Origin of the sequence: Paraburkholderia sp. IW21 (assembly GCF_041321145.1) — a bacterium.
In the GTDB taxonomy this organism is placed as follows: domain Bacteria; phylum Pseudomonadota; class Gammaproteobacteria; order Burkholderiales; family Burkholderiaceae; genus Paraburkholderia.
The window spans coordinates 173,014-368,527 of record NZ_JBGGWA010000008.1 but is presented as its reverse complement, the minus strand read 5'-3'; the positions used below and the strand labels follow the sequence as shown (position 1 = coordinate 368,527).

Genomic DNA, 195,514 nt, shown 5'->3' with positions numbered 1-195,514 from the left:
CGTCGGCGGCGTGGTTGCTTCGACGCACACCATCGGCACGGAATCCGTCGCGCCGAAGTATCGCGGCGCGGTGTCGGGGCTGATCGGCGGCGGCGGGGCGGGACTCGGGGCGCTGCTCGCGTCAGTAACGTTCCTCGCGATGTCGACGCTTTTCCCCGGCAATGCCTTCGACGTATGGGGCTGGCGCTGCATGTTCTTCACCGGCATCATCAGCTCGGTGCTTGGCCTCTTCGTGTTCAACAGCCTTGAAGAGTCGCCGCTGTGGAAGAAGCTCTCCGCCGAAAAGGCCGCGAAGGCGGCCGCGCAGGTCAAGGGCGCGGCCGTCGAAGTCGTGCGCTCGCCGCTGAAGACGCTGTTCTCGCGCGACTATCGAAAGATCCTCTTCGTCAACCTGCTCCTGACGATTGGCGGCGGCAGCGGCTATTACCTGACATCGGGCTACCTGCCGACGTTCCTTAAGGTAGTTAGCCACGCACCCAACGGTGCGGCCGCGGCGATCCTGATGATCTGCAGCGTCGCCGTGGTGATCGCATCGATCGCGGCAGGGCACCTGAGCACGTTCATCGGCCGCAAGGGCACCTTCGTGTGGATCGGACTGATCCGGCTCGTCGCGTTGCCCGCGCTGTTCCTGCTGCTGCCCACCGCGGACAGCATTATGATGGTCGGCGTCTACGCAGTGCTTCTTAGCGCGCTCGGCAGTGCGGGCTATGCGCCCATCCTGATATTCCTGAACGAACGCTTCCCGACCTCGATCCGTGCGACCGGCACGGGCCTCTCCTGGAACATCGGCTTCGCGATCGGCGGGATGATGCCGACGGCCGTGTCGCTGGTGGCGAAGGACGCGAGTCAGTTGCCGATGACGCTAGCGATTTTCGTCGGCGCAATCAGCGTGATCTTCCTGGTGGGCGCGTTCGTCGTGCCCGAGACGCTCGGCAAGCTCGAAGGCGGTTCCGCGCGCAGTCCTTCCTGATCCATGGGGCATGCCGGCGGGCGCCAACGGGCGCTCGCCTTTTCACAACAGCCGGAGACATCGATGAAATACGAAGAAGACGTTCGCGCGCGCTCCTATAAGTTTCGCGAGGAGTATGTCGACGCCACGCCATGGTGGTATCGCGGCGAAATGCACCTCGGCTTCACGTTGCTCTTCACCGGCGGCGTGATCGTGTATTGCCTCATGCAGCTTCAGGCGCCGATGCTCGCCGAATGGCTAGCGGTCATTCCGCTCTTTCTGTTCGGCAATTGGGCGGAATGGGCGGCGCACCGCTACGTGCTGCATCGTCCGACGAAGTATTTGAGCATGATCTACAAGCGCCATTGCGCGGTCCATCACCGCTTCTTCACGCATGTGACACTCGAATACAAGGGCCACCGTCACTGGCGCGCGCTGCTGTTTCCGCCGTTCGCGCCGGTTGCGTTCGTGCTGGCGGCCGTGCCGTTCGCGCTCGTGATCGGTTTCATATTCTCGCGCAACGCAGGCTACATCGCGTTGTTCACGATGGCGGCGTACTTCCTGATGTACGAGGGGCTGCATACGCTCTCACACTTCACCGACAGCCCGTTCCTCGACCGCGTCCCGCTCGTCAACACGGTGCGTCGCCTGCACGCTACGCACCACGATCCCGAAGTGATGGCGACGCAAAACTTCAACCTCACGTTCCCCATCTGCGACACGCTGTTCGGCACGCGCAGCGATGCGCCGCGTACCGCGCGCGAGCCATTCGAAGGGAATCGATAAGCAGGTTCATTCAGGGGACACGCCCGTCGTCACGCGCCGGATTTCGTCGGTGATGATCTGGATCAGCGCGTGCGCGGCGGGCCCGATCGGCCGCTTCGGATGACTCACCTGAATGATGTGCCGCAGGATCGGCGGCGACGCGATCCTGTGGGCGCACAGCAGCCCTTCGTCCACCTTGCGCTGCACGACGACGCGCGGCAGGATCGTCGCGACGTTGCTCTGCTCGACGAACTGCACGATAGTGCTGAGCAGGTCGATTTCGAATTTCGGCTTGATGACGATGTCGGCCGCCATCAGCGCGGCGTCGAGCACGCCGCGCAAGCCGTTGCGGCGGGTGGGCAGCACCAGTTCGAAGCCGGACGAACTCGCGAGATCGATGTCCTGCGGCAGGTCGGGGCCATGCGCGACGCTCGTCACGAGCACCATCTCTTCGACCAGCAACGGCTCCACGTCGAGCGTGAGGCGCCCGCGCGGCTTGTTGATGATCGCGGCATCGAGCCGGCCCGCCTCGACGGCATCGATGAGTTGCGCGCTGAACCCATCGGCCACCGATACCTCGACTTGCGGAAAGAGCGCGTCGAACTTCGCGAGCGACTCCGGCAACACGCTTTCCGCTTCCGACGCCACCATCCCGAGGGACACGCGGCCCGTGATGATCACGTCGCGCCGGCTCAGTTGCTCGCGTGCGTGGCCGATGTCGCGCATGATCGGCGTGTAGAGGCGATACATGAGGCGCGCCGCTTCGGTCGGCGCCATGCCGTGCGGGCCGCGCTCGAAGAGAGTCTGCCGCAGTTCGGCTTCGAGCTTCGAAATCTGCATGCTGAGCGCGGGCTGCACGATATTGAGGCGCTTGGCCGCGCGCGTGACGGAGCCGTCCTCGAAGAGGGCGATGAAATACTGGATTTGCTTGAGGTCCATGAGGCCCGAGCGAGGGGGAAAAGCCGGAGACTTCGAGTGTAACCACAAGTCGAAGCGCGCGGGGGGCCGATGCTGTCGCGCAAGGATGGACAAGGCCGCCCGATAAGCGCGGGCGGGCCATCTTCATATCGGTCCAACCGCCTGAACAGCTTTCGCTGACGTTGACATGTCTTCAATGGTAGATATATTCTACCGATTCGGATGCCCTGCGTCGCTGACGACGCGTCAAGGGCGTTCGGCTGGCAATCGCTTCGTTTGGGCATGGCGCGGGAGTCAGATTGTTTTTTGGTTCCTCACGCTTGGCGACATGAATTATGGATTGCTTATTTATGGATGCGTTCGGCATTTTCAGTGTTCTCGATTCCCACCAAGTCGCAAAGGCTCTAAGCGGGCGACGAGCCGTCCTCACCGAAATCTCTGGAACAGAAGGAGTTAGCCATGACTATTCAGTTGCATAACCCCGCTGGAATCGCGCCACCGTTCTCATGCTACAGCCATGGCGCGTCGGTGCCGGCTGACGCGCGCTGGCTGTATGTCTCGGGCCAGGTTGGCGTTACGACCGATGGCGTCGTTCCAGATGACCCCGTGAAGCAGATCGAACTGGCCTGGGACAATCTGCTGGCGGTGCTGGCCGATGCCGGTATGGGCGTGACCGATCTGGTCAAGGTCGACGGCTTTATCACGCGGCCGGACCTCGTGCCTCACTATCGAAAGGAGCGCGAGCGGCGAGTGGCTGGTCACGCCGCTGCTACCACCATGGTCATCGTCGCCGGCCTGGCGGAACCCAACCTGCTCGTGGAGATTCAGGCGGTCGCAGCCCGTTAGGCATCGCGCCCTGTTCGTCAGCGGCGCGTCGAGCGGGCACTTCTCGATGGAGGTGCCCGCTACGCAACCAGGCTGTTACCGTGTCGCCGCGTGTCAGGCAACAACGGCTCTCGCGTGACGTCCACGCAACCATTCGAGCGCGAGCAGCAGGCTCGTCGAGAACAGGATCAGGATCGTCGCCAGCGCAGCGATGGTTGGGCTGATGTTCTCGCGGATGCCAGTGAACATCTGGCGCGGCAGCGTCGTCTGGTCGGCGCCCGCGAGGAACAGCGTGACCACCACTTCGTCAAACGATGTCGCAAAGGCGAAAAGCGCACCCGACATCACACCAGGAGCGATCACCGGAAGCGTGACGCGGAAGAACGTCTCAACCGGATTTGCACCCAGCGACAGACTCGCACGCACGAGGTTATGGTTGAAGCCCTGCAGTGTCGCCGCGACGGTCGTGACGACGAACGGGGCACCGAGCGCCGCATGCGCGGCGATCAGGCCGGTATAGGTGTTCGCGAGTCCGAGCGGGGCGAAGAACAGGTACATGCCGACGCCGACCACGACGACCGGCACGATCATCGGCGAGAGCAGCACAGCCATCAGCAGACCTTTGCCGTGGAAGTCGGCCTTAGTGAGGCCGATCGCAGCGAGCGTACCGAGCACGGTCGCGACGACGGTCGCCGACGGCGCGACGATAAAGCTGTTCTTCGCGGCCATCCGCCACTCGTCCGAACTGATCAGGTGCTCGTACCAGCGTATCGAGAAGCCCGGAATCGGATAGACGAGAAATGTGCCCGACGAGAACGACAGCGGCACGATGGCGAGGACCGGCAGGATCAGATACAAAAGCGTCAGCACGACGAGCACGCGCAGCGCCACGTACCACGTCCGCTCGGCGAACGACATATGCGGCGCGAACAGCGGCCTGGCAAGTTTCATGGTCGGATTCTCCTTGTTTCGCGTAATCGTCGGCTCAACTGAGGCTGAGTTTCGAGCGTGTGAACCGGCCGTACACCGCGTACAGCACCAGCGTTGCCGCGAGCAGCAACCCGCCGAGCGCGCAGGCCATGCCCCAGTTGATCGTATTGTTGGTGTAGTACGCGACGTAATAGCTGACCATCTGGTCGTCCGGGCCGCCCAGCAGCGCGGGGGTTATGTAGTAGCCGATCGAGAGAATGAACACGAGCAGTGCGCCGGCGGCGACGCCGGGAGAGGTCTGCGGCACGTACACGCGCCAGAACGCCGCGAACGGATGACTGCCGAGCGACACGGCCGCGCGCTGGTAGGTCGGCGGAATCGACTTCATCACGCTGTAGAGCGGCAGGATCATGAATGGCAGCAGGATGTGCGTCATCGAGATGTACACGCCGACGCGGTTGAACAGCAGTGCCAGCGGTTGCGCGATCAGCCCGCTGCCGATCAGCGCCTTGTTGACGAGCCCGTCGTTTTGCAGCAGCACGATCCACGCCGCGACCCGCACGAGCACCGAGGTCCAGAAGGGAATCAGCACGAGGATCATCACGAGATTCGCGCGGCGCTCGGACAGTCGCGAGACCCAGTACGCGAGCGGATAACCTAGCAGCAGCGCGAACAGGGTGACCGCCATGCCGATCAGGAACGTGCGGCCGAAGATCGTGAGGTAGATCGACTGCTCGGGATCTGCGCGGACCATATGGCTGAAGCCGTCCTGCTTGTGGTCGAGCGCGGCGAGCAGATAGAACGGCGAGATCGGGCTGCCGTTTTTCGCGATCGCCTGCCAGTAGGTGGCGTCGCCCCAGCGCGCATCGAACTCGATCAGCTTCTCGCGCGTCTGCGCGGGCGTCAGCGGCTGGTCGCTGCTGCCTTTGAGCGGCATCGCGCGCGCCGTTTTCGCCACGAATGAACGAAAGCCGGGAATTTCCAGGTTCAGACGCGACGCGAGCGTGCCCATTCCGTCGCTGCCGGCGAGCTTCGTCATGTCTGCTGCGAGCGCCGCATAGGCCGCGTCGGGCGGTGTAGCGTGACGGTCCCAGCCCGACAACGCCGCGACCGTGTTCGGCAGCGCCGTCGCGATCTCGGGGTTCTGCACCGCACGTGTGAGCAGCGCGCCAATCGGCACGACGAAGATGAGCAGGACGAAGATCGCGAGCGGCGCGATCAGGAGGAGCGCCATCGCCCGTCTGCGAGCCTCGGCGGAGCGGAGTTCGCGTTTGAGCGCGGCCGTCGACAGTGTCGACGAGGAGGGGGCGATCGTCATCGTATTCAACGTTTTTCTCCGGCCGGACGGCGATCCGGCGGGAATGCCGCACGACGCGATGCGCGCCGCGCGGCCGGTGGGGTCAGAAAAACATCCGCACGCTCACTTCGCGGCCCATGCGGCGAAGCGCTGCTCGAGTTCGTCGCCGTGATCGGTCCAGAAGCCAATGTCCTGCAGCGTCGCGTCTTTGGCGTTCGTCGGCGAGTTGGGCAGATTCGCGAGGGTCTTGGCGTCGAGCGACTTGAGCGCCACGACATCCGCCGGGCCATACGCGATATGCTGCGTGAACGCCACCTGCGGTTTGGGCGTGAGCGTGTACGCGATGTACTGCTCGGCGAGCGCCTTGTTCGGCGTGCCCTTCGGAATCACCCAGTAGTCGAGGTCGTATATGCTGCCGTTCCACATGACCTTCAGGTTCTGGCCTTCTCTCTGTGCAGCGTCGATGCGGCCGTTGAACGCGGTCGACATCACGACATCACCGGCGACGAGGAACTGCGGCGGCTGCGCACCCGCCTCCCACCACTGGATGTGGGGTTTCAGCTCGCCGAGCTTTTTGAACGCGCGATCCTGGCCGTTCTTGGTGGCAAGGACCTTGTACACGTCCTTCGGCGCAACGCCGTCGGCCATCAGCGCGAACTCGAGGTTGTAGCGCGCACCTTTGCGCATCGCGCGTTTGCCGGGGAATTTCTTGACGTCCCAGAAATCGGCCCAGCTCGTCGGCGCCGTCTTGAGTTTATCGGCGTTATAGGCAAGCGCCATCGACCACACAACGAAGCCGACCCCGCAGGTTTGCGGCGCTTCAGGGACCAAATCCGACTTCTTCGCGATCTTCGACCAGTCGAGCTGTTCATACAAACCCTCGTCGCAGCCGCGGTTCAGCTCGCCCGACTCGACCTCGACGACGTCCCAGTTGACGTGCTTTGCCTCGACCATGGCCTTCACCCTGGCCTGCTCGCCGTTGTACTCGACAACAGTGACCTTGTTGCCGGTCGCTTTTTCAAACGGCTCGTTGAATGCAATGTTCTGCACTTGCCCCCAGCTGCCGCCGAAGTTGACAACCGTCAGTTCCGCAGCGGATGCGGGTGCTCCGGACATCACCAGCGTGAGCGCGAGCACCGCGCAGGGCGCAGCAAGTTTTGCTTGAGTGATCATGGTTCCTTCTCCTCATGACGAAAACGAATCGTTGGGTCAGACTGGCCAGCGTAGAAATCGTGTAGAAAGCTACGCAAAAACGCGCAGATGTTCAGGCTCGAATGCGAGTGTCACGGGCGCGCCGGGTGCAAATCGTTCAAGCGCACCGGTACCGATCGGTACCTTGACGAAACATTCGTCTTGTCCCTTGAACGCACAGCGCATCCGCACGTGGTCGCCGAAATAGATCAGACTGCGCGCCTCTCCCGCCAGCGCGTTTGCCGCAGCGTCGTTGGCTCGATCGCTGCCGTACAACACGTTCATGCGCTCGGGGCGGATGCATGCGATGGCGGAGGCGCCCGCCGCCGCGTTGCCGATATTGCGGCCGACGAGCCGCGTTCCGTCGTCGAGCTGGAAGTCGCAGAAATCGCCGTCCACTGACGCAATCGTGCCGCGCAGGCGGTTGCTGTCGCCGATGAAGTTCGCCACGAACTCGTTGCAGGGCGACTCGTACATACGGTCGACGGTATCGAGCTGTTGCACGACGCCCTTGTCGAACACCGCGACCCGGTCCGACATGGTGAGCGCTTCGTCCTGATCGTGCGTGACGTAGACGAACGTCAGGCCGAGTTCTGCGTGCAGGGACTTCAGTTCGTACTGCATGTGTTCGCGCAGTTGCTTGTCGAGCGCGCCAAGCGGCTCGTCCATGAGCACCAGCTTAGGTTTGGACACGAGTGCGCGCGCGAGCGCGATGCGCTGCTGCTGGCCTCCCGACAGTTGTGCCGGATAGCGCTTCTCGAAACTCTCCATGCGTACCATCTTCAGGGCTTCGTTCACACGCACGGCACGTTCGGGAGCAGGCACCTTGCGCACGCTGAGGGGATATGCCACGTTCTGTCCGACCGTCAGGTGCGGAAACAGCGCATAGTTCTGAAACACCATGCCAATGTCCCGCTTGTGAGGGGGGACGTTGTTGAGCAGCTTGCCGTCGAGGTGGATCTCGCCACCGGTAGGAAATTCGAAGCCTGCAAGCATCATCAGGCAGGTCGTCTTGCCGGAGCCTGATGGTCCGAGCATGGTGAGAAATTCTCCGCGGTAGATATCGAGATCGAGCGATTTGACGACGAGCGACTCGCCATCGTAAGTTTTCCTAACGCCTCGAAAGCTGACAATCACTTCTTGAGTCTTCGGCACAGCTGCCTCCGTTCAACGCGACAATTACCGACAGGATGCGGAGCGTAGCGGCAAGGTCAACCCGCGTCTGCGAGCGCTCGCTCCGCAACCTCGTCCACGGCCTGCTTCACGATGCCAACGATCTCGTCTGCCTCGTCGCGGCTCATCACGAGCGGCGGTGCGAAACCGAGGATGTCGCCGTGTGGCATGGCGCGCGCGATCAGACCGCGCTGCAGCGCGGCGGCGGCAACCCGCGGCCCGATCTTCAGGGCCGGGTCGAAGGGCTTGCGCGCCTCCTTGTCTGCCATGAATTCCAGCGCCGCCAGCATGCCGACGCTGCGCACCTCACCCACCAGCGGGTGTGAGCCGAACGCTTCACGCAACTGCACGCCGAAGTACGAGCCCACTTGCGCGGCGTTTTCCACCAGCTTTTCGCGCTCGATGATCGCGAGATTGGCGAGTGCCGCGGCCGCGCACACCGGGTGCCCGGAATAGGTCCAGCCATGTCCCATCGGTCCGTGCTCCTGGGAGCCCCGCGCAATCACGTCCCAGACTTTTTCGCCCACGATCACACCGGAGAGCGGTGCATAAGCGCTCGTGAGTCCCTTCGCAACGGTAATGAGGTCGGGCTGGATGCCAAAGTGCTGCGCACCCATCTTCGAGCCGAGCCGGCCGAAGCCGCACACGACTTCGTCGGAGATCAGCAGAATGTCGTGCTTTTTCAGCACCTGCTGGATCGCGGGCCAGTAGCCGGCTGGAGGTGGCACGATGCCGCCGGTGCCCATCACCGGCTCACCGATGAAGGCCGCGATTGTGTCGGCACCCTCAAGGGCAATCAGCCTTTCAAGTTCGTCTACGCAATATGCGACGAATTCGGACTCGTTCATCCCGGCAGGCGCCTTTCGATACCAGTGCGGGCAGACCGTGTGCTTCACGCGTTCGAGTGGCAGGTCAAAATGCTGGTGAAAGCTGGGCAATCCCGTCAGGCTGCCAGTCACGATTCCTGAGCCGTGATAACCGCGCTCGCGCGAGATGATCTTCTTCTTGTTCGGGCGGCCCAGCACATTGTTGTAATACCAGACGATCTTCACCTGCGTCTCGTTCGCATCCGAGCCGGACATGCCGTAGTACACCTTCTTCATACCAGGCGGCGCCCACTCCACGAGGCGCGAAGACAGTTCGATAATCACGTCCGACGAATGGCCGACGTAGGTGTGGTAATAGGCAAGCTGCTTTGCCTGCTCATACATGGCGTCGGCGACTTCGGTACGGCCATAGCCGATGTTCACGCAGTAAAGTCCCGCAAAGGCGTCGATGTACCGCCGGCCTTCATGATCTTCGATGTGGATGCCGCTGCCACCGCGCACGATCTTGCCTGGCAGTGCGCCGCTCTGGTGATCATGAGCGTGCGTGGACGGATGCATGAAATGCGCACGGTCCTGCTCGAACAGTGCATCGATTGCTTGAGTCATGTCGTCTCCTGATTCGGGTGTGAGCCTTGGCCAAGGCGGCGAGGCGCTAGCCCGGATAACAAGGGTTTTATTGCATTACGTTGTTTTTTCTTCAGAAACCGATCGAATCGTCTTACATGGTAGACACAATCTACTATGGAAGATACACTAGCAGACAGAAAGCGAGCCTTCAAGCGTTTTCAAAAAAGCGTGTGACGATTGCGCTAGACTCTCGCCGACCCCTTACGAATAGTCATGCATGAACAGGCTTATGGAACTTCCACCTGAAGCGACAGGCGACCACGACGAGTTGAATCAGGAATTTGGGCGCCGCGTGCGCGCGTTGCGGGAACGCGGCGAACTGACGCTCGAGGAACTGGCGACCAGGTCCGGCGTGAGCCGGGCGATGCTTTCGAAGGTCGAGCGAGGCGAAAAGAGCCCGACCATCGGGGTAGCAAAACGGATCGCGCACGCTCTCGAGACGACGCTGAGCTTTCTTACCGGCGGCGCCGAGGACCGGCAGGCCGTAGTAGTGGTTCGTCGCGAACAGCGGCATATTTTCCGCGACAGCGAAACCGGCTTCGAACGCCACATTCTTTCTCCCACCATGGTTAGCAGCCAGGTTGAGTTGCTCCAGCACTGGCTGCCGGCTGGCGTGTCGACGGGCACGATGCCGGCCTACCGAACCGGAACAGAAAAGCACGTGACCGTGGCCGAAGGGGAGTTGATCGTTTCGCTGCCGGACCAGGAAATCCGCTTGTCGGAAGGCGACACCCTGTTCTTCGAGGCCAGGGTCGAGCACGCTTTCAGTAATCGCTCCAGAAAGCATTGCTCCTACTACCTGGTTATCTCCCGGCGCGACGATAAGTAAGCCGGACAAGCTGTTGCCGCCAAACGAGGCGGCTGTTGACATTCTCCTATCGTAGATATATTCTACTTTCGTGCTTCGGCGAACGCTCCGAGAATCAGCCTCGCGGCGTTTCGTTCGTGGGATCGCCGAGGCTGTCTTATTTCTTCATTCCGTCTTCGCAATATCCATAAGGAATGCAAATTGAAAAATACAAACCCGAATCTTGACACAGGGGAGCTCGGCTTGAAGTTGGCCAATCTCCGCATGGATGGTGCGCTCGCCCTCGGCGCCGAGCTCGACGGCCGGATCGTGAATATCACGCAGGCTGGCGCCAACTTCGAAATGCCGGCGCCGCTGGATATGGACGATTTGCTGCAGAACGATCGCGCTGCCGACGTATCGGCTATCGTCAGCCGCCTTCGGGAGGACGGCGGAATCGAATCGGTTGAGGTACGTGAGGCTGCTTTCGCTCCTCTTGTCACTCGGCCGCGGAAGATCATCTGCGTGGGGTTCAACTACCAGGCGCATGCGGCGGAGACGGGAACGCCTATTCCCAAGGCGCCCCCAATCTTCAGCAAGTTTGCGAACGCACTCAACCACCATGAGGGCGACATTGAACTGCCTACTATGGTGGACAAGGAGTTCGACTACGAGACGGAACTCGTGATCGTTTTCGGGCGGAAATGCAAGAACGTGTCGAAGGAGAATGCGCTATCCGTTGTTGCAGGCTACGCGGTCGGCAATGACTTCAGCGCCAGAGGTTTGCAGAACATCACGACGCAATTCACGGCGGGGAAGATGTCGGATGGTTTTGCTCCATTGGGTCCCTGGCTCGTTACCCGCAATCGCGTGCCCGATCCGAACAACCTGAGGCTGCAAACCTGGGTGAACGGCGAAATCAGGCAGGACGGCAATACCAGTGAAATGATCTTCGACTGCCGCGAGATCATCCGCTACGTGGCCGGCATCATGACGATCGAGCCGGGCGACATCCTTTTTACTGGGACACCGCCGGGGGTGATCTGGGGGCAAAAGGTGCCGCGTGACGAGCGTCAATGGCTTAAAGCGGGCGACAAAGTGGTGTCCGCGATCGAAGGGCTCGGTGAGCTCGCCATTAATCTTCGCTGAAAACGGGGGCAGCCATGAGCCATGACGCGACAATCGAGCGACTCTACGTTCTCGACGCAGGCATAGCGCAGGTCGACGATGCTTCGATTTACTCTCCCGGATTCAATGTCGGCCAACCGATGACGTTGAGCTGCAACGCGTATCTCATCCGCCATCACGGACAATGGATGCTATGGGACACCGGCACCCAGGACGATCTGATCGGCGAGCCGGAAGGCAGGATCATCGCCCACGGTATCCGCGGAACGATCAGTAAGACGGTCGCGTCGCAACTTCAGGAAATCGGGGTTGAGCCAGATGAAATCGGTACGCTGGCGCTTTCGCATGCGCATTACGACCATGTGGGCAATTGCCGGCTGTTCACGAAGGCCGAGTGGATCGTACAGAAGGCTGAATATGAGGCCATGTTTGGGCCGGATCCTGACGCGTTCGGATTCAGGCCCGAATTGTACGGCACGCTGCGTAACAACCGGCTCAGGTTGATCGAGGGTGACCACGATGTCTATGGAGATGGCGCTGTCCGTATCATTTTCACGCCCGGCCATACCCCTGGACATTGCTCGCTGTTGCTGAATCTTCCCGAGACCGGACGCGTCCTGTTGAGCGGCGATGTTGCTCATAATCGGCGAAACTTCCAGTGCAGATGCGTTCCCTCTTTCAATGTCGATGCATTGCAGTCAATTGCGTCGATGAACAGGGTCGAAGAGCTTTTGGAGACTGAGGGCGCGACCTTGTTTGTCAATCACGACGTTGTCCAGAATGCAACCTTGCCTCATGCGCCCCACTGGCTCTCCTGATCGCAATATGCGTAGGTGAACCGCTGTGTTTCCCGTACAGGCCTCATTGATTCACCTATGCATGCGCCAAAGTCGCTCAGCGCGCGAGTTGAGCCTGCGCGAGCCGGGCGAGGCGATGGACGCCGTCCTCTATGCGGTCGCTCCAGACATGCCCGGCGCTCAAGCGCAGGCAATTGCGAAAGCGGCGGCTCGCAGAGAAGACGTCCCCCGGTGCGAAGCAAATGCCTTGCTCGAGCGCTTCGTCGAAGAGCGCTCGCGAATCGAAGCGCCTCGGCAGTTCCAGCCAGAGCATGAAACCGCCTGCCGGCCGGCTTACTTTTGTGCCGGTCGGGAAGCTTGTCTCGATCGCACGCGTCATGCGTCCGAGGTTCTCTTCGAAGATGCGCCGCACGCCGCGCAAGTGTGCATCGTATGCGCCGCTCTCCAGAAAGTCGGCGAGCGCGACCTGAGGCAGCACAGGACAGCAGAGGCTGAACGCCAGCTTGCGTTCCATCACCTGCTGCGCGTAGGCGCCCGCCACAATCCAGCCGACCCGATACCCGGGTGCAAGGCTTTTCGAAAACGAGCTGCAGTAGATCGTATTGGCGCCGTCGTCGAGCGCAATGAATGGCTTGGGCCGCTCGCGGCCGAAGTGGATGTCGCCGTAGACGTCGTCTTCGATCAGCGGCACGGCATGCCGTGCGAGCAGCGCAAGGAGCGAACGCTTGTCGGCTTCGGCCATCGCGCAGCCTAGCGGGTTGTTGAAATTCGACGACAGCACGCAGGCGGCCACCGGTTCCGTATCGAGCAGACGGGCGAGCGCGTCGACGTCGATGCCGCGCGTCGGGTCGGTGGGCAGCTCGAAGGCCTTCAGGCCCAGCACTTCGAGAGTATGGAGGAGGCCAAAGTAAGTGGGCGATTCGATCGCAATCGAATCGCCACGCTTCGCGACGGCGGTCAGCGCCAGTGTCAATGCCTCGGTGCAGCCGTTCGTGATGAGCAGGTCGTCGGGCGACAGCGCGTGTCCGAAGTGCATCGCCCGTTTCGCGATTTCGCGGCGCAGGCGCGGGTCGCCTTGCGGTGCGCAATAGATGTTGTAGCGCGTGCCGTGTTGACGTGCGGCACGCGCGAGCCCAAGGTCGAGCCGCTTCGACTGCAGCAGCGCCGCGTCGGGTACGGCGCAGCCGAGCGGCACCAGCGCGGGGTTCGATACGTGCTCGAGCAGTCCCGCGACGGCGCCGCTGATCGACACGGTCGACGCTTTCGCGCGCGGCCGCGAGACCGAAGGCAACGCGAGTGCGCCGCGGCGCGAGCCCGCGACGTAAAAGCCTGACTGCGGCCGCGCGACCAGAATGCCGCGATCCTCGAGCAGGCGATACGCCTGTAACACCGTGGAAATACTGATGCTGTGCTGTTCGCTGACGGCGCGCACGGATGGCAAACGCGTGCCCGCCGCCAGTGCGCCATTGTCGATCATGCCGACGATGAGCTCGGCGAGGCGCTCGTAGCGGTACGGAGTGGGCGTGTCCATGTCCATGGAAGGGCTCGTAACGGTGTAATCGGTGTAATCCACGATTATCGACCCGGCGCCCCGGCTCGCCAAGATGAATTGTGATGGTCCATTTCGCGGAAAATTGTGACTGTTATGGTCGCCCGCTGGACGCTACGATGCATGCGTTGCGATCGCGTTTGAAGGAGCCGGGGTGCTGCGCACAGCGATAACTGCTGTCGGGGCCCGGCTGGAACGGCTGTCTGGCTGCTTGCAACGGATCGTCTGACAAACAATTCACAGCAGATGCGAGGCAAAAGCATGCAGGGTATTCAACGGAACGTCGACGAACGACAACAGGCTGGCCTCAGCGAATCGAATCCCCAACCGTGGAGCGGGCGATTTCCTCGTAACGAGATCATTTCACTTCTCAATGTGAACCGGCCGTTCAACCTGGCGGAGAGCACGTCGCAGGACCTGACGCTCGGCGAACTCCTGTGTCTGCCGGGTCTCGAGGATATCCGCAGTCTGAAGCTCGGCTACGGCACATCAGCCGGTTCGGTCGCGCTTCGCGAGGCGATTGCCGAGGGCTGCAAGGTCCCAGCCGAGCAGATCATCACGACACAAGGCACCGCGCTCGGTCTCTTTCTTCTCGCTTTCGAAGTTTGCCGGTCGGGCGACGAGGCTGTCCTCGCGACACCCTGCTTTCCACCGAGCCGTGATTGCCTGCTCGGCGCCGGTGTTAGCGTCCGCGAGATCAAGCTGTCATTCGAGCATGGCTATCGGCTGGACCTGGAGCAGATCGACGCAAGCCTTTCACCGAAAACGAAGCTGGTCAATATCGCTTCGCCACAGAATCCGGCGGGCATCCAGACGTCCCGTGCCGACGTCGAGAAGCTCCTCGTCCTGATGGAAAAGCGGTCTCCGGACGCGATACTTTTCATCGACGAGACCTATCGGGAGGCGACCTATGGCGACAATGCGGCGCTCGAGAGTTTCGCGGGACTCGATCCACGTATCGTGACCGGCGCGTCGGTATCGAAGGCGCTCGGCGCGCCGGGTTTGCGCACGGGTTGGCTTACCGTGGCGAACGCGGAGCTGCGGGAGCGTCTGGCCGTCGCCAAAATGAACACCGTGATCTCGGGATCGGTTCTTGACGAGACGCTCGCCACGGCGCTTCTGCGCAACAGGGAAGGCGTGCTCGCACCGCGACGCCGCTTGCTCGCCGCTGCGCTGCAGGAACTGGCGCTTTGGTGCGAGAGCGAGCACGAGCGCATCGAGTGGGTGCGTCCTGACGCCGGCGCGCTATGCTGCCTGCGTCTTCGCGCCGACGCATTCGACGACGTGGCTGTCGCGAGTTTCTGGGACCTGCTGCCGGGTCATGATTTGCAGTTGGCATCCGGCGCATGGTTTGGCGAAAGCAGCCGTGTATTCCGGCTGGGCTTTGGCTACCTCCCGCCTGCGCGTCTCGGACCCGCACTGTCCGCACTTTCAACGGTCATGGATGCCGCTACGGCATGACGTGTCGGCATGGCAGGGAAACATCGCGATGAACTTGTCCGATCTGGTCCGCCGGGTGACGAGCGGCCAGGTATTCTTGACGCCTCCGGAACGGTGCGCGACGCCAGCAGCCTGGTCCGCGATTGATCAGGGAGCGCGTTGGAAGCAAACGTTCTGAGCGAAATATCGCGGGCTGATTTTTCGCGGCTACCGGAAGCGCCTCCAGCCTCCCGGCTGGGTAGTCCAATCGCTCCGCTCGGACTCTGGCTGGTTATGCTGGACGAGCTTCCCGCGTCGCTCGATCTCAGGATCTGGTTGCAAAAAAATGATGTGCCCCGGCAGGAAAGCCGTACCAGCAGAATGGTGTTTTCCGTCAGCCAGATCGTTGCCCATCTAAGTGAATTCATGACCTTGTTACCTGGCGATCTCATCCTGACTGGGACGCCTCAAGGCGTTGCGTACAACAAACCAGAGCCAGACTATCTGAAGGAAGGCGACATCATCGCTTGAGGAATCGAGGGTCTCGGTTCACAGCACTGTACGGTTCAGGCAGCCGGGTCGTCGATGCACAAATGAATCGCCGCGCCCAACGGCGGGCGGCCGGAATCTTAACTGCTGGACATGTGGAGCACAGCTATGAAAGTAAGAATCGCATATCTCGAGGAACCGCCGTTCTACTGGACGGGTGAAGATCATTCGGCGACGGGCGCCGACATCGAGCTGGCCGAGGTGGTGCTTCGGGCGATCGGTGTGACCTCCATCGAACATCAGTTGACCTCGTTCGAAGAACTTCTGCCTGGCGTGCAAGAAGGCCGGTGGGACATGAACGTACCCATTTTTGTGACCGCTGAGCGCGCTGAGCGCGTTGCGTTCAGTGTGCCGGTCTGGGCACTGGGCGACGGATTCCTGCTTCGCCAGGGCAATCCGAAAGCGCTGGCGAGCTACGCGGCCGTCGCGGCGCGCAACGACGCGCGGCTTGGAATCGTCGCCGGGACGGTTCAGCTCGACTCTGCAAAGTCGGCCGGCGTGATCGATAGCCAGATCGTGGCGTTCAAGGGCCAAACCGAAGCGATCGACGCACTGCTCGCGGGAAAAATCGACGCCTACGCGAGCACGGCGGTTGGCAGCCGTGTCCTTGCCAGTGCGAATAAGGAGCTGGAAGTGGTGGCGCACGAAACGAGCAAGGATGGCAGGGCACCTGTGGGCGCCCTCTCGTTCAGCAAGGGCAATCCTGACCTTCTGCAGGCGGTGAATGAGCAACTTCGCAAGTACCTCGGTTCGGCTGATCACCGTGCCCGCATGGCGAAGTACGGCCTCACGCAGACGGAACTCGACAGCGTGAGCGCGACCTGAGCGGAATGATGCACCCTGCCGGGCGTCGGCGGACGCCCGTGCAACGCCTGGTCGCCATACCTCCGGCACAGAATCCGTCTGCGCCGACGACACTACGCGCCGGCCCGGCGATCCGCTGCACGGACATGACATCATGATCCAGCCCCGGTCACTCAGGTATTTCGCCGAAGTCGCTCGCACGGGTTCGTTAAGACATGCTTCGGAGACGTTCTTTGTCGCACCCAGCTCGGTCAGCAAACAGATCAGCAACCTGGAAAAGGAACTCGGCGCGGCCCTGTTCGACCGCTCACCGCGCGGTGCGACGCTATCTGCCTGCTGCTGGGTTGTGTGCTGGCGCTGGCAATGCCGAAGCGGGCCGTCAACCGGTGAGCGCGCGTCGTTCCGGTCGGGCGAAATTGTAATGGTCTAACGAGCGAAAAACTGTGACTGTTATGGTTGGGTTGCACGCGCTACGATGCATGTGTTGCACTTGCATCCAAAGAATGCCCAGATGTCCACGCGAGTCAGACGAGGCGAACATGAAACGATCTTATAAAGTGGTTGACGTCTTCACCGCGAAGCCGCTTCTCGGCAATCCGGTGGCCGTGGTACTAGATGCGGAGGGCATGACCACTGAAGCGATGCAAGCGGTCGCGCGCTGGACCAACCTGTCAGAAACGACCTTTGTCCTTCCGCCCACAATAGCCGGGGCCGACTATCTCTTGAGGATCTTCACGCCGCGTAGTGAGCTTCCCTTCGCAGGACATCCGACTCTGGGTAGTGCTCACGCAATCGTGGAAGCGGGGCGTGTCACGCCACGCGACAGCGGTCGATTGATTCAACAATGCGGCATCGGCCTCGTTGAATTGACGATCGAAGAGCGAGGCGCAGACCGCCAGCTCACGTTCAACCTGCCGCCTGCGAAGCTGGAGCCGTTGCACGCGGCGGATGTGGCGGAACTGGAGCTGATCCTCGGCTGCAAAGTGGACCAGAAGACTGCGCCAGGGATCGTGAACGTCGGCGCCATCTGGATTGTGGCGCATCTGAACGATGCCACTGCCGTACTTAATCTTCAGCCGGATGTCGCCAGGTTAGCGGAGCTCGAGCGCCGCTTAGGCGTCACGGGCCTGACCGTATTCGGCCCGCGCGAGCATGGAGACGATGCGGCAATCGAAGTGCGTACCTTCGCGCCGTCCTGTGGCGTGGAGGAGGATCCAGTCTGCGGAAGCGGTAACGGCAGCGTGGCTGCTTTCCAGTGGCAGCGTGGACTGTTGCCACCCGGCGGAACAGATTACGTGGCTGCTCAGGGACGGTGTGTCGGTCGAGACGGGCGAATCAAGGTAAGCGTGGATGCGAACGGAAATGTGCGCGTGGGCGGTTCCTGCGTCACATCGGTGGAGGGCTCGCTTACGCTCTAGCCAGGGACCGGACGCAAGACGCGCTGAAACGGCTTGCGCGTTGGCTACCGACATTTTCTGCATTCGCAAGAAAGGACGCAGGCGCTTCGAAATGAATTCCGCATTTTCCATTGACTCATCGCCCGGCTTTATCTCGGTCACCAATCCCTTCGATGGCGTCGAAGTCGGCACGGTCGTGAACATTCCGCCGGAAGGTGCGCAAGTGCTGATGCAGACCGCGAAGGAGGGCGCGCGCGTTTGCCGTAACCTGTCCCGCTACGAACGCTCTCGCATGCTCGAAACCTGCGCATCGCTCGTGGAACGTGATGGGGACGCATTTGCCAGTCTCATCGTCGCGGAAGCGGGCAAGACGATCAAGCAGGCTCGGAAAGAAGTGCTGCGGTGTGTGAACACGCTCAAGCTATCCGCCGATGAGGCACGTCGAAACGCAGGTGAGGTCGTGCCGTTCGACGCGTATGGTGGATCGGAAAACCGCCAGGGATGGTTCACCCGGGAACCGCTCGGCATTATCGTTGCGATCACGCCGTACAACGATCCACTCAACCTGGTTGCGCATAAGCTAGGGCCGGCGATTGCGGGCGGCAATGCCGTCGTTCTCAAGCCGTCCGAACTCACGCCGCTATCGGCGATCAAGCTCGTCGGATATCTGGTGGCGGCCGGCATGCCACAGAACGTCGTGTCGGTCGCGACGGGTGGCGCAGCGCTCGGCGAAGCACTCGTCTCATCCCGGGACGTCAGAATGGTTTCGTTTACCGGTGGATTCGCAACCGGAGAGAGAATAGCCAGTTCCGCAGGCCTCAAAAAGCTTGCGATGGATCTGGGCGGTAATGCACCCGTCATCGTTCTGAACGACTGCGACCTCGAGGATGCTGCTGCGTCGTGCGTGTCAGGAGCGTTCTGGGCCGCAGGCCAGAACTGTATTGGCACGCAACGCATTCTGGTTCAGTCGTCCATCTATGACGCGTTCAGGACGCGTTTCGTTGCCGGCACCAAAGTGCTTAAGACGGGCAATCCCGCGTTGCCTGACACGGACGTTGGGCCGATGATCACGGCTCAGTCAGCGGCGCGCACGAGACGCGTGGTGGATGCCGCGATCAGTCAGGGAGCCACACTGCTGTGCGGCAATACTCAGGACGGTTCGCTTTACGCGCCAACGGTACTTGAGGACGTCAGCTTCGAATGCGACCTGTGGAAGCAGGAGATATTCAGCCCGGTTGTCGTTCTTCAGCGGATTGAGACACTGGATGAGGCACTCTCGCTCGCCAACAGCTCTGAATACAGTCTGCATGCCGGCATCTTCACCAATGATCTGCATGCCGCGCTCAAGGCGGCCGGCAGGTTGGAGGCGAGCGGCGTCATGATCAACGACTCGTCGGACTACCGATTCGACGCCATGCCGTTCGGGGGATTCAAGTACGGAAGCCTCGGCCGCGAAGGTGTCAGATTTGCGTACGAGGAAATGACCCAACCGAAGGTCGTGTGCATCAGGAAGGCGGTATATGGCAACCATGAACAGTCAGCAACGGCCTGATAAGGTCGAACCGGCAAGCCTTTCCCACGTTTGGCGTGTGCCAGTTGCGCTTCCAGTACATCGATACCCATACCGAGTCGAACACTTCGGACTTACTGCGGGAAACAAAAAACCCCGTAAGACGTTGATCTTACGGGGTTTCTCGGACTACTTCGGCTTACGCCGGAACAACTGTTGGTGCCCAGGAGAGGACTCGAACCTCCACGGTGTTGCCACCGCTAGGACCTGAACCTAGTGCGTCTACCAATTCCGCCACCTGGGCACGTCTTCAAGCTAGACCACTATTTTAGCGGGATGATGCAGTGTGTCAATCCCTGCGGGCAAACAAACTATCGCTTCATCAACCGCTTGGTTGTGTCGTGCAGCAAAGCAAAACTTCCTGCTAAATCACAGCGAATCAACCGTTTTGCTAACCCATGATCCGATCGAAAAAACCAGAACCGGATCAGATGGCTTCACACAAAAAGTAAAGCCGCCCGAAGGCGGCTTTACTTTTGAATCTGGTGCCCAAGAGAGGACTCGAACCTCCACAGTGTTGCCACCGCTAGGACCTGAACCTAGTGCGTCTACCAATTTCGCCACCTGGGCAGGTGATGAACAGCGAAGAACGCCATTATAGCGACAGATTCAGGGCTGTCAAGCGTTTCTCAAAAGTCGCTTAACCAACCCGGCGGCGAGGCTGCGCGCGGCTCACAGCGCGTATTGACGGGCCGCGTGGCGCGCAAGACGGGTGTTAGAATGCCTCGCAGTAGTTCGTTGGCACGGTGCACACGCCCGTCGGACTCAGACTTGAACGAGCCGGACCCGAGCAGTCATTCCAGTGCAATCGCAAGTGCAACTTAAGCGCAACCCAATCGCTTCTTAAGCCGAGCCACATCGCCGACCGACGTCCATGCAACGAGAAAAAATCATCGACAAGCCCTTGAGCAAATTCCCGTATCCGATCCCAAGCCGCGAAGAAATCCTCGGCGTCCTGCGCACGAGTGAAGCGCCGCTTGCCGCGAACGACATCGCCGAAGCCCTGTCGATCAAACGCCAGGAGCGCGAAGGGTTTTTCAAGCGCTTAGGCGCCATGGAGCGCGACGGCCAGATCCGGCTCGATCAGCGCAATCTCTATCAGCTGACCCATCCGTCGAACTTCGTCGCAGGCCGCGTGCAGGGCCATCGCGACGGCTACGGTTTTCTCATTCGCGACGACGGTCAGGACGATCTGTTCCTGCCCACCGGCGAGATGCAGAAGGTCATGCACAACGATCGCGTGCTCGCGCGCATCGTCGGCTATGACCGTCGTGGCAGGCCGGAAGGGCATGTAGTCGAAGTCACGGACCGCGCCAACAAGCGCGTGATCGGCCGCCTGCTCAACGAGAACGGCGCGCTGATCGTCGCGCCTGAAGACAAGCGCATCGGCCATGACATCCTGATCACGCAGAACACCAAGAAGGCCAAGGTCGGCCAGGTGGTGGTGGTCGAGCTGACTGATTTCCCGAGCCGTCATTCGCAGCCGCTCGGCCGCGTGGTGGAAGTGCTCGGCGATATCGACGACCCCGGCATGGAAATCGAAATCGCGGTGCGCAAGTATGGCGTGCCGCATGAATTCGGCCAGGCCGCGCTCGACGAAGCCGCCAAGCTCCCCGACGAAGTCCGCCCGGTCGACGCGCGTCATCGCATCGATCTGCGCGACGTGCCGCTCGTCACGATCGACGGCGAAGATGCCCGCGACTTCGACGACGCGGTTTATTGCGAGCCGGTACAGGTGGGTCGCGGCGAAGGCTTCCGCCTGATCGTCGCGATCGCGGACGTCTCGCACTACGTGCATCCGAAGAGCGCGATCGACGCCGAAGCGATCGAACGCAGCACCTCGGTGTACTTCCCGCGCCGCGTGATTCCGATGCTGCCGGAGAAGCTGTCGAACGGTCTGTGTTCGCTGAATCCGCACCTCGACCGTTGCGTGCTGGTGTGCGACATGATCGTCACCGCGCGCGGCGAAGTGAAGGCCTATCAGTTCTATCCGGGCGTGATGCATTCGGTCGCGCGGCTGACCTATACGGAAGTCGCGGCGGTGCTGAAGAACACCAAGGGTCCTGAAGCCACGCGCCGCGCTGCCTTGCTGCCGCAACTGCAGAATCTGTACGGCGTCTACAAGTCGCTGTTCGCCGCCCGCCAGAAGCGCGGCGCGATCGACTTCGATACGACGGAGACGTACATCGTCTGCAATGCGCAGGGCAAGATCGAGCAGATCGTGCCGCGCACCCGCAACGACGCACACAAGCTGATCGAGGAATGCATGCTGGCCGCGAACGTCTGCGCGGCCGACTTCCTCAAGCGCAACAAGCATCCTGGGCTGTACCGCGTGCATGCCGGGCCGACTGCCGAGAAGCTCGAGAATCTGCGCACCTTCCTGCGCGGCATGGGCCTTTCGCTCGGCGGCGGCGACACGCCGCACGCGAGCGATTACGCCGCACTGATGGCGCAGATCCGCGAACGGCCCGACGCGCAAATGATGCAGACCATGCTGCTGCGTTCGATGCAGCAAGCTGTCTACAGCCCGGAGAACATTGGCCACTTCGGCCTCGCGTATGAGGCCTATGCGCACTTCACGAGCCCGATTCGCCGCTATCCCGACTTGCTCACGCACCGCGCGATCTACGCGATCCTGCAAGGCCGCAAGTATCAGCCGGAAGCGCCGCACGGCGTCGAGTTGAATACGGCGCTCTCGCCGCGCGCCCGCGCGATGCAGCAAGCCGATGACGAAAAGCGCGGCCGCCAGCGCTCGAACAACGTGGCGATCTGGGAAGAACTCGGTCTGCATTGCTCGGCCAACGAACGCCGCGCGGACGAAGCCTCGCGCGACGTGGAAGCGTGGCTCAAGTGCTACTTCATGCGCGACAAGCTCGGCGAAGAGTACGGCGGCATGGTGAGCGGCGTGACGTCGTTCGGCATTTTCGTGCAGCTCGATTCGCTCTTTATCGAAGGCCTCGTGCACGTCACGGAACTGGGTTCGGACTACTTCCAGTACGACGAGATCAAGAACGAATTGCGTGGCGAACGCACCGGCATTCGCTACCGCTTGTCGGACCGCGTGCGGGTGCAGGTGAGCCGCGTCGATCTCGATGCGCGCAAGATTGACTTCCGGCTGGTGCGCGATACGCCGATCAAGTCGCCGGTGAATCGTCCGGCTCTCGCCGACAAGGCATCCGGCGACAACGGCGGCGCACGCGTGCGTTCGTTGCCGCCGGTGGAAGGCGGAGCCGGTGGCGCGGCAGGCGCGGGCGGCCGGCGCAAGAAAGCTGCGACGGCGCAAACCGCGGCCATCAATGAAGCGCGAGAGGCGCGTGGCGCGGCGAAGAAGCACGGCGCTCCGGTCAAATCGACACCGAAACCGCAGGCCCGCAAGAAGCGCTGAAGTCGCGTTAGTGTTTAAACCGCGCGCAATGGGTACGTCGGCACGTACCGGTTGCGCGCGGTCTGCGTTTCATCGCAATCAAGTACTGAAGCGGTACCCGGTACTCAAGTTGGTATTCATCACAGCAGCGCGCGTTGAAGGCGCGCTCAATCAAAGGTTTTTCAGTCATGTCACGTCTCAAGGTTCTATACGGTTTCCATGCAGTGACCGCGCGTATGCGTCACGATGCGTCGACGGTCGAAGAGGTCTATTACGACGCAACGCGCAAAGACCGTCGCATGACCGAATTCCTGCATGCGGCGAAGGAAGCCGGCGTGCGTCTGATCGCCGCCGACGAAACGCGTCTGTGGGGTCTCGCGCATACCGAGCGGCACCAGGGCGTGGTCGCGCGTGCGAGCGACATGCCGCTCGCGCAGAACCTGGCCGAACTGCTCGACGGTATCAACGGTTCGCCGTTGATTCTGGTGCTGGACGGCGTGACCGATCCGCACAATCTCGGCGCCTGCCTGCGCGTGGCCGATGCGGCCGGCGCACACGCGGTGATCGTGCCGCGCGATCGCGCGGTGGGCTTGAATGCGACGGCCGCGAAAGTGGCGAGCGGCGCAGCCGACACTGTGCCGTACATCACCGTCACGAATCTGGCGCGTGCGCTGCGTGAGTTGAAGGACGCCGGCGTGTGGGTAGTCGGCACGGCCGGCGAGGCTACCAAGAGCCTGTACGACACGGAACTCGACGGTCCGGTTGCCCTGGTGATGGGCGCCGAAGGCGAGGGCATGCGGCGCCTCACGCGCGATACCTGCGACGTGGTCATGCAGATTCCGATGGCGGGCACGGTCGAGAGCCTGAATGTGTCCGTGGCAAGCGGCGTGTGTCTGTTCGAAGCGGTGCGTCAGCGGTCGGTGAAGAAGTAAGCCGCTGAATCGCGCAACGCCGGTCTACGCGCCGATTTCAATCGCATGCGGCAGGACCGGCTCGCGCGTCGCCGGGAACAGTGTTCGGGCGCACGCGGCGGCCATTTTCCTCGTCGCTGTGCCTGGCAAATCCGGCGCTCCCTCGCCACTCCGGTAAACTTGCCGTTTTTACTGCTCGCCTGCATTCCCCATGACCCAAGACGAACTCAAACAACTGGTCGGCCAGGCCGCCGCCGACTACGTGAACGCCAACGTGCCGGAAGGCTCGGTGATCGGCGTCGGCACGGGCTCCACCGCGAACTGTTTCATCGACGCGCTGGCCGCCAACAAGACGCGTTATCGCGGCGCGGTGTCGAGTTCGCTCGCCACGACCGCGCGTCTGCAAGCGCACGGTTTCAAAGTGCTCGACCTGAACGAAATCGATTCGCTGCCGGTGTACGTCGACGGCGCCGATGAGATCGACCACGGCGGCGCGATGATCAAGGGCGGCGGCGGTGCGCTGACGCGCGAGAAAATCGTTGCGTCCGTATCGGACGTGTTCGTCTGCATCGCCGATGCAAGCAAGCTGGTCGACACGCTCGGCAACTTCCCCCTGCCGATCGAAGTCGTGCCGATGGCGCGCACGGCGATCGGCCGCCGCGTCACGGCGCTCGGCGGCGTGCCGGTGGTGCGCGTGACAAAGGAAGGCGTGCCGTTCATTACCGATAACGGCAACGAGATCATCGACGTCAAGGGTCTGCGTATCAGCGACCCGCGCACGCTGGAAATGCACATCAATGCATGGCCGGGCGTGGTGACGGTAGGTTTGTTCGCCGGCCGCGGCGCGAATCTGTGCCTGCTCGGCACGGATACCGGCGTCGAGACGATCGAGTACAGCAAGGGCTGATCACAGCTTTTGCAGTGGCGCGCGAGCCTGCTTCAGCGGGCTCGCTCTCCTGCATTGACCCGCATGGACCTGCACGCACCGGCGGCCGCCGCTCGCTCCAACAGAAACCCACGTCGCTCCGCACTCACCTGCATCAACCAGCATTAGCGCGCGGCTTGCCCGATGGCCTGCCTCATCCGTTGCAAATACTGAGCCACTGAAAACTCGGTTTGCGCATCGGTAAGCGCCTGGTCCGCGAGGCGCTGCGCAAGCGCCGGGTCGGCGCGCAATGCGCCAATCGCATCAGCCAGCGCGGCGACGTCGCCTGGTTTCACCAGCCAGCCGTTGTGCCGATGCCGCACGATCTCGGTTACGCCCCCCGCGGCCGTGGCAATCACCGGGCGTGCCGCCGCCATCCCTTCCACGATCACTCGCCCGAACGGCTCCGGCTCGGTCGACGTGTGCAGGATCACATCCATCGCTTTCATCCACGCGGGGACGTCGTCCTGAAAGCCCGCGAAGTGCACGCGATCCGCTATGCCCAACGTTTCGGCCTGCTCGTGCAGGCGCTGCGCGTAGGCGTCCTCGCCAAATAACGGCGAACCGACCAATACGAGGTGCACGTCGGGCAACCGCGCCAGCGCTTCGAGCGCAATGTGCTGACCTTTCCAGGGCGCAAGGCGGCCGAACAAACCTGCGAGCCACGCCTCCTGCGGCAAGCCCAGGCACCGCCGTAGCGCAGCCATGTCGGTGCCGTCGATGCGCCTGAACGCGCCTGCGTCGATGCCGTTGTAGATGACGGGCACCGAGTCGGGCGCGATGCCGGTCAGCGCCGTCAGCGAGCGAGCCGACGCTTGAGAATTCGCCACCACGTGATCGACCGCGAAGCGCACCAGCCACTTGATGACGCTCAACTGCACACGCCCGAAATGCTCGCGCGTAAGGATGTCGTGCTGATACCAGATCACCGGCTTGCGATGCAGCGGCTTGCCGAGCGCGCCAAGTACCAGCGCCTTTTGCGTATTGAGAAACAGCACGTCGAACGCGCGCGCGCGTGCCGCGATCGCGCGGACCTGACGCAGGATGCCGGGTACGGCGCGCAGACAGTTCAAACCGGAAGCTTGCCGCACGATGCCCGACACGCGAGCGTCGTTCAGCACCTGCACGCGTGCGCCGAGCGCTTCGAGGCGGGCGCGAAATGGGCCGTCGGAAAGCAGCACGACCTCGCTGCGCGCAGCGCAGCTTCCCGCCAGTGGCAGGAGGGCGAATTCGGCGCCGCCGAGCTGGCCGCTCTGATCGACGAAGAGCACGCTCGGCATCGCGGACGGGAGCGTTGCCGCCGGTGCGGGCGCCGTGGGTGGGTCGATCAGGGCCGGTTGAACCAGCGGCAAGGAGTGGGCGAGTGGAGAGGCGTCGATCGTTGGGCGCATGGAAGGCGAAGTCATTGAACGTGCCGTTCGCAAGAGGCGAATGGAGAGGTTTCATTATTCGCGGACTGTCGCGCGCCGAATGTGGGCACGCGCACGCACACTGAATGATGCGGCACATACACTCGTTGCTAAGGCCATGGGTCGTTTATTTATAGGTGGGGAGATCATGAGAGTGGCGATCGTGCACGACTGGCTCGTCGCACCCGGCGGGGCGGAGAAAGTGCTCGAACAGATCATTGAGTGTTTTCCCGATGCCGATCTTTTCAGCCTTGTCGATTTCCTTGAAGACCGCAGGCCGCTGGGCGGCAAACCTGTCACGACTTCGTTCATCCAACGCCTGCCGTTTGCGCGGCGCCGCTATCGCGCGTATCTGCCGTTGATGCCGCTGGCCGTCGAACAGTTCGATCTGTCGGGTTACGACCTCATCATCACAAGTTCTTACGCGGTTGCCAAGGGCGTGCTGGTCGGCCCCGATCAGACGCACGTGAGCTATGTGCATTCGCCCATGCGCTACGCGTGGGATCTGCAACACCAGTATCTGCGCGAAGCGAATCTGACGCGCGGGCCGAAGTCGTGGCTCGTGCGCGTGCTGCTTCATTATCTGCGGGGCTGGGATTCGCACTCGGCGAACGGCGTCGACCGTCTGATTGCGAATTCCCAGTTCGTCGCACGGCGCATGATGAAAACTTACCGGCGCGATGCGGCGGTGATTCCGCCTCCCGTCGACGTGCACAAATTCGAACTGTGCACACAGAAGGAAGACTTCTATCTGACGGCCTCGCGGATGGTGCCGTACAAACGCATCGACCTGATTGTCGACACCTTCAACGCGACGCCGCACCGCCAGCTGATCGTGATCGGCGACGGACCGGAGATGGCGGCGATTCGCGCCAAGGCCGGTCCGAATGTGACGATTCTCGGCTATCAGCCGTTCAAGGTTCTCAAGGATCATCTGCAACGCGCGCGCGCCTTTGTGTTCGCCGCCGAAGAAGACTTCGGCATCGTCGCGCTCGAAGCGCAGGCGTGCGGCACGCCGGTCATTGCATTCGGCAAGGGCGGGGCGCTCGAAACCGTGGTGCCGGTCGGCGAGGCACGTCCTACCGGCGTGTTTTTCGCACGCCAAACGGTCGTGTCGATGCTCGATGCGATCGACCGCTTCGAACGGCAGTGTGATCAGATCACGCCGGCGGCATGCCGTGCGAACGCCGAACGTTTTTCCGCGGCGGTTTTCCGGCGCGCCTTCATGTCCGAAGTAACGCGCACGATCGCGGCGGCAGGCTGGCGTCTGCGGGTGGCGGCGGCGGAACGGATTGAACCTGATCTGGCCACCCAGGACCTTGCATGGCCCAGCGAACGCGCGCAAGAAAGCAGTTGGGGGCGCTGACGCGGACGAGCTCGTGTGGGGCCGCCGCGCTGGACGGCGTGAATTTGCGAGCAGGTCCTGAAACAGGCGCATCCGTCTCGTTATTCGCATATTGCGAAGTTCGCGATATGCGAATAAAATGACGTTGTCGTACAGAAGAAAACCGTGGATAGCCGTTCGGTCTATGCCGTGCGGCCGGCTATCGGTATCGATCCCAGCCTATTCCTTGCAGGTAGAGCGTGCATGTTCAATGCGCGAGTACATGCGAGGAAATACGATGCGGGTCATTTCGAAGAAAGCGTTGCTGGACTTTATAGAGAGACATCCGGGGGCGCGCAGTGCGCTGTTGACGTGGTACTCACTGGCGCAGGCTTGCCTCGCGTATGGCTATAACGACCTGAAGCAGACGTTCGCGAGCGTGGACTACGTGCCGCCGCAATACACTGTTTTCGATGTGGGCGGCAACCGGTTCAGGATCGTCGCGGCGATTCACTACAACAGGCAGTCGTTATTCGTTCGTCACGTCTTGACGCATGCGGAATACGACCTTTGGACGAGGAAGAATTTAAACTCATGAATGCCGATCGCCTCCCGGGAGCCTTTCCCGACATCGCTCAAACCTGGGCTGCATTGCAAACCCAGTTGCCCATCACACCCATTCGCAACGAGCAGGACTATCAGACGATGGTACGGCTCGCCAACTCGCTCGCCGATCACCTGAACGGCAACGAGGAGGATCCGCTTGCCGATCTGTTCGCGATTGTCACCGACCTGATCGAAAGCTGGGAAGCGAGCAACGTGACGATCCCGAAAGCGGAGCCGCGCGAAGTGTTGCGGCATCTGCTAGAGACGCACGGGCTCAGGCAAAAGGATCTGATGGGTATCGCATCGCCCACCGTGGTGAGCGATATTCTTGCGGGCCGGCGCGCCATCAGCAAAAAGGTGGCAAAGGCGCTGGCCGTGCGTTTTCATACCGACGTCAGCGCGTTTCTGTAAACGCAGCGCGCCGCAGCGCCGGCCTTGCGCCGAGCGTTGCGTTGCAATTTCCCCCCGCATTCTCCACGCCACGCCGGCGGTCTGCATGTCAGCCGCCGGCGTCGGCATTTGCCGCGGCAGCCTTAAGTCCCCCTCTAGCTGCATTCACCGTGCGCCAATGCAAAAGGGCTGCACCTGAATCCGGCGCAGCCCCTTCGCTGTACGACCTTTAACCCGGCTTATCGTGATCCGTGCGTATCGAGCGGATCGCTGGCGGAGTAGGTGTACGCATACGCGTAGTCATACGTGCCGTTCCTGTTGTGCTTCTTGAGCGGCACCGCATTCATCACGCCGCCCACCACCCGGGCGCGCGCACGCCGCAGCTTCTTCAGCGCGTCGGCCACGTGGCCCTCGGTGTGCGCGCCGGCCCGCATCACCAGCACCGTCGAACCGGCAATATGCGCGACCACCGCCGCATCGGCCACCGCCAGCAGCGGCGGCGTGTCGACGATCACCAGATCGAACTCCTGCTCGAAGCGCGCGAGGATTTCGCCGAAGCGCGACGACGTCAGAATCTCGGACGGATTCGGCGGATAAGCGCCCGCCGAGATGAAGTGCAAGCCGTCCACGCCCGTGGCGCGCGCCGCGACGTCCAGATCGACCTGGCCCGTCAGCAGTTCGGTCAAGCCGCCGTGGGGCGAGCGGCCGAGATATTGCGCCAGCCGGCCGCGCCGCAGATCGGCGTCGATCAGCAGCACGCGCTTGCCCGATTCCGCGATCAGCGCGGCCAGGTTCGCGCACAGAAAGCTCTTGCCGTCCGAAGGCGCGGGGCTCGTGATCGCCACGATACGATTGGGCGCGTCGATCAAGCCGAACTGCAGCGTGGCGCGCAGCCCGCGCAAGCCTTCCACGGTCGTATCGTACGGATGGGTTTTCACCAGTAGCGGCCGCGTCGGCGTCTTGCCCGACGCAATGATGGTTTGCGTACCCACCGGCACGCTGCCTTGGCGAGCCGCCGCTGTCGCCGAATCGGTGCGCAGCATCCCCATGACGCCCGATGACTGCGTCGGCACTTCGGTCGGCGTCGACTTGGGCGCGCGCAACGCAGCGGTGCGTGCGGCGCTCAATTGCCGGTCGCTGCGTGCCTGTTCCGGGCTGAAGGCGATCGAACCGAAGATCGGCAAATGGAAGCGCCGTTCAACGAACTCGGGATCGGCCACGCCGGTAAAGAACGTGCGGCGGCAGAACGCGAACAGAATGCCGCCGATCACGCCGAGCAACGTGCCCGCCGAAATGATCAGTGCCGACTTCGGCCGGACCGGTTCAGAGGGCAGCAAGGCCTGGTCGATGATATGCACGTTGCCGATCGTGCCGGCCCGCGAAATCGACAGCTCCTGAGTCTTGTTCAGCAGCGCCACGTAGATTTCCTCGGCGACTTTCGCATCGCGCTGCAAGGAGAGGGCGTTGCGTTCGGAGCTCGGCAGCGTGCTGAAGTGATCTTCGAAGCGGGCTTTTTCGCGCGACATCGCAGCCAGTTGCGCGTCCACCTGTTGCACTTCCGGGCTGTCTTCAGTGAAGCGCTGCAGCAGCTGCGCGCGCTGAATGCGCAGTGTCGCAATCTGTTTTTCGTAGTCCAGACCACCGGCGAGATAGACCCCGGCTTCCTGGGTCGGCTGGAACGAACCGACTTTCGACTGATACTCCGACAGCGCGGTCTCAGTCTTTTTCACTTCTTCGCGCAGGCGCGGCAATTCGCTGTTCAGGAAGCTCAACATACGGCTCGCTTCTTCCTGCGCGCGTTCGGTGCGTTGCGCCAGATACGATGCCGCCACCGCATTCGTGATGGCGGTAATCGCGTGCGGATTGGCGCCCATGTACGAGAGTTGCACGACGCCGGTGTCACGGCCTTTTTCGACCACCTGCAATCCTGACGAAAGGGCGGCGACCGCGTCCAGCTGGTTGAAGCGCGTCACGTAGAATTCGGTGCCGGGACGGGCCACCAGCGTCTTGACGAACAACTTGACGCCGTTGCCGCTTGCTTCCTGTCCGGCCACGCCGCTCAGAATCTGCCGGCCGGACGCGTCCGTCAGTTCATAGTGGCCGGAGCCGAGCGCATGCAGCGTCAGGCGCGCCTCTTCAAGCGATTTCGGCACCGTGATCGACTCGACCTCGAATTGCTCGCCGCCCCACGCATACGAGTCCAGGCCGAAGGCCGTGCCGAGCGGATGGCCGGGTTGCGCGAAGAACGACGAGATCTTGCCGAGCACGGGCACGGTCTTCGCAGCCGTGCTGAAGTTCAGCTTGAATTGCTCGACTACCGGCTCGACGACGGCGCGGCTCTTGATGATTTCGATTTCCGCGTCGGTGCGCATCGGGCCCACCGACGGCACGAGCGAAGGCGTGCTCTGATTCTGCGAGCCGGCAGTGTTGTTCTGCGGATCGACCTGAAGCAGTGCGTCGGCGGAATAGATCGGCGTGGCGACCTTCGTATAGATCACCGCGGCCAGAATCACGCAGCCGGCAATGCCGACCACCCACCCTATCTGATCCATGACGATGCGCAGCAAATCGCGCATCACGGCGTCCTCGTCGCTTCTTGGCGCCGGTCCGTGGTCCAGCATATCGTACGTACTCATAGTGATACTCCGTGGCAGGCGATTTATCTGGACAGTTGCACTGTGTAGAACAAGGACTGCAGGGTCGGCGTGATCTGTTCGAGTGCGCGGTTAAAGCGTGCTGCGCTCGAGACCTGCACGTACACCACATCCTTCGGCTGAAGTTCGAACTTGGTCATCAGCATCAACGCGTCGACCTGGGTCATGTCGAGCTGATAGACGTCGGGCGTGAGGGTTTTGTCGGCCCCGCGCACCACGTAGACGAAGCGCGGGTCGCCGGTTTTGACGTCGAGGCTGCCGGCGCCCGTCAGCGCATCGGCGAGTGTCAGACGGCCGCGGTTCATCGGCAGCGAGGTCGGCTTGTTCACTTCGCCGAGCACGAATACACGGCTGTTCGAACGGTCCGGCACGTCGATGATGTCGCCGTCTTTCAGGAGTACGTTCTGCTGCGGATCGCCGGTTTCGAGCAGCGCGGCGACGTCGACCGTGTAGCGCTTGCCGTCACGCGTCACGCCGACGTTTTGCAGATCCGCATCGGGCAACGCGCCGCCCGCGCGATTGATCGCATCGAGCACGGTGAGCGGCGTATCGGTGATCGCCTCGGAGGCGGGCGTGCGCAGATTGCCCGTCACCTGCACCGACTGGCTGTTGAAGCCCGACACGCGTACGTCGAGTTGCGGATTGCGGATCGTCTTCGCAAGCCCTCTCGTCAACGCCTCCTGGACTTCCTGCGCCGTCATGCCGAGCACTTTGATGCGGCCCACGCGCGGGAAAAAGATCGTGCCGTTGTTGGCGACGCGTACCGTGAGTCCGCCTTCGCCGCTGACCGCCGGCGCCGGCGCGATCGGGGTCGCGCCTTGTGTCTGGGTGGGTCCAGGCGAGGGCGCCGCAGCGTTGCCGCTGGCCGGCAGCGGCGGCACGCCGCCAAGCGTGCCGCCGGTCAGTTCCGGGTGATCCCAGACGATGATGCTCAACTGATCGCTGATGCCGAGCCGGTAGTCGTAAGCGCCGCGCGTCTTCGCCGTCAGGCACGACAGCGGGCAGACGGCCGGTACGGCGGCCGCGCGCTGCTGGCGAAAATAGCCGACGTCGATCGCGTGTACCGGAAACTTCTCAGCGGTCTGTTCCGGCGGAGCCGGCGGCTCCAGCCGTTTGGTGTCCAGATACGGTCCTGGCGCCAACGAACAGGCGCAAAGAGAGGCGGCCGCGAGCCCTGCGGCAATTGTTTTGATAGTCATTTTGGTGGTCCCTTGCGTGAAGCGGTGCGCTGATCGGTCAGCGTGCCGCCTCCTGCCATGCCCCGCGCATTGCGCGTAAACCAACTCTCCATTTGCGAAGCGCGAGTGCCACGCCGCCGCGCTCGAATGCCAACGACAAGGCGCGCAGGAACCCCGGGTCCGCGCGATCGCCGATCAGCGTCGAGTAAGCGACGAACGCCCATCGGCCGGGTGGCGTCAGGTATTCGCACATGATGAGTCGGAGATTGAATGACGCGTTATAGAAAGCCGCGTCGTTGAATGTGAAACGCTGGTCTTCGTCGCCGCGCTGGGCGGGGAAGTGCTCCACCAGCAGCGACGGGTCGTAAATCAGGGTCCAGCCGCGCCGCTGCACGTCCAGACTGAAGGCCATTTCGCAGTGAACCTGCGCGCCGGTGCCGCGCAAGCGGGCGTCGAAGCGCAGCGCGCCGATCGCCTCGCGGCGAAACGCCATGTTGACGCCCTTGAGGACCTGGACTTCACGTGCCGAGCCGTGGCCGACATGGTGATTGCCGATGGTCCGGCCATACCAGCGCACGATGCCCACGCGCGGCTTTTGTCCCTGCAGAATGCCGTTGCGTTCATGCACGATGTCGCGTCCGCCCAGGCCGCCGAGTGTCGGATCATCCTTGAAAGCGCGCGCGATCCGCGCGATCCAGTCGGTATGCGGTGCGGCATCGTCGTCGGTGAAGCAGAGCACGTCGCCGCTGGCGCTTTCGATACCGAGGTTGTACGCCGCCACCACGCCGGGCTTGTGCACCAGCACGATCCAGCGGCGCGGGTCGGGCCGGTTCGCGTCGCGGGTGCGCAGCCAGTCGAGCGTCGCGTAATCGTCATGGCGTGCGATCACGATGACTTCGTCGGCGCGGCGCTCCTGCGCATCGAGTGCCGCGAGGCAGCGCGCCAGATCGGCGGTGCGCCGGTAGGTCGGCACGATCACGGAGACTTTCACAAACGGTTCCCGGAGTGGCATGGTCAGAATGCGTTGCGGCCGACAAAGCCCTTGAAAATCGTGATGAACACGATCTTCATGTCGAACCAGAAGGACCAGTTGTGGATGTAAAAGAGATCGAACTTGACGCGCGTCTCCATCTTTTCGACCTTGGTGGTCGCGCCGCGATAGCCGTTCACCTGCGCCCAGCCGGTGATGCCCGGCTTGATCCGGTAGCGGTTCATGTAGCCGTACACCTGATCCTTGTAGAGATCGTCGTGTTCGACCGCATGCGGACGAGGACCGACCACCGACATCTGGCCGAGCAGCACGTTCAGGAATTGCGGCAACTCGTCGAGACTGGTGCGGCGCATGAAGCCGCCGAGTTTCGTGATGCGCGTATCGTTGCGCGCGGCCTGCGTGACCTGGCCATGCGCTTCGTGATGCACGGTCATCGAACGGAACTTGTAGATCGCGAACGGCTGGCCGTCGACACCCTTGCGGGTTTGACGGAAGAACACCGGCCCGGGCGAGCTCAGCTTGATGCCGATCGCGAGCACGATGAACACGGGCGTGAGCGCCAGCAGCGCGGCCGCCGCGAACAGGCGGTCGAAGATCAGCTTGGGCCACATCTGCGGTGACGAGAAGGGCGTGGCGCTCAGATTGAGCGTCGGTAAACCGACGACATCGACCAGCGCGTGATTGAAAAGCGAGAGGCTGCGTACATCGGGAATGAACCGCAGATTGACGAAGTCGTGTCTGAACATGCGCGTGAAGCGGTAGATCATATGTTCTTCGGAAAGCGGCAACGCGAGCCACACTTCGTTCACGTGTTCTTCGCGCACCTTGGCGGCGAACGCATTCAGATCGGTGAGCACCGGCAGACGGTTACGACGCGCGCCGAGCGTGCCCGCCGCTTCGATGCTGGTGTCGAATATGCAGACTGGCTTGAAGCCGGCTTGTGGTGCATGTTCGAGATGCGCGAGCAAAGTGCGCGAGAAGCCGGGCGCACCGACGATCGCGACCGTGCGGAAGTTCATGCCGCGCCGGCGCACGCTGCGCAAGGCCACATGCACGAGGCACTTGGTGACGATGATCAGCGCGCCGGAAATCAGCGTCGAGTAGCCGAACCACAGGCGCGAAACCGCATCCATGCGATGCAAGGTGAACGCCAGCACAAGGGCGGTGGCGACCACGACCAGCCATGCCGCGGCGACTCTTGCCAGCATGGAAGGGAGTGACTTGCCGCGCCACGTTTCATAGACGCCGAAGCCGGGAAACAGCAGCAGCACGAGCACGCAGTTAAAAGCGATCAAGAGACGCTCGGTGTCCGACAACGCAATCGGCGTCGAAAAACGCATCCCGTGAGCGAGCATCCCGCCCGCAATCACAAAGAATGCGTCGAGACATCGCGCAGTATTCCTGAACATGATGATCTACCCCGTAATCGACACGATGCAGCGCCTGGCTGGCTGCTTACTCGACGGTTTCAGCTTGACGCAGGCGCGGCAGAAGGCGGTCGAATTCTCGCTTGACGAGGCCGTAGCATTCGCAGGCGCGGGCTTCGAGGCCTTTACGGTCGAGGATCTTGATGTGGCCGCGGCTGTGGTGAATCAGGCCTTCGTCGTGCAGCTTGCCGGCGGCTTCGGTGATGCCTTCGCGGCGCACGCCAAGCATGTCGGCGATCAGTTGCTGGGTGACCGTGAGATCGTTCGTTGCGACGCGGTCTACTTCGATCAGCAGCCACCGGCACAGTTGTTTGTTCAGCGCGTGGTGGCGATTGCAGGCAGCGGTTTGCGCGACTTGCGTAAGCAGCGCGTGCATGTACAGCAGCATCAGGCGGCGCAGGAAGTCCGAGCGGGCGAATTGCTGCTTGAGCGCCTGTGCGCTCATCCGGTAGGCGAAGCCGGCGCATTGCACCTGCACGCGGTTCGGCATGGTTTCGCCGCCGGTGAGCACCGGCACGCCGGTCATCCCTTCGCGTCCGACCGCGGCGATTTCGACCGAGCTGCCGTCTTCCATCGTCGAGAGCATCGAGATGATCGCGGTGGTCGGGAAGTAGACGTGATGAATGCGTTGACCTGAATCGCACAGCAGCTGCTCGGTGCGCAGATGAACCAGTTCGAGATGAGGGGCAAGCGCTTGCCATTCATGGGAGGGCAATGCGCCCAGCAAATGATTGCCGTGCAGGTCTGATTGAAGTGTCAACATGATCGGTCCTCGCGTGAAGCCCCGCTCTGCGTGGCTTCCTGTTTTTGATCCCATGCCTGCATCCTTTAATTGACGACGTGCTGCCTGGCGAGCAGCGAAGGATGAACAGGAACGGCCCCGTATTGGCCTGATGCGTCACCGCCGTTCTTCTAGCTTCTTACGGCGACGCGATGTTGCGTTCTCTCTATAGCGAGGAGCGTGCCAACCATGGGGAAAGCGAGTGCTGGTGGGGCATAACGCACAAAGCCTTAACGGCGCGCGAAGTCAAACGCGGCTTTTTGTTTCAAATCTGTACCACGCCTCGCCAGTGCGCCGGCCCTTTGAAAGGCATTTTTATTTGAGCCAAGTCGTTGATCAGATTGGATTAGCGGCTGCTGAGCACCGCTTTGCGGCAGACGTCTCAGAGATGAAATAGCCGGTGTACCTGCGTTGTCGGGATGCGTCCGCGATGTGCCGGAATTGATTCAGATGTGTTCCATGCGTTGCGTGCGTTGGCGTACGGATCGCCTTTTTTAAGAATAAAGCGTCGCTCAAAAACCGACAGTGATTCTGCAGACCAGACAGATGGATTCGCGCAGCGCGAGGTTTTACGCGCCTTGCGAAGGGGTGGTCGGGTTCAGGAAGACATTCAGCCGTAGAACGTCGCGGCTTTCGCATTGATCGCGCGCACTTCGCCGGCGGGTGCCCCGTATGTTGCGTCTGCTTTAAACAATGGGTTGGATGCATCCACAACGAGTTGTCCGACGGGGATGAGCGGCACGGTACAGGGGCGGTTCGGCGGCAGATGGAACCAGTCGTGCGCGGCGCGGTAATGCGCGTCAACGATATGAACGAAGCGCGCGAAGCGCTTCGCTTCGATGACGAGCTGCCAGCCGTCGGCGGTGCGCTCGGCGGTGACCGTCAGGCCAAGGTCGTGACGCTCGGCCATGCGCGGCTCCGGCAGATGAAACGCTTCAGACACGATCCGGCCGCTCGCCGGATCGCGCAGCGTCGCAATCGTGACGTCGTGGGCGCGCGGCCCGAAGCGGTACGCGTGCGTGAAATCGAAGAACTGGCCGAGGCACTCGGCCGCGCCGACACGCTGTGTGCTGTGCGGCGCCAGTTCGACCGCGCGGCTCGCCGACGCGACCTTGACGCTGCCGTCGCGCAGGCAGACCAGGTCGAGTTGCGCGTGCACCGGCTGGGCACGCTCGTTCAGCAGATGAATATCGAGGCCGTTGAGACCTTCGTCGGTCATGACCAGCTGAATGGGTTGCAGCGTCCTGGCGAGCCCGTGCAGGGCGCTTTTAGGCCGTCCTGTGGCGTCGATCAAGCCCCAGCCCGCGCCGGGGCGCAGATCCTGCAGCTGCCAGATCAGCGCGCCGCCACACGTCGAGCCGGCGCGCCGCCACTCGGCGAACACCTCGCTCATCAATTCGGCGACGACCGCTCGCGACAGGTCCAGATAACGCTCAGGGTCTTCGTACCGCAGCCGTGCCGGCTCCACGCCGTAGAGCGTCTGAAGATAATGGTCGCGCACGTCGTCGAAATCCCAGCCTGCGCCGGGGTCGCGCGGCACCGCCGCTTTCCAGCGCGGATCGTGCAGGTGGGTCGTGCCGAGCGCGTCGCGCAAGGTGGCGTCGTCGGGCACGTTGGCGAACGCGAGGCATTCGGCGGCGAAACGCACCTGCGAGCGGCGCACGTCGTCGAGCGGCCGCTGATAGGCCCCCACGCCATAGTAATGAGTGATGCCCTCATTAGTCGAAAACGGCCACGCGCCACCGGAGGGTGAGTTGCTCACGTACGGTACATCTGACCGCTCGCGCGCGGCGACGGCCGGTAACCGTTCGGTAAATAATGGTTGCGCGCGCATCGAAGCCGGCAGGCCGAACATGGCTGCCTGCTGGTCGACTTCACTGCCGCCGCACAGCACGGCGAGTGATGCGAAGCGCCGCGTGCGGGTCAGGAATTGCGTCGCTTCGCGCTCGATGGAGGCGCTGAAACCAGCATCGGTCGGGTAGTCGAAATTCGCCAGCGCGAAGTCTTGCCAGATGAGGATGCCGTACTCGTCAGCGAGTGCGTAGAAGGCGTCGGACTCGTACACCATCGTGCCGCCGACCCGCAGCATGTTCATGCCGGCATCGCGAGCCAGCGCGAAGGCGTGGCGCAGTTGCGCCCCGGTGCCGGTCAGCGTGACGAGATCCGCGCTGGTCCAGCAGGCGCCGCGGCAGAACACGGGCGTGCCATTGACGCGCAATGCGAAGCCTGCGCCGTCTGCGCCGCGATCTATTTCGATACGGCGAAAGCCGACCGACCCTAATGAATGGGAGATCGCGCGCCCGTCATCAAGCTGCAACGTCAGAGGATATAAAGTGGGCTCGCCGTGCGTGTGCGGCCACCAGCGCTCGGCGTGCGGCACGCGCACGCTGCCCGTCAGCGTATAGGCGTCGCGCCATTGCAAAGACGAAACGAAGCCTCCGCAATTCAAGGAGGCGCCGCACGTGTCGACGTCATGCGGATGAACGAAACGTAGCGTGAGCGAAACAACGCCGTCGTTTTCCTCGAGACGATTTGTCAGATCGATTGTGTCGAATGCGTGAGGCGCGTCGCTTAACAGCTCTACCGGCCGCCACGGGCCGACCGCTTGCACCGGGGGACACCATCCGGGCATATGGCCGAGCAGGGTCGTGCGCACGTTGCGCAAGGTGGACGGCGTGACGAGTCGCGGGCGCCAGCGCGCACGTGAGCGTTTTGCCGCCAATGCCGGCGTCAGGGAGCGAAAGCACAGCGCGAGCATGGCGCCGCCGCGCAGTTCGATGTCGAGATCGTGCGCGATGAACATCGAATCGGAGTCGAGGCGCTTGATGCCGTCGAGCCAGACTTCCGCGAGCGTGGCGAGGCCGTGCAGGCGCAAGCGGCGTTTGCCGGTGCCTGTCAGCGTGAGCCTGTACCAGTGATCGTCGAAGGCGAGCGGCGCTGGATTCGCGGCGTCCAGCAGGCCCGCGGCACGGCGCGCGCTCGCCACCGTGCCGGGCACCGGCGCGGCGAGCCAGCCCTGGGCGGGCAAGTCGGCGGGCGACGCGCACGCACCCGCCGACGTGCTGACGCACTGCCAGCCCGCGTCGAGTTGCTGCGGCCAGAGGTCCTGCGGCATGGCCTCGGGAGCGGCAACTGCGTTGACGGTGCCGGCCGTTTCAGTGGCCTCGGCAGCTTTGGCGAAAGCGGCCGGACGTGGGCCGCCTTCCTCCGGTACCGCATCAATCGTCAGCGTATCCACGGCGAATCCCGCAAGCTGGGTGCGAGCACGTCACAGCGCCAGCGCGGCGAGCGGCGAGAGCGTGTTTTCATAAGCGCTTTCGAGCACGTCGAAGCAGTCTTCACACGGATCGCGGCGCCCGCGTGCGATGGCTCGCACGAGCCGGAACTGCATCACCATCGACTCCGACGCGATTCTCTGCGCCGCGGCGGGGATCGACGCCGGCATCTCGAAGCCTTGTGCGGAAAGCCATAGCAGGTACTTCGAGAGAAACTCGAAGTTCGCGCCGAGCTGCCGCATCAGGTTGAACGAGTACGGGTGGAAGAACGCCTCGCCGCGTTCGAGCAGCGTGTCCAGATGCGCGGGAAAGGCGGCGCGCCACTGCGAGATCGGATTGGTGAGCGGCCGCCGGCCGAGATGCGCGCGCAGCAATTCCGCGGATGCGTCGGCGAGCGCGGTGCCTTCCAGCGCGGGCCGCGCCTGCTTGGCGAATTCGACGTACGGAAACAGCAGATCCGGCTGCTGCGCGAATTGCGGCAGCTTGCGGAACACGCCGTCGTAGTCCTCGCCATCGAGCCTGTGATAGCCGGTGTTGTGGAAGTAGCCGAGGCGGCGCGCGGGCGGATCGATAAAGTCGATTCCCACCGTGGTTTTCGGATGCTCGCGCCGATACGAGGTGGCACGCGTATTCGGCAGGTAATAGCCGTCCACTTCCACCAGCACGGTATGGCCGCGCACGGTCTGCGCAAGCACGCGGGCTTCGAGCGAGTCGTAGATCGCCAGTTCCTGCACCTGGGTGCCGTACAGCCGCTCGAGGTCTTCGAGCGGAAATTTGAAGAACGTGAACTGATCGCCTTCGAAGTCCTGCATGACGGTAAAGCCAAACGCCGCGCGCGGATCGAGTCCGAAGCCATGCAGCAACTCGATCCACAGATCGACGTAGCAATTGGTCTCCTGCCACACGCGCTCGCCTTGATGCAGCGCGTGCGGCGCATGCTGGCGCCGCGCCGGCATGGGCGCGGCCGCGCTGCCCTGAGCCGCCGGGTCGAGCCGGCGGGGCAACGGCAAAGCGGACTGCACGCCCTTCGGCACGGGGATCAGGGAGGGATTCATACGCTGTCTCCCGCACCCTGTTTGGTCACCATGGACTCTGGCTGCATGGCTTGCAGGCCATGCGCGACCTGCGCCTCGGTGTCGCCCCACAGCAGTGCGCGCACATCGTGCGGCCACGCGTTGACGTCGAGCCCATGATGGCGGAACAGCGCGAGCGTAATGCGTTCCATGCCGAAGCCGACGCAACCCGTGTGCGCGACCGTGCCGTCTTCGCACGCGATCTTCCAGATCGCGCCGAAATGCTCCATGTGATAGTTGAACGAGAGGCAGGCCGTTTTGCTGTCCGCGTTCGCCACCGGAATCAGCAGTTCGAACTTGAGTGCCTGGGCGCGCTGGCTATCGGCGACGATCTTGCCGCCCCGGCCGAAGAACGGATCGTTGGCGAGATCCACTTCAACCGGCAGTTGCAGCAGCGTGATCAGCAGCGAGCCGCGTTCGACCCACATCTGCCGGAACGCCATCACCTGGTCGGCGCTGCCGAGGCGCACGTATTCGCGTTGCCGGAACATCTGCATGCGGCCCGGATCGAGCGACGGCTCGTGGCGGAAGCAATACGACAGCACGTCGATGGTGCGGCCGTCGGCGGGCAGCGGGCCGCGCCGCGCCATCACCGGATAGATCGGATAGCAGGCGGCGGGCGTCAGCACGACGCGAGTCGGCTTCTGCTGCGCCATCCATTCTTCGCTGCGTTCGTCGTCGCGTTCGGTCATGGCGTCGTCGAGTGCGCGTAACAGGCGCTGGTGGCCCATGTCGTTGCCGCAGAACGAGTGGATCGTGCCGGCGAGATTCGGAAAGCTCTTCAGATATTCGCTGTCTTCGAAATCGGTGCGGCGCATCGCCGGCGGAAAGCGCAGCACTTCCGGCTGCTGATCCGCGCCGAGATGCGTGATCGCCACGTTCAGGCGGTCCACCACGTCTTCGAAAATCTGGCTGCGGCCGTACAGGCCATTTTCGCCGGTATCGATCAGCAGGCCCGCTGCGAGCAGTTCGTCGCGGAAAGTCGGCGCGGCGCTTTCCTGAGCGGCAGCGGCAGTTGCAGCGGCCAGCGCGGCGGTATCGGTCATCGTGTTCATGTCAGGCTCTCCCCGGGGCGGCAGGACGCTGCGCGAGCAACAGGCTCGCCGTGTTCTGCGCAATACGGTCGTTGTTGATCATCAGCGGCGCGGAGTAAAGGTCGCGCAGATGCCGTCCCACGCTGTACTCCGTGCCATTCTTGTAGCCCGCCATGCCGCAGATCATCAGCACTTCCTGCACGACTTGCAGGGCGGTGGTCGAGATGCTGGTTTTCAGCGTGTTCATGTCCGAAGCGAAGCCGAGCATGGCCGAGAGCGGCGCGTCGGCCTGGCAGCCGCCGTGTTTCGCGTGATGTGAGGTGCGCGCCGCTTCGAGCGCGACCGACAGGCGCGCCTGCATCATCTGCAGCAGACCGACTGCTTCGGCAAGGCGCAAGCCGGACGGTGGAATCGAGCCGGGCTTCGAGCGGGCCTGCGCACGGAAGAATGCTTTCGCGCGATTCACCGCGTCGCTGGCGACGCCGGTCCACACCGAGGCCCACAGCGTGTGCGAGACCGGCAGCATGGTCTGATCGGCGATCTCGGCGAAAGGCGTCGGCAGGATCTGCCCGGCGAGACCGGTCGCGACGAGCCGGAAGCCCTCGCTGCAGGTGCCGCGCATGCCCATCGAATCCCAGCCGCCGCGTTTTTCCAGTTGCGTCGTCTCGCGTAGCGCGACGATCAGCACCTGGTCGGCCGCAGCCGATTCGGCCGTGCGGCGCGCGGTGACCAGAATGCCGTCCGCGTGCGCGCCGTACGAGATCGTCGGGGCGAGCTTTTCGATGCGAAAGCGCGCGCCGTCGAGCTCGACCGAGCAGGCGCTGGTGCGCATATTGCCGCCGATGGTTTCTTCGGAGGTCGCCGAAGCCAGCAGCCATTGATGCTCGACTAGTTGCGCGAGCAACTGTCGATGCCAGGCCGACTCGCTGCCGTGCGCCTCGATGCACGCCACCTGGATCTGATGCATCGCGTAGACCATCGCGGTGGAGGCGCAGCCCTGTGCGAGCGTTTCGCAGATCGCGCCGACGTCCGCGAGCGAGAGGCCCGCGCCGCCGAATGCGGCCGGCACCATCGCCGACAGCAGGCGTTCGCGCTTGAGCGCATCGAAAGCCTCTCGAGGGAAACGCGCTTCGCGGTCCACCGAGTCGGCAAACTGCGCGGCCACGGCTGCGCAGCGTTGTGCCGCCGCGCGCCAGCCGGGTTCGGTTTCCACCGCGCTCAGCACGACGCCGGGTCCGGCGGGTTGCCCCGCTGCGGCTTCGGCGAGCGGCGCGCCCACCGCGGCCGGGTCCAGCAGCGGGGCGTTCATGCTGCCGCCTTCGCCTGTTGCAGCTCGGTGACTGCGGCGGCCATCGAATCGATGGTGGAAAAGAGCCGGCGCGTCAGCATGCGGTCCGGAATCTCAATGCCGAATTCATCTTCGATGGCCAGCATCAAATGCACGGTCGCAAGCGAGGACAAGCCCGCGGCGTACAGATCGGCGTCGTCTGCCAGGGTGTCCGGCGCAACGTCGAGACGGGCGGATTCGGAAAGGATACGGCGCAGTGCGGTTTTCATATTGAGGTGCCCCCTAATTGGTCAACGGTCTCTCGAATTCATCGATCGCATTGTGGTGTTCATCGCAGCGTGTGGTCGCATCGCGGCGCACCTGTGGCGGAAATGCGCGCGTTGTTGTCGCGCTTGCAGGGTGGCTGAAGGCCGTTTTGGCGGCTTCTTGCTACACCCTGTCCCGACCCCTCGTATTTAAGAATTGTCAAAGCCCAGCGTCAGTGCGATGCCGCACGGAAACACGCGTTTCGCGGACGTACCGTGTAGCCATGACAACAGGCCGGCGTGTTGAGCCCGCCCATCGAGGCGGCCTCGCGATGCCGGCCTCGCTGAACTTATTTACCGCTGGGGGAACGTGATGAACTGGAAAACGCTGGAATTCGAACAGCTTTCGGCACGCGAGTTGTATCTGATCTTGCGGGCGCGCAGCGCGGTCTTCGTGGTCGAGCAATCGCATGTCTGTCTCGACGCCGATGGCCGCGACGAGAACTCGCTGCACGTGTTCGCGGTCGATGACATGGCGCGGCCCATGCCGATTCTTGCCTACGCACGCCTGCAGCCGGGCGATGCGGAAGACCCTGAAATCACCATCGACAAGGTGTTGACGAGCCCGCTGCGGCGCGGCGACGGCACTGCCGAACTGTTGCTCGAACGGGTGCTGCAGACGATCGCCGAGCGTTGGCCGGGACACGCCGCGCGGGTGAGCGCGCCGCTCGGTTTGCGCGACTTCTACGAGCAATTCGGCTTTCGCAAGACGGAAGGGCCGTACCTCGAACATGGTGAGCCGTTCATCGGCTTGACGCGCCAGATGCGTGGCAACCAGCCGCTCTTCGGCGCGCGACACCGCGAGCGTGACGGTGCGGCGCTCGTCAACACGTTTGAGTTGCTGTGATGGCGCGAATGCTGATTACGCCTTCCATGGCACGAGTGAATCCATTGCAGTCCCCCGCCGGCCCGCACCGTTTGCCTCAAGGGCCGTATCCGCGCACCGCACCGGAGACCCGCACGCAGCGCAAAGGCTTGCGTTATCCGCTGCTTTGGCCGTTGCTCCTGTTCGGCGCGACGTTGGCGCTGATCCTCCTGCATCAGGGCCTGCTGATCGAGCTTTTCTTCCCGCTCGGCGCGTTAGGCGTTGCCTTGGTGCTGTACTGGCGCTCGCCCGCGCATTACATCGGCTTTGTCTGCTGGCTGTTTTTTCTGACGCCGGAGGTGCGGCGCCTCGCGGACTTCGTCAACGGCGCTTTCAATGAGCAAAGTCCCATCATGGTGGCGCCGCTGCTCGCCGTCGCGCTCACCGGCCTGACCTTGCTCAAGCATGTGTCGTTGTTGGGGCAACGCCGTGCGGCGCCGCTGGTGTTGATCGTGATCGCGCTTCTCTATGCCTTCGTGGTCGGCATGGTGCAGGTCGGTCCGGCCGCGGCGACGTTTACGCTGATCAACTGGCTGTATCCCGTGATGGTGGCGTTTTACCTCACCGTCACGTGGCGCCACTATCCGGACTATCACCGGGTGCTGCTGAAGACCTTCGTTTATGGCGGACTCCTGATGAGCGGGTACGGCCTGCTCGAGTTCGTTTCGCCGATGCCGTGGGATGCATTCTGGCTGATCTCCTCGCGGATGCTGTCCGAGGGGCAGCCGGTGCCGTTCGGCATGCGCGTGAGCAGCACGATGAATTCGTGCGGCCCGTTCGCGGTCACGCTCATGACGATTCTGCTGATGTCGCTCGCCGCGCGCGGTAAAGCGCGCATCCTGCTCGGATGCGTGGGGATTCCCGCGCTGTTGCTCACCGGCGCGCGCAGCACGTGGGGCGGCTTCGCGATCGCGCTGGTGTATTCCTTCGCCATGCTCGACGGCAAAAGCCGCATGCGGCTGATGGCCGGCGTGCTGGGACTGGCCGTGGTGGCCGCGCCGCTGATGATGATCGATCAGGTGGCCGAGCCGGTGATGCAGCGTTTGAGCTCGATTCAGGACCTCGGCCAGGACGACAGCTATCAGGCGCGCGCGGAGTTTTACAAGTCGTTCATGTCGTCGGCGCTAACCGATATCGCGGGCCAGGGGCTCGGCACGACCGGCCTTGGCAGCAAGCTGTCTGACAACACCGGGGCGCAGGCGATGCTCAATTTCGACAGCGGCCTGATGGAGGTGCCCTATGTGATGGGGTGGCCGGGCACGCTGCTCTACGTCACCGGCATCGTCATGCTGTTGTGGCGCGCGTATCGGGCGAGCCGCCTGCATCCGACCGACCTGCTGGCGGTCTCCGGCGTCGGCGTGGCGGTGGCGATTTTCTCGATGATGATTTTCATCAACACGCTGATCTCGGTGTCGGGCCTGTTTTTCTTTCTCGGCGTGACCCTGCCGGTGATTTCGCTGCGCCATGCGCGTGAACGCCACGGTGCGCTCGCCGCGGCCCCGGCACGCCTCTAAAAAGATATCCAGATGAAGGACAACAGGATGCGGATTCTGATCGTCACCCACGTCGTGCGCAAGAACGATGGGCAAGGGCGCGTCAACTACGAGATCGTGCTGGCGGCGCTCGCGGCCGGTCATTCGGTGACGCTGCTCGCCGCCGAGGCGGCCCCCGAACTGGTGCAGCACCCGGGTGTGCGTTTCGTGCGGATCGCTCGAAGCCGGCTGCCGACCAAGCTCGCCCAGTACCAGATGTTCGCGTGGCGCTGCGGTGCATGGATCCGTGCGCATCGTCAGGCGTTCGATGTGATTCACGTGAACGGCTTCATCGCGTGGGCGAGTGCCGATGTCAATGCGGCGCATTTCGTCCACGACGGCTGGTATCGCTGCGGTTTCTATCCGTTCCGCCTGTTGCGCAGCGTCTACGACGCGTATCAGGTCCTCTACACGCGGCTGAATATCGGGTGCGAAAAATGGGCCTTCCGGCACGCGGAGGTCATCGTGCCGGTGTCGCATGCGGTCGCCGCCGAAGTGCGCGCGCTGGGCCCCGGCGCGGCGCGGCTGCAGGTCATTCATAACGGCGTCGACGTCGAGGAATTCGCGCCCGGTGCGCCTGAGCGGGCCCGCTTCGGTCTGCCGCCGGGGCCTTTCATGCTGTTGTTCGCCGGCGACCTGCGCATGTCGCGCAAGAATCTCGACACGGTGCTGCGCGCACTCGTGCACACCTCGGCCGACGTGCATCTGGCGGTCGCGGGGATTCTGCACAACAGTCCGTATCCGGCGCTGGCGGCGTCGCTCGGGCTGACGGAACGGGTTCACTTCACGGACATGGTGATGGACATGCCCGCGTTGATGCGCTCGGTCGACGCGTTCGTGTTTCCCTCGCGCTACGAACCGATGGGACTGGTGCTGCTCGAAGCGCTGGCTGCGGGATTGCCGGTCATCACCGTGCGTACCGTGGGCGGCGCCGAAGTGATTACGCCCGGAAGCGGCCTCGTGCTCGACGATCCCAACGATGTGCCCGCGCTTGCCGCGGCGATCGAACGCCTCGCGAGCGATCGCGACTATGCTCGACGGTTGGGGCAGGCGGCGCGTGAAGTGGCCGGAACATTGAGCTGGCAGGCCATGGCGGAGCGCTATCTTTCGCTCTATGAGCAGGTGCATGCGCGGCGCTCGGCGCAATCGTTGCCGGCTAGCTGTGCGACCGCACCGGTGGAACTATGAGCGCGCCGATCGATTCGCTGCAAATCGGCATGCACTGGTTCAACGAGCGGCCAGGCGGCCTCGACCGCATGTTCAAGGCGCTGATCGATACGCTGCCGGAACAGGGCGTCAATGTCCGTGGGCTGGTGGCGGGCAGCCCCGGCGTGTTCGACGAATCGGGCGGCAGCGTGCTGGCCTTCGCCGGTGCACAGTCGCCGCTCGGTACACGCCTGTGGGGCTCGCGCAGGCAGTCGCGTGCGCTGCGGGAGGCGAAGATGCCCGATGTCGTCGCCACCCATTTCGCCCTGTACGCGGCGCCGACCGCCGGTCTGTTCAAGCGCGTGCCGAAGGTCGTGCATTTTCACGGGCCGTGGGCCGCCGAGTCGTATCCGGGCGGCGGGGGCGGCGGGGCGCGTGCGCTGCGTCTTGCGCTCGAGCGCTTCGTGTACCGGGGCGGCACGCGTCACATCGTGCTGTCGCAAGCGTTCGGGCAGATTCTGCGCGAGACCTATGGCGTGAGCGAGGCGCGCATCCGCGTCGTGCCCGGCTGCGTCGACGTCGCGCAATTCGATACGCGCGTGACGCAGCGGCGGGCGCGCGAGCGCCTCGGTTTGCCGCTGGACCGGCCGCTGCTGTTCTGTATGCGACGCCTCGTGCCGCGCATGGGTCTGGAGGACCTGATCGATGCCATGGCCATCGTCAAGCCGCTGCTTCCCGACGTACTCCTGACGATCGCCGGCAAAGGTCCGCTGGAGGCGCAATTGCAGGCGCGCATCGTCGCGCGAGGGCTCGAGCGCTACGTGCGACTCGCCGGCTACGTGCCCGACGACAAGGTGCCGCTCTGGTATCGCGCGGCTGATCTGTCAGTGGTGCCGACCGTTTCGCTCGAAGGCTTCGGGCTCACCACGATCGAATCGCTCGCAGCCGGTACGCCGGTGCTGGTGACGCCGATCGGCGGTCTGCCGGAAGCGGTCGCGCCGCTATCGGCGGAACTGGTGCTGCCCTCAAGCGGATTCAGGGCAATCGGCGACGGCATTGTCGAGGTGCTGCTCGGCCGGCGCGTGGTGCCGGACTCGCAGGCGTGCCGTGCGTATGCGCGCGAACATTTCGACCGGCCGGTGGTCGCCGCGCAGGTCGCGCGAATCTACCGCGAAGCGATCGACGCGTTCTGACGCGTTAGAAACTATGCAACGTATCGCACGCAAAACTTTCGAACGGCTCGTCTGTGTCGCCGCCCTGGCGCTGCCGGTGCTGGTGCTGATCGCGGCCGGCGGGACCTCGGGCGGCACCGCACTCGGGCCGGCGCAGGCAGCCGCAGCCGTGCCGGGCGCAACCACGGTGGCTTCTGCCGGCAAGCCCGCTGCCGAAGCGCGCGCCGCCGCCGCGCATCCGTCGCTGTCGTACCGCACGTCGTGGATCGGCAACACCTGGGGCTACGCGGATCATCGCTGGATGCAGATCGACGTGCAGGCGCTCGCCGTCACGCCTCACGGGGACGTCTTCACAAATGCACCCTGGGATGAAGGCGGCGGCGAGATCGGCCAGTACCGCGACGGTCAACTGGTTCGCCACGGCGGCGAGTCGCACGGCTGGGGCATGATGGGCGGCGATGCGATCGCCGTGAACGACGAATACGTGTTCGTCGCGCAAACCGTCGTCAGTCTCGGCAACGAGATGACGCTGCACCGGCGTATGCCGCGCGAAGGCGAGCAGTGGACCGGCGTCTCGCGCCGCAGCCGCGCCGATATTCGCGACGGCGTGCCGTTCGCCGGTGAGGTGAGCTGGCCGGGCGGCAGCCGGCTGGCTTTTCTGCTGGTCTCGACTTTTTCGAGTAAGGAGGATTACGCGATCCGCGGGCTTGCCGCGGACGAGACGCGGCTCTTCGTGTCGAATCAGCGTGAGAACCGCGTGCAGATCTTCGACGCCCAAACGATGCAGGCGGTCGGCAGTTTTCCGGTGCACGAACCGGGCCGCCTCGCGCTCGCCCCCGACGGTTCGCTGTGGATCGTCGAGAACAGCCGCACCGACGGCGCCGAACACGTGGTCCACCGTGCGCGCAATGGCGCACGCCTGGGTGAGCTCGCCTTGCCGTCAGGCGTCGTGCCCGCGGATCTGACGGTCGACACGCGCGGACGGCTGCTGATCGCCGACAACGGTGTGCGCCAGCAGATCCTGATCTTCGCCGCGAAGCCTGCCGATCCTGCCGCCCCGGTAGCGGCATCCGGCGCCGCGCAAGCGGGAGCGGGCATGCAGCTGTCGGCGACCTTCGGGGAAGAGGGCGGCATTTATGCAGGCCGCGCCGGCGCGCCGGGGCCGCGGCGCTTCAATGGATTGACCGGCGTAGGCGTGGACCGGGCCGGCAACATTTATGTGTCGATGAACGGCGCGGGACCGCGGCCCATCGGCACGGGTCCGAGCACCTACGACGGCGCGCTGATCGAAAGTTACGCGCCCGACGGGACGCAGCGTTTCAGTCTGCAAGGGCTGTTGTTCGTCGATGGAGCGCAGTTTGTCGACGGCGAGCCGCCTTCGGTCTATAGCGGCAGCAAGCGCTTCACGCTCGACCTGACACGCCCGGTCGGCGAGGAGTGGTCTTACGCCGGGTACACCGCCGACCGTTTCCGCTATCCCTACGATCCGTATTTTCATCTGTACCTCGGCGGCCAGCGCGGCATGCCGCTCGTGCGTGACGTTCAGGGACACCGGCTGCTCTATACGACGGACATGTATTCGTCGTATCTGCGTATCTATCGCTTCAGCGCCGATCGCGAGACGGCGATTCCCTCGGGTCTCTTCGCGCAGTCGCATATCGACGGCACGTGGCCGCCCAATCAGCCGCTGCACGGCGAATGGATCTGGCGCGACGCGAGCGGCAAGGGCGACTTCTCCGCCAGCGCGTTCGACCAGAACACCGGCAGCACCGACGCGCCGCAGATGCGGGCGTGGTGGGTCGACACTCGCGGCGATATCTGGCAGGGCACCGAGTCGCAGGGGATCCGCTCGTTTCCGCTGCAGGGCTTCGACCGGGTCGGCAATCCGGTCTACCGCTACGGCGCGATGCGGCAGTATCCGCCGCCCGCGCCGTTCTACCGTATCGCGCGGCTGAATTACTTTCCCGCCGACGACACGATGTTCATCTCCGGCTCGACCCCGGCGCATCCATTCGTTCAGGACAACTGGAATAGCGCGGGTTCGCAACTGGCCCGTTACGACCACTGGAAGAGCGGCAAGCCGGTGCTGCGCTACGTCATCGGCTTGCCCGATCGCGGCGCGCCCGACTGGTCGTCGATCAGCGGCTTCGCGGTGGCGGGCGACTACATCTTCGCTATCGAAACCCGAAGCGCGATCGTGCGTGTTTACGACCGGGCCACCGGGCGCGATGTCGGCCGCCTCGCACCGGGCAAGGAAGTCGGTTCGACGAGCGGCTGGATCGACGTGCCAATGCCGCTTACCGCCCACCGCCTCGCGTCGGGCGAATACCTCGTGCTAGTCGAGGAAGACGCGCACGGCAAAGCGCTGATGTATCGCTTTACGCCCCAGACGGCACCGCTCGCGGCGGCTCCCGCTCACTCAACGGATGTTGCACGGACCCCATGAAAATCATCCATCTTGCCAATCATGCGCAAAGTATCGGCAACGGCATCGTCAACGTGATGATCGACCTTGCCTGTATGCAGGCGTGTGCCGGCCACGACGTGACGGTGGCGTCGGCGGGCGGCGGTTTTGAAAGCCTGCTGGCGCGGCACGGTGTGCGTCACGTGCTGCTTTCCCAATCGCCGAGACCGTCGCGTTTGCCGGGCATGGTGGCGGGCTTCAGGCAGCTGGTCGCGCAATACGACCCCGACGTGGTGCACGCGCACATGATGACCGGCGCGCTGATTGCGCGTCTGAGCGCGCTGCGGCGGCGTTACGTGCTCATCACGACGGTACACAACGAGTTCCAGCGCACCGCCACGCTGATGCGCGTCGGCGATCACGTCGTCGCGGTCAGCGATGCCGTGGCGCTGGCGATGGCACGGCGCGGCATACCGCAGGCGCGTCTGAGCGTCGTGCGCAACGGCACGATCGGTACGCCGCGTCTGGCCGGAATACCCGTCCCCGCAGCGCCGCGACTGGCGCACCCGTGCGTCGTCACGGTGTCGGGCATGTATGAACGCAAAGGGATCGGCGATTTGCTGCACGCCTTCGCGTTGCTGCGCAAGAGCGTGCCTGACGCGGTGCTGTATCTCGTCGGCGACGGACCCGATCGCCCCGCGCTGGAAGCGCTGGCCCAGCAGCTCGGCGTTGCCGGGCACGCGCACTTCGAAGGTTTTGTTGCCGACCCGCGCGCTTATCTCGCGCAAGCCGACGTTTTCGCACTGGCCTCGCACTACGAAGCGGCCGGACTGGTGTTGTGCGAAGCGCGCGAAACGGGACGCGCGATCGTGGCGACCCGGGTGGGCGGGATCCCGGAGATGCTGGACGGCGGAGAGGCCGGCTTATTGGTGCCGCCCCATGATCCGGTCACGCTTTCAGAGACACTCGGGCTGCTCCTGACCGATCGCGCCGCGCACGCGGCGCTCGCTGCGCGGGCGACGCAAAACCTCGACACGTTCGGCGTGCAACGGGTGAGCGACGGCTATCTGTCGATCTACGAACGCACGTTGGCAAGTTGCCAGCCGCGCCGCTTTGCAGCCATTGCAACGCGCGACAGCAGCGTGCCGGCCATCGGCGCGGCCACGCTCGCAGTGCCGGATGCCTTGAACAAGCATTAAACCAGCGTTAAACAAGCCTTGAAAAGCGGGTCGCGAATGGCGGCCCGCTGCAACCGGTCGACTAGCTGACCGCCAGCGTTACCCGCGTCCAGACTTTATAGACGACGCTCCTCAGTTCGCTGGACCCATGCAGCGACAGGCCCAGATTCGCGGCCGCCAGCACGAGCGCCGTGGCGATGAGCGTCGGCAGTGCGGTGATCGATTCAGAGAGCACCAGCGCGACGAGCAGGAACGCGAGGTGGACCAGCATATTGCGCACAATGGACCAGACATGCAGTCGCGCAAAGAACAGCAGCACGGCGTAGTCGAACAGCGACTTCATCACGACGACGACACCTGCCCCCATGATTCCGAACCAGTGAATCCCGCACCACAACGCACCGGCGAACACCGGCAATTCGAGCCAGCTTACGCCGGCGATATAGGCAGGGCTCGTCTGCGCCTGAATCAGAATGCCCAGAATGCCCGACTGGCCGCCCAACCACACGCCCAGCACAAGCACGCTGGCGACTGGCGCCGCGGCCGCGACCGTCGCGCCCAGCCATAGCGTCAGAAAGGGCTTGAGCGCGAACAGCGCGACGATCACGCACGGCGTGAAGGCGCCGTTCAGAAACGCGAGAGAGCTATGCGCCAGTACGTCGGCATCGGCGCGCGAGACGGCCGACAGGCGCGGGAACAATGTGCGCACCATCGCGATCGGCAGCAGGTTCAGACGCGTGATGAGGTTCTGCGGCGTCGCATAGTAGGTCACGAAGCGCGCGCCGAGCAGGGCGCCGATCAGCACCCGGTCGAGTGTCGACGCAATCATGCCGGCTCCCGAAAACAGCAGCATCCAACGTCCATAGCGGAAGAGTTCGGCCATCACACGCCATTGCGGCATACGCACGCGGCGAATGCCGATCGCGCGGAATGCCGCCGCGCCGAGCAACACGCCGGCGATCAGACGCGCCACCACGGCGGCCGGAATCACCACTGCGAGCGAGGGCGAAAAACAGAAGATCGCCGCGAGCGGCAGCAGTTGAAACAGCGCCGTGCCCAGGGTCTGGTTGATGTTGAAGCTGGTGAAGCGTTCCACCCCGTTGATGGCACCGGCAAAGACCCAGGAGACGTTCGCGATCGGCACGGCCGCCGCGATCCACGGCAGGCTCGCCATTACCTCTCGCTGAAAGCCAGGTTCGATCTTCACGCCGTGGCTGATGTAGAGAAACGTGCCGAGGTAGACCAACAGGCCGCCCACGATGCCGGTCCCGAGATTCATGAACCACGCGCTCCAGAAGATGCGCTCGATCGAATCGTCCTGGGCGGCGCGCGCCTTGGAGATCTGATTTTCTGTCGCGAGACTCGTGCCGAGATCGAGCACGCTGAAATAGCCGATGAGCGCCCACACCAGATTGATGACCCCATATCGCTCGACGCCCATCAGGTGGATATAGGCAGGCACGGTGACGAGGGAGACGAAGGTCGGAGCGATGGCTCCCGCAAAATTGATGAAGATGTTCCTGACGATACTTCTTTCCATGGTGCGCTATCCGCCGGGTGAAGTCATTGAATGGTGTCGTTCATCCTGGACGCTGTCGGTGCGCAGCCGCACCCAGCAGCGCGCTTGAAACGACGGCGCCGGCTCGTCGAGGCCTCGATAGTGCACCTTCGCTTATTGCGGATGTGTGTGTGGCCGTACAGAGAGCCGCGTTCCGGCAGGGTTAAATGAAATCCGTTACGGTTTTCGGAACATCCATGACTGAGCTCATGACTTTGCCTATGACCTTGCCTATGAGCGAGACCTTGCAGGACGAAGGTAGTGCGTCGGCCGCGCGGCTGATCTCCATCTGCATTCCGACCTGCAACCGGCCCGCCTTGCTCGAACAAGCCATAGAAAGCTGCCACGCGCAGACGTATGGCGAGTTTGAAATCGTGATCGGCGACGACTCCAATGACGACAGCGCGCAGCGCGTGGTGGCGCGCTGCCGCTTGCGCGGCACGCAGCCGATCCGCTACGAACGCAATGTGCCGCGGCTTGGACAGGCGGCCAACGTGAACCGGCTGTTCGCCCGTGCGCAAGGGGCCCGGCTCGTACTGCTGCACGACGACGATCTGCTCGAGCCAGGCGCGCTGACCCGTCTCGACGCGTGCTGGCACCCGCATCCCGAGTTGAGCGCCGCGTTCGGCAAGCAACGCGTCATCGCGGACGACGGCACGCCTCGGCCGCAAGCTACCGAACGGCTGAACCGCGACTATTTACGCGTGCCTGAACGCGCCGGCCGGCTGCCGGTGCCGGCGCTGGCAGGCATCGACCAGATGTTTCCGAACAACGGCTATCTGGTGGACACCTTGACCGCGCGCCGGATCGCCTATCGCGCGGCTGCCGAGGTCGGCGAAGCGTGCGACTTCGATTTCGGCTTGCGGCTCAGTGTCGAGGCCGTTGCGATCTGTTTCGTGGATGAGTTCGTCTCGGTGTCGCGCGAGACGGCGGCGTCGATATCGACTCATGCCTTGCCCGCGATGCATGCGTTTGCACAACTGCGCGCAAGCAGCGTGCCGGAGGCGGCGCAGGCTGCTCGCGAGAACGCGCTGCGGCGCGTGGCGCCGCGCGCCGCATCGGCCTATGCGCGTGCCGGCGAGCCAGCCGCCGCCTGGCGAGTGCTGCTGTCGAGGCATTACCCCATGCGCGACAGACTGCGTGCGCGCTTTTTTTACCACATGCTGCTCGCCACCCGGTCGGCCTTTGCCTTGCGCACGCCGAACGGCGGTTGAACGGTACGTCGATCGCATCGGCGTCTGCCGTCGCGGCGTGCCCCTCGCCAAGCAGCATAAGCATTGGAGTCCGACTTAATGTGGGAGGACGTACAGATGAATCGGACCGTGTTTGTTGGAGTGATCGAGATCGGAGTTGCCCCGGTGAGGAGTGTAGCGTGAGGCCAGTCATATTCGATGGCCGGTTCGGATGGTTGCATCCGGCAGAAGGGCCAAGTGGCGTGGTGCTGTGTTACCCGTTCGGGTACGACGCACTGTGCACCTATCGCGGCATGCGCAGGCTGGCCGAGCGGCTCGCCGCGCGCGGAACGCCGGTGTTGCGCTTCGACTACCCAGGCACCGGCGATTCGGCGGGCGAGGCAAGCGATCCCGGCTGCTGGCGCGCGTGGATCGACAGCATCAAGCAGGCCGTGGCGCTGCTGCGCGAGACCACGGGTGTCGAGCGCGTGACGCTATGCGGCCTGCGGCTTGGCGGCACACTGGCGGCGCTCGCCGCTCAGGAACTCGGCGGCGTGGACGGCCTGGTGCTGCTTGCGCCCGTTTTGTCGGGCAAAAATTATCAGCGCGAGTTGCGGGCCCACTACCGCAAGTGGCTGTTGATGCCGGCCGCGATGGATTGTGAAGCCGAGCCCGATACCGATGCATTCGTCGAAGCGTATGGCTTTCGCCTCTATAGCGATACCCTGGAGTGCTTGCGCGCAGTCGATTTGCAGCGCGATGCCAGCCGGCCGGCCGGGCGCGTGCTGGTGCTCGATTCACTCGACCCCGCGCGGGTCGACGCGCTGGCCGCGCATTATCGTGCGCAAGGCATGCAGGTGGAGCGGCAGTCGTTCGACGAATACGGCAAGTTCATGATGGAGTCGCTCGATAGCGAGATTCCGCAGGCAGCGTTTCAGTCGATCGAGGACTGGCTGGCGCGCGCTACCGGCGACCGCTCGGCGGGCGAGCGTGCGGCGGCGCGCGGTGACGCTGGCCCCGGCGTCGATCACATCGTTGAGCACGCGGCGGATCACATTGGCGACCACGCCGCGGGCCACATGGTCGAGCCAGGCGTGATCGAAACACCGGTGTGGCTCGACGGCGGACGAATGTTCGGCATTTATTGCACACCCGAATCACGCTTTTCCGCCGCGCCGGCGGTGCTTTTGCTGAATACCGGTGCCGTTTCGCGGATCGGCAACGCAAGGTTCGGCGTGCGATTCGCCCGGCGCCTCGCGCGCCGGGGTATCGCGTCGCTTCGTGTCGATCTCGGCGGCCTTGGCGACAGCCAGCCGTCATTGGACGCGTTGAGCCTCGATGCGTTATATGCGCAGGCGGGTGCCGACGATGCCGCGTGTGCGGCGCGTTGGCTGACGGCGCAAGGACATCGCGGTGCGGTGCTGCTCGGAATCTGCGCGGGTGCCTTCGTCGGCCTGCACGCCGCGTCGCGCGAGCCGGCGGTGATCGGCGCCGTGCTGGTCAATTTGCAGAAGTTCACGTGGCGCAATATCTGCGACGAAAACGGCAAGCCGTCCGTCCCTGTCGCCGCCTTCGGTTCGACGCGCAGCTACCTGCGCTCAATGAGCCAGCCGCGCAAATGGCTTCGCTTCGTGCGCGGGCAGACGGGCGGCTTGCCGGTGGCACGCGAGCTGGCGGCGCGCTTCGCGGCCAGGTTCGGCGCGACGCTGGCCGATTGGATCGAACGCGCCTGCGGAATCCAGCTGGGCCTGAAAGACGCGCAGGGCCTCATTACCGCGCTGCATGCGCGCGGCGTCGACACGCGTCTTTTTTACGGCGTGCTGGACGAGGGCGTCGAGGAACTCGAACGCTATTTCGGCGCCCGTGGCGGCCGGCTGCGGCGCTTCGGCCGGATCGGCGTGGTCTTTCGCGAGCGCACCGATCACGCGATCCTGTCGGCCCGCGCGCAAGAAAACGTGATGTCGTACTTCGAGGACTTTTTTCAGAACACTTTCGGCGAGACCCGTCAAACCGACCCATCCGTTGCCGGCGTGCCGCTGCGTGTAGGGCTCGCCCGGCGGTTTGCCCGCGTCACACAGTGGCTTCTGAAACGAGCGCGCGCGCTTCGTCTATCAGGGGAGGCGCAATGAACAACAGCCAATCCGAGTTGGGTCGCATCAACCGTGTCGCATGGAATTCGCCGGATGCCGCCCGGTTATTCATGCTCGACAAAACATTCTCGGATCCGGGCGAGCGGGCGGCCTTCGCGTGGCTCACGCCGCGTTGCGCCGGCGAGCCGTTGCTCGACATCGGTATCGGCGCGGGCCGCACGATTGCGCTGATGACCGCGATCTCGAACGAGTACACCGGCGCCGCCCGGGCCAACGCGGCGCGCATCGCATCCATTACACCGATAAACAGACCAGACTGCACACTAACGGGAATCGCACATGAATCGCATCGTTGAACCAGGCAATCCGATCGCGTCGACCGCTGGGGTCACCGAAACGGCCACACGCTTGTCCGTCCAGCCGGTGATTCTCGCGGGCGGCTCCGGCACGCGGCTCTGGCCGTTGTCGCGTGAGCGTAATCCGAAACAACTGATCGGCCTGATGGGCGATGAATCGCTGCTTGAAGCAACGTTGCGCCGGCTCGACCTGGCGTTCGCCGCGACGGAACCGCGCGCGCCGGCCGCGGACACGCGGACCACGACCGCGCTGAGCACGGCTACGTCGCTCGTGGTGTGCTGCGAGGATCTGCGCCTGCAAACGCTCGAACGCCTCGAGCGTTGTGGCCGGCCGGTGCGGATGCTGCTCGAGCCGGTGCCGCGCAATACCGCGCCGGCGCTCACCGTGGCGGCGCTGGCCGCGCGCGCGGCGGCAGCGGCTGGGGACGATCCGATCATCGTTGCGTTGCCCGCGGACCATCTGATTGCCGATCATGCAGCTTTCGGCGCGGCGTTGACGGAAGCGATCGCTCAAGCCACCCGCGGTGCGATCGTCACGCTCGGCGTGCCGCCGCAGCGCGCGGAAACCGGCTATGGCTATATCCGCACGGGTACGGCGCTCGGCCCCCACGGGGCGCGCGCGATCGAACGCTTCGTCGAGAAGCCCGATGCGGAACTCGCCGAACGCTATGTGGCCTCCGGCGAGTACTGGTGGAACAGCGGCATGTTCGTGGTGCGCGCGTCGGTGTGGCTCGCGGCCATCGCGCTATGCCGGCCGGCGATCGCGGCGGCGTGTGCGGACGCTTTCGAGCAAACCACGGTAGATGGCGACGGCGCGCTGCATCTCGCGCGTGAGCCGTTTGCCGCGTGCCCTTCCGATTCGATCGACTACGCGGTGATGGAGCGCGTCGCCACCGACGCGCGTCTTGTCGGCGTCGCGGTGCCGCTCGTCGCGGGCTGGTCGGACGTCGGCGCGTGGGATTCGGTTTGGGAGGCCTCCGATAAGGATGCTGACGGCAACGTCGCGCGGGGCCGCGTGATGTTCGAGGACTCGACCGACAGCTTCGCGCATTCCGAGGGCCGGCTCGTCGCGTGTGTCGGCGTGAGCGGCGTGGTGGTGGTCGAGACCGCCGACGCCGTGCTGGTTGCCTCGAAAGATCGGGTGCAGGACGTCAAGGCGATCGTCAGCCGGCTGAAGGCGCAGCAGGGCGCGGAGGCTCAGGAGCATCGCAAGGTCGGCCGGCCGTGGGGCTTTTACGACTCGCTCGAACGCGGGGAGCGCTTCCAGGTGAAGCGCATCGTCGTCAAGCCGGGAGGGCGTCTGTCGTTGCAGATGCATCATCATCGTGCCGAGCACTGGATCGTGGTGCGCGGCACCGCACGCGTCACGCGCGGCGAAGAGTGCTTCCTGCTCTCGGAGAATCAGTCGACGTACATTCCGCTCGGCGTCACGCACCGGCTGGAGAATCCGGGCAAGACGCCGCTTGAAATGATCGAGGTGCAATCAGGCGGCTATCTCGGCGAAGACGACATCGTGCGCTTCGACGATCAATACGGCCGCGATCAGGAGAGCGGCCATGCAGGCGCGGGTACTTCACACTGACGAGCCGCAAGAGGCGGCCGGCTTGAACCTCTCCAGCTTCGACGAGCGACGCTTCCGCCATGCATTAGGGCGTTTCGCAACCGGCGTCGTCGTGATTTCGACCGGCCGTGGCGACGGGTTGCACGCGATGACCGCGAACGCCTTCATGTCGGGGTCGCTCAAACCGCCGCTGATCGTCGTGTCGGTCGGGCATCGCACGCGCATGCACGAGCGGTTGATGAACAGCGCGATGTTCGGCGTGAGCGTCCTGTCGGATGCCCAGGAGCCACATAGCCGCCACTTCGCCGGCGATCCGCAGAGCCGCCTCGCGCCGCGCTTCGCGGCGGTGGATGGCCTGCCGGAGGTCGTGCTGCTCGAACACGCGGCGGCCCGTTTCGCGGCACGCATGGTGGATCGCCATCCGTGCGGCGACCACACGCTGTTCGTGGGGGAGGTACTGGTGTTTTCGCTCGATGAACACGCGCCATTGATCTTTTTTGGCGGACGCTATGCGTCGGTTGCAACACCGCCTGCAACGCCGCTCGTCACACCGCTTGGGACCAGTATTTGCTAAAGGCATGAGCGGGGGCAGATCAGACAATTCGCTTCGCTACGTGCGTCTTCGCACTATGCAAATAGTGCAACGCAGGCACGCTTGAGACGCCAGCTTATGGCCCATCAAAACATGCGGCGTTACACGGAAGAAACAATTCTTCAGAGGGATAACCCTGTCAGGAAGTGTCCCAACTGGCGCAACTGGTTTGAAGCTAGCAACGTATCGTAAAAGAACTACGACAGCGATATAAAACGACACACTAGGGCCGCTTGATCAACAGGCTACGCGGGGACAAACACCGCTTCGGGGAGAGTGTCATGGAACAGGCAAACAAGGATCGATCGCTGGTCAGCAAAGTCATGGACGGGCTTGTGACCGGCATCGTCGAAGAGAAATACGGCGCCATACTGCCACCGCAGGATGTGCTGTCGAAGGAGTTTGACGTCAGCCGCACCGTCATGCGCGAGGCGCTGTCGATGCTGCTCGCCCGCGACATGCTGGACGTACGGCCGAAGATCGGCACGCGCATCCGGCCGATGAGCGATTGGCGCATGATCGACGAGGACGTCGTGAACTGGCGTTTTCGCGCGAAACCCGATCCGCTGTTTCTGCGCGACGTGATCGAGTTTCGCATCCTGATCGAACCGCGCGCCTCGGCGCAGGCGGCCGCCCGCGGCAGCGCGGCGGACGTCGCGGCGATTCGCGAGGCGTTCGAAGCATTCCGCGTGATCCGCCCGGACGAGCCCGGCTATCAGTCTGCCGACGAACTGTTCCATGCGCGCATCGTGGTGGCGAGTGGCAATCAGTTCTTCAAGCAGATGGCGGCGATCATTCGCGGTGCGCTGTCGACGGTCAATCCGATCGTCAATCAGAAGGACGGCATGTGGGAGAGCGCGGTGAACTTGCATCAGCGCGTGGTCGAAGCGATTGAACGGCGCGATCCGAAGGAAGCGGAAATCGCCTCGCTCGCGATGATCGACTACACCGCCGAAGAGATCGGCAGCAAGTTCAGTTCAGAACCGCCGGTGCGCGACTGAGCGCGGCCGCCACGACGGCATTCAGGCGGCTTTCCTGCGAAGCGGCCTTGCATGAGGAACGGTGCGGCAGCATGTCCGCTCGTGCGCGCGCGGCTTGCGCGACAATAGCGGCTGTTCTGAACTGCATGGACTCGAATCACCAATGACTATCGCACTGCAAGAAACCCCCTCGGGGGGCGCCGTGATTCGCTGGGGGATCGTCGGGACGGGCCGCATTGCCCGTCGCTTTGCTCAAGGACTCGCTCACGTGCCGCATGCGCAGCTGAGCGCGCTGTGGTCACGCCGCACCGAACCGGCCATGGCCTTTGCGGAAGAATTCGGCGGCGAGGTATGCGCGAGTTTCGACGCGCTGCTCGCGAGCGGTATCGACGCGCTCTATATCGCCACGGTCCAGGACAGTCACGCCGACTACGCGATCGCCGCGCTGCAAGCCGGTCTGCACGTGTTGTGCGAAAAACCCGCCACCATCAACCAGCCGCAACTCGAGCGTGTGCTCGATGCCGCGCGCGCCGCACAGCGGCTTTTCATGGAAGCCATGAAACCGCCGTTCTATCCACTCTACAGAAAGTTGCGCGCGCATCTGAATGCCGAACCGATCGGCGAGGTGGGGCTTGTGCGCGCCGGCTGTTCGGTGCCGGGCGTGCCGGACGATCATCCGTCGATGTCGTTCGAGCATGCGGGCGGTGCACTGCTCGATATCGGCATCTACGAAATGTTTCTTGCGGTCGACTGGCTCGGCGCGCCGCGTGAAGTGCAGACGCTCGGGCGCCTCGGCTCGACCCGCGTCGACACGTTCGCGAGCCTGAACAGCCAGCATGAGCGCGGCATCGCCCAGCTGTTTTGCGGGCTCGACCTCCACGGCAAGGGCGACGCGCTGCTGATGGCCAAGGGCGGCCATGTCACGATTCATGAACCCTGGTGGAACCCGTCGCGCGCGACGATCCGTTACGCCGACGGTCAGGTGGTCGAGCTCGACGAGCCGTTCGAAGGCGGCGGCCTGAACTACGAGACCGCGCATTTCTGCGAGCTGATTCGAGCCGGGCGGATGGAGAGCCCGGTGATGTCGCATGCCACGTCGTTGCAGATGATCGCAATGGCCGATGCGGCGCGCGCAGCGTTAGGGCTGAAATTCGCGGGCGAATGAAGGGACGCCCGCGCTGCCGCGTCGCCCCCACTCACGGTGGTACGATTTGCGTCGGCACGCGGACTCGAATAATAGGGACCGCGTGGTCCCCGCTTTCGATTACCTTCCACTGGAGCCGCCCGCGATGCGCATGCTTGGAAAACTGTGGCGCGACAACAAGAGCCTCGTCGCCTTTCTGCTCCTGATGGTGCTGTTCCGCAGCGCCGTGGCCGACTGGAATGTCGTGCCGAGCGGCTCGATGTTGCCGACCATCCGCGAAGGCGACCGGATCTTCGTCGACAAAATGGCCTACGATCTGCGCGTGCCGCTCACGCATATCGCGATCGCCCATCTTCATGATCCGCAGCGCGGCGATATTGTCACGATCGATTCTTCAGCGGCGCACGAGTTGATCGTCAAGCGTCTGATCGGTTTGCCCGGCGACAGCGTCGCGATGCGCGACAACGTGCTGTATGTGAACGGCGTGCGCGCCGAATATCGGCCGCTGAAATTGAAGCCGTTGCCGGGCGACGCCACGTCCCCGGGCGACTATCTGACCGAACGCTTCGACGGCGTTGCGCATACGGTGCGGCTTGCGCCTGACGCGCCGAGTCCACGCGACTCGTTCGGGCCGGTGATCGTGCCGCAAGGCGAGTATCTGATGCTCGGCGACAATCGCGACGACAGTGCGGACTCGCGTTACTTCGGCTTCTTTCCGCGCAAGGAATTGATGGGCCGCACGCGTCACGTCGCGTTTTCGCTCGATCCGGATCATTACTACAGACCGCGTTTCGAGCGCTTCGGCGCGTCGCTGGATGCGGCGTCGTTGGCGGCCAGCCGGTAAGTGAGTGGCGAGGTATCGATGCTCAGTGGCGCTCAGTGGCGCTCAGTGGCGCGAGGGCAGCGCAAGGCGCCGTTCGTACCGGTGCTGCACCCATTCGAGTACCTGGCACAGCACCCAGTAGACCGCGGCGGCCGCGAGATAAAGCGGCAGCGGCTGATAGGTCGACGCGATGATTTCCTGCGCGCTGCGCAGCAGTTCGGTCACGGTAATCACCGACACCAGCGACGTATCCTTGATCAGGCTGATCAAGCTGTTCGACAGACTGGGCACGGCGATGCGCAAGGCCTGCGGCGCGATCACGTAGCGCAGCGTCTGACGCCGCGAGAGTCCGAGACTGTACGCAGCCAGCCACTGGCCGTTGTGAATACCGAGAATCGCGCCACGCATGCTCTCCGACAGATACGCCGCCACATTCGCCGACAACGCGATCACGCCCGCAGGCGTGGGGTCGAGCGAGATGCCGAGACTCGGCAGGCCGTAATAGATCACGAAGATCTGCACCAGCAGCGGTGTGCCGCGGAACACGCTGACATACACGCGCGCAATCCAGTTCAGGGCCCGGTTGTGGCTGATGCCCATCACCGCGAGCACGGCGCCGGCAATCAGGCCGAAGATCATCGACAGAACCGCGAACTTGACCGTCAGGACGGCACCCTGCGCGAGCACAGGAAGCGATTGGACGAGCAGGGAAGTGGTGGACATGAGCGGTGGGTAGGTTGGCGCGCAAAGCGCACATCATAAACTTTGGCGGGCGTTCAGGCGGAGGCCGAAGCGCGACGCGAAGTGCCGTTTGGAACGTAACAGACAGGGCGCAATCCGGCGCGACGGAGCGGCGACCCGGCATCACTTGCGCGGCGATTCAATGGCGACCCGGCGCAAACGGAAAGCGGGTCATGCAAAAGCGAAGGGCGGCATCGCCGACGATGCCGCCCTTCGCTTCATCCGGTGCGCGTTACTTGACCGGCTTGCTGACGTCGATCCCGAACCACTTGTCCGAGATCTTCGTGAACGTGCCGTCGGCTTCGAGCTGGGTCATCGCCTCGTCGATCGACTTGGCGAACTTCGGATTGCCCTTCCTGAACGGAATGCCCGACGGATTGCCCGTGCCGACCGATGCGCCCGTGCGCAACGGCAACTGCGAGTTCTTCATCAGATACGCAAGCATCAGGCGGTCGTTCAGCGCCGCATCCAGACGGCCGGCGGCCAGATCGCGCAGGTATTCAGGCGCGCCCGGATACGTCTTCACGTCGATGCCGGGCACCGACTTTGCCATGTCCATGTAGTTCGTGCCCAGACCGACGCCGAGCTTCTTGCCCTTCAGATCGTCGAGCGATTTGAACTGGCGCGTGTCGTCCTTGCGCTGGATCAGTTGCGCGGCCGAGTACGTGTACGCCGGCGAGAAGTCGAGCACCTGCTTGCGCGCGTCGGTAATGCCGACCTGGTTGACGATCACGTCGAACTTGCCCGCCTGCAGGCCGGCGATGATGCCGCTCCACTCGGTCGTGACGAATTCCGGCTTCACGCCGAGCTTGGCCGCAACGGCCTTGGCGACGTCGACGTCATAGCCAACCAGTTCGCCCGACGGCGCTTTCGAGTTGAACGGCGGGAAGGTGCCTTCCATACCGATGCGCAGCGTGCCGCGTTGCTTGACCTGGTCGAGCAGGTCGTCCGCGTGCGCGGCGACGGCGGTGAACGACGCGCCGATCAGGCCGGCGACGAGCATCTTTTTCAGCAAACCAAATTTCATCGTGTTCCTTGATGTTACGGTGGATTCGTCCGGCGTTTTAACAGACTAAAGCATAACAAAGCAGACTATCGAAACAAATCCGGCGGGCCGCAAGGCCGCCGCTTAACGCAGCGCCTGCGCGCATTCGGCTATGAGCGCCGGGCCGCGGTAGATGAAGCCCGTGTAAAGCTGCACCAGCGACGCGCCCGCCGCCAGTTTCGCGCGGGCATCCTCGCCCGAAAAAATCCCGCCGACGCCGATGATCGGCACCGTCTCGCCGACTTCCGCGCGCAGCTTGCGGATCACTTCGTTCGACGCGTCGAACACCGGCTTGCCCGACAGGCCGCCGGCTTCATCGCCGTATTGCATGCCGGTGACGGCGCTGCGCGACAGCGTGGTGTTGGTGGCGATCACGCCTTCGAACCGGTGGCGCAACAGCGTATCGGCGATCGACTTGATCTGCTCATCGTCGAGGTCCGGCGCGATCTTCAGCGCGAGCGGCACGAGCTTGCCGTGCATGTCGGCCAGACGCTGCTGCTTGTCCTTCAGCGCGGCGAGCAGTGCGTCGAGTTCGCCCGCGCCTTGCAGCTGGCGCAGGTTCTTCGTATTCGGCGACGAGATGTTGACGGTCACGTAGCTCGCGAACGGGTACACGCGTTCGAGGCAGTACAGATAGTCTTCGGCGGCGCGTTCGATCGGCGTATCGGCGTTCTTGCCGATGTTCAGCCCGAGAATGCCGCGATAGCGCGCGGCCTGCACGTTCTTGACGAACTGGTCGACGCCCGCGTTGTTGAAGCCCATCCGGTTGATCACGGCATTCGCCTCTGGCAGGCGGAACATGCGCGGCCGTGGATTGCCCGGCTGCGCGCGCGGCGTGACCGTGCCTACTTCGATGAAGCCGAAGCCGAGCGCCGCCAGCCCGTCGATGCAGGCGCCGTCCTTGTCGAGACCCGCGGCGAGCCCGACCGGGTTGCGGAACGTCAGCCCCATCACGGTGCGCGGCGCATCCGGCACGCGCGGCGCCAACACGCCGGCAAGGCCGGTGCGGCCGGCGGCGCCGAGGATGCGCAAGGTCAGGTGGTGAGCGTCTTCCGCGTCCATGCGAAAGAGTTGGGCGCGTACAAGCGGGTAGAGGGAACTGAACACGGGACGAAGCCGGGCGGCCGAAAAAATGGTAACCCGCTATTTTACCGGCTTTGGGAGCATTAATGAGACTAACGCGGCCCGTAGACGCTACGGCCGCAGCGGCCCGCGCTTGCCCTGAATTGCCAGATCGACCGGCGGCAGATCGATGCTGGCAGGATCGAGCACTTTCCATGCGCCGTCCACCAAACCTTCGAGCGGCCGGAAATTCGCCTTGTACGCCATCTTCGGACTCTCGCGAATCCAATAGCCGAGGTACACGTAAGGCAGCTTCAGACTGCGGGCCTGCTCGATCTGCCAATAGATGTTGTAGGTGCCGAAGCTGCTGTGCGGCAGATCGGGCTCGAAGAAGGTGTACACCGACGAGAGCCCGTCGCCGAGAATGTCGATCATGCTGATCATGCGCAGGATGCCGGGCGCTTCCGGATGAGCCGGCAACAGCTCGCGGAATTCGACCAGCCGCGAATTGATCCGGCTTTGCAGCAGGAACTGTTCGTACTGGTCGCGGCTGTCGCGATCCATGCCGCCGCCGGCATGTCGCGCCGACTGATAGCGCATGTAGAGCGCGTAGTGCTCTTCGTCGTAATGCAATGGAGCGACAGTTGCGACCAGCTCGCCGTGCTTTTTCCAGACGCGGCGCTGCGTGCGGTTCGGCTCGAAAAGGTCGACCGGCACACGCACGGGCACGCAGGCGCGGCAGCCATCGCAATACGGACGATAGGTGAACACGCCCGAGCGCCGGAAGCCGGCCTTGACGAGGTCGGTATAGACGTCGGAGTTAATCAGATGACTGGGCGTGGCGACTTGCGAGCGCGCGATGCGTCCGTCCAGATAGCTGCAGGGATAGGGCGCCGTTGCATAAAATTGCAACGCGGAAAGTGGGGATAGAGGCAGCTCGTTGGGATGAGTCACGTTGGCAGCTCTCGAAGCGTCTCTGGTAATGCAAACCCGGCGTGCCTTGCGGCTCGTGACCCGCGGCTCGGTAGGCGACGGATCCGGATTCGGCCTGAATCTTCCTACGCCGCCGGCGCGACGACATCGCGCAATACGGTCTTGTCGAAGCGCCAGGGAATTGGCGGGGCGTCGACAGACGCGCGAACATGTGCGATGAACGCCTTGCGCGCTATCTCGCGACCGCCGAGCGATGCCAGATGCGACGTGTTCTGCTGGCAGTCTATCATTTCTATTTCGTGACGGCGCAAGTGTCCGACGAGCGCGGCCAGCGCCATTTTCGACGCGTCCGTGACCTCCGCGAACATCGATTCGCCGAAGAACATCCGGCCGAACGACACGCCATATAAACCGCCCACGCGCTTGCCCTCGAACCAGGTTTCGATGCTGTGCGCATCGCCCACCCGATGCAGCGATGAATATGCTTCGACCACGTCCGCGGTGATCCACGTGCCACGTTGGCCGCGCCGCGGCGCCTGCGCGCAGGCGCGCATCACGGCGGCAAAATCATGATCGACACGGATTTCCCAGGCGTCCTCGCGCAGTACGCGCCTCAGCGTTTTACGCAGCGACGGCGACAGTTTGAATTCGGCGGGGCAGAGGACCATGCGCGGGTCGGGGCTCCACCACAACACCGGTTGGCCGTCCGAGTACCAGGGGAAGATGCCGTGCCGATAGGCGTCGATCAGCCGCGACGGCAGCAGATCGCCGCTGGCGGCGAGCAGGCCGGGTGCGCCGCTCGCGGCGCCGAGCGCGCGCTCGACGGAGGGAAACGGATCGTCAGGTCCGAGCCAGGGCACCATGCGCGCCGCTCAACCTTCGCGCAGCGAGCGGAAGATATCGCCCGTATGCAGGCCGAAGCTGCCGGCGGCGCGGTCGGCGAAAAAAAACCGCAAGGTCTGGCCGATGGTCGGGAAGGCGATCTCGTCCCACGGAATTTCGTGTTCCGCGAAAAGCTTGACTTCGAGACTTTCCTCGCCGGCAGCGATGTCGAGATCGAGCAGGCGCGCCATATAGAACAGATGCACCTGATGCACGTGCGGCACGTTCAGCAGCGAGAACAGGCTCTGCACCTCGACGCGGGCGCCGGCTTCCTCCAGCGTTTCGCGCGAAGCCGCTTCGGCCGTGGTTTCGCCCATTTCCATGAAGCCTGCGGGCAGCGTCCAATAGCCGTAGCGCGGTTCGATCGCGCGACGGCACAGCAGCACTTTGTCGTCCCAGACCGGGACGGTGCCGACCACGTTGCGCGGATTCTGATAGTGCACCGTGCCGCAACTGCCGCATACGAAGCGCTCGCGGTTGTCGCCCGGCGGAATGCTCAGGCTGACGCCGTGGCCGCAGACAGAACAGAATTTCATAGGAGGGGGACGAGAAAGAGTGATAGGAGTTTATCACCGGGACGACGTTTCCCGAGGCCCGGCAATGGCGGCCTGCCCCGCGGCGGCGCGAAGGCAGCGGTGCGACGCCGCCGAATTAACCGGGCTTTCGGACAAGACTGCAATCTGGCCTGAGCAGGGATATAACTCGCCTGGCAAAGAATTGTTATCGACCCCGCTGTTGCACTTGGTATTTGAAACCGCCCCTTTGTTGGCGAAACGCTACGGATCGATGCGCAGTGCATCGATTTTCATAGGACAAATCTGAAAGCCCGCTTTATCGACAATCCTTGACCGACTTTTACGACCTAATCCCGAAAAATTGCCGGATTTTACAGCGGGTTGTGTCGATGAATCGTCGTTACCGGTTGGTCTATAGTCGCACGCGCAACATGCTCGTCGCCGTCGAGGAAACGGCCACGTCTGCGGGGAAAGCTGGCGAAACGCGTGCTAGGGGGCGCGTGCCGCGTTGCCCTGCCATTCGCCTGACGTTGCGCCGTCTCCTGCCTGCGGCACTGCTGGCGCTTGCGCCGATGCTCACGTTCGCGCAGATCGTGGCAGGCGGCGCGCACGCGCCTAACGTCATCCAGACACCCAACGGTCTCGACCAGGTCAACATCAACCGGCCTTCCGGCGCGGGCGTTTCGGTCAACACGTACAACCGCTTCGACGTGCAGTCGAAAGGTGCGATTCTCAACAACTCGCCCACCATCGTCCAGACGCAGCAGGCCGGCACGATCAACGGCAACCCGAACTTCGCAGCGGGCCAGTCGGCGAAGATCATCGTCAACCAGGTCAACAGCGCAAGCGCTTCGCAGTTGAACGGGTTTCTCGAAACAGCGGGCAATCGCGCGGAAGTTATCATCGCCAATCCGTCCGGCATTTCTGTCAATGGCGGCGGATTTATCAATACGTCCCGGGCCATTCTGACGACGGGCACGCCGAACTATGCGGCCGATGGCTCGGTCTCGGGATTCAACATCACGGGCGGCACCATTACGGTCAGTGGCGCGGGGTTGAACGCGTCGAATGTCGACCAGGTGGATTTCCTGGCCCGCGCTGTACAAGCTAACGCGGCGATCTACGCGAAGAACCTGAACGTCGTCACGGGGGCGAACAGCGTCGACCACGACACGCTTTCGGCAACGCCGATTGCAGGCGATGGCCCCGCGCCGGGTGTCTCCATCGACGTAAGCAACCTTGGTGGCATGTACGCGAATCGCATCGTCCTCGTGGGCACGGAGGCAGGTGTAGGTGTTTCGCTCAAGGGCGTCGTAGCAGCGAATGCCGGCGACCTGGTGCTCACCACACAGGGCAAGCTGAAACTCGCGAGTCAGGCGAGCGCAAGCGGCAATATCAATGTTTCGGCGCATGACGGCATCGACAACAGCGGCACGACCTACGCGCAGCAGAACGTCAGCCTGAGCACGTCCGGCACGCTGACCAACAGCGGCATGATTGCCGCGCAACAGAACACGACCGTCAGCGCGGGCGAGGTGAATTCGACCGGCACGATGCAGGCGAACGGCGCGATCTCGGCTGCGTCTGGCTCGCTCGACAATTCGGGTGGTCATATTGCCTCGCTCGATGCTGACGGCGTGAACATCGCGACGAGCGGCCTGCTCAACAACGGCGCGGGCGGCAGCATCGGCGGCAACGGTAACGTCACGTTGCAGGCCGGACAGATCGACAATGCGGGGTCTATCACTGCCGTTCAGAGCCTGATTGCGTCGGCGGTAGAGACTCTGTTCAACAGCGGCACGTTCGCGATCAACGCGAACATGACGCTCTCGACGGGCTCGACGCTGACGAACGCGGGCCAATTGGGCGCTGCCGGCGCGTTCGTGCTTTCGGCGCGGACCTTCGACAATAGCGGCGGCACGGCCAGCGCCAACCAGTTCACGCTGAATGCGGCGAATCTCGTCAATCATGCGGGCACGATTAACGGCGACGTCGCCGTCGATACCTCGGCGCTTGTGAACACGAAGATGAACACGAAGATGAACACGAAGATGAACACGAACGGCACGGTTGCCAAAACGTCGGACGTAAACGATATCCTCAACAGGCAGGCTGACACGATGCAGGCCGCCCAGGCGGCAGGCCAGACAGTGTCGCAGGGCCTCGGTGCGTACGCGGATATGAAACGCGACGACGCGGGCGGTTACTGCGCTCCAGGCTGCGAAGAATCGGGGCGATACCGCTGGCATGGCCGCAGCGCTGGCTGACTACAACAACTGGCGGATCGGCATTTCCGACGCGATTATGGAAACGCTGTCGAAAAGGGAGAGTGAGAGGGAAGCGTTAAAGCGGACACTGGCGCAGACGCAGGTCAATGCAAACCAGTTCGCGGACATCGCGCGGCGTGTGCGAGAAAAAACAAGTGAACTAAGGGAAGTGTTATCGGCAGAGGCCACAGCAGAAGCGCGACAGTTCATCGCGAAGCTTATGGGTCCGATAGGGATTGAAGCGAAGGAAGGAGCGTACTTTGCGACCTACGACGACGTTTCCAAAAGGCTCTTGCTTCAGCGGCTGGAAACGAGTCTCTAGGTGTGGTTGCGGGGGTAGGATTTGAACCTACGACCTTCGGGTTATGAGCCCGACGAGCTGCCAGACTGCTCCACCCCGCGTCCGTCGAAGAAAAGATTATAGGACAAAGCGCGAACCGACGCAATAGCGAATTAAGAACCGGCTTCAATGTATGTAAATGAAACGCCGCCGCGATCCTTGAAGTCGCGACACGCATTGCGGACGTCGCATGCCGGAAAGCTCGCACGAGGCGCTGCGCTAGAATTCAGGTTCTCTTCGCAGCGCCGGCATGCATGCACAACGGCGCGCGCTTCACCTCTTACCTTGCTCGGAACTCCATGGATATCGCTCACGATCTACAGGTGATTGCCGCTCAGGAACAAGCGCTGGTGTTCCCTCAATTCGATGCCGACCGCGCGTGGCAGGTCGGTGCCTATCTGCACGAGGTTGCGAAGGCGCGCGGCATCGCCGCCGCCATCGACGTGCGCACTTTCGGTCAACCGCTGTTCTTCAGCTTGCTCGACGGCGCGACGCCTGACAATGTCGATTGGGCGCGCCGCAAGGGCAACACGGTGGCGCATTTCCGGCGCAGCTCGTACGCAATCGGTTTGAAGATGCAGCAGGCGGGCAGCACGCTCGCCGACAAGCACGGCTTGCCAGTCACGGAATATGCATCGCATGGCGGCGCGTTTCCCTTGACGGTGGTGGGCGCCGGCGTAATCGGCTCGATCACGGTATCCGGTTTGCCGCAGCGTTCGGATCATGAACTGGTGGTGGAAGCACTGTGCGCGCATCTTGGCCACGACTACAGCAAGCTCGCGCTTGCAAAGGCCTGAGGCGATGCGGCTGCCTCCTTATGCGTTGCTCGCCATTGCGATCGTTGCAGAAGTGATTGCAACCTCCGCGATGCGGGCATCGGAAGGTTTCTCGCGGCTCTTGCCCTCAGCGGTGGTGGTGATCGGTTACGGCATTGCGTTCTATTGCCTGTCGCTCACGCTCAAGAGCATTCCGGTCGGCATCGTCTATGCGGTGTGGTCCGGCGCCGGCATTGTGCTGATCACGCTGGTCGCGGTCGTGACGTACCGGCAAGTGCCCGACGTGCCGGCCATCATCGGACTTGGACTGATCATTGCCGGCGTGGCTGTGTTGAATATGTTCTCGAAGATGCAGGCGCACTGAGTCGGCATCACGCGTAGCCGGAAGCAGCCGCTCGATCGTTGCGGCCGTAGCTCGCGCCGCGCGCCCGCTCAGATCGCGAACCACCGGGCGTGTTGAGCATTACTTGCAGCGGACGATCATCGAACGGTTTTTCACGTTGGCCGAGACGACGTTCGTGACGCTGCCGCCCGCGGCGCCGCCTTCGTCGTTGTCTTTCGACACGATGTCGTAGCCGGTCGCGCCGCACGCGTTGCCGGCCTGCACGTAGCAGGAGGCCCAGCTGGAAGCGGCGTCGGCGCCGCTGCAGTTCACCGCGAAGCCGGTCTGCCCGTTCGGCAGGTTGATCAGCGACGTGGTGTTCGACGATGCGCAGCCGCCTAGACCCGCGCCGAGCAGCAATGTGGCGGGCAGGGCAGCAGACAGGGACGCCCTGCGGATTAGCGCCAACGCAGCGCTGGGTCGGAAGCGGCCGAAGCGGCGCAGTTGCGTCATGAAATGCATCGTGATGTTTCCTTTCAAATAGATATCCGGGTTCGCCACGCAAACCGGGAATGTGCCGCCGAGATCAGGGCGTTTCGATCGTGATGCCCGCCGCGCTGATCAGCTGGCGGCTTTCCGTGCCGCTTTCGGTAGCGGCGTCTTCCCAGATGCTGATGGCTTTCGGAATGTCGATGCCGTGGCTTTCGGCGTAAGCAAACCATTTGTTTGCCGCATCGGGTTCGGGCAGTTCGTGGCTCTGCAGAAAATATTTTCCCATATTGCGCTCGCTGAATTAGAAATTGCGTGACTGCGTCAGCACAGACCGTGCCGATGATCCCGTTCGACAGGAGCAACCGGCACAAGTGCAATCCGGCGTATCGATTTCGGCGCAGAACTTATCGGCTCGTAGGGCGCCTTACTTACTTGTCTGCCGCGAGCGCACACATGTGAACCTTTCACGCCGCGTGCGCCCCTACACTGCAACGAGGAGAACGAACATGGTTGAACGGGTCAGCGGCCCTTATCGCGGTTATTACATCAGCGCCGCCGCGCGCCTCGTGCCGGCGGCCGATGCGCCGGCCGCCAGCACGGCAAGCGGTACCTACGTCGGCTCGGTGAGTCTTGCGCAACAGGGGCCGGACGATCCTCACCGGATGGAAACCTTGCTCGAACTCGGCGACGAGCAGCGCTTCGGCAATGAAGACGAGGCACTCGCCTTCGTCGAACAGGCTGCGCGCGACTACGTCGACCGCTTGCTGGGAGGTGCCTGATGGGAGAGCGCGACCTTCAGGAGGACGGCGTGGGAGGCTGGACCGCGCTCCAGCCGCGCGAGTACCATAACGGGCATGTCCGGAGTCGGCCGGTTCTCGCCGGTGTCCGTCTCCTGCCGGATACTTCTGATGAGGCGACCATGGAAATTCGGTTTCCCGCGGACGCGCCTGCTTACCGCGACTCCAATCTGACCGTTGTTTTCCCGGCCCTGGTGGACGGCGAAACGGTGCCGTGCGCGATTTCGGTCGAAGCGCTCGAAGATCACTTCGGCGCCTATTCCGAGGATCTCGAAGGCTGGATGCGCGCGTTCGACGCCGGGCGTCCGCGCATCGAGGCCGTTGCGCGCGAACACTTGCAGATCAGCAATGGCACACCTGTGCTGCTCAAGAGCGGCCACTTCCCGCCGGGCAACGTCGCGGTTTAGACGTGGGCTCGTACACGCAGCACGCAGATACGAAGCTTCAACACCGGTCGATTGCGAAGGCCGCTCATGCTCACGCTGTTTTCGCTGCGAAGGCTGCGTGCGCTTTTCGTCGCGCACTTCTGTCGCTTTTGGGTACGAAGGCCGTTCCCAGTCACGCCGCTTTCGTCGCGCCGCCGGGCGTGACGGCCTGCGCCGATGCCGCCTCGCGCGCTGCCTCGAAGGCATGCCGGATTCCGTCCTCGTACGATGTTTTTTCGATCGGCCCGATCAGCCTGGTCAGCGCAGAGTCGTCGAGCACGACAGGCTCGGTCATCAGGTAATTCATCTCCACCAGTTCACGCATTAGCGGATTGAACAGGCCGAGTCCCCGCAGCAGGGTCTTACCGGCCACCATCAGCTTCGGCGCACGGCCCGCCAGCGCATACGCCTGCCTCGCCACTTCGCGCTGCGTGATCGTGCCCGCGCCGGCCAGGTGCCACCAGCGGCCATAGGCTTCGGGCGTACGCGTGAGTTTCTCGACCACCGGTCCGACATCCGGCAAGTAGATGAATTCGTGCGGCACATCCACCGGGCCGATCACCTGCGCGCGCTTGCCGTGTGCCGCGCCCTCGAACACGCCGTTCAGCAGACTGCGTTCGATGCGTGGCCCGTAGAAATCGGGCAGGCGCAGCACCAGCGTGGACAACCCTGTGTGCCCATGCGCCGCCAGCACCAGATTTTCCTGCGCGAGCCGCATCTTGCCTTTGAACGTATGGGGCTCGCGCGGATGGTTTTCGGTAATCGGATTGTTGCGCGCGCGGCCGTACGGATACACCGTGCCGATCAGAATGAAGCGTTCGACACCCGCCGCCGTCACGCCGGCGAGCGTTCTCTCCATGAGCGGTGGATGCGCGGCGAACTGATCGTAGGGCACGCCAACCAGATAGATCACCGTCTGCAAACCGGCTGCCGCCGCGCTGATCGACGCTGCGTCGTCTGGATTCCATGTGACGATTTCCGCGTGCGGATCGTGGCCGAAAGCCGCCTCGAGCGATTGACGCGAGCGGCCGACCACCCGGTAATCCCGGCCTGCCGCGCTCAGCGCCGCCGCAATGCTTTGACCGGCCGCGCCCGCGGCACCGAATAAACCCACTTTTCCTGTGGCTTGCATGACGACTCCTGGAGGGGCGCCGGATCGCGCCTGAGTGAACCTGCCTGATTGTGAAAAATTTACTGAACACCGTTCAATAAACACCGTTCAGTTTAATTTGACTTTTCAGTTTGTCAACCCGAAAATGTGCGTCATGGGAATCGTCGAACGAAAAAGCCGTCAGAAACAGGCGCTGCGTGAGCGCATCCTCGATGCAGCGCGGCGCATCGTGATGCGCGAAGGCTTTGCCGCGCTGTCAATGCGCAAGATTGCGGACGCCATCGAATATTCGCCGGCCACGTTGTACTTGCACTTCGCGAGCCGTGACGAGATCGCGCAGGCCTTGTGCGCGGAAGGCTTCGCGCAATTGCTGGAGACGTTCGTGCCGCTCGCGCAGATTGCCGATCCGGCTGATCGGCTCAAGGCGCTTGGGCGGGCTTATGTGGCGTTCGGCGTCGCACATCCGGAAACCTATCGGCTGATCTTCATGGAAGACCCGAGCTACACCGGCGCGGCGCTCGGCGGCGTGACGGCCGCCTCCGGCGCAGCGGCGGCTGCCGCGAGCAAGGAGGCCGAGATTGCGGCGGTGTGCGAAGCGAACCTTACGCCCGTCAAAGCGGACGACGACCGCGGCGACGCCTCGTTGCGCATCATGATCGACGCGCTCGGAGAGCTGAAAGCGGCGGGGCGCTTGTCCGCATCGGTGGACGTGGCCGTCTGGGCCGAGGCCTTCTGGGCGACCATGCATGGCATCGTCGCACTCAACCTCACGTGTCCCGTGTTTCCAACCGCGCCGCTCGACAAGGTGGTCGATGTTGCACTTGATGCCTGGCTCGGTGCGCAAACCGCCGCGCAGCCGCAACGCGGGGTGCGTGCTGCCCGCGTTCGCACAAAGTCCGCTGAAGCACCAGCCGAATCGCACGGGGAGCCAGGCGGTGAGCCGGCTTCGCAGTCATCCCGGCCTTCCGCGCTGTTGGGCAGAAAGTCCACGAAACCACCGGCACAGCGGACCAGGAAGCCGTCGGCGAAACCGGACATCAAACCCGCCACCAAGCCCAAAGTCCCGGACGCGTGATAACGTTCAGTTCCGATTGATTTCGCGCCATCGCGCTTTGCTCCCCATGTCCATTTCCGCCTCGCCCGCCGTTAGCGACGAAGTCGCGACTTACGTAGTCAACCGTATCGGTTTCATCGAACTGGAAAGGCCGAAGGCGCTCAACGCGCTGTCGACCGGCATGATTCGCGCGATGCACGCGGCGCTCGATCTGTGGCGCGAAGATCCCGACGTGCTCGCCGTCGTGGTGCGCAGCCAGCATCCGCGCGCGTTCTGCGCCGGCGGCGATGTCCGCTTTCTTTATGAGTCGGCCCAGCGCGGCGAGCATGACGCGCGCGATACGTTTTTTATCGAGGAATATCGGCTCAATCACGCCATCTTCACCTACCCGAAGCCGTACATTGCATTGATGAACGGTGTCGTAATGGGTGGCGGCATGGGGATTTCGCAGGGTGCGCATCGCACCGGCGGCCTGCGTGTGGTGACCAACTCGACGAAGATGGCGATGCCCGAGACCCGCATCGGACTCTTTCCCGACGTCGGCGCGAGCTGGTTTCTGGCGCGCACGCCAGGCGCGCTCGGTCGTTATCTCGCAGTCACCGGCGAGACGATCGGTGCAGCCGATGCACGCTACGCGGGGCTCGCGGACGCCTACATCGACGACTCGGCGTTACCCGCGCTCGTTGATACATTGCGCGGCGAAGTGTTCGAGCGGGGTTCGGACGTAGTGGCGTGCATCGAACGCGAGACGGCCGCACATCAGGTCGTGCCGCAGCCGGATGCTTCGCCGCTGGCGAGCGCCCGTGCCTTGATCGACCGGCATTTCGCCTTGCCCGACGTGGCGCGGATTCTCGCTTCGCTCGAGCGGGAGCGCGAAGGCGAGGCCGCCGATTGGGCCGAGCAGACGATTGCCACGTTGCGCGAACGTTCGCCGTTGTCGATGGCCGTGTCGCTGGAAGTGGTGGCGCGCGCCGAGGGTTCGATGGCGGAAGTGCTGCGCGGCGACCTCGATCTGACGCGCACGAGCTTCGCGCAGGGCGACACGATCGAAGGGATTCGCGCGCGCATCATCGACAAGGACAACGCGCCGCGCTGGCGTTTTGCGCGTATCGAAGACGTGAACGCCGCTGATGTGGCGAAGATGTTCGAAAGCCCGTGGCCGGCAAACGAACACCCGCTAGGCGATCTGCGCGCTTAAGCAGGATCGCGTAGCAGGGATAGCAGCAACAGCAGCGGAGGCTATGCCGACTCAAGCATTGGCATAGCCTCGCGAGAAAGACCGGAGGACGCTCAGTCCTCGGCTTCGCTCGCCATGAATGCGCGCATGAACACCAGCGCGCCCCAGCCCCACATTGCGTTCGCCGCGAAACCCACCGCGAGGCGCGGCAGCATGTTGCCGCTCGGCCAGATACCGCGCAGCGGATCGACCACGAACACGCTCGCCGCCGTCAACGCGATGCCGCCGAATACGAAGGCCGGCACCCACGGCGCGCGCCGCTCAGGCGCCACGCGCAACAGCCACGCCATCAGCACGGCCCAGCACGCGCTCCAGATTGCGTTCGCGATGAACTCGGGCAACCCGAACGGCAAAAACGGCGTAGTCGAAAAACCGGTGGGATCGATCAGGCCGGCTGCGTGCAGCAGCGCAAGCGTCGATTCATGAAAGAACAGGGAAGCCAGAAAACCGGCGACGAACGGCAGGATGAGTTTTTGCATGCATTGCACCTGCAGGGCGCAGGCGGCGTGGTTCGCGTGGCCTGCACCGGATTATTGGAAAATGTGCGCCATTATATATAGCGGCACCCCGTTTCCAACGCAGGTAAGGCGCAACATCCGTATGCTTTAGCGCCGGGCAAATCACGAAAGTGGAAAACCTAAGCTAAAAAAAATCGTTCAAAAGCCGCGGCCCGATCCATAGACTGTTTCTCCATGCAGACGGTGCTGGGCGCCGTCGTCCGTTTAATCGAGCGCTCAGGCGCGCTGACCCTATCCATCCCCTTTGCGTTTGCATCGCCCGGCTGCGTGCCGGTTGGATGCGCGCGGCCGACGTGTGCGCAATCGCTTCACGCACCGTCTCCATTCAATCCCGTTTCGAATCAGCAGGAGCAGCAAATGAATGTGTTCTGGTTCATTCCGACTCACGGCGACAGCCGCTATCTCGGTACGTCCCAAGGCGCGCGTGTAGCCGATTTCGACTACTTCCGGCAGATCGCCGTCGCCGCCGACACGCTCGGCTACGAAGGCGTGCTGCTGCCGACGGGCCGTTCGTGCGAGGACGCATGGGTCGTCGCGTCGAGCCTGATCGCCGCGACCCGGCGCCTGAAGTTTCTGGTGGCGATTCGTCCGGGCATTTCATCGCCGGGGCTGGCGGCGCGCATGGCGGCCACCTTCGACCGGTTGTCGAATGGCCGTCTCCTGATCAACGTGGTGACCGGCGGCGATTCGGCTGAACTGGAAGGCGACGGCGTGTTCGTCGATCACGACACGCGCTATGAAATCACCGATGAATTCCTGCACATCTGGCGCAAGCTGCTAAGCGCCGCGCACACCAAAGACGCGATCGACTTCAACGGCAAGCATCTGACTTCGAAGGGCGGCAAGGCGCTGTATCCGCCGGTGCAGAAGCCGCATCCGCCGCTGTGGTTCGGCGGTTCGTCGCCGGCTGCGCACGACATCGCGGGCGATCATATCGACACGTATCTGACGTGGGGCGAGCCGCCCGCTGCCGTCGCGAAGAAAATCGCCGACATCCGCGCCCGAGCTGAAGCGCGTGGCCGCAAGATCAAGTTCGGCATTCGCCTGCACGTGATCGTGCGCGAGACCGAAGAAGAAGCATGGGCCGCCGCCGACAAGCTGATCAGCAAGCTCGACGACGAAACCATCTCCCGTGCGCAGTCTTCGTTCTCGAAGATGGATTCCGAAGGGCAGCGCCGCATGGCCGCGTTGCATGGCGGCAAGCGCGGAGGCCGCGCGGAACTCGAGGTCTATCCGCATCTGTGGGCGGGCGTCGGCCTCGTGCGCAGCGGCGCGGGTACGGCCCTGGTCGGTAATCCTGGACAGGTTGCGGCGCTGATGAAGGAATACGCCGAGCTCGGTATCGACACCTTCATCCTGTCCGGTTATCCGCATCTCGAAGAGTCGTATCGTTTCGCTGAACTGGTGTTTCCGCTGCTGCCGGGACGTCAGAACAAGACGGCCGGCGCTGCGCTGTCGGGACCGTTTGGCGAGATCGTCGGCAACGGCTATCTGCCGAAGGCAGCGAGTGCGAGTTGAGCGTTTCACTGCCGCACGCGGCAGTGAGGCCTATCGATAAGAGATGAGGAAAGTCATCATGGCTCAATCCACTGTGAGTGCAGAACCAGGTACACACGCAGTCGCGGATGTAGGCGCGAGTCCAGGCATGTTGCACCGTGTCGGTATGCATGTCGCGCCGTGGCTCGCGCCGCTTGCGATTCTGCTGGCGTGGGAATTCGCCGCGAAGAGTGGCATTCTCTCGGCGCGCGTGTTGCCCGAACCGCTCGCGGTCGTGAAGGCCGCGTGGTCGCTGATCCAGTCCGGTGAAATGTGGGCGGACGTGAAGGTCAGCACATGGCGTGCGGTGTCGGGCTTTGCGATCGGCGGTGGCATCGGACTCGTGCTCGGACTTGCAACGGGTTTATTCAAGCCCGCCGAAATCGCGCTCGATTCGACTGTGCAGATGGTCCGCAACATCCCCGCGCTGGCGATGATTCCGCTCGTGATCCTGTGGTTCGGTATTGAGGAAGAAGCGAAGGTGTTTCTCGTCGCGTTGGGCGTGTTTTTTCCGATCTACGTGAACACGTTTCACGGCATTCGCTCGGTGGATGCCAATCTGATCGAAATGGCGCGCAGTTATGGCGTGAAGGGTTTCGCTCTGTATCGGCACGTGATCCTGCCGGGCGCGTTGCCGTCGATCCTGGTCGGCGTGCGTTTCGCGTTCGGGCTGATGTGGGTCACGCTGATCGTCGCTGAAACCATTTCCGCGCAATCGGGCATCGGCTACATGACGATGAACGCACGCGAATTCCTGCAAACCGATGTGGTGGTGGTCGGCATCCTGCTGTATGCCGCGCTCGGCAAACTCGCCGACGTGCTGGCCAAGAGCCTCGAGCGCGTGTCGCTGCGTTGGCATCCGGCCTATCAACGAGGAGCGAAGGCATGAGCGCAACGACATTGTCGGCATCGTTTGGCGGCATCACAGGCAGTGATCTCGAAGCCGAACTGGCGCAACCGCGCGTCGTCGATCACGACGCTGAAGAAGCCGCGGGCTTCGAGCGCGCCGATCCGGCGCACGATGACAACCGCGTGGGGCACGTACCGTCGGCCGACGCACTGGCGCGTAACGACGCATGCCGTTGCGCCGATTATTCAGTTGAATTGCGTGGCGTCGGCAAACAGTATGGCGGCCGCAAGGTGTTGTCCGATTTTGATCTGTCGATCGAGCGCGGCAGTTTCGTGGCGATTGTCGGCCGCAGCGGTTGCGGGAAATCGACCTTGTTGCGGCTCGTCGCCGGCCTGGAAAAGACCACGTCGGGCGTGCTCGAAAAGCGCACCGAAGACGGCCGGCCGCTCGACACTCGCATCATGTTCCAGGACGCGCGCCTGCTGCCCTGGAAGAGCGTGCTGCAAAACGTGATGCTCGGCCTCGCCCGCAGCGCGCGAGAAGAGGCGCGCGCCGTGCTCGCCGAAGTGGGCTTGCTGGAGCGCGCCAACGACTGGCCGGCGCAGCTGTCCGGGGGCCAGCGTCAGCGTGTGGCGTTGGCTCGGGCGCTGGTGCATCGGCCGCAATTGCTGCTGCTCGACGAACCGCTCGGCGCCCTCGATGCGTTGACGCGCATTGAAATGCACGCGTTGATCGAACGGCTGTGGCGTGAACATCAATTCACCGCGCTGCTGGTGACGCACGACGTGCATGAAGCCGTGGCGCTAGGCGACCGGATTCTGCTGATCGAAGAAGGGCGCATCGCGCTCGATCAGCCGGTGCCGCTGGCGCGCCCACGGGCGCGTGCATCGGCCGGCTTTGCCGCGCTGGAAGAACACGTGTTGCAACGCGTACTGAAGACGGCGCCGAACGACGACGCGCTGTCCCATCGCGCTTACGACGCACGTGACGAGAGCCGCCTCACGCGACCGGCAGACGTCCGCTGGGCCGTCTGATCTCCCTTGACTGACTGTTTTCAATCGCTTTTCTGGAGTCACACGACATGAGCATTTCCGCAATCAACGTACGCAATCAGTTCAAAGGCAAGGTCAAGGAAATCATCCGCGGACCGGTGGTGTCCGAAGTCGATGTGGATACGCCGTTCGGCATTGTCACCTCGGTGATCACCACGCGCTCGGTCGACGAACTCGACCTGGAGGTGGGTTCGGAAGTGATCGCGCTGGTGAAGTCGACGGAGGTGTCGATCGCGCGCTTGTAAGTTCGGCTTGTATGCCCAAAGTTGCACCGTTCGCACCGTCAGGCGCGCCGACGCTATTTTGCGTTGGCGCCGCTGGCAGGCGGCTCGTGCATCATCTTGTCGTTGATCGATTTGTGCGGACGCTTGATCGGCATATTGTCCGGATTGCTCGAACCGCCTGCGCCAGAAGCTGCCGCGGGCGGCTTCACCATCGACGCGCCGTCATTGCGCGGCGCCGCCTGGGTCTTTTGCGCCGGCATTGCCGTTTGTGCGAACGCCGCCGTGCCGTTCGCGCCGAACCCCGCGAGCGCGACGCTCGCCGTCAGCGCTGCCATTCTGACTCGCTCCATCTCGTCCTCCGTTCCGATGCTGTTGGTGGTTTTGCTGCTGTCACGCTCGTGGGATAGACCCGGGGTTGCACGGAATATTCGCGTAACGCCGGCCCACAGCGTACGACACGCAACGCGTATGCCTTGACGCACCCTCCTGCGCAGGCCCCGTAAACTTGCTACGATGAATTGAGCACCACGACGGAGACGGCCATGTCGAAGTCATTGAGTCCAGAAGCGGTTGAAGCATTGCGGCGCCTGAGCGACGTCGGTGTGGGGCAGCCCATGCCGAAGTTTGCGCAGTCCGTCACGGCGGAGTTGCTGGCGAACGGGCTCGCTGCCGAAGCGAGCGGCGGCGAGGTCGAGATCACCTGCAACGGTCGGCAGTACCTTTCTGGCGATTGCGATTGATCGTCAGGTGAGGGCAGGCCGGCGCATGCGCCGAGCCGCTACCGCGGCCCGGTGGATAAGCATGGCTGCGGCCATTTCACGAAAGACATCAAGGAGGCGAACATGGAGCCGAAGGGCCTCGACATGGGCGACTACCAGGAGCGCTATCAGGACTACGAGATCGAAGTCGCGGTCGAGCAGGTGCTCACCGGCGTCAAAGCGCATTTTCGGGTGACGCGGGACGACGCGGTGGTGGTCGACTGGCGGCTGGTGCACATCGACAGCTTATGGTCCACCGAACATGCCGCGGCAGAGGCGGGCTTCAGGGCGGCGCGTCAAGTGATCGATGCCGGTCTCGGCGACGAGGCGTGAGCGTGTGTGGGGAAAGTGCTGGAGACGATGGATCCCTTCGGTAACCGGATCCGTTTTTGCGAATCGCCGAAAGAGGATGTGCGCGGGCGTAAAGAAGGAGAGTGTAGGGCTTGAGGCCGCGGGCGCGGCCGCCATGTAAACGGAACTGGGCGCCGCGCATGCTTTGGTGCTGGCGCGGCGCCCAGTTCGGGCTGCCGTCTTGTGGACGTCAGCCTTCAACCGCGACAGATTAGTGGCCGAAGAAAACCGATTGCGGGCCCGAAACCTGCGCACGCGCACCCGATTCCGACGACACGTTTTTCACGCCGCCATATGCATTGGATTCAGCGTTGGTACGTTCAGCCGCGACGGTTTGCGCGTTCTGGCCTTGTTGCGAAGCCGGTGCGCCAACCGACGGACGATAGAACGGTGCCGGGCCGTAGCCGCTAGCGAAAGCGGGGGCAGCGATCGAGGCAGAAACAGCAACCAACAGGGCGGCGATAAGTTTGGTCTTCATGGTGTGACTCCGATAGTGTTTCGATTTCATTTCAGGAAAGCGTCGCAGGGGGGCGGTGAGGTGTGTCTGCAACGTCGATGAGGCAGTGTATACCCCTACTATCGAAAATTTGTATCGATAATCTGAAATTACTATTCCCGATACTGGAATAATCGATCAGAGGTAGATGGGGCAAGCGTTAGCGGCGGTCAGGTCCGTCGATCAGACCATTTTTGGGTGTCAAAGACCCGGTAGGGAAGGCGTTTATCGGTGCTGCTTGCCGCAATTTCAGGCTCGGCAACGGCGTTTCAGGAGCATTCGGCCACTTGCGGTAAAATTGCGGTTTGATTCATGCCGTCCGGCCGCCTCATGCCTTCAACTCAAATTCCCAGTCCGCGCCGCGTTTCAGTGGCGCCGATGATGGACTGGACCGATCGCCACTGCCGCTCATTGCATCGTGTGATATCGCGCCATACGTGGCTTTACACCGAAATGGTCACGACCGGTGCGTTGCTGCACGGCGATGTGCCGCGTCATCTGGCATTTACGCCCCATGAAGCGCCGGTCGCTTTGCAACTCGGCGGCAGCGAGCCCGACGACCTCGCGCGGTCGGCCAGGCTCGGCGAGCAATGGGGGTATGACGAGATCAATCTGAACTGCGGCTGCCCGTCGGAGCGGGTGCAGCGCGGTGCGTTCGGCGCGTGCCTGATGAACGAGCCGCAACTCGTCGCCGACTGTGTGAAGGCCATGCGCGATGCGGTCTCGGTGCCGGTGACAGTCAAGCACCGGATTGGCGTCGATGCGGTCGAGGAATATGGTTTCGTGCGTGATTTCGTCGGCACGATCGCCGACGCCGGCTGCAACGTGTTCGTCGTGCACGCGCGCAACGCGATTCTCAAAGGTTTAAGCCCGAAAGAGAATCGCGAGATTCCGCCACTCAAGTACGAATACGCGTATCAGTTGAAGCGCGACTTCCCGAATCTGGAAATCATCATCAACGGCGGCATTAAAACGCTTGATGAAGTAGAGACGCATCTTCAACACGTCGACGGCGTGATGCTCGGCCGCGAGGCCTATCACAACCCTTATGTGCTGGCCGGTGTCGATGCACGCTTCTATGGCGCGACGGATGCGCCGCTCACGCGCGAGCAGGTCGAAGCCAAGCTGATCGAATATTGCGCGGCTGAAATGGCGCGCGGCACATACCTTGGTTCGATCACGCGCCATGCGCTCGGCCTGTATCGCGGCGAGGCAGGTGCACGTGGATGGCGTCGCGTTTTGTCCGATAGCAAGCGTCTCGCAGCGCGCGATCTGACTATCTTCGACGAGGCAAGACAGCATCTGCGCGAGCCCGTCGACATTTTTGAATAAAGGACTAGGCAAGCGGGATTCTACTTCGTATAATCTCGTTTCTTCATCGGCGAGCCAAGTTTCTCGGCAAGAGTGGCTGGCGAGTCAAGCAGATGTCAGTGGTGGCTGTAGCTCAGTTGGTAGAGTCCAGGATTGTGATTCCTGTTGTCGTGGGTTCGAGCCCCATCAGCCACCCCAAAGAATTCAAGCAGTAAAGGTTTGACGAAACGGCGTTGTGAGAAATCACAACGCCGTTTTTGTTTGGTCTTTGCAAAACGTCGCGTGACGGACGCAGGACATTCTCGTCATTCAATATGCCTTCAATGGGCGTCAATGCCCATGTCCCCCATGGCCGCCGCCGCTGCTCCATGAATTACCACCGTTGCCGTGGTAGCCGCCATGTCCACCGCCGTGCCAGCCCCCACCGCGCCAGTCCCCACCGTGCCAACCGCCGCCGTGCCAGTGATCACCCCCTCCATGGTAATAACAGCACGAGCCGCCCCAGATGCCGACCGTGCCGTAAACCGGTCCATACGCCGGCCCGTAGGCATAACCGTAGCCGGGGTAATAGGGTTGCCCGTAGGCATAGTCGTAGCCCGGCGCTGCTACGCAGCCGGTGAGACTTGCCACCACGGCCAACATCGCCATTGATGCAATGAGCCTGCTCACGATTTTCTCCCACGTATAAGAATGAGAAAAACCACGCGCGCGAGAGTTCAGCAGTATTTGTGTCCGCATATTACGGCTCGCATGCGCCACCGCGCTTCCACGGTGGCCGCGCGGCTCCCAACGCCATAGATCACGAAGCGATCGCGCTCGATCCGCGGAACGCCGATTTGCCGGAGCTGCTGACGGCCGACGTGCTGGCGGACAGGCGCGGTCTGGGCGATCCGTCCGCTGCGCCGATTTTTATCGTGGGCATGCCGCGCTCCGGTTCGACCCTGATCGAGCAGATTCTCGCCAGCCATCCGCAGGTATTCGGCGCAGGTGAGCGCATGGAGTTCGGCGCGGCGCTGGTGAGCTGCATCAGCCGCGATCGCGACGATCCTTTGCGAATCGATATCGAAGCATTGAAGGGCGTAGGTGCCGCGCAATTGCAGGCGCTCGGCGCCGACTATTTGCGCCGCATGCATGCCGTCCTGCCGGACATGCCAGCGGGAACGCCGCGTTGCACGCGCTTCACCGACAAATATTTTTCACGACGTGCCGTTCAGCTACGATCTCGGTGAACTGGGCCGCTACTACCGCGGGTACGATGCGTTGATGGCACATTGGCAACGCGTGTTGCCCGAGGGCGTGATGATCGAAGTCAAATATGAAGACCTGGTCGAAGATGTCGACGTCAATGTCCAGCGCTTGCAACCGCAGCGGGCGTTGCTGCAGCCGCTATTCGACGGGCTGGGCCCCGAGTTGGCTTGCGCCGAAGGCTTTTGCGCGCACGGGCACACGCTGCCCACAGATCATGCAACAGCGGCAACCGCAACGGAGTGCAAGTCATGACTACAACCCGCGGAGCCGTCATCTGGATGACCGGTTTGTCCGGCGCCGGTAAATCGACGTTGGCCGGCGCTTTGCACCATCGTTTGGAAGAAGCGGGGCATCCTTCGATCGTGCTCGACGGCGACGTGCTTCGGCGCGGTCTGAACGCTGACCTCGGCTTCACACCCGAGGATCGCGCCGAAAATCTGCGCCGGGTCGCGCACGTCGCGGCGTTGTTCATGCAGCAGGGCTTCATCGCCATTGCCGCGGTGATTTCGCCCGAGCATCGGCATCGGCGCGCGGCACGGGAGATCGTGGGTGAAGGTTTCGTCGAAGTGTTCGTGAACACACCGTTGACGGTGTGCGAAGCGCGCGATAGCAAAGGGTTGTATGCGCGGGCGCGGCGCGGCGAGATCCCGCATTTCACCGGTATTTCCGGGCCCTTCGAAGCGCCGCTCGCGCCTGATATTGCGATCGAAGCAGATCGGACGCCGCTCGACGACGCGACAGACTGCCTGCTTGCGCATCTGTATTCGATGCGGTGCCTGCCAGAGTAAATCAGAGCGCGGGCCTCGCGCCGAGAAACCGGCACCGTTGTTTTCGCGGCCGAGGGCGCGCTCAGCGCTTGCGTAAAGGCTCGATCAGCGACGACAAACCGTTGTGATCGATCTCGTGCATCAACGCCAGCAGACGGCCGATTTCGCCCGGCGGAAAGCCTTGGCTCGCAAACCAGTTCAGATAATGACCGGGCAGGTCCGCGATCAGCCGGCCTTTGTATTTTCCGTAGGGCATCACGCGCGTGACCAGCAGTTCGAGGTGTTCGGGATTCATCGCAGGTGGGTCGACGGAGAAATCGATAAGGGCGACGACGTGCGCCGCGCCCGCTGGAACAGCATTTTAGCCGCGCTGCGGGCATTGCGCCGGCGTGGTAACTTCCACGCTTTTCGTTCACACAATCAACAGGACAAGTTCGATGGAATACCGCAGCCTCGGCGACACGGATGTGAAGGTCAGCCTGATCGGTCTCGGCACCATGACGTGGGGCGAGCAGAACACCGAGCAGGACGCGCACGCACAGATCGATTACGCGCTCGATCATGGCGTCAATCTGATCGACGCCGCTGAAATGTACCCGGTGCCCCCGCGTCCCGAGACGCAAGGTTCGACCGAGCGCTACATCGGCACGTGGCTCGCGCAGCATCGCAGCGCGCGTGAAAAGATCGTGCTCGCCACCAAGATCGCCGGCCCGGCGCGTCAACCGCACAACCCGCGTCATATTCGCGGCGAGGGCAATCAGTTCGACCGCAAGAACCTGACTGAAGCGCTGAACGATAGCCTGAAGCGTCTGCAGACGGACTACGTCGATCTGTATCAGTTGCACTGGCCGGACCGCAGCACGATGACGTTCGGCCGTCCAGCGTATCCGTGGGTCGACGACGCGTACACGGTGCCGATCGAAGAAACGCTGTCGGTGCTCGCCGAATTCGTCAAGGCAGGCAAGATTCGCCATATCGGCGTGTCGAATGAAACGCCGTGGGGTGTAGCGCAGTTTGTGCGCGCGGCGGAAAAGTTGGGCCTGCCGCGTATCGTCAGTGTCCAGAATCCGTATAGCCTGCTGAACCGCACGTACGAAGCGGGTCTGTCCGAATACGCGCATCGCGACAACATCGGCTTGCTCGCCTATTCGCCGTTGGCCTTCGGCTGGCTGTCGGGCAAGTATGAAGGTGGCGCGCGTCCGGCGGGCGCCCGCATCTCGTTGTTCGAGCGCTTTCAACGCTATAGCAAGCCGCAAGCGGTTCAGGCGACCACGCGTTATGTGGAGCTGGCGAAGCGTCACGGCTTGTCGCCCGCGCAATTCGCGCTGGCCTTTGTCAACAGCCGGCCGTTTTTGACGAGCAATCTGATCGGCGCTACTTCACTCGATCAGTTGAAGGAAAACATCGCCAGCGCCGAGCTGAAACTCGCGCCGGAAGCGCTCGCGGAGATCGACAAGCTGCATGAACTGCAGCCGAATCCGGCGCCTTGACGCGGTGGCGTGGCGAGCCGGCTTGAGCTTGGCTTCAAGTCGGCTTGGAGGCGGCCTTAAGTCGCGGCTTTGAGTGGGAGATGAGTTGCCCCGGCTTCGCTGCCGGGGCGGCAAGACGAGTTGATCCGCGTGGGCCCCGCCTCGATCTCGCTCAGCGGATTTTCAGCTTCGAGCGCACGGCATAGAGTGCCAGCAAACTCATCACCGCACAGAACATTAGATAGAAACCGGGTGCGAGTTTATTGCCGCTCGCATCGATCAGCCAGGTGATCACGAACGGCGCAAAGCCGCCGAACACCGTCACGCCGATGTTGTAGCTGACCGCGAGACCGGTCGCGCGCGTCTGCGTCGGAAAAATCTCCGACATTAGCGCGGGCAGCGCGCCGAAGTACGTCGCCTTCAATACGCCGATCCAGATCAGCGCCAGCAGCATCGTTGCGAACGATGGATGCGCATTCATATACACGAAGGCCGGATAGACCGTCAGCAGCATCAGCGTCGCCGCGACCGCCATGATGCGAATGCGGCCCACGCTATCGGACAGGTGGCCGGCGAACGGCGTCAGCACCGTCAGCACGACGCCCGTGGCGAGCGTCGCCGCGAAGCCGGTCGAAGCGGGCAGGTGAAGCTGCTTGATCGCGTAAGTCGGCATGTACAGGATCATGTAATTGGCCGCCGTCGAAATGACCAGCGAACCGACCGCGAGCAGCATGGGGACCTTCTGCATACCGAACAGATCTCGCAGCGGCGTACGGGTTTTCGGCTCCGTGTTGAACTCGGCGCCTTCATCCACGTAGCGGCGAATATAGAAACCGACCGGACCGATCGCGAGGCCGAACAGAAACGGAATGCGCCATCCCCACGACTCGAGCTGTGCGGTCGTGAGCTGGCTTGTCAGTAAAGCGCCGAAACCGGATGCGAGCAGCGTCGCGAGGCCCTGGCTTGCGAACTGCCAGCTGCCCATGAAGCCCCGCCGCTCGGGGGCATGCTCGACCAGAAACGCGGTGGAGGCGCCGAACTCGCCGCCCGCCGAGAACCCTTGAACGAGGCGCGACAGCATGATGCCTGCCGGCGCCCACAGGCCGATCGCCGCGTACGGCGGCATCACGGCAATCGTCAAGGTGCCGACCATCATCAGCCCGATCGACAGCAGCAGCGACGCCTTGCGTCCCGCGCGATCCGCGAGTGAACCGAGCACGAGCCCGCCGAGCGGCCGGATCATGTACGAGATGCCGAAGGTGCCGAGCGTGAGCATCAGCGAAATCGCTTCGGTGCGCGCCGGGAAGAACAGCTTCGCGATCGTGACCGCGAAGAAACCATAGACGACGAGATCGAACCATTCGAGCGCGTTGCCGATCGACGCCGCGAGAATGATGCGATGGACCTTCGCTGTGGACGGCCGCGCGGCGCTGGCTTGCAAGGTGGATGTGCTCATCGTGGGCGTGCCTCGTGACGGATGCGGCTAATAGTGAACTTCGAGTGAACTGCGGACGTGCTGCGTTGATCGCTCAGGCCGCAGCTTCTGTGGTGGTTGCCGTGGCATGCGGCGAGTTCTCGCCGAGATCCCAGAACAGCCCCGCCATGATCTGCAGACCTTCGCGCACGACCGGTCCGAGCAGGTGCTCGTTCGGCGCGTGCTGCGAGCAGGCCGGATACGAATGCGGCACCCAGATGGTCGGCAGACCGAGCGTGTCGGCGAATACTTCGTTAGGCAGCGTGCCGCCGAGATTGGGCAGCACGGCTGTTTTCTTGCCGGTGGTCTGTTCGAGCGATGCGACGGCCCACGTAACCCAAGGGTCGTCGGGATTCAAACGCGTGGCGGGTGCACCGCGCTCGACGCTGATTTCGACCAGCGAAAAGCCCTGCGCATCCAGATGCGCGCGCAGATGCCGCTCGAGGTTTTCCCAATCGGTGCCGACCACGAAGCGCAACTGACAATGCGCGAACGCCGACGACGGAATGGCATTCACCGGGTTCTCGGGATTGCCCGCCTTGAAGGCCAGCACTTCGAAGCTGTTCCAGCCGAACACGCGTTCGGCTGCCGTGAGACCGGGCTCGCCCCAGTTCTCGTCGACGGCCGGGTCGCCCGGGCCGCCGCCTACCGTGATATCGGCGAGAGCACGACGCACCGCCTCGGGGATCGGCGGCGGACGCAAGCCGTCGACGGCGATCACACCGCGCGCATTGACCAGACTGGAAAGTGCGTTCGCCAGCACGGTGGCCGGATTGCGCAGCAGACCGCCCCAATTGCCCGAGTGGTGCGCGCCGTCGCGCAGATTCAACGAGAGCTTGAAGTTCACCGAGCCGCGCGAGCCGAGGAATACGGTCGGGAGGCGCGCGGCGAGGCGCGGGCCATCGGAGGCGATCAGCACGTCGGCGCCCAGTTCCTGTTGGTGCGTGCGGCAGATCGCATCGAGCCCCGGCGAGCCGGTTTCCTCCCCCATCTCGATCAGCAGCTTCGCGTTGAAGCCGAGCTTGCCGCCGCGCGCGGCCAGCACGCTCGCGAGAGCCGCGAGGTTGATGGTGTGCTGACCTTTGTTGTCGGCGGTGCCGCGGCCATACCAGCGCTCGCCTTCGACGGTCACGGCCCACGGCGTCAGCGGCGCGCGCCACTGGCTGTCGTAGCCGCGCACGACGTCACCGTGGCCGTATATCAGCACGGTCGGCAGACGCTCGTCTTCGTGACGATTGGCGATCAGGAACGGCCCGAAGCCGTCCGCCGGGTTGTGGACGATGCGCGTGCTGAAACCGAGCCCTTCGACTTCGGGCGTGATTTCGTCGGTCAGATACGACAGCAGGGTGGCGCCGCGGCCGCTTTCCTGACTCTCAGTGCGAAATCCGACGCGACGGTTGAGGTTCTCAAGAAAGGCGCCTGATTCGAAATGGTGTGTCGCGTGTTCGATGGCCTGGTTGCGGCTCATGTCGGTCTCCTATGCGGGGTGCGGGGGCGGGGCGCTGCGCAGTACGTGGCACGTAGGGTGCGCGCCCTTAGCGTCGAAACGATTCTAGGAGGCCGTTTTTTTTGTCACAATGATCGTCTTTCGAAGCTTGCGTTGCCGAAAAGGCAAAGCTCGGCGCACCCGCACGAGCCGCATACGCTCACATAAGACACCCCCTATGGCACTTTCCTTACACGGCATTGCATTGCGCTATTTTGTCGAAGTCGCGCGCACCGGCTCGATTAGCGACGCGTCCGCGCGGCTGCACGTGGCCGTTTCGGCGATCAGCCGCCAGATCGCCCGGCTCGAAAGCGAGCTCGGCGTGGCGCTGTTCGAGCGGCGGCCGCGCGGCATGGCGCTCTCCGAAGCGGGCGAGCGTCTGCTGGCGTACGCGCAGCGCAGCCTGCTCGAGGCGGAGCACGTAATGAAGGAGATCGGTGGCCTCGAGGCGTTGCACGGCAGCATGATCAAAGTCGCCTGTTCGGAGGGTTTCGCAGCGGATTTTCTGCCCTGCGCGATGGCGGGGTTCCGACGCCACTATCCCGGCATCGACTTCACGCTTTCCGTCATGTCGCCGGGCGAGGCGACTCGCCGGGTACGCGACGGCGATGCCGATCTCGCGCTGACGTTCAGCCTTGCGCCGGAAAAGGGCGTCAAGGTTGAGCACACCGAGCGCGCGCCGGTGCTGGCGCTGCTGCGTGCCGATCATCCGCTGGCCGCACGCAAAAAGGTGTCGCTCGCCGACGTGCAGCGCTATCCGCTGGTGCTGCCGGCGCCGGGCACGACGATTCGCCAGCTGATCGACATCACCTGTGCGCTCGAAGGCGTGCTGCTGGAACCCGATCTCACCAGCAACAATAGCGGCGCGATGTACCGCTACGCGCAGAAGTCCGGCGCGATCATGTTCACGGGCCTGCTGTCGGTGCGCGATCGTTACGGGGGCGACGGGTTCGTCGTGATGCCGTTGACGCATCCGCAGATGCGCCAGCGCAGCATCCAGGTGCAGACGATGGCCGGACGCGAGTTGCCGCCGTCGGTGGAGGCGTTCCGCGACCATTTGATCGCGGAGATAGGGCGCGTGAAGCCCGCGGATGAGCACGCGGATGCCGCTGTGCCGAAGCCGGTTCGAAAGCGCGGTGCGGCGCATTGAAAGGCAAATTCCCTCCCGGAAGGCGAATCGCGACCTAAACTGTGGGGACGGGGCGGGCTGGTCGGCCTGGACTACGTGGCGTGCGATGTTGCAGCGCACGCCCGAAGGAAGTCCCCTTGGGGGACACCGGTGGTAGGATTCAGCCCGAAAAATGGAGAGCGGTACGCGACGAATAGGCGTGCCGTCCACAACAGAGCGATAGGACTCAGGACATCGAATGGCGCAACAAAAAACAAACCCAAAACTTGAGCAGGCGCTGACGCGCGGGGATCTTGCAATTCGCCAGGCGAATTCGGCGCGGGCGACTGCGTTGCTTCGAGCGTTGGGCAAGATGATCGTGGACGCGTCAGCGACGATTGGCGTAGAGGCCTTCACGCTGATTCCGGATGGCGACAAGATTTACGATCCCGCCGACGGGCTGTGGCCACAGGAATTGCAGGTTTCGCTCGACGGTCCAGTCGAGGAGACCGATTCGGACGAAATCCGGACGGTCCGTTTGATTGCCGATGATCCTGGCACGGTGTTCAGGGTTGAATGGCAGCGGGCCGACGGGAAAATCGGACGTCAGGATGGCGGCCCGTTTGCGACGGTGGCCTTTATTTCCGATGTGGATATTCCCTGGACCGACGACGAGGACTGATCGCTGTTTTTGCCTTGAGCGGCGGACAGAAGAATGGTCGCCGTTCAAGGCAACGCCTATTTCATCATCCTGCGCCGGAACAAAACGGCCGAAACAATGAAGCCGCCCACGGCATAAGCCGCCAGCACGGCAACGTGCAAAACAGCATCCTCGACAGGCCGCCCAAGCATGGCCGGCCGGATCAGATCGACAGCATGCGCCAAAGGCAAAACCTCAGTCACGATCCGCGCCGCGGCGGGCAACTGTGAAACCGGAAAGAACACACCCGACAGCAGTAACATCGGCGTCAACATCAGCGTCTGATAAAACATGAAAAAGTCATACGACGGCGCCAGTGCCGTCACCACCATCGCGATACTCGCAAACGCGAGCCCCGTCAGCACGATCACCGGTAACGCCAGCAGCATCGAGGGAAAGCTCGCGTAACCCAACGCACCCGCGACCAGCATGATCGCCGCCCCCGATAGCATCGACTTGCTGCCCGCCCACATCACCTCGCCGAGCACAATGTCGCCGAGCGTCAGCGGCGTGTGCATGATCGCCTCCCACGTGCGCTGCACATGCATGCGCGAAAAGCCCGAATACATCGACTCGAAACTCGCCGACATCATCACGCTCGACGCCACCGTGCCCGCTGCCAGAAACGCGATATACGACACGCCGTCGACGTGCCCGACCATCAGCCCAAGCCCGAAACCGAGGCCGAACAGATAGATCATCGGATCGGCAAGATTGCCGAACATCGAAGCAATCGCGAGCTTTCTCCACACCAGATAGTTGCGGCGCCACACCGCAATCCAGTTCACGGCGTTCGCGGGGAAAGCGCCGAACGCTTCCTGTTTCGACGGGGTGCCCCCGGGGGTTTCGTAAGTCCGTACGTCCATTGCGTGTCTCTTGCCGTGTCGTTATCGCGATAGAAGGGGGCGAGCTGAGCCGATATCGATTCGCATCAGTCCTGCATCTCGCGTCCGGTGAGCCGCAGGAACACGTCTTCCAGATTTGCCGGGCGATGCAGATAGCGCAGATCGGCGCGCTGCTTGAGCCGCGCATGCACCGGCTGCGCGTCGTTCACGTAGCAGAACAGCGTCTCGCCGCTGATCTCGGTGCGCTCGACAAGCGGCGCCAATTCATCGCGCAACGCAACCGGATCGGGTCCGAAGATCTCGATCACGTCGCAGCCGATCTCGGATGCGATCAACGCGCGCGGCGCGCCTTCGGCGATCTTGCGCCCTTCTTCGATCACGCACAGGCGGTGGCAAAGCCGTTCGGCTTCCTCCATGAAATGCGTGGTGAGCAGAATGGTCTTGCCGCGCGCGAGCAGCGAGCGCAGCCGTTCCCAGATCAGATGGCGCGCTTGGGGATCGAGGCCGGTGGTCGGCTCGTCCATGATCAACACGTCAGGATCGTTGACGAGCGCGCGAGCCAGCGTGAGGCGCCGCTTCATGCCGCCCGACAGTTCGCTCACGCGTGCATCCGCCTTGCTTTCGAGGCGAGCGAATTCGAGCAGCGACGGCACCATCGCGCGGCATTGCGCCGCGCTCAGGCCAAAGTAGCGGCCGAACACCAGCAGGTTTTCGCGGACCGTGAAATCAGGATCGAGATTGTCGAACTGCGGCACCACGCCGACGCGCGCTCGCGCCACGCGCGCACGACCGGGAATTGGCTCGCCGCACAGGCGGATCGTGCCGGCATCCGGCGCGGCGATGCCGAGCAGCATGCGCAAGGTGGTGGTTTTGCCCGCGCCGTTCGGACCGAGCAGGCCGAAACATTCGCCGGCGTTTACATGAAACGATAGTCCGTCGACGACCGTCTTTTCGCCGTAGCTTTTTTTAACCTGGTGGAATTCAATGGCGGCTTCAGACATGGATCGATCAAGGCTCCGGGAAACGACGCAAATAGCCGGTAAGGTCGCTCATTCTATGGCATCGGCCGACGGGAGTTGGCGGCCGTCCAACGGTCCACACAGCAGTTTTTGCGCTGCGACATAAGATCGCCGAGAACCCGAACCCAGCGCGCACCTGTTTAGGGCGCACTTAGCGTTTTCCATCCCTTGCAACCTGAATTGCGGCGCACCATGATTCACTAAGACCGCGCTTTCCGCGGTAAGGGAGAAAACGATGGCGAGCTACCAAAAAATCCTGCTGTGCTACGACGGCTCGCGCGAAGGCCGCAAAGCGCTACGTTGCGGCGCCGACCTGGCGCTGGACCTGAAAGCGGAAACGCATTTGCTGTCCGTGGTCGACATGCGTTCGAGCATTGCGCAAAGTGCGGGCCTGTTGACCGACGTGGCCTGCGGCAGCTTCGAAAAGACAGCCCGCGACATCCTGCAGGAAGGGGTGGACTGGCTGACCGAGCGCGGCGTAACCGCGCAAGGGCATTTTGCGTTCGGCTACCCGATCGACGAGATTGCAAACCTTGCCAATGAATTGCATGTCGACCTCGTGGTGGTGGGTCACCGTTGCCGCACTGGTCTATCACGATGGTGGATGGGCGCGGGGAATACACCGCTGCTCGACCGGGTCTCGTGCAGCATTCTGGTGGCGTGTTCTTCCGCGCAGGAGGAGCAGCAAGCGGCGGCTTGATGCCTGGCATTCTGGGCGCGTGGGCTGAAATTACTCGTTCAAGTTGACTGCGGCCAGCTTCCACGTGAATAAACCTTCGCGCCGCAAGATCGCCGAATAACGCGCATCGCCAGCGCCATGCTGGTAAGTGACGACGAACTCGTTGAGGCCGCGATAGCCCGCGGTTGTCTGCGGCGGTTGCGGTGGCGTGGCACTGTTCTCGCTGTTGGCGCTGTTGGCTGCGCTGTTTGCGGAAGTGCCCACGGCGGGGGCCGCAGGGGTTGGCGCCGACGCATTTTCAGCGGCAGGCGGTACAGGCGGCCGTTCGCCAGGATCGCCGCGCGGCGGCATGCCGTTCAGCAATGCCGCAACGCCGTCTGGGGTTGCATAAGCGTCAACCAGCGGACCGATCAAGGCCACGCCGATCATGGCGCCGATTGCGGCTAATGGATTGCCGTTGCCATGCGCCTCGAACCGGCGCGTCAGCAAACCGGCGACCTGCTGCTTCAGGCTCTCGCGCAACGCGGGAAAGTCGACGTATTGATTGACCGTTTGCGCATCGCGCGCATCTGCCGCGCGTTTGAGATTGTTCAGCGCCATATAGGGCGACGCGTAACCGAAGCCCAACGCGGCGATCACCGCAATCACAATCAGAGTGACGATCAGCGGCCGGGTGGCGCTGCGCCTTGTGCGTGTTGAAACTGCCATCGAATGGGACTCTCCATCAAGTGTGATCTAACGTGGACCGTGGCCACGCGAAAACGATCCCATTCAATGTGATATTGGGAAGGGCGCGGGCCGCGCGAAAAAACTTCGCGCGGCCCGCCGCACATCCACCGCGCGCTCGCCGCATACCTTACGACTCGAACACTGCGCCATGCACGTTGGCTTCGTCGGCGATGCAGCGATCGATCATGCGGCACACGGCGTCGACTGTGCCGACCATGATCAGCCGCGACGGCCCGTGATAGACCCGCACCGGTGCGCGACGCGCCGGTTCAGCCGTATTCAGCCCCGAATTCAACGACACGCGAGCAAATGCCGGCAACGCCGACGGCAAGCTCGATATGCCGGCGGGCGCGTCGAACAGCGACGGAGCGCTGGCCGTGGACGCCTCGATCAATGAGCAAGACACCAGCTTGCGCAGGTGGCGCAAACGACCAAACTGGCGAAAAGGCAGCAGGCGGGCAAGGCGTTCCATGAGTCTCTCCAGGCGATTCAACGTTGGGGCAGCTTCGGTTTGGCGGACGAGCGGGTGAACGGAGGGTTAGAACTCGCCGGGGCGGATCAGCCCAACGGCGATACCCTCCAGCGCGAATTCCGCACTGCCGGTTTCAACGAAGATGTTGTCGTAATCAGGGTTCTCGGCGATCAGCTCAAGGCCGTTCGGCCGGCGCTTCAGGCGCTTGACCGTCACGTCGTCGCCGAGACGCGCGATGATGATCTGGCCGTCTTTGGCTTCGCTTTTCTTCTGCACCGCGAGCAGGTCGCCGTCGAAGATGCCGGCGTCGCGCATGGACAGCCCGCGCACCTTCAGCAGGTAATCGGGCTTGCTCGAGAACAGCGCCGGGTCGCAGACGTAGTGCTGCGAGATATGTTCTTGCGCGAGGATCGGGCTACCTGCGGCAACCCGGCCGATCAGCGGTAGCGACAGTTGCATGATGCTGGCGTGCGGCAGCGTGAACTGATACGGCGAATCGTCCGGGCCGGCCAGCAGGCGAATGCCGCGCGACGCGCCCGCCGCGAGTTCGATCACACCCTTGCGGGCAAGCGCGCGCAGATGTTCTTCTGCCGAGTTGGCCGAGCTGAAACCCAGTTCGGCGGCGATCTCCGCGCGGGTGGGCGGAAAGCCGGTGCGTTCGATGGCTCGGCGGATCAGATCGAAAACCTGCTGCTGTCGTGCGGTGAGTTTTGTCATGGCCACTGTATGTATGAACAGGTGACTGTATTTTTATACAGTATTCGGCGCAATTCAAGCTTTACTTTAAGTTCGTGGCCTGGAAGGACGTTCCAGCGCCGATAACCCGCGCTCTAACACCTGCTTTCGTGCCGCAACGCCTTATCCAGCTGCCATTACCACTTTTGCGTATTAAAAAATGAAGAAACATTATTTTTAATGATGAAAGCGCTTCGATAGACTGGCCTCCGAGTTGGCGCTCATGTGCACGTGACCGCGACGTAGGACCACCAGACGCTGTTTCAGCGGACCACAACGCGGAGAAAGTTGGCATGAACCATCAAGGCACGGGGCTGGCAAGCAGGACCAAAAAACTTATCGCGGCGCTCGCACTTGGCGCGGCGACGGCGGTTGGCGTGATGGCGCAGGCACACGCTGCGGACACGACGCTCCTGAACGTGTCGTACGACCCGACCCGGGAGTTGTACCAGGACGTCAATCAGGCATTCGGCAAGGAATGGAAGGCGAAGACGGGCGAGACGATCACCTTCAGGCAGTCGCACGGCGGCTCGGGCGCGCAAGCACGCTCGGTGCTGGACGGCCTGCAGGCGGACGTCGTGACTTTGGCGCTCGCCTACGACATCGACGCGCTGGCTAACAAGGGTTTGCTGGACAAGGGTTGGCAAAAGCGTTTGCCGGACAACGCATCGCCGTACACCTCGACGATCGTGTTCCTCGTGCGCAAGGGCAATCCGAAGCACATCAAGGATTGGGACGATCTGACGAGGCCAGGTGTGTCGATCGTGACGCCGAACCCGAAGACCTCGGGCGGCGCGCGCTGGAACTACCTGGCGGCATGGGCCTATGCGGAACATCAGCCAGGCGGCAACGACCAGAAGGCCAGGGAATTCGTCGGCAAGCTCTATAAGAATGCCGGCGTGCTGGACTCGGGCGCACGCGGCGCGACCACCAGCTTCGTGCAACGCGGGATCGGCGACGTGCTGATCGCGTGGGAAAACGAAGCCTTTCTGTCGCTGAAGGAATTCGGCCCGGACAAGTTTGAAATCGTGGTGCCGTCGGTGAGCATTCTGGCCGAGCCGCCGGTTGCCGTGGTGGACAAGGTGGTGGACAAGCACGGCACGCGCAAGCTCGCCGAAGCCTATCTGAACTTCCTGTATAGCGAGCAAGGTCAGGAAATCGCGGCGAAGAACTTCTACCGTCCGCGGTCGAACAAGGTGCCGGCCGAGCTGACCGCGAAGTTTCCGAAGCTGAAGCTGTACACGGTGGACGATTCGTTCGGCGGCTGGGCGAACGCGCAAAAGACGCACTTTGCCGACGGTGGCGTGTTCGATTCGATCTACCAGCCGCAGTAAGCGGCACACGGTGGGACCCGCGCCGTTAGAGGCGCAAGTGTCCACCCAGTCAGGAAGCGCGCCCGCCGGGCGCGCTTTTGGCCAGCCAGGCGGCCAAAAAAGAGCCACCGGTCTCAACCCTGAAAGAGTACTCAGCATGACGACGTTCATCTTCCGAAAACCGAGCGCGTTGCCCGGATTTGGCCTGACACTCGGCATCACGGTGGTTTATCTGAGCCTCGTGGTGCTGATTCCGCTTGCGGCGACCTTCCTCAAGACCGCGACGCTCGACTGGGATCAGTTCGTGCGCGCGGTGAGTTCGCCGCGTGTGCTCGCGTCGTATCGCCTCACATTCTTCTCGGCCCTCGGCGGCGCGCTGATCAACGCCGTGTTCGGCTTCCTGGTCGCATGGGTGCTGGTGCGCTACACGTTCCCGTTCAAGCGCATCGTCGATGCAGTCGTCGATCTGCCGTTCGCGCTGCCGACGTCGGTGGCCGGTATTTCGCTCGCGGCCGTGTATGCGGGTAACGGCTGGATCGGGCAGTATCTCGAGCCGCTCGGCATCAAGATCGCTTTTACGCCGGCCGGTGTGCTGATCGCACTGACCTTCATTGGTTTGCCGTTCGTCGTGCGGACCGTGCAGCCGGTGCTCGAAGAGTTCGAGCGCGAACAGGAAGAGGCCGCCGCGTGCCTCGGCGCATCGCGTTGGCTGACGTTTCGCCGCGTGGTGTTGCCGGCCGTGTTCCCGGCGCTGCTGACGGGTTTCGCTTTGGCGTTTGCGCGCGCGCTCGGCGAATACGGTTCGGTGATTTTCATCGCCGGTAACGTGCCGATGAAATCGGAAATCACGTCGCTGCTGATCATCACCAAGCTCGAGCAATACGACTACGCCGGCGCCACGGCGCTGGCGGTGGTGATGCTGGTCGTGTCGTTCCTGATGCTGCTGTTCATCAATACGCTGCAGTGGTATTTGCAGCGTCGGACGAGCCGTGGCGGAGCCGGCCCGGCGCCTGCCGCCGCGAGCGCGGCTGCAATCGGCGGAGGCGCGCAATGAGCCGCAATTCCATCAATGGCGCCGATACCGCCGCCGTGGCCGTGGCGCCGCGCGTGCCGCTCAACGTCGCGCGCCGGCCCGATCCGGTCTCCGAACACCCTTTCGTTCGCTGGATACTGACCGGCTTCGCGTTGCTGTTTCTCGCGCTGTTTCTGGTCGTGCCGCTCGTCGCCGTGTTCTATCAGGCCTTGAACAAAGGCATCGGTTTCTATCTAGAATCGCTCGCCGATCCGGATGCGTTGTCAGCGATCAAGCTCACCGTGATCACCGCCGCGATTGCCGTGCCGCTGAATCTGGTGTTCGGCCTCGCTGCCTCGTGGTGTATCGCCAGGTTCGAATTCCGCGGCAAGGCATTGCTCACGACGCTGATCGATCTGCCGTTCTCGGTCTCGCCGGTGATCTCCGGTTTGATCTATGTGCTGATGTTCGGCGCGCAAGGCTGGTTCGGCCCGTGGCTGCAGGACCACGACGTGCAGATCATCTTCGCCGTGCCGGGCATCGTGCTGGCGACGATCTTCGTCACGTTCCCGTTCGTCGCGCGTGAGCTGATTCCACTGATGCAGTCGCAAGGCAACGACGAAGAAGAAGCCGCGCACGTGCTCGGCGCATCGGGCTGGCAGATCTTCCGCCGGGTCACGTTGCCCAACGTCAAATGGGGCCTGCTGTACGGCGTGATTCTGTGTAACGCGCGGGCGATGGGCGAGTTCGGCGCGGTGTCGGTGGTGTCCGGCCACATTCGCGGTCAGACGGACACGATGCCGCTGCACGTCGAAATTCTCTACAACGAATACAACTTCTCGGCGGCGTTCGCCGTGGCGTCGGTGCTGGCCTTGCTCGCTCTCGTGACGCTCGGGCTGAAGCTGCTCGCCGAGCGTCATATGTCGGCGGAACGCTCGGCCGCGCGCGATGTGCCGGCGTATGCCGGTCCCATTACGCCGACCTCCGCCTCGCAGTTCGTCAATGCACCGCATGTGTCGCAACACCCGCTCAAGCAAGGAGAGCTGTAATGGGTATCACCGTTCGTAACCTGCAAAAGCGCTTCGGCGATTTCGTCGCGCTCGATAATGTTTCGCTCGACTTCCCGCCGGGCGAACTGGTTGCGCTGCTCGGGCCGTCGGGGTGTGGCAAGACCACCTTGCTGCGGGTGATTGCCGGCCTCGAATACGCGGACGGCGGCCAGGTCGTGCTGCAAGGTCAGGACGTCGCGACGGTGGGTGCACGCGAACGCGACGTCGGTTTCGTGTTTCAGCATTACGCGCTGTTCCGTCACATGACGGTGTTCGAGAACGTTGCCTTCGGTCTGCGGGTGAAGCCACGTATGGAGCGGCCTTCGGAAGCGGTGATTCGCGAGAAGGTGCATGAACTGCTGAAGCTGGTGCAACTCGACTGGCTCGCGCAACGCTATCCGTCGGAACTGTCGGGTGGTCAGCGGCAGCGGATTGCCTTGGCGCGCGCGTTGGCGGTCGAACCCAAGGTGCTGCTGCTCGACGAACCGTTCGGCGCGCTGGATGCGAAGGTGCGCAAGGAATTGCGTAGCTGGCTGCGTCGTTTGCATGACGATCTGCATATCTCGACGATCTTCGTCACGCACGATCAGGAAGAAGCGCTTGAAGTGGCCGACCGGATCGTCGTGTTGAATCGCGGGCACGTGGAGCAGGTGGGCAGTCCGCAAGACGTGTACGACCATCCGCAAACCTCGTTCGTCTACGAGTTTCTCGGTGCGGCGAACCGTCTGCATGGCAACGTGGATGCGAGCGGTTTCGTGGTCGACGGCGCGGCGCTGCCGGTCGCCTTCAAGGCCGACTTCAGCGGGCCGGCGTTCGCCTATGTACGTCCGCACGATTTGCAGTTGTACCGCGAGACGTCGGGCCACCGCGAAGGCATCGTCGTCGATGTGCGGCGTGTGGTGACGCTCGGCGGCTCGGTGCGCGTGGAACTCGCGGGCCGCGAGGGCCATGTGCTCGAAGCGGAACTCGATCGCGAATCGTGGCGCGATCTGCAACTGGCGATCGGTGATGGCGTCACTGCCGTGCCGCGTGCGTTACGCGTATTTCCTGCGCAATGAGCGGCGCAACAAGCGACTAATAACACTCGGCGTTTCAATCGAACTCTAATAACTCAACTCTGGCTGAACCGGAGACATACAGATGAACTTCCAGCAATTGCGCTTCGTGCGCGAGGCCGTGCGCCAGAACATGAACCTGACCGAGGTGGCGAACGTGTTGTACACGTCGCAGTCGGGCGTATCGAAACAGATCAAGGATCTGGAGGACGAACTCGGCGTCGATATTTTCATTCGACGCGGCAAGCGTCTGACGGGTCTCACCGAGCCGGGCAAGGCGGTGCATCAGCTGATCGAGCGGATGCTGCTCGATGCGGAGAATCTGCGCCGCGTGGCGCGCCAGTACGCCGATCAGGACAGCGGCCACCTCGTCGTGGCGACGACTCACACGCAGGCGCGCTATGCGCTGCCGAAGGTGATCCGCCAATTCACCACGGTGTTCCCGAAGGTGCATCTGGCGCTGCGCCAGGGCAGCCCGCAACAGATCGCGCAGATGATCATCAACGGCGAAGCGGATATCGGTATTTCCACCGAAGCGCTCGACCGCTTTCCGGATATCGTCACGTTCCCGTGCTATTCGTGGCATCACGTCGTGGTGGTGCCGAAGGACCATCCGCTGGTGGGCCGCCCGAATCTGACGCTCGACGAGATCGCTGAATTCCCGATCGTCACGTATGACCAGGACTTCACGGGCCGCTCGCATATCGACCAGGCGTTCGCGAAAGCGGGCGCGTTGCCCGACGTCGTGCTGACCGCCATCGACGCCGACGTGATCAAGACCTACGTCGAACTCGGCATGGGGATCGGCGTGGTCGCGGCGATGGCCTACGATCCGAAGCGCGACACGGAACTGGTCGCGCTGGATACGCAGCATCTGTTCGAAGCGAGCACCACGCGGGTCGGCTTGCGCAAGGGCGCGTTCCTGCGTGCATATGCGTACCGGCTGATCGAAATGTTCGCGCCGCAGTTGAACGAAGCGGAAATCGCCGCGCAGTTGCGCGAGGCCGTTTGACATCCGGGCCGGCCCGAAACGAACGGGCATCCGTTTTTTGATGCAGGGTGGCGCGCGGCGCATCGCTTACAATCGCCGCCATGAATACTTCGACTTCCTCTTCCGCGACGCCTTCCGACGAAGGCGCCACGCCAGCGCTGCCGCGCATCGCCGTGCTGGCGACTGGCGGCACGATCGCCGGGGCGGCCGCGGACGCCACCAATACGTCCGGCTACCAGGCGGGTGTTGTCGGCGTCGATCAATTGCTGGCCGTGGTGCCGGCTTTGTCCACGGTGGCGCGGATTGCGCCCGAACAGATTGCCAGCATCGACAGCAAGGACATGGCGATGCCGCTGTGGACCACGCTCGCGCAACGCATCAACACGCTGCTGGCGGCCGATGACGTCGACGGCGTGGTGATCACGCACGGCACCGACACGCTCGAGGAAACCGCCTATCTGCTGCATCTGACGATCAAGTCGGCTAAGCCAGTCGTGCTCACCGCGGCGATGCGCCCCGCGTCGGCGCTTTCCGCCGACGGCCCGCTGAATCTGTTGAATGCCGTGACGGTTGCGGCGAACCCTGGCTCACACGGGCAGGGTGTGCTGGTGGCCTTCAACAACAAGATCCATAGCGCGCGTGACGTGGTCAAGACGAGCACGTACGCCGTCGATGCATTCCAGTCTCCGGAAATCGGTGCGCTTGGTTGGGTGCAGGACGGGCGCGTCGAATTCCAGCGCAGCGTGGTGCGTCCGCATACGCTCGCAACCGAGTTCGTGATCGGCGCGAAGTGGCCGCACGTGGAGATTGTCGCGAGCTATGCAGGCGCCTCCCGGATCGCCGTGGATGCGCTCGTGACAGCCGGCGTGCGTGGCATCGTGGTAGCGGGTACGGGCAATGGCTCGATTCACGCGTCGATGCAACAGGCATTGGCCGATGCGGCCTCACAAGGCGTGGCGGTGGTGCGTTCGTCGCGCGTGGGCTCAGGCCACGTGATGCGCAACGGCGCGGCGGCAGACGATACGCTCGGGTTCGTCAGCGCGGGCTCGCTGAATCCGTACAAGGCGCGGGTTCTGCTGATGCTGGCATTGGCTGCCGGTGGCACGGGGCCGGTTGCGCTGCAGAAGGTATTCGATACGTATTGAAGCGGCACGGGTCGTTTCATGCACGCAAGCTTCGCGTGCATGACCGCTTGATGAAAAACGCGGCGCTCGAGTCTCTGACCCGAGCGCCGCGTTGTCATTTCCGTATGCGGTTTGTTGCCTGGTGCAATGACTTGCCGCAGTGGCTTACTGCGGCGGAATCACCAGCACCTGACCCGGATAGATCTTGTCCGGGCTCTTCAGCATGGGCGTGTTCGCCTGGAAAATCACGTCGTTCTTCGCGCCGCTGCCGTAGTACTTCTCTGCGATTTTCCACAGATTGTCGCCGGACACGACAGTGTGAAACTGCGTGGGCGCCGCAGCGGGCGTGGTGACGGTCAATTGATCGTCGACCTTGTCGACATTCTGCACATTGCCGGCCGCGACGAGGATCTTGTCCTTGGTCGGCTGATCGGCCGCAACACCTGAGACGGTGACCGTGTGGCTCGTGCCGTCGTACGTGACTTGCAGGTTGGTGGCGTCAAGGCCCTGGCTGCGGATATACGTGGCGATCGCGTCGCCCGCGGTCTTGTTCAGCGCGTCAAGGTTGGGCGCGGCCGGCGCGGTTGCGGCCTGGGCAGGCGTAGAGGCGGCGCCGAACAGTTTTTCGCCGGCTTCCTTGATAAAACCGAGAATACCCATTGATCATTCTCCTAACGTGGGTGGCGCAAGCATGCTTTGCGCACGGGTTGTGTACTGGTTGCGAATCAGGCGATTCAAGCAGATGACACGCGCTGCAATGAGCGGCACGGACGTCTGGAACGCAAACAACCAGACTCAAGGAGTGTAGGAGAAAGCGGGAAGGATATGTCAAAAAAGGTTGGCGAGGGGTGGGCAGTTGCAAGCCAGTGCAAAGAGGCGAGCAAGCAAGGCGGCATGCATGATGCATGCCGCTGCGAGAGATTGGCGGAAACAGCATAAGAATGAAATCCGACAGCCGGACACCCGACGACGACGTCTGACCGACCAAGGCTTCCCCGGCGCCGCCGGGTGCCGCTGCGGACCCCACTTGCCGCTCTCAGCCCAGAGCGGCACGATTTGCCCGGTCCGCCGTACATGCCGCACGACGGACCGGGCGCCCCACCTGCGGTTGCGATGACGTTGACGGTGCAACGATCACGGCAATCCGTGTTTGCTTCAAGCCGCCTTGGCGTTGCTATCCGGCGCTTGCGCGACTTCGTAGTTCGCCATGATTTCCAGCGCGCGCACCATGGCCGAGTGATCCCATGCCTTGCCGCCGTTCGCTGCGCACACGCTGAACAGTTGTTGCGCGCTCGCCGTATGCGGCAGGGCGATGCCCAGCTTGCGTGCGCCATCGAGTGCGAGGTTCAGATCCTTCTGATGCAGTTCGATGCGGAAGCCCGGATCGAATTTGCGCTGGGTCATGCGCTCGCCGTGCACTTCGAGAATGCGCGACGAAGCGAAGCCACCCATTAGCGCCTTGCGCACGCGTTCCGGATCGGCGCCCGAGCGCGAAGCGAACAGCAGTGCTTCAGCGACCGCTTCGATGTTCAGCGCGACGATGATCTGGTTCGCGACCTTGCAGGTTTGACCCGCGCCGTTGTCGCCGATCAGCGAGATGTTCTTGCCCATCAGTTCGAACAGCGGCTTGGCCAATGCGAAGGCCTTTTCCGGGCCGCCGACCATGATCGTCAGCGACGCTTCACGCGCACCGACTTCACCACCGGACACCGGCGCATCGAGGTAGTCGGCGCCGAGCGCGTTGATCTTCTTCGCGAAGGCTTGCGTGTCGAGCGGCGAGATCGAGCTCATGTCGATCACCAGTTTGCCCTGCGTGAGGCCGGCGGCGACGCCGTCGTCGGCGAACAGCACGTTGGCGACGTCAGGCGTGTCCGGCACCATGATGATGACGATGTCGGCGGCTTGCGCGACAGCGGTCGAATTGGCGACGACGTTCGTGCTCTTGCTCAGATCTTCAGGCACCGGGTATGCGCCGTTCACGAACAGCGTGTGACCGCCTTTGATAAGGTTGCGCGCCATGTGCGCGCCCATGATGCCGAGGCCGATGAAACCGATCTTTGCCATGTGTCTAAATCTCCAGTGTTGTTTGGGGTGATGTGCCTGAGGTGCTCATCGAGGTGATCAATGAGTCGATCAGGCAGCGGCGTGGGCGGCGCCGCGGGTTTGCCCGGCCACGCTCTGCACCCAGCCGAGGCCGGCGGCGGTGGTCGTACGCGGCTTGTATTCGCAACCGACGTAGCCTTCGTAGCCGAGCGAATCGAGCAGGTCGAACAGGAACGGGTAGTTGATTTCGCCGGTGCCCGGTTCGTTGCGGCCCGGGTTGTCGGCGAGCTGGATATGCGCAATCTGCGGCAGATTCTTTTTGATCGTCGCTGCGAGTTCGCCTTCCATCCGTTGCATGTGATAGATGTCGTATTGCAGGAACAGATTGTCCGAACCCACGGCGCGAATCACGTCGAGGCCTTCGCCCGAACGGTTCAGCGCGAAGCCGGGGATGTCGTACGAATTGCACGGCTCGACCAGCAGCTTGATGCCGGCTTTCTTCAGTTCGCCCGCGGCGAAGCGCAGGTTGTCGACGATCGTGTTGCGCGCCGTGTCCGCATCGACGCCCGCAGTCGGAATGCCGACGAGGCAGTTCAATTGCGGTACCTTCAGCGCCGTCGCGTATTCGATCGCGCGGCCCACACCTTCCTGGAACTCAGCGACGCGATCCGGCAGGCACGCAATGCCGCGCTCACCCGCTTCCCAATTGCCCGCAGGCAGGTTGTGCAGGACGAGCTTGAGACGGTTCTGCTGCAAACGCTCGCTCAATTCAGCGATTTGATACGGATACGGAAACAGGAATTCGACGGCGTTGAAGCCCGCGTCCGCTGCTGCCGTAAAGCGGTCGAGGAACGGGACTTCGTTGAACAGCATGGTTAGATTTGCTGCAAATTTCGGCATGGTGCTTGTGTCTCGCTGGTCGGTCAGTGGAATAACTTCATGAGGCGGCCCGGGGATGCCGAGCCGTGCTCATGTGATGCTTATCGAATCAATGCGCCGATCAAAGCGCGGGTCGAAGTGTCAAACAGCTCAGTCGAGCATGCTGATCGCCGTCGGTGCGTCTTCGCGTCGCTCGGCCAGATCTTCGAACTCGTTGATCGCGTCGATCTCGGTGCCCATCGAAATGTTGGTCACGCGTTCGAGGATCACTTCGACGATCACCGGCACGTTGAACTCGGAGAGCATCGATTGCGCTTTCAACAGCGCCGGCTTCAGTTCTTCCGGTTTGAACACGCGGATCGCCTTGCAACCCAGGCCTTCGGCAACCGCGACGTGATCCACGCCGTAGCCGTTCATTTCCGGCGCATTGATGTTCTCGAAGCCGAGTTGCACGCAGAAGTCCATATCGAATGCGCGCTGTGCCTGGCGGATCAGGCCGAGGTACGAGTTGTTCACCACCACGTGCACGTACGGCAGCTTGAATTGCGCACCGGCTGCCAGTTCTTCGATCATGAACTGGAAGTCGTAGTCGCCGGACAGTGCGACGATCTGGCGTTGCGGGTCGGCTGCACGCACGCCCAGCGCTGCCGGAATCGTCCAGCCGAGCGGGCCTGCCTGGCCGCAGTTGATCCAGTTGCGCGCCTTGTAGACGTGCAGGAATTGCGCGCCGGCGATCTGCGACAAACCGATCGTGCTCACGTAGCAGGTATCGCGGCCGAACACCTGGTTCATCTCTTCGTACACGCGTTGCGGCTTCATCGGCACATTGTCGAAGTGCGTCTTGCGCAGCATCGTCTGCTTGCGTTGCTGGCAATCGGCGACCCACGCGCCGCGGTCTTTCAGCTTGCCGGCGGCCTTCCATTCCTTGGCCACTTCAACGAAGAGTTCGAGCGCGGCCTTCGCGTCCGACACGATGCCGAGGTCCGGTCCGAACACGCGACCGATTTGCGTCGGTTCGATGTCCACATGCACGAACTTGCGGCCCTTGGTATAAACCTCGACGCTGCCCGTGTGACGGTTGGCCCAACGGTTGCCGATGCCGAGCACGAAGTCGGAGGCGAGCATCGTCGCGTTGCCGTAGCGGTGCGAAGTTTGCAAGCCGACCATGCCGGCCATCAGCGGATGGTCGTCGGGAATCGCGCCCCACGACATCAGCGTCGGGATCACCGGCACGCCGACGGTTTCGGCGAATTCGACCAGCAGGTCTTCAGCGGCTGCGTTCAGCACGCCGCCACCGGAGACGATCAGCGGCTTTTCAGCGTCATTCAACAGCTTCAACGCGGCTTCGATCTGTTTGCGCGTCGCTTTCGGCTTGTAGACCGGCAACGGTTCGTACGTGTCGATGTCGAATTCGATTTCGGCGAGCTGCACGTCGATCGGCAAATCGACCAGCACCGGACCCGGACGGCCCGAGCGCATCAAATGGAAAGCCTGCTGGAACACGCGCGGCACCAATGCCGGCTCACGCACGGTGACGGCCCACTTGGTGACCGGCTTGGCGATCGATTCGATATCGACGGCCTGGAAGTCTTCCTTGTACAGACGCGCACGCGGCGCCTGGCCCGTGATAGCCAGAATAGGAATCGAGTCGGCCTGAGCGGAGTACAAACCGGTGATCATGTCGGTCCCGGCAGGGCCCGAGGTGCCGATACACACGCCGATGTTGCCCGAGCGGGCGCGCGTATAGCCTTCGGCCATATGCGACGCGCCTTCGACGTGACGCGCCAGCACGTGGCTGATGTTGCCTGCCTTGCGCATGGCCGAGTAGAAGGGGTTGATTGCTGCGCCCGGAACGCCGAATGCGGTGTCGATGCCTTCTTTTTCGAGCACCAGCACGGCTGCGTCGACGGCTCTCATCTTGGCCATGAATGTCTCCTGAATGTGTCTGAGGTGGGCGAATGGGTTGGCTGACGCATTCGCTGACGGATAGGCAAACCAAAGGTGTTGATCGAACTGTAGGCTTCACCTAAAGGTTTGATAAGATCAGTCCGGGTCGCTTATTTCGAAACAAAAAGTATGGAATGGCGCGGGGCTTTGCGTGGATAGGCCGGACGGTGCGTGAGGCTTGTGCGCGGCGGGCAGAAGGGGGCAGGAACGGCAAGCCGGAAGCTGCGAGGCCCGAGCCGTTGGCCTCGAGGCGCGAGACGGGCGCAGCGATGCTGCATGGGACCGGAGACAGAAATGGACCGCTTCAAACAAATCGAAACCTTCGTGCGTGTCGCCGACGCGGGCAGCCTCGCGGCGGCCGCGCTGGAGGAGGGCGTGTCGCCGGTGATTCTCGGACGCCGGATCGACGCGCTGGAAAAGCGCCTCGGTGTCAAGCTGATGTACCGTTCGACGCGCCGGCTGGTGGTCAGCGAAGACGGCGCCGCCTTTCTGGAGCGCTGCCGCGGCCTGCTTACCGAATGGGATCAGGCGGAAAACGAACTGAGCGCCGGACGGCGCGCGGTGAACGGCCATCTGATCGTGTCGGCGCCGGCCGCGTTCGGGCGCAAGCACGTTGCGCCGCTTGCGCCGGCTTTTCTCGCCGACAAGCCGGAATTGCAGGTGTCGTTCAACCTGACCGATCGCGTGGTCGATCTGGTGCGCGAGGGTTATGACCTGTCGATTCGCATCGGCGGCGCGGTCGATCCGAATTTCGTCGCCGTGAAGCTGGCAACGAACCGGCGCGTGGTGTGCGGCACGCCGGAATATTTCCGCAAATACGGCAAGCCGAAAACGCTCGAAGATCTGCCGCAGCACAACTGTCTGGCATTCAACCTGCAAGGCGGCCAGAACCGCGGCTGGTACTTCCGCCGCAATGGCAAACTGGCGACGGTGCGGGTGGGCGGCACGCTCGATTGCAACGACGGCGAGCTGCTGCATCGGTGGGTATCCGAAGGGCTGGGGCTCGGCTGGCGCTCCACGTGGGAAATCCAGCAGCAACTGGCGCGCGGCGAACTGGAAACCGTGCTGGATGAATTCGCGCTGCCCGACTACGACATTCTGGCGGTCTATCCGCAGCAGCGTTATGTGCCGGCCAAGGTGCGCTATTTCATCGACTATCTGAAAGAGGTTTATGCCAGCGAGGATTACTGGAATCGGGCGACTTATTAGTGGGTGGGCCGTTCCGGTTTTTTTGCGAATTCCGTGCGGCAGCGGGAATAAACTCGACGTGTGGCCGGTCATGTTGTGACGAGAGCGTAACGACGAGTCACGCAGCGTAGCCGTAATGCCCTGGAGGGCCGAGGTGGTCCAGACCGAATCCCATGCCGCCCGCGCGCACGACGATGCCGATGCGGCCAGAAGCCGCCGTTTTCAGCAACTGGCGCTGCCGCACCTCGACGCCGCGTACAACCTTGCGCGCTGGTTGAGCGGCAACGCCAACGATGCCGACGACGTGGTGCAGGAAGCGTTCATGCGCGCGTTCCGGTTCTTCGACACCTTCCGTGGCGACTCGGCGCGGCCGTGGCTGCTGGCGATCGTGCGCCGCACCTGGTACACGGAATGGCGGCGGCGCGCCTCGTCGCACGAAGTAGTCGAGTTCGACGACACCATGGACGATGCGACCTTCGACGGCTGGACTGAGGGCGGCGCCGATCCTCAGACGCTCCTGATTCGCAACGAGGACGTCAGGCTCGTGCACGAGGCGCTCGCGCAGTTGCCGGTCGAGTACCGCGAGGTGCTGATCCTGCGCGAGCTTGAAGAAATGGGTTATCGCGAGATCGCGATGGTGGCCGACGTGCCGATCGGCACGGTGATGTCGCGGCTCGCGCGGGGCCGGCGCAAGCTGGCCGCGCTGCTGACGGCGAAGCAGGCATCTGGGCGTCCGGCGTCCGGGCTCCCGGCTTCCGGGCCTCCGGCATCCGGGCCTCCGCCGTCCGGTGCGCCGCCCACGGCTTCCGTCACACCACTCCGGGCGGCTTCCAGCGCCCGGCCATCCAACACCCCCGGCGCAAGCGCCGCCGGCTTAGCTCAGGAGACGCCAGATGGACTGTAACGAAGCGCGCCCGCTCCTCGATGCGAACGCCGATCATGAATTGCCCGCGCCGGATGCGCACCGCGTCCAGCAGCACATCGATAGTTGCGACGCCTGCCGCCGCGAAAGCGAAAACCTGCGGGCATTGAGCGAGTCGCTGCGCGCGGCGCCTTATCATCGGGCGCCTGAATCGCTGCGGACACGCATCCTGGCCGGACTGCCTGAAACGGACGATGCCGTCTCCGCGTCGCGGGCACCGACCGGCGCAGCCGTCAAACCCCCGCCACGTCAGCCGCGCTGGCGCACCTGGTTGGACAGTTGGCTGAACGGCGGGCATGGTCCACAGGGGGACTTTGGAGGCTCTGGCGCCGCGGTCGGCGCAAACAGACTGATCGCGCAAGGCTGGCTGACCGCGCTGGTTGTCGCGTTGTGCGCGGTGGCGGCGGGCGTCACGCTGAGCCTGCGCCGTCCGGCGGAGTTCGCGCCGTTCGCTGACGAACTGGTCGAAAGCCACGTGCGCGCGCAGGTGTCCGGGCGCGACATCGACGTGATATCGACGGACCGGCATACGGTCAAGCCGTGGTTCAACGGCCGGCTCGACTATTCGCCGCCGGTCGAGGACCTGGCGGCGAGCGGCTTCGCGCTGGAGGGCGGACGGCTGGATTACCTTGCGCACCAGCGGGTGGCTGTGCTGGTGTACCGCTACCGCAAACACGTGATCGACGTATATGTGTTTCCGCAGGCAGGTTCCGGCGACACGGGCACCGGCCGCGGCGCAGGAAGCGCCGCTCCCGCGACACTTGCCCGCGAAGGCTATTCGATCTCGCACTGGAACTCGGAAGGGATGACCTGGTGGGCGATCACGGACGCAGCCCCCGATGCATTGAGTGGCCTGGAAGCGGCGCTGAAGGCGCGCTTGCAAGGCGGCAGCGAGCGCACGGAGGGCGGCTGACAGGCGCTGAAAAGTTGCCGGATGCCCGGAAAAGGAAGCGGGCGAGCGCGATTCATGCCGGGGCGACGGTTCCCGGCGGCGGCTTTAGGCTGTCACCGTATCCCGCCACAGTCTGGCCGCCGTTTAAACCCTTGAAAACACACCCGAATTGCGTGTTTGACCGAAGGGGTATCTTGTAATGTGCCGCTTTACCGGTTACACTCTTTGGCTTCTCACTTGCCACACCGGTTCAGACGCCCGGGTGGCTCTAATCCACAAGTCCACAAGGAGTGTGTATGCGTCATTATGAAATCGTCTTTATTGTGCACCCCGATCAGAGCGAGCAAGTGCCCGCCATGATCGAGCGTTACAAAAGCACGATCACTTCGCACGGTGGCCAGATCCACCGTATCGAAGACTGGGGCCGTCGCCAACTGGCCTACATGATCGAGAAACTCGCGAAGGCTCACTACGTCTGCATGAACATCGAATGCGACCAAACCACGCTCGACGAGCTGGAACACGCATTCAAGTTCAACGACGCTGTTCTGCGTCACCTGATCGTCAAGCTGAAGAAGGCCGAAACCGGCCCGTCGCCGATGATGAAGGAAGTGCAGCGCGAAGAAGCCAAGAAGTCGGCTGCTACGCAACCGTCCGAAGCGCAGGCTTAAGACACACTATTTAAGCTACCAGATCAAGTGTCGCTCTCGCCAAAGGGTACATGAATCGGCTGCAACTCACGGCCAGCGTCGTCGAACGCGAACCGGTGCGGTATACCCCCGCCGGCGTTCCGATTGCAGGCTGCACGTTGCACCACCGCACGGAAGTCGTCGAAGCCGGCATTGCCCGGCAAGTCGAACTGACCATGCAGGCGGTAGCCGCAGGTGAGGCGAGCGGTAAGCTGGAAAGCTGTCAGATGGGCGTGGAAACGCTCTTCACAGGCTTCCTGGCGAAAAAGCACCGCAACGCAAGAACTCTGGTATTTCACATCACAGCATTGCAGGACATTGGAAAGGACTGAACATGCCCCGCCCGACTGGTAAGAAATTCGACAAGCGTCGTCAACAACAAAATCCGCTCTTCAAGCGCAAGAAGTTCTGCCGTTTCACGGCCGCGAACGTCGATCACATCGACTACAAGGACCTCGAAACGCTGAAGGACTTCATCGGCGAAAACGGCAAGATCACGCCGGCGCGTCTCACGGGTACGAAGTCGCACTATCAACGCCAGCTGGATACGGCAATCAAGCGCGCACGTTTCCTCGCGCTGGTGCCGTACACCGACCAGCACAAGGCCTAACCCGACGACGCGATAAGGAGTATCCGAATGCAAATTATTCTTCTGGAAAAAGTCGTCAACCTGGGCAACCTGGGCGATATCGTCAAGGTCAAGGACGGTTACGCACGTAACTTTCTGATCCCGAACAAGCAGGCTCGCCGTGCAACGAAGGAAGCCCTGGCTGAATTCGAAGTCCGCCGCGCTGAACTCGAAAAGGTTGCTGCTGAAAAGCTGGCTGCCGCTCAAGCTCAAGGCGAAAAGCTGGCAGGCTCGACGGTTCAGATCGGTCAGAAGGCTGGCGTCGACGGTCGTCTGTTCGGCTCGGTGACGAACGCCGACATCGCTGACGCACTGGTCAAGCAAGGTTTCACGGTTGAAAAGGCGCAAGTGCGTCTGCCGGAAGGCCCGCTGAAGATCGTTGGCGATCACTCCGTTCAGATCTCGCTGCACACCGACGTGGTCGTCGATGTGACGGTGGCTGTGCTGGGCGAACACGTCTAAGTATCAGATAGCATCTGCCAGGACGTTGCTGGCAAAGGGCAGGGGCCGGGTGACCGGCCCCTGCCTTTTTTTGTGCCCGCTTTCGCTGCATTGAACGATCGGTTTTTGATTTCCCTCCGCGCGCATTTACCCGATAATTCCCCTCCATGAACGCACCGTCCAAAGATCCCCAAATCGAGTCGCTGAAAGTCCCGCCGCATTCGATCGAAGCCGAGCAGTCGGTGCTGGGCGGCCTGCTGCTCGACAACGCGGCATGGGACCGCATCGCCGACTTCCTGTCGCAGAGCGATTTTTACCGATACGACCACCGCATCATCTTCGAGCACATCGGCAAGCTGATCGCGGCGACGCGTCCGGCCGACGTGATTACCGTGTACGAGGCGCTCGGCACCGCGGGCAAGGCGGACGATGTCGGCGGTCTCGCCTACCTGAACGCACTGGCGCAGAACACGCCGAGCGCAGCCAATATCCGCCGCTACGCGGAAATCGTGCGCGATCGCGCGGTGCTGCGCCGTCTGGTTTCCGTGGCGGACGAAATCTCGGCTGACGCCTTCAATCCGCAAGGCAAGGAAGTCCGCCAGTTGCTGGACGAGGCCGAATCGAAGGTGTTTTCGATCGCCGAAGACGGCGCCCGCGGCACGCAGGGCTTCCTCGAGATCGGGCCCCTGCTGACCCAAGTGGTCGAGCGGATCGACACGCTGTACCACACCGCCAATCCGAGCGACGTGACCGGCACACCGACCGGTTTTGTCGACCTGGACCGCATGACATCGGGCATGCATGGCGGCGAGCTGATCATCGTGGCGGGCCGTCCGTCGATGGGTAAAACGGCGTTTTCGATGAACGTCGGCGAATACGTGGCGGTCGAGTACGGCCTGCCGGTCGCAGTCTTTTCGATGGAAATGCCGGGCTCGCAGCTCACCATGCGTATGCTCGGCTCGGTCGGCCGCCTCGATCAGCACCGCATGCGAACCGGGCGTCTGACCGACGAGGATTGGCCGAAGCTCACGCACGCCGTGCAGAAAATGAGCGAGGCGCAGATTTTCATCGACGAAACCGGCGGCCTGAATCCGATGGAGCTGCGCTCGCGCGCGCGCCGGCTGTCACGGCAGTGCGGCAAGCTGGGTCTGATCATCATCGACTACTTGCAGCTGATGAGCGGTTCGTCGTCCGGTGAAAACCGCGCGACCGAAATCTCGGAAATCTCGCGCTCGCTGAAGAGTCTCGCCAAAGAACTCGACGTACCGGTGATCGCGTTGTCGCAGCTCAACCGGGGCCTCGAACAGCGCCCGAACAAGCGGCCGATCATGTCGGACCTGCGCGAATCAGGCGCCATCGAGCAGGATGCGGACGTGATCCTGTTTATTTACCGCGACGAAGTCTACAACCCGGACAGCCCGGACAAGGGTACGGCCGAGATCATTATCGGTAAGCAGCGGAATGGTCCGATCGGTCCTGTTCGGCTCACGTTCCATGGTCAATTCACGAAGTTCGATAATTTTGCCGGCGCGCAGAATTTTTACAGCGAGTAAAGGGATAAGTGAAGCGTCTGTTGTAACGGCGCTTTCAAAAGTGCTGTCAAAAGTGCGGCCGGGGTCTCGCAACGGTACAATGTGGCGGTTTTATGTCAGCCATAATGTGACCAATTTTCGGGATCCCAATGTTCGGTCGATTCATGCCCACCGAGGGCAAGTTCTTTGAAATTTTCAATGCACATGCAACGTGCATCGTCTCGGCAAGCCGCGAACTCGAGCTGTTGATCGACAATCTGCAAGACGCCGAGACCCATAAGCAAAACGTGCAGAAGGCCGAAAAGGCCGCAGACAAGCTCACGCACGAAACCATCGACCTGCTGCACAAGACCTTCATCACGCCGCTCGACCGCGACGAGATCCACAAGCTGATCACCACGATGGACGACATCCTCGATTTGATGGAGGACGTCGCCACCGCTATCTCGCTGTACGACGTGCAGGCGGTGACCTCTGAAGCGAGCCAGTTGGCGCACATCTGCACGGCCACCTCCGAGCGCGTGCAGTTCGCCGTCAGCCTGCTGTCCGACATGAAGCAGGCGAGCCAGATCCTGAAGGCGTGCGAGGAAATCGACCGTCTGGAATCGGAAGCGGACCGCGTGCTGCGCTCGGCCATGTCCAAACTCTTCCGCGAAGAAGACGACGTCAAGACGCTAATCAAGCTGAAGGCGATCTACGAACTGCTCGAAACGATCACCGACAAGTGTGAAGACGTGGCGAACATCATCGAAGGCATCGTGCTGGAAAACGCATAATGCAATCGATACAACTTGCTATCTGGGTCGTCGCCGGCCTGGTCGCCGTCGCGCTGATTTTCGACTTCATGAACGGCTTCCACGACGCGGCGAATTCGATCGCCACGGTCGTGTCGACCGGCGTGCTGAAGCCGCAGCAGGCCGTGGCCTTCGCGGCGGCTTTCAACGTCGTCGCGTATTTCGTGTTCCACCTGAAAGTGGCGCAGACGGTCGGCAAGGGCACGATCGATCCGAGTATCGTCGACCATTACGTCATTTTCGGTGCGCTGGTCGGCGCGATCGGCTGGAACATCATCACGTGGCACTACGGCATTCCGTCCAGTTCGTCGCATGCGTTGATCGGCGGGCTGGTCGGCGCGGCGCTCGCCAAGTCGGGGTGGGGTTCGTTGAATTTCGACGGTCTGATGAAGACCGTGGCCTTCATTTTCATCTCGCCGCTGCTCGGTTTCGTGCTCGGATCGTTCTTCATGCTGGCGGTGTCGTGGATTTATTTCCGTACGCCACCCAGCAAGGTCGACCGGCGTTTCCGGCGTCTTCAACTGGTCTCCGCGGGTTTGTATAGTCTCGGCCACGGCGGCAACGACGCGCAGAAAACCATCGGCATTATCTGGATGCTGCTGATCGCGACCGGTTACGCGTCGTCGATCGCGGACGCGCCGCCGCTGTGGGTGATCGGCGGTTGCTATTTGTCGATGGGGATCGGCACCTTGTTCGGCGGCTGGCGGATCGTCCGCACGATGGGGCAGAAGATCACCAAGCTCAAGCCAGTCGGCGGCTTTTGCGCGGAAGCCGGCGGGGCGATCACGTTGTTCACCGCTTCGTGGCTCGGCATTCCGGTGTCCACCACGCATACGATTACCGGCGCGATCGTCGGTGTCGGCGCCACGCAGAAGTTGAGCGCGGTGCGTTGGGGTGTAGCCGGCAACATCGTGTGGGCGTGGATTCTGACGATTCCCGCCTCTGCGGCACTGTCCGCGGCAGCCTGGTGGCTCGGCCACCGCCTGCTGTAAGCGACGCGGCCAAGCACAGCCGCCGCGCACTAAAGCTGTAAAAGCGCGCCGCTCAGATCAGCGGCGCGCTGCCTCCATCCATCGGGACGATAGCGCCCGTCACATAGCTCGCGCGGCGGCTCGCCAGAAATAGCGCGACATCAGCGATTTCTTCCGGTTTTGCATAACGTCCGAGGGGCACTTTAGCTTGCCCGCGCGCCAACGCGTCCGCGCTCGCGATGCCTTGCTGCGACGCTTCCAGTTTCACCGCTTCCTCGACGCGCTCGGTCAGCGTCGAACCCGGATTGATCGCATTGATGCGGATACCGTAGCGCGCGTAGTAATGGGCGAGGCCGACGGTGGCGAGCATCAGCGCGGCATTCGCGGCGCCGCCCGCGATATGGATATCGCTCGCGATCTTGCCGCCCATCCCAATGATATTGACGATCGTGCCAGGCGCGGCGCCGTCGCCGCTCTTGACGCGCTCGGCCATGCGACGTAGCACTTCCTGCTGCGGGTAGATGTAAGGGAAATATTTTGCTTCCATGGTCGCGCGGAATGCGTCGGCATCGAGCGTTTCCGGGTCATAGCGGCGGGCCGCGCCGGCGCTGTTGATCAGCACGTCGATCGGACCGACGGCGGTGCTCACTTCCTCGACGATGTCGGCGGCACTGTGTGGTTCATGCAGGTCGGCGCGCGTCCGGTGCACGTGCAAGCCTTCTTGTTTCAACTGTTCGTAAGCGCGCGCGAGATTGGCGGGGTCGCGCGAAACGATCGCGACCTTTGCGCCCTCCAGCGCGAACGCGCGAGCGCAGGCGAGCCCGATCCCTTTGCTGCCGCCCGTGATCAACACTACCTTGTCTTTCAGACCGAGATCCATCGTCGCCACCCGCTGTCAGAAGAATATCGATGACGATAGCAGATCGGCGGCGCAGCTTCAGAACTTGCCGTTGGCGAAGCGGGCGATCGGGTCGTCGGTAGTTTGCGTGGCGGCGGGGATGCCGCGCGAGGCGGTCGAGGCTCGCATGATCTGTACGCCGCCGTTCGCATCGGCTTGCTGAGCCTGCTGGGCTTGGCGCGCCGCGACTGAAGCGGGTGGAGGCGGCTCGAACGCGTCGGCGGCGGCGTCGATCGGGTCAGGCGCGCGAGCTGCTGCGGGCGAGACAGCGCGCGTAGCCGCCGGTTGGGCCGGAGAGCCCACGGCGGCGTCGTACGTGGTCGCTTGAGCGGTCGCAATGGGCGCCGGAGAAACCGCGCCTGCCGCACGTGCCTGAATCTGCGCGGCGTTCATGCCGGGTGGCGGCGGTTCGAACGGATCCGCTTGGGGTCCGGGTACCGAAGTCGCCGCCTCCTTAGGCGGGGCAATTCCAGTTGTAGTCAAAGGCGGCCGAGGCGTCGCCGCGACGCGCGCCGTTTGCTGAGGCGCCGTGGCGTTCGTGGCATAGCCCGAAGGTTGCGACGCCACGGAGGCCGCATAGCTCGAACCCTGCGCCGTTGCCCCTGCACCCGCATATGCCGGCATCGTCTGCGCGACTGGCGCGACGCGCTCGGGCTGCGGCGCAGCGGCCTGATAACTCGGCGTATCAAACGGCGCGGGCGTCGCAGCCGGCGCCGCCACGCGACGAATACCGTCGAAACGCTTGGCCCAATATGGATTGGTCAGATAGTCGAGCCGTACAGTGCCGCCCGTCGACGGCGCGTTGACGAAGCGCAGCTTGCCGACATAAATGCCGACGTGCGAATGCGCGCGTCCGGTGGTGTTGAAAAAAATCAGATCGCCCGGCGCGATCTCGTCCGGCTCGATCGATTCGCCGCGGCCACTCATGTCCGCGGTAGTGCGCGGCAGATTCACGGAAGCGGCGCGGGACACCACATAGCGAACCAATCCGCTGCAATCGAAGCCGCTGTCGGGCGTATTACCCCCCCAACGGTATGGAACGCCGACGAGACTCATCGCCTGAATCGAGATTTCCTCGCGGCCAATGCTGTGATCGACGAAATTCGGGAAGCCCGGCGGCGGCGCATGATAAGCGCCATTCGTGACCACTACAGATGAACCGGGCCCGCGCGACGTCTTCTGCGGCGCGCCGGCGCAAGCCGCGAGCAGCAAAACGGTCAGCAGCGAAAGGGCGAGTCGGCGCATGAAGACGAGGGAGAGCGGTAAACGCTCGTTTAATGGCGGACGATTTCGGGATGGTAGCCCGTCGAACATGGCGCCGGCAAGAATTCTTGACAAATTACATGAAGTTTGTGCGCTAAGTGTTGCCCGGCAGGGTGGTCGCCCAATAAAAAGCCGCGTTCGGGGCGACCCGGACGCGGCTTTTAACCGAAGCTAAATCATTGAAACTTAAAGGATCTCCGACGCGTAGTCCGCGAGGCGCGAGCGCTCGCCGCGTGCCAGCGTCACATGCCCGCTGTGCGCCCAGCCCTTGAAGCGATCGACCACATAGGTCAGGCCCGAGCTGCCTTCCGTCAGGTAAGGCGTGTCAATCTGCGCGATATTGCCGAGACAGATGATCTTCGTGCCAGGACCCGCGCGCGTGACCAGCGTCTTCATCTGTTTCGGCGTCAGGTTTTGCGCCTCGTCGATGATCAGATACTTGTCCACGAACGTGCGGCCGCGCATGAAGTTCATGCTCTTGACCTTCAGGCGTGACCGGATCAGCTCCTGAGTCGCGGCGCGGCCCCATTCACCGGCGGCGTCGTCGGTTTTTTGCAGGACTTCGAGGTTGTCGTCGAATGCGCCCATCCACGGCTGCATTTTTTCCTCTTCCGTACCCGGCAGAAAGCCGATGTCTTCACCGACCGGCACCGTTGCGCGCGTCACGATGATTTCGTTGTAGCGCTTGTCGTCGAGCACCTGGGCCAGGCCGGCCGCGAGTGCGACCAGCGTCTTGCCGGTACCGGCCTGACCCAGCAGCGTGACGAAGTCGATCTCCGGGTTCATCAACAAGTTCAGCGCGAAGTTCTGCTCGCGATTACGTGCCGTGATACCCCACACGTTGTTCTTGTGGTGGCCGTAGTCACGCAAGGTTTGCAGCAGCGCCGTCTTGCCGTTCAGCTCACGCACCAGCGCATGAAAGGTCGGCTCGCCGTTCTGCGGCTCCAGATAGACGAACTCGTTGACCAGCATCGAGGCGCACAGCGGACCCGTCACGCGGTAGTACGTGGTGCCGGTTTTAGTGTCCTGCCAGCTCTCCATGCCCTTCGCGTGCCTGGTCCAGAAATCCTGCGGCAGCGCGCGGATGCCCGAGTACAGCAGATCGCTGTCTTCGAGCACCTGGTCGTTGAAGTAGTCTTCCGCGGGCAGGCCGAGCGCATGCGCCTTGATGCGCATGTTGATGTCCTTCGACACCAGCACGACCTGACGATCCATCCGGTCGCGCTGCAACGCGCGCACCACGCCGAGGATCTGATTGTCGGCCTTGCCTTCCGGCAGACCTTCGACCGGCTCGATGGCGGTGAGCTTGGTCTGGAAGTACAGACGCCCGGATGCCTCGCGGCTGCCGAGACGCGCGAGCGAAATGCCGTCGGACATGTTGCCCGCGTTCGCCACCAGCGCGTCCAGCGTGCGACTCACCTGGCGCGCGTTACGCGCGACTTCCGACATGCCCTTCTTGTGGTTGTCGAGTTCTTCCAACGTCATCATCGGCAGATAGACGTCGTGTTCCTCGAAACGGAACAGGCAGCTTGGATCGTGCATCAGCACGTTCGTGTCGAGCACGAAGAGCTTCTGGACTTCGAGCGGGCCGCTGGACACGCCGCGCTTCTTGCTCGTGCCACGCGTGCTGGGTGCTGTGGTTGCGGGTGTGGTTGCGGCAGGCTGCTTTGCGCTCGGCGCGCGCGCGACGAGCGGCTGCGGTTCAGCAGCAGGTGTGGCTTGAGGAACCGGCTCGGCTTGCGGGCGCGCTGCGGGAACCGGTAGCAGCAACGCTGCGGTCTGCTTCGATTTGCGCCGGGGCGCCGGTGCGGTTTGCTCGGCCGAGGCAGGTGGCGTAGCGGAAGCCGATGATGCGGGCACGGGTCGCAAAGTAGTCGCAGCATTGGCGGCGTGCGCCATCGGCGTGGCGACATTCGCACGGCCGTAGTCGGCCGACTCCGCGGCTTCCCCATCGCCCGCCTGTTTCTTCGCGGCGGAGCGCGCCGGCGTGGCGGCTTTGGCCTTGTATTCGTCAGGCGGCAGGAGATTGCCGAGCTTGCTGGGGGGGGTAGGCAAAGGCATGGTTTCCCTCGAAATAATCGGGTCACATTTCGTGCGCCGCCTGTCGCATTCTGCCGGTGCCAGTGTGTGCGCACGCAGTTTGCGCCCGGAGGCGCGCATTTCGGTTTAGAGATGCCGGTTCGCCTGGTCTTCGATCGGCTCCTTAACGGAAGCGTGTGGCCGAGTGAACGAACGGCTGCGCGCAATTAAAAAAGCCGCCGCCCCGGCGTACGGGGCAAGCGGCTCGCCTTCGGTCGTCGCGTTGCGCCTCACGACTTCGACGGGACCGACAAAACGGCCGTCAAGTCTGGCGCAGCTGCGAAAAATTTGGGGTGGACAGGCACTCATTGGAACCCAATATAACGCGCCTCAAAGCGCTTGTACAGCCTCCAGAATGTCGTCGACGTGCCCTGGCACTTTCACGCCGCGCCACTCCTGGCGCAGCACGCCTTCGGCGTCGATCAGGAACGTGGAGCGTTCGATCCCACGGACTTCTTTGCCATACATTTTCTTCAATTTCATGACGCCGAAGAGCGTACACAACGTTTCTTCCGGATCCGAGAGCAGCGGAAACGGCAGTTCGAGCTTTGCCTTGAAATTGTCATGAGAGCGCAGGCTGTCGCGCGATACGCCGAGAATTTCCGCGCCGGCTTTGCTGAATTTCGGATACAGATCGCGGAATTGCAGACCTTCGGTCGTGCAGCCCGGTGTGTTGTCCTTCGGATAAAAATACAGCACCACCTTCTTGCCCCGCAGCTTGGACAGCGTGATTTCGCCACCGGTAGCGGGGGCGGTAAAGTCGGGGACGGGTTGGTCGACTGCGAGGGGCACGAGGTTCTCCGGTTGTTAGGGGCGGCGCCGCATTTGCATTTGCACTTGCAACTGCTGCGGCGTCGGCCTGGCATCGAGGCTTGGGGGAGGTCGACCGGCACGGTGTGCGCTCGCGCAGCGGCCGGGTCGCCAGGGCCGGCTAGCAGTTGGCCAGTCAGGGCTGGACAATCAACTCGCCGGAGCGGCCTGGAATTTCGCCCCACGTAACAGGGTACGATGGCAGCGTGCTGCGGTCTAGCGTGGCGTAGTAATCACCCATGGTCGCGAAGGTGTGGCCTTGCGCACGCCAGCCTTCCAGAAGCTGTTCGAAAACCGGCGCAAGCTTTTGCCCTTCGAGTTCCGCGTGCAGCGTGAACACCTGATCGTGCGGATTGTTTTCGGTGTGCTTCAACATCCATGCGGCGACGTTGTGCAGATCGACACCATCCACGCCGAGCACTTCGTCGAGCGTGGGCAGCGTGGTGGGCATCTGCACATGCGCAAGCGTCCTGCCGCCGACCACCGGCAGATACGGCGAGTGGCCGCGCCCGTCGGACGCGTAGTGCATGCCCCATGCGTCGATCTGTTCGAACGCATGGCCGTTCATCTGCCAGCCCGCCGCACCGTGGGTGACGGGCGGCGCGCCGAAGATCGCGACGAACCGGTTGAAGCTTTTCTGCATCTGCTTCTCGGTCCACTCGCGGTCTTGCGAACGCACGTTGTCCTGCCAGTAAACGTGGTCCCACGTGTGAATGCCGCATTCGAAACCGGCTTCATGGATCGCGCGCATTTCCGCGGCGGTCTTCACGCCGATGTCCGGCCCCGGCAGCAGCACGCCGTACATCAATTGCTTGATGCCGTAATGTTCGACCACCGACGTGCGCGACACCTTCTTCAGAAAACCCGGCCGCAACACGCGGCGCATCGCCCAACCGGTGTGGTCGGGCCCGAGGCTGAAGAGAAATGTGGCGCGCGCCTTGAAACGGTCGAAGATGCGCGCGAGATTCGGCACGCCTTCGCGAGTGCCGCGCAGCGTGTCGACGTCGATCTTCAGGACGATACGAGCCAAGGATCGCCCTTATTGCTGTTCGACGAGCGCGCGTGCTTCGGCGACATGGCCGCGATACGCTTCGAAAATCTTGCGCAGTGCTTCGTCGAAGGTCGACTTCGGCGCCCAGCCGAGTTCCTGCATCGTGTTGTCGATCTTCGGCACGCGGTTCTGCACGTCCTGATAGCCCGCACCGTAGTACGCACCTGACGACGTTTCGACCAGTTGCACCTGCTTCGCGAGGTCGGCGTATTCCGGGAATTCGGCGGCCAGCGTCAGCATCTTGTGCGCGAGTTCGCGCACCGAGAAGTTGTTGGTCGGGTTGCCGATGTTGTAGATCTTGCCCGTCGCCACGCCGTTTTTGTTCTCGATGATCTTCATCAGCGCGCCGATGCCGTCGTCGATATCGGTGAACGCACGCTTTTGCGCGCCGCCGTCCACGAGGCTGATGTTCTCGCCGCGCACGATGTGGCCGAGGAACTGCGTGACCACGCGCGAACTGCCTTCCTTTGGCGTGTAGATCGAATCGAGACCCGGGCCGATCCAGTTGAACGGACGGAACAGCGTGAAGTTCAGGCCTTCCATGCCGTAACCCCAGATCACACGGTCCATCAGCTGCTTCGAGCACGCGTAGATCCAGCGCGGCTTGTTGATCGGGCCGTACGACAGTTGCGACGCTTCCGGATCGAACTGCTCGTCCGTGCACATGCCGTAGACCTCGGAGGTCGAGGGGAACACGAGGTGCTTGCCGTACTTGACAGCCGACCGCACGATGGGCAGGTTCGCCTCGAAGTCGAGTTCGAACACGCGCAGCGGCTGCTTCACATACGTGGCGGGTGTGGCGATCGCGACCAGCGGCAGGATCACATCGCACTTCTTGATGTGATACTCGACCCATTCCTTATTGATCGTGATGTCGCCTTCGAAGAAGTGCATCCGCTCATGATTGATGAGGTCGCCGAGACGTTCGGTCTGCATGTCCATTCCGAAGACTTCCCAATCGGTCGTTTCGAGAATGCGTTTGGACAGGTGATGGCCGATGAAGCCGTTCACACCCAGAATCAGGACTTTTTTGGCGAAACCTTCGGTTTTCATGAATGACGGGGAGTTTGGATGAGCTGGGCGAATTCGGCCGGGGTGACGACGGTTTCGGTGCCGCCGTGCTGGTGCCGCAATTCGTGGATGGCGATCGCGCGACCGTCGCCGCATATTGCGAAAACGGCATTATCGCTTACGTGCAGGCCCGGGGGCAAATCCGAGCGAAGCGCGCCGGGCGCGGCCAGACGGGCACGGGCAATGACGAAGCGCTGGTCGCCGAGAACGGTAAAGGCGCCGGGATAGGGCGGCGCGACCGCGCGGATCAGGTTGTAGACCTGCTGCGCGGAGTGCGTCCAGTCGATCCGGCCGTCTTCCGGCTTGCGGCCGCCATAGTAGCTGCCGTGCGTGAGGTCGTTCGGCAGATGCGGCGCTTCGCCTGCCAGCAAGGCCGGCAGCACGCGCCACAGCGTCTGTTCGGCGGCGACTGTCACCTTGTCGAAGACTTGCGCGGCGGTGTCGTCGGGCAGGATCGGCACCGGCGTTTGCGCGATGATCGCCCCCGCGTCGGGCTTGGCGGCCATTTCGTGCAGTGTCGCGCCGGTTTCGGTTTCGCCGTGGATCACCGCCCAGTTGGTCGGCACGCGGCCGCGGTACTTCGGCAGGAGCGAGCCGTGCATGTTGTAGGCGCCCCGTGCGGCGAGCGCGAGCAGGTCGACCGGCAACATGTGGCGGTAATAGAACGAGAAGATGAAGTCCGGCCGCGCCGCGCTCACGGCGGCGCGCAGTTCAGGGCTGGTCGGATCGGCCGGCGTGACGACCGGAATGCCGTGCTCGGCGGCGACCGAGGCGACGCTGCCGAACCAGATGTTCTCGGTGGGGTTGTCCTCATGGGTGACGACCAGCGCCACGTCGACGCCGCGCGCAAGCAACACTTGCAGGCAGCGCACGCCAACGTTGTGATACGCGAATACGACGGCGCGCGGCTTCATGGATTCGGTCCTTGATCGACCAGCGGTGCCGCTTGCACGGCCTGTACGACCGCCTGACGCGGCGCTTCGGTCACGGTGGTGCCGTTGCGCTGTTCGAGAATGGTCTGCACCAGATAACGCGGACGCGCGCGCACCTGCTGGTAAATCCGGCCGATGTATTCACCGAGCAGGCCCAACGCGAAAATGATCACGCCGAGCAGGAAGAAGGTGATGGCGAACAGCGTGAACACACCTTGCACTTCCGCGCCGATGATGAAGCGGCGAATCAGCAGCAGCACGAACAGCGCCGCGGAGCCGAGCGACAGGATCACGCCGATGAACGACAGCCATTGCAGCGGCACCACCGAGAAGCCGGTGACCAGGTCGAAATTCAAACGGATCAGGCTGTAAAGCGAGTACTTCGATTCGCCGGCGAAACGCTCTTCGTGCGCGACTTCGATTTCCACCGGATTCTGCGCGAAGGTGTACGCCAGCGCCGGAATGAAGGTATTGATCTCGCCGCAACGATTGATCGTGTCGATGATGTGCCGGCTGTACGCGCGCAACATGCAGCCCTGGTCGGTCATCTTGATGCGCGTGATGCGCTCGCGCAGGCGGTTCATCGCGCGCGACGCCTTGCGGCGCCACAAACTGTCCTGGCGTTGCAGGCGAATCGTGCCGACGTAGTCGTAGCCTTCGCGCATCTTGCTGACCAGCTTGCCGATTTCTTCCGGTGGATTCTGCAGGTCGGCGTCGAGCGTGATGACGATCTCGCCATGCGATTGCTCGAAGCCCGCCAGAATCGCCATGTGCTGGCCGTAGTTGCCGTTCAGCAGGATCACACGGGTCGTGTCGGGGCGCGCGCGGAACTGCTCGGCGAGCAGGGCGGCGGATTTGTCGCGGCTGCCGTCGTTGATGAAGATCACTTCATAGGCAGTGCCGAGCGCGTCGAGCGCCGGGTAGAGGCGCGCGAACAGCTCGGCCAGCCCGGCTTCCTCGTTGTACACCGGGATGATGATCGACACTTCCGGTGCGACGGCGCGATGTTCCGAATAAATCATTTCCGCTTATTTTCCGTATTGTTCGCAAATTTCATTGACCGCACGGCAGACCCGCTCCACGTCGCCCTCGTTCATCAGCGTGAACAGCGGCAGCGTGACGGTGGTGGCGCCGAAGCGCTCCGCGTGCGGGAACATCCCTTCCTTGAAGCCGCGCGCACGGTATAGCGAGAATAGGTGAATTGCCGGATAGTGCACGCCAGAACCGATACCGCGTTCCTTCAACTGGCCCATGAAGCCGGCGCGGTCGATCGACAGTTTTTCGAGCGGCAGCGTGATCTGGAACATGTGCCAGTTACTGTTTGCAAAGTCAGCAAACGGCAGGCCGATGCCCAGCTTGACCGCCGCGCCGCCTTCCAGGCCGGCGAAATAGGCGCGCACGAGCTTTTTGCGCTGCGCGAGGAAACGCTCCAGATGCGGCAACTGACCGAGGCCGACGCGCGCGGCGACGTCCGTCAGGTTGTACTTGCCGCCCAGCACGTCGCAGTCCATGCCGTCGAAACCGGTGCGGGTGATGCCCTGCAGACGGTACTTCTGCGCGAGGAGCGCTTCTTCCTCGTTGTTCAGCACCAAGGCGCCGCCTTCGATCGAGGTCAGATTCTTGTTCGCGTGAAAGCTGAACGAGACCATGTCGCCGAGTTTGCCGATGCGCTCGCCTTTCCACGTCGAGCCGAACGCTTGCGCGGCGTCCTCGATCACACGCAGCTTGTGGGCGCGGGCGATGTCATACAGACGGTCCATGTCCACCGGCAGGCCCGACAGATAAACCGGAATGATCGCCTTGGTGCGCGGCGTGATGGCCTTTTCCAGCAGATCCAGGTCGATGTTGCGGGTGGCGGGATCGATGTCGACGAACACCGGCGTCGCGCCGGTTTCATAGATCACATTGCTGGTCGCGACCCACGAGGCGGGGGTGGTGATGACTTCGTCGCCTTCGCTCACGCCGGCGATGCGGAGCCCGATTTCGAGCGTCGCCGTGCCTGAATTGAAGGTACGCACCGGGCGGCCGCCGCAGAACTCGGACAGCGCCGCTTCGAACTTCTGGTTCTGCGGGCCGGTGGTGATCCAACCGGAGCGGAGCACGTCGGCGACGCCCTGAATCGTTTCTTCATCGATTTCAGGTTTGACAAACGGCAAAAACGGGACTGTTGACTGGCTCATGAATGCTTCGCTCGATTGAAAGGGGCGCAACCCGAAGGGCGCGAAGTAGATCACAAACTACGCGCAAACCCAAGGCCACAGCTAAAAAGGGCGCAACCGCAAAGGATACCGCAGCCAACCTTACATCTTGCTTAGCCGGCGGCGATGCCCGGCTTACCGCATCTTTTTGCCGCCGGCGTGCCCGCTGCGCGGGCGCCGACGCAAACGCCGGCGACAAACGGCAATAAATCGTGCCCGGCACAGCGCTGCCGGCTGCGGGAGCCTAGCTGCGCGCCAGAACGAACACGCCAACGAGGATGATGCCGATCCCCACCAGCTTCTGAACCGACATCACTTCGCCGAATAGATACCATGCCGCGAACGCGTTGACGACGTAGCCGAGCGACAGCATCGGATAGGCGATCGACACGTCCACCCGCGACAGTCCGACCACCCACACGACAACGCTGATCACATAGCAGGCCAGCCCGCCGATGATCGGCGGCTGGGTCGCGAGTCTGAAGCCAATGGGCAGGATGTTCGCACGGGTGAATTCGAAGTGTCCAACGGCATTCGTTCCGGCTTTGAGCAGCAACTGCGCGCCGGCGTTCAGCGTGACGCCCGCGAGGATGCAAAAGAGTGAAATCGGGTTCATCGATCGTTCAGATCCTGATATGGGGTCACGGTTGCGGTTTTTCCACGGGGGTCGGCGCATTGGGCTTCGCTGACGCGTCGGACGACTCGACCGGCTTCATCACCACCACCCGGCGCGAGTCGCGGGCGACCACCTGCATCGGCAGCCCGTCTTTGAGCAGTGTGGCGTACCTCGACGGCGGGATCAGCGCGAGCGCGTAGCGGTCGGCCTTCCAGCGCGCGATCCACGCGGGGATCGACGGCACCCATTTCTGCGGTTCAACGGACACCCCGAAAGCAAGCTCGTCGGGATGCTCGACCATGATCATGGTGTGGTCGATGTAGAACGGCAGCGTGTGATCGAGCACGCCGACCGAATAGAACGGCGTATCGGCCGGCAACTTCGCAATCTCGGCCTTGATCGCTGGCGCGAGCAGCGCGCCGGAACTCAGGCGTCCGAACACGTCGTGACCCGTGCCGGCGATGGTGCCAAGCAGCAGCCACGCCGCGCCGAAGGTCGCGACGGCCCCGAGGCCGGCCGCCAGGCCACGGCGGTTCAGCCACAGCGCGGCCAGCGTCAGCACGAAGGCGATGCCGAGTGCCGCCAGTACCCAGCTGCGATATTCGGCATACAGTTCGGCCGGATTGCGCGCGCTGCCGAAGCGCGGCAGGAACAGCGCGGCAAAGGCGGCCACGACGAGAAATAGCGCGTAGCCGGCCAGATGGCGGCGCAGCTGGTCGCGTGTGACGAGCGGCAGATACATGCCGATCATGAGCGCAATGGGCGGCGCGATCGGCAGCGTGTAGGAAAGCAGCTTCGAGTGCGATGCACTGAAGAACAGAAAAATGAAGACCGTCCACACCAGCATCATCGTGACCGGCGCAAAGCCGTTCGGCTGGCGCGGCAGGCGCCACGCGTGGCGAACGCTCTGCACGGTGACCGACAGCCATGGCAGGAAACCGACCAGCAACACGGGCACGAAATAGTAGAACGGTCCCGGGCGGTTCTGTTCGGGCGTCAGATAGCGCTTGAACTGCTGAACGACGAAGAAGAAGTTCAGGAATTCCGGATTGCGTTGCTGCACCAGCACGAACCACGGCGTGACGATCGCGAAGAACACGATCAGGCCGCCGATCAGATGCAGGCGCTTCCATACGGCCCAGTCACGTGCGACGAGGGTGTACAGCACCAGCACCGCGCCTGGCAGGATCACGCCGACGAGGCCCTTGGAGAGCACCGCGAGCGCCATCGACCCCCAGCACACCCACATCCATGCCCGCACGTTGGCGCCCGGCAGGTTGGGGCGCTGCGCGAGCAGCAGCGCGCAAAGCGTCAGTTCCATCCAGAACGACAGGCCCATGTCGAGCGTGTTGAAGTGGCCCATCAGGTTCCAGTACGGCGAGGTGGCCAGCACGATCGCCGCGAACACGCCGGTCGCCGCATTGAACACACGCGCGCCGGTGAAGCCGATCAGCAGCACGCCGGCAAAACCGGTCAGCGCGGTATAAAGCCGCGCCTGCCATTCGCCGATACCGAACCACGCGAACGTCAGCGCATTCAGCCAGGTTTGCAGCGGCGGCTTCTCGAAATACTTGTAGCCGTTGTAGCGCGGCGTGATCCAGTCGCCGGTGACGAACATCTCGCGCGCCATTTCGGCGTAGCGGCCTTCGTCGCTCGGCAGCAGATGGCGCCAGCCGAGCGGCACGAACCAGATCACGGCGAGGGCCAGCACAAGCAGCAGGATCGTGGTGCGATTGAGCGGTAGCCTCGTCGGCGTATCGTTCATGGATTTCAACCTTTTTGGCGACGCCGTGTGCGCGGCGAGGCGGTGTTATTTGGAAATGGCAAGCGCCGGCGCGGCACCGATGGCGCGCAGTGTACGTTATCGCCCGTGACGCGGCCAGGGCGCGCGGGCGGTTTGGCCGCGCGAATCTTCACGGATGCCGTGCATGGCGGCACGCCCCGGCACGCCCGCTGCGCGGCGCTCGCGCCGCGCAGCTATGCTTCGATCAGCAACGCGGCGGCGACCTTGCGGCCCTCGGCCATCAGAATGTTGTAGGTGCGGCAGGCGGCCTTGAAGTCCATCGTTTCGACGCCGATGCGTTTGGCGGTGAGCGCGGCGGTCAGGCGTGGATGAGGGAAACGCAGCCGTTCGCCGCTGCCGAACACGACCACTTCGGGTGCCGATTCCACCAGCATCGCGAAGTGCTCGGCGCTCAGGTCGTCGAAAGAAGAGACGGGCCAAGGGATCACGGGCGTTTCCGGCAACACGAGAATGCTGCCCGAATGGCGCACCAGATTGATTTCGACATAGTCGGCGCCGTAGCCGGTGACGGTGTTGAGGGCGCCGTGGGAATCCTGATGTAATTTCAAATTCGTTTTTCCGAAGTCGTCGTGAGACATCATGCGTATGGGCGACCTGACCGGGCAGAACGGAAACAGAGCCGTTTGACGCGAGTGGGTCACGCGCGTGACACACAAGCGGCCGAAAAGGCTTGCCGTTGCGGTTGGTGCATTGCGGAAGTCGGCCAAAATCCGCTAAATTATAACTTTTTAGCCGCCTTGCGGCGCCCCTCGCTCATGTGCAGTCATAAGCCGCGCTGAGGACACGGGTGCGGCCCACCGGCTACCTGCCCTGGTTCTATCCGCCTTGGGCCTGCTTTTGGCCCGTTTCGCTGCTGTACCGGCGCAATCCGCCGGCGGCGCGCCCAACCGGCTCCAGAAGGCGGCCAATCCGCGTCCGGCGCCCCGATCCGTGTCTGGACGCCGTGCCGCGTCATAATCCCCCGGATCGGCGGATTTGCCCGGCCCGGCATTATGTTCGCTCCCGCTTGTTCGCCCAAGCCCATCAACCAGGATGAAGTGCCCGCCGTGAAACCGATTCTCAAATCCAACAAGTTGTTGAATGTCTGTTACGACATTCGCGGGCCCGTCCTCGAACATGCCAAGCGGCTCGAAGAAGAGGGCCACCGCATCATCAAGCTGAACATCGGCAATCTCGCGCCGTTCGGTTTCGAGGCGCCGGATGAAATCATCCAGGACATGATCCTGAATCTGCCGGGCTCGTCCGGCTACTCGGATTCGAAGGGGGTGTTCGCGGCGCGCAAGGCGATCATGCATTACACGCAGCAAAAGGGCGTGCACGGCGTCGAGCTGGATGACATCTACATCGGCAACGGCGCCTCCGAACTCATCGTGATGGCGCTGCAAGGCCTGCTGAACGACGGCGACGAGGTGCTGCTGCCGGCGCCGGACTACCCGCTATGGACCGCCGGCGTGAGCCTGTCGGGCGGCACGCCGGTGCATTATCTCTGCGACGAAGGCAACCGCTGGATGCCCGACCTGGACGACATCCGCGCGAAAATCACGCCGAACACGCGCGCGCTCGTCGTCATCAACCCGAACAATCCCACCGGCGCGCTGTACTCGGACGAACTGCTGCTCGGCCTGATCGAGATCGCCCGCCAGCGCGGCCTGATCATCTTCGCCGACGAGGTCTACGACAAGATCGTCTACGACGGCAAGGTGCATACGTCGATGGCCGCATTGTCCGAAGACGTGCTCACCGTCACGTTCAACAGTTTGTCGAAGAGCTACCGCTCGTGCGGCTACCGCGCCGGCTGGATGTTCATTTCGGGCCTGACCGGCGAGAACCGCCGCCACGGCAAAGACTACTTCGAAGGGCTCGGCATTCTGGCCTCGATGCGCCTGTGCCCGAACGTGCCCGGCCAGTACGCGATCCAGACCGCGCTCGGCGGCTATCAAAGCATCAACGACCTGATCGTGCCGAGCGGGCGTCTGTACAAACAGCGCGAACTCGCGTATGACATGCTGACGGCCATTCCCGGCGTGAGCTGCGTGAAGCCCGAGGCGGCGCTGTACATGTTCCCGCGCCTCGATCCGACGATCTATCCGATCCAGGACGACCAGCAGTTCATCCTCGACCTTCTGCTGGAAGAGCGTGTGCTGCTCGTGCAGGGCACCGGCTTCAACTGGAAGACGCCGGATCACTTCCGCGTGGTCTTCCTGCCGAACGTGGACGACCTGGCGGATTCGATCAACCGGATCGCGCGTTTCCTCGACGGCTACCGCAAGCGTCATACGGCCTGACGCGGCAGTGACACGCCGCGCGCCTTGCATGACATCCGTTTCCCTTTAATCATCTACTCGAAAACACACGCTGCATGGAACCGATCAAAGTTGGACTGCTGGGCTTCGGCACGGTAGGCAGCGGCACCTTCACGGTACTGCGCCGCAATCACGAAGAAATCAAACGCCGCGCGGGCCGCGGCATTGAGATTACGCGCATTGCCGTGCGTAATCCCGCCAAGGCGACCGCGGCGCTTGGCAGCGAAGTCGGCACCGTCGCGCTGACCGACGACTTCAACGCGGTGGTCGACGACCCGTCGATCGACATCGTGGCGGAAATGATCGGCGGCACGGGCGTGGCGCGCGACCTTGTTCTGCGCGCGATCAAGAACCGCAAGCATGTGGTCACGGCCAACAAGGCGCTGCTCGCGGTGCACGGCACGGAAATTTTCGAAGCGGCACGCGCCAATGGTGTGATGGTGTCGTTCGAAGCGGCGGTGGCGGGTGGCATTCCGATCATCAAGGCGCTGCGCGAAGGGCTGACGGCGAATCGCATTCAGTACATCGCGGGCATCATCAACGGCACGACGAACTACATCCTGTCGGAGATGCGCGACCGTGGGCTCGATTTCGCGACGGCCTTGAAGGCCGCGCAGGAACTGGGCTACGCCGAAGCTGACCCGACCTTCGACATTGAAGGCGTCGACGCCGCGCACAAGGCGACCATCATGAGCGCGATCGCATTCGGCGTGCCGGTGCAGTTCGACAAGGCGTACGTCGAAGGCATCAGCAGGCTGGCTGCGATCGACATCAAATACGCCGAAGAACTCGGCTATCGCATCAAGCTGCTCGGCATTGCGCGCCGCACGGACAAGGGCATCGAACTGCGCGTGCACCCCACGCTGATTCCGGAAAAGCGCTTGCTGGCAAACGTGGAAGGCGCGATGAACGCGGTCGTCGTGCACGGCGACGCCGTCGGCTCGACCCTGTATTACGGCAAGGGCGCGGGCGCTGAGCCGACGGCGTCCGCCGTGATCGCCGATCTGGTCGACGTGACGCGTCTGCATACGGCGGATCCGGAGCATCGCGTGCCGCATCTGGCGTTCCAGCCGGACAGCCTGTCGAGCACGCCGATCCTGCCGATCGACGAAGTGACGAGCGGCTACTACCTGCGCTTGCGCGTAGCCGACGTGACGGGCGTGCTGGCCGACATCACGCGCATTCTGGCGGATACGGGCATCTCGATCGACGCGTTGCTGCAGAAGGAATCCGAGCAGGTCGACGCGAACGGCAAGGGCGAAACGGACATCATCCTGATCACGCACGAAACGGTTGAAAAGAACGTCAACGCGGCGATCAAGACGATTGAAGCGTTGAAGACCGTTGTCTCGCAAGTCACGAAGCTGCGCATGGAAGCGCTGAACTAGGCCGAACTATGAACTATCTCTCCACGCGCGGCGCCGGAGCCGGCGAGCGCCATACCTTTTCCGACATCCTGCTGGGTGGTCTCGCGAAAGATGGCGGCCTGTACCTGCCCGCCGAATATCCGCGGGTTACGGCTGACGAACTGGCGCGTTGGCGCACGTTGTCGTACGCGGATCTCGCTTTCGAGATTCTGTCGAAATTCAGCGACGACATTCCCGCCGAAGACCTGCGCGCGCTGACGCGCAAGACGTACACGGCCGAGACGTACTGCAACGTGCGCGACGACGAAAGCGCCGCGCAGATCACGCCGTTGAAGACGCTGGGCGTCGAGAACGGTGCGCCGCTGTCGCTGCTGGAACTGTCGAACGGCCCGACGCTGGCGTTCAAGGACATGGCGATGCAGTTGATCGGCAATCTGTTCGAATATGCGCTGGCCAGGCACGGCGAGACGCTGAACATTCTGGGCGCCACCTCGGGCGACACCGGCAGCGCGGCCGAATACGCGATGCGCGGCAAGAAGGGCATCAGCGTGTTCATGCTGTCGCCGCACAAGAAGATGAGCGCGTTCCAGACGGCGCAGATGTACAGCCTGCAGGATCCGAACATCTTCAACATCGCGGTCGAGGGCGTGTTCGACGACGCCCAGGACATCGTGAAGGCGGTCTCGAACGATCATGCGTTCAAGGCGAAGTACAAGATCGGCACGGTCAATTCGATCAACTGGGCGCGTGTCGTCGCGCAGGTCGTGTACTACTTCAAGGGCTACTTTGCCGCGACGAAGTCGAACGACGAGCGTGTGTCGTTCACAGTGCCGTCGGGCAATTTCGGCAACGTGTGCGCGGGCCATATCGCGCGCATGATGGGCTTGCCGATCGAGAAGCTGGTGGTCGCGACGAACGAGAACGACGTGCTGGACGAGTTCTTTCGCACCGGCATTTACCGTGTGCGCAAGGCGGCGGAGACGTACCACACGAGTAGCCCGAGCATGGACATTTCGAAGGCATCGAACTTCGAGCGTTTCGTGTTCGACCTGCTGGGCCGCGACCCGGCGCGGGTGTTGCAACTGTTCCGCGACGTCGAGGAGAAGGGCGGTTTCGACCTGGCGGCGAGCGGCGATTTCGCGCGTGTGCAGGCGTTCGGTTTCGTGTCGGGCCGCAGCAGTCACGAAGATCGAGTGGACGCGATTCGCGACGTCTTCGAGCGTTACGACACGACGATCGACACGCATACGGCTGACGGCCTGAAGGTGGCACGCGAGCATTTGCAGCCGGGCATCCCGATGATCGTGCTGGAGACCGCTCAGCCGATCAAGTTCGGCGAGACGATCCGCGAAGCGTTGCTGCGCGAACCGGAGCGCCCGGCCGCGTTTTCGGGTCTGGAATCGCTGCCGCAGCGGTTTGAAGTGCTGCCGGCGGATGTGCAGCGTGTGAAGGACTTCATCGTTGCAAACACGGGCGAGTAAGCCGTGAGCAGGCCGTGAACATCGAGCGTGGCCGAGTCGCGCTCGATGTCGCGCAGGCAACGGTCAATCGACCGCACAGCAAACAAGGGAAGGCCAAAGGGTAAAGCACCCAAGGCCGACCCCTTTCCCCCTCCACAAAAAGACCCCTATAAGTCCAGGCCGTCACCGGCTGTCGTCATCGACCGCTACAATATTCTTTTAACCTGCGGCTTCGAGACCAAGATGTCCACACCAACGCCCCGCGCTCCGATGCTCTCCACTGCCGAAGCGCTGGCGACCTTGCTCAGTGCAGCGAGCCCGCTCACTGGCACCGAATCGATTCCCACGCTGGAAGCGCTCAACCGCGTGCTATCGGCAGACGTTACCTCGCCGCTAGACGTCCCCCCGATGAACACCAGTTCAATGGACGGCTACGCAGTCAGCACCGCGGATCTGGCGACCCATGGCAACCGCCGCCTGCCGGTCTCTCAACGCATTCCGGCCGGCCACGCGCCCGAGCCATTAAAGCCGGGCACGGCAGCGCGCATCTTCACTGGCGCCACGGTGCCGCCGGGCGCCGACGCGATCGTGATGCAGGAGCAAACCGAGGCCGCCGGCGACGCAGTCACAATCCTCCACAGCCCGGCACCCGGCGAATGGATCACCGCCCAGGGCGCGGATATCCGCAGCGGTTCGATCATTCTCCCGGCGGGCACGCGGCTGACGCCACAAGCACTGGGACTCGCCGCCTCAGTCGGCTGCGCGGAGCTCCAGGTGCGCCGCCGCGTAAAGGTCGCCGTATTCTTCACCGGCGACGAATTGACCCTGCCCGGTGAGCCGCTGAAACCCGGCGCGATTTACAACTCGAACCGTTTCACCCTGCGTGGGCTGCTGGACAATCTGGGCTGCGACGTCACCGACTACGGCATCGTCCCCGATAAACTCGACGCCACCCGCGCGACGCTGCGCGAAGCCGCGCAAGCGCACGATCTGATCCTGACCTGCGGCGGCGTATCGGTAGGCGAGGAAGATCACGTGAAGCCGGCAGTCGAGGCCGAAGGGCGTCTGTCGATGTGGCAGATCGCGATGAAACCGGGCAAGCCGCTCGCGTTTGGCGCGGTGCGCCGTCCTACGCAGCAGGCAACGGCGGCCGCGTCAGCCGAAACCTTCTTCATTGGCTTGCCAGGCAACCCGGTCTCCAGTTTCGCGACCTTCCTGCTGTTTGTCCGCCCCTTCGTTTTGCGTCTGGCCGGCGTCGAGAGGGTGACGCCGCGCGCGTTGTCGCTGCGCGCGGATTTCACGCAGAACAAGGCCGACCGCCGCAACGAGTTCCTGCGCGCACGCGTCAATCCGGCCGGCGGCCTCGACCTGTTTCCGAATCAGAGCTCGGCCGTGCTGACCTCGACAGTATGGGGCGACGGCCTGATCGACAATCCGCCGAACCACGCGATCAGCACCGGCGAGACCGTGCGTTTCATCCCCTTTTCCGAATTGCTGAACTGAGGCCGGCAAACCACCGGCGGCATCCCGATGAAGATTCAACTCCGATATTTTGCAAGCGTGCGCGAAGCGCTCGAAACAGCCGACGAAACGGTCGATTTGCCCGATGGCATCGCTACTGTCGGTGACGTGCGCGCCTGGTTGCGCGTGCGCGGCGGCATCTGGGCCGAGGCCCTCGCCGAAGGCCGCGCGCTGCGCATGGCCTGCAACCACGTGATGACCGACGCCGGCACGCGCCTCACCGAAGGATGTGAAGTCGCATTCTTTCCCCCCGTCACCGGCGGCTGAGCCGCGCCGGATTGCCGCTAAACTTCGCTAAGCCTCGCAAAGCCGCATAGGAGCCAGAAATGCCCGTTCGCGTCCAGACGGAAGACTTCGACCTCACCGCCGAGGTCGCCGCATTGCGCGCGCGCAATCCCAGGATTGGCGCGGTGGCGTGTTTTGTCGGCACCGTGCGCGATCTGAACGACGGCAGCGCGGTCGAAACGATGGAGCTCGAACACTATCCGGGTATGACGGAGAAGTCGTTGGAAGCCATCGTCGTGAGCGCGCGCGAGCGTTGGCCGGGGATCGAGGTGCTGATCGTGCATCGGGTCGGCAAGCTCTATCCGCTCGACCAGATCGTGCTGGTGGCAACGACCGCCGCCCATCGCGGCGACGCTTTCGCATCGTGTGAGTTTGTGATGGATTATCTGAAGACCCAGGCGCCGTTCTGGAAGAAAGAAAAGACCGAGGCAGGCGAACGCTGGGTCGATGCCCGCGTCACCGACGATGCTGCCCTGGCCAAATGGGGTGTCGAATCGGACAATAATCGGGCGGCAGAATAGGGCGCATCCGCCCCCAACACCCCGGCGTCACTCGTCCCGCGTCCGGCCGATGATCCGCGTCGGAAACGGCTCGCCAGGTGGTCGCGTCGAGGTATTCGGGACATGCGAATCATTCTCGGACGGCCGCCGCTTCGGCGCGACGCGCTCGAGCAACGCCTGTTGCTCCGCCGGAATCTTGTAATCCCAGCCGAAGCGGCTCAACTGCAAACTCTGCGCGATACGCAGTGCCGGTTCCATGAAGCGAACTGCCGCGGCCGGCTGATAGCGCGACTCCACCGTATCCAGAAACAGATACAGCCAGCGGCTGAAATGCTGCGGCTCGACGCCCTCGAGCGGCTGGTGCGCCTGCTGCACATTGCCGCGATATTGCTTGGCGCCCAGCACGAGGCTTCCCCAGAACGTGCACATCTTGGGCAGGTGGTCGTCCCAGCGGCCGGCCAGCGTCGCTTCGAAAACCGGGCCGAGCATCGGGTCGGCGCGCACGCGGTCGTAAAAGCCGTAGACGAGCTCGCGAACATTCGCTTCGGTGGGTTCGGCGGCGCGCTCGACAACCGGCGCGGCAGGGAAGGACGGATTCATGCAAATTCCAGAAAATGCAGCCATTGTCGCGGATCGCCACCCAGCGCCCCGGACCGTCAGGAATGGCCTCAAACTGTGCCCAAACGAAAGGAGGTAGGCCGCGAATACCCCGCTTTTCGTATGTATGGCCTATGCGGGAAACGTTACCATTGCTGCCGGAAGACAAACACCGCCTGTCAGCGCAGAATAATAAAATATGCGTACCGCCTGCATCTTATGGCGAAGCGACGGTCCCGGCAACCCTTGCATCGACGCGGTTATCCCCCCGGATCGCGGCTTGCGCTCATCGTGACACCCGCGCTTATGAGACTGACCGACTATACCGATTACTCGCTACGCGTCCTGCTGTACCTCGCTGTCCGTGGCGAAGGCCTGGCGACCATCCAGGATATCTCAGACGCGTACGGGATATCCAAGAACCATTTGATGAAGGTAGTACAGCAACTCGGCGAACTCGGTTGGGTCGAGACCGTGCGCGGGCGGAACGGCGGCCTGCGGCTCGCTGAACAAAGCAGGGCGCTGACCGTGGGTGAGGTCGTGCGGGCCACGGAAAGCGACTTTGCATTGGTCGCCTGCTTACCGGATCAGCAAGGTGAGCGCCGGGACTGCGTCATTACACCGCACTGCCGTCTGCGCGGCGCGCTCGAGGCCGCGCGCAGCGCGTTCCTCGCCGAACTCGATCGTCACACCATCGGCGAGGTTGTGAAGCCGCACGGCCCGCTGGCTGCGTTGCTTGGCCTGAGCGCCGTCATCCCGATCGTGCCGGTAGCGCCTAGTGGCGAGGCCGCGCCGGGCGCCTGAACGCCCGCTCGGCAATTCTCACGCGTCAAATGTTAAATAGTTGTCACGGGATGCAAAAAAGCGCTTGAAACCCGCATAAAACGCCTCATTTTAGTGACATTCGAAATTGGAGGTCTCTTGATGAGAATCGACAAACTCACCACTAAATTCCAGGAAGCGCTGGCCGATGCGCAAAGTCTGGCCGTCGGCCATGACAATCAATATATCGAACCGGTTCATGTTCTGTCGGCGCTCGTCGCCCAGCAGGATGGTTCGGCGCGCTCGCTGCTGTCGCGGGCCGGCGTGCATGTTCAGGCGCTGCAAACGGCACTGAACGATGCCATCACACGCTTGCCGCAGGTGCAGGGTACCGACGGTAACGTGCAGATCGGCCGCGACCTGACCGGCTTGCTCAATCAGGCGGACAAGGAAGCACAGAAGCTCAACGACACGTTTATCGCGAGTGAAATGTTCCTGCTCGCCATCGCCGACGATAAGGGCGAGGCCGGTCGTCTCGCGCGTCAGCACGGTCTGTCGCGCAAGTCGCTGGAAAGCGCGATTGCGGCGGTGCGTGGCGGTTCGCAAGTGCATAGCCAGGACGCCGAGAGCCAGCGCGAAGCGCTGAAAAAGTACACCATCGATCTGACCGAGCGCGCGCGGGCCGGCAAGCTCGATCCGGTGATTGGCCGTGACGACGAAATCCGCCGTTCGATCCAGATCCTGCAGCGCCGCACCAAGAACAATCCGGTGCTGATCGGCGAGCCGGGCGTGGGTAAGACCGCGATCGTCGAAGGCCTCGCGCAGCGGATCGTCAACGGCGAAGTGCCGGAAACGCTCAAGGGCAAGCGCGTGCTGTCTCTGGACATGGCGGCGTTGCTGGCCGGCGCGAAATATCGCGGCGAGTTCGAAGAGCGCCTGAAGGCCGTGCTGAGCGACATCGCGAAGGACGAAGGCCAGACCATCGTCTTCATCGACGAAATTCACACCATGGTCGGCGCGGGCAAGGCCGAAGGCGCAATGGACGCGGGCAATATGCTCAAGCCGGCGCTCTCGCGCGGCGAGCTGCATTGCGTCGGCGCCACCACGCTCGACGAATATCGCAAGTACATCGAGAAGGATGCCGCACTCGAGCGCCGCTTCCAGAAGGTGCTGGTCGACGAACCGTCGGTCGAGGCCACCATCGCGATCCTGCGTGGGTTGCAGGAGAAGTACGAGTTGCATCACGGCGTCGATATCACCGACCCGGCGATCGTCGCGGCGGCCGAGCTGTCGCATCGTTACATCACGGATCGATTTCTGCCGGACAAGGCTATCGATCTGATCGACGAAGCCGCTTCGAAGATCAAGATGGAAATCGACTCGAAACCGGAAGAGATGGACCGGCTCGATCGTCGTTTGATCCAGTTGAAGATCGAGCGCGAAGCCGTCAAGAAGGAAAAAGACGAAGCATCGCAAAAACGTCTGCAATTGATCGAAGAAGAAATCGAGCGGCTGGATCGCGAATATTCGGACCTCGAAGAAATCTGGACCGCGGAGAAAGCGGCGGTGCAGGGCAGCGCGCAGCTGAAGGAAGACATCGAAAAAACGCGTGCGGAAATCATTCGTTTGCAGCGTGAAGGCAAGCTGGAAAAGGTTGCCGAGTTGCAGTACGGCAAGCTGCCGGGTCTCGAAGCGCAGTTGAAGGAAGTGACCCAGGCCGAGGCCAAAGAGCAGAACAATCCGACGCGGCCGCGTCTGTTGCGCACGCAGGTGGGCGCGGAAGAAATCGCTGAAGTCGTGTCGCGGTCCACCGGCATTCCGGTGTCGCGCATGATGCAGGGCGAGCGCGAAAAGCTGCTGCAGATCGAAGAAAAACTGCACGACCGCGTGGTCGGTCAGGACGAAGCGATCAGCGCGGTGGCCGATGCGATCCGCCGTTCGCGTGCGGGTCTGGCGGATCCGAACCGGCCGTATGGTTCGTTCCTGTTCCTCGGGCCGACCGGTGTGGGCAAGACCGAGTTGTGCAAGGCGCTGGCGTCGTTCCTGTTCGATTCGGAAGATCATCTGATCCGCATCGACATGAGCGAATTCATGGAGAAGCATAGCGTCGCGCGTTTGATCGGTGCGCCGCCGGGCTACGTCGGTTACGAAGAAGGGGGTTATCTGACCGAAGCCGTGCGCCGCAAGCCGTACAGCGTGATCCTGCTCGACGAAATCGAGAAGGCGCATCCGGACGTATTCAACGTGCTGCTGCAAGTGCTCGACGACGGCCGCATGACCGATGGCCAGGGCCGTACCGTGGACTTCAAGAACACGGTGATCGTGATGACGTCGAACCTCGGTTCGCAGGTGATCCAGTCTATGGTCGGCGAGCCGCAGGAAGCGGTGAAGGACGCGGTTTGGGAGGAAGTGAAGCTGCATTTCCGGCCCGAGTTCCTGAACCGGATCGACGACGTCGTGGTGTTCCATGCGCTCGACCGCTCGAATATCCAGTCGATCGCGCGGATTCAGCTACAGCGCTTGCATGACCGGCTGGCCAAGCTCGACATGCAACTGGTCGTGTCGGACGCGGCGCTCGAGCACGTCGGCAAGGTCGGCTACGATCCGCTGTTCGGTGCGCGGCCATTGAAGCGCGCGATCCAGCAGGAGATCGAGAACCCGGTCGCCAAGCTGATTCTGGCCGGCAAGTTTGGTCCGAAGGATGTGATCCCCGTCGAACTGGACGAGGGCAAGCTGATATTCGACCGCGTCGTGCATTGAGCAGAACGCGTTCTAAAAGGCAGGGAACGGCAGTAGTCAGGCCGTTCCTGCCAATGTTAAAAAGCGGCAACGAAGGTGACCTCGTTGCCGCTTTTTTTTTGCCTGCTTTTGCCTGCTACAGAGCGGTGGCGGGTGACGCCGCTTTACGCGTTGCCCTTGCCGAACAGCGCCGTCAGGCCGCCGAGCGCACCGAGCACGGTTGTCGAATTCAGTTTGCCTTCGGCGGGCACTTGGCCTTCGGGCGTCGCCGCGTTGACCACGTGCGGCAGGATCTGCGACAGGAGGCCGGTGACCTGATCCGGCTGCACGCCGGCTTTGGCTGCGAGGTTGGCGACGGTGTCCGAGCCGAGCACGCTATGCAGTGCGTCGGGCGTGATCGCCTGGTTCTCGCCGTTGCTGACCCACGACGTCACGACGTCGCCGAGGCCCTTTTCCCTGAAGCGGTCGATCAGGCCGTTCAGGCCGCCCGGCTGGTTGTTGACGAATTCCAGTGCGGCTGAAACCAGGGCTTGCTGGCCACCGCCTTCAGGCGATTTGCCAACCAGGGAACCGATAGTGTCGAGTAGGCTCATGACGGTCTCTCTTGAATGCCGACACGTGTTTGACGAGTCGGCGGGTGAAAACGCCGCGCGGTCGCGCGGCGCGGGTGGAAGGAAGGCGGCCGGAAGCGGGTGGCGTTTGCACGTTCATCATGCATGCATCCAAACGTGCATCAGGCCGGCCGTCACGCGGCCGGCGCGCAACCCAAATTACGCACCGCCAGAGGCTGCCGCAGCCGATGCAGCCTTGCTTTTCTTCGCCTTCTTCGAAGCCTTGGTGCCGGATGCGTCGGCCGGTGCACTTGCTGCGGCCGCCGTGGTGGGCGCGGAAGCAGCCGCTGCGTCGGCCGCCGCGGCTTTGCTCTTCTTCTTCGACTTCGACGGCTTTGCGCCTGAAGCTTCAGCAGGAGCCGCCGGCGCCGCTGTCGCCGCCGTGGCAGGCGCTGCGGTAGTCGCTGCAGGAGCGGCTGCCGGTGCCGTCTTGGTACTCGTGGTGCTGCTGGACTTCGAGGCGGCCTTGGCGCCCGTGGGCGGCGTGGATGCGCCGTTGATCGTCAAGCCGGCCGCTTCGAGATTGGTCACCGATTTGGTGCCGATGCCTTTGACGCGGGTGGCGAGATCGTCGGCATCCTTGAACGGGCCGTTCTTGGTGCGTTCGTCGATGATCGCTTTTGCATGCACCGGGCCAATACCCTTGACCGATTCGAGCGCCGCCTGATCGGCGGAATTCACTTCGACGGCAGCCGCAAATCCGGCCGACAGCGACAAAGCCAAAGCAACGCAAAGCATTAAGAGCTTCTTCAGCATGGCAACACTCCATTGAGGGCAAAAAAAGTTAGCCGCAAAGGGAAGACTCGGGACGACGCATCCTGTCAGCAGGCGCTGCGCTTAAGCATAGGATAAATTGCGCGCCCTTATTTGCAAACGCTGACGATTTATACCGATCGATTCATGACAAGTAAATCAGGATGGACAATATTTAAAACTTTTGCCTAATGAATAAGCCGTTATGAGTTTATCGATCAATGCCACTCGATCTGCGCGCGCAAAAGATCGCGACGATTGCATCGCTGGCGACGCTCCGATGTGCGCAACCGCAGTTGAAGGTGCATAGCAAGGCGGCGTTGAACGTCGGCTGCAAGCATGAGGAGATCGTCGAGGTGTTCATGCAGATGGCGCTCTATGCGGGCTGCCCGGCGGCGCTGAACGCGCTGTTCGCGGCGCGGGAGATTTTTGAGCCACGATCAGGTGTCGAGCTTTTGAACTCTTGCAGCCCGCGCAGCCTCGTCAAGCTGCCGGATCCGCTCCGATCATCGCTTCGGCGCGCAAATACCGCTTGCTCACAACTCGCCAGTACAGCAGCAAGCCCACGCCGGCAATCGCGAGGCTCGCCGTATTCGCGACCCAGAAGCCGCGCGCGCCGGTCAACCATCCGGGCGTGACGCCCGAGACATTGAAGCCGAGCAGATACCCGCCGCCGAGTCCCACGCCCCACAGCGCAATCGCATAGATGACGGTCGGCACGACCGCCACCTTATAGGCGCGCAGCACGAACGCGGTGGTGATCTGCAGAGCATCGAACAGGTGATAGCACGCGACGATCAGCACCAGCGGCATCGCCGCCGCCGCCACCTGCGCATTCGGCGTATAGCCTTCGATCACATACGGCCGCAGTACCAGCACGATCGCGCTGTAACAGCAGGCGATCGCCACGGCCATCATGATGCCGTGCCGCGACAGCGTGCGCGCCGCTTCCGGGCGATGCGCGCCGAGCGCCTGGGCGACCAGCGTCGACGCAGCGATGCCGATCGACAGCGGCGTCATATACAGCACCGCGCCGATGTTGCCGGCGATCTGGTGGCCGGCGAGCGTGGTTGTGCCGAAGCGCGCGATGAAGAGCGCCATGAACGTGTACGAAGTGACTTCGATCAGATACGAGAGGCCCATTGGAATGCCCAGGCGCAGTTGCGCCGCCTGCCGACGCCAAACGGGCCAGCAGAAGTGCGCAAAGATCGCGAACGGCCTGAACACGTGGACGCGCGTCAACAGCAGCGCGGCAACCACCGCCAGCCCCCAATTGATCGCGGTGCTGGCGAGCGCGCAACCCGGGCCGCCGAGCGCCGGCACGCCGAGTCCGCCGAAGATGAACCATGTGTTGAGCGGAAACTTGAGCAGCAGCGCGCCGATCTGCAGGATCATCACGAGCCGCGGTTTGCCGACCGCATTGGTGATCGAGCTGTAGACGCGGAAGGCGAGGCCGGCCGGCAAGCCGAAGGCTAGAATTTGCAGGTACGCGACGGTGCGCTCGTGCAGCGCCTCGGGCACGCGCGCGACATGCAGCACCGGCCCCGGAAAATAGAGGATCAGAAAGCCGATCACGGTCAACCCGAGCGCGAGCCACAGGGATTGGCGCACTTCCTCGCCGATCTCGCTGTAGCGGCGTGCGCCGTAGAGTTGCGCGGTGATGGGCTGCAGCGCGGTCAGGATGCCGGTCAGACCGATGTAGACGGAAATATAGATCGACGAGCCGAGGCCGAGCGCGGCGAGGTCGACGGCCGAATAGCGGCCGACCATTGCCGTATCGATCACGCCGAACGCGATGATCGCCAGTTGGCCGATCAACACGGGCCACGCGAGCCCGGCGATTTTCCGCACGTCGGCAAACATGGTCAGCCCGGCTTTTTGTGCCAGCTGCGGCGTTTGACAACCGGCGGCTTCGGACGGTCGATGCGCACGTAGAGGCGGAAGCGTTCGTCACGGTCAGCCACGCGGCGGCCTTCCCACACCAGCTTCCACATGAAATCCGACATCGCGCTCGGTTCGCCGAAGTCCTGAGTGTCCTGGCGCAGGATTACGTCGCAGTCCTCGCTGAACGAGAAGTGCATGTCGCCGAAGTAGGCGAAGGTCGCGATCTGCGCATTGCCGAGGCGTACCGGCGAGATGCAGGTGTAATCCTCCGGCAGATGGCTTGCGATCTGCTGGGCGACGTCCTTATAGGTCCGGCTGTAGTTGACGACCGGCAGCCACAGCGTCATCAAGAGGACCCACATCAGCGTAGTGCCCGCGCTCGAGAGCACCACGCTGCGCCACAAGACCTTGGGATGGCGTGCGAGGCGCCATCGCACCAGCACGAACCAGCAGATCGTCACGGCGACCGCACACGCGAACGACAGGATTTTGAACTGCGGCGCAAAACCCGGTGCGAGACGCGCGAGATTGCGCGCGAGCGGATGGGGAAAGCCGGTCAGCCCCGCGATGTACACCAGCCAGACGAAGCTGCCGAGGATCGTGAAGCTCAGCAGCGCGAACCAGTCGATGGCGTTGATCGCGCCGCGTTTGAGCGTGGGCAACGCGAAGGCCGCCAGCACCGCGAGCGGCGGCAGCAGCAGCATGTAAAGCCGGTTCGACTGATGGCTCTGCAACACGACCAGCACCAGCAGCGGACCGATCACCGACAAGGGAATCGCCACGTGCGGCGCGCGCCGCAAGCCCGACCAGCTGAACCACGCCCACAGCGCCAGCGGCCAGGCCGGCCAGGTGAAGAGCGGCAGGTTTTTGAGCGCGTAGGCGGCCACCGAGCCGGGCGGCCCCGCGAATGAAGACAGGCTGACATGCACCCATTGGTTCAGGTACCAGACGGCGTCGTCGGGAAAGGCGGCGAGCGCGGCGATCGGCCACGCGACCGACAGCGCGAGCGCCACCGGCAAACCGGCCAGCAGCAGCCAGCGCGAGCGCACCTCGCGCACGATCAACCTCATCGCGAGGGTGCCGACCAGGAGCGCGCCGACCAGCACCGGGCTGCTTGCCAAGGTGACGAGGCCGAGCGCTAGGCCCCAGATCAGCGCGCCCTGAATCGGCTTGTCCATCATCCGCACGAGCCCGTACACGAGCATTGCGACGCCCACGAACTGCGCCAGCTGCGGCGTGGTTTCGTGGCCGCGTTCGGCAAGACCGAAGCAGGCGAGCAGGATCAACAGTGCGCCGTCGGCCAGGGTGCGGCCGTAATCGCGAGGCTCCGGCTCGCCGCCGAACGCGTATTTGAACGGCTGAACCTCGGTGCGCCGGCCGAGCAGGTAGGCCGCATACCAGACGAACGCACAGCCCGTACAGAACAGCAGGCCCGTGAACACGCGCGACGCATTGCTCGCATCGACCCACGGGGCGAGCGCGCGAATCGCGCTGGCGCCTAGCCAGTAGCCGAGCGGGCCGTCTTCCGTCATGAATTTGCCGACCAGATTCGGCAGCAGCCAGTCGTGGGCGCCGCCGTTGGCCATGGTCCACATGACGCCAAAGCCGGCTGCATCCTCGTTCTTCCACGGATCGCGGCCGAATAGGCCGAACGCTGCGTAGACGATACAGATGGTCAGCAGCAGCCAGCGCGGCAAAGCACTGGTTGCGGAGGCAGTGAGGCGAACGACAGGTCTCATGCGGTGTGTGGATATCGGAATCGGATAAGCGGTGCAGCCGGGACCGGACGGTATGTCCGGCTGGAATGGCCAATTTGGAGCATCCGGCATTGTAGTCGTGCCGTGTGATGCGCGTCACGGCCGGTAACGGCCTGCAACGTGGTTGGGATACCTGTAACACGGCGCCGCCACGGGCGACGGACGGTGGGCAGGCGTGCGTCCGGGATAAGAAGACAAAGAAGCGGAGACAAAAAAGGGCAGCTCGCGCTGCCCTTTTTTGCTGCTGCTTCGTTGCGGGCCAAGGCCGGCGACGAGGCGGGTATTACTTCGCTGCTGCCTTGCCGGTAGCGCGCGTGCCGAACTTCTTGTTGAACTTCTCGACGCGGCCTGCCGTGTCCATGATCTTTTGTTGGCCGGTGTAGAACGGATGCGATTCCGCCGACACTTCGATCTTGGCGAGCGGGTAGGTCTTGCCGTTGAATTCGGCGGTTTCACGCGTCTGGATGGTCGAGCGCGTGACAAACTTGAAGTCGATCGACATGTCGACGAACAGGACTTCGCGGTAATCCGGGTGAATGCCTTCTTTCATGGTCTTTCCTTTAATCTGGCGGTAGCCAACCCGCGTGCAACCGCTATGAATGCGGACCGCATCTAGGCGCGAGCCACTTGCCTATGGTCGAAAAACGGCGATTATGCCAGAAAATCAGTCGCTTGACGACCTTTCTGCGACCTTTTTGCCAGCTCTTTTGCCTCGTTTTCGCCACCGCTTCGCCGGTTCATATTGTGTACGCAGGCCGCGCGGCGACCCTTGTCCGGTGCGCATCAGGCCGGAACGAATGCCACGCCGACCCGGGCGGGGTCCTGACGGTAATAGCGCGCCAGCAACCGGTATAGCTCGGGATACTCCGCCTCGAACGCGTGCGGCTGGACAAACAGCGCCTCACTGCAAACGGCAAAAAATTCCGATGGATGGTCCGCCGCATACGGATCGATCAACGAATCGCGTTCGAAACGCGCCCAGCGCCGCTCCGGCACCGCGTCCACTTTGGCGCAGAAGTGATCGTATGCATGGTCGAAGACGTCGGCCCATGCCTGTGAATCGAGCGGTGCGTGCCAGCGGCGCAGGAGCGGCGGATGGCCGTCCGCCTCGCCGGTCAGCATGTCGATCTTGTGCGCGAATTCGTGAATCACGACGTTATAGGCGTCCGGGCCGCCGGTCATCTGCGCGTCCTCCCAGGACAACACCACCGGGCCGCCTTCCCACGCTTCGCCGCTCGCGTCGTGTTCGACCTCGTGGACCACGCCGTCTTCGTCTTCCACCGTCTTGCGGATCACGAACTCGCCCGGATAAACGATCACGCCGACCCAGCCGCGATACAGGTCGAGACTCAGGTTGAGCACCGGCAAACACGCTTGCGCGGCAATCGCCACGGTCATTGCGTTGGTTAGCTCGAGTGCGTGCGCGGTCGAAAATTCCTTTTGCGCGATGAAGAGGCTCGTCAGCTCGCGCAGACGTATCAGGTCCGGCCTATCGAGGTGGGCAAGAAACGGCAGACCGTCGAGCGTGGCCTGCCAAAGGGCGTGGTCGATCGCGTAGTCACGCAGCGTGCGGTCGCGGCGGCGTGTGCCGAGCCATTGGGTGAGTTTCGAGAGCATGGTCTGATGAAACCCTTAGTCGATCTGTTTTTGCCACGCGGCGAAAATGCCGCCGCATATCGCGATGCCGATCAGAAAGTAGAAGCCGTCCAGCGACGTCATAAAGCTTGCCTGTTGCGCGACCATCCGGCTGATTTCCACGATCGCGAGCGAGTGCGCCTCGGACGGCGAGCGGCCGGCGGCGGCAAAGCCCTGGGTCAGCGCAGCGAGCGAATTCTGGAACAACGGATTGTACGGATTCACGAACTCCGCGAGGCGCGCTTGATGCAGCGCCTGCCGATGTTGTTCGACGATGATCACCGAGGCCGTCGCAAACGACATCGTCAGTTGCCGCACGATGTTTTTCAACCGGTAGCCGTGCGTGAATTCTTCAATGGCGAAGATTCTGAACGTCAGATTGGCGACCGGCAGCACGATGAACAGCAACAGCAAGCCACGCAGCAGCATGGGCACGATCAACGCGGCTTGGCCCACGCCCGGCGACATGCGCGTCATCCACGCCGCGGCGAATGCGGCCACCGCGAAGCCGGGCACGATGATCCACTTCTTGCGCGGCAGGAGCTTCGCATAACGCAGGTAGACGAACAGCGCGCTGGCCGAAATCAGCGACGTCACGCCGACCAGCCGCCCGGTATTCTCGACCGGATAGCCGAGGCCGCTTTCGAGAAAGCGCGACGTCAGATAGCTGAACACGGTCGAGATATAGTAGTAGAACATGTACAGCACGAGCCCGACCTGAAAGACCTTTTCGCGCAGCGCATGCAGCCGCATCAGCGGCGCCGGATGATGCCATTGCTGATAGGCGAACCAGCCGAGCCCGACGATGCCGGCGACCGTCAGCAGAATCAGCCCGGGCGACGCGCTGAACAACTGGAAGCGCACCTGCTGCATCACGATTTGCAGCGCGCCTTGTGCGAGCGCGAAGATCAGATACGGCCAGAAGTGTGCCGTGCCGCGTTCCTCGGGCAGGCGGTTGCCCGTGTCGGGCAGTGCGAGAAGGGCGAGGATGGCAAACAGCACGCCGGCCGGCGCGGTGCACGCGAACAGCGCGCGCCAGTCGAAATGCGCGACCAGCTGGCCGCCGATCAGCGGCGCGAGCGCACTGCTCAATACGATCAGCACGAGAAAAGCGCGCGTGGCTGCGGGCCGCTGCTGCGGCGTGAAGCTCATCTGGATCAGAATGCGGCAGGTGCCCATCATGGGACCGATGAAGTAGCCCTGAAAGCCGCGTGCGAATGCGAGTTCGATCGACGATTCGCACAGCGTGGCTGCGATCGCGCCGGCGGAATAGAGCAGCATGCAGCCGGCCACGTAACGCCGGTAACCGAAGCGCTCCACCCACCATTGCTGCTGCAGGATGCCGAGCACGGCCGCGACCGCATACGCGCTCGACGCCCACACCAGTTCGTCCGGCGACGCATTGATGCCGCCCGCGATGTAGCTGATGAAAAACGAAAAGATCGAGTTGTCGAAATAGTCGAGGCCGGTGACGACGGCCAGCACCCACGGGAAAAAATCGCCGCGCAGCTTTGCGGCGCTGAACAACGATACGCTGGGAGACGTCGCGCTCATGCCGGGCCGCCCGGTTTTCTGGCGCGCTTCGCGAACGGCGTGTTCTCGGCTTTGGCGAGTGCGTTGCGGCGCTGCTCGAGCAGTGCGTCCGCATTCTCGCCAGCGAGGCGCCGTTCGAGATAGTCGAGGTCGGGACTCAGTTCGGCTCGCAGTTTTTGCGCTTCCTTGAGCTCGCGGCGCATCGCTTCGATGCGTGCGTCGAGCCCTTCAACCTGTTGCGCGATGGCGTCACGAATCTGCCGCAGCGAGTCGGTGGAGTAGCGGTGGCCACCCTCGACCAGTTCGAGCGGGCGCTTGAGCATTTCGGTGATGCCGTGCAGCGAGAAACCGAGCGAACGCAGGCGCAGAATGCGCCCGAAGCGCTTCAGGTCTTCCTCGTCGTACAGCCGGTAGCGGCCCTCGCTGCGGGTGGGCGAGACGAGGCCGCGTTCTTCGTAGTACTTCAGCGTACGCGGCGTGACCCCGAGGCGCTCGGCGGCATCGCGTACGGTGAGCAGGGTGGGCGAATCCTTTGGCATAGGGTGTGACAGACCTGGCTGACTAACCGCATTGTACTGCAACGTGTACGTTCACGTACACGTTGTCGGGAACGCCCGCGCGTTTCGAGTGAAATGTTCCGGGCGAAAAAAAGCCGCTCGTTTGTGACGAGCGGCTTTCTTATGCGGTGCGGCTGAAGCGGTTGCTTCGGCGTGAAGCTTTAGCTGCCGCCGCCACGACGCATCATGTCGAAGAACTCGGAGTTGCTCTTCGTCTGGCGGATCTTGTCGAGCAGGAATTCCATCGACTCGACTTCGTCCATGTCGTGAATGAACTTGCGCAGCACCCAGATCTTTTGCAGGACTTCGGGCTTGATCAGCAGTTCTTCGCGACGCGTGCCGGACTTGTTCAGGTTGATCGACGGATAGACGCGCTTTTCAGCAAGACGGCGCTCCAGGTGCACTTCCATGTTGCCGGTGCCCTTGAATTCTTCGTAGATCACGTCGTCCATGCGGCTGCCGGTTTCGATCAGTGCAGTGCCGATGATGGTCAGCGAGCCGCCTTCCTCGATATTGCGTGCGGCACCAAAGAAGCGCTTCGGGCGTTGCAGCGCGTTCGCGTCGACACCGCCTGTCAGCACCTTGCCCGAGGCCGGCACGACGGTGTTGTACGCACGCGCGAGACGCGTGATCGAGTCGAGCAGAATCACCACGTCGTTCTTCATTTCGACGAGGCGCTTGGCTTTCTCGATCACCATTTCGGCGACTTGCACGTGACGCGCAGCCGGTTCGTCGAACGTGGAGGCGATCACTTCGCCGGCCACCGAACGCTGCATTTCGGTCACTTCTTCCGGGCGTTCGTCGATCAGCAGCACGAACAGCACGACATCCGGATGGTTTTGCTTAATCGCGTGTGCGATGTGTTGCAGCATCACGGTCTTGCCGGACTTCGGCGAGGCGACCAGCAGACCGCGCTGGCCCTTACCGATCGGCGCGATCATGTCGATGATGCGGCCCGTGACGTTTTCTTCGCCACGCATTTCACGTTCGAGCAGCAGCACCTTGTTCGGGTGCAGCGGCGTCAGGTTTTCGAACATGATCTTGTGCTTCGAGGCTTCCGGCGGCTGGCCGTTGACCTTGTCCACCTTCACCAGCGCGAAATAGCGTTCGCCGTCTTTCGGCGTACGCACTTCGCCTTCGATCGTGTCGCCCGTATGCAGATTGAAACGGCGGATTTGCGACGGGCTGATGTAAATATCGTCCGTACTGGCGAGATACGAGGTTTCCGGCGAACGCAGGAAGCCGAAGCCGTCCGGCAGCACTTCGAGCGTGCCGTCGCCGAAGATCGTGTCGCCCGTTTTGGCTCGTTTTTTTAGAATGGCAAACATCAATTCCTGCTTGCGCAGGCGGTTTGCACTTTCGATCTCGAGGCCATTGGCCATCTCGATCAATTCGGACACGTGCAGAGTCTTAAGCTCGGATAAATGCATACGGAGAACCCGCAGGAGAAGGTGCGACGAAATGAAATCTGGGAGGAGAGTGAGCGGAACCGCTCAAGGACTTACACGTCTTTTCGACGTTTTGCGGATTCTAGCATAGCACATGCCGATTTCCGCCAGTGCGACGGCATGGCATCTTTTCTTATTAAAGCGTGTTGCCGCCTGACAACACGCTCGATGCGACGCGCCCGAAGGTCTCAAGGGCTCCGACGCGCGCCGATGCGACTGCCTTACAGATTGCCGTCGAGGAACGCGGTGAGTTGCGACTTCGACAGGGCACCGACCTTCTGCGCGGCGACAGCGCCGTTCTTGAAGAGGATCAGCGTGGGGATGCCACGAACGCCGAACTTGACCGGCGTCGATTGATGTTCGTCGACGTTGATCTTGGCGATTTGCAGGCGATCGGCGTAATCCTTCGCGACTTCGTCGAGGATCGGCGCGATCATCTTGCACGGACCGCACCATTCAGCCCAGAAATCGAGCAGCACGGGTTTATCGGATTTCACGACGTCCTGTTCGAACGATGCGTCGCTAATATGCTTGATTGATTCGCTCATTGTATGAATACCTCTATCGGTTCGAGGCCCGCCTGAATTGCTCGCCACGATACACCAAACCTAAGGAAACTTCCGTTCGCTTTGCCGCAACCGAAGCCTTGCCGACGCATGCCGGAAACGTAGAAAAACCATTTCCAGATGTGCTGAAGGCGCGCGCTTGCGGGTCATCCGTATGGCAGTTTAGCTTAATTCGCTATGCGTTGCCGGGGGCGATAGTACTCATCAGGGGCAGTGGGGCCAACGGCTGCCGGTGAAGCGCCACGCCATTTTTATAACCGCGACGCAACTTATCTGGTGGCCGGCAGCGCAAACTCAAGTGCCTCGAACGCGTACTGCGGGGCCACTGCCTATATGGTACGAAGCGCCTGATTCGGCGGGCCGATGTCGCTTTGATCGTATTAACAGTCGCGCGAGCGACCAAGCGATGATAGAATGTTTCGTGACGGGCCTCCTCGCATGGAGGGATGGTCAACCTGGTCAGGTCGGGAACGAAGCAGCCACAGCCGTTTTCCACCAGTGCCGAGGGTCAGGCTCGTCACCTTTCTCTTTTCTTGTTTTTCTCTGCTCTCCCTCCCATCTCCTGTTTTACCCTAAGCGCTGTCACACAGACGCTGCAGTGTCATCGTCCGCGCGCTTCATCTATTTTTTTCCATCGGTCCGTTAGCCGGCTTCAATGAAGCGGCAACACGCGTTCGCGCGCGGTTTCGATTCGGTTTTGCGCGCCATCGTTACTGATACAATTTCCGGATGACCTATCAAGTTCTCGCACGCAAATGGCGGCCGAAGGATTTTGCTTCGCTCGTCGGACAGGAGCACGTGGTGCGCGCGCTCACGCACGCGCTCGACGGTGGCCGTCTGCATCATGCCTATCTGTTTACCGGCACCCGGGGCGTCGGCAAAACCACGCTGTCGCGCATCTTCGCCAAGGCGCTGAATTGCGAAACCGGCGTGACCTCCACGCCGTGTGGCGTGTGCCGTGCGTGCCGCGAGATCGATGAAGGCCGCTTTGTCGATTATGTCGAGATGGACGCGGCGAGTAATCGCGGCGTCGACGAAATGGCGGCGCTGCTGGAGCGCGCGGTTTACGCGCCGGTCGATGCGCGCTTCAAGGTCTACATGATCGACGAAGTGCACATGCTGACCAACCACGCGTTCAATGCGATGTTGAAGACGCTGGAAGAACCGCCTTCGCACGTCAAGTTCATTCTTGCCACCACCGATCCCCAGAAGATTCCGGTCACGGTGCTGTCGCGCTGTCTGCAGTTCAATCTGAAGCAGATGCCGGCTGGGCATATCGTGTCGCATCTCGAGCACATTCTTGGCGAAGAGAACGTGCCGTTCGACGCGCAGGCGCTGCGTTTGCTCGCGCGAGCGGCCGACGGTTCGATGCGTGACGCGCTGTCGCTGACCGATCAGGCGATCGCCTACTCGGCCAATCAGGTCAATGAAGAAGCGGTGCGCGGGATGCTCGGCGCGCTCGATCAAAGCTATCTGATTCGCCTGCTCGGCTCGCTTGCGGACGGTGACGGCGCCGCGGTGCTGGCCGTCGCGGACGAGATGGCATTGCGCAGCCTGTCGTTTTCAACGGCGCTGCAGGATCTGGCAAGCCTGCTGCATCGCGTCGCGTGGGCGCAATTCGCGCCTTCGTCGGTATTGGACGAGTGGCCGGAGGCGGGCGATCTGCGTCGTTTCGCTGACGCGTTGAGCGCTGAGCAGGTGCAGTTGTTCTATCAGATTGCGACCATCGGCCGAAGCGAACTGGGTCTCGCGCCGGACGAATACGCCGGCTTTACGATGACGCTGTTGCGCATGCTGGCGTTCGAACCGGCGCCCACCGGCGGCGGCAGTGGCGGCGGCGCGGCTTCGGCGCGTCCGGCTGGGCCCGCGGCGGCGGGTGGGGCCAAACGTGCCGGTTCTCCGGCTGTGGCCGCGCAGCAGGCTGCGGCGCCGACTCGCATGGCCGAAGAAGCTGCCGCGCCAGTGCGCGAGCCGCAACCCGGCCACCCGGCGGCAGGTCAGAGCGCTGCGCTTCGCACGTCGTCTGAGCCCGCAACGGCCGTGGTGGAAGTCGCGAGCGCTGCGCAGGCGCAGGCTGCGGTTGGCGCAGCACAGTCTGCGGGCGTTGAAAGTAATGAGCGAGAGAAAGCGCGAAGCGTCGAGGTGGGCTCGGCACGGCTAACGTCCGAATTCACGCCTGCGGTTGAGCCCGTTTTGTCCGCGCTACCTGCCGACGACTTCGCAGCGCCGGCGGTGAAAGCGGATGCTGCGGCACCGGACCGGCGGCAACCGCCGTCAGCGGATTCTGCTGAAAGTCCGGACACGCCGAAGCTCAACATTGCCGAAGCACCCGTCGTTACCGAATCGGCACCCCCGGTCGATGAACTGAGTTCGGCGCCTGTATCCACGGCGCCTGAAGCAATCGAAGTAACCCAGGTAGCCACTGCACCAGCCCTGGCGCCGTGGGACGAAGCGCCCACTGCGCCGGCCGTGAAAGAAGCTCCAACTGCATCCGCTCCTCAGGAACCGGCGCCCGCGTCTTCGCTCACCGCATCCGCAGCAGCCGCGTTCGAACGCGCAGAAGAGGCCGCGCCCGCAGCGGCTTCGCAAGAGCCGCCGCCCGCGGCCGACATCCCGCCGCGCCGCGCAGGGGGTGCGAGCGATGCACTCAACGTATTGCGCAGCGCCGGCCTGAAAGTTTCATCAGACCGGGGCCGCGCCACGACCGCGGCAGCCGCAAAGCCCACGGCGCCGGCCACGCCGAAACCGGCTGCACCGCGCGTCGTGGTCCCCGTGCCGACGCCGGGCGCCCCGCGCCGCGCGGCGCTGGAACCAGGCTCAGCACCGGCCGCGCGTGCGCCGTCGCCACAAGCCCAGCGCAACGGCTCGGAGCAAAACGGCTCGCCGATCCCGCCGTGGGACGACATGCCGCCCGATGAGTACATGCCGCTCACGGCAGCGGACGAAGGCTATTACGGCCTGCCGGACGACAATTACATGCCCGTGTTCGACAGTGGCCCCGACGACGTCCGCGTGGATGCCGCGGCTGCGCCGACCCCTGCGCCAGTAGTCGACAAACGTCCGCTGCCGCCCGCTGTGCCGCTCGATCCGCTGGGCTTCAAGGGCGACTGGCCGGCGCTCGCCGTCGATCTGCCGCTCAAGGGCATTTCGTATCAACTCGCGTTCAACAGCGAACTGATGGCGCTCGAAGGCGGCACGCTCAAACTGAACGTGCCGGTGCCGCAGTACGCGGAAGCCTCGCAGGTCGCTAAACTGAAAACCGCGCTCGCCGAAAAGCTCGGTCAGAACGTCGACGTATTGGTCGAAGTCGGTCCGGCGCGCCGCACGGCAGCCGCGCACGACGCCGCCCAGCGCGCGCAGCGTCAGCAGGAAGCCGAGCGCGAGATCGGCGCCGATCCGTTCGTGCAGTCGCTGATCCGCGAGTTCGGCGCGAGCATCGTGCCCGGCTCGATCCGCCCGATTACGCAGGACGCCGGCCCGAACGGCGCGCCGTCCGCCCCGTGATTCGCCGCGCCTGTGGGGCACCCGATTCCCTGATTTCACGCTATCAAGAAGGAGCATGTCCATGATGAAAGGCCAACTCGCCGGGCTGATGAAACAAGCCCAGCAGATGCAGGAAAACATGAAGAAGATGCAGGAGCAGCTTGCATTGATCGAAGTGGAAGGGCAGTCGGGCGCCGGTCTCGTGAAGGTGACGATGACCTGCAAGAACGACGTGCGCCGCGTGTCGATCGATCCGAGCCTGCTCGCCGACGACAAGGATATGCTGGAAGACCTGGTCGCCGCTGCGTTCAACGACGCCGTGCGCAAGGCCGAAGCCACTGCCCAGGAAAAGATGGGCGGCATGACTTCGGGCCTGCCGTTGCCGCCGGGATTCAAGCTGCCGTTCTGAGCGAAGCCGCCGCATGGGCTTACGCCGCTGGTTGAGCCGCGGCGTGAGCTGAATGCGCGCGGCGCGCTCGGTCGACTGCTGGCTGCCCGTCCTGGCTCGCGCCAGTTCGCACCCGTGCGCTTCGGTTCGTTCGCCGGGCGTGCCTGTCCGATCCGCTGTCAAGCTGATAGAGGCAACCGCATTGCCACCCGCATACCGCGCCATTCCGGGCACTCCCGGGCAATACCCACTTCGACACCGCCGATCCGCATGAAACAACCTTCCGCCTTGTCGGCGCTCGTCGAAGCGCTGCGCGTGTTGCCCGGAGTCGGGCCTAAGTCCGCGCAACGCATGGCGTATCACCTAATGCAGCACGACCGCGAGGGCGCCGAAAAACTCGGCCGCTCGCTGCTGTTCGCGACCGAGCATCTGCAGCACTGCGAGAAGTGCAACACCTTTACCGAAGCGCAGATCTGCGAGGTCTGCCTTGATGATGCGCGCGATCCTACTTTGCTGTGTGTCGTCGAAACACCCGCCGACCAGATCATGCTCGAACAGACGATGACCTATCGTGGCCTTTATTTCGTGCTGATGGGCAGGCTCAGTCCGCTCGACGGCATCGGCCCGAAGGAGATCCATTTCGACCGGCTGGTTAAGCGCGCATCGGACGGCATCGTCAGGGAAGTGGTGCTCGCAACCAATTTCACCAATGAAGGCGAAGCCACCGCGCATTACCTCGGGCAGACGCTCAAGGCGCGCGGCCTCGCCGTTACGCGCCTCGCGCGCGGCGTGCCGGTGGGCGGCGAACTCGAATACGTCGACGCCGGTACGATCGCCCGCGCGATGCTCGACCGGCGTTCGATGTAACGCGAAGCGCTTCGCCGTCAAACCTGCAAGATCCCAGCGTGCGGCTAGCCGGGGCCGCAATGCCTCGCGCAACGCCTGGATGAGAACAGAACACAGAGGAGACCCATGAGCGTCAATCCCGACCCCAGCGCAACCGCCGCGCCCCAAGGCCCGCTTGCCGGCGTCAAGGTGCTCGAACTCGGCACCCTGATCGCCGGCCCGTTCGCCGCGCGCTTTCTCGGCGAGTTCGGTGCCGACGTCATCAAGATCGAAGATCCCAAAGGCGGCGATCCGCTGCGTAAATGGCGCAAGCTCTATCCGGAAGTCGGCGGCACGTCGCTGTGGTGGGCCGTGCAGGCGCGCAACAAAAAATCCGTGACGATCAATCTGAAAGCCGAAGAGGGCAAGGAGATCGTGCGGCGCCTCGCGAAAGAAGCCGATATCGTCGTCGAGAATTTCCGGCCGGGCTTGCTGGAGAAGCTCGGGCTCGGTTACGACGTCCTGTCCGCCGAAAATCCCGGGCTCGTCATGGTGCGTCTATCCGGCTACGGTCAGACCGGGCCGTATCGCGACCGGCCCGGCTTCGGTGCGATCGCCGAATCGATGGGCGGGTTGCGCCACATCACGGGCTATCCGAACTTGCCGCCGCCGCGGATCGGCATTTCGATCGGCGATTCGATTGCCGCGCTGCACGGCGTGATCGGCGCGCTGATGGCACTGCATCACAAGCAGGTGAATGGCGGCAAGGGGCAGGTGGTCGACGTCGCGCTGTACGAGGCCGTCTTCAACATGATGGAAAGCGTGGTGCCCGAATACGGCGTGTACGGCATGGTGCGCGAGCGTACCGGTGCGTCGCTGCCGGGCATCGTGCCGTCGAACACGTATCCGTGCCGCGACGGCAGCGTTGTGATCGGCGGCAATAGCGATCCGATCTTCAGACGCCTGATGGTGGCGATCGAACGAGAAGACCTGGCGAACGATCCTGCCTTGGCGCACAACGACGGCCGCGTGCCGCGAACCCAGGAAATCGACAGTGCGATCGCCGCCTGGCTCGCCACGCGCACCATCGACGAGGCACTCACCGCGCTGAACGCCGCCGACGTGCCGGTTGGCCGCATTTACAGCGTCGCGGACATGTTCACCGATCCGCAATTCATGGCGCGCCAGATGATCCAGCGCTTCAAATGGCAGGACGGTCAGGAAATCACGCTGCCCTCGGTTACGCCAAAACTCTCGGAAACACCCGGTGAAACCCGCTGGCTCGGCCCGGAACTGGGTGAACATACCGATGAAGTCCTGCAATCGCTGGGTTATGATGCACACCACATTGCAAGGTTGCATGCGCAACAGATCGTCTGATTGAGGCGCGCGGTTCGGGCGCGCCCGCCTCGCAATGCAAAAGCACAGACGCGAACCAAGATGCAACCGCGACTCCCACGAGCGTCGCGGCAAAAAACAACCAGGGTTTGGAGACTAGAGACCATGCAACGCAGAACCTTCCTCGCCGGTAGCGCCGCGCTCGCGGGCGCCACGTTCGCCACCACGCCGTTTGCGTTCGCGCAGGGCAAGCCGGAAACCACCAAGGTGGCGATCGCCGTCGGCGGCAAGAACCTGTTCTATTACTTGCCGCTCACGATTGCCGAGCGCCGCAATTACTTCAAGGACGAGGGGCTCGACGTCGAAATCTCCGACTTCGCCGGCGGCTCGCAAGCGCTGAAGGCGGCAGTCGGCGGCAGCGCGGATGTGGTCTCCGGCGCGTTCGAGCACACCTTGCTGTTGCAGGCCCAGAAGCAATCGTTTCGCGAGTTCGTTCTGCAAGGGCGCGCGCCGCAGATCGTGCTCGCGGTGTCGAAGAAGACGATGCCGAACTACAAGTCGATCGCCGATCTGAAGGGCAAGAAAATCGGCGTAACCGCGCCGGGTTCGTCGACCGCGATCATGGCGAGCTTCGTGTTGGCGAAAGCCGGGCTGACCGCGAAAGACGTCGCGTTCATCGGCGTGGGCGCGGGGGCTGGCGCGATCGCTGCGTTGCAATCCGGGCAGGTCGACGCGATCGCCAATCTCGACCCCGTGATGACCAAACTCGAACGCACCGGCGAGATTCGCGTCGTGTCGGACACGCGCACGCTCGCCGATACGCGCAGCGTGTTCGGCGGCGATATGCCGGCAGGCTGCCTGTACGCGTCGCAGAGCTTCATCACCAGGAATCCGAATACCACCCAGGCGCTGACCAATGCCATGGTGCGCGCGCTCAAGTGGCTGCAGGCGGCAACCGGCAGCGAGTTGGTCAATACGGTGCCGGAAGGCTATCTGCTTGGCGACCGCGCGGTGTATCTGGACGCGTGGCAGCACGTGAAGGAAGCGATGTCGCCGGACGGCCTGATGCCGGCCGACGGCCCGGCCACGTCGCTGAAGACCTTGCAGGCGTTCGATCCGGCAATACAGGGCAAGCCGATCGATCTGTCGAAGGCATGGACCAACGACTTCGTCAAGAGGGCGCTGAGCACCGTCAAGGCTTAAGCCTGTCAGTGTACGGTCAAGGGCGGCGCACGTTGCGCTCGTCTTGACCGTTGCCGTCACGACAGCAAGCAAACCGAAACCGACCTTCGAAGCGAGTCGAACGATGACCGTTGCCGCCCTGGCGCTTGAAAACATCACCTGCACGTTCGCTGCGCGCGACAACCGCGCGCAGCGCTATACGGCGGTCAAGGACACCACCTTGCGCATTGCGCCGGGCGAGTTCGTCTCGGTGGTCGGCCCGACCGGCTGCGGCAAGTCCACCTTGCTGAACGTCGGCGCCGGATTGCTGGGGCCGTCCTCGGGAACGGTCAGCGTGTTCGGCGAGCCGCTCAAAAGCATCAACCGGCGCGCCGGCTACATGTTCCAGGCCGACGCGCTGATGCCGTGGCGCTCGGCCCTCGACAACGTGATGGCGGGCCTCGCATTCCATGGCGTGCCGCCAGCCGAGGCGCGCGCCAAGGCCGACGAGTGGTTGAAGCGAGTCGGCCTCGGCGGTTTCGGCGATCGTTATCCGCATCAGTTGTCGGGCGGCATGCGCAAGCGCGTCGCGCTGGCGCAGACGCTGATTCTCGACCCCGACATCATCCTGATGGACGAGCCGTTTTCCGCGCTCGATATTCAGACGCGCCAGCTGATGGAAAACGAATTGCTCGACCTGTGGGCGGCCAAACGCAAAGCAGTGCTGTTCATCACCCACGATCTCGACGAAGCGATCGCGATGTCCGATCGCGTGGTGGTGCTCTCGGCCGGCCCGGGCACGCATCCGATCGGCGAATTCACGATCGATTTGCCGCGCCCGCGCGACGTCGCGGAGATTCGCGCGCATCCACGTTTCGTCGAGCTGCATGCGCAGATCTGGAGCGTGCTGCGCGACGAGGTTCTCAAGGGTTATCAGCAGCAACTCACGGCCGTTTAAACGCGGGCCGCCGTTGTGTTCTCGCCGTTGTGTTCTGTCTCTGCGCTGAGCATTTGCGTCGATTAATCATCTAAGGCAAACCGAGTCATGTGGAAGACGTTGCGCCCGAACCGGGCGAACCTGGTGATCTGGCAGTGGCTGCTGCTCGTGCTGTGCTTCGTGCTCTGGTATGTGCTGACCAGTCCGACGCTGCTGCCGGCGTTCTATTTCGACGATCCGAACAAGGCCGCGTTCTTCTTCGGCGAACCGCAGAAGGTGCTGCAGCGGATCTGGGAGTGGTTTGCGGGCGGCGAAATCTATCTGCACTTGTGGATCACGCTGGTCGAAACGGTGCTCGCGTTCGTGCTCGGCACGGCGCTGGGGCTCGGCGTCGGCCTGTGGCTGGCGCTGGCGCCCCTCGCGAGCGCGCTGTTCGATCCGTACGTCAAGGCCGCCAACTCGATGCCGCGCGTGATTCTCGCGCCGATCTTCGGGGTTTGGTTCGGTCTGGGCATCTGGTCGAAGGTCGCACTGGGCGTCACGCTGGTGTTCTTTATCGTGTTCTTCAACGTCTATCAGGGCGTGAAGGAAGTCAGCCCGGTCGTGCTCGCCAATGCGCGGATGCTCGGCGCGAACCGCAAGCAACTGCTGCGCTTCGTGTATCTGCCGAGCGCAATGAGCTGGGTGTTTTCCAGCTTGCATACGTCGGTCGGGCTGGCGTTCGTCGGCTCGGTGGTGGGAGAGTATCTGGGCTCGGCGCGCGGTGTCGGCTATCTGATCCTGCAAGCCGAAGGCACCTTCGATATCGATACCGTGTTCGCCGGGATTCTGGTGTTGACGGCGTTCGCGCTGGTTCTCGATGCCATCGTCGGGATTGGCGAACGGCGATTGATGAAGTGGCAGCCGAAAGCGGGTGATACGGAAAAGTTGTAGGGCAAGTGCAAGGCCAAGGCCAAGGCCAAGGCCAAGGCCAAGGCCAAGGCCAAGGCCAAGGCCAGCAAGGGCGAGGCTTGACGAACAAAGGTTCGGCAAGCAGCGGCTTAACAAGCGCAGGGCACAACAAAAAGCAGGGCACAACAAAAACGGCGCGCGGTTTTTGAACCGCGCGCCGTTCATATTTTGTCGCGCAAGAAGAAGCGCTGCCAGAGCGCGTCACCGCTAAGGCGTAATCACCACCTTCCCGATCACCCGGCGCTCCGCCATATCGCGCAACGCGCGGCCAGTATCTTCGAGCGAATAGCGCGCCGATACGTACGGCTTGAGCTTGCCTTCACCGATCCAGCCGGTCATCTGCTGGAACGCGGCGTGATTGTGCTGCGGCTCGCGTTTTGCGAAATCGCCCCAGAACACGCCGACCAGACTCGCGCCTTTGAGCAGCGTCAGGTTGAGCGGCAGCTTCGGAATGTCGCCGTTCGCAAAGCCGACCACCAGATAGCGCCCGCGCCAGCCGATGCTGCGAAACGCCGGCTCCGCATACACGCCGCCCACGGGATCGAAAATCACGTCGGAGCCCTTGCCGTCGGTCAGCGCCTTGATGCGTTCGCGCAGGTCTTCGCTGCTGTAGTTGATGGTGGCGTCCGCGCCGTGCTTCACGCAGGTGGCGAGCTTTTCGTCGCTCGACGCCGCCGCGATGACGCGCGCGCCTAGCGCCTTGCCGATCTCGACCGCGGCCAGCCCGACGCCGCCCGCTGCGCCCAACACCAACATCGTCTCGCCGGCCTTCAACGCGCCGCGATCGACCACCGCGTGATGCGACGTGCCATAGGCAAGCGTGAACGCGGCGGCCAGCTCGAATTCGACGCCGTCCGCGAGCGGCACGCAGGCCGCGGCCGGCGCCAGCGCCTGCTCGGCGAATCCGCCCGAGCCGGTGAACGCGACGACGCGCGAGCCCACTTTGAACTGCGTCACACCAGCGCCGACCGCGCGTACGACGCCCGCGACTTCGGAGCCAGGCGTAAAGGGCAGCGGCGGCTTGAACTGGTATTTGTTCTCGATGATCAGCACATCGGGAAAATTGACGGCCGCGGCTTTGACGTCGATCACGACGTGACCGGGCGACGGCTCGAGGTCCGGCAGATTTTCGACGACCAGGCTTTCCGGCGGCCCGTATTGATTACAGCGAATCGCGCGCATCGTGTCTCCATATCGAGTAGGGTTCTCAAGCATTCTGAGTGTAAAACAATCCGCACGACCGTGCGTTTTTATTGCTCGGAACCGCGCCGATGCGGGGTCGACATCCGCTCGCCAGAGAGCCCGCACGTACGCTTTGCATGTGGCACGCGCGCCATCCGCCGTGTCGTTCGCGCGTCTTCTTTCCTCGGTTACAATCGCCGCATGCGAATCTTACTCAGCAATGACGACGGCTATCTGGCGCCTGGCCTCGCCGCGCTTTACGAAGCGCTCCAGCCGATCGCGGACGTCACCGTGATGGCCCCCGAACAGAACTGCAGCGGCGCGTCCAATTCCCTGACGCTGTCGCGGCCGCTTTCGGTGCTGCGCTCGGCGAACGGTTTCTACTACGTGAACGGCACGCCTACCGACTCGGTGCACATCGCGCTGACCGGTATGCTGGACCACACGCCGGATCTCGTCGTCTCGGGCATCAACAACGGCCAGAACATGGGCGAAGACACGCTCTATTCGGGCACCGTCGCCGCCGCCACCGAGGGCATCATGTTCGGTGTGCCGGCCATCGCGTTTTCGCTGGTCGACAAAGACTGGGTGCATCTCGAAGACGCTGTGCGGGTCGCCGCCGAGATCGTCGCGCACTACCTCAAGCAGCCGCTGCCTGGGCATCCGCTCCTGAACGTCAATATTCCAAATCTGCCGTACGAGCAACTCGGCGGCTGGCATATCACGCGTCTCGGCAAGCGGCATCCGTCGCAACCGGTGATCCGCCAGACCAACCCGCGCGGCGAACCGATCTACTGGATCGGCCCGTCGGGCAGCGCGCGCGACGCGAGCGAAGGTACCGATTTCCATGCCGTCGCTAACGGCCACGTGTCGATCACGCCGTTGCAGCTCGATCTGACCCACACGCAAATGCTGCCCGCGGCGCGCGACTGGGCACGCGCTGGCAGCGGCGCTTCATGACCAGCGAGCGCGCCAAGCGCTTTCCGCTCGGCCTCGAGGATCTGGTGCGCGAGCCGCGCCGGCCCGAAGGGCGTCCGGGCGAAGTGCGTGCTGCGGCGATTGCCGCGAGCGCGGCACTGAACGCGCGCCAGCAACCGGCGATGGGCGCGCCGCTCGGCTCGACGGGCAAGGGCCCGGCGAAGCCGCAGGCGAGAGCGCAGACCCAACCGCAAGCGGCGTCGCAAGCGAAGGTACTGGTGAAGTCGCCGGTTAACACCCAGGTCAAGCCGCAAGCCAAACCACAAGCAACCGCCGCCGCGCCAATCACGGCGGTGCGTGCTGCGCCAAAACCGGCACCGGCCAACAGGTCCGCTGCCAAACTCAGCGACCGCACCGCCATGCCGAACGTCGCATTGAACGGCGCGTCGGCACTAACTTCGGAACGGGTTCGCGAACGGATGGTCGAACGCCTGCGTGCGAACGGCGTGACCGATCAGCGCGTGTTGAACGCGATGTCGGTGGTGCCGCGCCACATGTTCGTCGATCCGGGCCTGGCGGTTCAGGCCTATGAAGATGCCGCGCTGCCGATCGGCCATCACCAGACGATTTCCAAGCCGTCCGTCGTGGCGCGGATGATCGAGCTGGCGGCAGCCGGCCGCGCGTTGAACACCGTGCTCGAAATCGGCACCGGTTGCGGCTATCAGGCGGCGGTGCTGAGCCAGGTCGCACGCGACGTCTATTCGATCGAACGCATCAGGCCGCTATCCGAACGCGCGAAGACAAACTTGCGTCCGCTGCGCATCCCGAACATCCGGCTGCACTACGGTGATGGCCGCCTCGGGCTGCCGTCGGCGGCGCCGTTCGATGCGATCGTGATCGCCGCGGCAGGGCTTGACGTACCGCAAGCATTACTTGAACAACTCGCGATCGGCGGCCGTCTGGTCGCGCCGGTCGGTTCGCAGGAAGGCCAGAATCAGGTACTGACTCTGGTCGAGCGCCTCGGACCCGCGCAGTGGCGCGAGTCGCGGCTTGATCGCGTTTTCTTTGTACCCTTAAAATCCGGAGTGATTTGACACCGATGAGTATGTTGCGCGCGATGCAAAGAACCAGAATGAATATCCCCATGACCGTACCCCAGCGTAGCGTGTGCGTGCTCGCCTTGTCTTTGTTGATGACGGCCTGCGCATCCCGGCTCGATCAGGCGCCGGTCGTCGATCGCTCCGGTGGCGGCACGCTCAGCACGCAAGCGGCGCAGCAGCCGGCCGTGCCGCTCGGCCCTCCGCCGCCGGGCTATTACCGCGTGAAGCCGGGCGATACGCTGTACCGGATCGCGTTGGAAAACGGCCAGAACTACCGCGACATTACGGCGTGGAACAATCTCACCAATCCGAATCAGATCGAAGTCGATCAGTTGCTGCGCGTCGTGCCGCCGGGTGCCAACACTGCCGCACTGACGCCGGGCGTCGCGACCGCGCCGATCGGCAGCAGTGGTGCGGTGCGGAGCGCGCCGCTTGGGAGCACGCCGCCTTCGGCGGGCGTCGCGGCGCCGCCGATCTACGGTTCTGCTTCGAACGGCGCAGCGTTGACACCGCCGACCCCGAACGGCGCGAGCGACTCAACGGCCGGCGCGTCCGGCAACGTCACGTTCGCATGGCCGGTGCGCGGCCCGATGCTCGGCACTTTTAACGATTCGACTAACAAGGGCATTAATATCGGCGGGGCGGTGGGTGAGGCGGTCAAGGCTTCTGCGGACGGACGCGTGGTTTATGCCGGAAATGGGCTGCGTGGTTACGGCAATCTCATTATCATCAAGCATGATGCAACTTATCTCACCGCGTATGCACACAACCGCGCTTTGATGGTAAAAGAGGGGGATGCGGTGACCAAAGGGCAGAAGATCGCTGAGATGGGCAATAGCGATTCCGACCGCGTGATGTTGCATTTCGAAGTTCGCCGGCAGGGTAAACCTGTCGACCCACTGAAGTATTTGCCGCCGCAATAAGCGATACGACCATGCCGAAACCGAAGCGCCGCCCGCCGCAAGCCGAGTCTGAGACGATCAGCCGCGCCACGTCCGCTTCGGTGGACGAAGGCGTCGCTGCGGAAGTGGAAGAAGAGATCGCAGAAGAGCGCGATCTCGACGAGCACCAGGGTGGCGCGGAAGAACCCAGCGAGGCCCGCGAACCCGCGCCGGACGCGGACGATTTCCGCGCACTGCTTCAAGCCGAGCTGACGGCCGACACGATTCAGCATTACCTGAATCGCATCAGCGTCAAGCCGCTTCTGACCGTCGAAGAAGAGCAGAAGTATTCGCGTCTCGCCAAGGCGGGCGAATTCGACGCGCGGCAGGTGATGATCGAGCGCAATTTGCGGCTCGTCGTCAGCATCGCGAAGGGTTACCTCAACCGCGGCGTGCCGCTGCTCGATCTGATCGAAGAGGGCAACCTCGGCCTGATGCACGCCATTGAGAAATTCGATCCTACCCGCGGTTTCCGTTTCTCGACATATGCCACCTGGTGGATCCGCCAGAGCATCGAGCGCGCGATCATGAACCAGGCGCGCACGGTGCGTTTGCCGGTGCACGTAATCCGTGAGCTCAACCAGGTGCTGCGCGCCAAGCGCCATCTGGAAAAAAACTCAATGAATTCCGGTGAAGCAGCCGAGCGCCGCGACGCCAGCATCGACGACATTGCCTATCTGACGGGCAAGACCACCGACGAAGTCACCGACATCCTCGCGCTCAACGAACACACCGCGTCGCTCGACGCGCCGCTCGATCTCGATCCGGCGAGCAGCCTGCTCGATCTGCTGTCCGACGATCAAAGCCAGTCGCCGGATGCCGAAGTGCAGCACCGCGAGCTGGAGACGCTCACGCGCGCATGGCTTGCGCGGTTGTCGGACAAGCATCGTCATGTGATCGAGCGCCGCTTCGGGCTGAACCACATCGAGCCCGCCACGCTCGAGGAACTGGCCGACGAAATGGGCCTCACGCGCGAGCGTGTGCGCCAGATCCAACAGGAAGCGCTGGTGCGGCTCAAGCGCTTCTTTGCCTCCAACGGTGTTCGGAAGGACGCCGTTCTATAACCTGATGACACCGATTCTTGTTTTCGACATCGAGACGATTCCCGATGTCGCCGGCATTCGCCGACTTGAAGATTTGCCCGCCACGCTGAGCGACGCCGAGGTCGCCGAGCACGCGTTCGCCGCGCGCCGCGAAAAGACCGGCAGCGATTTCTTGCCGCACCACCTGCAACGGATCGCGGCAATTTCCTGCGTGTTTCGCGACAACAACGGTTTCCGGGTGCGCTCGCTCGGCACGCTGGAAGACGGCGAGGCGGCGCTCGTGCAATCGTTCTATCGCGTGATCGAAAAGTACACGCCGCAGCTGGTGTCATGGAACGGCGGCGGATTCGACCTGCCGGTGCTGAACTATCGCGCGCTGGTCAACGGCATCCCTGCCTACCGTTTCTGGGATCTCGGCGAGGACGACCGCGAGTTCAAGTGGAACAACTACATCAGCCGCTATCACGCGCGTCATACCGATCTGATGGATGTACTGGCGATGTATCAGGCGCGCGCCAACGCGCCGCTCGACGCCCTCGCCAAGATGTGTGGCTTTCCGGGCAAGATGGGCATGGACGGTAGCCAGGTGTGGCACGCGTACCAGCAAGGCCGAATCGAGGAAATCCGCAATTATTGCGAGACCGACGTCGTCAATACCTACCTGTTGTATTGCCGCTTCCAGCTGATCCGCGGCGCGTTTTCGGCCGAAGAGTATGCTGACGAGATCAATCTGGTCAAAAATGCGCTGGCGCTGGAAACGGCGCCCCAATGGGCCGAGTATCTGGCCGCATTCGATCAGTAGCCTGCTTAACAGTCTTGTAACGAAGCAGTTCGCCGCGTGCTAACACGGTTGAGCGCTCGCCGGCGGTCGCCGTGGCGCGAAATCGTGTGGAGACGGGCGCCGTTCAATCAAAGCCCTCCAGGCGCCTGGTGGCCCCTACGAGGGCGCTGAATCGCTGGCATAGTCGGCGCTTCGTCTACAATCTCGCCTTTCCCCAAGTCTGCCAGGAAGTCGCAGGTGTCCCGAACTGCCCCCCAACGTCGCTCGCCGAAACGCCAAAAGGTGCCCGCCCCGGCGAAAGTGCACGTCATTAGCGGCAATGAGCCGATCATCGAAATTGTTTCGCTCGACATGGAAGCGCGCGGCGTGGGTCGCGTCGAGAGCGAAGACGGCACGCCCGGCAAGGTGATTTTTGTCGAAGGCGCATTGCCTGGCGAGCGCGTCAGCTACGCGACGCTTCGCAGCAAGGCGAAATTCGAGCAGGCGGAGGTGGTTCAGGTGCTCCGCGAAAGCGTGATTCGCACCACACCGAAATGCGCTTATTTCGATACCTGCGGCGGCTGTTCGATGCAACATCTGGACATTCGCGCTCAGGTTGCCGTCAAGCAGCGCGTGCTCGAAGACAATCTCCAGCATCTGGCGAAGCTGCGCCCGGAGACGGTCTTCCGGCCGATTCACGGGCCGGCGTGGGGATATCGCTATCGCGCGCGTCTGGCTGTGCGCTATCTGCCGGAAAAGGGCGGCATGCGCGTCGGCTTCTACGAGAAGAAGAGCAGCAACATCGCCGACATGAAGACCTGCGAGGTGCTGCCGCCGCATGTGTCGGCGATGCTGATGCCGCTGCGTTTCATGCTTCGCAAGCTGTCGATCTACGACCGTATGCCGCAGATCGAGCTCGCTGTCGGCTCGTCGGTCACCGCGATGGTGCTGCGCAATCTCGCGCCGCTCACCGCCGCCGACGAGCAGGTGCTGCGCGATTTCGCCGACGAGCACAAGGTGCAGTGGTGGCTGCAACCCGGCGGTCCTGACACCGTCACGCCGTTCTATCCGCTCGACGTGGAGCTCGACTACACGCTGCCGGAATTCAACATCCGCATGCCGTTCAAGCCGACCGATTTCACCCAGGTGAATCACGCAATCAACCGCGTGCTGGTGAGCCGCGCGCTGCGTCTGCTGGCCCCGGCGAGTACGGACCGCGTGCTCGATCTGTTCTGCGGGATCGGCAACTTCACGCTGCCGCTTGCACGGATTTCGAGGGAAGTGGTGGGCATTGAAGGCAGTGACGTGCTGACGTCGCGCGCGCTCGCCAATGCCGGGTTGAACGGCGTCGCGGGGCATACGTCGTTCGCCTGTCGCAACCTGTTCGAAGTCACTGCCCACGACCTGCGCGCACTGGGCCATTTCGACAAGTTCCTCGTTGACCCGCCGCGCGAAGGCGCGCTGGCCGTGGCGAGGGCGCTGGCCGAGATCGCGCAAAGCGGCAATGGGCCGCTGCCGAAGCGCATAGTCTACGTGTCGTGCAATCCGGCGACGCTTGCACGCGATGCAGATGTGCTGGTGCATGAGGCCGGTTATCGGCTCGTTGGGGCGGGTGTCGTGAACATGTTCCCGCACACGTCGCATGTGGAGTCGATTGCGTTGTTCGAGCGGGACTGAGCGCGCCTGTTGCCGGCCTGTGCCGACCCCGCTGGCGGGTTCTGCACAAACAAAAACGCCACGACCGAAGTCGTGGCGTTTTTGTTTCTAGCGAATTTTCAGTGCGCCGCGCGGCTTAGAACTGCCACCACGATTTTTCCTTACCCGGCCTTGCATGCCCGGTGATATACGGGCTGTCGGGGAAGGTGCCGGCCAGAATGCGCTTGGTGTCGTCGGCCATTTGCGGCTGGTTCAGCTTCTCGTACGACAGCACCATGATGTGCAGTGCGTCTTCGATAGCCGGGGCGTTCTTGTATTCCTTCAACGCCAGCTGCGCGCGGTTGATCGCGGCGACATACGCACCACGGCGGTAGTAATAATCCGCCGCGTGGACTTCATGCGACGCCAGCGCGTTCACGATATAGCGCATGCGTTGCGCGGCGTCCGGCGCATACTTGCTGTTCGGATACTTGTTGACCACGATCTTGAACGCGTCATACGACTCGCGCAGCGACTTCGGATCGCGCTCGCTCATGTCCTGGCCGGAGAAGCGGCCGAACAGACCGAGATCGTCGTTGAAGTGGATCATGCCCTTCAGGTAGTAGGCGTAGGCGATGTCCGGGTGATCCGGGTGCAGCTGGATGAAGCGGTCGATCGCCTGGTCAGCGGCGGCGTTTTCGTTGTCTTTCCAGTTGCAATACGCGACGTTGATCTGCGCTTGCTGGGCAAAGTGGCCGAACGGATCGCGGCCTTCGAGCATCTCGAAATACTTGGCGCACTTGCCGTAATCACCGCCGGCCAGAGCGTCGTTCGCCTCCGTATATAATTTGTTGTTGTTCCACGTAGCCGTTTCGTCGGTCTTTTCCGGCAGGCCGTGACAAGCCGCAACAACGGCGACGGCTGCGGCGCACGCAATGTATCCGGCCACTTTACGGGCCGCCTTCTTGATGGCCGCCAAATTGATCGCCGCTTTAGTGATGGTGTTCAAGGCTCGCATTTTCCAGTCTAGCTTTACGTCCAGGTGACCCAGACTCAATGACCCGCTCAAATACTCCAGGCGCCGCAACCGGTGCCGGGAATGGCAACGAAGATTATAGCGTAAGCGCTGACCCCTCCGACGCGTTGGGCGTCGATTCACTCGACGACGATCTCGGCAGCGACGCGCTCGCCCCCGCCGGCGCGCAAAGCAGGGTGCCGACCGTGGCCAGCCGTGTGGCGGACGAGACGCCGCGCAGCATCGTCGTGCCCGACGAACTGGCCGGCGAACGCCTCGACAAGGTGGTCGCCCGCCTGTTTCCCGAGTTCTCGCGCAACCGGCTGCAAAGCTGGATCGAGGCGGAACGGGTGCATATCGACGGTAAGCCGGCCCGGATCCGTCAGCCGGTGCCGCTTGGCGCGAACCTCGAGCTCGTGCCCGATCTGCTGCCGGAACAACTCGCCTTTACGCCCGAGCCCGTGCCGCTCGAGATCGTCTATGAGGACGACACGCTGGTGGTCATCAACAAGCCGGCCGGCATGGTCGTGCATCCGGCGTCCGGCAACTGGAGCGGCACGTTGCTGAACGGCCTGTTGTATCGCTATGGCGAGGCCGCGGCAGGCTTGCCGCGTGCGGGCATCGTGCATCGGCTGGACAAGGAGACCTCCGGCCTGATGGTGGTGGCGCGCACGCTCGAGGCGCAGACTGATCTGGTGCGCCAGTTGCAGGCGCGCACGGTGAAGCGCCGTTATCTCGCGCTGGTGTGGGGCAACATGCCTGAAGAGGGCACGATCGACGCGCCAATCGGCCGCGATCCGCGCGAACGCACGCGCATGGCGGTGGTGACGAGCGCATCGGGCAAGGCTGCGCGTACGCATTTCCGGCGCGTCGATACAGCGATCTGGCAGCGTCAGCCGGTCACCGCGATTCATTGCGATCTGGAAACCGGCCGTACCCATCAGATTCGCGTGCATTGCGCGCATATCGGCCATCCGCTGCTTGGCGATCCGGTTTATGGACGCGCGCGCGGGAAACGCTCGGTAACGCCGCTGCCGGACGGTTTCGCGCGCCAGGCGCTGCATGCGTGGCGTCTCGGCCTGATCCATCCGCAAACCGGCCGGACCATGCAATGGCGCGCCGATGCACCGGAAGACATGCAGGTGCTGTCGGCGGCGCTCGGCCTTGGGCGTGACGATGCCGGCGCGTTCGATGAGACGTACTATGAGGAAGCCGACTACGACGCCTCGCAGGACGATGACGCCGACGAAGACGAAGCGCTCGGTGACAGCGCGCACGAAGGCGATGAACACGACGACGAGGACGATCACGCATGAGTTTGCCCGAGCTAAGCTTTGCCGATGTCGTGCAGCCCGCATGGAATGTCTCGCCACGCGTACGCGCGCTCGTCACCACCCGCAACGGCGGCGTGAGCGAGCCGCCGTTCGGCCGCTGGCAGGACGGCGCGGACCAGCTGGGCGGCCTGAATCTGGGGATGAAAGCCGGTGACGATCCCGCCGCGGTCCCCATCAACCGCGCGCGGCTGCTGAAGCTGGCCGGCGTGGACGAAGCCGCGTGGCTCGAACAGATTCACGGCGCCGGCATTGTGCGCGCTGAAGATGTGCTCGCGCAGGCTCAAGCAAGCGGCACGCCGACACGCGCCGATGCCAGCGTCACCGATCGGTCCGGCGCGGTGTGTGTCGTGATGGTCGCCGACTGCATGCCGGTGCTGTTGTGCGACGAAGCGGGGCGCGCGGTCGGTGCGGCGCATGCCGGGTGGCGTGGCCTCGCAGCGGGCATCGTCGAACAGACCGCGCAGCGTGTCGCCGATCTCGCCGGCGTGGAGGTCGCCTTGTTGCATGCCTACCTCGGTCCGGCAATCGGGCCGAACGCGTTCGAAGTCGGCGCAGATGTACGTGACGCCTTCATGAACGGCGTGGACGGCGCGCAACGCGAGGCCACGGCCAATGCGTTCGTTACGCATCCGCAAAATCCCGGCAAATATCTCGCCGATCTCGCGGCGCTGGCGCGCTTGCGCTTGCAGCGGCTCGGCGTGACGAAGATTGTCGGCGGCGATCTTTGTACGGTCACGCAACGTGAGCGTTTCTATTCCTACCGCCGCGATCGCGAGACCGGCCGCATGGCCGCGCTGATCTGGCTGGACGATCAGGCGCAGACGCTCGCAGACTAAGTTGCGCGTTAAGTCCGTCAAACAATCATCCACGAACGGCTGCATCGAATGGCGCTTCGCTTTGTCAGCGCCATTGTGCGGCCGTGCCGCGATTTGCCATTGCGCGACTGATGTGACGCCTTCTGTGACGCTTTCCTACGAGCACCCGTACGAGGGTTTATTCGGAGGCTCAGTGTGCATTTTTGCTGCGCTGCCGGAATTCGCCGCGCGGGCGTAAATCTGTCGCCAGAAGTGTCTGCGGGCGAACGGATGAACGCACATAAACCCGCGCAATATGGGAGCTTTTTTCGCTTGCGTCGGCACGGACCAACCCGGGTTCCACGAGCGCGATCTGCGATACAGGGAAAACGATAATTAAAAAACTATCGCACTGCGGCAAAATCGGGATCAAGCATTGACATGCCTTGCGGTGGGGAGCAAGAATGTTCCTCACAGTTCCTCGTACATGGGACAGGGCGTGACGAGGTCGCGAGCAATCGCCCACGTGCGCACTAACCTGCCTCTCAACCCGTCCGCAAGGACTTACCGGTCAAAAGCAGGTATGGCAGCATCACATTCCTCAGCTTCTCCCAGCACGGACTCCTCGAAGGAGCCTACGCAGCAGGCCGGTACGAGCGGAGCAACGCCGGCCGCAGGCATGCAGCAGTTATTCGACGCCTGGATGAACGCATGGCGTTCGCTCGGCACCCCGCCCGGCGGCAACGGCATGCCTTTCCCGATGCCGCAAATGCCGCAAATGCCTCAGATGTCGCAAATGGGCATCCCTTACATGCCGCAAATGAGTCTGCCGCAGATGCCGTCGTTTCCCGGCATGCCGGATTTCAGCAAACTGGCTGCAGGATCCCTGCCGTCGATGCCTTCATTCGCCGGGCTCAATATGCCGGGCGCCGCGATTCCGTCGGAGCGTTTGCAAAAGCTGCAAGCCGATTATTCGCGCGAGGCGATGGAGCTGATCCAGCAGGCCACCGGCTCCGCGACGAAAGCGCCCGAACTCAAGGACCGCCGTTTCAGTTCCGACGCGTGGAGCGCGACGCCGGCTTATGCGTTTACCGCGGCGTGGTATCTGTTGAATGCGCGCTATCTGCAGGAAATGGTCGACGCGCTCGAGACGGAACCGAAGGTGCGCGAGCGCATCCGTTTCGCCGTTCAGCAATGGACCGCTGCGGCATCGCCCAGCAACTTCTTCGCGTTGAATCCGGAAGCGCAAAAAACCTTGCTCGAGAGTAAGGGCGAGAGCTTGCGCCAGGGCGTGATGAACCTGCTTGCCGACATGCAACGCGGCAAGATTTCGCAGACTGACGAATCGGGTTTCGTGGTGGGCGAGAATCTCGCGAACACCGAAGGCTCGGTGGTGTTCGAGAACGAACTGCTGCAGTTGATCCAGTACAAGCCGCACACGGCTACCGTGCGCGAGCGGCCGCTGTTGATCGTGCCGCCTTGCATCAACAAGTTCTACATTCTCGATTTGCAACCGGAGAATTCGCTGGTCGCGCACGCGCTCGATTCGGGTCATCAGGTGTTCCTGATTTCGTGGCGCAACGCGGATGCCTCGATTGCTCACAAGACGTGGGACGACTACATTGGCGAAGGCGTGCTCAAGGCAATCGAGACGGTCAGCAAGATCAGCGGGCGCGAGCAGATCAACACGCTCGGTTTCTGTGTAGGCGGCACCATGCTCGCCACGGCGCTGGCGGTGGCGTCCGCGCGCGGCGAACATCCGGCCGCGTCGATGACCTTGCTCACCGCGATGCTCGACTTCTCGGACACGGGCGTGCTCGACGTGTTCGTCGACGAAGCGCATGTGCAGATGCGCGAGCAGACCATCGGCGGCAAGAACGGCGGCGTGCCGGGATTGATGCGCGGCATCGAATTCGCCAACACCTTCTCGTTCCTGCGGCCTAACGATCTGGTGTGGAACTACGTCGTCGACAATTACCTCAAGGGTCGTACGCCGGTGCCGTTCGACCTGCTGTACTGGAACAGCGATTCGACCAGCCTCCCGGGGCCGATGTACGTCTGGTATCTGCGCAATACGTATCTCGAGAATCGTCTGCGCGAGCCGGGTGCATTGACGACCTGCGGCGAACCGGTCGACCTCTCGAAGATCGATGTACCCACCTTCATCTACGGGTCACGCGAAGACCATATCGTGCCGTGGCAGACCGCGTATGCGTCGGTACCGCTGTTGAGCGGGCCGTTGAAATTCGTGCTGGGTGCATCGGGCCACATCGCGGGCGTGATCAACCCGCCGGCGAAGAAAAAGCGCAACTACTGGACGCTGGAAGGCGATGTCAAGACGCTGCCGGAAAGCCCGGAAGAATGGTTCGACGACGCGGCCGAAGTGCCTGGCAGCTGGTGGCCCGAATGGACCACCTGGCTCGACCAGTACGGCGGCAAGAAGGTGAAGCCGCGTACGCAACCCGGCTCCGCCGAATTCCCCGCGATCGAACCGGCGCCGGGGCGTTACGTGCGGCAGCGGGAGTAGGTTTAGCACGCTTCATGGTGCGGTTTTTTAGCGGTATGAATGGGCGTCTGATTGAGCAGGGGCGCTAGAGCAACGAGATTTTTAACTTGACGGGCTGCGGCGTGTTTTGCCGTTGTGCCCGGAGGATATGGAAATGACTGATGTTGTGATCGTATCGGCCGCCCGTACGGCAGTAGGCAAATTTGGTGGGTCGCTGGCGAAGATCGCCGCACCCGAACTCGGCGCGACGGTGATTCGTGCCGTGCTCGAACGGTCTGGTCTGAAGCCTGAGCAGGTCAGCGAAGTCATTCTGGGGCAAGTGCTGACGGCAGGCTCGGGGCAGAACCCGGCGCGTCAGTCGCTGATCAAGGCGGGGCTGCCTACGGCCGTGCCCGGCATGACGATCAACGTGGTGTGCGGCTCGGGCCTGAAGGCCGTGATGCTGGCCGCCAACGCAATCATCGCGGGCGATGCGGACATCGTGATCGCCGGCGGTCAGGAAAACATGAGCGCCGCGCCGCACGTGCTGCCGGGCTCGCGGGACGGTTTCCGCATGGGCGATGCGAAGCTGGTCGACTCGATGATCGTCGACGGCCTGTGGGACGTGTACAACCAGTACCACATGGGCGTGACGGCGGAAAACGTTGCCAGGGAATACGGCATCACGCGCGAGCAGCAGGACGCGTTCGCGGCGCTGTCGCAAAACAAGGCGGAAGCCGCGCAGAAAGCCGGGCGTTTCAACGATGAAATCGTGCCGGTCGACATCCCGCAACGCAAGGGCGAACCGCTGCGCTTCGCGACGGACGAGTTCGCGCGTCATGGTGTGACGGCCGAATCACTCGCGAGCCTGAAGCCGGCCTTCTCGAAGGAAGGCACGGTCACCGCGGCCAATGCGTCGGGGCTGAACGACGGCGCGGCGGCGGTGCTGGTGATGTCGGCAAAGAAAGCCGAAGCGCTCGGCCTTACGCCGCTCGCGCGCATCAAGGCTTACGCCACCTCGGGGCTGGATCCGAAGGTGATGGGCATGGGTCCGGTGCCCGCGTCGCGCCGCTGTCTCGAGCGCGCGGGCTGGACCCCGGCCGATCTCGACCTGATGGAAATCAACGAAGCGTTTGCCGCACAGGCGCTGGCCGTGAATCAGCAGATGGGCTGGGACGCGTCGAAGATCAACGTGAACGGCGGCGCGATTGCCATCGGCCATCCGATCGGCGCGTCCGGTTGCCGGGTTCTCGTCACGCTGCTGCACGAAATGCAGAAGCGCGATGCCAGGAAGGGCCTGGCGTCGCTGTGTATCGGCGGCGGCATGGGCGTGGCGTTGGCGCTCGAGCGCGCTTAAGTCGGCGTCGGCAGGCGGCAGCCGGTAAGCAGGTTGCCGCGCGTCGCATTGCAGCAGGCGGCGCGTGGTGAGCCGTGGCTTCGACGGCCGGTCGCCCGGCGGCAGTGGAGATGAAGCACCAGGCGAGGGTAGAGGCAGCCGGTCGGCGCCTCGAAAACGATAACGGAGTGTAGTTTATGACACAGCGAATTGCGTACGTAACGGGCGGGATGGGCGGCATCGGCACGAGCATTTGCCAGCGGCTGCATAAGGAAGGCTTCAGGGTGGTCGCAGGCTGCGGCCCGAACTCGCCGCGCCGTGTGAAGTGGCTCGAAGAGCAGAAAGCCTTGGGCTACGATTTCGTCGCGTCCGAAGGCAACGTCGGCGATTGGGAGTCGACCAAGGCCGCATTCGACAAGGTCAAGGCCGAAGTCGGAGAGGTCGACGTGCTGGTGAACAACGCCGGCATTACGCGCGACGTCGTGTTCCGCAAGATGACGCACGAAGACTGGACGGCGGTGATCGACACCAACCTGACCAGCCTGTTCAACGTCACCAAGCAGGTGATCGACGGCATGGTCGAGCGCGGTTTTGGCCGGGTCATCAACATTTCGTCGGTGAACGGGCAGAAAGGCCAGTTCGGCCAGACCAACTACTCGACCGCGAAGGCCGGTATTCACGGCTTCACGATGTCGCTGGCACAGGAAGTGGCCACCAAGGGCGTGACGGTCAACACCGTGTCGCCGGGCTACATCGGTACCGATATGGTCAAGTCGATCCGTCCGGACGTGCTGGAAAAGATCGTCGCGACGATTCCGGTGCGTCGTCTCGGTCAGCCGCAGGAAATTGGCTCGATCGTGGCGTGGCTCGCCTCGGACGAATCGGGTTTCTCCACGGGCGCTGATTTTTCGTTGAATGGCGGTTTGCATATGGGCTGAGTCATGGGCGCGCCGCTCACAAGGCGGCGCGTGTCTGCTCAGATGGTTCCGGCGGCGTCTCGACTGCGCAATTGCCCGATTGCGCAGCCGGCATGCCGCCGTTTTCGCGCTCAACTCGCGCTCAAAGGCGTTACATGACTACTACTACAAAGAAAACAGCCGAACGATTGATCAAGAAGTATCCGAATCGTCGGCTCTACGACACCGAGACAAGCACGTACATCACGCTGACGGACGTCAAGCAGCTCGTGCTGGATCAGGAGGATTTCAAGGTCATCGATGCGAAGAGCAATGAGGACCTGACGCGCGCCATCCTGTTGCAGATCATTCTTGATGAGGAGAGCGGCGGCTTGCCGATGTTCTCGTCGTCGATGCTGTCGCAGATCATCCGTTTCTACGGCCATGCGATGCAAGGCATGATGGGCACGTATCTGGAAAAGAACATCCAGGCCTTCATCGACATTCAGGCGAAGCTCGCCGACCAGTCGAAGAATCTGTACGAAGGCAAGGCGATGAATCCGGAAGTCTGGTCGCAATTCATGAACATGCAGGCACCGATGATGCAGGGCATGATGACCAGCTATATCGAACAGTCGAAGAATATGTTCGTGCAGATGCAGGAGCAGATGCAGACCCAGGCGAAGTCGATGTTCGCGACCTTCCCGTTCACGCCAGGCGGTCCGGTGAATGCAGCCGGCGCTCCGGCCACGCCGGCTAATCCGCAAAGCAACCCGGAACCGGAGAAGAAGTAACGGTGCGACGCTGACGCGCGCGGCTGGCGCGTCTCTACGTGTCCGCCACGCGGCCGTGGCGCAGCGGCGCGGACGCCTTTGACGGATCGTCGGGTCGCCGGCTGCGGTCGCCAGTGGCCCGGGCGCGGTTGGATGGCCGCGCGCGGTACAATCTCGGGCTGGGTGCGTGGGCTTTAATCTTTGGGGTGTCCTTGTGAAATCCCGCGAGACCTTCGCACTGCCCCCATTTGTCGCCACCGCTATACGCCAGCCTCACCTACCTATGTCGCAGACCCATTTCCCCACCGCGCCCACGCCTTCGATTCCGAAGGTCGGATTTGTCAGCCTTGGCTGACCGGAAGATGCGCAAAAACAGCTTAAGCGCCGCTTTCGCATGAGCCGGCTGTTTCTTGCGCCCATGGAAGGGCTTGCGGACTACGTCCTGCGCGACGCGTTGACCCGCTCGGGCGGATTCGACGGGTGTGTGTCCGAGTTTGTCAGGGTGACGGGCTCCGTGCTTCCCGAGCGTGTCTACGAGAGGGACACACCGGAAGTCCTCCACGGCGGCCGCACACCTGGCGGCACGCCGATGGTGATCCAGCTTCTGGGGAGCGATCCTGAATGGATGGCGCTGAATGCCGCCCAGGCGGCTCGTTTGTCGCCGCATGGACTCGACCTGAACTTCGGCTGTCCCGCCAAGGTTGTCAACCGGCACGGTGGCGGGGCGATGTTGCTGGCGCACCCCGAACAGCTGAACCGGATCGTCTCGTCCGTTCGCGCGGCGGTGCCTGCCGGCATTGCCGTGACAGCAAAAATGCGGCTTGGCGTATCCGACACCTCGCTCGCGATCGACTGCGCCACGGCGCTGGCCGAAGGCGGCGCGGCCTCCCTCGTCGTGCATGCGAGAACACGTGATCACGGCTACCGGCCGCCGGCCCACTGGGAGTGGATCGCGCACATCGACGCCGCCGTGGACGTGCCGGTCATTGCCAACGGAGAAGTCTGGACGGTGGCCGACTGGGAGCGGTGCCGGGCTGTTAGCGGCTGTGCGGACGTGATGATTGGGCGGGGCGCCGTATCGGACCCTTTTCTGGCCCTGCGCATACGCGGACTGATGGACCGATCCCCATCCGGCGAGGAATGGCCGCTCGTGCTGCGTCATATCTTCGACTACCTGAAGAAACTGCAAGCCCGTGTCGCATCCCGCCACGAACACGGACGCGTCAAAATGTGGCTCAGCTATCTGAAGCGAACCTGGCCGCAAGCTGTCGAGCTGCACGCAGCTATCCGGCGCTTGCATGATTCGCGCGAAATTCTAGAGGTGATAGAGCGTGCCCTCGCGTTCAACGGCGCACTACCGGCACATCGATCCGCAGCCCCCGGCCGGCTCGATCGGGCAGACGTCGCCACCGTTTGAAGACAAGAATTCAAAGACTTACGAGCGTCGGCTCTGCCGAACCGCTACAATTCGAGGTTTAACGTCTTCAAGCGGTTCCCCATGTCTGCCACCCCCCCGATTACCACGCCGAAGGTCGGCTTTGTCTCGCTTGGTTGCCCCAAAGCGCTCGTCGACTCCGAACAGATCATCACGCAGCTGCGCGCTGAAGGTTACGAGATCTCGGGCACCTATGACGGCGCGGACCTCGTGGTCGTCAACACTTGCGGTTTCATCGACGAAGCCGTGCAGGAAAGCCTCGACGCGATCGGCGAAGCGCTCAGCGAAAACGGCAAGGTGATCGTCACCGGCTGTCTCGGCGCGAAGAAGAGCGCGAGCGGCGGGGGGCTGATCGAAGAGGTCCATCCGAAGGTGCTGGCCGTGACCGGCCCGCATGCGCTCGGCGAAGTGATGCAAGCGGTGCACAACCATCTGCCGAAGCCGCACGATCCGTTCGTCGATCTGGTGCCGGCTGCAGGCATCAAGCTCACGCCGCGCCACTACGCGTACCTGAAAATTTCCGAAGGCTGCAACCATCGCTGCACGTTCTGCATCATCCCGTCGATGCGCGGCGACCTCGTGTCGCGCCCGGTCGCCGACGTGATGCTCGAAGCTGAGAACCTGTTCAAGTCCGGCGTGAAGGAACTGCTGGTGATTTCGCAGGACACGAGCGCGTACGGCGTTGACGTCAAGTACCGCACTGGCTTCTGGAATGGCAAGCCGATCAAGACGCGCATGACCGATCTGGTCGGCGCGCTTGGCGAACTCGCGGCGCAATACGGCGCATGGGTGCGCCTGCACTACGTGTATCCGTATCCGAGCGTCGACGAAGTGATTCCGATGATGGCCGAAGGTCCGTTCAAGGGCCACGTGTTGCCGTATCTCGACGTGCCGTTCCAGCACGCGCATCCGGAAGTGTTGAAGCGCATGAAGCGTCCGGCCAATGCCGAAAAGGTGATGGAGCGCGTGAAGGCATGGCGCGAAATGTGCCCGGATCTGACGATTCGCAGCACCTTCATCGCCGGTTTCCCGGGCGAGACCGAAGCGCAATTCCAGACGCTGCTCGACTTCATCCGCGAGGCGGAGCTGGATCGGGTCGGCTGCTTTGCTTACTCGCCGGTGGAAGGCGCGAGCGCGAACGAACTCGACGGCGCGTTGCCCGACGAAGTGCGTGAAGAACGCCGCGCGCGTTTCATGGAAGTGGCCGAGGAAGTGTCAGCCAGGCGCATCGCGAAGAAGGTTGGCAAGACGCTGAAGGTGCTGGTGGACGAGATCAATGCCGACGGCGGCATCGGCCGCACTGCGGCGGACGCGCCCGAGATCGACGGTGTCGTGTATATCGCACCGGCCACCAAGGCGTCCAGGCGCTACAAGGTCGGCGATTTCGTGTCGGTGAAGATCACCGGCGCCGACGGCCACGACCTGTGGGGCGAGGTCTAAACGATGACGGTGAGCATGGCCGGTGCGCCGGCAGCTTCCATGCCGGGTGGCCAGCACCCGGAAGGCCGGCCCCCGGAAAGCCGGCCCCCGGAAATCCTCGCGCTCGGCGAGGCGATGATTGAATTCAACCAGTCGGCGAAAGATCAGCCGAACTATCTGCAGGGCTTCGGCGGCGACACGTCGAACTTCTGCATCGCAGCGGCGCGGCAGGGCGCGAAGACCGGTTTCGTGTCCGCCGTCGGCAGCGACCATTTCGGGCATCTGTTGATCGATCTGTGGGAACGTGAGCAGGTGGACACCTCGCTCGTGCGGGTCGATCCGCACGCGCCCACCGGCGTCTATTTCGTTTCGCACGGTCCGGCAGGTCACGCGTTCGACTACCTGCGCGCCGGCTCGGCCGCGAGCCGGTACGCGCCGCACGACCTGCCGCTCGATGCGATTGCCGCGGCCAAGGTCATTCATCTGTCCGGCATCAGCCTCGCGATCAGCCTGAGCGCCTGCGACGCAGCGTTGGCGGCGATCGGGCATGCTCGAGCGAACGGCGTGCGCGTGAGCTTCGATACCAATCTGCGGTTAAAACTGTGGCCGCTCGCGAGGGCGCGCGCGGTAATGCTCGAAGCCATTCGTCAAACTGACATCTGCCTGCCGAGCTGGGATGACGTCACCGAACTCACTGGCCTGACGGGGCGTGACGAGATCGTGGATTTCCTGCTGTCGCAGGGTCCGCGTGTGGTCGCGCTCAAGCTCGGCAAGGAAGGCTCGTACATCGCCACGCCTGACGAACGGCGCGTCGTGCCCGGCCACGTGGTCAATGCCGTCGATGCAACCGGCGCGGGCGACTGCTTCGGCGGTGCGTTCATCGCGCGCATCGTCGCCGGTGACGATCCTTTTGAGGCGGCGCGTTATGCGAACGTCGCCGCGGCGCTGTCCACGCAAGGCTACGGCGCGGTCGCGCCGATCCCTTCGCGAGCGACGGTCGAACACGTCCTGGCGGGCTGACAGCTGCGCGCTGCCACGCGTAGGCCGCCGTCCGCCAGGACAAGATTTATCTTTAGAGACTAAGAGAGGAGCGAGCGATGCAACGGGAAGTCGTGGTGGTAAGCGGCGTGCGTACGGCAATCGGTGGTTTTGGCGGCAGTCTGAAGGACTTTCCACCGACCGACCTGGGCGCACGCGTCGTGCGTGAAGCGCTGGCGCGCGCGAATGTGTCGGGCGACGACGTCGGCCATGTGGTGTTCGGCAACGTCGTCCATACCGAACCGAAAGACATGTACCTGGCGCGCGTGGCCGCGATCAACGGCGGCGTCGCGCAACATGCGCCTGCATTGACCGTGAACCGGTTGTGCGGTTCGGGCTTGCAGGCAATCGTCTCTGCCGCGCAAAGCGTGCTGCTCGGCGACGCCGACATCGCGATCGGCGGTGGCGCGGAAAACATGAGCCGCGCGCCTTACTCCATGCCGGCTGCGCGCTTCGGCCAGCGCATGGGCGACGCGCGTCTCGTCGACATGATGGTCGGCGCGCTCAACGACCCGTTCCAGTCGATCCATATGGGCGTGACCGCCGAAAACGTCGCGCGCAAATACGACATCTCGCGCGAAACGCAGGATGCGCTCGCCCTCGAATCGCACCGCCGCGCGGCTAACGCGATCACGAGCGGCTATTTCAAGGAACAGATCCTGCCGATCACGATCCCGTCGAAGAAGGGCGACGTCGTATTCGACACGGATGAGCATGCGCGAATGAATGCAACGGTCGAAGACTTCTCGAAGTTGAAGCCGGTGTTCGCGAAGGAAAACGGCACGGTGACGGCCGGCAACGCGTCAGGCATCAACGATGCCGCCGCAGCGGTCGTGCTGATGGAGCGCAGTGTTGCTGAACAGCGCGGCATCAAGCCGCTGGCTCGGCTGGTTGCGTACGCGCATGCCGGTGTCGATCCGGCGTACATGGGCATCGGCCCGGTGCCGGCAACGCGCAAGGCGCTCGAGCGCGCCGGCCTGACGGTCGCCGATCTGGACGTGATCGAAGCGAACGAAGCGTTTGCCGCTCAGGCGTGCGCGGTCAGCAAGGAACTCGGCTTTGATCCGGCCAAGGTGAATCCGAACGGCTCGGGTATCTCGCTTGGCCACCCGATCGGCGCAACTGGCGCACTGATCACGGTGAAGGCGCTGTACGAACTGCAACGGGTGGGCGGCCGTTATGCGCTGGTGACGATGTGTATCGGCGGCGGTCAGGGTATCGCGGCGATCTTCGAACGGATCTGAGGCCGGCCGCGAACGGGTATTGACCAGGTTCAGGTAACAAGGACGAAACGGATGCAGGAATCGAAAGCGATGAAGGGTGCAATGCGTCGGCGCGGTTGGGCAGTCCCCCAGGGGGACTGCCTTCGAGGCGTAGTGAGTGCGGTCGCATTGCTGCTGTGTGTCGGCACGGGGGCCGTATTGCCGACGCAGGCATGGGCGGAAAGCGACGCGGTCAAGGAACTGGCGGCACCCCCGCCAATTCAGTTGCCCCTCAAACCGAGCCCCGAATTCGCGAAGTTTCCGCGCTATGCCGGCCTGCTGGGCTCGCGTCAGATCGTGCTGCGGTTGGGCGCTAAAACGGACGATCCGGCCGGCGTGCATGGCGAGTATCAGTACACCGATACCGGCGAGGTCATTCTGATCGCGGGCGACCGCGACGGCGATACGCTCGAAGTCGAGGAATCGAACGACGGCACGCATATCACCGGCAACTGGGTCGGCAAGTTTGCCGCTGATGGTTCGGTGGCGGGCGAGCGGATGAATGTCGACGATTCCGACCCGCAAGCGTTCGATCTGAAGCCGCTGGCAGCGGGGCAGGCCGTGCCTGCTGCTGCGGCTGGTGGCGGTGCCGCTGCGGCGGCCAACAAGGCCGCGGGCGCGCCGCATTCGTCTGCCGGCGGCGCAGCAACACCCGCCTCGGCGACGGGCAGTCGCCACGCCGTCGGCGGAATTAGCAACTTGCAAACCGGCGAGTAATCCAATCCACCGCCTGTGCGGTCCGTTTCTTACCTACATTCACCATGACCCAATCCAAACTCAAACGTGGTCTGCAAACCTGCATCGTGCGCCCGGAGGACCGGCTCACGCCAGGCTTCGAATCGTTTTCGATGCCGGTGACACGGGCTTCGACGGTCGTGTTCCCCAATCTCGCGACGATGCGCGCACTCGACTGGAAAAACGACGCGCAGTGGCGCTACGGCCTGCACGCCACGCCGACGTCGCTCGCGCTGGCGCAGCGGCTTGCCACCATCGAAGGCGGCAATCACGCGCTGTTGCAGCCGTCGGGGTTGTCGTCGATTTCGAATGTGTATTTCGGCCTCGTCAAGGCCGGCGACGACGTGCTGATTCCCGATAACGTCTATTCGCCGAACCGGGATCATGGCGACTGGCTGGCGCGCGATTTCGGCATCACGGCGCGTTACTACGATCCGATGATCGGCGCGGGCATCGCGGATCTGATCCGGCCGAACACGCGCCTGATCTGGCTCGAAGCACCGGGTTCGGTGACGATGGAAGTGGCCGACGTGCCCGCCATTACCGCAGCGGCGCGCGCGCGCAACGTCGTCACGGCGATCGACAACACATGGTCCGCAGGGCTCGGCTTCCGCCCGTTCGACCACGGCGTCGATATCTCGGTGCAGGCGCTGACCAAATACCAGTCAGGCGGCGGCGACGTGTTGATGGGCGCGACGATCACTGTTGATCGCGAGTTGCATCTGAAACTGAAGGCGGTGCGCATGCGCATGGGTATCGGCGTCTCGGCGGACGACTGTTCGCTGATTCTGCGTAGCCTCCCGACCATGCAACTGCGCTTCGAACAGCATGACCGCGCGGCGCTCGGGCTCGCCAAGTGGCTGAAGACGCGTCCGGAAATTGCCGCGGTGCTGCACCCGGCGCTGCCCGACTGTCCGGGCCATGAGTTTTACAAGCGCGACTTCACGGGCGCGGGTGGGCTGTTCTCCGTCGTGTTCGACGGACGCTACAGCGCGGCGCAGATCGATACGTTCTGCGAGTCGCTCGAGCTTTTTTCGCTCGGCTGGAGCTGGGGCGGCGCGCACAGTCTCGCGATGCCGTACAACGTTGCCTCGATGCGCACCACAGGGCAATGGCCGCATCGCGGGACGTTGGTGAGGTTCTATATCGGCCTGGAAGAAGAGGCCGATTTGCGTGCGGATATCGAGCAGAGTCTGGTGGCGCTGGGATAAGCGCCTAAGAGCGGTTTGTTGAAGGGCAGGTAAGCCCATCGGGATACGTTTCCGGTGGGCTTTTTTATTTTGTCAATATAGCCAGTAAACCTAACCATTCGGCCGAATGTTCGACGCCGGATCTCGACGCTACGATCGTGCACATCCTGACTAACGGTTGCCGCACTATGGTGAGCTTCGATGAATCTATTTTTCTGGATGTTGCTGAATCTTGGCGTGCCGATCATCGGCCCGATCTTTACGCTAGCGCTCGTCGCACCCACGCACGGCTGGCGCGTCGCAAGGGCGTTGATCACCGCATCGGTGAAAGACGGCCAACTGTTCTGGTGTGCGATCGGATTGTGTGCGGCCGCGGTATATGAGGCGGTGACGGCGCTGGAACGAGGAAGTGGCGAGGTGCCGGTCTTGGAGTCCGCCATTGTCGGATTCTGCATGCTGGCGTTTTCCTGTTCCATTGTCGTGATGTCAGCCTTGGTCAATGCACATCACGATCGGGCGAGCACGATTGCTCGCAATAGGCAGGCACGGTTCGTTACCGGGTCGTTGTCGCGGGTAGCAATCGGCACTTCTATTTTTGCGACCTCCGTTGCTGCCGTTCTGTTTGTAATCCTACACGTATGCATGATTTAGCTTTTTTAGATAGTGCAGCACTTATACTGATCCGCTAAAGGAGGCACTCATGCAAAAAATATTCACGTTTCTGGAATCTGACGAAAATTTCGCGCGTGTTGCGAAGTGGGCTAATGTCGTGATAGGCGTGGTTGCGGCTTACATGTCCGTGGTGTTCTTGATAGCCTTTCTGAAGAAATGACACCTACGTCACCGCAGGCCGTCATTGCGCCGGCCTGTGCAATTTAAAGCTTCAAAACAACCGCAACAATCCGTCCAGTCCAACATAATTGAACGCCACGCTGGCCGCTTCGCGCACCACCGGCTTCGCGCGAAACGCAACAGATAGCCCTGCAGCGGCCATCATCTTCAGATCGTTCGAACCGTCGCCCATTGCAATCGCATGGGTCGGCTCGATGCCCAGTTGGGCGCATGTCTCGCGCAGCGTGCGCGCCTTCACGTCGGCGTTCACGATCTCGCCGATTACCTTGCCGGTCAACTTTCCGTCCACGATGTCGAGCGTGTTCGCGCGCGTGAAATCGAGGCCGAGCCGGGCCTTCAGCTTTTCCGTGAAGAACGTGAATCCGCCCGACACCAGCAGCGTTTTCAAACCCGCCGCTTGCGCGCCCGCCAGCATCTGTTCCGCGCCCGGCGAGAGTTGCAGCCGCTCTTCATAAACGCGTTCGAGCGCGCCGGCGTCGAGTCCCTTGAGCAGTGCCACCCGGCGCGTCAAGCTTTCGTTGAAGTCCTTGATTTCGCCACGCATCGACGCTTCGGTGATCGCCGCCACTTCTGCTTTCAGCCCGCAGAAGTCCGCGATCTCGTCGATGCATTCGATTGTGATCAGCGTCGAGTCCATGTCCATCGCGACGAGTCCGAAGTCGCGCAACTGCCTGCCCGGTTCGACAAACGCGTAGTCCAGTTGATGCGTGCCGCAGTAGACCTCGAGATCGGCGCGCTGCGCAATGTTTGCGTCATTGATGCGAAGCGCGTTCGCGTCGATGACGGTGGCATGCGAGCCGCGCGCGAGTGCGACAAGCGTTTTGTGGTGGTCGGCGGAAAGGGGCGCGGGGCTTTGGATGACGAGGTTCATGGACGACGCATTGACGCAGAATAGGACAGGCGCGCGGCGCGCGCGGAAAATCCCGTTATTGTAACGGTTCGACGACCTGCCGCTCGCCATGCAATACGCTGAGCAATTCACCTTGTAATTCGCCGTGCAATCTGCAGTGCAATCATCCCGCGCCCAGTTCATACTGGCGCATCGAACGACGCCCCGCAGCCATTGAGCCCATGGAGCCCGTCGCGCCCACAAGGCGCACGGTTTGCCGCATACGGCACGCACTGGCTCAAGCAACGAGGCGCGCCACCACGGAGACAAGCAATGACCCCGGCGACCGCCTGCGACGCGTCCAACCTTGCGCGCGACTTCGACCTGCGCCACCTGAACCCCTCGTTCTATGCCGACCCGTATCCGGTCTACCACGCGCTGCGTAGCCTGGAGCCCGTGAAGCGCATGCCCGACGGCTCCGTCTTTCTGACGCGTTTTCGCGACGTGCAGGCGGTCTACCGTGACCCGAAAACCTTCAGTTCGGACAAGACCGTCGAATTCAAGCCGAAGTACGGCGACTCGCCGCTCTACACCCATCACACGACCAGTCTCGTCTTCAACGATCCGCCGCGTCACACGCGGGTGCGCAAACTGATCGCCGGCGCGCTGACGGCGCGTGCAATCGCGGCAATGGAGCCTGGACTGATCCGCCTTGTCGATGGCTTGCTCGATGCTGCCGCCGTGCGTGGCCGGATCGATCTGATCGGCGAGTTTGCGTCGGCGATTCCGGTCGAAATTATCGGCAATCTGCTGGACGTGCCGCACGCGGAGCGCGAGCCGTTGCGCGACTGGTCGCTGGCGATACTCGGCGCGCTCGAGCCGTCGTTGAACGAGGCGCAACTCGAACGGGGAAACCGCGCGGTCAGTGAATTCGTCGGTTATTTGCGCGATCTGGTGGCGCGGCGCCGGCGCGAATCCGGCGACCCGCAGCATGACGTATTGACGCGTCTGATCCAGGGCGAAGAGGGGGGCGAACAGTTGTCGGAAGCGGAACTGCTGCAAAACTGCATCTTTATCCTGAACGCCGGTCATGAGACCACGACCAATCTGATCGGCAACGGTCTCGTTACGCTGACCGGCTGGCCGGAGCAGCGCGCCGCGTTGCTGCGCGAGCCGTCGCTGATCGAGTCGGCGGTCGAGGAGTGTTTGCGCTTCGAGAGTTCGAATCAACTGGGTAACCGGATGGCAACCGTCGACACGGCGATCGGCGGCGTCGCGGTGGCACGCGGCACGCCCGTCACGCTGTGCATCGGCGCCGCCAATCGCGACCCCGAGCAGTTCGCGGAACCGGACCGCTTCGACATCCGCCGCGATCCGAACCGGCATCTGGCGTTCGGCTTCGGCATCCATCAGTGCGCGGGGCTGTCGCTCGCGCGACTCGAGGCGCGCATCGCCATCGGACGCTTCGTGCGGCGTTTTCCGGGGTATCGGCTTGATGGCGAGCCGACGCGCGGCGGCCGCGTGCGGTTTCGCGGCTTCGCAACGGTGCCGGTCGAACTCGAACCGGCGTAGCGCCAGGCACCGTATCTTTTGCCGACATCACGCAAGACTTACAGCCGACGCCTGCGGTGCCCAGCACGGTGCCGCGCCAGCCGTAGCGTGTAACCCGTGGCACGCTTGCTGCTTCACCGAAGGTCCTAGGCCCAGGGGAGCGCACGATGGCACACATGATCTGGAAGGGCGCAATCAGCTTCGGCCTCGTCCACGTACCGGTCCAGCTGTACCCGGCGACGCAGTCGGAGAAAGTCGGCTTCAATCTGCTGGATAAGCGCACGATCGATCCGATCGGCTACAAGCAGATCAACAAGCGCACCGGCAAGGATGTGACGCGCGAGAACATCGTGCGCGGCTTCGAGTACGAAAAGGACAAGTACGTCGTTCTCTCGGACGACGAGATTCGCGCGGCCAATCCCGAGTCGACACAAACGGTCGATATCCTCGCGTTCGTCGACGCACCCGACATCTCGTTCCTCTATCTCGACACGCCGTACTTCCTGACGCCCGACCGCAAGGGCGAAAAGGTGTACGCGCTGTTGCGCGAAGCGTTGAAAGCGTCTGGCAAGATCGGCGTGGCGAGCGTCGTGCTGCACAACAAGCAGCATCTCGCCGCCTTGATCCCGGTGGGGCCGATGCTGGCGTTGAACACGCTGCGCTGGGCCGCCGAGGTGCGCGACTTCGACGAATTCAAGCTGCCGGCTGAAGGTGTGAAAGCGGCCGGCGTCACCGCGCGAGAACTCGACATGGCGAAAAAGCTGATCGCGGACATGAGCGACACCTGGGATCCGTCGCAATATCACGACACGTTCCGCGACGACATCATGACGCTGGTCGATCGCAAGATTCGCGCGGGTAAGACGGAAGAAATCACCGAAGTCGAAGCACCGCGCGAGTCGCGTCAATCCGCCGACATTCTCGATCTGTCCGACTTGCTCAAACGCAGCCTCGGCCGCGGCAAAAGCAAGCCCGCGGCGGGCGCGCGCAAGAATGCCAAGGACGATGAAGAGGACGCCGAGTCCGAAACGGCCGCGCCAGCCCGCAAGAAACCGCGCGCGGCGCGCTCGGCGACTACCGCCCGCAGCGGGGGTGGCAGCGGCGGCGCCAGTGCCAAGGCGGCGCCGGCACGCAAACGACGTGCGGCTGCCTGATCGCTCGCCTGATAGATAACACCGTGGCACCTCGACCCGCGACGAGTTCTACTCCATGAACGAAAGGCTCGATCTCTATAACCGCAAACGCCGCTTTGACGAAACGCCGGAACCGTCGGGCGCGGCCGCGCGTAAGAAAGCCAGCCGCAAAACCGCGGCGCGCGAATCGAGTGAGGCGCTGTCTTACGTGATTCAGGAGCACGACGCGCGGCACCTGCATTACGACTTTCGGCTCGAACTGAACGGCACGTTACTGTCGTGGGCGGTGCCCAAAGGGCCGAGTCTCGACCCGTCGGTGAAACGGCTCGCGGTGCATGTCGAGGATCATCCAGTCGAATATGGCTCTTTCGAAGGCGAGATCCCGCCTGGCAACTATGGCGCGGGAACGGTCATCGTGTGGGATCGCGGCAGGTGGGAGCCGACCGGCGGCGCGGCCGAGGCGGCCCGATCCTACAAGGCCGGCAAGCTCAAATTCAGACTTTTTGGCGAAAAGCTGCACGGCGGCTGGACGCTGGTGCGCAGCCATATGCGCGGCAGCGGCGACAAAGAGCAATGGTTGTTGATCAAGGAGCGCGACGACGAGGCCCGCGACGAGAGCGAATACGACATTCTGAAGAAGCGCCCGGGCAGCGTACTGGACGCCAGCGCATCGGCGGGCACGAGCGCGAAGGCCACTTCATCAGGCCGCGCCGACCCGAAGAAAACCGACATCGTGGCGACGCGCAGCACGCAATCGCTGCGCGAACTGGCCGCGTCGCCATCGATCGAAGGCGCGGTCAAAGCCACGTTGCCCGCTACCTTCAAACCTCAACTGGCGACCCTCGTCGACGCCGCGCCACCCGGCGACGACTGGTCGTACGAAATCAAGTTCGACGGCTACCGGATACTGGCCCGCATCGATCGAAAGGCAAAGGCCAGCGCGGTCAAGGTATTCACCCGCGCGGGCAACGACTGGACCGGGAAGTTCAGCAAGCAGGTGAAGTCGTTCGAACACCTCGGTATCGAAAGCGCATGGCTCGATGGCGAAGCCGTGGTGCTCGATAAAAACGACGTGCCGAACTTTCAGGCGCTGCAGAACGCGTTCGACTCGAACCGCCCGCAGGACATTGTCATCTATCTGTTCGACATTCCGTTCCTGAACGGGTACGACTTACGCGGCGTGCCGCTCGAACAACGCCGCGCGATTTTGCGCGCCTTGTTGGATGGCGCCGACGACGGTGTGTTGCGCTTTTCGAACGACTTCGCGTTCAGCGCCGACGATCTGCTGAAGAGCGCGTGCGACATGGCGCTGGAAGGCATCATCGGCAAACGGCGCGATAGCGGCTACACGTCAGGGCGCTCGACGGCGTGGATCAAATTGAAGTGCCGGCGCCGTCAGGAGTTCGTGATCGGCGGCTATTCGGAGCCTTCGGGTAGCCGCGCGGCGTTTGGCGCACTGCTGCTCGGCGTCTACGACAGCAAAGGCAAACTGCAATACGCCGGGCGCGTCGGCACGGGCTTCGACGCCGCGTTACTGCGTGCCGTCAAGAAGGCGCTCGACGCGCACAAAGCCACGCGCATGCCGTTCGCCTCCGCGCCGCGCGAGCGCAGCCGTACGCCGGTGCATTGGGTCGACCCGGTGCTGGTCTGCGAATGCAATTTCGCCGAATGGACGAGCGACGGCATTGTCCGCCAGGCGTCGTTCGTGAGTCTGCGCAACGACAAACCGGCGCCGCAGATCGTCAAGGAAGCACCCCGCAAAGGAGCCGACGTGCAAGAGCAAACCGATACCGCTTCCGATGCCGCGCCGAAGAAACGTGCGGCGAAAAAGACCGCGTCCAGTGCCGCAGCGGAGCCCGCGAGTAAAAGCGCAGCGAAGACGGCCGTGACGAAGACGCGGGCAACGAAAGCCGCTGCAACGAAAACTGCTGCAACGAAAGCCGCTGCAACGAAAGCCGCTGCAACGAAGACGTCGGCCACAAGCGCGTCTGCAGCAAAAGCGTCCGCAGTAAAAATCCCTGCGACGAAATCCAGAACCGCTGCAACGCCCGCCGAAATCGCCGGCGTCCGCGTATCCCATCCCGACCGCGTAATCGACAAAAGCACCGGCACCCGCAAGATCGATCTCGTGCAGTACTACGAATCGGTCGCCGACTGGATGCTGCCGCATCTGCAGGACCGGCCGGTGTCGCTGGTGCGCGCACCCGAGGACATCGGCGGCGAGTTGTTTTTTCAGAAGCACAGCCAGAAGCTGTCGATTCCGAATGTCACGCAGCATCCCGGACTCGACGCCGGCCATCCTCCGCTGATTACCGTCGATACGCTCAAGGCCCTGGTCGGCGCCGCGCAAATGGGCACGGTCGAATTTCACACATGGAATGCCGTGGTGTCGAACATCGAAAAGCCCGATCGCATGGTGTTCGATCTCGACCCCGATGCGTCGCTGGGTTGGGCGCGGATGATCGAGGCCGCGCAACTGACGCGCTCGCTGCTCGAAGAACTCGGGCTCACCTCGTTCTGCAAGACGAGCGGGGGCAAGGGATTCCACGTCGTGGTGCCGCTCGCGAAGCACGCCGGCTGGGACGAAGTGAAAGCGTTTTCCCAGGCCGTCGCGCAGCATATGGCGACCACGCTGCCCAAGTACTTCAGCGCGAAGATGGGCGCGCAGAATCGCAAGCAGAAGATCTTTGTCGACTATCTGCGCAACAACCGCGGTTCGAGCACGGTCGCCGCATTTTCGGCGCGCGCTCGTCCGGGCCTGGGTGTTTCAGTGCCAATTTCGTGGGACGAAGTCGCCACCACGACAAGCGGCGATCAATGGACCATCGAAAACGTGCACGAGCGCCTCGAAGACCTGAAGCGCGACCCATGGGCGGACTATGCGAAGACGCGTCAGCGCATCACGGCCGCCATGAAAAAACGTTTGGATGAAGCGGAGTGACCGCGATCCCGCGGCCTCGTTCATACGAAAAAGGAGCAAACCATGAAGACCTCACCGCAATCGTCGGACGGCGACAAAAAAGCCGACCCGCATGCAGAAAAGCATCCGCGTTCGCTGCAGGAAGCGTCCGCGCCGCTGCCGCACGAAACCGATCAAAACGCCGAATCGCAACACGAGGATAATCCGCGAGGCGTCGGCAAGCAGGCGCACAGTGACATCGAGCACGGCTTGAAGGATACGGACCGCCGCGGCGGTGACGAGTATCAGCAAAAGACGCAGAACGATGCGCATACGGACGTCAATTCCGACAGCAAGGCAGGCGGCGCCGGGCGCGGCAAGCCTTGACGGCGCGCCGCGTGGGCTGAATCATTGCGGCTCAGCGTCCCAATAAGGCGGGTCAACGCCAGGCGCCGATCCGCCGGCGTCGAATTCTGGAGTACGCCCACCGGGGATTCCCGCGTCGAGCCGCTCCCGCTCGCCGGGCGTGCGCCGGGCAGAGCGCGCCACTATTCTGAAATTCAAGAAGATGTTTCAGTGAATATGACGGTTTTTGCGCTCGCTGCAGACGACGCGCAAGCCGCCGTCTGCAGCGAGCGCCGTTCAATCAACCTCATCTGAATAAAAAGGAGCTGTGATGAAAGCCGTAGGTCTCTATCGCTACTTGCCGATCGATCAAGCCGAAGCCCTGGTCGATGTCGACATCCCTAAACCGGAAGCCGCCGGCCGCGACCTGCTGGTGAAGGTCGAAGCCATCTCCGTCAATCCGGTCGACACCAAAGTGCGTGCTCCGAAAGACACCGTTGAGAAAACGCCGCGCGTGCTGGGTTGGGACGCCGCCGGCACGGTGGTGGCGGTCGGGCCGGACGTCACGCTGTTCAAGGTCGGCGATCCGGTGTTTTACGCGGGCAGCATCACGCGGCCGGGCGCTAATAGTGAGTTCCATCTGGTCGACGAGCGCATTGTGGGGCGCAAGCCGGCGTCGCTCGATTTCACGCACGCGGCCGCGCTGCCGTTGACCGCGATCACCGCCTGGGAAGCGTTGTTCGATCGCCTCGGCGTCTCGCCGCAAGGCGCGGACGAAGGCCGCTCGGTACTGATCGTCGGCGGCGCGGGTGGGGTCGGCTCGATCGGCATCCAGTTGGCGAGGCAACTGGCCAAGCTGAAGGTGATCGCGACCGCTTCGCGTCCAGAATCCGCGAAGTGGGCGACGGAGTTGGGTGCGGATCACATCGTCGATCACTTCGGCGATATGCCTGCGCAGTTGAAAAAGCTCGGCATCGACCAGGTCGATTACGTGCTGATCTTCAACGACACCGACAAGAACTTCCCGGCGACCGCCGAAGTCATCAAGCCGCAGGGCGGCATTTGCTCGATCGTCGAAAACGGCAAGCCGGTGCCGGTCGAACTGCTGAAGGCGAAAAGCGCCGCGTTCCACTGGGAATTCATGTTCACGCGTTCGATGTTCGGCACGCCGGACATGATCGAGCAGCACAAGTTGCTGACCGAAGTGGCGCGTCTGGTCGATGCGGGCACGTTGCGCACGACGGTCGGACAGGACCTCGGCAAGATCAACGCGGAGAATCTGCGCCGCGCGCATCAATTGCTCGAAGCGGGGCGCGCGATCGGCAAGCTGGTGCTGACGGGCTTCTAAACCGCGCACGATTCGATCGAGCTTACATGGCCGGCGTCGCAGCAATGCGGCGCCGGCCATCTTCATTGAATACGCATCAAACTGTGAAGTCCGGCGCGGTATGGCGGTGTTTTGTAGCAGCGCGGCGTAGTGCGCCCTCGCGCAGTCCTGACACCTCGCACGCGCAGAAAGCACCTCACCGCAAGCGGGTTAACTCCCGATTCGCGGGCAGCGCGCGCCGCGCCGCTTGGCGTTAGACTGATGGGGCATCACGCTAAAACAGTTGCGTGTCTCGCGTCGTCGGGCCCGGTACCAATCAGGCATCAGTCAGATGGTGCACAGGCAGTCGTGCTTAAGCGAGCGCGCAGCGGCACAACAACGAGGTGACAGTATGAGCTCCAGCTTCAAACTCTCCGCCGTTTCAGTTGTCGCTTCTCTCGCTTGCGCCCTGGCGTCCGGCATGCTCGTGCCGGTGGCCCATGCGGCCACGCCGATCACGGTGACGTCGCAGTCCGCCCTCGACGGTCCGATCCGCTACACGGTCCGCGTCACGTCGAAACAGTTCGGCAATTCACAGGAAACGCGCACGATCCGCTCCGGCGAATCGGACGACTTCACGTGGAAGACGGTGCCCCCGGGCGGCCCTGTGCCCGCGGCGAATACCTGTCCGAATTATTCGTCGCTGCCGGTCGACACCAACGGCGCGATGATTCGCCAGACGCAGATCCGCTTTGCGCCGGTCGTTGCCGGTGACGGTACCGCGACCGTGCAAATGAGCTTCCAGGCGCAGATGCCGCACGGCGTGAAGACAGTCACGAGCGGCGGCAAAACGCTCAAGTGTCCGAACGACATGATCTTCAGCCAGATTCTGCGTTTTACGATGCCGACCAACGGCAGTACGAAAACGCTGACGCTCAATGACGGCACGGAAGTGGCGGTTACCGCGAAGCGTTGAAACTTGCGCGGTGAGTCGTGCGTGATGCTTCGGCGGCAGCGGCTGTTCGCCAGCCGGTGCTGCCGGCTGGATCGTTGATGGCATGATTCAACGCCTCGCCGTAGCCCGCTCCACCAGCCGCGCCGACAGAAACCGATGCTCCGCCGAGAACAGCCGCCGATACGTGAGCAGCACCGCGCCCACCGTCCCCAACGCTGACGAAGCGGCAATCAGGAACATGATCACGATCTGATAGCGCACTGCCTGCAACGGCGACTGCCCGGCCAGCACCTGCCCGGTCATCATGCCGGGCAAACTCACCACGCCGACCACGGCCATCTGATTCAACGTCGGCATCATGCCCGCGCGCACGGCCTGACGCGCCGGCGCCTGTGCCGCTTCCCAACGGGTCGCGCCGAGCGCGAGCGCCATGTCGACGCGGTCGCGCCGCGCGGTCAATTCCTCGGTCATCCGTTCGATGCCGAGCGACACGCCCGTCAGCGTATTACCGAGGATCATGCCGAGAATCGGAATCGCATACTGCGGCTCGTACCACGGGTGAATGCGGATCACGACGAACAGGCCGACCGCGGCCACCAGCCACGAACTGACCCAGATCGACAGCACACTGTCCACCCGTTGCCCCGCATACGTGCGGCTGCCGCGCTGTGCGCCCGCGAAGCCGGCGATCAGCGTCATCACGATCATCAGGGGCAGAACCACGAACCAGTGGTCGTAGTGAAACACCCAGCCGAGCACATAGCCGATCGCCAGCAACTGCACGACAGTGCGCACCGCCGCCCACGCGAGCTTGCGTTCGAGGTCCAGCTTGAGCGCCACCGACACCACGCCGTTCACCACGATCAACAACGCGGCGATCGCGACGTCCCAGAGACTCAGGTTTTGCAAGGTCATTGGCCGAGCTCCTGAGGCGCGGGCGCCGCCGCGGATTCGTCGAGCACACCGGCGCGCATCGTCAGGCGCCGCTCGCTCATGCGCGCGGCTTGCGCCGGATCGTGCGACACCCACATCGAGGCGTGCCGGCCGGGGTCGGCATCGAACCACGCATGCACCAGACCCTCGATCGCACGCGACGATTCAGGGTCGAGCGAGGCGGTGGGTTCGTCGAGCAGCAGCACTTCGGGTGCGAGTTGCAGCACGCGGATCAGTGCGGTGATCTGCGCCTCGCCGCCGGACAACTCGCTCGCGCGCTTGTCGAGAAAATCGTCGCCGCGGCCGGCCTGAGCGGCGAGGCTCACTGCGCGCGCGCGATCGAAGCGCACGTCGCGATAGGTTCGCAATTCGAACGGGTAACGCAGATTGTCTTCGACGCTGCCGTCGAGTAGCGCGGGCCGTTGCCGGATATACGCGACGTTGCGCCGGTAGCGCGGAATGATGGCGCGCTCGACAGACTCGCCGTGCCACATGACGCGTCCCGCATCGAGCGGATCGAGCAGGGCGAGTGCGCGCAGAAACACGCTCTTGCCCGAGCCCGACGGGCCGGTGATCGCGACGCGGTCGCCGGCGCGCAGGGCGAAAGTGGTGGGCTGTAGCAACGGTTGCCCGCGCAATGCATCGCGCCGGACGATGCCGTCGGCAAGAACGAAGGGAACATCGGTCATGAGTGGGAGCGTGGTGGAGTTCTGCGTGAATTCGAAGGTCGCTTTGACATTCAATGACATTTCCATTGCAGGCAACCTGTGCGCGAACTGTGCGTCATGATAACGACACCTGTTAGACAATACGACCAGGCACGATACGTGCTGACTCGAGGCACGACGAAGAAGAAAACGCGGAGCCCGCAATGGCAGTGTCGAGCACGACTGGAAGACGGATTGGAAAAATCATCGCATGGCTGGTGGCGATCATCGTCATTCTGATTGTCGTGCTGATCGTTTTTATTCTGACCTTCGACTGGAACCGGGCTCGGCCCTACATCAACGACAAAGTCACGCAGGCGATCGGCCGGCCGTTCGCGATCAACGGCGATCTGAAAGTAGGGTGGCGGCATCCGGTCGGCGAGACCGGCTGGCACGGCTGGGTGCCCTGGCCGCGTTTCTCCGCGGCCAATATCACCGTGGGCAATCCTGGCTGGACCAGGCAGCCGCAGTTCGCGACGCTCGACGAAATCGACTTCGAGGTCAAAGTGTTGCCGCTGCTCGCGCACGACATCGTGATTCCCACGATCAACCTCGTGAATCCGTCGATCGATCTTGAGCGCCTGCTGGACGGGCGCGACAACTGGACGTTCAAGCTGCCGGCGTCCACCGGGCCTTCCGAGTGGAAGCTCGAACTGCATGACATCGCGTTTGCCAAGGGCAACATCGCGCTATCCGATCAGCAAAAGAAGGTCGAGGTGGAGATGGCTGTCGATACACTCGGCCAGCCGATTCCCATTGGCGAGGCGATGAAACAGCAGGAAGCGGCGTCGCGCAACGCGTCCGCGCTGACGATCGGCAAGGCGGGCGCGGGCAAGCTCACCGCACAGGCTAACGCGCAGGCGGCATCGGAGGCAGCGGCTGCCTCGGCGGCGGCAGCCTCCGGCGCGTCGGCGACGGACATTACGGCGTCGGGCACGACAGCGGCGAACGGCGCCTCGGGCGCGTTGGCCGCCGGTGGATCGAAGGGTGCAAGCGAGGCCGCGAGCGGCGCTGCGGTGGCTTCGGCACCGGCGTCGAACGCCAGCGAGTCAGGCGTCGCGGGCGGCGCGAAACCGGCGATCCCGATGTACGCGATCGGCTGGACCATCAAGGGTACCTACAACAAGACGCCGGTGGCCGGCAGCGGCAAAGTGGGCGGCGTGCTGGCGTTGCAGGATGCCAACCGGCCATTCCCGGTCCAGGCCGATGTGAAGGCGGGCGACCTGCGCGTCGGCCTGGTGGGCACGATCACTGATCCAGCGCATCTTGCCGCGGTCGATTTGCGCCTGTGGCTGCAAGGCAATAGCCTGGCGCGGCTGTATTCGCTGACCGGCGTGACCTTGCCCGACACGCCGCCGTATGCAACCGAGGGACGACTCGTCGGCCAGTTCAAAGCCGGCGGCAACGTCTTCAAGTACGAAAATTTCACTGGCCGGGTGGGCGGCAGCGACGTGAATGGCTCGATGATCTATACGGCGCGTGAACCGCGTCCGCTGTTGCAGGGCGAGCTGGTGTCGCATCTGCTGCAGTTCTCCGATCTGGCGCCGGTGATTGGCGCGGACTCGAATGCGAGCAAGGCCAAGCGCGGCGATGCGACGCCGCAGCCGAGCAACAAGGCGCTGCCGGTCGAGGAATTCCGCACCGACCGCTGGAAGGCGATCGACGCCGACGTGAAGTTCACGGGCCGCCGCATCGTCAAGAACACGAACCTGCCGATCACGGACTTGTACACGCACGTGGTGATGACCGACGGCGTGCTGTCGCTGGAGCCGCTGAAGTTCGGCGTGGCGGGCGGCTTGCTGGAATCGAACATTCATCTGGACGGCAGCGCGACGCCGCTAAAGGGCCGCTTCGCGACGTCCGCGCGCCACCTGAAGCTCAAACAGCTGTTTCCGAACTTCAAGACGATGCAGAACGCGCTCGGCGAAATCAACGGCGACGCCGCGCTGACCGCGACTGGCAATTCGCCGGCGGCGCTCGCGGCGACGTCGAACGGTGAGGTGAAGGCCTTGATCACCGACGGCACGGTGAGTCGTCTGCTGATGGAGGCGGCAGGGCTGAACGTGGCGAACGTCGTATATGAAAAGCTGTTCGGCAAGCGCGACGTGAAGATCAACTGCGCGGCCGCCGATTTTGTCGCGACCAACGGCGTGCTGGATTCGCGGGTCTTCGCGCTCGATACGGACGATGCGGTGATCAATATCGACGGCAAGGTGAATCTGCGCGACGAGTCGTTGGACCTTGGCGTGCATCCCCATACCAAGGGCTTCCGGGTGTTCTCGCTGCGCTCGCCGTTGTATGTGAAGGGAACGTTCAAGGATCCC

182 protein-coding genes, 4 tRNA genes, 1 other RNA gene and 3 pseudogenes (1 of these 190 cut by a window edge) are annotated in these 195,514 nt (G+C 63.1%); 115 read left to right on the top strand and 75 right to left on the bottom strand.

Annotated elements, in window-relative coordinates; genetic code table 11:
* A partial coding sequence (locus ACAX43_RS21015; RefSeq protein WP_370710326.1) for an MFS transporter occupies positions 1-970 on the top strand: 970 nt, incomplete at its 5' end.
* 63 nt (positions 971-1,033) lie between these two features.
* Positions 1,034-1,735 (top strand): sterol desaturase family protein, encoded by a 702-nt coding sequence (locus ACAX43_RS21010; protein WP_370710325.1) that lies wholly within the window; start codon positions 1,034-1,036, stop codon positions 1,733-1,735.
* Between the two features lie 6 nt (positions 1,736-1,741).
* Here ACAX43_RS21010 and ACAX43_RS21005 read toward each other — a convergent pair whose 3' ends face one another.
* Positions 1,742-2,653: a LysR family transcriptional regulator gene (locus tag ACAX43_RS21005; protein ID WP_370710324.1), complete on the bottom strand. Its 912-nt coding sequence runs from the start codon at positions 2,651-2,653 to the stop codon at positions 1,742-1,744.
* Between the two features lie 438 nt (positions 2,654-3,091).
* Between ACAX43_RS21005 and ACAX43_RS21000 the strand changes: the two genes are divergently transcribed.
* Entirely contained in the window at positions 3,092-3,478 is a 387-nt protein-coding gene (locus tag ACAX43_RS21000) for a RidA family protein (protein WP_370710323.1), read from the top strand.
* A 93-nt stretch (positions 3,479-3,571) separates the two neighbouring features.
* Here the strand turns inward: ACAX43_RS21000 and ACAX43_RS20995 are convergent, their stop codons facing one another.
* From ACAX43_RS20995 to ACAX43_RS20975, 5 genes are all read right to left on the bottom strand, one after another.
* Positions 3,572-4,408, bottom strand: a complete 837-nt coding sequence (locus tag ACAX43_RS20995; protein ID WP_370710322.1) for an ABC transporter permease — start codon at positions 4,406-4,408, stop codon at positions 3,572-3,574.
* Between the two features lie 34 nt (positions 4,409-4,442).
* Positions 4,443-5,705 (bottom strand): ABC transporter permease, encoded by a 1,263-nt coding sequence (locus ACAX43_RS20990; protein WP_370710347.1) that lies wholly within the window; start codon positions 5,703-5,705, stop codon positions 4,443-4,445.
* Between the two features lie 102 nt (positions 5,706-5,807).
* Positions 5,808-6,857 (bottom strand): ABC transporter substrate-binding protein, encoded by a 1,050-nt coding sequence (locus ACAX43_RS20985; protein WP_370710321.1) that lies wholly within the window; start codon positions 6,855-6,857, stop codon positions 5,808-5,810.
* Between the two features lie 69 nt (positions 6,858-6,926).
* Positions 6,927-8,030: an ABC transporter ATP-binding protein gene (locus ACAX43_RS20980; RefSeq protein ID WP_370710320.1), complete on the bottom strand. Its 1,104-nt coding sequence runs from the start codon at positions 8,028-8,030 to the stop codon at positions 6,927-6,929.
* A 56-nt stretch (positions 8,031-8,086) separates the two neighbouring features.
* A complete protein-coding gene (locus tag ACAX43_RS20975) occupies positions 8,087-9,481 on the bottom strand; it encodes an aspartate aminotransferase family protein (RefSeq protein ID WP_370710319.1) in 1,395 nt (464 codons plus the stop codon).
* 250 nt (positions 9,482-9,731) lie between these two features.
* Here ACAX43_RS20975 and ACAX43_RS20970 point away from each other — a divergent pair, with 250 nt between their 5' ends.
* The 3 genes from ACAX43_RS20970 to ACAX43_RS20960 all read left to right on the top strand — a co-directional run bounded on the left by ACAX43_RS20970 (position 9,732) and on the right by ACAX43_RS20960 (position 12,235).
* Positions 9,732-10,331, top strand: a complete 600-nt coding sequence (locus tag ACAX43_RS20970; RefSeq protein ID WP_370710318.1) for a helix-turn-helix domain-containing protein — start codon at positions 9,732-9,734, stop codon at positions 10,329-10,331.
* A 180-nt stretch (positions 10,332-10,511) separates the two neighbouring features.
* Positions 10,512-11,438 (top strand): fumarylacetoacetate hydrolase family protein, encoded by a 927-nt coding sequence (locus ACAX43_RS20965; protein WP_370710317.1) that lies wholly within the window; start codon positions 10,512-10,514, stop codon positions 11,436-11,438.
* 14 nt (positions 11,439-11,452) lie between these two features.
* A complete protein-coding gene (locus ACAX43_RS20960; RefSeq protein WP_370710316.1) occupies positions 11,453-12,235 on the top strand; it encodes an N-acyl homoserine lactonase family protein in 783 nt (260 codons plus the stop codon).
* A gap of 76 nt (positions 12,236-12,311) precedes the next feature.
* On the opposite strand, the gene ACAX43_RS20955 is transcribed toward ACAX43_RS20960, so the two are convergent.
* A complete protein-coding gene (locus ACAX43_RS20955) occupies positions 12,312-13,751 on the bottom strand; it encodes a PLP-dependent aminotransferase family protein (protein WP_370710315.1) in 1,440 nt (479 codons plus the stop codon).
* A 273-nt stretch (positions 13,752-14,024) separates the two neighbouring features.
* Here ACAX43_RS20955 and ACAX43_RS20950 point away from each other — a divergent pair, with 273 nt between their 5' ends.
* The 6 genes from ACAX43_RS20950 (at position 14,025) to ACAX43_RS20925 (ending at position 19,484) form a co-directional block, all read left to right on the top strand.
* The gene (locus ACAX43_RS20950) at positions 14,025-15,224 is read left to right on the top strand and encodes a pyridoxal phosphate-dependent aminotransferase (RefSeq protein ID WP_370710314.1); all 1,200 of its coding nucleotides are present in this window, start codon (positions 14,025-14,027) and stop codon (positions 15,222-15,224) included.
* A 138-nt stretch (positions 15,225-15,362) separates the two neighbouring features.
* Positions 15,363-15,713, top strand: coding sequence for a fumarylacetoacetate hydrolase family protein (locus tag ACAX43_RS20945; RefSeq protein WP_370710313.1), 351 nt, complete (start codon positions 15,363-15,365; stop codon positions 15,711-15,713).
* Positions 15,714-15,839: 126 nt separating this feature from the next.
* Positions 15,840-16,556: a transporter substrate-binding domain-containing protein gene (locus tag ACAX43_RS20940; RefSeq protein ID WP_370710312.1), complete on the top strand. Its 717-nt coding sequence runs from the start codon at positions 15,840-15,842 to the stop codon at positions 16,554-16,556.
* 133 nt (positions 16,557-16,689) lie between these two features.
* Complete coding sequence (locus ACAX43_RS20935) at positions 16,690-16,965, top strand: LysR family transcriptional regulator (protein WP_370710311.1); 276 nt, start codon at positions 16,690-16,692, stop codon at positions 16,963-16,965.
* 109 nt (positions 16,966-17,074) lie between these two features.
* Positions 17,075-17,953, top strand: coding sequence for a PhzF family phenazine biosynthesis protein (locus ACAX43_RS20930; protein WP_370710310.1), 879 nt, complete (start codon positions 17,075-17,077; stop codon positions 17,951-17,953).
* 91 nt (positions 17,954-18,044) lie between these two features.
* Complete coding sequence (locus tag ACAX43_RS20925; RefSeq protein ID WP_370710309.1) at positions 18,045-19,484, top strand: aldehyde dehydrogenase family protein; 1,440 nt, start codon at positions 18,045-18,047, stop codon at positions 19,482-19,484.
* A gap of 175 nt (positions 19,485-19,659) precedes the next feature.
* Here the strand turns inward: ACAX43_RS20925 and ACAX43_RS20920 are convergent.
* Together ACAX43_RS20920 and ACAX43_RS20915 are read right to left on the bottom strand one after the other, a co-directional pair.
* A tRNA-Leu gene (locus ACAX43_RS20920) sits at positions 19,660-19,746 on the bottom strand.
* Between the two features lie 239 nt (positions 19,747-19,985).
* Positions 19,986-20,072, bottom strand: a tRNA-Leu gene (locus tag ACAX43_RS20915).
* A 304-nt stretch (positions 20,073-20,376) separates the two neighbouring features.
* On the opposite strand from ACAX43_RS20915, the gene rnr reads away from it, so the two are divergent.
* The 3 genes from rnr to rpiA all read left to right on the top strand — a co-directional run bounded on the left by rnr (position 20,377) and on the right by rpiA (position 24,684).
* On the top strand, positions 20,377-22,887 hold the full coding sequence (rnr, locus tag ACAX43_RS20910; protein WP_370710308.1) for a ribonuclease R: 2,511 nt from the start codon (positions 20,377-20,379) through the stop codon (positions 22,885-22,887).
* 167 nt (positions 22,888-23,054) lie between these two features.
* Positions 23,055-23,798, top strand: a complete 744-nt coding sequence (gene rlmB / locus ACAX43_RS20905) for a 23S rRNA (guanosine(2251)-2'-O)-methyltransferase RlmB (RefSeq protein ID WP_370710307.1) — start codon at positions 23,055-23,057, stop codon at positions 23,796-23,798.
* Between the two features lie 190 nt (positions 23,799-23,988).
* Entirely contained in the window at positions 23,989-24,684 is a 696-nt protein-coding gene (gene rpiA, locus ACAX43_RS20900; protein ID WP_370710306.1) for a ribose-5-phosphate isomerase RpiA, read from the top strand.
* 143 nt (positions 24,685-24,827) lie between these two features.
* On the opposite strand, the gene ACAX43_RS20895 is transcribed toward rpiA, so the two are convergent.
* Positions 24,828-26,108: a glycosyltransferase family 4 protein gene (locus tag ACAX43_RS20895; RefSeq protein WP_370710305.1), complete on the bottom strand. Its 1,281-nt coding sequence runs from the start codon at positions 26,106-26,108 to the stop codon at positions 24,828-24,830.
* Positions 26,109-26,259: 151 nt separating this feature from the next.
* On the opposite strand from ACAX43_RS20895, the gene ACAX43_RS20890 reads away from it, so the two are divergent.
* The 3 genes from ACAX43_RS20890 to ACAX43_RS20880 all read left to right on the top strand — a co-directional run bounded on the left by ACAX43_RS20890 (position 26,260) and on the right by ACAX43_RS20880 (position 28,452).
* Complete coding sequence (locus ACAX43_RS20890) at positions 26,260-27,477, top strand: glycosyltransferase family 4 protein (RefSeq protein WP_370710304.1); 1,218 nt, start codon at positions 26,260-26,262, stop codon at positions 27,475-27,477.
* 256 nt (positions 27,478-27,733) lie between these two features.
* Positions 27,734-28,033, top strand: coding sequence for a type II toxin-antitoxin system HigB family toxin (locus ACAX43_RS20885; protein WP_370710303.1), 300 nt, complete (start codon positions 27,734-27,736; stop codon positions 28,031-28,033).
* Positions 28,030-28,452: a type II toxin-antitoxin system HigA family antitoxin gene (locus ACAX43_RS20880; protein ID WP_370710302.1), complete on the top strand. Its 423-nt coding sequence runs from the start codon at positions 28,030-28,032 to the stop codon at positions 28,450-28,452. The genes ACAX43_RS20885 and ACAX43_RS20880 overlap by 4 nt, the downstream gene beginning before the upstream one ends.
* 218 nt (positions 28,453-28,670) lie before the next feature.
* On the opposite strand, the gene ACAX43_RS20875 is transcribed toward ACAX43_RS20880, so the two are convergent.
* The 10 genes from ACAX43_RS20875 to ACAX43_RS20830 form a co-directional block, all read right to left on the bottom strand.
* Positions 28,671-31,067 carry a polysaccharide biosynthesis tyrosine autokinase gene (locus ACAX43_RS20875; protein WP_370710301.1) on the bottom strand — a complete coding sequence of 799 codons (2,397 nt, stop codon included), beginning with the start codon at positions 31,065-31,067 and terminating at the stop codon, positions 28,671-28,673.
* A 23-nt stretch (positions 31,068-31,090) separates the two neighbouring features.
* Positions 31,091-32,284 (bottom strand): polysaccharide biosynthesis/export family protein, encoded by a 1,194-nt coding sequence (locus ACAX43_RS20870; protein WP_370710300.1) that lies wholly within the window; start codon positions 32,282-32,284, stop codon positions 31,091-31,093.
* 37 nt (positions 32,285-32,321) lie between these two features.
* Entirely contained in the window at positions 32,322-33,275 is a 954-nt protein-coding gene (locus tag ACAX43_RS20865; RefSeq protein ID WP_370710299.1) for a glycosyltransferase family 2 protein, read from the bottom strand.
* Between the two features lie 2 nt (positions 33,276-33,277).
* The gene (locus ACAX43_RS20860; protein WP_370710298.1) at positions 33,278-34,663 is read right to left on the bottom strand and encodes an undecaprenyl-phosphate glucose phosphotransferase; all 1,386 of its coding nucleotides are present in this window, start codon (positions 34,661-34,663) and stop codon (positions 33,278-33,280) included.
* 46 nt (positions 34,664-34,709) lie between these two features.
* Positions 34,710-35,444: a Crp/Fnr family transcriptional regulator gene (locus tag ACAX43_RS20855; protein WP_370710297.1), complete on the bottom strand. Its 735-nt coding sequence runs from the start codon at positions 35,442-35,444 to the stop codon at positions 34,710-34,712.
* Between the two features lie 628 nt (positions 35,445-36,072).
* Positions 36,073-38,700 carry a glycoside hydrolase family 2 protein gene (locus ACAX43_RS20850; RefSeq protein ID WP_370710296.1) on the bottom strand — a complete coding sequence of 876 codons (2,628 nt, stop codon included), beginning with the start codon at positions 38,698-38,700 and terminating at the stop codon, positions 36,073-36,075.
* Between the two features lie 30 nt (positions 38,701-38,730).
* A complete protein-coding gene (locus ACAX43_RS20845) occupies positions 38,731-39,792 on the bottom strand; it encodes a DUF1839 family protein (RefSeq protein WP_370710295.1) in 1,062 nt (353 codons plus the stop codon).
* The gene (locus ACAX43_RS20840) at positions 39,789-40,865 is read right to left on the bottom strand and encodes an amino acid--[acyl-carrier-protein] ligase (RefSeq protein ID WP_370710294.1); all 1,077 of its coding nucleotides are present in this window, start codon (positions 40,863-40,865) and stop codon (positions 39,789-39,791) included. Before ACAX43_RS20840 ends, ACAX43_RS20845 begins: the two co-directional genes overlap by 4 nt.
* 1 nt (position 40,866) lies before the next feature.
* The gene (locus tag ACAX43_RS20835; RefSeq protein ID WP_370710293.1) at positions 40,867-42,153 is read right to left on the bottom strand and encodes an acyl-CoA dehydrogenase family protein; all 1,287 of its coding nucleotides are present in this window, start codon (positions 42,151-42,153) and stop codon (positions 40,867-40,869) included.
* Positions 42,150-42,401, bottom strand: a complete 252-nt coding sequence (locus ACAX43_RS20830) for an acyl carrier protein (protein WP_370710292.1) — start codon at positions 42,399-42,401, stop codon at positions 42,150-42,152. The genes ACAX43_RS20835 and ACAX43_RS20830 overlap by 4 nt, the downstream gene beginning before the upstream one ends.
* 349 nt (positions 42,402-42,750) lie before the next feature.
* Here ACAX43_RS20830 and ACAX43_RS20825 point away from each other — a divergent pair, with 349 nt between their 5' ends.
* The 6 genes from ACAX43_RS20825 to ACAX43_RS20800 are packed head-to-tail and all read left to right on the top strand — an operon-like array spanning position 42,751 to position 50,755.
* Positions 42,751-43,284 carry a GNAT family N-acetyltransferase gene (locus ACAX43_RS20825; RefSeq protein WP_370710291.1) on the top strand — a complete coding sequence of 178 codons (534 nt, stop codon included), beginning with the start codon at positions 42,751-42,753 and terminating at the stop codon, positions 43,282-43,284.
* Positions 43,284-44,816 (top strand): O-antigen ligase family protein, encoded by a 1,533-nt coding sequence (locus ACAX43_RS20820; RefSeq protein WP_370710290.1) that lies wholly within the window; start codon positions 43,284-43,286, stop codon positions 44,814-44,816. Before ACAX43_RS20825 ends, ACAX43_RS20820 begins: the two co-directional genes overlap by 1 nt.
* 27 nt (positions 44,817-44,843) lie before the next feature.
* Positions 44,844-46,022 (top strand): glycosyltransferase family 4 protein, encoded by a 1,179-nt coding sequence (locus tag ACAX43_RS20815; protein WP_370710346.1) that lies wholly within the window; start codon positions 44,844-44,846, stop codon positions 46,020-46,022.
* Positions 46,019-47,173, top strand: coding sequence for a glycosyltransferase family 4 protein (locus ACAX43_RS20810; RefSeq protein ID WP_370710289.1), 1,155 nt, complete (start codon positions 46,019-46,021; stop codon positions 47,171-47,173). The genes ACAX43_RS20815 and ACAX43_RS20810 overlap by 4 nt, the downstream gene beginning before the upstream one ends.
* Before the next feature lie 13 nt (positions 47,174-47,186).
* Positions 47,187-49,598, top strand: a complete 2,412-nt coding sequence (locus ACAX43_RS20805) for a hypothetical protein (protein WP_370710288.1) — start codon at positions 47,187-47,189, stop codon at positions 49,596-49,598.
* Complete coding sequence (locus tag ACAX43_RS20800; RefSeq protein WP_370710287.1) at positions 49,595-50,755, top strand: glycosyltransferase; 1,161 nt, start codon at positions 49,595-49,597, stop codon at positions 50,753-50,755. Before ACAX43_RS20805 ends, ACAX43_RS20800 begins: the two co-directional genes overlap by 4 nt.
* Positions 50,756-50,816: 61 nt before the next feature.
* On the opposite strand, the gene ACAX43_RS20795 is transcribed toward ACAX43_RS20800, so the two are convergent.
* Entirely contained in the window at positions 50,817-52,274 is a 1,458-nt protein-coding gene (locus tag ACAX43_RS20795) for an oligosaccharide flippase family protein (protein ID WP_370710286.1), read from the bottom strand.
* Positions 52,275-52,525: 251 nt separating this feature from the next.
* Between ACAX43_RS20795 and ACAX43_RS20790 the strand changes: the two genes are divergently transcribed.
* From ACAX43_RS20790 to lepB, 8 genes and pseudogenes are all read left to right on the top strand, one after another.
* Positions 52,526-53,506 carry a glycosyltransferase family 2 protein gene (locus tag ACAX43_RS20790; RefSeq protein WP_370710345.1) on the top strand — a complete coding sequence of 327 codons (981 nt, stop codon included), beginning with the start codon at positions 52,526-52,528 and terminating at the stop codon, positions 53,504-53,506.
* A 158-nt stretch (positions 53,507-53,664) separates the two neighbouring features.
* The gene (locus tag ACAX43_RS20785) at positions 53,665-55,593 is read left to right on the top strand and encodes an alpha/beta fold hydrolase (protein ID WP_370710285.1); all 1,929 of its coding nucleotides are present in this window, start codon (positions 53,665-53,667) and stop codon (positions 55,591-55,593) included.
* Positions 55,590-55,814 (top strand): annotated as a pseudogene (locus tag ACAX43_RS20780) (SAM-dependent methyltransferase); the annotation flags it as partial. The gene ACAX43_RS20785 and the pseudogene ACAX43_RS20780, both read left to right, overlap by 4 nt.
* Before the next feature lie 79 nt (positions 55,815-55,893).
* Positions 55,894-57,492, top strand: coding sequence for a mannose-1-phosphate guanylyltransferase/mannose-6-phosphate isomerase (locus ACAX43_RS20775; protein WP_370710284.1), 1,599 nt, complete (start codon positions 55,894-55,896; stop codon positions 57,490-57,492).
* The gene (locus ACAX43_RS20770) at positions 57,467-58,045 is read left to right on the top strand and encodes a flavin reductase family protein (RefSeq protein ID WP_370710283.1); all 579 of its coding nucleotides are present in this window, start codon (positions 57,467-57,469) and stop codon (positions 58,043-58,045) included. The genes ACAX43_RS20775 and ACAX43_RS20770 overlap by 26 nt, the downstream gene beginning before the upstream one ends.
* A gap of 299 nt (positions 58,046-58,344) precedes the next feature.
* Positions 58,345-59,064 carry a FadR/GntR family transcriptional regulator gene (locus tag ACAX43_RS20765; protein ID WP_370710282.1) on the top strand — a complete coding sequence of 240 codons (720 nt, stop codon included), beginning with the start codon at positions 58,345-58,347 and terminating at the stop codon, positions 59,062-59,064.
* A gap of 142 nt (positions 59,065-59,206) precedes the next feature.
* Entirely contained in the window at positions 59,207-60,208 is a 1,002-nt protein-coding gene (locus ACAX43_RS20760; protein WP_370710281.1) for a Gfo/Idh/MocA family protein, read from the top strand.
* Between the two features lie 124 nt (positions 60,209-60,332).
* Complete coding sequence (gene lepB / locus ACAX43_RS20755) at positions 60,333-61,031, top strand: signal peptidase I (RefSeq protein ID WP_370710280.1); 699 nt, start codon at positions 60,333-60,335, stop codon at positions 61,029-61,031.
* Positions 61,032-61,073: 42 nt separating this feature from the next.
* Here lepB and ACAX43_RS20750 read toward each other — a convergent pair whose 3' ends face one another.
* The 6 genes from ACAX43_RS20750 to ACAX43_RS20725 form a co-directional block, all read right to left on the bottom strand.
* Complete coding sequence (locus ACAX43_RS20750) at positions 61,074-61,733, bottom strand: amino acid ABC transporter permease (protein ID WP_370710279.1); 660 nt, start codon at positions 61,731-61,733, stop codon at positions 61,074-61,076.
* A gap of 250 nt (positions 61,734-61,983) precedes the next feature.
* Positions 61,984-62,778 carry a cystine ABC transporter substrate-binding protein gene (locus tag ACAX43_RS20745; protein WP_370710278.1) on the bottom strand — a complete coding sequence of 265 codons (795 nt, stop codon included), beginning with the start codon at positions 62,776-62,778 and terminating at the stop codon, positions 61,984-61,986.
* Between the two features lie 102 nt (positions 62,779-62,880).
* Positions 62,881-63,903 carry a quinone-dependent dihydroorotate dehydrogenase gene (locus tag ACAX43_RS20740; protein WP_370710277.1) on the bottom strand — a complete coding sequence of 341 codons (1,023 nt, stop codon included), beginning with the start codon at positions 63,901-63,903 and terminating at the stop codon, positions 62,881-62,883.
* An 87-nt stretch (positions 63,904-63,990) separates the two neighbouring features.
* On the bottom strand, positions 63,991-64,812 hold the full coding sequence (locus ACAX43_RS20735) for an arginyltransferase (protein WP_370710276.1): 822 nt from the start codon (positions 64,810-64,812) through the stop codon (positions 63,991-63,993).
* Positions 64,813-64,916: 104 nt separating this feature from the next.
* Complete coding sequence (aat, locus tag ACAX43_RS20730) at positions 64,917-65,654, bottom strand: leucyl/phenylalanyl-tRNA--protein transferase (protein WP_370710275.1); 738 nt, start codon at positions 65,652-65,654, stop codon at positions 64,917-64,919.
* Positions 65,655-65,663: 9 nt separating this feature from the next.
* Positions 65,664-66,209, bottom strand: a complete 546-nt coding sequence (locus ACAX43_RS20725) for an NUDIX hydrolase (RefSeq protein WP_370710274.1) — start codon at positions 66,207-66,209, stop codon at positions 65,664-65,666.
* A 368-nt stretch (positions 66,210-66,577) separates the two neighbouring features.
* Here ACAX43_RS20725 and ACAX43_RS20720 point away from each other — a divergent pair, with 368 nt between their 5' ends.
* Positions 66,578-68,455 carry a filamentous hemagglutinin N-terminal domain-containing protein gene (locus ACAX43_RS20720; protein WP_370710273.1) on the top strand — a complete coding sequence of 626 codons (1,878 nt, stop codon included), beginning with the start codon at positions 66,578-66,580 and terminating at the stop codon, positions 68,453-68,455.
* On the top strand, positions 68,436-68,777 hold the full coding sequence (locus ACAX43_RS20715) for a hypothetical protein (RefSeq protein WP_370710272.1): 342 nt from the start codon (positions 68,436-68,438) through the stop codon (positions 68,775-68,777). Before ACAX43_RS20720 ends, ACAX43_RS20715 begins: the two co-directional genes overlap by 20 nt.
* 3 nt (positions 68,778-68,780) lie before the next feature.
* Here ACAX43_RS20715 and ACAX43_RS20710 read toward each other — a convergent pair.
* Positions 68,781-68,857, bottom strand: a tRNA-Met gene (locus ACAX43_RS20710).
* Positions 68,858-69,094: 237 nt separating this feature from the next.
* Between ACAX43_RS20710 and ACAX43_RS20705 the strand changes: the two genes are divergently transcribed.
* Positions 69,095-69,592 (top strand): heme-degrading domain-containing protein, encoded by a 498-nt coding sequence (locus ACAX43_RS20705; protein ID WP_370710271.1) that lies wholly within the window; start codon positions 69,095-69,097, stop codon positions 69,590-69,592.
* Between the two features lie 10 nt (positions 69,593-69,602).
* On the top strand, positions 69,603-69,935 hold the full coding sequence (locus ACAX43_RS20700; protein ID WP_370710344.1) for a multidrug efflux SMR transporter: 333 nt from the start codon (positions 69,603-69,605) through the stop codon (positions 69,933-69,935).
* Positions 69,936-70,034: 99 nt separating this feature from the next.
* Here the strand turns inward: ACAX43_RS20700 and ACAX43_RS20695 are convergent, their stop codons facing one another.
* Together ACAX43_RS20695 and ACAX43_RS20690 are read right to left on the bottom strand one after the other, a co-directional pair.
* Positions 70,035-70,415, bottom strand: a complete 381-nt coding sequence (locus tag ACAX43_RS20695; RefSeq protein WP_370710270.1) for a hypothetical protein — start codon at positions 70,413-70,415, stop codon at positions 70,035-70,037.
* Between the two features lie 64 nt (positions 70,416-70,479).
* Entirely contained in the window at positions 70,480-70,671 is a 192-nt protein-coding gene (locus tag ACAX43_RS20690; protein ID WP_370710269.1) for a hypothetical protein, read from the bottom strand.
* 220 nt (positions 70,672-70,891) lie between these two features.
* Between ACAX43_RS20690 and ACAX43_RS20685 the strand changes: the two genes are divergently transcribed.
* Together ACAX43_RS20685 and ACAX43_RS20680 are read left to right on the top strand one after the other, a co-directional pair.
* A complete protein-coding gene (locus ACAX43_RS20685; RefSeq protein ID WP_370710268.1) occupies positions 70,892-71,164 on the top strand; it encodes a hypothetical protein in 273 nt (90 codons plus the stop codon).
* 140 nt (positions 71,165-71,304) lie between these two features.
* Entirely contained in the window at positions 71,305-71,589 is a 285-nt protein-coding gene (locus ACAX43_RS20680) for a DUF1488 domain-containing protein (RefSeq protein ID WP_370710343.1), read from the top strand.
* Between the two features lie 151 nt (positions 71,590-71,740).
* Here ACAX43_RS20680 and ACAX43_RS20675 read toward each other — a convergent pair whose 3' ends face one another.
* The gene (locus tag ACAX43_RS20675; protein WP_370710267.1) at positions 71,741-72,739 is read right to left on the bottom strand and encodes an NAD-dependent epimerase/dehydratase family protein; all 999 of its coding nucleotides are present in this window, start codon (positions 72,737-72,739) and stop codon (positions 71,741-71,743) included.
* Between the two features lie 133 nt (positions 72,740-72,872).
* Between ACAX43_RS20675 and ACAX43_RS20670 the strand changes: the two genes are divergently transcribed.
* Both ACAX43_RS20670 and ACAX43_RS20665 read left to right on the top strand, forming a co-directional pair.
* A complete protein-coding gene (locus tag ACAX43_RS20670; protein ID WP_370710266.1) occupies positions 72,873-73,793 on the top strand; it encodes a TetR/AcrR family transcriptional regulator in 921 nt (306 codons plus the stop codon).
* A 46-nt stretch (positions 73,794-73,839) separates the two neighbouring features.
* Complete coding sequence (locus tag ACAX43_RS20665; protein WP_370710265.1) at positions 73,840-74,970, top strand: enoyl-CoA hydratase/isomerase family protein; 1,131 nt, start codon at positions 73,840-73,842, stop codon at positions 74,968-74,970.
* Between the two features lie 92 nt (positions 74,971-75,062).
* Here the strand turns inward: ACAX43_RS20665 and ACAX43_RS20660 are convergent, their stop codons facing one another.
* Positions 75,063-75,488 carry a hypothetical protein gene (locus tag ACAX43_RS20660; protein ID WP_370710264.1) on the bottom strand — a complete coding sequence of 142 codons (426 nt, stop codon included), beginning with the start codon at positions 75,486-75,488 and terminating at the stop codon, positions 75,063-75,065.
* A gap of 396 nt (positions 75,489-75,884) precedes the next feature.
* On the opposite strand from ACAX43_RS20660, the gene ssuD reads away from it, so the two are divergent.
* From ssuD to ACAX43_RS20640, 4 genes are read left to right on the top strand one after another with little or no spacing between them, the layout of a single operon-like run.
* The gene (gene ssuD, locus ACAX43_RS20655; RefSeq protein WP_370710263.1) at positions 75,885-77,045 is read left to right on the top strand and encodes an FMNH2-dependent alkanesulfonate monooxygenase; all 1,161 of its coding nucleotides are present in this window, start codon (positions 75,885-75,887) and stop codon (positions 77,043-77,045) included.
* A 58-nt stretch (positions 77,046-77,103) separates the two neighbouring features.
* Positions 77,104-77,952, top strand: a complete 849-nt coding sequence (gene ssuC, locus ACAX43_RS20650) for an aliphatic sulfonate ABC transporter permease SsuC (RefSeq protein ID WP_370710262.1) — start codon at positions 77,104-77,106, stop codon at positions 77,950-77,952.
* Positions 77,949-78,947: an ATP-binding cassette domain-containing protein gene (locus ACAX43_RS20645; RefSeq protein ID WP_370710261.1), complete on the top strand. Its 999-nt coding sequence runs from the start codon at positions 77,949-77,951 to the stop codon at positions 78,945-78,947. Before ssuC ends, ACAX43_RS20645 begins: the two co-directional genes overlap by 4 nt.
* Positions 78,948-78,994: 47 nt before the next feature.
* On the top strand, positions 78,995-79,210 hold the full coding sequence (locus ACAX43_RS20640; protein ID WP_370710260.1) for a molybdopterin-binding protein: 216 nt from the start codon (positions 78,995-78,997) through the stop codon (positions 79,208-79,210).
* Between the two features lie 53 nt (positions 79,211-79,263).
* Here ACAX43_RS20640 and ACAX43_RS20635 read toward each other — a convergent pair whose 3' ends face one another.
* Positions 79,264-79,539 carry a hypothetical protein gene (locus tag ACAX43_RS20635; protein ID WP_370710259.1) on the bottom strand — a complete coding sequence of 92 codons (276 nt, stop codon included), beginning with the start codon at positions 79,537-79,539 and terminating at the stop codon, positions 79,264-79,266.
* A 192-nt stretch (positions 79,540-79,731) separates the two neighbouring features.
* Here ACAX43_RS20635 and ACAX43_RS20630 point away from each other — a divergent pair, with 192 nt between their 5' ends.
* Complete coding sequence (locus ACAX43_RS20630; RefSeq protein ID WP_370710258.1) at positions 79,732-79,929, top strand: hypothetical protein; 198 nt, start codon at positions 79,732-79,734, stop codon at positions 79,927-79,929.
* A 102-nt stretch (positions 79,930-80,031) separates the two neighbouring features.
* Positions 80,032-80,280 (top strand): DUF6566 family protein, encoded by a 249-nt coding sequence (locus ACAX43_RS20625; RefSeq protein WP_370710342.1) that lies wholly within the window; start codon positions 80,032-80,034, stop codon positions 80,278-80,280.
* A gap of 229 nt (positions 80,281-80,509) precedes the next feature.
* Here ACAX43_RS20625 and ACAX43_RS20620 read toward each other — a convergent pair whose 3' ends face one another.
* Positions 80,510-80,776 (bottom strand): hypothetical protein, encoded by a 267-nt coding sequence (locus ACAX43_RS20620; protein WP_370710257.1) that lies wholly within the window; start codon positions 80,774-80,776, stop codon positions 80,510-80,512.
* Positions 80,777-81,124: 348 nt separating this feature from the next.
* Between ACAX43_RS20620 and dusA the strand changes: the two genes are divergently transcribed.
* Together dusA and ACAX43_RS20610 are read left to right on the top strand one after the other, a co-directional pair.
* Entirely contained in the window at positions 81,125-82,126 is a 1,002-nt protein-coding gene (gene dusA / locus ACAX43_RS20615; protein WP_370710256.1) for a tRNA dihydrouridine(20/20a) synthase DusA, read from the top strand.
* Positions 82,127-82,227: 101 nt separating this feature from the next.
* Positions 82,228-82,303, top strand: a tRNA-His gene (locus ACAX43_RS20610).
* A gap of 132 nt (positions 82,304-82,435) precedes the next feature.
* Here ACAX43_RS20610 and ACAX43_RS20605 read toward each other — a convergent pair.
* Positions 82,436-82,774 (bottom strand): hypothetical protein, encoded by a 339-nt coding sequence (locus ACAX43_RS20605; RefSeq protein WP_370710255.1) that lies wholly within the window; start codon positions 82,772-82,774, stop codon positions 82,436-82,438.
* Between the two features lie 59 nt (positions 82,775-82,833).
* On the opposite strand from ACAX43_RS20605, the gene ACAX43_RS20600 reads away from it, so the two are divergent.
* The 3 genes from ACAX43_RS20600 to cysC are packed head-to-tail and all read left to right on the top strand — an operon-like array spanning position 82,834 to position 84,141.
* The gene (locus tag ACAX43_RS20600; protein WP_370710254.1) at positions 82,834-83,334 is read left to right on the top strand and encodes a sulfotransferase; all 501 of its coding nucleotides are present in this window, start codon (positions 82,834-82,836) and stop codon (positions 83,332-83,334) included.
* The gene (locus ACAX43_RS20595) at positions 83,309-83,605 is read left to right on the top strand and encodes a sulfotransferase (protein ID WP_370710253.1); all 297 of its coding nucleotides are present in this window, start codon (positions 83,309-83,311) and stop codon (positions 83,603-83,605) included. Before ACAX43_RS20600 ends, ACAX43_RS20595 begins: the two co-directional genes overlap by 26 nt.
* Positions 83,602-84,141 carry an adenylyl-sulfate kinase gene (gene cysC / locus ACAX43_RS20590; protein ID WP_370710252.1) on the top strand — a complete coding sequence of 180 codons (540 nt, stop codon included), beginning with the start codon at positions 83,602-83,604 and terminating at the stop codon, positions 84,139-84,141. Before ACAX43_RS20595 ends, cysC begins: the two co-directional genes overlap by 4 nt.
* A gap of 61 nt (positions 84,142-84,202) precedes the next feature.
* On the opposite strand, the gene ACAX43_RS20585 is transcribed toward cysC, so the two are convergent.
* On the bottom strand, positions 84,203-84,415 hold the full coding sequence (locus ACAX43_RS20585; RefSeq protein WP_006048800.1) for a DUF3820 family protein: 213 nt from the start codon (positions 84,413-84,415) through the stop codon (positions 84,203-84,205).
* 142 nt (positions 84,416-84,557) lie between these two features.
* Here ACAX43_RS20585 and ACAX43_RS20580 point away from each other — a divergent pair, with 142 nt between their 5' ends.
* Complete coding sequence (locus tag ACAX43_RS20580) at positions 84,558-85,610, top strand: NADP(H)-dependent aldo-keto reductase (protein ID WP_370710251.1); 1,053 nt, start codon at positions 84,558-84,560, stop codon at positions 85,608-85,610.
* 151 nt (positions 85,611-85,761) lie between these two features.
* Here the strand turns inward: ACAX43_RS20580 and ACAX43_RS20575 are convergent, their stop codons facing one another.
* Positions 85,762-87,045, bottom strand: a complete 1,284-nt coding sequence (locus tag ACAX43_RS20575; RefSeq protein WP_370710250.1) for an MFS transporter — start codon at positions 87,043-87,045, stop codon at positions 85,762-85,764.
* Positions 87,046-87,118: 73 nt separating this feature from the next.
* Positions 87,119-88,531: a M20 family metallopeptidase gene (locus ACAX43_RS20570; protein WP_370710249.1), complete on the bottom strand. Its 1,413-nt coding sequence runs from the start codon at positions 88,529-88,531 to the stop codon at positions 87,119-87,121.
* 196 nt (positions 88,532-88,727) lie between these two features.
* Between ACAX43_RS20570 and ACAX43_RS20565 the strand changes: the two genes are divergently transcribed.
* Both ACAX43_RS20565 and ACAX43_RS20560 read left to right on the top strand, forming a co-directional pair.
* Entirely contained in the window at positions 88,728-89,699 is a 972-nt protein-coding gene (locus ACAX43_RS20565) for a LysR family transcriptional regulator (RefSeq protein ID WP_370710248.1), read from the top strand.
* Positions 89,700-89,916: 217 nt separating this feature from the next.
* Positions 89,917-90,339, top strand: coding sequence for a hypothetical protein (locus ACAX43_RS20560; protein ID WP_370710247.1), 423 nt, complete (start codon positions 89,917-89,919; stop codon positions 90,337-90,339).
* A 56-nt stretch (positions 90,340-90,395) separates the two neighbouring features.
* Here the strand turns inward: ACAX43_RS20560 and ACAX43_RS20555 are convergent, their stop codons facing one another.
* A complete protein-coding gene (locus tag ACAX43_RS20555; RefSeq protein ID WP_370710246.1) occupies positions 90,396-91,223 on the bottom strand; it encodes an ABC transporter permease in 828 nt (275 codons plus the stop codon).
* A 65-nt stretch (positions 91,224-91,288) separates the two neighbouring features.
* Positions 91,289-92,203, bottom strand: a complete 915-nt coding sequence (gene nodI / locus ACAX43_RS20550; RefSeq protein WP_370710245.1) for a nodulation factor ABC transporter ATP-binding protein NodI — start codon at positions 92,201-92,203, stop codon at positions 91,289-91,291.
* A 253-nt stretch (positions 92,204-92,456) separates the two neighbouring features.
* Here nodI and ACAX43_RS20545 point away from each other — a divergent pair, with 253 nt between their 5' ends.
* Positions 92,457-92,921 (top strand): universal stress protein, encoded by a 465-nt coding sequence (locus tag ACAX43_RS20545; protein WP_370710244.1) that lies wholly within the window; start codon positions 92,457-92,459, stop codon positions 92,919-92,921.
* 30 nt (positions 92,922-92,951) lie between these two features.
* Here ACAX43_RS20545 and ACAX43_RS20540 read toward each other — a convergent pair whose 3' ends face one another.
* From ACAX43_RS20540 to lexA, 3 genes are all read right to left on the bottom strand, one after another.
* The gene (locus ACAX43_RS20540) at positions 92,952-93,608 is read right to left on the bottom strand and encodes a DUF2939 domain-containing protein (RefSeq protein WP_370710243.1); all 657 of its coding nucleotides are present in this window, start codon (positions 93,606-93,608) and stop codon (positions 92,952-92,954) included.
* Positions 93,609-93,756: 148 nt separating this feature from the next.
* On the bottom strand, positions 93,757-94,101 hold the full coding sequence (locus ACAX43_RS20535) for a hypothetical protein (protein WP_370710242.1): 345 nt from the start codon (positions 94,099-94,101) through the stop codon (positions 93,757-93,759).
* A 66-nt stretch (positions 94,102-94,167) separates the two neighbouring features.
* Positions 94,168-94,818 carry a transcriptional repressor LexA gene (lexA, locus tag ACAX43_RS20530; RefSeq protein ID WP_370710241.1) on the bottom strand — a complete coding sequence of 217 codons (651 nt, stop codon included), beginning with the start codon at positions 94,816-94,818 and terminating at the stop codon, positions 94,168-94,170.
* Positions 94,819-95,129: 311 nt separating this feature from the next.
* Between lexA and ACAX43_RS20525 the strand changes: the two genes are divergently transcribed.
* The 6 genes from ACAX43_RS20525 (at position 95,130) to ACAX43_RS20500 (ending at position 101,401) form a co-directional block, all read left to right on the top strand.
* Positions 95,130-96,170: a sulfate ABC transporter substrate-binding protein gene (locus tag ACAX43_RS20525; RefSeq protein ID WP_370710240.1), complete on the top strand. Its 1,041-nt coding sequence runs from the start codon at positions 95,130-95,132 to the stop codon at positions 96,168-96,170.
* A gap of 136 nt (positions 96,171-96,306) precedes the next feature.
* Positions 96,307-97,203 carry a sulfate ABC transporter permease subunit CysT gene (gene cysT / locus ACAX43_RS20520; RefSeq protein ID WP_370710239.1) on the top strand — a complete coding sequence of 299 codons (897 nt, stop codon included), beginning with the start codon at positions 96,307-96,309 and terminating at the stop codon, positions 97,201-97,203.
* Positions 97,200-98,210, top strand: a complete 1,011-nt coding sequence (cysW, locus tag ACAX43_RS20515) for a sulfate ABC transporter permease subunit CysW (RefSeq protein ID WP_370710238.1) — start codon at positions 97,200-97,202, stop codon at positions 98,208-98,210. The genes cysT and cysW overlap by 4 nt, the downstream gene beginning before the upstream one ends.
* The gene (locus ACAX43_RS20510) at positions 98,210-99,268 is read left to right on the top strand and encodes a sulfate/molybdate ABC transporter ATP-binding protein (RefSeq protein WP_370710237.1); all 1,059 of its coding nucleotides are present in this window, start codon (positions 98,210-98,212) and stop codon (positions 99,266-99,268) included. The genes cysW and ACAX43_RS20510 overlap by 1 nt, the downstream gene beginning before the upstream one ends.
* 82 nt (positions 99,269-99,350) lie before the next feature.
* Positions 99,351-100,277: a CysB family HTH-type transcriptional regulator gene (locus ACAX43_RS20505; RefSeq protein ID WP_370710236.1), complete on the top strand. Its 927-nt coding sequence runs from the start codon at positions 99,351-99,353 to the stop codon at positions 100,275-100,277.
* An 80-nt stretch (positions 100,278-100,357) separates the two neighbouring features.
* A complete protein-coding gene (locus ACAX43_RS20500; protein ID WP_370710235.1) occupies positions 100,358-101,401 on the top strand; it encodes an asparaginase in 1,044 nt (347 codons plus the stop codon).
* Positions 101,402-101,545: 144 nt separating this feature from the next.
* Here ACAX43_RS20500 and lysM read toward each other — a convergent pair whose 3' ends face one another.
* The 4 genes from lysM to gcl all read right to left on the bottom strand — a co-directional run bounded on the left by lysM (position 101,546) and on the right by gcl (position 106,228).
* Positions 101,546-102,040 carry a peptidoglycan-binding protein LysM gene (gene lysM / locus ACAX43_RS20495; protein ID WP_370710234.1) on the bottom strand — a complete coding sequence of 165 codons (495 nt, stop codon included), beginning with the start codon at positions 102,038-102,040 and terminating at the stop codon, positions 101,546-101,548.
* 495 nt (positions 102,041-102,535) lie between these two features.
* Positions 102,536-103,444 carry a 2-hydroxy-3-oxopropionate reductase gene (locus tag ACAX43_RS20490; protein WP_370710233.1) on the bottom strand — a complete coding sequence of 303 codons (909 nt, stop codon included), beginning with the start codon at positions 103,442-103,444 and terminating at the stop codon, positions 102,536-102,538.
* Between the two features lie 69 nt (positions 103,445-103,513).
* Entirely contained in the window at positions 103,514-104,323 is an 810-nt protein-coding gene (gene hyi, locus ACAX43_RS20485) for a hydroxypyruvate isomerase (protein ID WP_370710232.1), read from the bottom strand.
* A 129-nt stretch (positions 104,324-104,452) separates the two neighbouring features.
* Positions 104,453-106,228 carry a glyoxylate carboligase gene (gene gcl, locus ACAX43_RS20480; RefSeq protein ID WP_370710231.1) on the bottom strand — a complete coding sequence of 592 codons (1,776 nt, stop codon included), beginning with the start codon at positions 106,226-106,228 and terminating at the stop codon, positions 104,453-104,455.
* Positions 106,229-106,543: 315 nt separating this feature from the next.
* Between gcl and ACAX43_RS20475 the strand changes: the two genes are divergently transcribed.
* The 10 genes from ACAX43_RS20475 (at position 106,544) to ACAX43_RS20430 (ending at position 114,327) form a co-directional block, all read left to right on the top strand.
* Entirely contained in the window at positions 106,544-107,458 is a 915-nt protein-coding gene (locus ACAX43_RS20475) for a LysR family transcriptional regulator (RefSeq protein WP_370710230.1), read from the top strand.
* A gap of 133 nt (positions 107,459-107,591) precedes the next feature.
* Positions 107,592-108,341, top strand: a complete 750-nt coding sequence (locus ACAX43_RS20470) for an RNA polymerase sigma factor (RefSeq protein ID WP_370710229.1) — start codon at positions 107,592-107,594, stop codon at positions 108,339-108,341.
* Positions 108,331-109,272 carry an anti-sigma factor gene (locus tag ACAX43_RS20465; protein WP_370710228.1) on the top strand — a complete coding sequence of 314 codons (942 nt, stop codon included), beginning with the start codon at positions 108,331-108,333 and terminating at the stop codon, positions 109,270-109,272. The genes ACAX43_RS20470 and ACAX43_RS20465 overlap by 11 nt, the downstream gene beginning before the upstream one ends.
* A gap of 275 nt (positions 109,273-109,547) precedes the next feature.
* A complete protein-coding gene (gene rpsF / locus ACAX43_RS20460; protein WP_035550559.1) occupies positions 109,548-109,922 on the top strand; it encodes a 30S ribosomal protein S6 in 375 nt (124 codons plus the stop codon).
* Positions 109,923-109,972: 50 nt separating this feature from the next.
* Positions 109,973-110,272, top strand: coding sequence for a primosomal replication protein N (priB, locus tag ACAX43_RS20455; RefSeq protein ID WP_007182110.1), 300 nt, complete (start codon positions 109,973-109,975; stop codon positions 110,270-110,272).
* Between the two features lie 2 nt (positions 110,273-110,274).
* The gene (rpsR, locus tag ACAX43_RS20450; RefSeq protein WP_012432802.1) at positions 110,275-110,550 is read left to right on the top strand and encodes a 30S ribosomal protein S18; all 276 of its coding nucleotides are present in this window, start codon (positions 110,275-110,277) and stop codon (positions 110,548-110,550) included.
* A gap of 27 nt (positions 110,551-110,577) precedes the next feature.
* Complete coding sequence (gene rplI, locus ACAX43_RS20445; RefSeq protein ID WP_370710227.1) at positions 110,578-111,030, top strand: 50S ribosomal protein L9; 453 nt, start codon at positions 110,578-110,580, stop codon at positions 111,028-111,030.
* Positions 111,031-111,176: 146 nt separating this feature from the next.
* On the top strand, positions 111,177-112,562 hold the full coding sequence (locus ACAX43_RS20440; RefSeq protein WP_370710226.1) for a replicative DNA helicase: 1,386 nt from the start codon (positions 111,177-111,179) through the stop codon (positions 112,560-112,562).
* A 128-nt stretch (positions 112,563-112,690) separates the two neighbouring features.
* Positions 112,691-113,317 (top strand): DUF47 domain-containing protein, encoded by a 627-nt coding sequence (locus ACAX43_RS20435; protein ID WP_370710225.1) that lies wholly within the window; start codon positions 112,691-112,693, stop codon positions 113,315-113,317.
* The gene (locus ACAX43_RS20430; protein ID WP_370710224.1) at positions 113,317-114,327 is read left to right on the top strand and encodes an anion permease; all 1,011 of its coding nucleotides are present in this window, start codon (positions 113,317-113,319) and stop codon (positions 114,325-114,327) included. The genes ACAX43_RS20435 and ACAX43_RS20430 overlap by 1 nt, the downstream gene beginning before the upstream one ends.
* Positions 114,328-114,379: 52 nt before the next feature.
* Here ACAX43_RS20430 and ACAX43_RS20425 read toward each other — a convergent pair whose 3' ends face one another.
* From ACAX43_RS20425 to ACAX43_RS20370, 12 genes are all read right to left on the bottom strand, one after another.
* Positions 114,380-115,186, bottom strand: coding sequence for an SDR family oxidoreductase (locus ACAX43_RS20425; RefSeq protein WP_370710223.1), 807 nt, complete (start codon positions 115,184-115,186; stop codon positions 114,380-114,382).
* Positions 115,187-115,243: 57 nt separating this feature from the next.
* Positions 115,244-116,449, bottom strand: a complete 1,206-nt coding sequence (locus tag ACAX43_RS20420) for an NlpC/P60 family protein (protein ID WP_370710222.1) — start codon at positions 116,447-116,449, stop codon at positions 115,244-115,246.
* A 204-nt stretch (positions 116,450-116,653) separates the two neighbouring features.
* Positions 116,654-118,528: a PhoH family protein gene (locus ACAX43_RS20415; RefSeq protein WP_370710221.1), complete on the bottom strand. Its 1,875-nt coding sequence runs from the start codon at positions 118,526-118,528 to the stop codon at positions 116,654-116,656.
* A 348-nt stretch (positions 118,529-118,876) separates the two neighbouring features.
* On the bottom strand, positions 118,877-119,338 hold the full coding sequence (locus ACAX43_RS20410) for a peroxiredoxin (RefSeq protein ID WP_370710220.1): 462 nt from the start codon (positions 119,336-119,338) through the stop codon (positions 118,877-118,879).
* Positions 119,339-119,492: 154 nt separating this feature from the next.
* The gene (locus ACAX43_RS20405; RefSeq protein ID WP_370710219.1) at positions 119,493-120,386 is read right to left on the bottom strand and encodes a polysaccharide deacetylase family protein; all 894 of its coding nucleotides are present in this window, start codon (positions 120,384-120,386) and stop codon (positions 119,493-119,495) included.
* Between the two features lie 9 nt (positions 120,387-120,395).
* Positions 120,396-121,460: a bifunctional UDP-4-keto-pentose/UDP-xylose synthase gene (locus tag ACAX43_RS20400; protein ID WP_370710218.1), complete on the bottom strand. Its 1,065-nt coding sequence runs from the start codon at positions 121,458-121,460 to the stop codon at positions 120,396-120,398.
* Positions 121,457-122,392 carry a formyltransferase gene (locus tag ACAX43_RS20395; RefSeq protein ID WP_370710217.1) on the bottom strand — a complete coding sequence of 312 codons (936 nt, stop codon included), beginning with the start codon at positions 122,390-122,392 and terminating at the stop codon, positions 121,457-121,459. The genes ACAX43_RS20400 and ACAX43_RS20395 overlap by 4 nt, the downstream gene beginning before the upstream one ends.
* The gene (locus tag ACAX43_RS20390) at positions 122,389-123,432 is read right to left on the bottom strand and encodes a glycosyltransferase (protein ID WP_370710216.1); all 1,044 of its coding nucleotides are present in this window, start codon (positions 123,430-123,432) and stop codon (positions 122,389-122,391) included. The genes ACAX43_RS20395 and ACAX43_RS20390 overlap by 4 nt, the downstream gene beginning before the upstream one ends.
* 6 nt (positions 123,433-123,438) lie before the next feature.
* On the bottom strand, positions 123,439-124,590 hold the full coding sequence (locus ACAX43_RS20385; RefSeq protein ID WP_370710215.1) for a DegT/DnrJ/EryC1/StrS family aminotransferase: 1,152 nt from the start codon (positions 124,588-124,590) through the stop codon (positions 123,439-123,441).
* 262 nt (positions 124,591-124,852) lie between these two features.
* A complete protein-coding gene (locus ACAX43_RS20380) occupies positions 124,853-125,224 on the bottom strand; it encodes an SMR family transporter (protein ID WP_370710214.1) in 372 nt (123 codons plus the stop codon).
* A 25-nt stretch (positions 125,225-125,249) separates the two neighbouring features.
* Entirely contained in the window at positions 125,250-126,989 is a 1,740-nt protein-coding gene (locus ACAX43_RS20375; protein WP_370710213.1) for a glycosyltransferase family 39 protein, read from the bottom strand.
* 212 nt (positions 126,990-127,201) lie between these two features.
* On the bottom strand, positions 127,202-127,576 hold the full coding sequence (locus ACAX43_RS20370) for an Mth938-like domain-containing protein (protein WP_370710212.1): 375 nt from the start codon (positions 127,574-127,576) through the stop codon (positions 127,202-127,204).
* Between the two features lie 489 nt (positions 127,577-128,065).
* On the opposite strand from ACAX43_RS20370, the gene ACAX43_RS20365 reads away from it, so the two are divergent.
* The 6 genes from ACAX43_RS20365 (at position 128,066) to ACAX43_RS20340 (ending at position 134,485) form a co-directional block, all read left to right on the top strand.
* Positions 128,066-129,313, top strand: a complete 1,248-nt coding sequence (locus tag ACAX43_RS20365) for a pyridoxal phosphate-dependent aminotransferase (protein ID WP_370710341.1) — start codon at positions 128,066-128,068, stop codon at positions 129,311-129,313.
* Between the two features lie 74 nt (positions 129,314-129,387).
* Positions 129,388-130,719 carry a homoserine dehydrogenase gene (locus tag ACAX43_RS20360; protein WP_370710211.1) on the top strand — a complete coding sequence of 444 codons (1,332 nt, stop codon included), beginning with the start codon at positions 129,388-129,390 and terminating at the stop codon, positions 130,717-130,719.
* Positions 130,720-130,727: 8 nt separating this feature from the next.
* Positions 130,728-132,179 carry a threonine synthase gene (gene thrC / locus ACAX43_RS20355; RefSeq protein WP_370710210.1) on the top strand — a complete coding sequence of 484 codons (1,452 nt, stop codon included), beginning with the start codon at positions 130,728-130,730 and terminating at the stop codon, positions 132,177-132,179.
* Between the two features lie 249 nt (positions 132,180-132,428).
* Positions 132,429-133,661, top strand: coding sequence for a gephyrin-like molybdotransferase Glp (gene glp / locus ACAX43_RS20350; RefSeq protein WP_370710340.1), 1,233 nt, complete (start codon positions 132,429-132,431; stop codon positions 133,659-133,661).
* A gap of 27 nt (positions 133,662-133,688) precedes the next feature.
* The gene (gene moaD / locus ACAX43_RS20345; RefSeq protein WP_370710209.1) at positions 133,689-133,946 is read left to right on the top strand and encodes a molybdopterin converting factor subunit 1; all 258 of its coding nucleotides are present in this window, start codon (positions 133,689-133,691) and stop codon (positions 133,944-133,946) included.
* 59 nt (positions 133,947-134,005) lie between these two features.
* A complete protein-coding gene (locus ACAX43_RS20340; protein ID WP_370710208.1) occupies positions 134,006-134,485 on the top strand; it encodes a molybdenum cofactor biosynthesis protein MoaE in 480 nt (159 codons plus the stop codon).
* 27 nt (positions 134,486-134,512) lie between these two features.
* On the opposite strand, the gene ACAX43_RS20335 is transcribed toward ACAX43_RS20340, so the two are convergent.
* Complete coding sequence (locus ACAX43_RS20335) at positions 134,513-135,064, bottom strand: group III truncated hemoglobin (protein ID WP_370710207.1); 552 nt, start codon at positions 135,062-135,064, stop codon at positions 134,513-134,515.
* Positions 135,065-135,367: 303 nt separating this feature from the next.
* On the opposite strand from ACAX43_RS20335, the gene ACAX43_RS20330 reads away from it, so the two are divergent.
* The gene (locus ACAX43_RS20330; RefSeq protein ID WP_370710206.1) at positions 135,368-135,865 is read left to right on the top strand and encodes an Rrf2 family transcriptional regulator; all 498 of its coding nucleotides are present in this window, start codon (positions 135,368-135,370) and stop codon (positions 135,863-135,865) included.
* A 120-nt stretch (positions 135,866-135,985) separates the two neighbouring features.
* On the top strand, positions 135,986-138,583 hold the full coding sequence (gene clpB / locus ACAX43_RS20325; protein ID WP_370710205.1) for an ATP-dependent chaperone ClpB: 2,598 nt from the start codon (positions 135,986-135,988) through the stop codon (positions 138,581-138,583).
* A 143-nt stretch (positions 138,584-138,726) separates the two neighbouring features.
* On the opposite strand, the pseudogene ACAX43_RS20320 reads toward clpB, so the two are convergent.
* Together ACAX43_RS20320 and ACAX43_RS20315 are read right to left on the bottom strand one after the other, a co-directional pair.
* Positions 138,727-139,173: pseudogene (locus ACAX43_RS20320) on the bottom strand (YidB family protein); the annotation flags it as partial.
* A 159-nt stretch (positions 139,174-139,332) separates the two neighbouring features.
* Positions 139,333-139,929 (bottom strand): ComEA family DNA-binding protein, encoded by a 597-nt coding sequence (locus tag ACAX43_RS20315; RefSeq protein WP_370710204.1) that lies wholly within the window; start codon positions 139,927-139,929, stop codon positions 139,333-139,335.
* Between the two features lie 218 nt (positions 139,930-140,147).
* On the opposite strand from ACAX43_RS20315, the pseudogene ACAX43_RS20310 reads away from it, so the two are divergent.
* Positions 140,148-140,366: pseudogene (locus ACAX43_RS20310) on the top strand (carboxymuconolactone decarboxylase family protein); the annotation flags it as partial.
* 43 nt (positions 140,367-140,409) lie between these two features.
* Here the strand turns inward: ACAX43_RS20310 and ACAX43_RS20305 are convergent.
* The 8 genes from ACAX43_RS20305 to trxA form a co-directional block, all read right to left on the bottom strand.
* Positions 140,410-141,789: an MATE family efflux transporter gene (locus tag ACAX43_RS20305; protein ID WP_370710203.1), complete on the bottom strand. Its 1,380-nt coding sequence runs from the start codon at positions 141,787-141,789 to the stop codon at positions 140,410-140,412.
* Positions 141,790-141,791: 2 nt separating this feature from the next.
* Complete coding sequence (locus ACAX43_RS20300) at positions 141,792-143,549, bottom strand: ArnT family glycosyltransferase (protein ID WP_370710202.1); 1,758 nt, start codon at positions 143,547-143,549, stop codon at positions 141,792-141,794.
* Positions 143,550-143,850: 301 nt separating this feature from the next.
* Positions 143,851-144,117: a type B 50S ribosomal protein L31 gene (locus ACAX43_RS20295; RefSeq protein WP_370710201.1), complete on the bottom strand. Its 267-nt coding sequence runs from the start codon at positions 144,115-144,117 to the stop codon at positions 143,851-143,853.
* A gap of 233 nt (positions 144,118-144,350) precedes the next feature.
* Entirely contained in the window at positions 144,351-145,184 is an 834-nt protein-coding gene (locus ACAX43_RS20290; protein WP_370710200.1) for a zinc-dependent peptidase, read from the bottom strand.
* Positions 145,185-145,199: 15 nt separating this feature from the next.
* Positions 145,200-146,756 carry an MFS transporter gene (locus tag ACAX43_RS20285; RefSeq protein WP_370710199.1) on the bottom strand — a complete coding sequence of 519 codons (1,557 nt, stop codon included), beginning with the start codon at positions 146,754-146,756 and terminating at the stop codon, positions 145,200-145,202.
* Positions 146,753-147,274, bottom strand: coding sequence for a MerR family transcriptional regulator (locus ACAX43_RS20280; protein ID WP_370710198.1), 522 nt, complete (start codon positions 147,272-147,274; stop codon positions 146,753-146,755). Before ACAX43_RS20280 ends, ACAX43_RS20285 begins: the two co-directional genes overlap by 4 nt.
* Before the next feature lie 179 nt (positions 147,275-147,453).
* Positions 147,454-148,722: a transcription termination factor Rho gene (rho, locus tag ACAX43_RS20275; protein WP_006048863.1), complete on the bottom strand. Its 1,269-nt coding sequence runs from the start codon at positions 148,720-148,722 to the stop codon at positions 147,454-147,456.
* A 239-nt stretch (positions 148,723-148,961) separates the two neighbouring features.
* A complete protein-coding gene (gene trxA / locus ACAX43_RS20270) occupies positions 148,962-149,288 on the bottom strand; it encodes a thioredoxin TrxA (protein WP_054039468.1) in 327 nt (108 codons plus the stop codon).
* Between the two features lie 441 nt (positions 149,289-149,729).
* On the opposite strand from trxA, the gene ffs reads away from it, so the two are divergent.
* From ffs to ACAX43_RS20230, 8 genes are all read left to right on the top strand, one after another.
* An RNA gene (gene ffs / locus ACAX43_RS20265) (signal recognition particle sRNA small type) lies at positions 149,730-149,828 on the top strand.
* Between the two features lie 207 nt (positions 149,829-150,035).
* Entirely contained in the window at positions 150,036-152,810 is a 2,775-nt protein-coding gene (gene dnaX, locus ACAX43_RS20260; RefSeq protein WP_370710197.1) for a DNA polymerase III subunit gamma/tau, read from the top strand.
* Between the two features lie 61 nt (positions 152,811-152,871).
* Positions 152,872-153,198, top strand: a complete 327-nt coding sequence (locus ACAX43_RS20255; protein ID WP_007182071.1) for a YbaB/EbfC family nucleoid-associated protein — start codon at positions 152,872-152,874, stop codon at positions 153,196-153,198.
* Positions 153,199-153,447: 249 nt separating this feature from the next.
* Positions 153,448-154,044 carry a recombination mediator RecR gene (gene recR / locus ACAX43_RS20250; RefSeq protein ID WP_370710196.1) on the top strand — a complete coding sequence of 199 codons (597 nt, stop codon included), beginning with the start codon at positions 153,448-153,450 and terminating at the stop codon, positions 154,042-154,044.
* A gap of 105 nt (positions 154,045-154,149) precedes the next feature.
* The gene (locus ACAX43_RS20245; protein ID WP_370710195.1) at positions 154,150-155,382 is read left to right on the top strand and encodes a CaiB/BaiF CoA transferase family protein; all 1,233 of its coding nucleotides are present in this window, start codon (positions 154,150-154,152) and stop codon (positions 155,380-155,382) included.
* 123 nt (positions 155,383-155,505) lie between these two features.
* Positions 155,506-156,543: an ABC transporter substrate-binding protein gene (locus ACAX43_RS20240; RefSeq protein WP_370710194.1), complete on the top strand. Its 1,038-nt coding sequence runs from the start codon at positions 155,506-155,508 to the stop codon at positions 156,541-156,543.
* Between the two features lie 103 nt (positions 156,544-156,646).
* The gene (locus ACAX43_RS20235) at positions 156,647-157,459 is read left to right on the top strand and encodes an ABC transporter ATP-binding protein (RefSeq protein ID WP_370710193.1); all 813 of its coding nucleotides are present in this window, start codon (positions 156,647-156,649) and stop codon (positions 157,457-157,459) included.
* Between the two features lie 87 nt (positions 157,460-157,546).
* Positions 157,547-158,371: an ABC transporter permease gene (locus ACAX43_RS20230; RefSeq protein WP_370710192.1), complete on the top strand. Its 825-nt coding sequence runs from the start codon at positions 157,547-157,549 to the stop codon at positions 158,369-158,371.
* Between the two features lie 225 nt (positions 158,372-158,596).
* Here the strand turns inward: ACAX43_RS20230 and ACAX43_RS20225 are convergent, their stop codons facing one another.
* A complete protein-coding gene (locus tag ACAX43_RS20225; protein ID WP_370710191.1) occupies positions 158,597-159,571 on the bottom strand; it encodes an NADPH:quinone oxidoreductase family protein in 975 nt (324 codons plus the stop codon).
* Between the two features lie 201 nt (positions 159,572-159,772).
* Between ACAX43_RS20225 and surE the strand changes: the two genes are divergently transcribed.
* From surE to rlmD, 6 genes are all read left to right on the top strand, one after another.
* Positions 159,773-160,531, top strand: coding sequence for a 5'/3'-nucleotidase SurE (gene surE / locus ACAX43_RS20220; protein WP_370710190.1), 759 nt, complete (start codon positions 159,773-159,775; stop codon positions 160,529-160,531).
* Entirely contained in the window at positions 160,528-161,583 is a 1,056-nt protein-coding gene (locus tag ACAX43_RS20215; protein ID WP_370710189.1) for a protein-L-isoaspartate(D-aspartate) O-methyltransferase, read from the top strand. The genes surE and ACAX43_RS20215 overlap by 4 nt, the downstream gene beginning before the upstream one ends.
* A 5-nt stretch (positions 161,584-161,588) precedes the next feature.
* Positions 161,589-162,512, top strand: coding sequence for a peptidoglycan DD-metalloendopeptidase family protein (locus ACAX43_RS20210; protein WP_370710339.1), 924 nt, complete (start codon positions 161,589-161,591; stop codon positions 162,510-162,512).
* A gap of 11 nt (positions 162,513-162,523) precedes the next feature.
* The gene (gene rpoS, locus ACAX43_RS20205) at positions 162,524-163,594 is read left to right on the top strand and encodes an RNA polymerase sigma factor RpoS (RefSeq protein ID WP_370710188.1); all 1,071 of its coding nucleotides are present in this window, start codon (positions 162,524-162,526) and stop codon (positions 163,592-163,594) included.
* A 4-nt stretch (positions 163,595-163,598) separates the two neighbouring features.
* Positions 163,599-164,375: a 3'-5' exonuclease gene (locus tag ACAX43_RS20200; RefSeq protein ID WP_370710187.1), complete on the top strand. Its 777-nt coding sequence runs from the start codon at positions 163,599-163,601 to the stop codon at positions 164,373-164,375.
* A gap of 216 nt (positions 164,376-164,591) precedes the next feature.
* Positions 164,592-166,010, top strand: a complete 1,419-nt coding sequence (gene rlmD, locus ACAX43_RS20195) for a 23S rRNA (uracil(1939)-C(5))-methyltransferase RlmD (protein ID WP_370710186.1) — start codon at positions 164,592-164,594, stop codon at positions 166,008-166,010.
* A 115-nt stretch (positions 166,011-166,125) separates the two neighbouring features.
* On the opposite strand, the gene ACAX43_RS20190 is transcribed toward rlmD, so the two are convergent.
* Positions 166,126-166,986: an outer membrane protein assembly factor BamD gene (locus ACAX43_RS20190; protein ID WP_370710185.1), complete on the bottom strand. Its 861-nt coding sequence runs from the start codon at positions 166,984-166,986 to the stop codon at positions 166,126-166,128.
* Positions 166,987-167,024: 38 nt separating this feature from the next.
* On the opposite strand from ACAX43_RS20190, the gene ACAX43_RS20185 reads away from it, so the two are divergent.
* The 14 genes from ACAX43_RS20185 (at position 167,025) to ACAX43_RS20120 (ending at position 182,512) form a co-directional block, all read left to right on the top strand.
* Positions 167,025-168,299 carry an RluA family pseudouridine synthase gene (locus tag ACAX43_RS20185; protein ID WP_370710184.1) on the top strand — a complete coding sequence of 425 codons (1,275 nt, stop codon included), beginning with the start codon at positions 167,025-167,027 and terminating at the stop codon, positions 168,297-168,299.
* A complete protein-coding gene (gene pgeF, locus ACAX43_RS20180) occupies positions 168,296-169,153 on the top strand; it encodes a peptidoglycan editing factor PgeF (protein WP_370710183.1) in 858 nt (285 codons plus the stop codon). The genes ACAX43_RS20185 and pgeF overlap by 4 nt, the downstream gene beginning before the upstream one ends.
* 637 nt (positions 169,154-169,790) lie before the next feature.
* On the top strand, positions 169,791-171,638 hold the full coding sequence (phaC, locus tag ACAX43_RS20175; RefSeq protein ID WP_370710182.1) for a class I poly(R)-hydroxyalkanoic acid synthase: 1,848 nt from the start codon (positions 169,791-169,793) through the stop codon (positions 171,636-171,638).
* A 133-nt stretch (positions 171,639-171,771) separates the two neighbouring features.
* Complete coding sequence (locus tag ACAX43_RS20170) at positions 171,772-172,953, top strand: acetyl-CoA C-acetyltransferase (RefSeq protein WP_370710181.1); 1,182 nt, start codon at positions 171,772-171,774, stop codon at positions 172,951-172,953.
* A gap of 176 nt (positions 172,954-173,129) precedes the next feature.
* Positions 173,130-173,870, top strand: coding sequence for a 3-ketoacyl-ACP reductase (locus tag ACAX43_RS20165; RefSeq protein WP_370710180.1), 741 nt, complete (start codon positions 173,130-173,132; stop codon positions 173,868-173,870).
* A 134-nt stretch (positions 173,871-174,004) separates the two neighbouring features.
* On the top strand, positions 174,005-174,622 hold the full coding sequence (gene phaR, locus ACAX43_RS20160; RefSeq protein ID WP_370710179.1) for a polyhydroxyalkanoate synthesis repressor PhaR: 618 nt from the start codon (positions 174,005-174,007) through the stop codon (positions 174,620-174,622).
* 373 nt (positions 174,623-174,995) lie between these two features.
* Positions 174,996-176,018, top strand: a complete 1,023-nt coding sequence (locus ACAX43_RS20155) for a tRNA dihydrouridine synthase (RefSeq protein WP_370710178.1) — start codon at positions 174,996-174,998, stop codon at positions 176,016-176,018.
* 81 nt (positions 176,019-176,099) lie between these two features.
* Positions 176,100-177,476: a 30S ribosomal protein S12 methylthiotransferase RimO gene (gene rimO, locus ACAX43_RS20150; protein ID WP_370710177.1), complete on the top strand. Its 1,377-nt coding sequence runs from the start codon at positions 176,100-176,102 to the stop codon at positions 177,474-177,476.
* 39 nt (positions 177,477-177,515) lie between these two features.
* Positions 177,516-178,475 carry a sugar kinase gene (locus ACAX43_RS20145; protein WP_370710338.1) on the top strand — a complete coding sequence of 320 codons (960 nt, stop codon included), beginning with the start codon at positions 177,516-177,518 and terminating at the stop codon, positions 178,473-178,475.
* Positions 178,476-178,552: 77 nt separating this feature from the next.
* Positions 178,553-179,737: a beta-ketothiolase BktB gene (gene bktB, locus ACAX43_RS20140; RefSeq protein ID WP_370710176.1), complete on the top strand. Its 1,185-nt coding sequence runs from the start codon at positions 178,553-178,555 to the stop codon at positions 179,735-179,737.
* A 51-nt stretch (positions 179,738-179,788) separates the two neighbouring features.
* Positions 179,789-180,472, top strand: coding sequence for a hypothetical protein (locus tag ACAX43_RS20135; protein WP_370710175.1), 684 nt, complete (start codon positions 179,789-179,791; stop codon positions 180,470-180,472).
* Positions 180,473-180,516: 44 nt separating this feature from the next.
* Entirely contained in the window at positions 180,517-181,701 is a 1,185-nt protein-coding gene (locus tag ACAX43_RS20130; protein WP_370710174.1) for a cystathionine beta-lyase, read from the top strand.
* Between the two features lie 180 nt (positions 181,702-181,881).
* Positions 181,882-182,331: a hypothetical protein gene (locus ACAX43_RS20125; RefSeq protein ID WP_370710173.1), complete on the top strand. Its 450-nt coding sequence runs from the start codon at positions 181,882-181,884 to the stop codon at positions 182,329-182,331.
* Positions 182,332-182,380: 49 nt separating this feature from the next.
* Positions 182,381-182,512 (top strand): hypothetical protein, encoded by a 132-nt coding sequence (locus ACAX43_RS20120; RefSeq protein WP_370710172.1) that lies wholly within the window; start codon positions 182,381-182,383, stop codon positions 182,510-182,512.
* 51 nt (positions 182,513-182,563) lie between these two features.
* Here the strand turns inward: ACAX43_RS20120 and serB are convergent, their stop codons facing one another.
* Positions 182,564-183,403, bottom strand: a complete 840-nt coding sequence (gene serB, locus ACAX43_RS20115; RefSeq protein ID WP_370710171.1) for a phosphoserine phosphatase SerB — start codon at positions 183,401-183,403, stop codon at positions 182,564-182,566.
* A 291-nt stretch (positions 183,404-183,694) separates the two neighbouring features.
* Between serB and ACAX43_RS20110 the strand changes: the two genes are divergently transcribed.
* The 6 genes from ACAX43_RS20110 to ACAX43_RS20085 all read left to right on the top strand — a co-directional run bounded on the left by ACAX43_RS20110 (position 183,695) and on the right by ACAX43_RS20085 (position 191,571).
* On the top strand, positions 183,695-184,933 hold the full coding sequence (locus ACAX43_RS20110; RefSeq protein ID WP_370710170.1) for a cytochrome P450: 1,239 nt from the start codon (positions 183,695-183,697) through the stop codon (positions 184,931-184,933).
* Between the two features lie 146 nt (positions 184,934-185,079).
* On the top strand, positions 185,080-186,066 hold the full coding sequence (locus ACAX43_RS20105; protein WP_370710169.1) for a Ku protein: 987 nt from the start codon (positions 185,080-185,082) through the stop codon (positions 186,064-186,066).
* 55 nt (positions 186,067-186,121) lie between these two features.
* Positions 186,122-188,986 (top strand): DNA ligase D, encoded by a 2,865-nt coding sequence (ligD, locus tag ACAX43_RS20100; protein ID WP_370710168.1) that lies wholly within the window; start codon positions 186,122-186,124, stop codon positions 188,984-188,986.
* A 42-nt stretch (positions 188,987-189,028) separates the two neighbouring features.
* Positions 189,029-189,331: a hypothetical protein gene (locus tag ACAX43_RS20095; protein ID WP_370710167.1), complete on the top strand. Its 303-nt coding sequence runs from the start codon at positions 189,029-189,031 to the stop codon at positions 189,329-189,331.
* A 289-nt stretch (positions 189,332-189,620) separates the two neighbouring features.
* Positions 189,621-190,637: a zinc-binding alcohol dehydrogenase family protein gene (locus ACAX43_RS20090; protein ID WP_370710166.1), complete on the top strand. Its 1,017-nt coding sequence runs from the start codon at positions 189,621-189,623 to the stop codon at positions 190,635-190,637.
* Between the two features lie 370 nt (positions 190,638-191,007).
* Positions 191,008-191,571 (top strand): DUF6013 family protein, encoded by a 564-nt coding sequence (locus tag ACAX43_RS20085; protein ID WP_370710165.1) that lies wholly within the window; start codon positions 191,008-191,010, stop codon positions 191,569-191,571.
* An 87-nt stretch (positions 191,572-191,658) separates the two neighbouring features.
* On the opposite strand, the gene fetB is transcribed toward ACAX43_RS20085, so the two are convergent.
* Positions 191,659-192,465, bottom strand: coding sequence for an iron export ABC transporter permease subunit FetB (gene fetB, locus ACAX43_RS20080; RefSeq protein ID WP_370710164.1), 807 nt, complete (start codon positions 192,463-192,465; stop codon positions 191,659-191,661).
* Positions 192,462-193,172 (bottom strand): ATP-binding cassette domain-containing protein, encoded by a 711-nt coding sequence (locus ACAX43_RS20075; protein ID WP_370710337.1) that lies wholly within the window; start codon positions 193,170-193,172, stop codon positions 192,462-192,464. Before ACAX43_RS20075 ends, fetB begins: the two co-directional genes overlap by 4 nt.
* Before the next feature lie 182 nt (positions 193,173-193,354).
* On the opposite strand from ACAX43_RS20075, the gene ACAX43_RS20070 reads away from it, so the two are divergent.
* On the top strand, positions 193,355-195,514 hold the 5' portion of the coding sequence (locus tag ACAX43_RS20070; protein ID WP_370710163.1) for an AsmA family protein. It continues 321 nt past the right edge of the window; the window shows 2,160 of its 2,481 coding nt (coding positions 1-2,160); its start codon is at positions 193,355-193,357; the stop codon falls past the right edge of the window.

Bases quoted from the DNA above. Each gene is read 5' to 3' on its own strand.
- ACAX43_RS21010 (WP_370710325.1), top strand. From the start codon at position 1,034: ATGAAATACGAAGAAGACGTTCGCGCGCGCTCCTATAAGTTTCGCGAG.
- ACAX43_RS21005 (WP_370710324.1), bottom strand. From the start codon at position 2,653: ATGGACCTCAAGCAAATCCAGTATTTCATCGCCCTCTTCGAGGACGGC.
- ACAX43_RS21000 (WP_370710323.1), top strand. From the start codon at position 3,092: ATGACTATTCAGTTGCATAACCCCGCTGGAATCGCGCCACCGTTCTCA.
- ACAX43_RS20995 (WP_370710322.1), bottom strand. From the start codon at position 4,408: ATGAAACTTGCCAGGCCGCTGTTCGCGCCGCATATGTCGTTCGCCGAG.
- ACAX43_RS20990 (WP_370710347.1), bottom strand. From the start codon at position 5,705: ATGACGATCGCCCCCTCCTCGTCGACACTGTCGACGGCCGCGCTCAAA.
- ACAX43_RS20985 (WP_370710321.1), bottom strand. From the start codon at position 6,857: ATGATCACTCAAGCAAAACTTGCTGCGCCCTGCGCGGTGCTCGCGCTC.
- ACAX43_RS20975 (WP_370710319.1), bottom strand. From the start codon at position 9,481: ATGACTCAAGCAATCGATGCACTGTTCGAGCAGGACCGTGCGCATTTC.
- ACAX43_RS20970 (WP_370710318.1), top strand. From the start codon at position 9,732: ATGGAACTTCCACCTGAAGCGACAGGCGACCACGACGAGTTGAATCAG.
- ACAX43_RS20960 (WP_370710316.1), top strand. From the start codon at position 11,453: ATGAGCCATGACGCGACAATCGAGCGACTCTACGTTCTCGACGCAGGC.
- ACAX43_RS20955 (WP_370710315.1), bottom strand. From the start codon at position 13,751: ATGGACATGGACACGCCCACTCCGTACCGCTACGAGCGCCTCGCCGAG.
- ACAX43_RS20950 (WP_370710314.1), top strand. From the start codon at position 14,025: ATGCAGGGTATTCAACGGAACGTCGACGAACGACAACAGGCTGGCCTC.
- ACAX43_RS20940 (WP_370710312.1), top strand. From the start codon at position 15,840: ATGAAAGTAAGAATCGCATATCTCGAGGAACCGCCGTTCTACTGGACG.
- ACAX43_RS20935 (WP_370710311.1), top strand. From the start codon at position 16,690: ATGATCCAGCCCCGGTCACTCAGGTATTTCGCCGAAGTCGCTCGCACG.
- ACAX43_RS20930 (WP_370710310.1), top strand. From the start codon at position 17,075: ATGAAACGATCTTATAAAGTGGTTGACGTCTTCACCGCGAAGCCGCTT.
- ACAX43_RS20925 (WP_370710309.1), top strand. From the start codon at position 18,045: ATGAATTCCGCATTTTCCATTGACTCATCGCCCGGCTTTATCTCGGTC.
- rnr (WP_370710308.1), top strand. From the start codon at position 20,377: ATGCAACGAGAAAAAATCATCGACAAGCCCTTGAGCAAATTCCCGTAT.
- rlmB (WP_370710307.1), top strand. From the start codon at position 23,055: ATGTCACGTCTCAAGGTTCTATACGGTTTCCATGCAGTGACCGCGCGT.
- rpiA (WP_370710306.1), top strand. From the start codon at position 23,989: ATGACCCAAGACGAACTCAAACAACTGGTCGGCCAGGCCGCCGCCGAC.
- ACAX43_RS20895 (WP_370710305.1), bottom strand. From the start codon at position 26,108: ATGACTTCGCCTTCCATGCGCCCAACGATCGACGCCTCTCCACTCGCC.
- ACAX43_RS20890 (WP_370710304.1), top strand. From the start codon at position 26,260: ATGAGAGTGGCGATCGTGCACGACTGGCTCGTCGCACCCGGCGGGGCG.
- ACAX43_RS20885 (WP_370710303.1), top strand. From the start codon at position 27,734: ATGCGGGTCATTTCGAAGAAAGCGTTGCTGGACTTTATAGAGAGACAT.
- ACAX43_RS20880 (WP_370710302.1), top strand. From the start codon at position 28,030: ATGAATGCCGATCGCCTCCCGGGAGCCTTTCCCGACATCGCTCAAACC.
- ACAX43_RS20875 (WP_370710301.1), bottom strand. From the start codon at position 31,067: ATGAGTACGTACGATATGCTGGACCACGGACCGGCGCCAAGAAGCGAC.
- ACAX43_RS20870 (WP_370710300.1), bottom strand. From the start codon at position 32,284: ATGACTATCAAAACAATTGCCGCAGGGCTCGCGGCCGCCTCTCTTTGC.
- ACAX43_RS20865 (WP_370710299.1), bottom strand. From the start codon at position 33,275: ATGCCACTCCGGGAACCGTTTGTGAAAGTCTCCGTGATCGTGCCGACC.
- ACAX43_RS20860 (WP_370710298.1), bottom strand. From the start codon at position 34,663: ATGTTCAGGAATACTGCGCGATGTCTCGACGCATTCTTTGTGATTGCG.
- ACAX43_RS20855 (WP_370710297.1), bottom strand. From the start codon at position 35,444: ATGTTGACACTTCAATCAGACCTGCACGGCAATCATTTGCTGGGCGCA.
- ACAX43_RS20845 (WP_370710295.1), bottom strand. From the start codon at position 39,792: ATGAATCCCTCCCTGATCCCCGTGCCGAAGGGCGTGCAGTCCGCTTTG.
- ACAX43_RS20840 (WP_370710294.1), bottom strand. From the start codon at position 40,865: ATGAACACGATGACCGATACCGCCGCGCTGGCCGCTGCAACTGCCGCT.
- ACAX43_RS20835 (WP_370710293.1), bottom strand. From the start codon at position 42,153: ATGAACGCCCCGCTGCTGGACCCGGCCGCGGTGGGCGCGCCGCTCGCC.
- ACAX43_RS20830 (WP_370710292.1), bottom strand. From the start codon at position 42,401: ATGAAAACCGCACTGCGCCGTATCCTTTCCGAATCCGCCCGTCTCGAC.
- ACAX43_RS20825 (WP_370710291.1), top strand. From the start codon at position 42,751: ATGAACTGGAAAACGCTGGAATTCGAACAGCTTTCGGCACGCGAGTTG.
- ACAX43_RS20820 (WP_370710290.1), top strand. From the start codon at position 43,284: ATGGCGCGAATGCTGATTACGCCTTCCATGGCACGAGTGAATCCATTG.
- ACAX43_RS20815 (WP_370710346.1), top strand. From the start codon at position 44,844: ATGCGGATTCTGATCGTCACCCACGTCGTGCGCAAGAACGATGGGCAA.
- ACAX43_RS20810 (WP_370710289.1), top strand. From the start codon at position 46,019: ATGAGCGCGCCGATCGATTCGCTGCAAATCGGCATGCACTGGTTCAAC.
- ACAX43_RS20805 (WP_370710288.1), top strand. From the start codon at position 47,187: ATGCAACGTATCGCACGCAAAACTTTCGAACGGCTCGTCTGTGTCGCC.
- ACAX43_RS20800 (WP_370710287.1), top strand. From the start codon at position 49,595: ATGAAAATCATCCATCTTGCCAATCATGCGCAAAGTATCGGCAACGGC.
- ACAX43_RS20795 (WP_370710286.1), bottom strand. From the start codon at position 52,274: ATGGAAAGAAGTATCGTCAGGAACATCTTCATCAATTTTGCGGGAGCC.
- ACAX43_RS20790 (WP_370710345.1), top strand. From the start codon at position 52,526: ATGAGCGAGACCTTGCAGGACGAAGGTAGTGCGTCGGCCGCGCGGCTG.
- ACAX43_RS20775 (WP_370710284.1), top strand. From the start codon at position 55,894: ATGAATCGCATCGTTGAACCAGGCAATCCGATCGCGTCGACCGCTGGG.
- ACAX43_RS20770 (WP_370710283.1), top strand. From the start codon at position 57,467: ATGCAGGCGCGGGTACTTCACACTGACGAGCCGCAAGAGGCGGCCGGC.
- ACAX43_RS20765 (WP_370710282.1), top strand. From the start codon at position 58,345: ATGGAACAGGCAAACAAGGATCGATCGCTGGTCAGCAAAGTCATGGAC.
- ACAX43_RS20760 (WP_370710281.1), top strand. From the start codon at position 59,207: ATGACTATCGCACTGCAAGAAACCCCCTCGGGGGGCGCCGTGATTCGC.
- lepB (WP_370710280.1), top strand. From the start codon at position 60,333: ATGCGCATGCTTGGAAAACTGTGGCGCGACAACAAGAGCCTCGTCGCC.
- ACAX43_RS20750 (WP_370710279.1), bottom strand. From the start codon at position 61,733: ATGTCCACCACTTCCCTGCTCGTCCAATCGCTTCCTGTGCTCGCGCAG.
- ACAX43_RS20745 (WP_370710278.1), bottom strand. From the start codon at position 62,778: ATGAAATTTGGTTTGCTGAAAAAGATGCTCGTCGCCGGCCTGATCGGC.
- aat (WP_370710275.1), bottom strand. From the start codon at position 65,654: ATGGTGCCCTGGCTCGGACCTGACGATCCGTTTCCCTCCGTCGAGCGC.
- ACAX43_RS20725 (WP_370710274.1), bottom strand. From the start codon at position 66,209: ATGAAATTCTGTTCTGTCTGCGGCCACGGCGTCAGCCTGAGCATTCCG.
- ACAX43_RS20720 (WP_370710273.1), top strand. From the start codon at position 66,578: ATGAATCGTCGTTACCGGTTGGTCTATAGTCGCACGCGCAACATGCTC.
- ACAX43_RS20715 (WP_370710272.1), top strand. From the start codon at position 68,436: ATGGCCGCAGCGCTGGCTGACTACAACAACTGGCGGATCGGCATTTCC.
- ACAX43_RS20705 (WP_370710271.1), top strand. From the start codon at position 69,095: ATGGATATCGCTCACGATCTACAGGTGATTGCCGCTCAGGAACAAGCG.
- ACAX43_RS20695 (WP_370710270.1), bottom strand. From the start codon at position 70,415: ATGCATTTCATGACGCAACTGCGCCGCTTCGGCCGCTTCCGACCCAGC.
- ACAX43_RS20690 (WP_370710269.1), bottom strand. From the start codon at position 70,671: ATGGGAAAATATTTTCTGCAGAGCCACGAACTGCCCGAACCCGATGCG.
- ACAX43_RS20685 (WP_370710268.1), top strand. From the start codon at position 70,892: ATGGTTGAACGGGTCAGCGGCCCTTATCGCGGTTATTACATCAGCGCC.
- ACAX43_RS20680 (WP_370710343.1), top strand. From the start codon at position 71,305: ATGGAAATTCGGTTTCCCGCGGACGCGCCTGCTTACCGCGACTCCAAT.
- ACAX43_RS20675 (WP_370710267.1), bottom strand. From the start codon at position 72,739: ATGCAAGCCACAGGAAAAGTGGGTTTATTCGGTGCCGCGGGCGCGGCC.
- ACAX43_RS20670 (WP_370710266.1), top strand. From the start codon at position 72,873: ATGGGAATCGTCGAACGAAAAAGCCGTCAGAAACAGGCGCTGCGTGAG.
- ACAX43_RS20665 (WP_370710265.1), top strand. From the start codon at position 73,840: ATGTCCATTTCCGCCTCGCCCGCCGTTAGCGACGAAGTCGCGACTTAC.
- ACAX43_RS20660 (WP_370710264.1), bottom strand. From the start codon at position 75,488: ATGCAAAAACTCATCCTGCCGTTCGTCGCCGGTTTTCTGGCTTCCCTG.
- ssuD (WP_370710263.1), top strand. From the start codon at position 75,885: ATGAATGTGTTCTGGTTCATTCCGACTCACGGCGACAGCCGCTATCTC.
- ssuC (WP_370710262.1), top strand. From the start codon at position 77,104: ATGGCTCAATCCACTGTGAGTGCAGAACCAGGTACACACGCAGTCGCG.
- ACAX43_RS20645 (WP_370710261.1), top strand. From the start codon at position 77,949: ATGAGCGCAACGACATTGTCGGCATCGTTTGGCGGCATCACAGGCAGT.
- ACAX43_RS20640 (WP_370710260.1), top strand. From the start codon at position 78,995: ATGAGCATTTCCGCAATCAACGTACGCAATCAGTTCAAAGGCAAGGTC.
- ACAX43_RS20635 (WP_370710259.1), bottom strand. From the start codon at position 79,539: ATGGAGCGAGTCAGAATGGCAGCGCTGACGGCGAGCGTCGCGCTCGCG.
- ACAX43_RS20630 (WP_370710258.1), top strand. From the start codon at position 79,732: ATGTCGAAGTCATTGAGTCCAGAAGCGGTTGAAGCATTGCGGCGCCTG.
- ACAX43_RS20625 (WP_370710342.1), top strand. From the start codon at position 80,032: ATGGAGCCGAAGGGCCTCGACATGGGCGACTACCAGGAGCGCTATCAG.
- ACAX43_RS20620 (WP_370710257.1), bottom strand. From the start codon at position 80,776: ATGAAGACCAAACTTATCGCCGCCCTGTTGGTTGCTGTTTCTGCCTCG.
- dusA (WP_370710256.1), top strand. From the start codon at position 81,125: ATGCCTTCAACTCAAATTCCCAGTCCGCGCCGCGTTTCAGTGGCGCCG.
- cysC (WP_370710252.1), top strand. From the start codon at position 83,602: ATGACTACAACCCGCGGAGCCGTCATCTGGATGACCGGTTTGTCCGGC.
- ACAX43_RS20585 (WP_006048800.1), bottom strand. From the start codon at position 84,415: ATGAATCCCGAACACCTCGAACTGCTGGTCACGCGCGTGATGCCCTAC.
- ACAX43_RS20580 (WP_370710251.1), top strand. From the start codon at position 84,558: ATGGAATACCGCAGCCTCGGCGACACGGATGTGAAGGTCAGCCTGATC.
- ACAX43_RS20575 (WP_370710250.1), bottom strand. From the start codon at position 87,045: ATGAGCACATCCACCTTGCAAGCCAGCGCCGCGCGGCCGTCCACAGCG.
- ACAX43_RS20570 (WP_370710249.1), bottom strand. From the start codon at position 88,531: ATGAGCCGCAACCAGGCCATCGAACACGCGACACACCATTTCGAATCA.
- ACAX43_RS20565 (WP_370710248.1), top strand. From the start codon at position 88,728: ATGGCACTTTCCTTACACGGCATTGCATTGCGCTATTTTGTCGAAGTC.
- ACAX43_RS20560 (WP_370710247.1), top strand. From the start codon at position 89,917: ATGGCGCAACAAAAAACAAACCCAAAACTTGAGCAGGCGCTGACGCGC.
- ACAX43_RS20555 (WP_370710246.1), bottom strand. From the start codon at position 91,223: ATGGACGTACGGACTTACGAAACCCCCGGGGGCACCCCGTCGAAACAG.
- nodI (WP_370710245.1), bottom strand. From the start codon at position 92,203: ATGTCTGAAGCCGCCATTGAATTCCACCAGGTTAAAAAAAGCTACGGC.
- ACAX43_RS20545 (WP_370710244.1), top strand. From the start codon at position 92,457: ATGGCGAGCTACCAAAAAATCCTGCTGTGCTACGACGGCTCGCGCGAA.
- ACAX43_RS20540 (WP_370710243.1), bottom strand. From the start codon at position 93,608: ATGGCAGTTTCAACACGCACAAGGCGCAGCGCCACCCGGCCGCTGATC.
- ACAX43_RS20535 (WP_370710242.1), bottom strand. From the start codon at position 94,101: ATGGAACGCCTTGCCCGCCTGCTGCCTTTTCGCCAGTTTGGTCGTTTG.
- lexA (WP_370710241.1), bottom strand. From the start codon at position 94,818: ATGACAAAACTCACCGCACGACAGCAGCAGGTTTTCGATCTGATCCGC.
- ACAX43_RS20525 (WP_370710240.1), top strand. From the start codon at position 95,130: ATGAACCATCAAGGCACGGGGCTGGCAAGCAGGACCAAAAAACTTATC.
- cysT (WP_370710239.1), top strand. From the start codon at position 96,307: ATGACGACGTTCATCTTCCGAAAACCGAGCGCGTTGCCCGGATTTGGC.
- cysW (WP_370710238.1), top strand. From the start codon at position 97,200: ATGAGCCGCAATTCCATCAATGGCGCCGATACCGCCGCCGTGGCCGTG.
- ACAX43_RS20510 (WP_370710237.1), top strand. From the start codon at position 98,210: ATGGGTATCACCGTTCGTAACCTGCAAAAGCGCTTCGGCGATTTCGTC.
- ACAX43_RS20505 (WP_370710236.1), top strand. From the start codon at position 99,351: ATGAACTTCCAGCAATTGCGCTTCGTGCGCGAGGCCGTGCGCCAGAAC.
- ACAX43_RS20500 (WP_370710235.1), top strand. From the start codon at position 100,358: ATGAATACTTCGACTTCCTCTTCCGCGACGCCTTCCGACGAAGGCGCC.
- lysM (WP_370710234.1), bottom strand. From the start codon at position 102,040: ATGGGTATTCTCGGTTTTATCAAGGAAGCCGGCGAAAAACTGTTCGGC.
- ACAX43_RS20490 (WP_370710233.1), bottom strand. From the start codon at position 103,444: ATGGCAAAGATCGGTTTCATCGGCCTCGGCATCATGGGCGCGCACATG.
- hyi (WP_370710232.1), bottom strand. From the start codon at position 104,323: ATGCCGAAATTTGCAGCAAATCTAACCATGCTGTTCAACGAAGTCCCG.
- gcl (WP_370710231.1), bottom strand. From the start codon at position 106,228: ATGGCCAAGATGAGAGCCGTCGACGCAGCCGTGCTGGTGCTCGAAAAA.
- ACAX43_RS20475 (WP_370710230.1), top strand. From the start codon at position 106,544: ATGGACCGCTTCAAACAAATCGAAACCTTCGTGCGTGTCGCCGACGCG.
- ACAX43_RS20465 (WP_370710228.1), top strand. From the start codon at position 108,331: ATGGACTGTAACGAAGCGCGCCCGCTCCTCGATGCGAACGCCGATCAT.
- rpsF (WP_035550559.1), top strand. From the start codon at position 109,548: ATGCGTCATTATGAAATCGTCTTTATTGTGCACCCCGATCAGAGCGAG.
- priB (WP_007182110.1), top strand. From the start codon at position 109,973: ATGAATCGGCTGCAACTCACGGCCAGCGTCGTCGAACGCGAACCGGTG.
- rpsR (WP_012432802.1), top strand. From the start codon at position 110,275: ATGCCCCGCCCGACTGGTAAGAAATTCGACAAGCGTCGTCAACAACAA.
- rplI (WP_370710227.1), top strand. From the start codon at position 110,578: ATGCAAATTATTCTTCTGGAAAAAGTCGTCAACCTGGGCAACCTGGGC.
- ACAX43_RS20440 (WP_370710226.1), top strand. From the start codon at position 111,177: ATGAACGCACCGTCCAAAGATCCCCAAATCGAGTCGCTGAAAGTCCCG.
- ACAX43_RS20435 (WP_370710225.1), top strand. From the start codon at position 112,691: ATGTTCGGTCGATTCATGCCCACCGAGGGCAAGTTCTTTGAAATTTTC.
- ACAX43_RS20430 (WP_370710224.1), top strand. From the start codon at position 113,317: ATGCAATCGATACAACTTGCTATCTGGGTCGTCGCCGGCCTGGTCGCC.
- ACAX43_RS20425 (WP_370710223.1), bottom strand. From the start codon at position 115,186: ATGGATCTCGGTCTGAAAGACAAGGTAGTGTTGATCACGGGCGGCAGC.
- ACAX43_RS20420 (WP_370710222.1), bottom strand. From the start codon at position 116,449: ATGCGCCGACTCGCCCTTTCGCTGCTGACCGTTTTGCTGCTCGCGGCT.
- ACAX43_RS20415 (WP_370710221.1), bottom strand. From the start codon at position 118,528: ATGCCTTTGCCTACCCCCCCCAGCAAGCTCGGCAATCTCCTGCCGCCT.
- ACAX43_RS20400 (WP_370710218.1), bottom strand. From the start codon at position 121,460: ATGAAAACCGAAGGTTTCGCCAAAAAAGTCCTGATTCTGGGTGTGAAC.
- ACAX43_RS20395 (WP_370710217.1), bottom strand. From the start codon at position 122,392: ATGAAGCCGCGCGCCGTCGTATTCGCGTATCACAACGTTGGCGTGCGC.
- ACAX43_RS20390 (WP_370710216.1), bottom strand. From the start codon at position 123,432: ATGATTTATTCGGAACATCGCGCCGTCGCACCGGAAGTGTCGATCATC.
- ACAX43_RS20385 (WP_370710215.1), bottom strand. From the start codon at position 124,590: ATGAGCCAGTCAACAGTCCCGTTTTTGCCGTTTGTCAAACCTGAAATC.
- ACAX43_RS20380 (WP_370710214.1), bottom strand. From the start codon at position 125,224: ATGAACCCGATTTCACTCTTTTGCATCCTCGCGGGCGTCACGCTGAAC.
- ACAX43_RS20375 (WP_370710213.1), bottom strand. From the start codon at position 126,989: ATGAACGATACGCCGACGAGGCTACCGCTCAATCGCACCACGATCCTG.
- ACAX43_RS20360 (WP_370710211.1), top strand. From the start codon at position 129,388: ATGGAACCGATCAAAGTTGGACTGCTGGGCTTCGGCACGGTAGGCAGC.
- thrC (WP_370710210.1), top strand. From the start codon at position 130,728: ATGAACTATCTCTCCACGCGCGGCGCCGGAGCCGGCGAGCGCCATACC.
- glp (WP_370710340.1), top strand. From the start codon at position 132,429: ATGCTCTCCACTGCCGAAGCGCTGGCGACCTTGCTCAGTGCAGCGAGC.
- moaD (WP_370710209.1), top strand. From the start codon at position 133,689: ATGAAGATTCAACTCCGATATTTTGCAAGCGTGCGCGAAGCGCTCGAA.
- ACAX43_RS20340 (WP_370710208.1), top strand. From the start codon at position 134,006: ATGCCCGTTCGCGTCCAGACGGAAGACTTCGACCTCACCGCCGAGGTC.
- ACAX43_RS20335 (WP_370710207.1), bottom strand. From the start codon at position 135,064: ATGAATCCGTCCTTCCCTGCCGCGCCGGTTGTCGAGCGCGCCGCCGAA.
- ACAX43_RS20330 (WP_370710206.1), top strand. From the start codon at position 135,368: ATGAGACTGACCGACTATACCGATTACTCGCTACGCGTCCTGCTGTAC.
- clpB (WP_370710205.1), top strand. From the start codon at position 135,986: ATGAGAATCGACAAACTCACCACTAAATTCCAGGAAGCGCTGGCCGAT.
- ACAX43_RS20315 (WP_370710204.1), bottom strand. From the start codon at position 139,929: ATGCTGAAGAAGCTCTTAATGCTTTGCGTTGCTTTGGCTTTGTCGCTG.
- ACAX43_RS20305 (WP_370710203.1), bottom strand. From the start codon at position 141,789: ATGTTTGCCGACGTGCGGAAAATCGCCGGGCTCGCGTGGCCCGTGTTG.
- ACAX43_RS20300 (WP_370710202.1), bottom strand. From the start codon at position 143,549: ATGAGACCTGTCGTTCGCCTCACTGCCTCCGCAACCAGTGCTTTGCCG.
- ACAX43_RS20295 (WP_370710201.1), bottom strand. From the start codon at position 144,117: ATGAAAGAAGGCATTCACCCGGATTACCGCGAAGTCCTGTTCGTCGAC.
- ACAX43_RS20290 (WP_370710200.1), bottom strand. From the start codon at position 145,184: ATGCTCTCGAAACTCACCCAATGGCTCGGCACACGCCGCCGCGACCGC.
- ACAX43_RS20285 (WP_370710199.1), bottom strand. From the start codon at position 146,756: ATGAGCGCGACGTCTCCCAGCGTATCGTTGTTCAGCGCCGCAAAGCTG.
- ACAX43_RS20280 (WP_370710198.1), bottom strand. From the start codon at position 147,274: ATGCCAAAGGATTCGCCCACCCTGCTCACCGTACGCGATGCCGCCGAG.
- rho (WP_006048863.1), bottom strand. From the start codon at position 148,722: ATGCATTTATCCGAGCTTAAGACTCTGCACGTGTCCGAATTGATCGAG.
- trxA (WP_054039468.1), bottom strand. From the start codon at position 149,288: ATGAGCGAATCAATCAAGCATATTAGCGACGCATCGTTCGAACAGGAC.
- dnaX (WP_370710197.1), top strand. From the start codon at position 150,036: ATGACCTATCAAGTTCTCGCACGCAAATGGCGGCCGAAGGATTTTGCT.
- ACAX43_RS20255 (WP_007182071.1), top strand. From the start codon at position 152,872: ATGATGAAAGGCCAACTCGCCGGGCTGATGAAACAAGCCCAGCAGATG.
- recR (WP_370710196.1), top strand. From the start codon at position 153,448: ATGAAACAACCTTCCGCCTTGTCGGCGCTCGTCGAAGCGCTGCGCGTG.
- ACAX43_RS20245 (WP_370710195.1), top strand. From the start codon at position 154,150: ATGAGCGTCAATCCCGACCCCAGCGCAACCGCCGCGCCCCAAGGCCCG.
- ACAX43_RS20240 (WP_370710194.1), top strand. From the start codon at position 155,506: ATGCAACGCAGAACCTTCCTCGCCGGTAGCGCCGCGCTCGCGGGCGCC.
- ACAX43_RS20235 (WP_370710193.1), top strand. From the start codon at position 156,647: ATGACCGTTGCCGCCCTGGCGCTTGAAAACATCACCTGCACGTTCGCT.
- ACAX43_RS20230 (WP_370710192.1), top strand. From the start codon at position 157,547: ATGTGGAAGACGTTGCGCCCGAACCGGGCGAACCTGGTGATCTGGCAG.
- ACAX43_RS20225 (WP_370710191.1), bottom strand. From the start codon at position 159,571: ATGCGCGCGATTCGCTGTAATCAATACGGGCCGCCGGAAAGCCTGGTC.
- surE (WP_370710190.1), top strand. From the start codon at position 159,773: ATGCGAATCTTACTCAGCAATGACGACGGCTATCTGGCGCCTGGCCTC.
- ACAX43_RS20215 (WP_370710189.1), top strand. From the start codon at position 160,528: ATGACCAGCGAGCGCGCCAAGCGCTTTCCGCTCGGCCTCGAGGATCTG.
- ACAX43_RS20210 (WP_370710339.1), top strand. From the start codon at position 161,589: ATGAGTATGTTGCGCGCGATGCAAAGAACCAGAATGAATATCCCCATG.
- rpoS (WP_370710188.1), top strand. From the start codon at position 162,524: ATGCCGAAACCGAAGCGCCGCCCGCCGCAAGCCGAGTCTGAGACGATC.
- ACAX43_RS20200 (WP_370710187.1), top strand. From the start codon at position 163,599: ATGACACCGATTCTTGTTTTCGACATCGAGACGATTCCCGATGTCGCC.
- ACAX43_RS20190 (WP_370710185.1), bottom strand. From the start codon at position 166,986: ATGCGAGCCTTGAACACCATCACTAAAGCGGCGATCAATTTGGCGGCC.
- ACAX43_RS20185 (WP_370710184.1), top strand. From the start codon at position 167,025: ATGACCCGCTCAAATACTCCAGGCGCCGCAACCGGTGCCGGGAATGGC.
- pgeF (WP_370710183.1), top strand. From the start codon at position 168,296: ATGAGTTTGCCCGAGCTAAGCTTTGCCGATGTCGTGCAGCCCGCATGG.
- phaC (WP_370710182.1), top strand. From the start codon at position 169,791: ATGCAGCAGTTATTCGACGCCTGGATGAACGCATGGCGTTCGCTCGGC.
- ACAX43_RS20170 (WP_370710181.1), top strand. From the start codon at position 171,772: ATGACTGATGTTGTGATCGTATCGGCCGCCCGTACGGCAGTAGGCAAA.
- ACAX43_RS20165 (WP_370710180.1), top strand. From the start codon at position 173,130: ATGACACAGCGAATTGCGTACGTAACGGGCGGGATGGGCGGCATCGGC.
- phaR (WP_370710179.1), top strand. From the start codon at position 174,005: ATGACTACTACTACAAAGAAAACAGCCGAACGATTGATCAAGAAGTAT.
- ACAX43_RS20155 (WP_370710178.1), top strand. From the start codon at position 174,996: ATGAGCCGGCTGTTTCTTGCGCCCATGGAAGGGCTTGCGGACTACGTC.
- rimO (WP_370710177.1), top strand. From the start codon at position 176,100: ATGTCTGCCACCCCCCCGATTACCACGCCGAAGGTCGGCTTTGTCTCG.
- ACAX43_RS20145 (WP_370710338.1), top strand. From the start codon at position 177,516: ATGCCGGGTGGCCAGCACCCGGAAGGCCGGCCCCCGGAAAGCCGGCCC.
- bktB (WP_370710176.1), top strand. From the start codon at position 178,553: ATGCAACGGGAAGTCGTGGTGGTAAGCGGCGTGCGTACGGCAATCGGT.
- ACAX43_RS20135 (WP_370710175.1), top strand. From the start codon at position 179,789: ATGCAGGAATCGAAAGCGATGAAGGGTGCAATGCGTCGGCGCGGTTGG.
- ACAX43_RS20130 (WP_370710174.1), top strand. From the start codon at position 180,517: ATGACCCAATCCAAACTCAAACGTGGTCTGCAAACCTGCATCGTGCGC.
- ACAX43_RS20125 (WP_370710173.1), top strand. From the start codon at position 181,882: ATGAATCTATTTTTCTGGATGTTGCTGAATCTTGGCGTGCCGATCATC.
- ACAX43_RS20120 (WP_370710172.1), top strand. From the start codon at position 182,381: ATGCAAAAAATATTCACGTTTCTGGAATCTGACGAAAATTTCGCGCGT.
- serB (WP_370710171.1), bottom strand. From the start codon at position 183,403: ATGAACCTCGTCATCCAAAGCCCCGCGCCCCTTTCCGCCGACCACCAC.
- ACAX43_RS20110 (WP_370710170.1), top strand. From the start codon at position 183,695: ATGACCCCGGCGACCGCCTGCGACGCGTCCAACCTTGCGCGCGACTTC.
- ACAX43_RS20105 (WP_370710169.1), top strand. From the start codon at position 185,080: ATGGCACACATGATCTGGAAGGGCGCAATCAGCTTCGGCCTCGTCCAC.
- ligD (WP_370710168.1), top strand. From the start codon at position 186,122: ATGAACGAAAGGCTCGATCTCTATAACCGCAAACGCCGCTTTGACGAA.
- ACAX43_RS20095 (WP_370710167.1), top strand. From the start codon at position 189,029: ATGAAGACCTCACCGCAATCGTCGGACGGCGACAAAAAAGCCGACCCG.
- ACAX43_RS20090 (WP_370710166.1), top strand. From the start codon at position 189,621: ATGAAAGCCGTAGGTCTCTATCGCTACTTGCCGATCGATCAAGCCGAA.
- ACAX43_RS20085 (WP_370710165.1), top strand. From the start codon at position 191,008: ATGAGCTCCAGCTTCAAACTCTCCGCCGTTTCAGTTGTCGCTTCTCTC.
- fetB (WP_370710164.1), bottom strand. From the start codon at position 192,465: ATGACCTTGCAAAACCTGAGTCTCTGGGACGTCGCGATCGCCGCGTTG.
- ACAX43_RS20075 (WP_370710337.1), bottom strand. From the start codon at position 193,172: ATGACCGATGTTCCCTTCGTTCTTGCCGACGGCATCGTCCGGCGCGAT.